This is a genomic window from Duganella alba (assembly GCF_009674495.1).
GTDB classification, from domain to species: domain Bacteria; phylum Pseudomonadota; class Gammaproteobacteria; order Burkholderiales; family Burkholderiaceae_D; genus Rugamonas; species Rugamonas alba.
This window is the reverse complement of record NZ_WKJN01000002.1, coordinates 1-230,686: the sequence shown is the minus strand read 5'-3', so window position 1 is coordinate 230,686 and position 230,686 is coordinate 1. Positions and strand designations below refer to the sequence as shown.

Here is a 230,686-nt window from a genome sequence, read left to right as displayed (position 1 = left end):
CGACGGACGGGTTAAGCGAGACGGATTCGCCATCAAACGTCATGCGCCAGTCGGTCGGCGTGAACGGCGTCACCACACGCTCGCCGCAACCGCAGCAGCACGAATGTACTGCGGTTGCGTAGTCCATCGAAATGTACAACACACCTTGGTCCAACTCGCGTGGAACGTTGCGGACAAAGCGATGCGCCAAGGTTTGATGGCGCATCATGATTGGTCCCCGTTGAGCAACATGCCGCCGTCAGTCGTGTACGTGCTGTGGTGCTCGTTTTCTAGGTCGCGGTAGAAGCCGCGGAGCTTCTTCCACTTCACGACCGCCAGGCATGCGTTTAGGGCATTTAGGTCTGCGACCTGGATGTTCGACGCGTACACGTCGTGACCACCGCCGCCCGCGAAGGAGATGCGACCCGCGTGGACGTGATCGCGTTTCGCCGGTGTGCTCGTTGTGACCCGCAAGATGCCGCCAAGGCTGCCATTCGAGAGCTCCAGCCCCATCCCGACGTCGATGAACGGCACGCCGAGCGCTTCCAGTTTGGCAACCACAGCTCGCTTCTCCTCACCCGCATCCATGCTGATGAATGCGAATGTGATACCGTCGAGCAGCCCCAGCGTTTCCGCGTTCATCTTGACTGCGTGTGCTACGATGCCGCGATGCATCCGTTCGTAGATTCCCTTCAGGTAGTGGACCTTCTTCGGTGCATCTCGCAGCTGCTCCAGCGACGGCGCCCCCGGTGCGCGGAACGCATTATGTGAAAGAAAATCGTCGTCATCGAAAAGCCGAATTTCCCTTACCGGCGTCTTCGCAACCAGATCAAGAATGTAGCCGCCGGTACCACCAGTTCCCAGAATGCCAACGACCTCGTTTTTCAGTTTGCTGGCAAGTTCGCCCAGACCTACCCGACTCGATGCCGTATCAAGATAGTTGAAAACGCTCTGTTCGTCTTCAACATCCGGGCTACGATTCAACCGTGGGCTAAGGCCAGGCTGCAGGACGGCCGCCGGACCTGCCAATATGGTGGCGTACGTGGACATTTTGGCGTAGTAGTCTGGATAACCGTCTTGGCTGGGCTTGCTCGAGAAGCTATGGCGCGCAGTAAGCCCAAAACCAAGGTTGGTGTTCGGCGCCTGGTGGGAAATCCCAGGTAATGGCGATCCGTCCGCGTTACACGGAAAATCACCATCCCAATGGATCACATGCGTTTCCGGCTTGCGCGTCTGATCGCCAGCCAAGTCGAGTGTGGAAACCAGCGTGCCGGTGCGCACGCGACGCTGGGAATCCACATAAGGCACCTCCCGCAGAACAAGAAGGCTGCCCTCGATGCGAACGAGGTATCCCTCAGCCCGCAGGCGGGCCAGGTCAGGGTTACGATTGAACAGTTCGAGTGACATTGAAGATACTCCCTTGTTTTTTGACTTCAACGGACCCGCCTTCGCCAAGTTCGCCGGCGTGGGGGAGCGAGGCGGCATTGCGGTACGTCATAGAGAACTTGACGTTGGCTTCTGGCGGCGCATTGGGATGCGACAGCTTCACGACCTGTTCGAAGGTAACGTGCTTGTCCGGCACCGTCTCTTCGACAGCGTTGACGACGATCACGTAACCCTTGGACGGCCGTGGGGCCACGATGAACCGTTCAATACCGGGTGCATCGAGATTGATCCGGTCGTCCGGCTCAATGAGACGATCCTCACCACCGCGGACTTCGAGGAAAATTGCTTCCTCGGGCGATGGATCAGCGAGGTCATACAGAACGCTGCCAGGCAGCTCCGCACGGCCCCAGGCCATCTGGCGCTCGTTCAGGGAGAACTTGAAGTCTCGGTCGGATTTGAACGCGATGAAGCGCTCGGCCCCCTTAGCGCGCAGGTCTACCGTCTCGTCGAGGCGGATGTCTTCGAAGTCGCCGGACGCTAGCAGCGCGAACAGGAGGTAGTCGTTGCGACGGTCGAGCCCGGCACAATCGAGAATCTGCCGTCCTGTCGGGACTGGGTCCGGCACGCCGATGTGGCGGAAGGTGAGGTCATCCAGCGCGAAGCGGATGCGGTAAGTGGCGGCCTCCCGTAGAGGACGATCCTCGCGGATCGCATCGCCAACGTCGTCAAAGTCAGGATGTTGCATTTTGGTTCCTTTAGGTTGATGTGGCGAGATTTTTCTCGCCCACATCCCTCTAATCGAACCCACCGGACTCAACCGGTAAAAATTTTTTCAGAAATTTTTCGAGAGCGTACCTGGCGGCACCGCTCCGCATACAAAAAAGGCTGGGCAGTTGGGACAGGTGGTGTCCGAGACTGTTGTCTTAAATTCTCCATCCCGAATGCCGCGGAAGATATCGCCGAGTTTGGCCTGCCGGTTCTTCAGCACTTGGGGCGTGAGCGTCACCGGCTTCGATTCGGAGTCAGCCAGATAAACTAGCTCTACACGCGCATCGGGGAATGTCTTACGGGCGGCCAGCACAAATGCGGCGGCTCCCACGTCTTTTACGTCTTCCTTCGGCGTATGACCAGTCTTTACGCGACGCAAGGTGCGAACGCCATCACGAACCAGTACGTCATCGAGCCTTACCTCCACCTCGTAGTCCTCCAACGAGATGCGCAGCGCCGTTGGAGCCTCGACCTGCGCGTCGGCCCTCGAATCCAAAAAATACTGGAGCATTGTGGTCGCCATCGTCCGATAGTCTTCCGCGTAGCCATGTTCATGCAGGCCATGAGTGACAAACGCGTTCGAGAGCAAATCGTCTAGTTCACCAGCTTGTGCGCTCCCCTTCGCCACGACAGCTTGGTAAACCTCACGGATCGCCTCATGCATCTGCATGAAGGAGCTCATTCGGCGACGTCCCCCTACCTGAAGCAGATGGGTATAAAGAAAACGCCGAGCGCACGACTCGTACAGTGCCACAGCATCTGAGCTGAAGCGAGGGGTGCCGGAGAGAGCAACGGCAATGGACACATCGTCAGGAGCTGGAGGCATCACAGTAATTGGCGTGACAATTCGCTCTGTGACTGGCCCGATGCGCTTTAGAAACGACGACAGCGTTCTAGACCGGCCATTTGCGGTAGCAGTTGCACCATAAAACGCTAGGTGATTCCTCGCGCGCGACATTGCGACATAGAAAAGGCACTCCTGCTCTTCGTTGTGAGCTGCACGCCCAATCTCCTCAGCACTTCCTTGTCCACCGGCTACCATGTCAGCTGGCGGAGGGCACTTCGATGACCTGAACGATCCGGGGATCGAGTCTTGGTTTACGCCTGCAATGTGCACTGCTTTGAACTCCAGGCCCTTGGACCCGTGGATCGTCATTAGGCGTACAGCGTCAATACCTTGGGCTGCCGCAGGAAGTTGCCTTAGGTCCCTGTCATCCCGCAAGCGCAAGAGCCGTCGAATACGGTCGGAAAGCCGTTGAATTGGAAGGCCTTGCCCGTTCGGCTGAACCCGGACAAAGTTCATAAACTGCCATATCGCGATACCTTGGGCCCGCTCGGACACCCTTGTCGACGCAGCAATTCGTGCTGCCATCCTAGTCCGATCCAAAAGAAGGGTGGTCAGAACGGTCCAGGGCTGTGAATTCGCTCCGAATCCGGCAAAGGCTGATTTGAGGGTAGAAAGTGCGACCATCCCAGCGGCACTCACTTCAGCGGGCGCGTCAAACTGCCAAGCCTCGGCCTCCGTATTTTTTTCACGCAGATGCTCAAAGATGCGGACCACGTCGTCCAAATCCATCGTAAACTCAGGCAAGCAAGCGGCTCGGATCAGGCCCATTCCACGTCGGTCAATAAGGAGCGATAGCAACGCTACAAGGTCCTTAACTTCCGGGCGTTCAAAAAGGCTCCCCAAAAAAAGTACCGGAATACCGGCTCGCTCAAGGTCTCGCCCGACATCAGACAGCCGGTCATTTCCGCGGCACAGAACCGCTTGGTCTCGATACCGGTAGCTTTTGGCACACAGCTCTTGAATGTGATCCGCGATAGCTGGTGTCAGCTGCGAAGTGCTGCCCACCTTGATAAGCTCGGGTAGCTCACCGCTTGGACCTCGATCAGCTTCAAGCGCCTTCTCACTGTCAGCAGCTGGCATATCCTTCGCAAAGGTGCCAAAGGCATCGACCACCTCCCGCGTGGATCGGTAGTTTACTTCCAGGCTGTCGCGTACCGCGCCAGGAAAGTCCTCCCGTCCAAAGCGTGACATATTGAACGACGAAGCACCTCGGAACCTATAGATAGATTGTTTGGCATCTCCAACCACCCAAAGGTTCGCGCCCGTAGGCTTCAACGCCGTGAGGAGTCGCACGCTGCTGCGATTTACGTCTTGATACTCGTCAACCAAGATGTGGTCGTAGGCGCCCTGAAGTTGGGCTCTAACTGCGTCATCCGTTTCCAGCAACAGGACCGGGCGCATTACCAAGTCACCAAAATCTACACATTGTGCGGCTGCTTTCAACTCCTCATAGCGCGCGTAGACCTTCGCAACCTCTGCCGCCTTTTCAGCAGCATGCACGTCGCTCTCTTCTACCGCGGAGGCGAGCATCGAGGATGCCAACGCCTGATAGCCCGCCGCATCAATGACTTCATCCTTTGCCCGCGAGACTGCAGTCAAGATTTCAGCAACGATTTGGGACGGGTCGTAGAGATTCCGGTAATGGATTAGACCAAGCCGCGGGAACTCGTTTTCAAGGAGCTCTACCGCTTCGGTTCGATCCATCAGCCGAGGATCGGCCGGCAAGCCACATCGGTCATTGAATCGCCGTAGGACGTCCAGACCAAAGCTATGGAAGGTCCCAATGCAGAGAGCCGCTGCTTCCAATGGCCGCTTCAGCGCAATGCGCTCGGCCATCTCAATTACGGCCTTATTCGAAAAGGTCAGAAGTAGGATGCGCCTGGGGTCGGCGCCCTCGTCCAACAGGCTTTCAACTCTGGCCACTAGAGTCCGTGTCTTACCTGTTCCGGGACCAGCCTGAAGCAGAAATGCTTTGCCACGATGGTTCGCTGCGTCTTTTTGCTTTTCATTGAGCGGAATCTCGGCAGGCGCAGCCGAAGCGTCTTCAGAAACAGGCGGAAGCAGAAGCGCGTCAAGCATCTGCTGCGCCACAACTTCGAACGGCGCGCCGAGTCGACCGGCAATGTCGGAGCAGCTCTGACTTTGCCCGACGTGAAGGTCGAGCACAAATGGTCTGGGTAGAAGGAGTTCTCTAGCGAAGAGGTCCATTTGTACCTCTCGACGTTGGCGTCGGCTGTAGTCAGCAACCCGGTCCATTCCTACCGGACTCGCCTCCGATATTCGAGTTGGGTCAATTTGAACAGCAGCCCCGTCATCGTCGTCGGCATCACCAAGCTCCGCATGACCGATTTCGTGCGCCACCAAGAACGCCTGTTCGAAAGGGCTCCCAACATTCTCATGCATGATGAGAGGGATATCCGAATCAAAGATCGCCCGAGCGCCATCCAGGATCGAAGCACCGGGAACACACGCCTCGACGGTAATTCCAAGTGCATCCGCAATACTGACCACGAACCGATATGGCGTCCACGGGTCACTTCCGCGCTCAACCGCTTGATCGTGCAACCGTTTGGCGTGTTGTCGCGCGAGCTCTACAGCGTCCATGGCTACTCGTCTTTAAGAAACTTCGACAAGGCAGCTTCATCGCACCCAGCCTCTCTCAGAATTCTTTCCAGCGACACCTTTTCAGCTGCCACCGGCTTGGTGCTCGACTTACTCGCGCGATGCTGAGATGTCTGTGGCGGCAAGGCCATATGAGCGACTAGAACATCAACTGGAGCATCTAGGGCCTTAGCTAGTTTCGCGAGAGCGCGTGGCGGTACGGTCGAAGAGTCGATCCGGCACTCACGTAACGCAAGGGCGACCTGAACGGGTAATCCCAACTTCTTGACTGCATTAGTGAACGTTTTTGCCGGTGCCGACTGCAGGAACTGCAGAGATATCGAAGCGTTCTGAAGTCTGCGCAAACCTGCGTCTACAGCAGCGAGATCATCGGCACTTAACGGAGCGTCGTCATCGAACTCTCGAGACAACTCTCTGGCAAGGTCCACCAGCTCAAGTGAATACTCGGGGTACCGCGAAAGATATCGCTGGAGTATTCCCGCTCTTGGTTCGAAGTCCATCGCGAATTCGTTTAAGACATCTTCCCTTGTGTGAGTTGAGTGCTCAGTCATCGAAACTTCCCCTTACGTACCAGGTACATCTGCAAGGACGCGAACGCCTTGTCGCGATGCGTGCGGATGGTCTTCTCGCTTTTGCCTAACACTTTACTGATGGAGTCGACCGCAGGGTCATTAGACTCGATGGGAATTTCTTGGCGCCACATTTCGACAATCCTCCGTTGTAACTCTGGTAGAGTGTCAATCGCATCATCCAGCATCAACCGGTAATCTTTTTTATCAAGTTCGTCGGCGTCAAACGGATCGTAGCTTCCGGCCGCAACTTGTACCCGCTCCGAGACTCCCTCTTCATCTGAACCCAGCACCTCACTTCGGTTCTCATGTGTCCAATGTCGAGTGCTGGCGTCAATCCGAGCCATCGCTATCGCCTGATAAAAATTTACCTCATAGTAATCCAAACGGTCATCGTACTCTGCACGGTCGCTCAACAATAGATCGACGAAGCGGTGGAACACATCGTCCCGAATGTTCATTTTAGTGAGGGATTCCGTCTGGCTACCAGCATGAGTAGCCGGAGGTAGCCGGCGCCGCACGCGCCCAAGCAGCTGGCCGGTCATGTTGTCACGATGAACACCAGGTGGCAGGTTACGGACTAGGTACACCAGTGCTTCAGGCGAAACGAACCCTGGGGCACTGGTTGGCCAGATAGCCGCAAGTCGTTCCAGTTCTGGCTCGCCAAGATTTGCGATCTTGCGAATCTCATCCTCCACGACCTCGCGCCTAAAATAGGGCGAGCCGTCCAGCCGGGTCTTCCTGAGGGGACGTGCCAAAGCAATTTCTCCAAATGTAGCCTTTTCAAGGCATGCCGATCAGTACAAAGAGGTTCGAGGCTCAGGTTCTGCATCTCATTAGCGCTTTTTGGCGAGTGCGCCGTCGCTATAGACGGCGCGTCCCAGTCGACCACAGATGCGAGCGCTTACAAGTGCCAGATTAGCGAGTCCAAGTTTGCAATACTTTCAATGCAGAAATTAATTTGATGCTATCTATATAACACAATATTCTTTTGGAAATATACCACCAATCGTTTTCAATTCGCAACAAAGTATATGGACCTTTTAAGCCCGAAAGCTTCCCAAAACTCCAATGCCTCGCTGGCGATCATTTTTATCCACTTTCACTCTAAGTCCGCCTAGCTCTTGCAAGTCAAGAGGTGGAACGCGCTGGACTAGCTGCGGCGATCAAACGAAATATCGGTCATTTGGGAAATCGCACTTGTGCGAGTTTGGCAGCAAAGCATATACTACTGTTTATTCATACAGTATTTTTAAGCAGCAAATCCAACATGATAGCCCCTCCTCTCCTCGCTTCGGACGAAGCCCAGCGCGCAGCTGAGGCGGCGCTGCGTCACGTATGGAGAGCAAGTGAGCTGAGTCGCAGTCGCACGCTATCTGCACCGACCGGGCACGCGCAATTGGATTCGGAGCTTCCAGATACAGGATGGCCCCAATCCACTTTGGTCGAACTCCTATTGCAGCAGGCCGGTATCGGCGAGATGCATCTATTGCGCCCGGCTTTAGCAGCTATTTCTAAACGACGGCGCGTCGCGCTCATTCAGCCGCCGTACTTTCCGAACTCAGCGGCGTGTAAATTCTTGGGACTGGAATGCCCTAATTTGCTGTGGGTGAAGGCACCAACCACGGCCGACGCCCTCTGGTCGACGGAGCAAATCCTGCGGAATGGCAGCTGTGGTGCGGTGCTGCTGTGGCAGACCAACACGCGTAGCGAAGCTCTTCGCAGGCTCAATCTCGCCGCGCAAACTACCGACACGACGTTTTGGCTATTGCGACCATTGAGCGCGGCTGCTGATGCTTCGCCAGCTTCTCTCAGGATTGCGCTGCGACCGGCGGCAGGCGGCATCTCGGTAGAAATCATCAAGCGCCGAGGGCCTCACCACGACGCACCGTTATTTATTCAGTTAGCCAGCATGCCGGCACGTCAACGATTCTTGGAAGAGCAAAATGCGGTACTGGTTCAGCGTTCACCTTCCACTGTTACCCCTCGAGTCCGTCAGGCCGCGCTGGTGTGAGCCCGGGCCTTTCGCAGTTGTGGAAAAAGGCAAGGTCATTTCGGTGTCGAGGGAAGCGTATGTAGCCGGTGTACGCGTCGGGATGCGGCCTGGCGGCGTATCGGCCGTGTCGCCGACAACGACCATCCTGGAGCGTGACTTGCAGCGCGAGGAAATCACGCTCAACTCCGTGGCGCTGGCTCTCTTGCAGTACACGCCGGAAGTCACGCACGCCGACGATTTCAGCATCCTTCTCGACGTCACTGCAAGCCTGCGCCTCTTCCGCGGTCGCGCTGCTATCGGACGTCAAATCCGCGCCAGCACGCAAGCGCTGGGGGTCACAGTGAGTCTCGGCGCCGCGCCCACCGCCGCCGGCGCTTGGTTGTTGGCACGCCTGCGGATCGCAAAGCGCCAGGTCCTCATTCGGCGCACGATCAAGATGGAATCGCTAGAGCGTCAGCTTGACAAGATGCCCTGTGAATATTTGCCGGCCGCAGCAGAACACCTCGAATGGCTCGCGGGCATTGGCGCCACCAACTTGGCGGCGCTGCGCCGACTTCCTCGCCAGGGCATCCAGCGGCGGATGAGCAAACGGGTACTCGACGAGCTGGACCGCGCTTTTGGCTTGGCGCCTGAGATGTTCAAGTGGATCGATATCCCTGAAACCTTCCGTGCTCGCATCGAAACCTTTGACCGCGTCGAGCATGCCGATGCTCTTCTTGATGGTGCCTCAGGCCTTCTGCAGCAGTTCGTCGGCTGGCTCGTAGCGCGGCAGCACGCGGTTAGCACATTTGCTTTCATGCTGGAACATGAGCGCGGTCGCGACGCCATACCGCCGACCGAAGTCGAGATTCGGTTGGGTGAGCCAAGCTGGCAGATCGGCCACATGACCCGCCTCCTGAAGGAGCGATTAGCGCGCGTGGAACTGGTGGCGCCTGTCATCGCAATGCGGCTCGAAGTCCGTCTGCTTGCGGAGATGGTGCCTCCGACCGATGACTTATTCCCCGAGCCCGGCGGAAGTCCCGCCGATTTCAAGAGATTGCTCGAACTGCTCAGCGCACGCCTGGGCAGCGAGAATGTCCTTATGCCGGTCGAAACACACGACCATCGTCCTGAGGCATGCAACGCTTGGGTGCCGGCAACCGAGAAGCTGGCCAAACCGATAGGCGCAGATGAATCCTTCGAGCGCCCGTTCTGGCTATTGGCTAAGCCGATCCCTTTGCTTCTCCGCGGAGAGCGACCGTTTTACGGCTCTCCGCTGCGGATGCTAAAAGGCCCTGAACGGATAGAGGCTGGCTGGTGGAATGACCAGCTGGCGGCGCGCGATTATTACATCGCGCAAGGTTCAGACTCAGCGTGTTACTGGGTTTATCTTGAACGGGGTGACAACGGGCGTTGGTATTTGCATGGGCTATTCTGATGACGATATCATTGCCCACACCGCCGGCCACGCTGCCGGACTATGCCGAGCTGCAGTGCGTCAGCCACTTCTCATTTTTGAGAGGTGCCTCACCGCCTGAGTTCTTAGTTCAGCGGGCAGCACAGCTCGGTTACAAAGCGCTGGCAATCGCTGATGAATGCTCGCTCGCCGGCGTGGTAAAAGCGCACGTCCAAGCAAAGGAAAGCGGTCTAAACCTAATTATCGGCAGTCAGATGCTGGTGACGCCGGAAGACGGATCGCCGGCCTTTACCGTGCTCATTTTGGCCATGAACCGAAACGGATATGGCAACTTAAGTGAACTCATCACAGTGGCAAGGACACGAGCGGCAAAGGGGACATACCTCGTCCGTCCCAAGGACCTGGCCGCGCCCGAAAAGGCCTTGGCTCACCTCAAAGGTCTTCCTGATTGCCAGCTAATTTTGTGTCCGAAATATCGAGCAGATTACGAAGAGCTCGAGCGCCAAGCCGAATGGCTGGTCCGATGCGCGCCTGGCCGTGCGCGGATATCCCTCACCCTGCACTACCGCGCGGAGGACGACCGGCACCGCGCTATGGTCGAGGCTATCGCCGGAGAGTTTAGCTTACCAGTAGTGGCCACCGGGGATGTCATGATGCACGTCCGGTCGATGAAAGTCGTTCAAGACACGATGACCGCGATCCGCCACAACACTCCGGTTGCGCAGTGTGGATACCTCCTAGCCTCAAATGCCGAAGGCCACCTGCGCTCGCGCCTTCGTTTGGGGAATCTTTACCCGCGCCAAGCGCTGGACGAAACAATTCGCGTCGCCTCGCAATGCACGTTTTCGCTTGATGAACTCAAGTATGAGTACCCTGGGGAGATTGTCCCGGAAGGCAGAACGGCGGCCGATTATTTGCGCGAGCAGGCGTACATTGGCGCCCACTGGCGTTACCCGCAGGCCATCCCGGACAATGTTCAGGCCCAGCTTGAATATGAGCTAGAGCTCATCGCTGAAATGGAATATGAGCCCTATTTCCTGACGGTGTTCGACATCGTTCGGTTTGCGCGCTCGCAAAAAATTCTCTGCCAGGGCCGCGGTTCCGCAGCGAACAGCGCTGTGTGCTATTGCCTCGGCATCACCGAGGTAGACCCGTCGCGCGGCACGCTGCTGTTTGAGCGCTTCATCTCAAAGGAGCGTGATGAGCCTCCCGATATCGATGTCGACTTCGAACATCAGCGACGCGAGGAAGTAATCCAGTACATTTATCGCAAGTATGGCCGAACCAGGGCCGCACTAACGGCGGTCGTCATCAGCTACAGGCCGCGCAGCATCGTGCGTGATGTCGGCCGCGCGCTCGGTGTCGATCTATCGGTTGTGGACAAGGTCGCGAAGGCGAGCCACGGATGGGGTGGCCAGTCCGATCTCGAGCAGCGGCTGCAGACTTGTGGCTTCGACCCAGCCTCCCCAGTGGCTGAGAAATGGGGCTATATCGCGGATCGGATGATGCGGTTTCCCCGCCACCTTTCGCAACACCCTGGCGGCTTCGTGATTTCGCGCGGCCCCCTATCCCGCTTGGTCCCGATTGAGAATGCGGCCATGCAGGAGCGTACCGTCATCCAGTGGGACAAAGACGATATCGATGCCATCGGCCTGTTGAAGATCGATGTCCTTGCCCTCGGCATGCTGTCCTGCATATCGCGCACGCTTGAACTGATTTCCCAGCAGCGCGGAGAGCGATTTGAACTGGGCGACATCCCCCACGAGGACGTCGCCACCTACGCCATGATTTCCAAGGCCGATACGGTTGGCGTTTTCCAAATCGAGTCCCGTGCGCAGATGTCGATGCTGCCGCGAATGCAGCCGCGGGAGTTCTATGACCTGGTAATCGAAGTGGCCATCATCCGGCCTGGGCCGATCCAGGGCGGGATGATCCATCCTTACTTGCGGCGCCGGCGCGGTGAAGAGCCCGTAACCTACCCCAGTAAGGAAATCGAAGCGGTTCTGAAACGGACACTGGGCATCCCGATTTTCCAAGAGCAGGTGATGAGCATCGCTATGACTGCCGCAGGCTTTACGCCAGGCGAGGCAGATCGGCTTCGCCGAGCGATGGCGGCCTGGAAGCGCAAAGGCGGATTGGAACAGTTCGAAGACCAGCTTATGAGCGGTATGGCCGCACGCGGCTATTCCACCGAGTTTGCCACGTCTATCGTCGGGCAAATTAGAGGGTTTGCCGAGTACGGTTTCCCTGAGTCCCATGCCCATTCCTTCGCGTTGCTCGCATACGCAAGCTCCTGGCTAAAGTGCCACCATCCAGCCGAGTTCCTGGCTGGGCTTTTGAACAGCCAACCGATGGGATTTTACAGTCGTTCTTCTTTAGTGCAGGATGCGCGCCGTCACAGCGTTGAGGTGCGGCCGGTTGATGTCTGCGCAAGCACCTGGGAAGCCGCGCTGGAGCCGTCTCCAAGAGGCCCGCTGGCCGTCCGATTGGGGCTAAACAGTATAAAAGGTATGGAGCGCGAAGCCGCCTGGCGTATCGAAGAGGCACGAGCCGCACGAGCTTTTGAGGGGGCGCGAGACCTCGCAATGCGCGCTGATCTTTCTGCCGCTCATATGAAGGCGCTCGCCTCGGCCAACGCACTGGCAAGCCTTTCCGGCAATCGCCGATCAGCGATGTGGAATGCCGCAGCAAGTGTTCCGGACAAGGGGCTGCTACGAGGCGCGGCCATCGACGAACCGCTCCTGGAATTGGCACCGCCGACTGAAGCAGAAGATATCGTAGCGGACTATCGTCATATCGGTCTTACGCTCGGGCGGCACCCGCTGGCCTTACTGCGGCCCCGTTTGTACAAGATGCGGTTCACGCCATCCTCGGTCCTCAACGATTTCCAGGATGGGCAGCTTGCGCGCGGGTGTGGCATCGTCACCGTCCGCCAGCGGCCGGAGACTGCCGGCGGAGTGGTATTCCTCACACTTGAAGACGAATTCGGAACCATCAACATCATCGTCTGGCCAAGCCTGGTCGAGAACCAGAGGCGTGAGTTGATGACGGCGCAGTTGCTTGGCGTATATGGCATCTGGCAATCGAAAAGCGGGGTGAGGAACTTGATAGCGAAGCGGCTGGTTGATTGCTCCCATCTCCTCGGTGAGCTTCCAACTCATTCGAGAAATTTCCATTGAAGTCGACTCAACCTCTACTTCAAAAAACCATCTCTTCAAATATTTGCCTACAGGGACGGACGCACAATACGAAATTGGTTGCGAAGCCTGCTGCGTTGCAGCAAAATAAGCTGTCTCCTCTAATTCCCTGTCTAGGTTCGCGAAATCCCCAGCAGGGATTGGAATTTTGCCCGCGGCATCGCGGGCTTTTTTTCGTCGCGCTGACTTTTTCAAATGACCAACTCTCCATCCGGTCGTCATGCAACGGACTAGTTTGCCCCACTCCTTCCAGTTAGGCCGGGCGAATCGAAGGCAATCCATTACTAGCTTAATTGCGGTCGCTATGCGCGTGTCACCACATAAGGGGAAGAGGAGTATTGGTATACCTATCAGGAAGGAGCGATTTTCGCCCCTCAACCTGGGAGATATTGAATGACCAAGACTTTTCTGATCGCCGCGGCCATAACCGCCACAACGCTTTCCGCCACCGCTGCCACGCCGACAAAGGCCGAGCCGCACATGCAGAAGGTATTGGACGCTCTGGCGTCTCTCGGCGGCAAGCCAATTGAAACTCTATCTCCTGAAGAAGCACGCAAGCAGCCCACGCCTGCCGACGCGGTGAAAAAGGTGCTGACCGATATGGGGAAGAGTACAGCCCCCGAACCTGGTGTCACGGTCAAAGATATGACGATCAAGGGCCCCAATGGCGACATTCCGATCCATGTCTACACGCCTGACGGCGCTGGACCATTCCCGGTCATGGTGTACTACCATGGGGGTGGATTCGTGATCGCCGACACCAAGACCTACGACGCATCGCCAAGAGCGCTAGCGAAGATGTCCAAGGCGATCATGGTGTCGGTCGACTACCATCGCGCGCCTGAGAACAAATTCCCGGCTGCTCCCAACGATGCATACGCCGCTTACGAGTGGACGCTGGCACATGCAGGCGAGATTAACGGCGATCCTAAGCGTGTAGCCGTCGGCGGTGAGAGTGCAGGTGGAAATCTGGCGACCGTCGTCTCCATGATGGCGCGCGACAAGAAGGCGCAGCTTCCGATCATGCAGTTGCTGGTCTACCCGGTCGTGAGCGACGACATGTCCACGCCATCGTACGTCCAGAACGCCGACGCGAAGCCGCTTAACAAACCAATGATGGCCTGGTTCTTCAAGCACTATGGCGCGGACCCGACCAGCCCATACGCGTTGCCATTGAAGGCGCCATCGCTCGCCGGCCTGCCGCCAGCTACCGTGATCGCGGCGGAAATTGATCCGCTGCTCTCGGAAGGTAAAGCATATGCGGACCGCTTAAAAAAAGAAGGCGTCGCGGTTTCCTATAAGGAGTATAAAGGCGTGGCGCACGAATTCTTCGGCATGGGCGCGGTCGTGCCGCGCGCCAAGGAAGCCGAGCAATTCGCTGCAGATGCGCTGAGCAAGGCTTTTAAGTCAAAATGATGAGTGGGTGCCGTCCTCAGCATTTTCGGGACGGCTTTCTCGTGCGGTTCAGTGCCTCGGCGTCGGAATAGCATCATCCTGATGTCGGGATGATTGCTCGGGATGCTTGTCAACTCGGCGCCGAAGCGGAATAACGAACCATAACGACAGTAACAACAGAAACGTAGTTATCGCACACGCACTGCTGAATAAAACAGAATCGCTGACTGTCAGAAACACGACATAAATATCCAGAGCGATACCGACGGCGAGTGGCAGCAGCGCTGACGTAATCAACTTGGACGACACGGATATGGTGGTTTCCGAGACTTGCCTTGGCTCGACTATCCGGTGCCAGGCGGCAGGCATCATCACCAAGCCCACAGCAATAACAACCGAAATGAGCGCCGCAAGGTGCAGCATTTGTGCGCTAGTACTAAGCTCAACAAAACGCTGATTGAACACGGCGATTGCCTGAAACCCAAACAACGCCTGTATTCCCGGCAGTACCATGCGCGCCTCCTCCAAGACGTTGCGCATCTGTTCTTTCAGTGTATTTTCCTGCGAGGCCTGATTCATAGCGATCACGATGCTTGTCGGCGACGCGATGTTGATCGGGAGCTTCTGCTTTTGCGCCTGGATGCTGACCTGCTCGGCGGCTTATGGGCGTGCTTTTTTGTCTCGCCGGCTGCGGCTCGCTGTTTGTTTACGATTCGTGAGGCAACCTCCTCCTCTCGCCCTTTATAACGTCCTTCTTTTTTGAACTTTCGTTCGATCTTTTTGTATTCGCGTTCTCGCTTCGGACTGGCACCTGTTGGCATGGCATTCTCCTGTTCAATGAATTTTCAGGATACTTTTTTGTGCATTTGCTGTATGCGAAATGCCGCACAGTCGGTGATTCAAAAACACAGAAAGATGAAACCTTCAACTCATGTGAAAGGAATAAAGATGGATAATCCCAACTCCTCCCGCCGCGCGTTGGTTGGAGCCGCGGCAACTGGTTTTCTTGGCGCCGCAATAGCTCCGGTCGGTGCGCAACAGAACACGAGCTCTGCGAGCGCTGCTATTCCGCTTGAAAATCCGGTCACAGCCTACCCGGCTCCGCCATTTCCCACCCAACAGCAACCATGGCCGGGCCTGACAAGCAAGATGAACCCACGCCCCGATCATGGAGAGACCAGCTACAAAGGCTCGGGGAGACTAAATGGACGCAAGGCGCTGCTGACCGGGGGCGATTCAGGCATTGGCCGCGCCGCAGCTATCGCCTATGCACGAGAAGGAGCGGACGTCGCTATCAATTATTTGCCAGCCGAGGAAGCTGATGCACGTGAGGTCGTGGCGCTGATACGCGCAGCTGGCCGCAAGGCGGTCGCCATTCCCGGCGATATCAAGGACGAGGCCTTTTGCAAAAAACTGGTGGCAGATGCGGCTCGCGAATTGGGCGGTCTGGATATCCTGGTTAACAACGCTGCGCGGCAGTTCTCGCGTGACTCCATTCTCGATATCACTACCGCGCAATTCGACGAAACCTTCAAAACTAACGTGTATGCGATGTTCTGGATCACCAAGGCCGCGGTGCCATTGCTCAAGCCTGGCGCTACCATCATCAATACCGCATCGGTCAATGCCTACAACCCAGGCGAAAACATCATCGACTACGCCGCAACCAAAGGCGCCATCATGATCTTCACCAAGGGCCTTGCAAAGCAGCTTGCGTCGAAGGGTATCCGCGTCAACGCGGTGGCGCCGGGGCCTTTCTGGACCCCCTTGCAGGTGACAGGCGGCCAGCCGCCGGACAAACTGCCAGAATTCGGTGCCGATACACCGATGAAGCGGCCAGGCCAACCGGCCGAGTTGGCGGCGGTGTATGTGCTGCTGGCGTCCAACGAGTCAAGCTATGCCACCGGCCAAGTGTACGCGGCCGTCGGCGGCAATGGTGGCCCATGACAGAACTTGATTGCCAAGTCCCATGGCGGCACTATCGATGTGGTATCGTCCGACACCGCAACTTCATTTATTTATCGAATGAAGAATGCAGGTTTTGTGGAACGGCGCTCACTGACGAGAGTGTAACGCTGCCAGAGGGATAGCCAGGAAATGATTTATGAAGGGACAGCCTTTGCCTGATTTGATCGAGCAGCTTCCCATGTTCTTCCTGCGAAATCAGGTTGACAGTGTGAGCTAACCAAACTAACTCTTGAATATCCGAAAGTTGTTGCGCAGCCTCGAACGACGACGGACTGATTTGCGTAACCAGAGATCGGAAATGCGAAGCGTTGAGTTCTGACAGACGTGGAGCGACAGCAGCCATTTAGATAGATCGATCTTACCGGTTTATTCTTAAACGAGTCGCCAGCAAGAAACACTCCTGTAGAACCACTCTCCCCTTACATGTCGTCTCGTCGTGTGCGGTCAACCATATCTAGGATCATCTCCAGCTTGGCCGGCTTGACCACATGGCTGTCAAATCCGCTGGCTATGGTGCGGTTTCGGGTAGCAGTATCATTCCATGCCGTGTAAGCGACCAACACCGCTCGGTCTAGGGCTCGTATTTGGCGCAGTGCAATTGCTACCGCGAAGCCGTCGACTACTGGCATACCCAAATCCAGCAGGACCACGTCGGGAACAAATTCAACGGCGCGATTAATACCTTCGCGTCCGCCGTACGCGGTGGCTGTAACATGACCGTGTAATCCCAGCAATTCGGCGGTTAGGTCCGCAGCGTCGCGATTGTCGTCGACAATCAAAACACGTTTGGGGGGATATTGAGATGCCATATTCATCCATTGTAAACAGCGATTAGCTGTCTAACACGGCGAAGGTAAGGCCGAAATTGATGTTACGGGCGGAAATGGGCCGTGACAAGATTTCCGGATTCTACTTCAAATTCACTTTAATTGCTCCTAATGCTTGCAAAAATTAGCTGTCCAGGACAGGCTTCACCCTTCTCCGGAAAACGCCAATCGTTCTTGCAAATAACAGTCCTCAATGCAACAATGCTTTGATTACACCTTTCTGATACGGCCATGCACGACAAAATAGCGGTAACGTTGCAGGAGCTTCTCGAGATAGCAAATCACGAGTTCTCGCGCCGTGACGACCACAAACAAGGGTCAACGGTTAGCGGTGTGCTTAAAGGTACAGGGACCTTTCGCTTGGAAATTACCTGGGGTTCAATTGTATTTGAATCTGATGATCTCAAAGTATTCGCACAATCGCTTTACGACCGATATCTCTTAAAACATTGAGCCGCTTTGCCTAGTAGCGATTTTTGTTGGGCCTGCCATGGGCAGGCCCCTAGATGTCGTTGCTTGCGACCTGCTATTACTTGCCCGGCTTCAGAATGACTTTAGTCCAACCCTTTTTGCGAGCATCAAAATTCTCGTAGGCCTCCGGTGCCTGCTCCAATGAGAGTTCGTGTGACACGATCATGGACGGTTTCGCCTTACCTACGTGGATGAGATTCGAGAGCATCCGGTTGTAGGCCTTCACGTTTGCTTGCCCGGTGCCGATCCTCTGCCCCTTAAACCAAAACTGGCCAAAGTCGAATGCCAGTTTGCCTTCCTTAGCCAGGTCGTCTTGAGCGCCCGGGTCCTTAGGAAGGAAAACTCCAACTGTGCCAATGGTGCCCGTCGCCTTCACCGTCTGAACCAGATTGTTCATCGTCAAGTTCGGCACTTCTTTACCGTGGCGGTCGCAACACTGGTAGCCCACACATTCGCAACCGCAATCGGCCCCCTGGCCCTTTGTCAGTTCTAGCACGCGCTCAACGCCGTCGCCTTCGGTGTCATCAATGGGCGTCGCACCGATCTTCTCAGCGAGCTGCAGACGATCTTTGTGGCTATCGACAACGAACACTTGGCTGGCACCTTTAATGAATGCAGAGGTCGCGGCCATCAGGCCAACAGGGCCTGCGCCATAGATGACCACGGTCTGGCCAGGCTTCACGCCGGCCAGCTCGGTCGCGTGGTAGCCGGTGGGGAAAATGTCCGAGAGCATGACATAGTCGTTTTCTTTCTCCTTCGCGTCCTCAGGCAGCACCAAGCAATTGTAGTCGCCGTAAGGAACGCGCAGTAGTTCCGCCTGTCCACCACTGTAAGGGCCCATGCCAGCAAAGCCGTAGGCGCCGCCTGCGGTGCCTGGATTTACGGTCAGGCAAAAGCCCGACAAGCCGCGTTCGCAGTTTGCGCAAAAACCGCATCCGATGTTGAATGGCAAGCAGACGATATCGCCCACTTTGATGCGATCTACGGCCTTACCTACTGCAATGACCTCGCCTAGATTTTCGTGACCGAGGATTCGGCCGCTCTCCATATCAGTACGACCTTCATACATGTGCAGGTCCGAGCCACAGATGTTTGTGGTGGTAATGCGAACTAGGACGTCCGTTTCCTTCTCAATTTTTGCATCGGGCATTTCCTTGACCTGCACGTCGCGCGGGCCGTTGTAAACGAGGGCTTTCATGTGCTTTCCTTTGGAGAGGTTGTAGACGTAGGCCAGTACCTGAACTGACTTAGAGCGCTGCAAGAAGCGGCGAGCTGCCACTATGTACTGACGTCCAGGCATCCTCTGTACGACGACTAACTTAGTCAGCCGCGCCTTCGAGAAATTACGAAGGACGAACCTCGCCTATCCCGAGCGTATCGCCATTCCTACCGACTTTTTTCAACTGTTGTGTACTGGGATAACTGGCACGTAAGGTGATGCCAGAGCTAACGGTGACAATGAAATGAGCTGAGGCATTGGTCAGCCGCTAACAAAGTCTTGCCGCGGCGAATATTTGTCTTGACGGTACCTACGGGCATACCTACCAGAGCCGAAATTTCAAGGTGAGACAATTCGGAAAAATAATGGAGACTCAATACCTGGCGGTACCGAGCAGGTAGTAATAGCAGCGCCGCCGTGATTGAACTCTTCAGCGCCGAACTAGCGTGTAAAGCTTCCGGGCCCGGACTATGATCCGGAGCTAAATCCAGCTCACATGTGGAATCCGGCGAATTCTCGTGAGGCTTCTCAGAGCGCAGGTAATCAATCGAACGGCTGCGGCACAGCATTGATAGCCACGTGCGAAAAGCGCTCAGATGCGGATCGTAATTTTCGCTGTTCTGCCAAGCGTATGTGAATACGTCTTGCACAATTTCTTCGGCCGCGTGGCTCGATCTCGTGATACGAAGAGCTTGAGCCAATAATGATCGCCGCGTCGATTGATATAAGACCTGGGCCGGCATGCTGCAGATGGTACTCTGCAATGCTTTAAAGGTTGAATCCGACTGCGGGTGTTGGCGTCGAATTTCGATCTGAGCGCTATCCATGGTGTCTTCTCGTTATTTTTTTGGGAAAATGGAGCTGGAGAATTGATTGTTTCAATGACGATGCTACTGCGGTGGACGGAGGGTACTGTGTCACGTTTTTTACGGAGGGTACGTTGACCCACAATGAACGTGAAACAGACCGCGGCACGACGTTATTTAGCAACTGAAGCAATGGCATCACCACACGGTCTCGGCTTCCGGAACAACTGATGTGGGTGAAAATTCACTGTGGACCTGCCATCGTCCAAAAGTCGGCGCAAGACGGGGCGGTTCATATGGTAAATTGGTCCGAATCACAGCGAGTTAGGATCACAAATGTGCGTCAACTACATAACCGTCAGCCGTCAAATGGCCTTCGATTGGTTTCGCACACCGATGGAACTGGGCGAAGACTGGCGCGAGGAAATCTACCGCGACTACCAAGCGCCGTTCATCGTTCATGATGAGCAAGGGCGCCGCGTGCTAAAACTCGGCAGTTACGGGTTCGTCCCCCAACGCCACCGGCCGTTCCAGCGGTTGACGAAGGAGGAGCAGGCAAAAGTCGACCTGGCGGTTGCTGCCGGAAAAAAAGCGCCGAAGCTCAAACGCATCACGATGGAAACTATGAACGCACGTGCTGAAGAAGTCGGCTCCAAGGTGAACTACAAACGATTTTGGCTTTCCCAGCAGTTGTGTATTGTGCCGGCACAGAAAGTATTCGAACCGAACTGGGAAACCGGTATCCATGAACGCTGGGCCTTGGGGCTCGCCGGCGAAGGACCATTCGGACTACCCGGGATGTGGCGCACGTGGGAAGAAGAGGACGGCACCATATCAAACGCTTTCACGCACTTCACGCTTAATGCGGACGAGCATCCGCTGCTGCGCCGGTTCCATCGGCCGAACGAAGAGAAGCGTGCCGTCGCGATCCTGAGACCAGAGCACTATGACGACTGGCTAAGCTCGAAAAATCCAGAGTTTGCCAGGGCATTGATTGAGCTGTGGCGCCCAGAAGAGTTGAACGCCTATCCCGCACCGAAAACCAACTTGCCCCAGAAGGCACAACCAGAAACGCAGCCAGAGAAAACTTTGATCCTGACATCGCCAATGCAGGCGGACCTGTTCTAGCGACCCTCGCGCGAGCGGAATTATAGGCATCGAAATTCAATGCCTACTCTCGATTTGATGCTGCGCCTGGCGGAATGGAATGAGATACGGCAGAAGGGACTGAGACGTTTCGCAGCGATTCCGCTGCGCCGGCCCCCGTCTTTCCACCAGCGAAAAATCCATCGACACGCTAACCGAGCGTAAGTGACTGGTGCGCCAGCGGATGGAGTCCAGCCAATTCTGGATGCTTCCGAAGCAATCGATCAGGCCAGGCGAGCATCAAATAACCTTCTCGAACCAAATTCATTTCTGGTCGAGCCAGGCAGAACCGGAGGCCATACAACTCGAGACGATCCTTAATGAACATAACCCTGGAGAAGTCGTAGTCTTCACCGGTGTCAAGCTTGTCGCTAATTTCTTGCAAGATGTCTTCGACAGTTTGGCCAACTTCTGCGACACGCAGACCTAAAATCGCACGGCGCAGACGATTTGACTCAAATGCGGACGGCGAATTACCCGGCGAATGGAAGTAGCTAGCGAAAGGTTCCGCGGCCTCGGAGATCACTGCGGATTTTCCGCCTTGGATGAGAGTAAATTTAGGAGTTTTGGCAGGATTTTTCATGAGTTTGCTGACCATTTCTGAGAAAATTCGGATACCCGGTTTCAAAAGGCCAGCACAACGCCGGCCTTTACCGGCTCCAATAATTTGATCAGACCTGGCTGCGAGCTAGCTCATGGGCAGCTCTTTCAGCTCATCATTGGCTTCAACGAAGCCCCAGAACAAAAGTTCACGATGCCACAATATATTATTTCCACCGGGAAAGCAAGATGTCGCATCGCTGTCACCGAGGTGGCTGGCGACTCAGCGACAGTAGCTCTTCCAGCGACTCGATTTACCGACGCATCTCCTCGACTGAAACAGCGGGTTGGTCAGCTCTCGTCAGCATGCCCGCCAAGCTTGAAACGGGCTTCTTTACACGCACGACGAAACGACCATCATCAAGCTGAGAGAAAGTTAGGTGAGCACCAGCGACCAGACCTAGCTGAAGCCGGAGCTTTTTGGGTAACGTAATTCGTCCTCCCGAACCGACAGTCACTGTCGTCATCATGGATGCCTCCGAAGATTGATGTAAGTTCCGATATCCGTTTTTCAATTCGACTTGAGGCTACCACGAGCCAACACCAACGTACAATAAGCAAATCGCGGCGCGGCAAAGATCGCGAAGCGCGGCCAGCATTTTCATCAAGTCATCCAGAAAAACATCCGCCTATCCCACTCCAGAGCTTGTTTGATCGATTCAGCCAGCGCACATCAGCACACGTTCCCCGGGGAATATCGCCGGCTAAGAACCGGAGAGAGGGCGCGAAAAGGGATTTCGGACAAACGCGGGTTAAGCAGCTGAATATTTGAATCAATGCAGCTACGCATCAACATAAGTCCCCGCTGCCCTTGCTTACGGGCTTTTCTTATACCGACACCGTTGCCTCTTCGAAATTGAACTGCACTCGATACGTTACCAGACGCAGCCCTGGAATGGCCTTTGCCGCCCAACGCACGGGTTGCGGAAAGCCGCTGGCGACCAGAATCGCACGCGGCGCCGTGCCTTCTTTCTCGCTGTACCAGCCGACGTAACGAGCAACCTGACCAATCGACGAATCCTTAACCTCCCACGCCAAGAAAGTTGAGAGCCAGAGCAATGACGTCTATGTCCGCAGCTCAGTTCCACTCTTCCAGTTGAGTAGCTCCATCAGTCGACCTGGCTCAGTCCAAGCCCAACCAGGGCGCCCGGGGCGCCACACCTCCAAGCTGCGCGCTTCGCCTGCACAACAATTTTTGAGGCGCAAAGTTGAGCAACCAAATTGGCAAGCTGGCAAATTTCCCCTAGGCCTGCTAGATGCCACAAAGCGGCCTCGTTCGAGCGACCTGATGGCACAAACAAGCATTACGTCTGCCATCAAAAATGCTTCCCTATCTCCCCGGTGGATGCGCAATCCTGGACCAAGGCCGGGCCGTGTTAATGCCCTTTGCGGTCGTTGTTCGACGAGACGCCAAGCCAGCGTCGAGCCTCAACGACACCTCCCTAAACCCTTGCTAGCGCAGAGCATATGATCGAAGGGGACCGCCATGCGGCCCCCGTCGGTCAGAGGCGGCGAGCGCTCCGAAATGCCTCGCTAGATGCGCAAATCAAAGCGCCAAACGTTGACGTGGTACAGCGCACGCCGCGCGCAAATTTCCTGCTCCAATGTCGGAGATGAGACCTTCGAATTCCAGCTCAAGGCGCTTTTCGGAATGGCCTAGACCCCAAGGATTTGCGCTGCGCAGCGCATTCGTAAGGCGCCGTTTTGACGACCTTCGGAGACATCAACCGACGAGACGCTCAGCCATATACCTGGGAAGAAATGCGATACGTTTTCCACTGTTCGGAAGGGTTCCCTCAAGGCCCAAAAATGTATGGGTGATAGCTATGTCCAACCAAGGCGCCGAGGCGGGACACCAAACTTTCGTGCTGAACGTCTTGCCTCGACGCGACCGTCAATTTCTCACACCCTAGCGCTGAAAAAAGAGCGCATACCTACACGCCGCACTGGTCTCGGATGCGTATAAACATCAGCGCAATGAGTGCAAGGTAGACGCAAAAAACGCGGAGTTACAAGCCCCTTAATGTGTAGGTCCGCCCATCTGGCTAGGGTGCTTTGCTGGGATCGGAAAGGCCATGGAATGCGCTCAAAAACTAGCACGAATCACTTGCTGCGGAATGAGAATGAACAACGCTCAGAGGCATAATGGCAGCTCGCCAAAGCGGAACCGAACGACAGCAATTCGCGATGCCGGGTCGCTCACTTCGGAAGCGGCCTACGCTCAAGAACGCCTCGCGAAACAGCTGCAGCACCGCGCAAAGAATGCGGTTCGACGTGCCACTGGAACGTTGAAATCCACGCCTTCCGGGCCTCAAAATTGCGCCAGCAAATGGGTCGCTAAGGGTCCTTGGGGAATGGCCCTTGCCTGCCGGGGTCGTAGGGGAGGGAAGTTAAAACGCTCAGCATCGGGAGCGGTGCCCAGTTCGCTGACGGGGCGCCGGGCCCTCTGGCTACACACTCGAGGGTACGAGTTTTTGCAAAGATCGAACGTAGGGTGCTCGACCTGTCCGACGTTAGAGTAGAGTCATGCAGCATGGTCGAGCTGTCCGACGTTACTGAAATGCGTAAAACAATAAGGTCGGATGACTCGCATATGCTACCTCGTCATGAGCGGGCCTGGACCAGGGATGTTAACCCAGCGATAGGCAAGACGGGGCACCGTCCGTGTGCCCGCCTTATCGCGATCAACACTAACGCTAGTTCGGAATTGAAGTTCCCCCTACTTTCGTCGAGCATCCACTCACGATGCTTTCCAGCCTCCCGAACACCATCCGCATCGTGTCATTGCACGCTGCCGGGAGCGATTCAAATTTCCCGGGGATGGGCGCCGTCCCGGCCGTCCAAGTTACCCACCCCGGCCACCGGCCAAGCAGGACACGTGTACATCGGTGTGCGAGCCGCATTGGACTTTCATCACCATGTAGTTGCCCTGCGCCGCAGCTACCCTGCCCTCTACCAGGACATGGTGGACCGCTTCGGCTGCACCGCCGGCGACAACAGTGTCAAGCGATTCGACGACAGCGTGGAGGCCCAAAAACAGGAACAGCTCGACCGACTGGAGTTCGGCCCTAGCGACGAGGTGCAAGTCGATTACGGCTAGGGCGCCATCACTTGCGTTCCATGTCTCAATCGCTACGGCGTCCCAGGGTGTTCGTGGCGATACTGCCCTACTCGCAGCGAAACTTCAGGCGTGGCTTGTGGGAATCAAGCTAGCAGGCTTGGGCACGGCTGCTCGAGCATGATTGGTGTTACTCCGGCGGCTGCTGCGTCTACGTCGTCCTCGACAACCTCAAAGAGGCGTCATCAAATCCGACCTGTGTGAACCCGAACTGAACCCCGTCTACTAAACATGCTCGCCCACTACAGCGTCGTCGATGTCCCGGCGAGGTTGCGGAACCTGGACCGCAAGGGCATCGTCGAGAACTCGATCCAGCACACCCAGAGCACCACGCTTAAGGGCCGCCGCTTTGAGAGCATCGAGGATGCAGAATGCCTTCCTGGAGCAGTGGGAAAACAAGTGGGCCGCGAAGCGCATCCACGGCAGCGCCACCGGTAGGTCGAGGCCGTGTTCCAAGGGGAGCGCACCCGCCTGAAGCCCTTAGCGCTTGCGGGCTTCCGCTACTCCACTGAGTGCGAGCGCACCGTCGCCGACGACACCGGCATCGGCGTCGACCACAGCAACTATGCCGCGCGGCCGGCCCGGCTCGGCGGCCGCGTGCTGGTTCGCCTGTACGAACAGCAGGCGGACATCACGACCTCCACACCAAGGCGCTGCTGCACGCAGTATTACGAACTGAGGCACAGTTACCTTCAACCGGGTCGTGCAGGAATGGTGCAAGTCCCTCGTCAACAATACCATAGCCACGACCATCCTGGACCGCCTAATGCATCGGGCTTAGCTGCTGTAATTCGAAGGCAAAAGCTGTTGACATCCACGCAGGCAATGCCCGATTGCGGAAAGCCGTCAGTAAGCGGGTATGATGTCCGTTCCGCAAATTTTATGGTGAAACCATGACAGATAAAGACATCGCCAGTTGCCCACGCGTGGGCATCTACGAAATTGGGACTCAGGCACTTATTGCCGGTCCGATTTTTCTGAATATCCTGCCACGTCAGTACGATATTCTGCGGGTTGACAGTATTTACCACCAAGTTCTTCTGGTCGAGGTCGACTACAAAACGCAAGACGTCGCCAAGGCATATGTGTCCGTCATCGGAGACGAAGCCGAGTATCACAAGGCTCTCCCGACGTTGGTCAGGCCTTCGCACTAACCTCAACCTAGTGCCCTGGCGTTAGCCTGCTTAAGCCGCGATAGAAAGACTCCAAGTAATGGGACTGTTCAGTTTCCTTTCGAGGAAGAAGGAAGAGCCAACTCCTCAACTGAAGCCGGGGCGCATGCCGACCGTCAGTGCCGAACCGAAGATGTCCAGCGCTTACGAGACGGTCTTCTATGATGTTATGGCGGATGTCGATGGCTTCACGCCCGAAGAAATGGATGCAATGCTGCGGTTCATCGTCGATGGCGACGGTGGGCACCTGAACATGGGACGCTATCACAAGCCCATTTTCAGCCGATATTTTTCCGCACGCTCTTGGTCGTGGTCCGAGTACGAATACTGGGACAAGACCTACAGAAAGATGGGACAGAAGCCTCTGCGCTTTCAGCCCGGTCTTGCCGTACCAATCGATAGGACCATCGTCTTGACTGCCGAGCAGGTACTGAACGATCTAAAGGTCGTGGACCTGAAAGAGTTCATCGAGTCGCACGCTGTGAGCGTGCCTCCTAAAGCGAAGAAGAAAGACTTACTCGAGCTCGCTTATTCGATACCAAACCTGCACGAGACACAACTTTGGAGAGAAAAGGCAACAGCAGTGCAGGCGGAGATTGGTTATCCCTTGTATAGCTTACTCATGCGCTATATCTCTTTCAAAGCAGGTTTCGCATTTGACCGCGACCGTGTGAAGTCGCTGGGTATTACCGAGTTCAAGCACGTGTTCATTGAGAGCGGCGATGAACAGTTTGTACAACTGGCCCTGAAGCGCAACCCTGAAGCGCTCCCGCCGTACTTTCCGGGTGACGTGACTATGCGAAGGTCGGTCATCCCCGGTTTTGAAGAATAGGTTTGATGGTCTTCACTGACTGACTGGGTACCCAACTAGCTGCGAACCGGCCGTGACCAGCTCTAGGTAATGCCCGAAGCCGGAATAGTCGGCGTATCAGGGAGTTGCAACCCCAGCAGCCGCGCCTTGGCAATGACGAATTCCAGGATAAGGTATTTATGGCCCTTGACCGTATTAACCATCGGAAGCACGAGCCAAAAAGGTATCGTTGGGGGCCACCTGCACAGAGCAAACCAGCGTATTGAATAATTCACAATATCGTTGAGAGGCCATCGGCCTCCTGGTAGGACTGGTCGTGTTCTGACGCGCTAGGCGTTGACTGCTTTGCTAAAGTGCGCTTCAGTCGCCATGCCCTGGTATGTGCCTCACGTCCAAAGCGCTGTTACCTGATATGGCTTCGTGGGACGTTTTCACCACGCAATAGGCGCGTAAGCGTTCAACACCTTCAGAGTCCCGCAGCTACCGCCCCCGCACTCCTGATAGATTTGACATCGGTTTTTGGGCACTGTCGGCGTAGACCCTGCCCCGCGTTTACGAAGCGCTACAATGATTTCACTCTCCATCAGCGCTGTTACCTGACATGGCTTCGTGGGACACCCAGCGTGCTACAGTGGACTTGCCTACGTCCAGCTCCTTGGCGATTGCACGCACGCTCATTCCACGTGCAGCCATTAACACAGCGCTGCTGCGTTTATCCTCGTTCGCGACAAGTCGCGCTGCCCCTGAAGCCTTCCCTCCAAGCCGGCCGCGTTCCGCTTGAACCTGTCGAAATCCCGAAGGGGTAAACCGGCGCCAAACGTAGCGAGACACACTACGAGCAAGTCCTCTAATCTCCGACACTCCCAACGGCTTGGCGAACAACCAATGGCCACACCGCCGAGGACTCCCTCGGCGACCGAATTGTCGATTTCGATGATGTAATACAGCAGAGCCCCTGCCACCGAATGGCATGGGTTCGATTGGTGCAGGCAGACAGCCAACGACAGCCTGGACACAGCATCAATCCAAAGCCGTTTCCATCGCTCAAAGCTATTCCTTGATATTGGCGAATTGCGAGCGACAGTGCATCGCTCGTTCAACAGTTTATCAGCGGTGCCGCTGGGCATAGACTTCCCTAATCGTTCACGTAGAGCGTAACGACACGAGGAAAATCATCATGCCCAAACTGTATATAGCTCACGACACCTGTTCGCGGACTGTCCAAATCGTTGCCAACGAACTTGGCCTCGGTCTTGAACTAATTCACTACGACGTGTTCGCCAAAACGACTTCAAGCCGCGACAATTTTTTGGATATTAATCCTCTGGCTTACGTGCCCGCGCTGGTGCTAGACAATCCACAACAGGACATTCTGACGGAAACCGTGGTGATCTCCACTTATTTGGCAGATCAGCATCCTGATTCAGACTTGGCTCCAACGCCGGGTACCCTGAAACGCACGAAGTTCGACCAGTTGCTTAGTTTCTTGTCTACCGAGATCGCCCAGAAGCACATCCCCTTGATACATCGGTTAATGACTGAAGAAGGGACCACGTGGGGAAGACACAAGCTCCAGACCGCGTACGGTCTGCTAAACCAACGCTTGTTTGACGGCCGCCCCTTTCTCACTGGTGAGCAGTTCACCGTCGCAGACGCATATGTGTTCGGTACGTGGTGGCATGCGCGCTCCGGCGTAAAGATCGGCCACCTGAGCTACTTAATGGCATACAAGGTGCACATGGAGGCGCGCCCTTCATTGCAAAAAGCGCTGAAAGACGAAGCGATGCTCGTCGCACAGCATCGCCTACTGGCGACTGTTTAGTATTCCACCAAGATGCGCCAGTAGGATTTTTCCGGCCATGAAAATACACACCCCACGATTGTTACTCGTTGCAGCAGGCTTCGCGTTCTACACGACAATGTGCGGACTGTTTAATCTGCTGCCTTGGATTGGCAAGCCGTTGATGGGTATATTTCCACTTTCGGTCGCGTTTGCAGGCCCGGTGCTGGTTGTGCTTTCTGCCTCAGTGGAACGCGAAAAACTGCTCGCTGCTTGCTTATTCTTGCTATCTGGATGCGACGTTATTGTCGGGCTATCGTCATACTCATCCTTGCTGATATTTGCCAGGCTGACTACAGCACTACTCCACCCAGTGCTGTTCCCCGCTGCGCTCGCAATCTCGATTAAAGCTGTCCCGGAAGAGTACAAGCGATACGCAGTCGGAGCAGCTATCTTAGGAATTTTAGTCGGTGTGATAGCAAGTATTTCCGCAGTTACTTGGAGCGCGTCCAATCTCGCACATCCATCCCTACTGCTCACGTGCGCCGCGCTCCACGCCGTTACGGCGTGCTTTTTTTATAAACGAAAGGAAGAGAAATGCAGGAAAAAATCATTAAGCTACCAAGTCCCGCTCACCCAATCGATGTCAAGCCGGTGCATGGCGAAGTAGTGGTCAGATTAAATAGTCACGTTCTAGCCAAAACCACATCGGCGTTAGTCCTGCAAGAGGCAGCACTCACACCTGTGTTTTATATCCCGAGGCAGGATGTCGACCAAGCCATTTTGCGACCATCCGCACACGTCACTTACTGTCCATACAAGGGCGATTGCAGCTACTACGATATCGAGGTTGGCGGCCACCACGTCAGCAACGCCGTATGGTTCTATCTGCACCCATACGTCGCCGTCGCGGCTATTCAGGGTCATGTGGCGTTTTATCCCGAGCGTGTCGATTCCATTCAGTTGGATACTGCGAGTTCATCGACCAGATAGTTCAGCACGGCTCGAGTCTTGGCTGTCATCTTGGCGCCCAGCGGAATGATGGCATGCACCGGCGGGCCAGGGACGTCGGCTTCTGGCAGAACGTGCACCAAACGACCGGCTTTAACGTGCGGCAACGCGACCCGGTCAAGGATGTGGGCGACGCCCAGTCCCAGCTGTATCGCTTCAACAAGCGCCTGGCCATCCGAGAGGATCAGCACCGGCGTGGGGATGAAACTGCGGGTCTGGTCACCGTCGCGCAGTTCCCAATCACGCAAGCGCCCGGAGGCCTGGCTGCGAAACACCAGCGCGTCATGTGAGTTCAGATCGGCGATGGATTTGATGGTGCTTCGCCTGGCGAGATAGTCCGGCGAAGCATACAAGGCCTGCTTGGTGTCGCACAGCTTACGCACTGTCAGTTCGCTATCGCTGGGCAGCTCGCCGATGCGGACGATGATATCCCAGCCTTCCGATACTGGATCGGACATCCTGTCAGTGAGCGCCAGTTCCAAAACCAGCTTGGGATAGCGCTCCCTCAATTTTTGTAACGAAGGCAGCAGCAACCGGCCGAAACCCGCCGGTAAATCGATGCGTACCCGCCCTACGGGCTCGGCGCGACTTGCCGCCAGTGCCTGCCCAGCTTCCCGCAAAGTGTTGAGCGCGCTGGTCGCCGCCTTGAGGTAGGCCATGCCTTCTTCGGTCAGCCTGACAGCACGCGTAGTCCGCTGGAACAGCCGGGTTCCGAGATGCTTCTCGAGACGCTGGACCGCTTTGCCGACATTCGATTTGTTGCTACCCAAATCCTCCGCGGCGCGGGTAAAGCTACCGCTTTGCGCCACGGCTGTGAAGGCAGTGATGTCTTGAATGGATGCTTCGACAATTTCCTGCATTGTGGCTCCCGGACTGTCAAAAACGAAGAATACGCTCAGTTTAGCGCAATTCAGGCGTCATTCGCCCTGTTTAATTGTCGCTCCTAAAGCGACAAAGAAAATCATTTTAGTGCGTTTATCGCGACGAGTTCTTTAGTCATACTCCGCTCCATTCTCACCAATGCGAGCTCATCATGCTTACCCGTCAGTCGATCATCTCCGGTGCATATCTCGACAGCTTCGACACCTTGCCGCCTCAGCTCCGCTGGAGCACCGAACGCATCGAACAGTCGATGGCTGACACGCTGCGCGCCAGGCCGCAGGACGGCGCCGTTTGGGTCTTCGCCTACGGCTCGCTGATCTGGAACCCCATGCTGGAATTTGCGGAGCGCCGTCATGCCACGTTGATCGGCTGGCACCGCAGCTTCTGCGTACGCATCGTCGCCGGCCGCGCTCGTCCTGAGACACCGGGCCGCATGCTGGCCGTCGAACCGGGCGGCGCCACGCAAGGCCTGGCGTTCCGCCTGGACGATGCCAACGCCATGGACGAACTGCGAATGATGTGGATACGCGAAATGGTCACCGGTTCATATGCCCCCTCCTGGGCTCCGGTGACGCTGGACGACGGCCGTACTGTCATGGCCATCGTGTTCGTCGCCGATCCATCCAGCCCGCAATACGAAGCCGACATATCGGCCCATCAGATCGCGCCGATGGTCGCCGCAGCCCATGGCCCGCTGGGCAGCAATGCCGATTACGTATGCCAGCTGCAATCAGCGCTGCATGACATGGGCGCCCATGACAGCTACGTCCACGAGCTGGCCGATCTGCTGCGATGTCGGACCTCCCCAATTCCTTCTCACCCCAACCAATTTGATTCCCAAGGAGATTCTCATGAACGCAATTCGTAAACGGGCCGCTGTTGTCGTCGGCGCCGTGCTGGCCATCGCCGCAGCCGGTGTCATTGTTTCTCACGAAGAGGGACCAATGGGCACTGCCCACGCGGCCGCTGCGCCGGCACCCGGACCGGAGGTGGATGTCGCCACCGTCATCGCCAAAAACATCACCGAATGGCAGAGCTATTCCGGCCGCCTCGAAGCAGTCGACAAAGTCGATATCCGACCACTGGTGGCGGGCAAGATCGTGGCCGTGCATTTCCAGGACGGCGCCATCGTCAAGAAAGGTGACGCACTGTTCACCATCGACCCCAAGCCTTACCAGGCCGAAGTCGACCGCGCGTCAGCGCAATTGGCCGCCGCGGAAGCCCGCGCCAGCTACGCTTCCAGCGATGCCGAACGCGCCGGCCGGCTGATCGCATCCAATGCCATCGCCAAGCGCGATTACGACGAAAAACGCAACGCCGCACTGGAAGCGACGGCGAACGTCCGCGCTGCCGCCGCTGCGCTGGATGCCGCCCGCGTCAACCTGTCCTATACCGCCATCACCGCGCCGGTCGCCGGTCGCGTGTCGCGCGCGGAGCTCACCGTCGGCAATATCGTCAGCAACGGCTCCAACGCCCCCCTGCTAACGACACTGGTGTCGGTGTCGCCGATCTATGCCTCATTTGAAGTGGACGAGCAAACCTACCTACGCTACCTGCGCCACAGCGCAGGCAAGTCGGTACCGGTGACCATGGGCTTGGCCGATGAAACCGGCTACTCGCGCAATGGCGCGGTGGTCTCGGTGGACAACCACATGGACACTGGTTCCTCGACGCTGCGAGTACGTGCGCGCTTCGATAACGCCGATGGCGCATTGCTGCCGGGCCTGTATGCCCGCGTCAAAGTCAATGGCGCCAAGGAAGAAGCAGCCATCTTGGTCGACGACGCAGCCATCGGCACTGACCAGGCGAAGAACTTCGTGCTGGTAGTCGATGCACAGAACAAGGTGCAATGGCGCGAAATCAAGACCGGCAACCTATACGAGGGCATGCGCATTGTCACCAGCGGCTTGCAGGCTGGCGAACGTATCGTCGTCAACGGCCTGATGCGTGCGAAGCCGAATGACAGTGTGCGCGCGCATAACGTACCGATGGCACAAGCCACGGTCAAACCCGCAGCCTGAACAGGGAGAACGACGTGAACATATCAAAGTTCTTTATCGACCGGCCGATTTTTGCCGGCGTGTTATCGACGGTCGTGCTGTTGGCAGGCATCATCGCGCTGAAATTACTACCGACCGGCGAGTATCCGGAAGTCGTGCCACCTTCGGTAGTCGTGCGCGCCCAATATCCGGGCGCCAATCCTAAAGTGATCGCAGAAACGGTGGCTTCGCCCATCGAGGAGCAGATCAATGGCGTGGAAAACATGCTGTACATGCAGTCGCAAGCCAACAGCGACGGCAGTATGGCCACCACCGTCACCTTCAAACTGGGCACCGACCCGGACAAGGCGCAGCAGTTCGTGCAAAACCGCGTAGCACAGGCGTTGCCGCGACTGCCGGAGGATGTGCAGCGGCTGGGCGTGACGACGGTAAAGTCTTCGCCGACGCTGACCATGGGCGTGAACATCGTATCGCCCAACGACCGCTACGACCTGACCTATTTGCGCAACTACGCACTGATCAACATCAAAGACCGACTGGCGCGCGTGAACGGCGTCGGCGAGGTGGCGATGTGGGGGGCTGGCGACTATTCGATGCGTGTCTGGCTGGACCCGCAAAAAGTCGCGCGTCAAAACATGACCGCCACCGAAGTGGTGAAAGCCATCCGCGAACAAAACGTTCAGGTGGCAGCCGGTATCGTCGGCGGCGCGCCAATGGCCACCAACGTCCCGATGCAACTAAGCATCAATGCACAGGGCCGTTTGAAGAGCGAAACCGAGTTCCGCAACATCGTTCTGAAGACGTCGCCAGATGGCGGCTTGGTGCGCCTGTCCGATGTGGCGCGGGTCGAACTGGCATCCGCAGATTACGGCATGCGCGCGCTGCTGGACAATAAAAACGCCGTGCAGATGATTATCTTCCAGCAGCCTGGCGCCAACTCGCTGCAAATTTCGGACGATGTCAACGCCGTCATGGCCGAACTGCAAAAAGACATGCCGGACGGTGTCAAGTACGAAATCTGCTACGACCCGACCCGCTTCGTGCGCGAGAGTATCGACGCAGTGGTGCACACGCTGTTTGAAGCAATCGCCCTGGTCGTCGTCGTCGTCGTGGTTTTCCTGCAATCGTGGCGCGCCTCGCTGATTCCGCTGCTGGCGGTGCCGGTGTCCATCATCGGCACCTTCTCGCTGCTGCTCGGTTTCGGCTTCACGATCAACGCCCTATCATTGTTTGGGATGGTACTGGCCATTGGTATCGTGGTCGACGACGCCATTGTGGTGGTAGAGAACGTCGAGCGGAATATGGCGTCCGGCCTGTCGGCGCGCGATGCCACGTACAAAGCGATGCAAGAAGTTAGCGGGCCCATCATTGCGATTGCCCTGACGCTGGTCGCGGTGTTCGTGCCGTTGGCATTCATGTCTGGCTTGACCGGCCAGTTCTACAAGCAATTCGCGATGACCATCGCCATTTCCACGGTGATTTCGGCGTTCAACTCGCTGACGCTGTCGCCGGCACTGGCCGCACTGCTGTTGAAGGGCCATGACGAGCCGAAAGACCGGCTGACCCGCGTCATCGATAAGGTCTTCGGCCCATTCTTCACTGTCTTCAACAAATTGTTCCATCGTGGTTCCGAGTCGTATGGTCGAGGCGTGAATCGCTTCATCGGTCGCAAGTTCATCATGCTGGCGTTGTATGGCGTGCTGCTGGGCGGCGCCGTGTTGATGGGAAAAGTGGTGCCAGGCGGCTTCGTGCCGGCACAAGACAAGGATTACCTGGTCAGTATCGTGCAGCTGCCAAGCGGTTCGTCACTGGACCGTACCGAAGCGGTCGTACGTGAAATGAGCGAGATCGCCAAGAAGCAGCCTGGCGTGACGCGCGTAACGTCGTTCCCGGGATTGTCGGTGAACGGCTTCGTCAGCTCGTCCAGCAGCGGCCTGGTGTTTGCGATCCTCAAACCTTCGCGCGAGCGCAGCAAGGAAGAGTCAGCAGACAATATCGCTGCCGCCCTAAATGCCAAAGGTGCGTCGATCAAGGGTGCGGCCATCGCAACCTTCCCGCCGCCACCCGTGCAGGGCTTGGGCACCATCGGCGGCTTCAAGCTGCAACTGGAGGACCGTGGCGCACTTGGCTACGAAGCCTTGAACGCTGCCACGCAAGCGTTTATGAAGCGTGCGGCGGAGACCAAGGAACTGGGCCCGATGTTCTCCAGCTACCAAATCAACGTGCCGCAGTTGAATGTGGAACTGGACCGCGAAAAGGCCAAGCAACTGGGCGTCTCGGTGACCGATGTGTTCGACACCATGCAAATCTACCTGGGCTCGCTGTACGTCAACGACTTCAACAAGTTCGGCCGCGTGTACCAGGTGCGTGCCCAGGCGGATGCGCCATTCCGCAGCAACGCCGGCGATATCGGCCTGCTGAAAACCCGTAACGCCAATGGTGACATGGTCCCGCTGTCGTCGGTTGTGAAAGTGACGCCGACCTACGGCCCGGAAACCGTGGTGCGCTATAACGGCTACAACGCTGCCGACATCAACGGTGGCCCGGCACCAGGCTATTCCTCCGGCGAAGCGCAGGCCGCGGTCGAACGCATCGCCGCCGAAGTGCTGCCCAAGGGCATCAAGATGGAATGGACCGACCTGACTTATCAGCAAATCCTGACCGGCAATGCCGCACTATGGGTCTTCCCGATCAGCGTACTGCTGGTGTTCCTGGTGCTGGCGGCCCAGTACGAAAGCCTGACCTTGCCGCTGTCCATCTTGCTGATCGTCCCGATGAGCATTCTGTCGGCGCTGATGGGTGTGTGGCTGACCGCCGGCGACAACAACATCTTCACGCAAATCGGCCTGATGGTCCTGGTGGGCTTGTCCGCCAAGAACGCGATCCTGATCGTCGAATTTGCGCGCGAGCTGGAGATGCAGGGCCGTACCGTCATCCAAGCAGCCATCGAAGCAAGCCGTCTTCGCCTGCGTCCGATCCTGATGACATCGATTGCTTTCATCATGGGCGTGGTGCCGCTGGTGTTGTCGAGTGGCGCCGGCGCCGAGATGCGCCGCGCCATGGGCATCGCGGTGTTCTTCGGCATGATCGGCGTGACCGTGTTTGGCTTGGTGTTAACGCCGGTCTTCTACGTTTTGTTGCGCAAGATGTCGGGTAAAAAATTCCAATCAGAGGACGCGCCCCAAGCGCACAAGTTGCACCTCGCTGATTCCGCCGATGCGGCATAAGGAGAAAATCATGAACCATCCTATGATGAAACGTATGTTCGCTGGCTCAACTTTACTTGCCGCGCTACTCGTAATGGCCGGTTGCTCACTGGCGCCAACGTACGAAAAGCCGGACACTTCGGCGCCCACGGCGTTTAAAGAGCTCGCACCGGCATGGAAGGACGGCTCGTGGAAGACCGCCCAACCATCTGAAGAGATGACGCGCGGCGAATGGTGGACCATATTCAACGATGCCGCGCTCAATGCGCTGGAGCAGCAGGCGCTGGATGCCAACCAGGACCTGAAGGCAGCCACCGCGCGCGTGGGTGAAGCGCGTGCGCTGAACCAGTCGGCCCGCGCTGGCATGTTCCCGAACATCGACGCCGGCGTCGGCGCTACCCGGCAAAAGACCTCGGCCGCGTCGCTGGGTCTACCATCGGGAACCAATGTGGCGCCGCAAACGCTATATCGGGCCCAGGTCGGCTTTTCATACGAAGTAGACCTGTTCGGCCGGGTGGCCAGCACCGTGGATGCCGCCAAGGCGGACACGCAACGTAGCGAAGCGTTGTTCCGTTCGGTGCAACTGGCATTGCAAGCTGACGTGGCGGCGAACTATTTCGCGCTGCGCGAGCTGGATGCCGAAGCCGAGGTGCTGACACAAGCGGTTGACCTGCGCGAGCAGGCCTGGCAGCTGATGCAAGTCCGCTTCAAGGAAGGCGCCATCGGCGAACTGGACTTGAGCCGGGCCGAGGCCGAACTGGAAACCGCACGGTCGGAGGCGATGACCGTGTCGCGCTTGCGCGCGGTCTCGGAGCACAGCCTCGCTGTCCTGCTCGGCAAATCGCCCGCCGAATTTTCGATGGCGCCCAACCCGTTACAACCGGTCAGCCTGCGTATTCCACCCGGGCTGCCGTCCTCTTTGCTCGAAAGGCGTCCAGACATTGCCGCCGCCGAGCGCGCTATGGCGGCCACCAACGCCCGTGTCGGCGTCGCCAAGTCCGCCTTCTTTCCATCGCTGACCCTGACCGGTTCGATGGGAGCGGAAAGCAGTTCCTTCGGCGATCTCTTCAAAGCCGGCACACGCACTTTCCTGCTGGGGCCATTGGCCGGAACGGCGCTGAGCCTGCCGCTGTTCGACGGCGGGCAGCGCAAGGGCGAGCTCGCACGCGTCCGCGCGCAGTATGAGGAGGATGTGGCCAAGTATCGCCAGCACGTGCTGACCGCTTTCCGCGAAGTAGAGGACAACCTGTCCGAGCTGCGCATCCTGGAACAACAGACCGCCGTCCAGGCCAAGGCGGGACAGGCATCGTCCAAAGCCTCTCACCTGGCGCAGTTGCAGTATGACGAAGGTGCAGTCACCTATCTGGAAGTGATTGACGCCGAGCGTAGCGCCCTGCAGACACGCCGCGCTGCCGTGCAACTGCAGGGCAGCCAGGCTGCCGCCACAGTCAACCTGGTGCGTGCGCTGGGCGGCGGCTGGGACGGGAGCACCTTATGAACGGCCCGGAAAAGCAGCTGCTGGCAGTCACCGCCGTGCCGTTGAACCAGGACCTGGCTGATCGCTACCGTCGCCTCCGCAAGCGTAGCGAGACGCTGGTGGCATCGCTGGAAGCAGAAGACCTCAATCTCCAATCCATGTCCGATGCCAGCCCGGTCAAATGGCATCTGGCGCATACCAGCTGGTTTTTCGAAACCATGCTGCTGAAGCCGACGTTGCCGGGCTACCGGGTATTCGATGTCAGCTACGGTGCGCTGTTCAACTCGTATTACGAAGCGCTGGGCCCACGTGTGCCGCGTCACCAGCGCGGCTTGCTGAGCCGTCCATTACTGGTCGACATCGTGTCCTATCGTCGGCACGTCGACCAGCATATGCAGCAATTAATTTTGGCCACCTCGGTTCCGGCAACGCTAGCGTTGATCGAACTCGGCATTGCCCATGAGGAGCAGCATCAAGAGTTAATGCTGATGGACCTGTTACACCTCTTCAGCCAGTCACCATTGTTGCCGGTGTATGACCGCGACTGGCCGCCGCCGGTGCCTGGTCGGCGCAGCCGTTGGCAGCGCGTCGATGGTGGCCTGGTGCGCATCGGGATGGGTTCCGACGGATTCTCCTTTGATAATGAGCGCCCACAGCACTCAGTCTGGTTGGCGCCTTATGACATCAGCGACCGGTTGGTCACCAACGGCGAGTGGATGGAGTTCATGGCACATCGGGGATATCAACGCCCTGAACTCTGGCTGGCAGATGGCTGGGCCGTCGCGCAGCAACAGCAATGGGAGGCGCCGCAATACTGGCAGCTGGAACACGATGGCTGGTATCAAATGGGCCTAGCCGGGTTGCGTCGGGTTGTGGCAGATGCGCCGGTTTTGCATATCAGCTACTACGAAGCAGCTGCGTACGCGCACTGGGCAGATGCCCGCTTGCCGCTGGAAGCGGAATGGGAACACGCCGCCGGAAGCGGGCTGCTACAACAGGCCGATACGGTGGCCTGGCAATGGACCGCCAGTGCGCATAGCGCCTATCCAGGCTTCCGCGTCGCCGCCGGCGCAGTGGGCGAATACAACGGCAAGTTCATGGTAGGTCAGCAGGTGTTGCGAGGCGGCGCCGGCATCACTGCACCTGGCCATACGCGGCCATCCTATCGCAATTTCTACCGCCCGGAACAGCGCTGGATGGCATCGGGTGTCCGTCTGGCGCGCGACGCAGCCGCGGCGGACGAGCGTGACGACAGCCCGCAATTCCTGGCAGATGTCGTCGCCGGCCTGTCCTCGCCGCAGAAAACGCTATCGCCCAAGTATCTGTACGATGCGCGCGGCTCGGCACTGTTTGAGGAGATTTGCCGTACGCCCGAATATTATCCGACGCGCACTGAAACGGCATTGTTGCGCGAGATCGCAGCTGACCTGTCGGCACTGATCCCAAAAGGTGCGGCGCTGATTGAATTCGGCAGCGGCGCCAGCGACAAGACCGCCATTGTGCTGGATGCGGCGCCGCAAATCAGCACCTATGTACCAATCGAGATCAGCCATGACGCCCTTGACCAGGCGGTCGCCCGGCTGGCTCAACGCTACCCGTCACTGGACTTCGTCCCCATTGCCGGCGACTTTACGGGCGAACTCCGGTTGCCAGAAAGTGTGCGCGCCAAGTCGGCGGTCGGATTCTTTCCAGGTTCGACGATAGGCAATCTCGACCCGGCTGAAATGCAGCAATTTTTGCTTCGCACGCGCGTTCTGCTCGGCGAGGACAGCGTGCTGCTGGTTGGCGCCGATATGCTCAAAGACGTGCCCACACTGCTAGCCGCCTACGATGATGCTGCCGGCGTGACAGCCGGGTTTAACCGGAATCTGCTGGAACGTATCAACCGCGAACTCGGTGCTGATTTTGATATCCAGGCGTTCCGACACGAGGCGCGCTGGAACGCCGGGTTGCAGCGCATGGAGATGCACCTGGTCAGCCTGCACGACCAGCACGTCACGCTGGGCGGCATGCGCTTTTCCTTCAGCCAAGGCGAAAGTTTGCATACCGAGAACTCCCACAAATTCAGCACTGATTCATTTGACGCACTGGCGGCGCGCAGCGGCTGGCAAATCGTCCAGCAATGGATCAGCCCTGCACCACAGTTTGCCATGTTCGCTTTGGTCCCAGCTTAAGCAACTGGATTCTCCTCTTATCAAGACCTAATCATGAAAACCAAAACAATAAAACATTCCCCCGGTGAGCCCGCCGGTGGGAAATTGCTCATCCTGTTGAGCATCTGTATGGCGGCGCTGGTTCTGCCGCTGAGCTTTTCCGGCGGTGCGGTGGCGACACCAGCTATCGGCCGCGAACTGGGCGGCAGTCCTGTCGCACTGACGTGGATCACCAACGCCTTCATGCTGAGCTTTGGCAGCTTGCTGCTCGCTGCCGGCGCGCTGGCGGATCAGTTCGGCCGCAAGCGCCTGTTCATTGGTGGCATGGCATTATTCAGCCTCTTATCGCTGATGCTGGCTTTTGCCCCATCCGTCGAATGGCTGGATGCGCTGCGCGCGGTGCAAGGAATTGCGGCGGCAGCAGCGCTGGCCAGCGGCTCGGCGGCGCTGGCGCAGGAATTTGAAGGCCATGCGTTGACGCGCGCGTTCAGCATGCTGGGTACGACGTTTGGACTGGGTCTGGCATTCGGCCCACTCATCGCCGGTGCGCTGATTGACATGTTCGGCTGGCGTTCAATTTTCCTGACGACCGCGGCGATTGGCGCCGTGGCTCTGGCCTTTGCGCTAACACGCATGCGTGAAACCCATGATCCATCTGCGCAAGGCCTGGATTGGCCAGGTACCATCACCTTCAGCGGCACGCTGGCATTGTTCACCTTCGGCGTGATCCAGGCGCCGGAAAGCGGCTGGAGCAGTCCGCTGGTGGTTGGCGTACTGATGGCGTCTGCTTTGCTGCTGCTGATCTTCATCGCCGTTGAATCACGCGCCGAACGCCCGATGCTGGACCTGTCGTTGTTCCGTTATGCTCGTTTCGTCGGCGTGCAGTTGCTACCGATTGGTACCTGCTACTGCTATATCGTGCTGGTAATTATCCTGCCGTTGCGCTTCATCGGCGTGGAAGCGATGAGCGAGATGGAGGCTGGCTGGATGATGGTGGCCTTGTCGGCACCGCTGCTGATTGTGCCGACAACTGTCGCCTCGCTGACACGCTGGGTTTCGCCTGGCGTTCTTTCGGGTGTTGGCTTTGTTATTGCCGCGGCCGGTCTGCAGTGGCTGGGACATGCCGGCGTCGGTGCTCCAAAGCTGGACCTGATTCTGCCAATGCTGCTGATCGGCGTGGGCGCCGGCATGCCATGGGGCCTGATGGACGGGCTGGCAGTGGGCGTGGTGCCAAAAGACCGCGCAGGCATGGCCACAGGTATTTTCAACACGGCGCGGGTGGCTGGCGAGGGTGTAACGCTGGCGATTGTCAGCGCTGTGATGGCAGCATTGGCACACGCCAGCCTGACGAAACTGCTGTCTTCCGGCACTGGCGCTTCTGCTGCCCAGATTTCACAGGTGTCGCAGCAGATTGCGACAGGTGACATCGCCGGCGCCGCAGCCACCATGCCGCAGCTGACCCAATATGCACTGGCTGGTGCTTATGGCGATGCGTTTCAGGTGCTGGTGCATGTACTGACCGGCGTGACGCTGTTGGCAGCTGTTGCCGCGTTCGGCTTCTTGGGCAAAGCCGGCGCGCCGGGAAAATGAGATCGTAAATGAGATAATAAAAGGGGCGCTGAAAAGCGCCCCTTTTACGTTATGCATGTCTTATCTGATTGACGCGAATGCCGCCCGCAGTTCACTCACAAACGTCGCCGGCTGCTCAAACGCCGCGAAATGGCCACCCTTTTCTGGCCGATTCCAGTAGATCATCTGCGAATACGTGCGTTCAGCCCAGCTGCGTGGCGGCGTGTAAATCTCGCGCGGGAAGACGCTGACCGCGACCGGGATGTCGACCGGCACAGCGCCGAAGTTCAGACCGGGGTGTTCGGCGTACATGCGGGCAGATGAAGCGCCGCTGTTAGTGAGCCAGTAGAACATGATGTTGTTCAGCATCTGGTCGTAGCTGAACACCTGTTCAGGCCCATCCTGGTTATCGCTCCATGCGCCAAGCTTCTCGTAAATCCAAGCCGCCTGGCCGACCGGCGAGTCCGCCAGCGCATAGCCGATGGTTTGAGGCCGCGTGGTCTGCAGGTGATGGTAGAACGAGCCATCTTCTGCAAACAACACACACTGGTCAATCGCGATTTGCTCTTCCGCTGTCGGATTATCAGGGAATGGCAGTTGCGCCACGAACGGCAGGTTGACGTGAATCGCCGCCAAGCCATCCAGCTGGATGCGGCCCATTTCCGTCGTTACAACACTGCCCCAATCGCCGCCTTGCGCCACGTAGCGTTGGTAGCCCAGCCTTTTCATCAGCGTGTCCCAGGCCTTGCCTATGCGGTTGCGGTTCCAGCCTTTTGCATCGGGTTTGTCGCTAAAGCCAAAGCCTGGAATCGACGGGATCACGACGTGGAACGCTTGGTCGGCTGTCCCTCCGTACTGGGTTGGATCGACCAGTGGATCGATGACGTCCAGGAACTCCACAATCGATCCCGGCCAGCCGTGGGTCATCACCATCGGCAAGGCATTCTGGTGCGGCGAACGGATGTGCATGAAGTGGATGCCGAGGCCGTCGATCTCGGTTTTGAACTGCGGATAGTTGTTTAGGCGCGCCTCGACCTGGCGCCAGTCGTATTCACTGCTCCAGTAATCGACCAATTTCTTCACGCGCGCCAATTGCGCTCCTTGAGAAAGATCGGCGACGGTTTCCTGTTCTGGCCAGCGGGTATGGTCGAGACGCTGGCGCAGCTCATCCAATTCAGCCTGAGGGATATCGATGACAAACGGGACGATGGCTGCCGCGTCTGACGATTGGGTGCTTGCAACTGACATGTAGATTCTCCATTAAACGCCCAGGTTCACGGGAGCGACCTGGACAGCATGGAAATATACGGATGCATGTTGCCTGCATAAAGGCGGCCAGCGGCGACGCACTGTCGCCCGTATAACCACAGTTTTATTGTCGCCCCAGTAGCGACTATCTGTCGTCAAATGGTGCGTTTATTTCCTTCTTCGTAGTCAGTAAAGTACACACATCAACCAACCCAAGAGGAAAATCATGAAACTGTATATCGCAAACGCTACCTGCTCCCTGGCTGTTCAAGCTGTACTGAACGAACTCGGCAAAGATGCTGAACTGATCCACTTCGATGTATTCGGCAAGTCCACCTCGAACGGTGACAACTTCGCAGAAGTGAATCCCCTGGGCTATGTGCCCGCGCTCGCCGTCAACGACAAAATCCTGACGGAGACCGTGGTCGTTAGCGCCTACTTGGCCGACCAGCACCCTGAATCCGGCCTGATTCCACAACACGGCACGTTTGAACGCGTAGAGCACGAGCAGTTGCTGACGTTCGTTGCTACCGAAATCGCGCAGAAGCACATCCCGCTGATGCGCAAGCTGTTGACCGAACAAGGCGCAGCCTGGACGCGTGACAAACTGGTCACCGCTTACACCACGCTGGACCAGCGTCTGGCCGACGGCCGCCTGTACCTGACCGGCGACCTGTTCACTGTAGCAGATGCCTATGTGTGGGCCACCTTCTGGCACGAACGCTCGGGCGCGGAGATCGGCCATCTGAAGCACCTGATGGCGTTCAAAGCCCGGGTCGAAGCCCGTCCATCCGTTATCAAGGCGCTGGCAGATGAAGCTGAAGTCGTGGCGCTCCATGACAAGCGCAAAGCCGCTTAACCATCAACGATAAAGCTATCCCCATCGCCATCGGCAGTTCTGGCATTGAACTGTCCCTGGCGAGATCGTGAGCATTTTGGGTTCGACACTGGAATTATCCCCAGCGACACCAATGCCCTGCACGCAGAACACTTTTCTCGATTTCGCCGTCCGTGGTCGGATAGGCGCCCTGCCCTTTCAGCGAGCTCTAGCTTTTCAGTCACCATCAGCGCTGTTACCTGACATGGCTTCGTGGGACACCCAGCGTGCTACAGTAGACTTGCCTACGTCCAGCTCCTTGGCGATTGCACGCACGCTCATTCCGCCTGCCGCCATCAACACAGCGCTGCTGCGCTTATCCTCGTTCGCGGCAAGTCGAGCTGCCCCGGAAGCCCTCCCTCCAAGCCGGCCGCGTTCAGCTTGCACCTGTCGAAATCCCGAAGGAGTAAAGCGGCGCCAAACATAACGAGACACACTACGAGCAAGTCCCCTAATCTCCGACACTCCTAAAGGCTTGGCGAACGTATTGAAGGTGTCAGCTTGTCGATGCACCGCCTCTTGCCATGCACCTTGTCCTCCTGGACACCAGAAGTCGCGGACGGAGGAATACGCCCAAATACGTAGTTGATCAAAGAGCTCGCAATTGCGACCGACGCCAGCCTGCCTGGGCGGCAATCTGTTGGGGAGATCGACGAACTCCGCAAGAAAACTCAGTTCGTACACCGGCGCATTTGCAGGCTCCCAAACTCGCCAGTGGGGATGCAGGGGATTTTTCGACACGGGGCCGCTAAACGCAAAATCCGCGCGAATTTTTGCGGTATATGCGTACTCCACAGCAGCTAAATATCGCATAGGCGCAATCCGAGCAGCGTCGGTTGTGCATACCGGCGAAGACAGCGCATAGCCCAGATGAGCGCGCGTATTCTCGCGGTCAACCGCAATGAAGGTTGGGACCGGCAAATCAGCTCGCTCCCATTCCATTGAAGCTCTAGGACGGTCTACATCGAGCACCAGCCATGAACGATGGGTTGGGGGGTCTAGCTGTAAATAGGGCGCTTCAAGAGCGACTTTTTGCGGTAAAACACGAACGCCGTGCTTCGTGAAAGCACAATAAGGTCGAAATGGGGCCTGCGCATGTACGAGCGCAGTAAGGGCGGCAGAAGCCAAGGCACGCTCCAAATAGCGTGCCGCATGCAGCAAAAATATTCCCTCTGGTTTTCACAGTCTGTCCTCGCGCTGCGTACGGCGCGGGTAAATTCCAAGATGAATCCGGTCAGCACTAACAAGTGCCTTAAATGGATATAGGGAAGTCTTGCCAGGTTACGGCCAAAACCTACGCCATTTTGTTGATTTAATTTAACTATCGGATTCATAGCTGTTATCTATCCTAAGCCAACGTATATCCATTCCATCATCGACCTTATCGCGGAGCCAGATTAATTGAATTTTAGTTCTATACGGTGTATGGCTCTCACGCCTGTGCTGGCAGTCGAAACAGAAAAATAGAAAAATTAACTATTATGCAGCCATTAAACGTTCGTATAATGGTCGCATAATTATTAACAACAGCTCTCAAACCATGAAACCTGCCGTCGTTTATCTTCGAGTGTCCACTTCTGAACAAGGAAAGAGCGGGCTTGGCCTGGATGCGCAGCAGCGCGCGATTGAACAATTTGCAGCAGTGGAAGGGTTCGACATCGTCGAGACGGTGACGGAGGTTGCCTCCGGCAAGCTTGGCATTGAAGATCGAGCAGGTTTGAAGCAAGCACTCGCGAAAGCGAAGAGGCTACGCTGCCCTGTTCTCGTAGCCAAACTCGACCGCCTCTCCCGTGACGTCGCCTTTATTTCGGGCTTAATGTCACGCGGTGTGCCGTTCGTGGTTGCCGAACTTGGTGTGGACACGGACCCGTTCATTCTGCACTTGTATGCTGCTTTGAGTGAAAAAGAGCGGCGACTAATTGGCTCGCGAACCAAAGCAGCGCTCGCTAGTCTCAAGGCCAAGGGGGTCGTTCTGGGGAACCGTACCAACTTAGGTGAAGCCCAGCTTAAGGGTCAAGCCACGAACGCGGCCAAGGCTGCAGCCTTTCATGCAAAGCTCTCGCTATCCATCGAACAGATGCGGAGCCAAGGAATGTCTATGACCGAAATCGCCGCAGAGCTAAACGACCGTGGCACCAGGACAGCGCTGGGCCGCACTTGGCATCAGTCCACGGTTTCGCGGCTCTTGAAATCAACTCGCGAGGCGAAAGCGATGGAACTCGCGGCGTGATGGCTGCGCCCATCTACCAGTAGATGTATGTGGCGCTCACCCCACCTGGTGCGGAGGCGAACTGTTAGCTGCACCAGTTGACGGCACAACCACACAGGGCACTTTCAACTGCTGAGTTGTCGATCTAGATGACGCAGTCCCGGCCACAGACCAAGCGCGTAAAAATTCGCCGCCGCAGTGTTTGACTGGCACGACACTTTTGCGAGCGCGATGCGCAGCCAGTGGTCAAAGTCATCGAGCAAAGGTATGTAAGCGCCCGTGTAGCAAAAGCCAGAGAGCGACCTGCATCGACTCGATAAGCGTGTAGCATAAGCCAGACGCCGTGTAGCAAAAGCCAGAAGCCGTGTACCATAAGCCAGAGAGCGTGTAGCATAAGCCAGAGACCTTTAGGTTTCTTAGGTTTCTTAGAAACCCTAAGAAACTCTCAATCTAAGCGATCAACTTTTCCTGGCTCTGTGGTCTGTCGAAAGTACGCTAACTCTTTGAACGCTGACGCCACGGGCGGGGAATAGGCTAGGCGCATTTTTTGACTCCTATTGAGACGAGATGGCCGCCCGCGCTTCGCGCTCCCGCCGCCTGGCGACTGGGCTAGCTGCCGCGGTCGACACTTTGCTGCGCAGACGACTCTTGCGGCGCCATCAACGGTGCGCAGCCTTGAGTGGGTGCGGAGCTAGCGCTAGGCGCCGAGGCGCCTTCGGCCGAAGGCCTTGGCGCGGATTTCCCTTGAGTTGCGCGGGTGATCGCATCGGTGCTGCGCTCACCATACACTTCGCCGTGCGGGCTGCGGCACGAAGGCGACTCCCAGGCGTACATGCTTCTAAAGTGCCTGATCTTACGCAAGTTCGCGCAAACCGATACCCCGGCTGTCACTGGTTGCCGCTTCAGCGGCCCTGGTGGGCTCCTGACAGGCTTTACGAGGCGCGGGCAATGGGTAGGGGTGGGCACGACTTTGAAACGCTCTGGAGGCTCGCCAATTTTCGATGAGGGATCGAACAATGTATGCGTTACGGCCAGGCGAAGTCCGATGGAAGGAGCATTGCCTTCCAAGGCGGCCGAGTGCGTTATGGGGTTTGGCGCTATGGCCGCAACGGAGCTTCGAAAGCAAAGCGGTCTGGACTCTACAGGCAAGTGCTAGCAGATCGCGAGTCGCCGAGCAGCGCCGTCGTGCGCTTTGCCTTGATAGTACCAACCCACATCGCAATACGCACTACCGCCACATGCTACATTGACTTTGGCAAAGGCCAGGAGAGGATTGACGCGGCTTTCCGTACTATCCAAACTGACTCATCGTAACGAGCGTTGAACTTCGTTTGCATAATCGGCAAATACAGCGCCAAAATGGCTTCCTCGCTCATGTGCGAGCATTTTTCGGCTTTACTGCGCATCGCTGCTCGCGCCACCTTACCGGCCAACACCTCGCATTTCCGCCAACGATTCGCCCGTTCTTCTGAAGATTGAGTTGGCGTCGCGAGTCCGCCGGATGCAGTGCGGACCAGGAGAAGCTTTGGGGCGGCACCGGAGACTGCACCAAGTATCTGCGCTCCAGGAAAGTCAGCAGGAACATTTTCACGCTCGCTTTGTTCGGACATCTCTTGCCTCTCATAGGACTTCGGACAGAGTTGCAAGCGCCGCAAGGCGTTCCCGGATCGCGGCTTGAACTTCAGGATCGCTCAGCCCAAAACGATCAGCGGTCTTTATCAAATGCTGGCGACAATGTGCCGGCCATGCATCATCATCGTTATCGATAGCTATCCAACTAGTTGGACACCGGCGCCGCACGTCTGAGAAAATCTGCGCGCCGCGGGATTGATTGTCGAATTCAAACTTACTCATTTGCCGTCGGTGGAACGTCGCACCAACGACACGGCTTTGTAGCGCCGGACTCAGCTGCTTCTTCGCAAAATCGAAACTTTTTACACGGACCCAACTGGTAGAAAGGACGATCTTAACTTCTGGATGAGGTAGCAGGAGCGCTTCTAAGATCGGTGACCATTCAAATAGAAATCGACCTGGTGTGCGCATGTGAATGCCAGCTCGACGCGACCAGACAACATCATCGTCGTGCAGCACACCATCAAAATCCAGGTAAACCACGTATCCGTGGTCTGCGGTATCGGGCCTGCCACCTACCGCCGTCATTTGGCACCTATCGAGTGGATTTTGCTTTAGCTCGGAATCCGTTAACCTCAGCAATCGCTGCCTCGAATTCGAATCCACCTATTGAGTTACGAACAGCCTCGTACAGCAAGCCATCCGCTGTATCTTGACTAGCATCGCTCGCATTCACTTGCGTCGATGCTCGCCAAATATTGGACGTTACATGGGTCTTTAGATCGATCACGCTGACTTTCGCCCAACCAACGGAAACTCCGCGTAAAACAGAAGCCGCTCCCTCGACTGACAGCGCAAGTCCACTCTTATTTAAAAGTAAACATTGCTTTTCAGTGATAGGGTAACCCCCCTTTGACTGAACAACCTCTCGCACAATGCTACCGTCGGCAGTTTCGAAGCGGCAAGCTGAAGCTGAAAATGATAGAACCAGCAAGGTGATAAAAGTTAAAGTCTTCATCTGGGTTATTTCTATTTCCGGTTAAGTTAATCGCGCTCGCAACGAGCGCTAACATTTCATTGAATGCATTTCGGCAGGCCCTGCTCGCCTTTCCGTTGAAACGACCGGGGCTAGTCCGAGTCTTATTGCTGAGCCCCTACAAGCATCTGCCTCACCTCATCGCGATTTAGAGGAAACTCGCTCGCGTCCAACGCAATCGCATTTATCGCGAAGTCAAACCTGGTTCTGGTAACTGAAATGCTTTCGAAGACGTACCAACCACGGAGAGTCTCTGCCTCGTAATCGGGCGACAAAACCGTCGCCTTCATCGCATCCGCAACTGCGCCCATAAAATTGACAACATAAACTTCGCCGCTAAGGCCGGCCAATCGATAGAAATCCTCCAGCAGCAGGCTATGCGAATGCGTCCCACGGTGCGCTCGTGCATGTGCCAAAGCAGCGGCCAACACCGCCCGGGCGAAGGGATCGAATTCACTAATATCAATTTCGAAATGTGCCATATGTGCCTTTAATTTGTATGGTCGTTTGCCAAGCTATATCGGTCTGGTGAAAGCTCTACCATCGACAGGTCGTTAGGACTATCGATCACCACACAAAATTGCCACTCAGCAACCAACACAATTGTATACCATAGTATAAAGACTTGGCTACTGGTCTTACATAGGCTCACCTTTCATCAAGGAGAGTGTGTGGAACCAGCAGCTGGATTCGGAAAGGCCATTCGCGCGCGGCGTCTAGCTGCCGGCATGACTCAAGAGAACCTTGCCTTGGAAGCCGGGCTTGAGCGAGTGTTCATCAGTTGGATGGAAAACGGCCATAAGCAGGCCACGTTCCAAACCATGTTGAAGCTCGCGCGAGCATTGAACTGCTCTGCCGCAGAACTGGTGTCAGAGGCGGAGGCGTTTTTAACGGCCGCAGAGTCCAAATCTTAGAGCCATGAGGTAACTGGGCCTCACACTTGAACTTTCCCGCCACCGGTACCTCTCATGGTTCTAACGCCATAATCGGACGACAAGCCCACCCTCGTAAGCGAGCGGAACGGCCACTAAGTGAACAAGCACCCAACACCCTATTCCCGCTTTCAGCATGAGGAAAAGCCTGCCGGTTACCTTGCTTCGTCGTGGTAAAGAGCGGGCGATACCGTGCTCGGCTGCCACCCTGCGGGCTTTTGCTTTCGAGGTTCAGGTAGTACGATGCCGTTCGCAAAATGGTTGTCCCACACAGGTTTTGGAGGCTCAACCCACGTGTCCCGCGACACATGTTCTTTTGCCCGCGAAGGAAGTCGCTTTGCTGGCAAGGGCACTGCTTTGATCTCATCACTGTTGTTAAATTTGATGAAAGCGCAGTCGTAACCAAAGACCCAAATCGTTTCGACGACCCTAAGGAGTCGGAGATTGAGATGCGCTCGCTTCTGCCTAGCCTCTTCGTTATGCGAAACGTAAAGGTAACTCATGGATTCCTCAACGAACGTTTCGTCCAAGATACCCTCCTCTCGAACCGCATCATCTTCTTTTAGCTGGGCCCAACGACGCTTGAGCTCGGCCGCCTCATTCTCAAGCCGCTCTGCCTTATCGACAAACGCCTTCAAGCCGCCTCCTGAGGCTATCGCGTCCGCAATTCGGTCAATCTGCTTTCTCTTCTCGTCGATCTCTACCTCAAGGGCACCAAGTTCATCGCCGTGCCGCCTGGCCGCCTGACCGGCGAAACTTTCGTGATCGTGCTCGTAGATCGCTTGCAACATAGTTGCATCAAAATTTGAGGCGGCCATCGTACGGCATTGGGTGGCACCAGTGAGTCGATCTGCGCAAGTGAGTTGCGCGCGGCTATGCCCCGTTGTCTCGTTCTTTCGCTGAATTGGAGCGCCGCAGCAACCGCAATATAAGAGCCCGGACCACACGTTGTAATAGTGCGTATCGCGTCGCTTTGCGACGGACCTCGTTCTGATAGACGCGCGAGCAGCCAACCACAACTCTTCCGAGATGATGGGAGGATAATAGTCTTTTATTGGTTCCCCTACTTCCAGGCCTCGCCAGTACTGTGCGCGTGCTTCGTAGGTCGAAATCCGGTGCTGATGCTCCCCAATAACAGCACGATTTTTCAAAATTTGCCCTGCCATTTGGGCGTGCCAACGCCCCTCGGTGCGATTAAGCCGCATCGGGACCGGCCACTTTTCCTCAGTCGCCTTACCTGCAATAGCCTTAGAACCCAGGCCTGCCGCCGAGAGCTCAAACACACGGCGTACCACTTCAGCCTTCTCTTCATCCACTTCCCATGGATGAAGCTTAGAATCACGATGCAGCCACCCGGGCGCCGTTCCGAATGCCTGCGTAGTTCCTTTTTCACGATGGAGACGGAAGGTATCTTGCAAACGATCCGATTTAGTTTTTGACTCCTCATGGCCACGATAGAGGTTCATCACGCTCATCATGAACTTAGGAAGGTCGCGCAAGGTCTCTTTGTTCCAGAGATTGTCATCAATGAGCGTCACGATCATTAGGCCCCCATTGATGAGGGACATCATCAGGGCCATACCCTGCTGAATATCCATGCGAGTAAGACGGTCGAACGCTTCAACGAGCAAGATCGATCCTGGGGCGATTTCACCCGACGCGAGCATTTTCATTATCACTGCAAGCTCACCGCTTTCGGCGTTCTTTCCCGAAAACGCTGACTTCCCTTTATCCTCGAACTTTACGCTCTCATCAAGTTTGACCCCGTTCTCCTCACACCAGGCTTTAGCGCTCTCATGCTGCCGGGCGAGACTGGTGCCTTTGGCCTGTTTGAGGTTGGAGAAGCGACCGTAGCTGAAGACCCGAAGCTCGGACTTCTCGATCTTATTTTTTTCCACGTATTGGTTCAGGGAGTTATTCATGTGCTGTGCGAAAGTTGTTGTAGATACCGGGGTATAGAGTGACCCAGTGCCCATAAACCGTTCCAATGCCCCACAAGGTGGGACAACTTTGTAAAAACTGCCGGTAGTCACAGGGAGATTTTCGGGAGAGGTTTATTTCGCAGTTAGTGTACGGAGAGGCATACCTCGGTGTATCCACGGGAGGTGGTCAAGGAGGCGCTGGCGCGCAACGCGGCCAGTGTGATGCTGGCCCATAACCACCCGTCCGGCACGCCCGATCCCAGCGAGTCCGACCTGCTGCTGACGCGGGCGCTGATGCAGGCGCTGGCGCTGGTCGATATCCGCATCCTCGACCATTTTGTGGTGGCCGGGCATAAGGTTCACTCGTTTGCCGAGCATGGACAACTGTAGGTTTACCCCTATGCGCTCAAGGGTTTACGAGCGGATTCACAATTGTTAAATAAATCCACAATATCAAGACACAATTGTTTTTCGTAAGTGATTGAAAAACCTGCTGTTTTTGGATATACTCTCGTTTTTCCAATTGTGGAATGTCTTTTAAGGAGTGCGTTATGGCACGTGTTTGCCAAGTTACTGGGAAGAAGCCGATGGTCGGCAACAATGTTTCCCACGCAAACAACAAAACCAAACGTCGTTTCCTGCCTAACCTGCAGAACCGTCGTATTTTTGTTGAATCTGAAAACCGCTGGGTCTCCCTGCGTCTGTCCAACGCTGGTCTGCGCGTAATCGACAAGGTCGGCATCGATGCCGTCCTGGCCGACATGCGCGCCCGTGGCGAAAAAGTCTAAATAGGGAGCTATCATGGCAAAAACTGGCCGCGACAAAATCAAGCTGGAATCGACCGCTGGTACTGGTCACTTCTACACCACGACCAAAAACAAGCGCACGATGCCTGCAAAAATGGAGATCACCAAGTTTGATCCTAAAGCACGCAAGCACGTGATCTACAAAGAAACCAAGATCAAGTAATTCGGTCTTTGCTTCTGCGAAAAAGCCACTCATCGAGTGGCTTTTTTATTGGGTGGACGGGTTCCGGCAGAGTATGCTTTTGACGTGCACCATGCAATCAGGGAACGCGCCGTGACTGCCTGCGGCACTCCCCCAACCCGCACACCGCTGCGGCCAGGGTCTGACCCCGTACGGGGTCAGACCCTTTCGTTTGGGGGTGCTGCGGGCGATGCCGGGGATGCGTTATCTTTGTTCGACCGCTTTCACCCGCAAAAAAAATGGCCCCGAGGGGCCATTTTCTTATGCGTAGCTGCGCAGGCGCAGCGAGAAGTCTTGCAGGGACTTGATGCCCGACGCTTCCGCGCGGTTGCACCAGTCCTGCAGCTTGTGCAGCAGGTCGTCACGGGTGAAGTGCGAACGCTCCCAGATCACGCCCAGCTCCACGCGCATATTGTGCATGGTTTCCAGCGCCTTGCTGTGCTGGAACAGTTCCACCAGCTGCTGCTGCTGCGGCGCCTCCAGCTTGCCCGGCTCGCGCTGCATCAGCTTGCGCGACGATTTCAGGAAGCGCGCTTCCAGCTGGGCCTTGTCTTTCAGGTGCTCCAGCTCTTCTTTCCACGCGTGCTTGATCGATTTGGCGTACTTGGCCATCACATCGTAACGGTTGGCGATCACCGATTGCAGCGTCTCGAAGTCGGCTTCCAGCTTGTCCTTGGCGAACTTCGGCTCCGGCGCCAGCTTCTTCACCTTGGCCAGGCCCACCATTTCCAGCGCACGGATGTAGCCCCAGCCGATGTCGAACTCGTACCACTTGGACGACAGCTTGGCCGAGGTCGCAAACGTGTGGTGGTTGTTGTGCAGCTCTTCGCCGCCGATCAGCAGGCCGAACGGGATGATGTTGGTGGCCGCGTCGGCGCAATCGTAGTTGCGGTAGCCCCAGTAGTGGCCGATGCCGTTGATGATGCCGGCCGCCGTCACCGGTATCCACATCATCTGCACCGCCCACACGGTAATCCCGATCACGCCGAACAGTGCGAAATTGACAATCAACAGCGCCACCACGCCGGCCGCGCTATGGCGCGTGTAGACGTTGCGTTCCATCCAGTCATCCGGCGTGCCATGGCCGTACTTGTCCATGGTTTCTTTGTTCTTCGATTCAGCGCGGTACAGCTCGGCGCCTTCCCAGAACACTTTCTTGATGCCGCGGGTCACCGGGCTGTGCGGATCTTCCTCGGTGTCGCACTTGGCGTGGTGCTTGCGGTGGATCGACGCCCACTCCTTGGTCACCTGGCCGGTGGTCAGCCACAGCCAGAAGCGGAAGAAGTGACTGACGAGCGGATGCAGGTCCAGCGCGCGGTGCGCCTGGCAGCGGTGCAGGTAAATCGTTACGGAAGCAATGGTGATGTGGGTGACCACCATCGTGTAAAAGAACACTTCCCAGCCACTCAGGCGGGTGATGCCATTCGACAGGAAATCCAGTACTGCGTATAAATCCATTACTACTCCAACCAAGATTGTATTTTTTACAGGCGTGCGTCGCCCGCCGGTTCCGACTTTTGGACGACATTGTACGATGAATCAGTGCTGATTTGAGGAAGCTTTGCCCTCAATCATTGACTATTACTTAGGCACGGTCGTGCTTTCCTGCTCCGCCAGAGGGGCCGGCACCGGGCCGAGAATGCGCATCTCCCGTTGCGGGAATGGGACAGAGATATTGTTTTCCTTGAGCGCGCGCCAGATTGCGCGGTTGACGTCGGACGTCACACCGCTGCGGCCGTTCTGCGGATCGTTGATCCAGAAGCTGACCGTCAGGTCCAGGCCGTCGGCGCCAAAGCTGGTCAGCGTGGTCGAGGGCGGCTTGTCCTTCAGCACGCGCTCGACCGTCGCCGCCGCATCGGTCAGCAGCTGGATGACGAAATCGACATCGGTGTCATACGCCACCGACACCTTGGTCGAAATATTCACCAGGCTGCTCGACAGCGAGGAATTCTGCACCGCGCCCGACACCAGCATCTCGTTCGGCACGATCGATTCCATGCCGTCCAGGCCTTGCAGCACCGTGTAGCGGGTGTTGATCTGCGTGACCTTGCCGCTGTATTTATCGACCGTGATCATGTCGCCGATGGTCAGGCTGCGGTCCAGCAGGATGACGAAGCCGGACACATAATTACTGGCGATCTTCTGCAAGCCCAGGCCCAGGCCGACACCCAGCGCGCCGCCGAACACCGACAGCACGGTCAGGTCGATGCCCACCAGCGACAGGCTCATCAGCACAGCCACCAGGATCAGCACCGCGCGCGCCGTGCGCGACAGCACCACCCGCAGGTTGGTGTGCATGCCCGGCATTTTCATCAGCCATTCTTCCAGCGCGGCGCCGGCCCACAGCGCCAGCATCAGCAGCACCGCCACCGACGCCGAGGCCTGCAGGATGTCGGCCAGCGATACCCGGTATTTACCGATCGGCAGCGTGGTGTGATCCATGAAGAAGAACACATCGTCCCACAGGCCGGTGATGTACAGCACGAAGGCCAGCCACACCAGCAGCTGGAAGATCTTCTCGAACGCCAGCATGCCCGGACTGATGGTGCGGCCGTTGCGCGCGAACACGCGGCGCAGCAGGTAGAAGGTGAAGCGTATCACCGCCAGCGAACCGAAGATCGGCATCGCCACCTTGATCCAGTTGACGTGCGTGTAGTGGTACTGCGCCAGGATCACGCGCGACAGGGCCAGCAGGCCGATCACGGCCAGCGGCGCCATCACGCGGCCAAAGCTCTCCACGCCGAAACCCAGCACGCCGCCCTGACGTTCCTCGTGGCGCTGGCGGCCGAAGCGCTTGCGCAGCAGCCGCGCCAGGCCGAATCCCAGAATCACCGAAATGATGATGGCGGCCAGCTGCCACAGCAGGCTGGGCTCGTGCAGGTCGCCGGTGAGGTCTTCGATCAGGTTGAGCAGGGGCTGTTGTTGGGACATTGCGGACGTGGCTGAATAGGGAGATGCGTAGATTAACGTAAAACAGGCCGGGAGACCCGGCCTGCTGAATTACTCGTCGACTGCTTCGACTGCGTCGACGTCTTCCTTGACCTTCTTGGCCATCTGCTTGCGCTCGAAGACCGCGGCGAAGAAGCCGTCGGTCTGGTGCTTGTGCGGCAGCAGCTTCAGGTAGTCGCCCATTTCCAGGTCGATCTTCTGTTCAGCCAGTGCTTTGCTCATCGGCACCAGCTCGAAGTCCGGATGGGTGTCCAGGAACTGCTTGGCGATGAAGTCGTTCTCGTCTTCCAGCACCGAGCAGGTGGCGTAGACCAGGCGGCCGCCGCCCTTGACCAGGCGCGCCGCGCCGTCCAGGATCGCGGCCTGCTTGACTTGCAGTTCGGCGATGGCTTCCGGCTTCTGGCGCCATTTGACGTCCGGATTGCGGCGCAAAGTGCCCAGGCCCGAGCATGGCGCATCGACCAGCACGCGGTCGATCTTGCCGGCCAGGCGCTTGATCTTGGCGTCGCGCTCGTGCGCGATCACCACCGGGTGCACGTTCGACAGGCCGCTGCGCGCCAGGCGCGGTTTCAGCTTGGTCAGGCGCTTCTCGGAGACGTCGAAGGCGTACAGGCGGCCGGTGTTGCGCATGATCGCACCCAGCGACAGCGTCTTGCCGCCGGCGCCGGCGCAGAAGTCCACCACCATCTCGCCGCGCTTGGCCGCGACCAGGGCCGACAGCAGCTGGCTGCCCTCGTCCTGCACTTCGATATGGCCGTCCTTGAACAGCGGCAGGTTTTGCAGCTGCGGCTTTTGCAGCACGCGCAGGCCTTGCGGCGCGAACGGCGTCGGCGTGGCGCGGATCGGCGCTTCGGCCAGCTTGGCGATCACTTCGTCGCGGTTGGCCTTCAGCGTGTTGACGCGCAGGTCCAGCGGCGCCGGCGTGTTCAGGCTGTCGGCCAGCGCCAGCGTCTCTTCTTCGCCGTACTGTTCCACCAGTTTCTCGAACAGCCATTTCGGCATGTTGGAGCGGCTCGACTTGTGCATCAGCTTGCGGTCGATCTCCAGGATGCGCTGCACCCACGCCACTTCGTCTTCGCTCAGGCCGCCCAGCGAGTCCAGGCCGACCGCGTCGGCCATGCCCAGCAGGGTCAGGCGGCGCATGGTGGCGCCGCCGCCGGCTTCCGAGAAGTCGGTGTAGAAGTTCTTGTTGCGCAGCACGTTGTACACGGACTCGGCGATGGCGCCGCGCTCGCGGCCGCCCAGGCGCGGGTGGTCTTTGAAATAGCGCGACAACGTGGTGTCGGCTGGCGCGGCAAAGCGCAAAATCTCGCGCAACACTTCTTCGGCGTTGGCGAGTATCGCTGGAGGCAATCTCATGGAATTCCTTGGTTAGTTTTTACTTACTGTGGTCCACCTGGACCGCGCCCTGCGCCAGTGTCAGCCTGTCTTCCACAAACCAGCGCACCGCGCGCGGGTAGATGACATGCTCCTGTTCCAGCACGCGGGCCGACAGGGTTTCGACCGTGTCTTGCGGCTGCACCGGCACGCTGGCCTGCAGCACCATCGGCCCGTGGTCGAGTTCGGCCGTTACGAAATGCACCGTGGCGCCATGCTCCCGCACGCCGGCGGCCAGCGCCTGCGCATGCGTCGCCAGCCCGGGGAACAGCGGCAGCAGCGACGGATGGATGTTGAGCATGCGGCCCGCATAATGCGTGACGAACGCCTCGGTCAGGATGCGCATGAAGCCGGCCAGCACCACCAGATCCGGCGCAAAGCCGTCGATCACGGTTTGCAGCGCGGCGTCGAATTCGGCGCGGCTGGCGTAGTCCTTGTTGGCCACCACGGCCGTCGCGATGCCGTGTCCGGCTGCAAAAGCCAGGCCGGGCGCGTCGGCGCGATTACTGATGACGGCGGCAATGCGGGCCGGCCAGCGCTCGGACTGCAGCGCGCGGACGATCGCTTCCATATTGCTGCCGCGACCAGAAATCAGGATGACGATGTTTTTCATAACCCGGCATTGTACCGCGTCCCACATCGCAGGGCCACTAAAAGGCAAGAATTGTTGCGATGCAGCAGGCGATGCCGGGCCGTGTCAGGGCCGCCCCAACGCAGGGCGGCAGCGGCGGCGGGCTTACTCGAAGGAGTAAAACACCCGGAACGGCACTTTTTTGTCGGCCCAGTAATCGGCCGCGTCGCGGAAGACATCCAGCAGGGTTTCCCGTGCTTCCTTGTCAAATTTCTGGGTATTGGGCAATTGTTCCAGCACCACCAGGAAACCGGTCTGTACGCCGGCCTGGGACATGGTCTCGGTCAGCGTGGCGCGCAGCCCGTCGAAATTCTTGCCCACCCCTTTGGGAAACTGGAACGATTCCGAAATAATGCCCAGCACCTGCTGCTTGGTCGCGCCGGCGATGCAGTGCGCATACAGGAAGTGCTGCCCCAGGCGCGCCGCCTCCTCCTGCAGTTCACCGACGCGGAAGGCGCGGATGGACTGCACGAGGTTGGCTGGCACGCTGGCCAACAGGCTCTCGTTTCCCTCAATTTGACCTGGTATGTACGGAGTGTCCACTTTGCTGTCGGGAGTGCCTAACTTGTGAATTAATGAATAAATAATTTGAGCACCTGTCCACGAAACATGGCTGACGGGTCGGCGCCGGCCATGGTTGATTCAATATGTTTCTGAATCCCATACGCATATTAGGGTAACGTGTTGTTCCTCCCAGATCAACACGTATATGATATCTAACGCAATATTTGTTAAAAACAGAAGTTTTTTGCGGGATTTAGGGGTGAAATCGGCACAATTCGACCTTGTCCCGCTGTTACAATTTGTTGCCACAGATACCGGTCAGCCACTAGCCGCGCCCCGCCGGCGGGATTAAGATACGAATCATGCAATATCAGAATCCCCCTGATAGACATCCCTGAACGAAACGAGGTAACAAATGAACTTGCAAGCCAAACTGATCGCTTCCGCCCTGTGCCTCGGCGCCCTGCCGTTCGCCCAGGCTGCCGACTTTGAAGATTTCGGCCGCGTGGTGCGCGTCGTGCCACAGACGCAACAAGTCAACAGCCCGCGCCAGGAATGCCGCACCGAGTACGTGCAGGTCCAGCAGCCGGCGCCACAGCGCGGCGTGGGCGGCGCCATCATCGGCGGCCTGGTTGGTGGCCTGGCCGGTAACCAGGTCGGCGGCGGCTCGGGCCGCTCGGTGGCCACCGCGGCGGGCGCCATCGCCGGCGCGCTGGTCGGCGACCGCGTCGACAACGCCGACACGCCGAACAGCGGCGGCGTCTCGGAACAAGCCGTCAAACAGTGCCGCACCGTCGACCACTGGGAATCGCGCACCGCCGGCTACGAAGTCACCTACGACTACCGCGGCCGCAACTACACCAGCGTGATGTCCTACGACCCGGGCGAGCGCGTCCGTCTGCGCGTGGTGGTGGAACCTGCCCAGCGCTAAGCGATTGCGCTGATTTCGCTCCCCGTCAATGCCGGCCTTGCGCCGGCATTGTTGTTTTCAGATAATGCCGGTTCATTCCTGCTGCGCACTTGCCCATCCTCCCAATGTTAATCAAACGTAAATCCATCGAAAAAGAAGAATCCTCGCGCCCTGCTTCCACGCCGGCGCCGGCCGCCCGCCGCAAGATCAAGTATGCGCCGGTGACGCTGTCGGAGCAGGATGGCGTGCGCTATCTGCATTTCGGCACCGAGTGGGTGCAGGGCGCGATGCGCATCCGCAAGCCGAACTGGCCGGAGCTGGAATATGCGCAGCAGATGATGGCCTGGATGCTGTGGCTGGAACAGCCGCGCCGCATCGCCCAGCTGGGCCTGGGCACGGCGGCGCTGACCAAGTTCTGCTACACCACCTTCCCCGAGGCGCAGGTCGCCGCCATCGAACTGAATCCGTCGGTGATCGCCATCTGCGAATCGATGTTCAAGCTGCCGCCCAACGACGCGCGCCTGCACGTGCAGGAAATGGACGCCCTCGACTTCGTCAACGACAAGGCCAACCTCGGCACGCTCGACGCGCTGCAGGTCGACCTGTACGACGCCACCGCGCGCGGCCCGGTGCTCGACACGCCGGAGTTCTACCAGTCCTGCAACGCCTGCCTGAACGACGACGGCGTGATGACCGTCAACCTGTTCGGCGACCACCCGAGTTACGCGCGCAATCTGAAGGCGATCAAGTTCGCCTTTGCGCAGGTGATTTGCCTGCCGCAGGTACATGATGGTAACGTGGTGGCGATCGCGTTCAAGCGCCAGCGCGACATCGATCCGGCGGCGCTGGCCGCGCGCGCCGCGCAGATCGTCGCCGACACCAAGCTGCCGGCCAAGTCCTGGGTCACCGGGATAAAAGCGGGCATCACCGCCAAATAAGTTCTTTGTGAAAGTGGCCGCACCGATGAGTTCCGCCCCGCTAGATCTGCAACAAATCTACACCTGGCTGCTGGCCGACGGCATGATACGCAAGGCCGAGGTCAAGCAGCTGTATGCGGAAAGTTCGGCCATCCTGAAGAACACCAGCGGCTATATGCATCCCTTGTGCGCGGTGGCGCACGCCAAGCTGCTGTCGGCGCAGCCGCCGCACAAGCTGCTGACGCTCGACGCGCTGTGCGAATGGCTGGCGGCGCGCGTCAACCTGCCCTTCATCCGCATCGATCCGCTGAAGATCGACTTCACCCGCGTGGCCGATGTGATGTCGGCCAGTTACGCGGCGCGCTTCAACATCCTGCCGGTGGAACTGACGGCCGATACGCTGGTGGTGGCCACCGCCGATCCCTACACCCACGAGTGGGAAGCCGAGATCGCCAAGATCTCGCGCCGCGTGGTGCGCCGCGTGATCGCCAATCCGCTCGACATCGCGCAGTACACCACGCAGTTCTTCAGCCTGGCCAAGTCGATCAAGAAGGCCAACAAGTCGACCGGCAACGACCTGTCGCTGCGCAATAACTTCGAGCAGCTGGTCGAGCTGGGCAAGAGCAACAAGCAGGTCGACGCCAACGACCAGCACGTGATCAACATCGTCGACTGGCTGTGGCAGTACGCGTTCGAGCAGCGCGCTTCCGACATCCACCTGGAACCCAAGCGCGACATGGCGGCGATCCGCTTCCGCATCGACGGCGTGCTGCACCAGGTATACCAGGTGCCGGCGGTGGTGATGATCGCCATGACCGCGCGCATCAAGCTGCTGGGCCGCATGGACGTGATCGAAAAGCGCCGGCCGCAGGACGGCCGCATCAAGACCCGCACCGCCGGCGGCCAGGAAGTCGAGCTGCGCCTGTCGACGCTGCCGACCGCCTTCGGCGAAAAACTGGTGATGCGCATCTTTGATCCGGAGGTGGTGGTCAAGACCTTGCCGGAACTTGGCTTTCCGCTGGACGACGCGCAACGCTGGGATGCGCTGACCCAGCGTCCGCACGGCATCATCCTGGTGACCGGGCCGACCGGCTCCGGCAAGACCACCACGCTGTACACCACGCTCAAAGCGCTGGCCACGTCCGAGGTCAACGTCTGCACGGTGGAAGACCCGATCGAGATGGTGGAACCGGCCTTCAACCAGATGCAGGTGCAGCCCGGCATCGACCTGTCGTTCGCCGACGGCGTGCGCGCGCTGATGCGGCAGGACCCGGACATCATCATGGTCGGCGAGATCCGCGACCTGGCCACCGCCGAGATGGCGATCCAGGCCGCGCTGACCGGCCACCTGGTGCTGTCCACGCTGCACACCAACGACGCGCCGTCGGCCGTGATGCGGCTGCTGGAACTGGGCGTGCCCTACTACCTGCTGGAAGCCACACTGGTCGGCATCATGGCGCAGCGCCTGGTGCGCACGCTGTGCGAGGACTGCAAGGCCGATGGTGGCGAACTGAGCGACGACATCTGGCGCAGCCTGGCCGGCGAATGGGACTTGCCCAAGCCGACCAAGGTCTACAAGCCGGTCGGCTGTCCCGAATGCCGCCAGACCGGCTATCGCGGCCGCACCGGCCTGTACGAATTGCTGACCGTGACCGAAGCCTTCAGCGCCCAGGTGCGCGAGGAAACCGACATCCAGGCGCTGCGCCGCCAGAGCATGGCCGACGGCATGAAACCGCTGCGCATCGCCGGCGCGCTGAAGATCCAGGAAGGCGTGACCACGGCCGACGAAGTGCTGAAAGTCACGGCCGCCCTGGGCATGAAATAAAAAGGCCTTTGCAATTGGCGCGGAGCTGTATATAATACGGCCTCTTTCGGGGGTCGTTAGCTCAGCTGGTAGAGCAGCGGACTTTTAATCCGTTGGTCGCAGGTTCGAATCCCGCACGGCCTACCACCGAATTCCTAAAAAAGCTTCCGCACGGGAGCTTTTTTTTCGTCCCTCATCCGTATAGCCGGCCACTGGTGTAAGCTAGGGTTCAGAGCGCGAGGCGCCGACTTTTGGGGACGTTATGGGAGGCAAGCACAGCATGGGGGCAGCGCTGCTCGTCGCAGCCGTTTGGATGCCCTTGCTGGCTGCGGCCCAGGCCCCTTCGCCGATCCGGCTGCGCACCGCCGCCCAGGAAGGCTCCGAACCCAAATTCCTCGCCGCCGGCAACGGCCGGATCACCGGCCTGTGCATCGACATCATGCGCGCCGTGGAACAGCTCGATCCCGGCCTGCGCTTTGTCGGCGACCAGCAGTGGAAGCCGCTGATCCGCGCCAACGCGGAGCTGGCCAGCGGCCTCACAGACGTCGCCTGCGCCATCCAGCGCACGCCCGAGCGCGAGAAAATCTTCACTTTTTTCGGTCCGGCGCTGTACGCCATCGACTATCACTTTCTGGCCCGTAACGACGACGACCTCGCCATCCACAGCTGGAGCGACGTGCGCAATCTGGGACCGGGCGCGGTGGTGCTGGTCAATCGCGGCTATGCGGCCGGCGAAATCCTCACCGCCATGGGCGGCTTTACCGTCGATGCCAGTTCGCCGCGCGCCGAACTCAACCTGCAAAAGCTGATCGCCGGCCGCGGCCGCCTGTATTTCCACCGCGGCCCGGGCCTGGACAAGCTGCTGGAACGCACCGGCACCGCCGACAAGGTTAAAATTCTGCCGCAGGTGATGTACAGCGCCAAGTTATACTTTGCTGCCAGCAAACAGCTCGACAGCAAGGCCCGCGACCGGCTCGCCGCCGCGCTGTTCGTGCTGGAGAAAAAAGGGGAACTGGAAAGGCTGATGCACAAATGGGATTGAGGCTGTCACAACGATTGCATGCCGTATTGCTGCTGTGCTGCGCACTGCTGGCCGCGCCGGCATGGCCCCAGCCGACGGTGCTGCGCGTGGTGGCGCAGGAGGGCACCGAGCCCAAGTTCATCCCGGCCGGCATCGGCCGCGTGGTCGGCCTGTGCGTGGACCTGTTCCGCGCCATCGAACATGTCGATCCCGGCCTGCAGTTCGCCGGCGACCAGCAATGGCTGCCGCTGCTGCGCGCCCACTCCGAACTGGCCAGCCACCAGAACGACGCGCTGTGCGCGGTGCAGCGCACCGATGAACGCGCGCGCCAATACATCTTCCTCGATCCGCCGCTGTTCCAGCTGCGCTACCAGCTGATCGCCCGCGCCGACGACCCGGCCGTCATCAACAACTGGGAGGATGTGCGCAAGCTCGGACCGAAGGCGGTGATCCTGACCAACCGCGGCTACACCACGCCGGAAATGCTGGAACGCGTCGGCGGCTTGCAGATTGACTCCAGCGCCACCAGCCCGGCCATCAACCTGCAAAAGCTGGTCGCCGGACGCGGCCGCTTCTTCCTGCACCGCGCGCCCGGCATGCAGGGCTTTGTCGACCGTGCCGGCGCCGGCCACAAGGTCAAGATCCTGCCGACCGTGATGGCCTCCGCCGATGTCTACATGGCGATGGGCACCCACGTCGATGCCGCCGTGCGGCTGCGCGTGCAGCGTGCGATCGAGCAGCTGGAGCGCAGCGGCGAGCTGGCGCGATTGCTGAAGAAGTGGGACTAGTCGCCTATCATGCGGGCGCTGCCCGAGACGCGGATTGAGCTTCCCGGCGCATCGGGAATCTGCACCTGCAGATGGCACGGCGCGCCCATGTCCTCGCCCTGAATGATATCGATGGCGCCGGCATGCGCCCATCCCAGATCGCGCAGATAGCCGGCCAGCGCGGCGGCGGCCGCGCCGGTCGCCGGATCCTCATACACGCCGCCCGAGGCAAACGCGTTGCGCGCATGGAAGCGCTGCGGCGTTTCCGCATAGACCAGCGAGATGGTGGCAAAGCCGTAGCGCCGCATCAGCTCGCGGCCGGCCGCCAGGTCGTAGCGCATCGCGCGCAGCTGGTCGCGGCTGTTCAGCGCCAGCACCAGATGATGCGCGCCGCCGTTGGCCACCGCCGGCGGAATGCGGTCGTCCAGATCGGCCAGCTTGTAGCCGAACAGCGCCAGCGCCTCCTGCACCAGCGTGGGCGACGCGGGCGAGCTGTGCGTGGCCGGCGACTGCAGCGCCGCGTGCGCGCCGTTGGCGTGGGCGCGGCCCTCGACCGTCACGCGCGCGTGGTTGGTGGTCAGCGGGAAAATGCCGTCGCCATTCTGCTGCGCCAGCACCGCGCCCAGCGCGATGGTGGCATGGCCGCAAAACGGCACCTCGCCGTCCGGCGAAAAATAGCGCACGCGCCAGCCATCCTCATGCGGCGCGGCAAACACGGTTTCCGAATAGCCCATTTCAGTCGCGATGCGCTGCATCGCCGGCTCCTCCGGCAGCGCGGCGCGGATCATGACGCCCGCCGGATTACCGCCCTGCTCTCCTGCGGTAAAGGCGGCGACTTTGTGAACTTTGGTAATGGTCTGCATGTTGTCTCCTGGATCTGGACGATGGGAATACTTGACTGACAGCAATGACGGATGTGGCCACTATCTTTGTTGACTATACCGCGAGTTTCCGTTCTTGCCCTCATCATTTCGACCCAGTTGACGGGCGCCTTAGTTGAAGCTCAAGCCACTGCTGCTGGCGTTGCCGAGCTTCTGGGCTTTCAGGTCGATAGTGAAGTGGTCGCTCGGCTTGCCGGAGCCGAGGCCTTTCAGGATCGAGAACACCTGCTTGAACTGCGACTGGAACGCCACCTGCACCGGGTTCTGGTCCGACAGCTGGTCGCCGACTTTGACGATGGCCGCCGGCGACGCCGGGAAGGCGTTCATCAGCACCTTGTACTGCGCCACGCGCTCGGCGCCCATGTCGCGCAAGGCCAGTTCGCCGGCGTACACGGTGCGGTGGAAGTCGCCGTAGAACTCGTAGGCGCTGATCTTGGCGAAGTCGTCCAGTTTCAGGTTGGCGGCGGCGGCCACCTGCTCGGCCTTGGCGGTGGCCGCCGCCCAGTCTGCCGTCAGCTGGCTGGCGGCGACGCCACCGTCCGCCACCGCGCCCTTGGCGGCGCAGGTGGCGGTGATCGGCAGCACCGAGGGATTGTCCTTCAGTTGCGCCAGCGTCACCTTGGTTTGCAGCTGCGACAGGATCAGCATCTGGCGCGCATCGAGCGACATCGCCGCCTCTTTCATTTCACACGGCCAGTAGTCGCTCATGAAGCGCAGGCGCGACAGTTCACCGAAGTAGGTGCGCGTGAATTCGCCATACGATTTGCTGTCCAGGATGCCGCGGTTCCAGCGCTTGGCGATGTCGCCGGCGGCACTGCTGCCTTGCAGGTAGTCGTACTCCACCTGGTACAGCGGGAACAGCTCGTTGTGGCGCGCCACGCTGTTCAGGCCCACGGTCTGCACGTCGACCAGATCCTTGTTCTGGTAGCTGACGATCTTGTACGCCGCGCCGAATACCGCCAGTGACGGCGACTGCACGTTGACCAGGTAGTTGCCGGCGCTGTCCTTGTAGTCGTTGGTGCCGTTGAAGTGCATGTGGCCGCCGATGTGCAGCGGCAGGCCGGTCGCGGCCAGCGCGGCGGTGGTGGCCGCCGCCGGCATGCGCGTCACCTGGAACGCGCCGGATTTGAACACCGCCTTCATGGCGTCGGTCTGGTTGGCGTAGAAGTCCATGGTCGGATAGTGCGAGAAGGACATCAGCTGTTTGCCCTGCGCCTTGGCGCGCGCGGCCACCGACTTGATCCACTCCATCTGGTGGATCTTGTGGGTCTGCACCTTGTTCCAGCCGGCGTCGCCGGCGTTGTCGAAGCCCTTGAAGGCGGTCGGATTGGCCGGGTCGAAATTGGCGTTGGGCACGTGCACATTGGCGTCCAGCGCCAGCAGCCAGATGCCCTTGACCGGTTCCACCAGGTAGCTGGCGTCGATGATGTTGGCGCAGCGCGAATACGTTTTGCCGGCCACCTTGTACTTGCCGCCTTCGCCTTCGCTGCAGATCTCGAACTGGCGCTTGCCGAGGTCGGCTGCGGCGCTGGCCGCTTCGTAGCTGTACTTGCCGTCGGTGTAGCTAGTGAACGGCGTTTCCCAATAGACGTCGTTCTTGTTCGGCGCGTAGCCGAATTCGGCCAGCTTGGTCAGCAGCTTGTCGTAGCCCTGCTCCATCAGCTGGTTGGTGCAGACCACCGTCGGGTCCTTGGCCTTGCAGGCGGCGTTGTTGACGGCGTAGATCTTCTGTTCCTTGCCGTCCTTGGTCAGAAAGTCGTTCTTGCCGGCCTCGTCGTCGTCGAACGGCTCGTTCGGATCGTGGTTGCCGGGCGCGATGAAGAAGCGCATGCCCTTGGCCTGGTACTCGTGCAGGATGTCGACCAGGCCGTCGATATTGATCGGCTGCGCATCGTCCGAGATATCGCCCGGCAGCGCCACCAGGCGCAGGCCCTTGCCGTAGGCGTCATCCAGCGCGGCGCGGAAGGCGAAGTAGTTTTCATTGAACAGCCGCGTCGAGGTCAGCTGCGCGTACATGGTGCGGATGGTGGCGTTCTTGCCATCCTTGGTCGGGATGCCGGCGAACTGCGTGCTCTTCAGATCGCCGTAAATGTTCTCGAAGTGGACGTCGCTCATGAAGGCGACGGCGGTCGAGTTGACCGTGTCGGCGGGCGGCGTAACCACGACGGGCTGATTGTCGCTGCCGCAAGCTGCCAGCAGCGCGGCGATGGCGGCCGCAACGGCCGCCGCAGGAAAAACGTAACGCATACAGACTCCATCAGGATGGTGAAAACCATCACATTGTCACCTTGGCAAATGACAGGCTGATTACATTCTGGAAGCGTTACCAGTTTTTATGCCGCCTTCGCCTGCACCGGCGGCACGGCGCTGGCGGCCGCCGGTTTGCGGATGATCCAGATCATGGCGGCAGCCAGCAGGCAAGCGGCGCCGGCGGCAAACAGCGCTGGATTGTAGGTCAGCAGCAAGGTGCGCACGCGGCCCGCGCCGTAGGCTGCCACCGCCGCGCCCAGCTGGTGGGCGGCGAAGATCCAGCCGAACACCATGCCGGCTTTTTCCTTGCCGAAGGTGGCGCCGGCCAGACGCACGGTGGGCGGCACGGTGGCGATCCAGTCCAGACCGTAGAACATGGCGAACACCGACAGGCCGTACAGCGTGAATTCCGAATACGGCAGCCACAGCAGCGACAGGCCGCGCAAGCCGTAGTACATGAACAGCAGCTTGCGGTTGTCGTAGCGGTCCGACAGCCAGCCCGAGGCGATGGTGCCGACCAGGTCGAACGCGCCCATCATCGCCAGCACCGACGCGGCCGGCACCGGGCCGAGGCCGGCGTCGCCGCACAGCGAGATGAAGTGGGTCTGGATCAGGCCGTTGGTGCTGAGGCCGCAGATGAAGAAGGTGCCGGCCAATACCCAGAACACGCGGTTGCGCGCCGCCTCGGCCAGGATCCTGAACGGCGTGGCCAGCGTGACCTTCATGGCCGGCGCGGCGGCCAGCACCTCGGTGCCGGGCAAGGCGCCATACGGCCGCAGGCCGACGTCCGACGGCCGGTTGCGCATCAGCAGGAACACCGCCACCGCCATCACCGCGCAGGCGACAAACACCGGCACCACGGCCATGCGCCAGCCCAGGTGCTCCACCAGCCATGCGCCCACCGGCAGGAAGATCAGCTGGCCGGTGGCCGAACTGGCGGTCAGGATGCCGACCACCAGGCCGCGATGGCTGTCAAACCAGCGATTCGACACCACGGCGCTCAACACCAGCGCCGTCAGGCCCGAGCCGACGCCCAGCATCACGCCCCAGAACAGTACCAGGTGCCAGAACTGCGTCATCTGCGTCGCCAGCGCCATGCCGGACGCCACCAGCGTCAGCGCCACCACCACCACATTGCGCAGGCCGAAGCGCTCCATCAGGATGGCGGCAAACGGCCCCATCAGACCAAACAGCGCGAAACGCACCGCCAGCGCCGACGAAATCTGTTCGACATCCCAGCCGAACTCCCTGGACAGCGGCTGCAGCAGGGCGCCCGGCAGGCCCAGCGCGGCGGATGAACTGAGCGCCGTCATAAACGTCACGGCAACGATCACCCAGGAAAAGTGCAGGCCGCGCCGGTGCAGCCAGTTGGATAGGGATTGTGCAAACATCATGGTCCTCACAGTAGCAATGCGTGCGGGAAGCACGCTTGCAGCCATTTTATATGATGAGCATAATGAATACAATCAAAAAAATACGCCGCATGGCGCACGTGGTGGCGCCCGGCAACGTCGGGGGGGGGGGACGTTGTCGGGCGCCAGGACGGGGCGGTGGTGGGGGGAGGCCGCCCTACCCTTTTACTTGATGCGCAGCGAGCTTTGTACTTTGTTGACGCCTTTGACATTGCGCGCCACGTCCACCGCCTTGTCGACTTCAGCCTGCGATGGCACGAAGCCGCTCAGCATGACGGTGCCGTTGTTGGTCTCCACGTGCACGTCCAGCGATTTCAGTGCAGGCTCGGCCAGCAGTTCGGTTTTGACTTTGGTGGTGATGGCGGTGTCCGCCAGCGCATCCTTGGTCAGCTCGGTTTTCGAACGGGCTTCGCACGAAGCCTTGTCGCTGCCGGTCATGCTGCTGCAGTCGATGCCGGTCTGCGCGGTGTCGGCGGCTTTCTTGCCGGCCTTGGCGTCGTTGACCCAGGCGGTGTGCTGCTGTTTGGCGCCGCTCAGGCAGCTGTCCTTGTCGGCGCCGGTGCGGGTGGCGCACTGTGCCTTGGCCAGGTCATAGTTGGCGTCAGCCACATTGATCTGGGCTTTCTCGACCGATTTCTTATCGTTCTTGAATTGCAGCGCGGCGGTCGATTCGGCGTTGGCGCGCGAGACCTTGGCTTGTTCCTGGCAGACATCCTTGGCATTACCCGATTGTGCATCGCAGGCAGCCTTGGCGGTTTTGTAGTCGGCGTCCGACTTGTTGATGGCAGCTTTGTAGGCAACGGTGTCGTTGGTAGGCGAAGCGGCGAAGGCTGCGCTGGCGGCGGTGGCCAGCACGAAGCAGAGTAATTTATTCATGATGTGTGTCCCTCTTGTGGTGGTTGATGGACACATTAAACGCCCGCCCGGCCTCCTCCACCGTGCGGAAACGTACATAGATCAGGATTTCACTGGTCCTGCAACAGACCTTGACGCCACACAAGATTGGCCTGTTCGAACACCGGCAGGCCGGGCGTGAAGGCGGCGCCGGTGGACGCCAGTTGCAACCAGTTCAGCGTGCTGTGCGAACCGACCGCCGGCGATGGCTCGCGCACCTTGCGCATCCAGGCGGCCACGCTGGCGTACTGCTCGGGATGCTGTTGCTGTATCCAGGCCAGCGCCACCAGGTCGGCATAGCCTTCTTCGCGGCGGGTGTCGCGCAGTTCCTCGGCGGCGCCTTGCCGCGGCGGCTGGCGCGCTTCAAAGCCGGCTGGCAGCGCGTGCCACACGCCTTGCGCGTAGCGCCAGCAATGGCCAATCTCGTGCGCCACCATGGCTTCGATCATCAGCGGGCGTTGCGCGGCGGGGACGTTGGCGAGGATGTCTTCGGCGTTGTCGTTGCCGCGCATCGACAGCACCAGCTTGCAGCGGCCGTTGTCGTAGCCCAGCGCCAGCGGCACGTCGTTGGGACGGGCCTGCGGTTGAACCGTGATATCGATCGGCAGCTTCAGATCCTGCTTGGCGTAGGACAGCACGGCGGCGCCGGCTTTCAGCCAGCGGATTTCCATCTCGGTCAGGTCGGCGGCGGAGGCCAGGCCGGACGTCAACAGCAGCAGGGGAAGGAAGGCGCGCTTGATCATGGTGATCAAACTGTAGCACGCACCGGGCAAAAATTATTGCCCGGTGGCAGCTATATTACTACGTAGAAAAAGCTGAATGATTAAGCTTTTGGAATGCTACTTGCCCAGCAGGCTATTGGCGGTCTTGAATTCCGGGCGGATGTCGTTCGGCACGGTTTTCATCTTGTCCAGGGCCTTCTGCACGTCGGGACGGATGACCACGTACTTGGTCATCAGCTCCTTGGCGCGGGCGTAGTCGCCGGTCGCTTCAATGGTCAGGAACTCACGGTCCAGATCGGCCACGGCCTGCTTGATCTTGCCGAAGTCCACCGCGAAAGTGCCGTCGCCATGCGACACGAAACCACCCTTGTCGAGGATGTAGTTGACCTGGATCGCCATGCCGCGCGCGTGCGAATCGGTCAGGCCGAAGTGCAGCGTGCGGAACGCCGAGGCCAGGAAGGTGGTATACAGCTTACGCTCCGCCGCGTCGCCCTGCCCCAGCGTGCCTTTCAGCTGGCCCTTGTCCATCATGTAGGCCAGCACGTACAGGCCGGTGATGTCGGCCTTGGCTTCCTCGATGGTCGAGTAGGCTTCCTTCAGATCCTGGCGCGGCGTCGATTCCTTGCCGCCGGTTTTGGTGATGTGCGGGCCCAGGCCGTGGGTGATTTCGTGCGCCAGGATGTGGGTGAAGAAGGAATCGAAGTCCACGTCCTTCTGGTCGGCCGGACGCAGCACCAGCTTGGAAATCGGCGTCAGCGTCGATTTGAATTTGGCCTGCTGGATGTTCTTCAGCATCACACGCTTGGAGCCGCGCTGGCTGATGATGCGCTCGTCGTTCGGCAGGTTGTAAGCGGCGGTCTGCACGCCCATGTTGCCGTCGCCGGCGCCGTACACTTGATTGACCACCACCATCGGCGCCAGCGCGCCGACTTTCGGATTGCGGTACTGCGCGTCGATCGGCAGATTGTCTTCCAGCTCCTGCATGTGCTTGGCGAAGAAGTCCAGCTTCTGCGTTTCCTTCTGGTCGCGGATGTTCACATACGCTTCAAACGCGGCCTTGTAGCCGAACAGTTCGTCGTTGTAGGTCTCGTAGGGGCCGATGGTGATGTCGACCGGCGAATCCAGATCCATCCAGGCGAAGTCGGAGGCCAGGTAGTCGTTGCTCAGGAAGGCGTCGGCGCGCAGTTCCAGGAATTTTTTCAGCGAGGCGCTGTCGGTGTCGGCGGCGGCCTGCTTCAGCAGCGCGGCGGCTTTTTCCAGGTCGGTCTTGTATTCGTCGGAATACTTCACGGTGGTGAACAGGCCGTCCTTGTTCTTGCGGATCACGGTGAAGAACCATTGCGCCTGCTCCTTGTCGACGGCCGGCAGGGCATTCATCCAGGTTTCCAGTTCGGCCTTGGTGGCGCCTTCCGGATAGAAGTTGCCGGCTTCCGGCTTCTTGGCCGGCACGTTGATGCCGCCCACTTGCGCCGGCAGGAAGGACTGGTGATCGTCGAGGATCGACCATGGGCCCTTGTTGAGCCAGAAGTAGTTCAGGCGCGCCTTGCCCAGCGGCGTGGTGTCTTTTTGCAGCGCGGCCCACAGGGCCTCGTTGCCTGACCAGCGCTGGCGCAGTTGCAGCACGTCGATGATCTTGGCCGCTTCGATCAGCTTGGCGATGGCTTTCTTGTCGCCGGCCGAGAGCTGGCTGGTGTCGGCGGTCAGCGCGATCGGCGCGTAACGCTTGCTCATCTTGTTGAGGTCATTGACGCCGGCGGGGGCGGCGTAGGCGGTGGCGCAGGCGACAACCAGCGCCAGCGGGAGCAGGATTTTTTTCATGGGGTCCTCTTGTGGAGTGAGGACCGCATTGTAACCCGCAGGGCCATACAGGGTCAGACCCCGTGCGGGGTCTGACCCTTCGACGGAGCGCCGGATTGGGGTTCAGGGAGGCGTTACCAGGCTTTGTAGATTTGGCCGGTCTGCACCCCGTCGACGCTGCGCGCATACGACAGCGCGGCGCGGCTGGCGGCGATGGGTTCGAAGCCGATGAAGAAGGGGCCGTAGCTTTCCATCGATTCCTGCAGCACCGTCGGGCTGACGACGTTGATGCGCAGGCCGCGCGGCAGTTCAACCGCTGCGCCGCGCACAAATCCTTCGACCGCCGAGTTCACCATACTTGCGCTGACGCCGTTGCGGATCGGCTCTTCCGCCACGATGCCGCTGGTCAGCGTGATCGAGCCGCCATCGTTCAGGTAGTCCTGCGCCACCAGCGCCACATTCACCTGCCCCATCAGCTTGCTGTTCAGGCCGACGTGGAACTGCTCCGGCGTGAAGCTGGCCAGCGGCGCGAAGTGCAGCGCGCCGGCCGCCACCACCACCGCATCCACCTTGCCCACCTTGGCGAACAGCGATCGCACCTGCGCGATGTCCGTGAAGTCGGCCTGATACTGGCCGCTGCTTGCGCCCACCGTCACCACCTCGTGGCGCTTGCCGAGTTCTTCCGTTACTGCCTTGCCGATTGCGCCGGTGGCGCCGATCACGATTACTTTCATGCTGTCCTCCTGAAGAAAACACCAGTATGTTCTCCTTCATCAAAGGAATAAATGAGCTACCATGAACAACATTACCAACCCATAGTTAGCAATCCATGGACAAGCTGCGCAGCATGGAAATCTTCGTCGCCGTGGTCGATGCCGGCAATTTCACCGCCGCCGCCGCGCGCTTCAGCATCTCGCCCGTCATGGTCGGCAAGCACATCGCCCAGCTGGAAGCCACGCTCGGCGCGCGCCTGCTGACGCGCACCACGCGCCGCCAGAGCCTGACCGAAATCGGCGCGCAGTACGCCGACCAGTGCCGCGCCATCCTGGCGCAGATCGCCGCCGCCGAAAGCGGCGCCGAAGCCATGCGCAGCGTGCCGCGCGGCCGCCTGCGCGTCACCGCGCCGTTCTCGTTCGGCAGCGAATGGCTGGCGCCCGCCATCACCGACTATCTGCGCCTGCATCCGGACGTCAGCGTGGACCTCAGTCTCAACGACCGCATGGCGGACCTGGTGGAAGAAGGTTTCGACGCCGCCGTGCGTATCGGTGCGCTCGACGATTCGGGCATGATCGCCCGCCCGCTGTTCCCCTACGCGATGAGCATCTGCGCCTCGCCGGCCTATCTGAAGCAGCGCGGCACGCCGCAGACGCCGGACGATCTGGCGCAGCACGAATGCCTGGACTTCATGGTCGGCGCGGTGGGCGTGCGCTGGCGCCTGCAATCGCTGCAGGGCAAGCGCGAACTGCCGGCGAGCCGCATGCGCACCAACAGCGGCCAGGCATTGCGCATGGCCGCGCTCAAGGATTTCGGGATTGTGATGCAAGCCGAAGTGCTGCTGGCGCAGGACATCGCCGCCGGCCGGCTGGTGCCGATCCTGAACGACTATCTGCCCGCGCCGCGCGCGATGCACCTGGTGTATCCGCGCGACCGCAGGGCCACGCCCAAGCTGACCACCTTCATCGACTTCATGGTGGAACGCTTCGGACCAGCGGCACGTTTGCCGCTGGCCTCTTCGGCGTAAAGGGACGACGCTTACTGCGCCTTGATATTGCCGTTCTGCGCGACCTGCGACAGTTGCGCCGAAGGCTGCCAGCCGGCGCCCAGCGCGCGCGCCACCGAGACGGCGGCCAGCAGACGCTGGGTGTTGATCTGCACCGCGGCGCGGTCCGCGCTCAGCGCGCTGCGCTGGGCATCGGTCACGTCGAGGTAGGTCGACACGCCACGCTCGTAACGCGCACGCGCCACCAGGTAGCCACGTGCCGCCGCCACTTGCGACGCATGCTGCGCTTCGCCCTGCTGCTGGCGTTGCTGCACGTCCGACAGCGCATCTTCCACTTCGCGCAGTGCGGTCAGCAGCTTGGTCTCGTGGTTGGCAATCGCCTCTTCGTAGCGCGACTTGGCGATCGCCAGGTTGGCCTTGTTGCGGCCACCGTCGAATACCGGCAGCGACAGGGCCAGCGGACCCACGCTGAACTGGCGCGAATCGCCCTTGGCCAGATTGCTCAGGCTTTCCGACGCATAGCCGAAGTTACCGGTCAGCGTAAACGAAGGATAGAACGCGCCTTCCGCCACGCCGATCTGCGCATTGGTGGCGCGCAGGGTCGCCACGCTGCCTGCCAGATCGGGACGTTGCGCCAGCAGGCTGGCCGGTAGGCCGACCGGAATCGCCGGCGGCAGCGGCAGCACGGCGGCATCCGCTTTCGGCGCCGTCAGCAGCGACGACGGCGAGGCGCCGACCAGGGTGGCCAGACTGTGTTCCAGCAGGTTGCGCTGGCGCTGCACTTCATGCAGGTCCGCCTGCGCGTTCGCGCGCTCGATGCGGGCACGCGAGACATCCAGCTCGTTCGACAGGCCGGCGTCGAAGCGCGCGGTGACCAGCTCCTCGCTTTCGCGGCGGGTATCCAGCGCGCCGTTCAGGATGGCGATTTCCGCATCCAGGCCGCGCAACTGCCAGTAGGTGGTGGCCAGTTGCGACGACAGCATCAGCAGCACGCCATCGCGGTCCGCCTCGGCGACCAGCGCCTGCGCGTCCGACGCTTCGACCAGGCGGCGCACGCGGCCCAGCAGGTCGATCTCATACGAGAAGCTGGAGCCGACCGAGTAGTTGTTACCCTTGATCGAACGGCCGCCCAGCGCGATGCCCTGCGACGTTTCAGCCGAGGTGCGCGAGTTCGAGATGCCGGCATTGACGCTCAACTGCGGCTGCTGGTTGGCGCGCGATACGCCGGCCTGCTCCAGCGCCTGCACCAGGCGCTGTGCGGCGGCTTTCACGCTTGGATTGTCGCGCAGCGCCGTCTCTTCCAGATGGTTGAGGGTGGCGTCGTCAAACACCGTCCACCATTGCGCAGGCAGGTGCGCCTCGCTGGCGCCGGCTTGCGGCAGGTGGCGGAACGAGGCGTCGGCGACATTCGCCGGCGCTTTGAAGTCACTGCCCACGGTGGCGCAGCCAGTGACGGCCAGGGTTACGGAAACAGCGAGCGTCAGGCGCTTCAGAGCTGAATTCAACATGGTGTTACCTCACTTTAAATTTGATTGAGCGTGGGCGCTTAGTGCGCACCGCCGCCGCCACCGCCGCCAGGGGCTTTGACTTTGTCCGAGAGCCACAGCACGCCGATACAGCCGAACAGCACCATCGCCACCAGGAAGAAGCCGTCGTTGTAGGCCATCACATACGCTTCGCGGCGCACGATGCCGTCCACCGCTTTGAGTGCCATATTGGCGGCCGAAGCGCTGTCGAAGCCGTTGTTGATGAACGACGCCGTCAGTGCCGACAGGCGCTCCTGCGTGGTCAGCGCGTAATTGCTCACCGACTCGCCGATGCGCACCGAGTGGAAGTGCTCGCGGTTGGTCAGCGCGGTCGCCAGCAGCGCGATGCCGATCGAACCACCCAGGTTACGGGTCATGTTGATCAGGCTCGACGCCGATGGAATGTCCTTCGGCTGGATGCCGTTCATCGCGAAGTTCGACAGCGTCAGCATCACGAACGGCTGGCCCAGCGCGCGCACCACCTGCGACAGCAGCAGCTGGTCGTAGCCGGTGGTCGCATCCATATAGGAGTTCATCAGGCAGGAACCGCCGAACAGCAGCAGGCCGAAGGTGCACAGGATGCGGTTGTCGATCTTCGACGACAGCTTGGCCACGAACGGCATGATGAACAGCTGCGGCAAACCGGCCCACATGATCACTTCACCGATCTGCATCGGCGAGTAGCCGGGAATCTGCGCCAGGAACAGCGGCAAAATAAACGCCGAACCGTACAGACCCATGCCCATCGCCATCGACAGCGCGGTGGCGGCAGCGAAGTTGCGCTGGCCGTACAGGCCCAGGTTGACGAACGGCTGCTTGCGCAAGGTGCTGTTAACCACCCAGCCCAGCAGGCCGACCACGGCCAGCGCGGCAAAGGTGTTGATGAACGGCGAGTCGAACCAGTCCTTGGTGTTGCCCTCTTCCAGGAACACGGTCAGGCTGCCCAGGCCCACGGCCATGAAGGCGATGCCCAGCCAGTCGGCATTGAACAGCGCCGACAGATTGTGCTTTTCCTTGTCCAGGCCGACGGCGATACCGCCGATCAGCAGCAGGCCAGGCACCCAGTTGATGTAGAAGATCGACGGCCAGCCATACAGCTCGCTCAGGTAACCGCCCAAGGTCGGGCCCATCGACGGCGCCAGCGTCGCGGTCAGGCCGAAGATGGCCATGCCGGTGGCGCGCTTGGACGGCGGCAGCTTGGCCATCACCAAGGTCATCGCCATCGGGATCAGCGCGCCGCCGGTGAAGCCCTGCAGCATGCGGAAGGCGATCATGCTGGGCAGGTTCCAGGCGAAGCCGCACAGCGTGGAGAAGCCGAGGAACAGCGTGGTGGTGCCGATCATGTAGGCGCGCATGCCGAACACGCGCACGAACAGACCGGTCATCGGAATGACGATGATCTCCGCCACCAGGTAGGCGGTGGCGATCCAGGAGCCTTCTTCCTGCGTGGCCGACAAGGCGCCGAGGATGTCCTTCAGCGACGAGTTGGTGATCTGGATGTCGAGCACCGCCATGAAGGCGCCCAACATGCCGGCGGCGACCGCCAGCCAGGTACGGCCGGAGACCTTCTCGCTCGGCGCCGCCGGGACGAACGGCTTCCCGCCGCCCGGCGTATCGATTGTGGTGCTGGCCATGACGCGGCTCCTTAGCGGGCGGCGTTGTCAGACTTCAGCGACACTTCGGCAATCGCCGACATGCCCGGCACCAGACGGCCGCTCAGGGCCTTCACGTCTTCCGGCTTGAAGGTGACCTTGACCGGCACGCGCTGGACGATCTTGGTGAAGTTGCCGGTGGCGTTATCGGCCGGCAGCAGCGCGAACTGCGCGCCGGAGGCTGGCGAGAAGCTGTCCACCTTGCCGATCAGCTCACGGCCCGGCAGCGCATCGACCGACACTTTGACTTCCTGGCCCGGCTTCAGTTCCGCCAATTGGGTTTCCTTGAAGTTGGCGGTCAGCCAGACGTTTTCCTGCACGATGGCGGTCAGCTGCTGGCCCGGCTGGACACGCTGGCCCACCTCGATGGTGCGCTTGCCGATACGGCCCGTCACCGGCGCCAGGATCTTGTTGTACGCCAGTTGCTGCTGCGCGTCTTTCAGTTGCACTTGCAGCACGGCGACCTGCGCCTGCGCCACATCGCGCGCCGACTTGGCCGACTCGATCTGCGCCTTGGCGGCGGCGGTGCTGTCCTTGCGCGCGGCGACATCGGCCACGGCGCTGGCGCGGGCGGCGACGGCGGCGTCCAGCTCGGACTTCGACACGGCTTTCATCTGGCTGTTATACAGCTGGCCGAAACGCTCGGCATCCTGATTGGCACGCACCAGCTGCGCCTGCGACTGCGCCACTTGCGCGGCGGCGGCGCTGGCCTGCGCCTGCACTTGCACGATCTGGGCGTCGGCCTGCACCACCTGCTGCTTGGCCGACGCGATCTGCGCCTGGATCTGTTCCACGCGCACGCCCTGGTCGAACGGGTCCAGTTCGGCGATGACGTCGCCTTCCTTGACCAGCTGGTTATCCTCGATCAGCAGCTTGGTCACCACGCCGGAAATGCGCGACGACACCGGCGTCACGTGGCCGGCCACGTAGGCATTGTCGGTCTCGACATAGTAATGGCTGCGATACCACATGCGGCCACCCACGCCGATGGCGACCAGGGCGACGATGGCGGCGATCACCAGGACGCGACGGTTCGGCGGCTGCGAAGCGGCGGCCGGAGCGGCTGGCGCAGCAGGAGCGGCGCCAGCGGCCGGTGGAACAGCACTGAGTTTTTGTTCTTGGGTGGACATGGACAGCTCCGAGAAAAATGAAATGAGATGGGAGCATTATGGCTGGTTTCTGCCCAAAGTCAAGAAATGAAACGGTTGCATTTCATTTTTTTTTGGACTAGCATGGCGACATTCGCTATCATTCGACCGCCATGAATACCACCGCCCCGACCGACGCCGCCGCGCTGGACGAGCAAGATTGTCCGGAAGGCCACTATTCCCCTGATTCGCCCTGCTTCGGCAAGGCCGCCGGCCGTCCGCGCGCCGCCGACAAGGCCGCCCGCCGCGAGGCGCTGCTGCACACGGCAGGCCAGCTGTTCCTGGAAAAAGGCTACAGCAAGGTCAGCCTGGAAATGATCGCCCGCGAAGCCCACGTGGCGGTGCGCACCATCTACGTGAAATTCGGCGGCAAGGCCGGACTGCTGAACGCCATCATCGCCAACGGCCGCGAGAACTTCATGTCCGGCATGGAAGCGATGGAAACCGATCCGCGGCCGATGGAAGACATCCTGCACGACTTCGGCCTGCGCTTCCTGCGGCTGTGCTCGATGCCGACCTTCACCAACCTGCACCGCATGGTGGTGGCCGAAGCGACCACCACGCCGGAGCTGGCGGAAACCTTCTTCAAGGCCGGCCCGCAGCTGACCCGCGACGAGCTGGGGCGCTTCTTCGCCCGGCCGGAAATCAAGGCCCAGCTGCGCCCCGGCCTGCGCGCCGAAATGCTGCCGGTGTTCCTGATCAACTGCATCATGGGCGACTACATGAGCCGCCTGCTGTTCCCGCGCGAACACGCGCCGACCAACGAGGAACTGCGCGTCCGCGCGGCCGAGGGCGTCGACCTGTTCCTGCACGGCGTGCGCCGCTAAGTACGCTAGCGCACATCAAAAGACGCCCAACATTTGCCTTTTGTTCTATACTGATTTTTTGGAAATCGGAGTGCATATGAGCAAAATGAATCGTCTGGACTGGAGCAAGCAAATCACGCTCATGAACGAGCGCATCAAACACTTCCAGGCCAACCCCGGCCAGGAACAGCTCGAAGCGGTTGTCGCCGAGCTGAAAGCGTATGCTGAAGCGGCACGCAGCGGCGGCATCGAAATCCCTGCCCGCTTCACCGTCAACTAAGCAACCGCCATGAAGACGCTGCGCTGGGTCCTGCTTGCCGTGTTGCTGGCCGGCGCCGGCGCCACCGGCTACTACTACCACAAGAATCCCGAACACCTGACGCTGGACGCCGCAGCGCGCCAGCAGGCGCCGGGCGCCTTCGTCACGCTGAGCGACGGCGTCACCCACTACGAAATGGCCGGACCGGCCAGCGGCCGCGTGGCGGTGCTGGTGCACGGCTTCTCGGTGCCTTCGTATATCTGGGACCCGAGCTTTGCCGCGCTGCGCGACGCCGGCTACCGCGTCATCCGCTACGACCTGTTCGGCCGCGGCCTGTCCGACCGGCCGGACGCCGCCTACGACGGCGCTTTCTACGACCGCCAGCTCGACGAGCTGCTCAAGACCCTCAACGTCGATGGCAAGATCGACCTGTTCGGCCTGTCGTTCGGCGGCTACGTCACCGCGCATTACGCATCCACGCATCCGGACCGTATCCGCACGCTGAACCTGGTCGATCCGTCCAACAGCGCGCCGCGGATCGGCTGGCAGATGGCCACGCCGCTGCTCGGCCCCTACCTGTTCCAGACCGGCGCCGTGCCGGGCATGGCGGACAACCAGAGCAGCGACTTCCTGCACCCCGAACAATTCCCCGGCTGGGCCGACCGCTACCGCCCGCAGATGCAGTACCACGGCTTCGGCCGCGCGCTGTACCGCTCGCGCATGGCCTTGTCGCGGGAAGATTTCGACGGCATCTACGCCGCCATCGCGCGCGCCGGCACGCCGGTGCATCTGGTGTGGGGCAAACAGGACCCGACGCTGGCGGTGACGCAGTCGGCGCATATCCGCAAGGCCATACCGTCATTGGAATACCGGGAGATCGACCAGTCCGGCCACCTGCCGCAAATGGAGCAGGCGGCCTTGTTCAACCACGACATGCTGACCTATCTGGCGGCCCATCCATGAAAATTCGCACCCTACAGGCCGACGACGTCGACCGCTTGCTGGCCTTTGAAACGGCCAACCGCACATGGTTCGAACAGCATGTGGAAGCGCGCGATCCGGCGTTTTATTCGGCGGCCGGCGTCGCCGCCCACATCGCCGATTATCTCGATAGCTACAAGGCCGGCGCCATGCATCCATGCGTGCTGACCAGCGATGACGATGCAGCCATCGTCGGCCGCGCCAACCTGCGCCGCATCGATCACGCGACCGGCACCGGCGAAGTGGGCTACCGCATCGCCCACGACCAGGCGCGCCAGGGGCTGGGCAGCCAGGCGCTCGCGCACCTGATGGCACTGGCGCGCACCCAGTACAAGCTGCGCATCCTCAACGCCTGGATCTCGCCGCAGAACCTCGGCTCGCGGCGCATCCTGGAAAAGGCCGGCTTTATCCGCGACGTGCTGGCCGCGCCGACGGTGGCGCAGGTGGCGGGCAAGCCGCACACCTCGCACCTGTACCAGTGCCACCTGTAAGATTTACTTCTTGCTGCGCGCCTGTTCGACCAGCGCATCCAGCACCTGCAAGGTGGCCGTATTCAGCATCTGGCGCGGCGTACCGGGATTGCTGGCGTCCACCATCGTTGGATTGGTGAGGAAGCGGCCGTCGACCACCAGCGTCGGCGTGCTGTCGACCTGATAGGCTGTCGCCACGCGGCCGGCGTTCTTCAGGCGCGTGATCACCGCGAACGAGTTGTACATATTGGTGAACTTGTCCTTATCGACGCCGTTCTTCACCGCCCAGTCGATATTGTCCGCGTCGCTCTTCAGGCGGCGGCGCTCGACGTGCCAGGTGGTCAGAATCTTGGCGTGCAGCTGCTCTTCCAGCTTCAGCGCGTCGAGCGTCAGGAACATGTGCGCTTCCGGATCGTTCTCGCCCGTCAGCGGCAAATGGATGCGGCGGAAGCTGATGTTATCGCCCTGCTTCTTCACCCACGCCAGCATGTCCGGCTCCAGCGCGTAGCACGCCGGGCAGTGGTACATGAAGAACTCGATCACCTCGACCTTCTTGCCTTGCGCCTGTACCGGCTGCGGCGCTTTCAGGGTGGTGTATTCGGCGCCGTTGCGCGGCGCGGTCGGCGAGGCAAACGCGGTGGCGGCGCACAGACCGGCAACCACCAGGGCAATCTTCAACAAACGCATGATCATCCTCAAAAGAGCAAAGACAGCAGATTATCACTTCCCGGCGGGACGCGCTTCCAATCCGGCGATATCCTGCATCAGCGCGATCAGCCGCTGTGAGCCGAGGCCCAGCGGACGGTCGTTGAGCCAGACCACATCCACCCACAGCCGCAGTTCGCTGCTCATGTGCGCGAAGACGATGCCCAGCAATTCGCCGCTTTCCATCAGCGGCTGCGCCAGGCGACGCGGCAGATAGGCCCAGCCCAGGCCCGCGCGCACCAGTCCCAGCGTGGCGAGGTGGCTGTCGGTGCGCCACACCTTGCGCGAAATGAGCACGCGCTGGTCGGCATCCTCCGCCACGCGGCTGAAGATGGCGATCTGGCGCAGGTCGACCAGGTCTTCCAATCGGAAGCTGCCGTTGCGTTCCAGCGCCAGCGGATGGCGCGGCGAGATCACCGGCACCAGCACTTCGCTGCCCAGCTCCTGGAAGCTTTCGCGGTCATCGACCTTGGTGCGTTCGTAGATCAGCGCCAGTTGCGCGGCGCCGTCGTGCAGCATGCGCAGCGCGTCGTCCTGCGGCGCCGACAGCACTTCCACTTCCAGCGACGGGAACTCCTCCGCCAGCCGCGCCAGCGGATCGCTCCACGGCGCCGACAGCAGCTCCGGTGCAATCGCCAGCGTGAGCCTGCGCTCCAGCCCCTGATGCAGCGACAGCGCGTGCGCCTGCAGGCGGCGCAACTGGCCCGCCATCTGCCGCGCCTCGGCTTCCAGCGCGCGCGCCGATTCGGTCGGCCGCACCTCGCGCGAACTGCGCTCGAACAGCGCCAGGTCCAACTCCGCTTCCAGCTGCGCGATGGCCATGCTGACGGCGGACGGCACGCGCCCCAGCGCCCGCGCGGCGGCGGAGAAGGAGCCGTGATCGAGCACGGCCAGGAAGACAGCAACGTTATCTGAGGAGAAAGCCATGCCTTAATCTATCAGAAAAATTGAAAGCTGCCGACTTTTTTGATCAGCAAAATACCTTTATCATGCTGACTTGTAAAAGAAAGGACGCACCATGCAAGGCTTGAAACGCAAAGTTGTCTACGCTTCCCTGTTCGAACTGATCGCGGTCTGCCTGACCAGCACCCTGCTGATGTTCGGCGCCGGCCATGACGCCAGCCATGCCGGCGTGGCGGCCGTCGCCTCATCGACCATCGCTTTTATCTGGAACTTCGTCTTCAATTCGCTGTTCGAGTCGTGGGAAGCGCGCCAGGCCACGCGTGGCCGCAACTGGAAACGCCGCGTCGCGCACGCCGTCGGCTTCGAAGGCGGACTGGTGGTGATGCTGGTGCCGCTGTTCGCGTGGTGGCTCAACATCTCGCTGTGGGACGCGCTGGTACTGGATATCGGCCTGTTGTTGTTCTTTATGGTGTATACGTATATCTTCAGCCTGACGTTCGACCGAATCTTCGGCCTGCCCGCATCGGCGCAAGGCTAAGACCCCACCTACTGGAGACCACATGAAGTTGCATCCGCTTGCTGTCGCAGTCCTGGCCTTGACCTTCAGCGCGGCGCACGCCGATGCACTCTCTCCCACCGAACAGAAAATCGTCGCCGAAGTGAAGGCGCATTCCGCGCAAGGATTGGAGCTGCTGGAACGCTCGGTCAACATCAACAGCGGCACCATGAACCACGACGGCGTGCGCGCGGTGGGCAAACTGTTTGGCGAGCAGTTCGACCAGTTGGGCTTCAAGACCCGCTGGTCCGACATGCCGGCCGAGATGCAGCGCGCCGGCCACCTGATCGCCACGCGCGAAGGCAAGCAGGGCAAGCGCCTGCTGCTGATCGGCCATCTGGATACCGTGTTTGAAAAGGACAGCCAGGTGCAGCTATGGCAGCGCAACGGCGACCGCGTGCGCGGCCAGGGCGTCAACGACATGAAGGGCGGTGACGTCATCATCGTCGAAGCGCTGCGCGCCTTGCAGCGCGTGGGTGCGCTGGACAACACCACCATCACCATCGTCTTCAGCGGCGACGAGGAAAACGCCGGCGAACCGATTGCCGTGTCGCGCGCCGACATGGTCAACGCCGCCAAGCGCAGCGACATCGCGCTCGCCTTCGAAGCCACGGTGCGTGACAAGAGCGGGCGCGATACCGGCACGGTGGGCCGCCGCTCGTCATCGTCATGGGAATTGAAAGTCAGCGGCAAGCAGGGCCACTCCAGCGGCATCTTCAGCGAGAGCGCCGGCTACGGCGCCATCTACGAAGCGGCGCGCATTGTGGACGCCTTCCGCCAGCAGGTGATCGAACCGGACCTGACCTTCAGCCCGGGCCTGATCGTCGGCGGCACCGACGCCAGCACCAATGCGCTCGGCACCACCGGACAGGCGGCCGGCAAGACCAATGTCATCTCGCGCACCGCCACCGTGGAGGGCGACCTGCGCTACCTCACCTACGAGCAGCGCGACCGCGCACACGCGAAGATGAAGGCCATCGTCGCCCAGAATCTGCCGGGCACCAGCGCCAGCATCACTTTCCATGATTCCTACCCGCCGATGTCGCCGACCGCCGGCAACCTGGCGGTACTGAAGATCTACTCGCAAGCCAGCAAGGACGCCGGCCAGGGCGAGATTCCCGCCCTGCCGCCGGGACAGCGCGGCGCCGGCGACATCCAGTTCGTCGCCCCGCTGCTCGATTCGCTGGACGGCCTGGGCGCCACCGGCAACGGCGCCCACTCGCCGGACGAAGACCTGGAAATCGCCTCCATCGAACGCGCCACCATCCGCACCGCGATCCTGCTGTATCGCCTGACGCGCTGAATACTTATCTCGAGGCGAGCATTCCGCAAAACCGTATTTCATCGCGATATCGGCCAAGCCTGGCGCAAGGACTGCTCCGGCCTCTCTTTGCTGCACGTACAGCCGATAATACTGCTCCCAACTCCATGCGCGGTATCCCTCGGGCGTGCTCAAATCATCGAGTGTTCCTGAATAGGTCGATGATCTGAAAATCGCCCAGGGCTTGCCACCAGATACCTCCTGCAGTTCTGCCGCGGTCAACTCGCACAGCAGGCTGGCTTGATCTTCTCCATGAGTCATTTGATCCTCCGAAATAGTTGTCATCGAAGGCCATGGTAGGCGGCAGCCATGATAGAGCAATGATTTTCATCAACAAAATGCCGTACATCAATTTTCTTTTGCGGCGTCACAAATAACAGCTGTTGGAACGCGGCATGATGCATTTTCATGCCTATCTACCGGAGCTGTTATGAAGAGGACATCGCTATTTCGCGAAGAAGCTTTGTCAGCATCCCGCGCGACATGGCTAGGCCAGATCACCATGATCCGGCCCCTGACATTCAATCTGCTTACCGCCATCGCGGTGGTGTTTGCTTTGCTGGTCCTCGTCCTGCTGATCTTCGGCAGCTACACCAGACGCAGCAATGTCAGCGGCCAGCTGATGTCAGACCTCGGAGTAGTCAAGGTCTATCCGCCACAGGCTGGCGTCATCCTAAGGAAAATGGTGCGGGAGGATCAATACGTGCATAAGGGTGATGTGCTGTACGTGGTGTCCAGCGAACGTCAGGCTGCGAACCATAGCGAGGTTCAACAGGCCATCAGCCAGCAGGTTGCGCTGCGCACCCAGTCATTGCGCGACGAGTTGGCGCATACGAAAAAGATGCAGCAAGACGAACAATCTGCGCTGCGCCAAAAAATCGGTGTCATGGAGGCCGAACAGAACAATGTTGTTCACCAGCTTGTCTCTCAACGCAAACGTGTCGAGCTGTCAGAGGCTTCGCTCCAGCGCACTGCGCAATTGTTTGAGCAGGGATTCTTTTCAAAGGAATCGATGCAACAAAAGCAGGCCGACGTGCTGGACCAGCGCCTGCGTCAGCAAACCCTGGAACGGGACGAGATCAGCATCCGGCGCGAGTTGCTGGTTGCGCACACTGATCTGGGCAGCCTGCCGCTACGCCATCACAACCAGCTCGCACAAGTCGAACGTCAACTGGCCAACACAGAACAGGAATGGACAGAGAGCGAGGCAAAGCGATACATCGCTGTCACCGCACCGGAAAGCGGGATTGCCACCGCCATCACTGCCGAGCCAGGGCAAACCGTCGATGTAGGCAAACCCGTGGTCAGTATCATTCCCGAGGGAGCACAGCTGCAAGCCCACCTGTACGCCCCCAGCCGCGCCATAGGTTTCATTCGCAAAAATGATCGGGTGCTACTGCGTTATCAGGCTTTTCCTTTTCAAAAATTCGGCCACGCTTACGGCACTGTGCTCTCGGTCTCCCAAAGCGCGCTAAGCGCGAGCGAGCTCACCGGCATGACAATTCCCAGTAATACCAGCGAACCGCTGTACCGCATCACCGTCATGCTGGCGCGCCAGACAATGACAGCCTATGGCAAGCCGCAAGCGCTGCAACCCGGCATGCAGGTTGAAGCCGACGTACTACTGGAAAAGCGCAAGCTTTACGAGTGGGTCCTTGAACCACTGTACAGCGTTACCGGCAAGCTTTAAGGAGAAAGCCATGTCCTTTTTAAACGCACTGCACTGGGGCCTGGGCCGCACGCTACCGATAGTTCTGCAAACCGAGGCGACAGAATGCGGCTTGGCGTGTCTTGCCATGGTGGCCGGATTTCACCGTCATCGGATCGACATGATGACTTTACGCCGACTATTCCCCATTTCCCTCAAAGGCGCAACATTGAGGGACGTGATGCAGATTGCTCAAAAGCTCGATATGGGAACGCGCCCGCTCAAGCTCGACCTGGAGGATTTGAATCAGCTTAAACTTCCATGTGTGCTGCACTGGAACTTCAACCACTTTGTGGTGCTCAAGGAGGTCCGAGCCAACGAGGTGCTGATTCATGATCCAGCGGTCGGTGCACGTACTCTATCTTGGGATGCGGTGTCGTCGGCATTCACTGGCGTTGCGTTGGAGGTTTGGCCGGCCACCGATTTCAAGCCGGCTCAAGAGGCGCAGCCCGTCAAGTTGCGCCAACTGATGGGGAGTGTTGGTGGTCTTTCCACATCACTTGCCCAGATCCTGTTACTGGCGCTGGTCCTGGAACTGTTTGCACTCGTGTCGCCATTCTTTCTCCAATGGGTCATCGATAACGTACTGGTGACGGCCGACCGCGATCTGTTGACGACACTGGCGCTGGGCTTCGGCCTGCTGATGTTGATGCAGCAAGCAGTCAGCGCCATCCGCAGTTGGGGCATTCTGTACCTGGGCACCACGTTAAATTTGCAGTGGCGTGCCAATGTCTTTACTCACCTTACCCGACTGCCGGTGCAGTACTTTGAAAAGCGCCACTTGGGCGATATCGTCTCCCGCTTCGGCGCCATCGATCAAATACAACACACTCTCACCACGGCGTTCCTCGAAGCGGTGCTTGATGGGCTCATGACCGTCATCACCCTTGGCATGATATTCATCTACAGCCAGCTATTGGGAGCGGTCGCCTTGGCGGCGACCGCGCTTTACACCATCATGCGTTGGGCATGGTACAGCCCACTTCGCAATGCAACCGACGAACAAATCGTCCATGCGGCAAAGCAGCAGACACACTTTCTTGAAACCATACGCGGCATCAAAACCATACAATTGTTTCAGCGTCAGGACTACCGTCGCGGAAGCTGGCTCACGCTGCTGGTCGAACAGATCAACGCAGATCTGCGGGTACAAAAATTACAGTTGGCCTACAAGGTGCTCAACGGCCTGCTGTTCGGTGCGGAGAATATCCTGATCATCTGGCTGGGCACGCGTCTGGTCCTCGACGGCAATTTCAGCGCAGGCGCGTTAATGGCGATCATGTCTTACAAAGGCCAATTCGACACGCGCGCCAGTTCATTGATCGACAAATTCTATGACGTAAAAATGCTGCAATTGCAGGGTGTACGCTTGGCAGACATCGTACTCTCGGAGCCTGAAGCCGTGCACAGTGAGTCCTTGAGCGAAACCATCACGGCTCCACCGCTGATTTGCGTTAGCCACCTCAGCTTTCGTTACTCCGAGCTCGAACCGATGGTGCTCGACGACATCAACTTCAGCATTGGAGCAGGAGAATCCGTTGCGATCGTCGGCCCCTCCGGCTGCGGCAAGACAACATTGATGAACGTTTTACTCGGCATCCTCCCGCCCACTACCGGTCAGATATTAGTCAACGGAATCGACCTCCAGCGTGTCGGAGTTGGCTTTTTACGCGCGTCGGTAGGAACGGTGTTGCAGGACGACGTATTGTTCGCCGGTTGCATTGCCGAAAACATTCACTTCTTCGATCCTCATGCTGACCATGCCTGGGTTGAGAAATGCGCAGAGATGGCAGCGATTGCAGAAGAAATCCGTGCGATGCCAATGGGATATCAAACTCTGGTCGGAGACATGGGAACGGTGCTATCAGGCGGACAAAAACAACGCATTCTTCTCGCGCGTGCTTTGTACAAACGTCCTAAAGTTCTCGTCCTCGACGAAGCGACCAGTCATTTAGACATCGCAACAGAAAAATCCATCAACCACCTGATTAAGTCACTGGCCGTTACTCGCATAATCATTGCGCATCGCCCAGATACCATAGCGAGCGCTGACCGAGTAATTTTTTTACAGCAAGAGCAGTTAGATAAAAATGAAAAACAAATGAAGGAAATTTCTCAAAATCAAGTAAATTGACAAAAATCAATTGAAAATACATTAAATTTGATATCTTAAAATTAATACATTAAATTAACAAAACAGAAACAGATTTATTTAAAACTGTACCGGTTTCCCACATAACTTCAAAGGAGAGAAAGAATGGAAACGTTAACCTTGCATGAAATTGAAAATATCAGCGGCGCTCTCTCGCCATCACAAGCTATAAAAATTACCCTTGGGATGATGGCTCTCGCTGCTACCAGTCCAGTCGTTATCGGCGTTGGCGGCGCCGCCATTGTTAGTTATGCCTTTATGCAATGGATGGAATAATTACCCTGAGAGACGCCCCCCTCGTCTCTCTCTTCCAATGAGTGGTGGAGGCATCATGAGGAACTGGCGCGATATCGATACATTACCCCAGAATACAGATGATGGGTGGAGCGCTCGCGATGGCTGGGTTGAAAAGGCGATCATTGGAAAAAACGCGGTGGAAAAACTGATTAAATATTGGCATCCATTTAGCGATTGGACTGTAGCCTCCCCTGGAAACGCCACATATCTACCTATGCTTGATATTGAAATTCTAAAAACCGAAGTTTTCAAGTCATTTACACGTCGAAACTATTTTTCGCTGCTTTTACTGGCGTTGGCTTCAATGTTATTTGGAATAACAAATATCATTCGTCCAACAGGCAACTCCGCTCAAATTTTTTATGCCACAATCATTACGTTACAGGTCGCACTTGTCGATTATCTCTTAGTTAATCGCGATATCAAAAAAGTCAGGGATCGTGCACTATTCGCGGCTCAAATCAGAAAGAATGAACGTCGCACTATCACGACGTGTACATTATTAATGCTTGTCATAGGTCTGATACAGCTTTTTTTTGCTGATGCCGATGCGGCCATGATGGCCTATGGTTCGGTCTTCAGCAAGCTTGCCGAAGGCGAAGTTTGGCGAGTTCTCACCGGACCGTTTATTCATCAAGATCTAGCGCATTGGTCGACTAATTTTTTCGTTTTATGCGTAGCTGTAGTTATCGGCTGTGCAATCTCGCCGGTTCACACGATCGTGGTATTTTTTATTGCTTGCTTTACAAGCATGGGGGCATCGTGGGCGATGAGTCCATATACACACTACGACGCGGTGCTCGGAATATCAGGCGGAATTTTTGGAATCGCCGGTTATATCAACAGTTCAGCCTTAAAATATCCAGAATTATTCCCAAGTCATTTTTTCTGGACATGCTCACATTTAAATCTAGTCGATCTATATCTTCCGTATGTTCTAAACCCGGATAGCAGCCTTACTGCGCACCTTAGTGGATTAGCTACGGGTTTTGCTTGGGGCTTATTGTTTAGAATACGTCTCACAGCATAGCTGTCGCCTGCCGCAGCTTCAATCCGCGGCAACCTCGATTGCGCGGCGGGACCAACCAAGGAGTTGCTCGGGATCGTCGAGCAGGAATTCCGGTGCGGTGTAGAACTTGCGGACGGTGACCTCGCCCTTTTTGGTCGTGTACTTGAAGGGCTGCGCACCTTCTGCCTCGAAGTCGGCGCGCGTAGCGTCATCAACACGCAGGTACAGTGTGCTGCCGATAATCCAGGCGAACTGCTGGCCGCGATATTTGATGGCGCGACCGCCGAAAAAAGGACTCGTCGTTAACGCGCCCAGTGGGGCCAGCTGTTCCTGTATATAACTGACAAATTCCGCATTGGCGGCCATACCCGACTCCCTGATTTGTTGGGAATGAATATTTGCCGCGACGCCGAGGCGTCCCAGGAAATGGAAATGGCAGTATATTCACGCTGTTATCCGCACAAGCGGAGATAGATCAATGCCGCATCACGGAAACCATCTCCGCCCACAGGAATCCCAGCGGCACGAGGAAGGCGTAGCCGATCAATCCCACTGCGGCGGCGCCATTGCTGCCCAGCGGCTGGCCATCCGGCCTATGGGCACGCGAGGCGAGATACCAGGCGCACACGCCCACCTGAATCACCACCGTGGCGGCCAGGCCGATCAAATCGGGAATCACATCGCCTGACAAACGATTAAAGAGCACACCCAGGCCGAATACCACCATCAGCATCAAACTGAGGATGACGGCGTCGCGCCAGCGCAGCCGCACGCGCCGGTACAGCAACGCCGCCAGCTTGAAGGTGCTGGCGTACAGGCCTATGATGATCAGCAAGAACACAAAAGAGAACGCAGTCATGGTCAAACCTCACGCATAAAAAAACCGGGAACGTGTCCCGGTTTTGTTTCAGCTTCCTGCTTAGCGCTTGCGCGGCGGCGGCAGGTCGGTGCAGACGCCTTCGTAGACTTCGGCGGCCATGCCGATCGATTCGCCCAGCGTTGGGTGCGGGTGGATCGTCTTGCCGATGTCGGTGCCGTCGGCGCCCATCTCGATCGCCAGGGCGATCTCGCCGATCATGTCGCCGGCGTGCGTGCCGACCATGGTGCCGCCGATGATGCGGTGCGTTTCAGCGTCGAACAGCAGCTTGGTGAAGCCTTCGGCGCGGCCATTGGCCACGGCGCGGCCGCTCGCTGCCCAAGGGAAGTGACCCTTCTCGATCTTGATGCCCTTGGCTTTCGCCTCGTCTTCGGTGATGCCGACCCATGCCACTTCCGGATCGGTATAGGCCACCGATGGAATCACCTTCACGTCGAAGTGCGACTTCTGGCCCGCTGCCGCCTCGGCAGCCACATGGCCTTCGTGCACCGCCTTGTGCGCCAGCATAGGCTGGCCCACCAGGTCGCCGATGGCGAAGATGTTCGGCACGTTGGTGCGCATCTGGCTGTCGACCGGGATGAAGCCGCGATCGGTCACCACAACGCCAGCCTTGTCGGCGGAGATCTTCTTGCCGTTCGGGCTGCGGCCCACTGCGACCAGCACCAGGTCGTAGATCTGCGGCGCAGGCGCGGTGGCGCCGGCTTCCGCCGCTTCGAACGTGACCTTGATACCTTCCGGCAGCGCTTCAACCGCCACGGTTTTGGTCTTGGTCATGATGTTGTCGAAGCGGGCTTCGTTGTACTTCTGCCAGACCTTGACCGCATCGCGGTCGGCGCCCTGCATCAGGCCGTCCATCATTTCGACCACGTCGATGCGCGCACCGAAGGTCGAGTAGACGGTCGCCATTTCCAGGCCGATGATGCCGCCGCCGATGACCAGCATGCGTTTCGGGATCTGACGCAGTTCCAGCGCGCCGGTCGAGTCGACGATGCGTGGATCTTCCGGCACGAACGGCAGCTTCACCACCGACGAACCGGCGGCGATGATGGCCTGCTTGAACTGCACCACTTTCTTGGTGCCGTCGTTGGCGGTGACTTCGATGTGGTTCGCGCTCAGGAACTGGCCGACGCCGGTGACAACCTGCGTCTTGCGTGCCTTGGCCATGCCGGCCAGGCCGTTGGTCATGTTCTTGATGACGCTTTCCTTGTGCGCACGCACCTGGTCGATGTCGATGGTCGGCTTGGCGAAGGTCACGCCGGTCTTGGCCATGTGCGAGGTTTCGTCGATCACGGCGGCCACGTGCAGCAGTGCTTTCGATGGGATGCAACCCACGTTCAGGCACACGCCACCCAGCACGTCGTAACGCTCGACCAGCACGGTGTTCAGGCCCAGGTCCGACGCGCGGAACGCAGCCGAATAGCCGCCAGGGCCGGAGCCCAGCACCATCATGTCGCAGTCGATGTCGACCTGACCGGTGTAGCTGCTACCGGCTGGCGCGGCGATCGGTGCGGCAGCGGCAACAGCGGCAGCAGCCGGCGCCGGCGCAGGTGCGGCGGCTGCAGGCGCTGGCGCAGCGGCGGCTGGCGCAGGAGCGGCAGCGCCTTCGCTGGCCTCAACCACCAGCAGCGCAACGCCTTCCTTGACCTTGTCGCCAACCTTGACGCGCACTTCCTTCACCACGCCGGCGTGCGACGATGGGATTTCCATGCTGGCCTTGTCCGATTCCACGGTAATCAGCGACTGATCGACCTTGATCGTGTCGCCCACCTTGACCATCACTTCGATTACTTCTACTTCCGCGAAGTCGCCGATATTCGGCACTTTTACTTCTGTGCTCATCATGGCTCCTTACAGCAGAATTTTACGCATGTCGCCGAGCACTTCGCTCAGGTACACGGAGAAGCGCGCGCCCATCGCGCCATCGACCACGCGGTGGTCGTAGGACAGCGAGGTGCCCATCAGCAGGCGTGGCTGGAATGCCTTGCCGTCCCACACCGGCTTGAGCGATGCCTTGGACAAGCCCAGGATCGCCACTTCCGGCGCGTTGACGATAGGCGTAAAGTGCGTACCGCCGATGCCGCCCAGCGACGAGATGGTGAAGGTCGCGCCTTGCATGTCGGTCGGTTTCAGCTTGCCTTCGCGCGCTTGCAGCGACAGTTCGGTCATTTCCTTGGCGATCTGCGTGACCGATTTCTGGTCGGCGTTTTTGATCACCGGGACAACCAGGCCGTTCGGCGTATCGGCGGCGAAGCCGATGTTGTAGTACTTCTTCAGAATCAGGTTCTCGCCTTTTTCGTCCAGCGACGAATTGAAGGTCGGGAATTTCTTCAGCGCGGCGACCGATGCCTTGATCACGAAGGCCAGCATGGTCAGCTTGGTGGCGTCCTTGTTCTTGGCGGTAGCGGCGTTGGATTCAACGCGGAAGGCTTCCAGGTCGGTGATGTCCGCGTCGTCGAATTGCGTGACATGCGGGATCTGGACCCAGTTGCGGTGCAGGTTGGGACCGGAGATCTTCTTGATGCGCGACAGCGGCAGCAGTTCGGTTTCGCCGAATTTGCTGAAGTCCAGCGACGGCCATGGCAGCACGCTGAAGTTGCCGCCGCCACCGACGGCACCACCAGCGGCGCCCGAAGGTGCAGCCACGGTGCCGGCGATCACGCCCTTGACGTAATTCTGCACGTCGATCTGGGTGATGCGGCCTTTAGGACCGGAACCTGGCACCTTGCCCAGGTCCACGCCCAGTTCGCGGGCGAACTTGCGGATCGATGGCGATGCGTGCGCCAGTTTGCCGGTGGTGACCGAGCCTTGCGATGCGGTCGGCGCGGCGGCAGCGGCAGCCGGTGCAGGTGCTGGCGACAGCGCGGCGGCCGGCGCTGGCGCAGCGGCGGCTGCAGGCGCTGCGGCGGCAGGTGCGGCAGCTGGACCACCAACCGCGTCCACCACGAACACGATCGTGCCCATGGCAACCTTGTCGCCGACCTTGACCTTCACTTCTTTCACCACGCCGGCGTGCGACGATGGGATTTCCATGCTGGCCTTGTCCGATTCAACGGTCAGCAGCGACTGATCGACCTTGATGGTGTCGCCAACCTTGACCATGACTTCGATGACTTCCACTTCCTTGAAGTCGCCGATGTCCGGTACTTTGACGTCGACCGGGCCGGCCGATGCTGCCGGCGCAGGCGCCGGGGCCGCAGCGGCGGCAGGTGCAGGTGCTGGCGCGGCGGCGGCAGGAGCCGGCGCAGGAGCAGCAGCCGGTGCGGCGGCGGCGCCGTCAGCTTCCAGCAGCAGCACCAGCGAACCCATGGCAACCTTCTCGCCAACCTTCACTTTGATCTCTTTCACCACGCCGGCGGCGGACGAAGGAATCTCCATGCTGGCCTTATCCGATTCAACGGTGATCAGCGACTGATCGACCTTGATGGTGTCGCCAGCTTTAACCATCACCTCGATGATCTCAACTTCCTTGAAATCGCCGATATCCGGGACTTTAACTTCCACAATGCTCATAGCGTTTGCTCCGTTCTAATTATTGGGTCACCGGATTTGGCTTGTTTGGATCGAGGTTGTACTTGGCCACAGCCTGTTCAACCACTTTCGCATCGATCTTGCCTTCTTCAGCCAGCGATTTCAGTGCGGCGACCGTGATGTAGTAACGGTTCACCTCAAAGAACTCACGCAGCTTGGCGCGGCTGTCCGAACGGCCGAAACCATCGGTGCCCAGAACGCGGTAGGTGCGGTCTTTAGGAATGAAGGCGCGGATCTGTTCAGCAAACGCGCGCATGTAGTCGGTCGTCGCAACGATCGGACCTTGCGTATCCTTCAGCAGTTGCGAGACGTAAGGCACGCGCTGTTCTGCGGTCGGGTTGACCAGGTTCCAACGCTCGGCGTCCTGGCCATCGCGTGCCACCAGGGTCAGCGAAGGAGCGGACCACACGTCGGCGGCGATGCCCCAATCGTTCAGCAGCAGTTCCTGAGCGAAGATCGACTCGCGCAGAATGGTGCCGGAACCGATCAGCTGCACGCGCTGCTTGGCTTTCTTGTCGCCTTCCTGCAGCAGGTACATACCTTTCAGGATGCCCTCTTCCTGGCCTGGCTTGATGCCTGGGTGCGGGTAGTTCTCGTTCATGATGGTGATGTAGTAGAACACGTCTTCCTGTTCTTCCACCATGCGGCGCATACCGTCTTGAATAATCACTGCCAGCTCGTGACCGAAGGTCGGATCGTACGGCATGCAGTTTGGCACAGCCGCTGCGAACAGGTGGCTATGGCCGTCTTCGTGCTGCAGGCCTTCGCCGTTCAGCGTGGTACGGCCGGCGGTGCCGCCCATCAGGAAGCCGCGCGCGCGCATGTCGGCCGCTGCCCACACCAGATCGCCGATACGCTGCATACCGAACATCGAGTAGTAGGTATAGAACGGGATCATCACGCGGTTGTTGGTCGAGTACGAAGTCGCAGCAGCGATCCACGAGCTCATACCACCGGCTTCATTGATACCCTCTTGCAGGATCTGGCCAGCCTTGTCTTCGCGGTAGTACATCACCTGGTCTTTGTCGACCGGCTCGTACAACTGACCTTGCTGGTTGAAGATACCGACCTGGCGGAACAGACCTTCCATACCGAAGGTACGCGATTCATCGACCAGCACTGGCACGATACGTGGGCCGACGCTCTGGTCTTTCAGCAGCGTGGTCAGGATACGCACGTAAGCCTGGGTCGACGACACTTCACGGCCTTCGGCGGTGGCGTCCAGGACGTTCTGGAAGGCGCTCAGAGGAGGAACGGTCAGCTTCTCGTCAGCGTGCTGGCGACGGGCCGGCAGGTAGCCGCCCAGCGCGGCGCGGCGCTCGTGCAGGTACTTGATTTCCGGTGCGTCGTCGGCTGGCTTGTAGAACGGGATGTCGGCCAGTTGATCGTCCGGAATCGGGATCGAGTAGCGGTCGCGCATTTCGCGCACGGCTTCGTCGGTCAGCTTCTTGGTGTTGTGCGCGGTGTTGCGTGCTTCGCCGTGCTTGCCCATGCCGAAGCCCTTGATGGTTTTCACCAGCAGGACGGTCGGTTGGCCTTTGTGTTCCTGTGCGACCTTGAACGCCGCGTAGATCTTGTGCGGATCGTGACCGCCACGGGTCAGACGCCAGATGTCGTCGTCGGTCATGTTGGCAACCATCTCCAACAGCTTTGGATGCTTGCCGAAGAAGTGCTTGCGCACGTAGGCACCGTCTTTGGCCTTGTAATTCTGGTACTCGCCGTCGACGGTTTCCATCATCACTTTGCGCAGGATGCCTTCTTTATCCTTGGCCAGCAGCGCGTCCCAACCTGGACCCCAGATGACTTTGACCACGTTCCAGCCGGCGCCACGGAATTCGCCTTCCAGTTCCTGGATGATCTTGCCGTTGCCGCGCACCGGGCCGTCCAGGCGCTGCAGGTTGCAGTTGACGACGATGACCAGGTTGTCCAGCTTCTCGCGGGCGGCCATGCCGATCGCGCCCAGCGATTCCGGCTCGTCCATCTCGCCGTCGCCGCAGAATGCCCAGACCTTGCGGTCGGTGGTGTCGGCGATCGAGCGCGCGTGCAGGTACTTCAGGAAGCGTGCCTGGTAGATCGCCATCAGCGGGCCCAGGCCCATCGACACGGTCGGGAACTGCCAGAAGCTTGGCATCAGTTTCGGGTGCGGATACGACGACAGGCCGCCACCGTCGACTTCGCGACGGAAGTGCAGCAACTGGTCTTCGGTCAGACGGCCTTCCAGGAAGGCGCGGGCGTAGACGCCTGGCGACGAGTGGCCCTGGATGTACAGCAGGTCGCCGCCGTGATTTTCGCTTGGCGCTTTCCAGAAGTGGTTGAAGCCGATGCCCAGCATGTTGGCCAGCGAGGCGAACGAGGACAGGTGGCCACCGAGGTCGCCGTCGAAGCGGTTGGCCTTGACGACCATCGCCATGGCGTTCCAGCGCATCCACGAGCGCAGTTTTTCTTCGTATTCCAGGTTGCCTGGGCAATGCTGCTCCTGGCTCAGGGGAATGGTGTTAACGTAAGCGGTATTGGCCGAGAACGGGATGTCCGAGCCGCTTTGGCGGGCCAGGTCAATCAGGCGTTCCAGCAGGTAATGAGCACGATCAGGGCCCTCTTGTTCCAGCACTGCGGCCAGGGAATCCAACCATTCTTTGGTTTCTTGCGAATCAGGGTCGGTGTTTGCCGTTACCTGGTCAAGTTGAGCTGACATGTATTAAGTCTCCTGAGTTGAGATGTGCCCCGAACCATGCGGCTTCCGGGTAAAGAATTTGCTGATTATTTACTATTACTTTAATGACGTGTGGGGATTCTAGCAGTCTATTTTGGCTTTTTCAAATTACGATAAGGCATTTCATATTATGGGATTTCCCTATGAAAACCTTGTGCAGTGCAGCATGGCGCAAACGCTGAAAACGAGGCGGGATGAGCTGTGCGGCCTTATAATGCTGTTCTCCCTCTACCACTCTGGTTAAATCATGCCTGCTCAACTGATCGACGGAATCGCCCTCTCCAAAAAACTGCGCACTGAAATTGCTGCACGTGCTGCCGCCCTCACCGCCAAAGGCAAGCAACCCGGCCTGGCCGTGATTATTGTCGGCGACGATCCGGCCAGCCATGTTTATGTACGCAACAAGGTCAAGGCTTGCGAGGACGCCGGTTTCTATTCGCTCAAGGACCAGTACCCGGCCGATCTGACCGAAACCGCGCTGCTGGACCGTATCGCCCAGTTGAACGCCGATCCGGCCATCCACGGCATTCTGGTGCAAATGCCGCTGCCCAAACACATTAACCCGCACAAGGTCATCGAGGCCATCTCCACCAAGAAAGATGTGGACGGCTATTCGGTGCTGAGCGCCGGCGAGCTGATGACCGGCCTGGAAGGTTTCCGCCCTTGCACGCCGTATGGCTGCATGAAGCTGATCGAAAGCACCGGCGTCGACCTGCGCGGCAAGCACGCGGTGGTGATCGGCCGTAGCAATACGGTGGGCAAGCCGATGGGCCTGCTGCTCTTGCAAGCGAACGCCACCGTCACCATCTGCCATAGTGCGACTCCGGACATCGGCGTGTACACCCGCCAGGCGGACGTGGTCGTGGCCGCAACCGGCCGCCGCAATACCCTGACTGCCGACATGGTGAAACCGGGCGCGATCGTGATCGACGTCGGCATCAACCGTGACGAAGACGGCAAGCTGTGCGGCGACGTGGATTTCAACGGCATCAAGGAAGTGGCGTCGCACATCACACCGGTGCCGGGTGGTGTGGGTCCGATGACCATCACCATGCTGCTGATGAACACGGTGGAAGCGGCTGAGCGCACTTAACCCCAGACCCCTGTATGCGGTGTGCGGGGTAAACGGTGCCGCGAGCGCACGTAAATTAAACGGATCTGACTATGACTACTGATGCTATCAACCCTCTTCTCGATTTTTCGGGTCTGCCGCGTTTCGACGCCATCCAGCCTGCGCATGTGACGCCGGCCATCGACGAGCTGCTGGCCAAGAGCCGCGCCGTGGTCGAACAATTGCAGGCGCCATCGGACGACGTCAGCTGGAACAGCTTCGTCACGCCGCTGGAAGACGCCACCGAGCTGCTGGGCCGCGCCTGGGGCATCGTCAGTCATCTGAACAACGTGGTCGACACGCCGGAACTGCGCGCCGTCTACAACGAGAACCAGCCCAAGGTCACCGAGTTCTGGACCGAGCTGGGCCAGAACGAAGCGCTGTTCGCCAAGTACAAGGCATTGCGCGCCTCGGCCGAATTCGCCACGCTGACGCCGGCCCGCAAGCGCATCATCGACAACGCCATCCGCGATTTCCGCATGGGCGGCGCCGAGCTGCCGGAAGACCAGAAGGAACGCTTCGCCGCCATCCAGGAAGAACACGCGATGACCTCCACGCGCTTCTCGGAAAACGTGCTGGACGCCACCAACGACTACAAGCTGCTGGTCACCGATGAAGCCGACCTGGCCGGCCTGCCGGACGACGTCAAGTCCGCCGCCCGCGCCGCCGCCGAAAAATCCGAAAAACAGGGCTGGGAATTCTCGCTGCACTTCCCGTCCTATTACCCGATCCTGCAATTCGCCGACAAGCGCGAACTGCGCGAAACCATCTACCGCGCCAACGCCACCAAGGCGTCCGAACAGGGCGAGGTGTTCAGCAAGAAGGAAGACTGGGACAACACCCAGAACATCGTCACGCTGCTGAAGCTGCGCGATGAGGAAGCCAAGCTGCTCGGCTATAACAACTTCGCTGAAGTCTCGCTGGTGCCGAAGATGGCCAAGTCGCCCGACGAAGTGATCGCCTTCCTGGAAGACCTGGCCAAGCGCGCCCGCCCGTTCGCCGAGAAAGACCTGGCCGAACTGCGCGCCTTCGCCAGGGACAAGCTGGGCATCGAGGATCTGAAAGCCTGGGACATTCCCTACGCATCGGAAAAGCTGCAGGAAGCGCGCTACGCCTTCTCCGCGCAGGAAGTGAAGCAGTACTTCCCTGAACCGAAAGTGGTCGACGGCCTGTTCCGCCTGATCCAGAACCTGTTCAACGTCGAAATCAAAACCGACGACGCGCCGGTGTGGCACAAGGACGTGCGCTTCTTCCGCATCGAGCGCAACGGCAAGCTGATCGGCCAGTTCTACCTCGACCTGTACGCCCGCGCCGGCAAGTCCGGCGGCGCCTGGATGGACGACGCGCGCGGCCGCCGCGCCGACGCCACCAATGTACAGACGCCAATCGCCTACCTGACCTGCAACTTCACCGAGCCTGCGGTGGAAGACGGCGTCGCCAAGCCATCGCTGTTCACGCACGATGAAGTGATCACGCTGTTCCACGAATTCGGCCACGGCCTGCACCACATGCTGACGCAGGTGGACGAGCTGGGCGTGTCGGGCATCTCCGGCGTGGAATGGGATGCGGTCGAACTGCCGTCGCAATTCATGGAAAACTTCTGCTGGGAATGGGAAGTGCTGGAACACATGACCGCGCACACCGTCACCGGCGAGCCGCTGCCGCGCGCGCTGTACGACAAGATGCTGGCCGCGAAGAATTACCAGTCCGGTTTGCAGACGCTGCGCCAGGTCGAATTCTCGCTGCTGGACATGCACCTGCACTACGACTACGACGCCAGCACCGGCAAGACCGTGCAGCAGCTGATCGATGAAGTGCGCAGCAAATTCTCGCTGGTCATTCCGCCGTCGTTCAACCGCTTCCAGAACTCGTTCGGCCACATCTTCGCCGGCGGTTACGCGGCGGGCTACTACAGCTATAAGTGGGCCGAAGTGTTGTCCGCCGATGCTTACGCGGCGTTCGAGGAAGCACAGAAACTGGGGCCGGCCGCCGTGTCGGAAACGGGCAAGCGCTACCTCGCGGAAATCCTGTCGGTCGGCGGTTCGCGCCCGGCGCTCGAATCGTTCACCGCCTTCCGCGGCCGCGAGCCGAGCATCGACGCACTGCTGCGCCACAGCGGCATGGCAGCCTGACAATTCTCCTCCCCACGCAAGCCGCTCGGTAGCAACATCGATGCCAGCGGCTTGCGGCGTTTTCGCATACACTGGATTCACCATGACACGCATCGACTTCCACACCAATGTACCGGATAAAGTGAGCTACGCCTGCCGCCTCGTGCGCAAGGCCTGGGCCGCCAACAACCGCGTCGTGCTGATGACGGAAGATGATGCGCAACTGGCAGAACTTAATGCAGCGATGTGGACATTTTCCGCCACCGACTTCCTGCCGCACGTGCTCGCGGACGATGCTCTGGCGGCGCAGACGCCGATCCTGTTGACGGCCAGCGATGAGGCGGAATTACCACACACGCACAAAGAATTATTGGTCAATTTGTCGCGCCGCAGTCCACGGAATGTGGACCAGTTCGCGCGCATGATCGAAGTGATTTCCTCCGAAGAGGATGATGCGGCTGCCGGCCGCAAGCGTTATGTCGCATACAAGCAGCAAGACTATCCACTGACCCACTTTGTCACAGGAAAATCATGAGCCAAGCATCGTTTGACGCAAGTATCCCTGTCCTGACGGAAGTTCTGAAAGCAGAGCCGGTGAGCGATGACGGCGGCGCGCCGCCGCCCGTCTCCGCCGCCGCCGAGCTGGAAGCCGACGCCATCGACGGCTGGACCGAAGCCGAATGGGCCGTCATGGAACATCGCCTGTCGGTGCGCATCATGCACCAGTTACAGTCGCGCGTGGACTTCGTGCTGGAGCAGCGCATCAAGGACAGCATGGCGGAGGTATTGAGCCATGCCCTGCATGACCTGACCAACGAGATCCGCATCGGCCTGCACGACACCATCGAGAAGATCGTCTCGCGTGCCGTGGCACAGGAACTGACCCACCTGCAAGCGCAAAAAAAATAACCCCGACCGAAGGGGTCTGACCCCGTACGGGGTCAGACCCCGGCCGCAGCGGTGTGCGGGGTAAAACAGTGCCGCCAGCCGCCAAATCAACACCACTTCGGTGCGCCACGCGCACCACCCCGAAGCACCCTTGCATCAAATCAGGGAACCGCTCCAAAAAAGTTCAAAACCATCGGTTTGCCGCTTTGCGCGGCGAATGATTTGTTGTACCTTGGTGGCCTTGCATACAACTTTGGAGATTTGCTCATGCAGTTCAAATTCATTCCCCTGGCCCTCGCCCTGGCTTTCGCCGGCAGCGCCGGTGCGCAGGAAGTGATCAAGATCGGCCACGTCGGCCCTGTCTCCGGTCCGTCGGCTCACCTCGGCAAGGACAATGAAAACGGCGCCAAAATGGCGGTCGAGGATTTGAACGCCAAGGGCTTCAAGATCGACGGCAAACCAGTCAAGTTCGTGCTGCAACTGGAAGACGACGGCAGCGATCCGAAACAAGGCACGGCCGTCGCGCAGAAGCTGGTCGACGCCAAGGTCAACGGCGTGATCGGCCACCTGAACTCGGGCACCTCCATCCCCGCCTCCAAGATTTACTACGACGCCGGCATCCCGCAAATCTCGCCGGCCACCACCCAGACCAAGTACACGCAGCAGGGCTTCAAGTCGGCCTTCCGCGTGGTCGCCAATGACGCCAAGCTGGGCGGCTCGCTGGGCAATTACGCCATCACCAAGCTGGGCGCGAAAAAGATCGCCGTCATCGATGACCGCACCGCCTACGGCCAGGGCGTCGCCGACGAATTCATGAAGGCCGCCAAGAAGGCGCTGCCCAGCGCGGAGTTCACCAAGGAATTCACCAACGACAAGGCCACCGACTTCAACGCCATCCTGACCAAGATCAAAGCCAAGAATCCGGACCTGGTGTTCTTCGGCGGCATGGACTCGGTGGGCGGCCCGCTGCTGCGCCAGATGAAGGCGCTGGGCATCAACGCCAAGTACATGGGCGGCGACGGCATCTGCACCGAGTCGCTGCCGAAGCTGGCCGGCGCGGCTGCCGCCAACGGCGTGGTCACCTGCGCCGAAGCGGGCGGCGTCACCGCCGAACAGCAGAAAGGCATGGACGACTTCGTCGCCCGCTACAAGAAGAAGTACAACGCCGACGTGCAGATCTACTCGCCATACGTGTACGACGCGGTCATGACCATGGCCACCGCCATGCAGGAAGCCAAATCGTCGCAACCGGCCAAGTACCTGCCCTTCCTGCAGAAGATCAAGTACCAGGGTGTGACCGGCCTGATCGCCTTTGACGACAAGGGCGACATCAAGGACGGCGCGCTGACCCTGTTCACTTACACCGACGGCAAGAAGACCAAGATCGAGGTCATCAAGTAAGCATAAAAAAAAGCCCCGCAAGGGGCTTTTTCATGTGTTCATCATTTCTGCGACAGTACCCATTTGACCAGGGTGTGCGCTTCCGCTTCATTGATCTGCGGATTGGCTGGCATCGGGATCGCGCCCCAGACACCGGAGCCGCCTTTCATCACTTTGGTGACCAGCTTGCCTTCCGCGTCTTTCTGGCCGGCGTATTTGGCGGCGACATCCTTGTAGGCAGGGCCGACCAGTTTGCTGCCGACAGCGTGGCACGCCATGCAGTTCTTCGCTTTGGCCAGATCCAGACCGGCGTCCGCCATCGCTGCTTGCGAGGCGAATGCGGTTGCAACCACTACCCCAACCATCATCAAATTGCGTTTCATTGTGTTCTCCAGGTTAATGCGACTAAATCCCGCTGGTCAATTCTACCTCGTTTTGCCTTGATGCATTAACGCCTGGATCAAGGAACGGTTGACTAAGTGGGGGGAATGTTTCTCTCAATGAAACCAAGGTAAGATAGCGGAAAAGGAGAACATCATGCCACTGATCCTGTTGATCGTTGCTTTGGTAGTGCTGCGCTATTTTGAAGTATGGAAATTTGCCGAGCTTTCCTGGTGGGCCATCGGCGCCCTGATGGTGCTGGCCTTCCTGTGGTTCGAGTTCCTCGAACCGATGCTGGGCTTCGACAAACGCAAGGCCCACAACGAGGACGAAAAACGCCGCAAGGACCGCGTCAAGCAGTCGTTCGACAAAAAGAAATAAGCAGGATTTGTCGCCCGCGGTGCTCAGTCCTGGGCCGGCGCATCCGGCCCCGGCAGCCTGGCGCAGATGTCCAGATTGATGGCCACAAAATGCTCCCAGCTCACCTGCGTTGACAGGTGCCGGGCGTAGTACTCCTCCACCCGGCACACCAGTGGACGTTCGGCATAAATAAGGCAGCGCTTGCTGGTTTCGTCGAAGTGCCGGCAGACACCGTCGCCGCGGTCAAGCCAGTCCGTTTCAGCGCTTTTGTCGACTTGCCGGCAACACTTCCCACAGCCATTGCATGGAAAGGGCGTCCGTGCCGGCTGCGCCATCAGGCGTCCTTCGCCTGCTGCAAGATATCCAGCAGATGCGCCAGCCTGGCGCTGTTGGACTGCTCCGCCTGACTAAAGCTCTGCCGCAGAAGTTCCACCTGCTGGGCGATATTGGCGAAGAACGACTCCGTTTGCTGGGCGATGATGTCGCTCATGCTGCGTTCGAAGCCGTCGGCAATCTCGAGCGCGAAGTCCTCCATCTGCTGGATGGCCCGCTCGCGCTCGCGCTGCTCGGCCTCGGTTTGCTTGCGCAGCCTTGCCTCTTCCGGATCGCCGGCAAACAGGCCGTACAGCACCTGGCCCACGCTGACTGCCACGCCCACATACGGAATCCACTTGGTGACAAAGGTCGACGCCCATTTCTCCATGGTCTTGATGCCGATGCCCTTCATCATCGACGGCAACGCGCTCTTGACCATCTTCAGGCCGCCGACGATGTGTTCGGGCTTGGTAAAGGTGCCAAACTGGAGTGCCGCATCCTTCAACATATTGCCATCGATTGTCTGGTCCGGCGGCGGCGCGCCATCGCCGGCGTCTGCCGGCCGCTGCCCTGGCGGCGGCACCTGGACGTCCGGCAACGCATGGTCGATGGCCGGCAGGGCCGCCGCCTGCACGGTGTCAATCTGATCCTGCACCAGGTTCATGAAGGTGGTCATCTGGTTCTGCATCGAGGCGCAGACCTGTTCCGCCGACTTCTGCATCAACTCCGCGATGCGCGCCTGACAATCCTCCGGCGCATTGCGCATGTAGAGCTTACTTTTGTCGTAAATATTCTGGCGCTGGCGCACGAGCTCGCGCTGCATGCCCTGGGCCAGTTCGGCTTTTTCGCTGCTGATCTTGCGCAGCAAGCGATCGTATTGCTCGCCGGCCCTGGACTGCGCGCGTCCCTCCAGCGTCGTCGCATGCTGTTGCAGCACGTCGAGCAGTTGTTGCTGCAGCCGGGCATAGACATTCTCGGCGGTGATGCCCTGCAAGAAGGCAGTCAACTGTTTTTCAAAAGCAGGATAGCCGCTCAACTCCACAAACTTCGGCTGCGCTTTGAGCATGCCCTGCAACGCGCGCTTGGCGTTGATTTTGACGATGGGAATATCGCCCAGTACGTTCTCCAGGCCGCGTTCGGCGGCCATCTGCTGCAGGCGGCCACGGGTCTGGTCCTTCAGCTTGATGTAATCCTCGTCGCTGATCGGCTTCTTCTCGTTGAATACCAGGAAAACCTGCTTGCGCTGCTGCAGCAGGTCCACCAGCACGTGCAGGGTTTTCGACTCCTCGGCCGTGCCCACCGGATCGACCACGAAGATGACGGCGTCCGCGGTCAGCATCTGCTCCCTGGTCACCTGTTCGTGGGCGATCGGGGCATCCACCCCGGGGGTATCGAGGATGACGTAGCTGCCCCACTGGTAGGGGCTGACTTTGTCGGTCAGCGGAATATCGTCGGCGGCGGCTTCCTCGCGGCCCAGCAGCATATTGATGACGGTGCTCTTGCCGGCGTTGTACACGCCGTAGACCATCACGACCGCGTCGGCCTTGGCCTTTTTCTCTTCAAAGACGCGTTCGACCGGCGCAAACAGCGCCGTCAATCCCGCATCGTCGCGCGCGAAAACGCGTGCCTGCTCATAGGCGTCCAGCAGTTGGGGCGAATTGATGGTCATAACGTTTTTCCAATCGTCTGGGTTTTCTTTGTCAGGCGCTGCAGCTGTTGTTCGAACTGGGTGACCTCCTGCGCGATCTGCATCAGGATACGGTCGACATCCTGGTCCACCAGCGCCCACAGCTGTCGCGTGCCGCTGCGCATGGCCTCATCCAGCATGCGCGTGCAATTGTCCAGCGCCGCGCGCCGGATATCCTGCAGGTTGTCGCCGATCGTCACCTGGAATTCGCGGTAATTCGTACCGGCCGCGCTGCCGGTGGCGCCGCCCAACGATCCGCCCAGGCTGGCGCCGGTGGCGGCGCCGACTGGTCCGCCCAGCACGAAGCCGGCCACGCCGCCGAGCACAGCGCCCAACAGGCTGTTGCGCTTGCGCGTGCCGCTGCGCACTTCCGACACCCGTTCGGTGGCGGTTTCCAGTTGAAATTCGGGGAGCTGCAACAGTTCGCTGTTGCGATAGGTATCCTGCACGGCGTGCGCGAAGCCATCCATGATCTCTTCAAAGATCGCGCCCAACTGCTCGGTCAATACTGCCCTGTAATGCTCGCGCAAGGCGTGCTGGAAGCGGCCAAGCTGCTCCGACACCACATCAGCCGAGCCGCCGTTCAGCCCCTCCTGCTCGAAGAACTCGTCGATGAAGAGCGCCAGCCTGGCCTGGCCGCGCTGCACATAGACCGGGAGATTGCTGTCCGATTCGCGCTTCAAGGCATCCAGCGGTTTGCGGAATGCGTCGATCAGCGATTTGTAAGGCTGCAAATCGGTGCGGCAGGCCTGCAGGAAGTTACTCAGGTTGGTCATCGGCGTGCGCTGCTTGATGCGCACCGCATCGGATTTGCAGATGTCATGCAAGGTGCTGCACAGTTGTTCCATGCCGCTGTCGGCAAAGGCAGCCTTGTCGTCACGGTGCAGCTGGGCGTAGCGGGCCGAGAAGGACAGAATGTCGACCTTGGCGGCCACCGCATCGCCGCAGTGCTCGACCAGCGCGGCGCGCACATAATCACGCTGCCTGGCGCGGCGCTCCTGGCTCTTCATGACCACGGTCTGCACCAGCGTATCGCCGTCCTCGGCGAGATCTTCCTCCATGTCGTCGCTGCCGGTCAGCAGCAGCAACGGCGCCTTGTCCTTGACGAACAGCGCCTTGATTTCCTTCAAGTCGCTTTCGCGTCCCGGCGAATCGGACTTCATGGTGTAGAGGATCAGGTCGGCGTGTTCGACATAGTCCCGCGCCAGGTTCTCGTTGTCGATGTTCAGCGAATGCATGCCGGGCGAATCCACCCAGGTCAGGCCAGGCAGCGAGAAGCCCTGGATCGAACTGGTGGCCTCGGTGGCGCCGACGCGAAATTCGCGGCGCTTCTCGGCTTCGTTGCTGGCGTCGCCGCCCTTGACGGCGGTCTTCGCGTGCGAGAAGAAGCGCGGCGTCAGTTTGGCCGGCAGCCCCTGCTTCATTTCCGGCGTCGGATCGGTATTCCCCCACGCCATGTAGTTGCCCAATGAACTCTTGCCGGATTTGACTTTGCCGTTCACGAAGATCAGCAGCGAGTCTTCAAAGTGCGCGCGGAACTTGACGCCCTTGTCGCGCCCCGCGATCTGTTCGTCCCAGAGGGTCGTGGTGCGATCCATTTCTTTCAGAAAGGCCACCACTTCGCCGCGAATGGGATGGTTGCGCGGCAAACTCTTCTCGGCGGCTTTCAAATGTCCGGTGATATTGCCGACAAACGTGGCACGACTGGTTTCGAACTCCTGTTCCACCGCCTGCGCCGCCGTCAGCGACCGGTCAAAACTGGCGCGCAGCCCGTCAAACAATTGCAGCAACAACTCACGACTCACCAATCCGCTCATGCGTTTTCCTCTCCGATCACTGGCCCGGCGCCGCGAGCTCTTGCTCCAGCTGGCGCAGGCGCTTCTTCATGTTTCCCAACTGCGACAGCTGTTCGTCGATCCGATCGATTTCTGCCGCGCGGCGCCGCATGCGCGTTCCCGCTTTGAGCCTGACGTCGTACAGCATGCCGTAGAACTCCAGGTTCTCCAGCGTGGTTCTGGCGTCCGCATTGGGCCGAGGATAGGCCTGAAACAATAACTCCATCACCGGCAAGGCGCCGTTATCGGCGACGTCCGGCACGGTACAGCCGCTGGTGTTCAGGCGCGAGCGGAAGCATGGTTCCTCGGACCTGACGTCAACCCATCCCTGGAGCGACTCGGTCAGGTCCTTGCCGTAGGCGGCCCCGGTTTCGGCGAAGACCTGGCGGGCATGCGCTTTCTTTTCCGTGCGCTCCCGTTCGGCCCGCGCCTGAGCGGCCTCTTCGCGTCGGCGGCGCTCTTCCGCCGACGAATCACTGCTGCTACTGCTACTGCTGCTGCTGGGCGTGTCATCGCTGACCGCTTTAGCGATCGCGCTCACCACGCCGACCACCGCCGCCCCTATCAACCAAGGCAATGCCATCTTTGATCCCTTTAAATGCGCTTGAACTGCGTGGCGGAACTGGCGAGAAACTCGCGCAGATTGGCCACCTGGGCGTTAAAACTGGAGAACTCCTGGACCAGGTTGTGGCGCAGGTCGGTACGGCGGCTCTTCAGTACCGCTTCCGCCTCCTCGGTCTGCAACAGCAGCGCGCGTACCCTGGCCAACTGGCGTTCGTTGCGGGCTTCCTGCGCGCTCAGTGCCGCGACGGCCAATTTCTGGCGCAATGTCTGCACGCCGCTTTGCGCGCACAGCGCCGGCTTCTGATTGCGCACCCCGGTTTCATAGCGCTTGCTGGACACGCGGATGATGGTCGGTTCAAAGCCGATATGATTGCGGCACTGGGTGCGGATCTTGCCCTCGATTTCATCCACTTCCTGCGCGCTGGCTTTATCGATCTTACTCAGGACAAGGATGATGTTGTCGGCAGCGCGGTGGCCGAAGGAGCTGGCCAGTGTGCCCAGGAAACCGACTTCGGCGGCATCCAGTTCACCCTGCGGTTGATGGACAAACACGACGATGTCGGCGGACGACTCGCCTTGGCTGGCCGTCAAATTGTCCTGGGCGTTGGCGTCCAGGCCAGGTGTATCGAGGAAAGTGAAATCGCCGAAATCGCAGCTGCTGTTCTCGGCTGTTTCGCGTATGTCGTTGGTCTTGAAGAATTCCTGCTCCACATGCTCGGTCAGCATATTGAACAGGGAACTCTTCCCAGAATTCATTAACCCATACGCCGCAACTACCGGCTTGGCGTGGACTGGGGTGTCAAGAAGTTCTTCAAATTGCTGTGATAAGTCGCTGTTTTTCATGAGGGGCTAGTAAACACGAAAACAAAAAGAATTTCTTTTCATTAACATTGATTATAGCTGATGTGCCCCATGGAAATATCACCAATAGTCACCATCTGGAAGTAAATTTCCATGGCAAAGCCGCCGCATCGCCGGCTGGCGGATGCGGCGTTGGACCTGGCGTATTTTTTTCTTAGCGCTTCAGTTGCGACAGGTCGCGCACCGCGCCGCGGTCGGCGGAGGTGGTCAGCGCGGCGTAGGCTTGCAGCGCCTGCGAGACGTAGCGCTCGCGGTTCACCGGTTGCCATGCATCGGCGCCCCTGGCTTCCATGGCGGCGCGGCGCGCCGCCAGTTCGGCATCGCTGATGCGCAGGCCGATGGTGCGGTTCGGGATGTCGATGTCGATCATGTCGCCCTCTTCCACCAGGCCGATGGCGCCGCCTTCCGCCGCTTCCGGCGACGCGTGGCCGATCACCAGGCCGGACGAGCCGCCCGAGAAGCGGCCGTCGGTGAACAGCGCGCAGGCCTTGCCCAGGCCCTTGGACTTGATGTACGAGGTTGGATACAGCATCTCCTGCATGCCAGGGCCGCCTTTCGGGCCTTCGTAGCGGATGATGACCACATCGCCTTCATGCACGTTGTCGCCGAGGATGGCTTCCACCGCCGCGTCCTGCGATTCGAACACGCGCGCCTTGCCGCTGAACTTCAGGATGCTTTCGTCAACGCCGGCCGTCTTGACGATGCAGCCCTTCTCCGCCAGGTTGCCGTACAAGACCGCCAGGCCGCCGTCCTGCGAATACGCGTGTTCCCTGTCGCGGATGCAGCCGGCCGTGCGGTCCAGATCCAGCGAAGCGAAACGTTCCGATTGCGAGAACGCCACCTGGGTCGGCACGCCGCCCGGCGCCGCGCTGAACAGCTTATGCACGGCTGGATCGTCGCTGCGCTTGATGTCGTTGCGTTCGATGGCATCGGCCAGCGTCGGCGCGTGAATGGTGGGGCGCGAGGTGTCCAGCAGACCGCCGCGCGCCAGCTCGCCGAGGATGGAGATGATGCCGCCGGCGCGGTGCACGTCTTCGATGTGGAACTTGTCGGTCATCGGCGCCACCTTGCACAGGCATGGCACCTTGCGCGAGATGCGGTCGATGTCGGCCATGGTGAAATCCACGCCCGCTTCATGCGCTGCCGCCAGCAGGTGCAGCACGGTGTTGGTCGACCCGCCCATGGACACGTCGAGCGCCATGGCGTTTTCAAAGGTCGCCTTGTTGGCGATGGTGCGCGGCAGGATCGAGTAGTCATCCTGCTCGTAATGGCGCTTGGCCAGTTCGACAATCAGGCGGCCGGCGCGCAGGAACAGCTGTTCGCGGTCGGCGTGCGTGGCGACGATGGTGCCGTTACCCGGCAGCGACAGGCCCAGCGCCTCGGTCAGGCAGTTCATCGAGTTGGCGGTGAACATGCCCGAGCATGAACCGCAGGTCGGGCAGGCGGAACGCTCGATCTCGGCCACGTCGGCGTCGCTGACGGTGCTGTCGCCGGCCTTGATCATGGCGTCCACCAGATCGAGCTTGATGATCTTCTGGCCGCCGTTGACGACCTTGACCACCTTGCCCGCTTCCATCGGGCCGCCGGACACGAACACCACCGGAATGTTGAGGCGCATCGCGGCCATCAGCATGCCCGGCGTGATCTTGTCGCAGTTGGAGATGCACACCATCGCATCGGCGCAGTGGGCGTTGACCATGTACTCGACCGAATCGGCGATCAGGTCGCGCGACGGCAGCGAATACAGCATGCCGCCGTGGCCCATGGCGATGCCGTCGTCGACGGCGATGGTGTTGAATTCTTTCGCCACACCGCCCGCTTTTTCAATCTCGCGCGCCACCAGTTGTCCCAGATCCTTCAGGTGCACGTGACCCGGCACGAACTGGGTGAAGGAATTGACCACGGCGACGATCGGCTTGTCGAAGTCGCCGTCTTTCATGCCGGTGGCGCGCCACAGGGCGCGGGCGCCGGCCATGTTGCGGCCGTGGGTGGTGGTGCGGGAACGGTATTGCGGCATGATGTTTCTCCAATGATAAGGCGAGCTTAATTCCGCTGGCTTAGCATGGGAGTTTGCGACGTCCCCACGACGGTGTCAAATATATGATTTACGTGGCTGTGAGTCGTATAAAATATCACACAGAACAAATTCAACAGTAAACCATATGGAACTGCGTCAGCTCCGCTACTTTATCGCCGTCGCCGAAGAACTCCACTTCGGCAAGGCGGCGCTGCGGCTGCACATGACGCAGCCGCCGTTGTCGCAGACCATCCAGGCGCTGGAAGAAGAACTGGGCGCCGCGCTGTTCGAACGCAACCGTCGTGGCGTGGCCCTGACGCCGGCCGGCATGGCGCTGCTGCCCGAGGCGCGCCGTCTGCTGGCGCAGGCGCAGGAACTGCCGCAGCTGGTGCAGCGCGCCGCCGCCGGCGAAGTGGGACGCCTGACGCTGGCCTTCGTCTCCTCGGCCGACTACAGCGTGCTGCCGCCCTTCCTGCGCGCCTACCGCGCCGCCTATCCGCAGGTGCAGATCACGCTACAGGAATCCACCTCCGATTTGCAGCTGAACGACCTGCTGCACAACCGTATCGACGCCGGCCTGCTGATCCCGCCGCTGCCCGACAAGGCCAAAGAACAACTCGACTACCTGCCAGTGCTGAACGAACCGCTGGTGCTGGCCCTGCCCTCCGGCCTGCCCGCGCTGAAGAAGCAAGGCAAGCTGAAACTGTCCGCGCTGCCGCGGCTGCCGCTGATCATCTTCCCGCGCGCGATTTCGCCGGCGCTGCACGACGCCATCCTGTCCGTGTTCCGCGATGCCGGCGTCACGCCGGACATCGGCCAGGAAGCGATCCAGATGCAAACCATCGTCAGCCTGGTATCGGCCGGCATCGGCATGGCGCTGGTGCCGCAGTCGGTCTCCAACCTGATGCGGACCGGGGTAGAATACCGGGCGCTGGCCGACGCCACGCCATTGGTCGAAACCGGCCTGGCCTGGCGGCGCGACAACGCCTCGCCGGTGCTGCACGGCTTTTTGGAATTATTAAGAAACGAATTGAGGAAAAGCGCCCTATGCTGATACACCCGATGCCCGATCCGATTGCCCTGCAACTGGGGCCAGTCGCCGTCCACTGGTATGGCCTGATGTACGTGCTGGCCTTTGCGCTGTTCATCGCGCTGGGCCGCGTGCGCATCAAGCAGCCGCACATCGCCGCGCAGCTGTGGAAAAAAGAGGATCTGGACGACATGCTCTTTTACGGCATGATGGGCGTGATCATCGGCGGCCGCCTGGGCGAAGTGCTGTTCTACGAGCCGGTGAAATACTTCTCCGATCCGATCGAAATCTTCAAGGTCTGGCATGGCGGCATGTCGTTCCACGGCGGCTTCCTCGGCGTACTGATCGCCATGTCGCTGTGGGCGCGCAAGTCCGGCCGCAATCTGCTGGACGTGTACGACTTCATCGCGCCGCTGGTGCCGCTGGGTTACGCCGCCGGCCGCATGGGCAACTTCATCAACGCCGAACTGCCGGGCCGCGTGGTCAGCGACCAGTCGCTGCCGTGGGCCATGCTGTGGCCGGACATCCGCTACCCGCTGCATCCGGACCCGGTATTCCTGCAGGGCCTGCGTCATCCGTCGCCGATTTATCAGATGCTGATCGATGGTCTGCTGGTGTTTGTGCTGCTGTGGATCTTCGCCCGCAAGGAGCGTCCACGCCTGGCGGTGGGCGCCTTCTACACGCTGCTGTACGGCTGCGCGCGCTTCTTCACCGAGTGGTTCCGCACGCCGGACTGGGAAACCACCGTGCTGGGCTTGCCGATCACCTCCGGCCAGGTGCTGTCGCTGCCGATGATCGTCGGCGCGATCCTGATGCTGGTGTGGGCCTACAAAGTGCGCCAGCGCGGCCGCGCACCGATTATTTCAAAAGCTTGACGACCGCTTTCCATTGCGCCGGCGTGACCGGCGTGATGGACAGGCGGCTGCCCTTCTGCAGCACCACCATCTCTTCCAGCGCCGGAATCGTGCGCATCTCCGCCAGCGCCAGCAAACGCGTTTTCCGCGTGCCCTTCACATCGATGGAGATCCAGCGCGGCTGCTCCTGCGTCGCCTTCGGATCGTAGTATTTGCCCTTGGCGTCGAACTGCGAGGCATCCGGATAAGGAGTGCTCACTATCTCCGCCAGGCCCGCAATGCCGGGCTCCGGGCAGCTGGAGTGATAGAACAGCACACCGTCGCCGACCTGCATCTGGTCGCGCATGAAATTGCGCGCCTGGTAGTTGCGCACGCCAAACCACGCGGTGGTCTGCTGCGGCGACGCCATGACGTCGTCGATACTCACTTCATCCGGTTCGGATTTCATCAGCCAATACTGCATACGTATTCTCCAGACGAAAAAAAGCGGCTGCGCATTCACATGCTTGCAACCGCTTTTTGTTGAATAAGGCCCCGCATGTGCCGTCTTGCCGGCATCCCGAACCAAAAGGCTCAGGTGGTCACAGTTAGTTCAATTTCGGGTTCATCGGACTAGCGACGCTCTCGCCCATCGAACAAATTTCCGTAACCGGTGCAAAAAAATGGTTCAAGGAATATATGACAAGTCTCGAACACCGCAGGGTGAAAAGAAGTTTACTCTCTTGTGCGCCGCAAAGGAAGGGCTGTTCGAATTAAAAAGCGATTAAAACAGGGTTTCTTGCGGAGTCAGTGCGCTATCGAGCACTTTGTGCATGGCGCTGATCTTGGTCTGCACTTCGAGAATCGACATGTCAGACAACGGACCTTGTGGCGCTTTCACCGACAGAAATTCCGCGGCCACGCTCAGCGCCGCCATCACGGCGATGCGGTCGTTGCCCTTGACCTTACCGGCGTCGCGGATCGCGCTCATCTTCTTGTCCAGGAAGGACGCCGCCTTGCGCAAGGCCTGTTCTTCGTCTTCCTTGCAGGCCAGCTTGTAGCTCAGGCCCATGATCGTGACATCGACCTGGATCATCGTGCTTCCTCGTTTTCAGGCTGCTTGTCCTCGGCGGCGTCGCCACCGATGGCGGGGATTTGTTCCAGCAAAGCTTCAACGCGGACCGAGGCCTCGCTCAGGCGGCGCTGGTAGCCCATGTTCTCGACCACCAGGGCGGCATTGGCCTGGCGCAGCTGCGCGTTTTCCCGACGCAGCGCTTGCGTCATCTCGGCCAACTGGTCGATTTTATCGGAGAGTTCTTGGAAATCTGAAATCATCCCGCCACTATAGGCAGCGCGCGGGACGCCGTCAACCGAATCGCGTGTTTGCGACCAACAAGCACGCGATTTATTTACTCATCGTCAACTACTTGGCTTCAATGGTGACATGGCCCTCAATACCGCTGCCCTGCCCCGCTTCCGCCTCGATCAGCACATTCAGTTCGCGCTTGCCGTCGCCGGCCGGCAGCGCCACGTCCAGCGGCGCGGCGGCGTAGCTGTCCTTCCTGCCGACCAGCGCGCCGTTGAGCCAGATCTCCGCCTTGCCCTTGATCGACGCGAAGCGGATGCGGCCGCTGCCATCGGCCAGGTTCTTGCGCGGCGTGAAGCTGGAGCGATACAGGTGATACGTGCTGCCGGCGGCGGCGCGCATCGGCGGCGATCCCCAGCCCCAGGTATTCATGTCGAAGCTGGCCAATTTCTGGTTCGGGTCCGGCCGCGCATCGCCGTCCGGCGCGATGCGCCAGCTGCGCACGAAGGTCAGCGGCGCGTCGGCTTGCGCCACGTAAGGCTGGGCCGCCACCTGCTTCACCGGTATCGTCACGCGCGCGGCCTGCAGGCCGGGCGCGGTGGCGTTGATGATGACGGCGTCCCTGGCATCGTAGTTGGTCTGCACAATCAGCTGCGCCAGGCCGTTGAACAGGCGACGGGTAGCGCCCTTCTCGTTCTCGTGCGAATTCGGATCGCCGTTGCCATGGCCGATGGAGCGGCCGCCGCCCGTGACGGCGAAAGTCACCTCATTGTCCGCCAGCGGCACGGCGCGGCCTTGCGCATCCAGCGCGCGCACGGTGATCGGCATCGCATCGCGGCCATCGCCCGCCAGCTGCGCGCGGTCCGGCACCAGTTCCAGCGACACCGGCGCGCCGGTGGTTTCCACCGATGTGCGCACCACTTCCTTGCCGCCCCTGTAGCCGATGGCTTCCAGCTTGCCCGGCTCGAAGACGACGTCGAAGTTATTCATGCGATACGGATCGGCCTTCTGCTCGCCGATGGTGCGGCCGTTCAGCAGCAGCTGGATGCGTTCGATGTTGGACATCACCATCACGCGCACCTTGTCGCCCTGCTTCCAGTTCCAGTGCGGCGCGATGTGGATCAGCGGCTTGTCCTTGATCCACTGTACCTGGTGGATGTAGTAGGCGGTTTTCGGGAAGCCGTTCAGGTCCATGATGCCGAACACGGAGCTGACCGACGGCCATTCGTTCGGCGTCGGTTCGCCGCGGTAATCGAAGCCGGTCCACACAAAACCGCCCGCCACGAACGGCCGCGTGTCGATCGCTTCCCACGCGTCGCGGTGGGTGTTGCCCCACTGCGCCGCATCGTCGTCATAGCTGGCGATCAGGTTCTTCTCCTTCACCGTCTTGTACTCGCCGCGCGTCATGAAGGCGGAAGTGTCTTCGGAACTGGTGAACGGCTTGTTCGGATAAGCCTTGTGATAGCGGTCGTAATCCGGCACCTGATAGTTGGCGCCCACCACGTCCACCGCGTGCGACACATTCAGCTCGGTCAGGAAGCCGCCGTTCATCGCGGCGGTGACCGGACGGGTGTCGTCCAGCGCCTTCACGGCGGCCGACATGCGGCGCGCCATTTCGTAACCGACTTCGGTCGCCTGCACCGGCTCTTCGTTAAACACCGACCACAGGACGATGCCCGGATGATGGCGGTCGCGCTTGACCATCCACTCCAGCTGCTTCATGTAATCCGCCGATGGATTGAAATTGCGGTTCTCATCCATGACGACGAAGCCCATGCGGTCCACCATGTCCAGCACTTCCGCCGCCGGCGCGTTGTGCGAGAAGCGGATGGCGTTCACGCCCATCTCCTTCAGGCGGCGCAAACGATATTCCCACACCGAATCCGGCACCGCCACGCCGACACCGGCGTGGTCCTGGTGGATGCACACGCCTTGCAGCTTGACGTGCACGCCGTTGAGGAAGAAGCCCTGCGCCGCATCGAAGCGGATGGTGCGGAAGCCGGTATTCAGCGACACCTCATCCTGCGCCTTGCCGGCTTGCAGAACGCGCGTGGTCACGCGATACAGATTGGTTTTTTCGATCGACCACAGCGCAGGATTGTTGATCGTGACCGGCAACTGCACGCTGCTGGTGGCCAGTACGCCCACGCGCGCCGGCGTGGTACGCTGCGCCACCTGCTTGCCGGACGGGTCGTACACCGTCACTTCGACGATCACATCGCCGGCCGTCTTGCCGCTGTTGTTCAGCGTGACTTCCACCGGAATGCTCCACTGCTTGTCCTTGATGAGGCGCGGCGTGGCGTGCACGCCATCGGTCACCACGTGCACCGGATTGCGCTTCACCAGCCAGCTGTGGCGATACATGCCCGCGCCTTCATACCACCAGCCCTCCATCGCTTCCGCATCGACACGGATGGCGATGGTGTTCATCGCATCGCCGTAGCGCAGGAAAGGCGTGATGTCGATATAGCTGGCGTTGTAGCCGGACCAGTTGCGGCTGACCACATTGCCGTTGACCCAGACCGTGGCATGCGTCGCGATGGCGTCGAACTGCAATTCAAAATGCTTGCCGCGTTCCGACGGATCGACCTGCAGGTAGCGGCGATACCAGCCGATGCCGCGCGGACGATAGCCTTGCGCCACATTCGCCTTCGGATCGAAAGGGCCTTCGACGGCCCAGTCGTGCGGCAGGTCGAGATGGCGCCAGGTCGAATCGTCGTATTCGTTGCCGGCCGCGCCACTGGCGTTGCCAGCCTTGGCATTGCTGTAGGACTCTTCATGGCCCACGATAGGCGGTTCAACGATGTCGCCCTGGTGGAACAGCCAGCCGCGATCCAGCGACAGGCGCTCGCGCGTGGCCGCGCCGGCGTTCAACGCCACGCAGGCCAGCATCAACAGCATGGTGGTGATCAGTCTTGTTTTCAAATCTGTCTCCCCTGATAAAAAAAACGGAGCAACGCCATCACGCGCCGCTCCGTAAAACCACGATAAAAAGGTTACGTGCTTACAGCTTGAACGACAGACCAAGATTGTAGCGGCGGCCAAACTCGGTCACCTCTTGCTGAACAGGGATGTTCGCGCTGGTGTAGACCGACTTCTGATTGGTCACGTTGTCGATGCCGAAGCGCAGTTGCAGGTTAGGCGTCAGTTGCTTGGCGAAGTTCAGCGTCACATAGGTTTCGGCTTCGTTCATCAGCAACTGGCCTGCGGTCCAGGTCGGGTTACGCACGAACGGGCTGTGATAGTTGGCCGACAGGCGCGCTTCGTAGCCGGCCTTCTCGTACCACAGCGTGATGCCGCCGTTGGACTTCATCAGGCCTTCGATCTGGTACGGATTCACAGACGGCGTTTCTTCGTGAATGCTGCTCTTGGTGTAAGCGTAGTTACCCGAGAAGCCCAGGCCATCGAACGGCGCCGGCAGCCAGCTGAACGACTGCTGGTACGCCAGTTCCAGACCGCGGATGTTGCCGCCCTCGCCGTTCACCGAACGGGTCAAGGTGGCAGGACGGCCGTTGACGGTCGTGGTATCCGAGGTGATGGCGATATAGCGCTGCACCTGCTTGTAGAACGCGCCAGCCGACAGCAGCGAACCTTTGGCGAAGTACCACTGGTAGGCCAGATCCAGCTGATTGGCCATCATCGGCTTCAGCGTCGGATTACCGGCGCTGCCGGTGGTCGGCTGGGTCGAATCAACCGGCACGCTCAGGTTGCGCGAGGCGCGCAGTTCGTCCAGCGGTGCGCGCGACATGGCGCGGGCCAGGCTGAAACGCACCTGGCGTTCCTGCGCTTCGTCCATATTGAAGATCAGGTTCAAGCTAGGCAGGATCTCGGTGTACGAGGTGCCGTCTTCCACCGGCGTGGCAGCCGCGCCATCCACCGACTGCATGCCGTAGCCGGTCTGCCTGGTGTGCACCACGCGCACGCCGACGTTGCCGCGATAGGTCTTGCCGAAGGCTTCGCCGTCCAGGTCACCCTGCACGAAGGCCGAGGTGCTGCGCTCCTTGACCTTCCAGCCGGACAGCAGATCGTTCTGCGTCTGTACGCGGCCGGTCGGGTCGAAGGCGTTTGCGCCGAACACCGACGATGCGGTGCCGTAGAAGTCCTTCAACTGGATGAAGGCCGGATCGCCGGACACGTTCACCGTCTCGTAGGCCGAATCAGGAATCGCGGAGGTCGGCGTCAGCGACCAGGTGGTCTGGCGATAGCTCTTCTCACGGTCGGTGGCGCGCACGCCGACTTTCAGGCGGCTGATGATGCCGTTCTCCAGCGGACGCGAAGCGTTCAGGCTCACCGCGTTCAGCAAGTCCTTCACGTGGCCATCTGTATCGACGTACAGCGTGGCGCCGCCGAAGTTGGCCGGATTGCCGGTGTCCATGCCGAAGCTGTACGACTGGTTCTCGTCGCCGGTGAAGTCCCAGGTGACGTTGGTGCCGTTCTTGGAATACTGGCGCATGTCGCGCCACTGGCTGCTGCGCAGCGCGTGCGAGGTCGACAGGTCGGCGTCGATCTTCCAGTCGCCGGCGTTGAACTTGCCGTTCAAGCCGCTGGCGGCCACGCTGGTGTCCTGCACGTAGAAGAAGTCGTTGTTGATGACGCTGACGTTGCTGACCGTGGCGCCGGCCACGTAGCCGTTGCGGATATCCAGGTTGCTGTAGTTGCTGTTCTGGTAGCCGTCCCAGTTACCCAGGTCGCCGGTCCAGTGCTGCAGGCCGCGCTCGTTGATCTTGGCCGATGCGTAGTAGGTGTCGGCGGTGATCAGCACATCGCTGTTCGGTTTCCATTCAACCTTGCCCAGCACGCTGGTGCGCTTGTCCTTGCCGCGGCGCGCTTCGTCCTGGAAGCCCCAAGGCGTCTTGTCGATCTTGCCGTCGCCGTTGATGTCGGCCGAATTGGTTTCGTTGAAGCCCCAGTGGCGCACGTTCTTCTGCACCGAAGGCTGGTCCTGGTAGCTGAACGCGATCGCGGCGCCGATGGTTTTGTTGGCGAACTGGTCGACGTAGATGCCGCCGAGACGCGGCGCGGTGGTGTCGCCGCCCGGAATATCCTTGGCCAGCGGGTAGTACAACGCATCGGCTTTCAGCGACAGCTGGCGACCGTTGTACTTCAGCGGTGACACCGTTTGCAGGTCGATGGTGGTGGCGATGCCGCCTTCCACCAGTTCGGCGTTCTGCGTTTTATACACGGTCGCGCCGCTGATCGACTCCGACGGGAACTGCTCGAAACGCACGGCGCGATTCGGCTCCGACGACGCCAGTTCGCGGCCGTTCAGCGTGGCGCCGATGAAGCGCGGGCCCATGCCGCGCGCGACGATCTGCGAAGCGTTGCCGCGATCCAGGCCGGACGACAGGCCAGGCAGACGCGCCAGCGATTCGGCGATGGTGGTATCCGGCAGCTTGCCGATATCTTCCGACGATACGACTTCCACGATGCTGTTGGAGGCTTCCTTCGCCGCCAGCGCATTGCGCACCGAGGCGCGGATACCGGTCACGTTAACTTGTTGAATATCGCCTGCGGCAGCAGCATCCTGGGCAAATGCTTCTTGAACGAGCAGCGGCGATGTGAAGAGCGTGGCGATCAGCCAGCTGATTTTTTTATGTTTCATTGTGCATCTCCAGTGTTTGTATTAGTCCCGTCTCTGATGAAGATGTGGACGGATAACCGGATGCTAACGAAACACGAATTTACAAACCAATAGCTTATTTGGTTTGGGGCATACCAAGTTCGTATATCAGGCTGAAAGTCAGCCGTGGCCTGGCGCGCGATAGTGAGGATAGATGCTGGCTGCGGCCTCGCGCAGCGCCAGCAGCATGGCGTCGGCGCCAGGCGAGAGCTGGTGTCGCTTGCGCGTCACAATGCCGAACGAGTCCATGCTGACGCCCAGATCGAACGGCAGCGCTTTAAGCAGCCCAGCATCCATATAGGGTTGTACCGCTTCCACTGGAAGCGCAACCACCATGTCGTTGTTGAGCAGCAGACTGGCGACGACCGGCATGTCCAGCGTTTCGACAGTTTCCGCCGGCTGCTCCAGGCCATGCGACAGGAACAGCGCGGTCAGGCGGTCGCGCAGGATCGAGCCGGCCGGCGGCAGTATCCAGCACTGCTCCATCAGGTCTTCCAGCTTCAGGTCGGTGCGGTCGATCAGCGGGTGGCTGGCGCGCGCGATCAGCAGATGCGGCTCGTCGGTCAGCGGTTCGAAATTCAGTTCATCGGCCGCCTCGGTGTCGAGGATGCGGCCCACCACCAGATCCAGCTCGCCGCTGCGCAAACGCTCCACCAGCACTTTGCTGGTCGACATGGTCACCGCCACGTGCACGCGCGCGTGGCGCGACTTGAGCAGGTTGATCGCCTTCGGCACCAGGCCGGTGGCCGGCGCCAGCACGGTGCCCAGGCCCACGCGGCCGCGCAGGCCGGACAGCAGTTCCATCACTTCCTGGTGCGCGGCGTCCATCTCCGCCAACGCCGCGCCGGCGCGCCGGATCAGCACCTTGCCGTACCAGGTCGGCGCCACGCCGCGCGACAGGCGCTCGAACAACTGCACGCCCAACGCATGTTCCAGCTCGCCCAATAACTTGGACGCGCCCGGTTGCGTCAGGTTGGCGGCCTGCGCCGCGTGCGCGATGGAGCCATGGCGGCCTAGTTCGACCAGCAAGACCAGATGGCGGGTTTTCAGGTGGGAGCGAACAAAGCGGTCCGAGCGGGAATCAGTCATAAGGGTGAGAGGTTTGATCGCCCATCATAAATGCGAGCTCGACTAGCGTCAATCACCGTCATGTGCGCGAAACAGGTATGGAAGCGCTCCCGCTATCAATAAACAAGCTGTCCGGCACGCCCCGCGCCAGGCCCTGGGCCAGATCCGGCGGCAAGCCGTACAGCCCGCCCTGCGCGCCCAGCACCAGCAACTGCCGCATGCCGGCGCCGCCGAAAGCCACGCTGGCGACCGCCTCGCGCGCCAGGGCGATCTGCCGCAGCACCTGGCCGTGGCTGTCGTACTGCACCAGCACGCCGCCCTGCACGCTCCACAGGTTTTCCTTGCTGTCGACGATGGCGGCGCCGGCGCCCGGCTCCAGCAGCGTAGAAAACGTTTTCACGTTGACCACCTTGGCCCGTTCGGCGTCGTAGTCGCATTGCATCAGCGCGCCGCGCGCGGCGTCGGCAAAGTACATGCGGCGGCCGTCCGGGCTGAAGGCGATGGCGGCCGCCTTGACCACCGCCGGCAAGGCCAGCCGGCGCAGGCCGTGGCGCTGCGAATATTGGTAAAAACTGCCGATCGGCCGCTGGTCCTGCGCCGTGTTGGCGGTGCCGAACACGAAATTGCCGTCACGGTCGGTACAGCCGTCGCTGATGCTGGTGCGCGGCTCGGCGGCGTCGATGGTGATCAGCACCTGGGCCTGCAGCGGGCGGATCGGCTGACCGGGCTGCGGCAGGTCGGCCATGCCGAGGCGCTTGCCCAGCCCCAGCAGCACGCGGCCGGAGCTGCAGCAGGCCATCACGCAGGCGCTCTCCAGCATGCGCACGCCGCTCGGCATGGCGGGCGGCGCCGGCCATGCGTACAACTGGCTGCCGACCGGGTCCGGCCAACGCCAACATTGCCGCATGGCATCCCAGCGCAGCGCGCAGCCGGCCTGCCCGACCCGGATCAGCATGATGCCGGGCGTGGAGGCGACGGTGGTGCTGGCAGAATTCATACGGCTCCGGAAACGGTTCAGGTGTGGAGAAAGTCTACGGGAATGCCGCCTGCTTCAGCTATGAATAAAGCGCCGCCAGCCATGCCGATATCGGATAGCTCGGCCGCCTCGTCAGCTATCCGATATTGATATGGCTCCCTGCGAATTAATCATATTTCCAGTCTAGGCACCGGCCTTAGACTGGACGCTGTTCCCCGAACTACACCCTGACCCTATGAAAATCATCAAACTGACGACCTACCGTGTTCCACCGCGCTGGATGCTGCTTAAAATCGAAACCGATGAAGGCGTCGTCGGCTGGGGCGAACCGGTCATCGAAGGCCGCGCCCGCACCGTGGAGACGGCGGTCCAGGAAATGGAACCGTACCTGATCGGCCAGGACCCGTCGCGCATCAACGACCTGTGGCAGACCATGTACCGCGCCGGCTTCTACCGCGGCGGCGCCATTCTGATGAGCGCGATCGCCGGTATCGACCAGGCGCTGTGGGACATCAAGGGCAAGGTGCTGGGCAAACCGGTATATGAACTGCTGGGCGGCCTGGTGCGCGACCGCATGAAGATGTACAGCTGGGTGGGCGGCGACCGTCCGTCCGACATCATCGAACAAATCCGCACGCTGCAACAAGGCGGCTTCAACACCTTCAAGATGAACGGCACCGAGGAACTCGGCATGCTGGACACCTCGGCCAAGGTCGATGAAGCGGTGCACCGCGTGGCTGAAATCCGCGAAGCCTTCGGCACCACCATTGAATTCGGCCTGGACTTCCACGGCCGCGTGGCCGCGCCGATGGCCAAGACCCTGCTGCGCGAACTGGAACAGTTCCGCCCTCTGTTCGTCGAAGAACCGGTGCTGGCCGAGCAGGCCGAATACTACCCGCGCCTGGCCGAGATGACTTCCATCCCGCTGGCCGCCGGCGAGCGCATGTACTCGCGCTTCGAATTCAAGAACGTGTTCGCGGCCGGCGGCCTGTCGATCGTGCAGCCGGATCTGTCGCACGCCGGCGGCATCACCGAATGCCTGAAGATCGCGTCGATGGCCGAAGCCTACGACATCACGCTGGCGCCGCACTGCCCTCTGGGCCCGGTCGCGCTGGCGGCCTGCCTGACGGTGGACTTCGTGTCGTACAACGCGGTGCTGCAGGAGCAAAGCATGGGCATCCACTACAACAAGGGCGGCGAACTGCTGGACTACGTGGTGAACAAGGAAGACTTCAAGATCGTCGACGGCTACTGCAACCCGCTGCCGAAGCCAGGCCTGGGCGTGGTGGTGGACGAAGAACGCGTCATCGAAGCCAGCAAAAATGCGCCGGACTGGCGCAACCCGGTATGGCGCCACGAAGACGGCAGCGTCGCCGAATGGTGATCGCGCCCCGCCTCCGCACTTGCGCGGCGGTGGTGGCAAGCGTGCTGGCCACCGGCTTTGCCGGCGCCGGCACGTTGTCCATCGACGCCAGCGCCCCGACGCCCGCTCCGCTCAACGCCGCGCTGCGCCTCGGCACGGCGACCGCGCCGAATGGCGACACGCTCGGCGCCAACGCCCACTACCTGACCCGCAACGGCGCCCCATGGCTGCCGGTGATGGGCGAATTCCACTACAGCCGCACGCCCGCATCGCAATGGGAAGCGGAGCTGCGCAAGATGAAGGCTGCCGGCATCGACATCGTCGCCAGCTACGTGATGTGGAACCATCATGAGGAAGTCGAAGGAAAATTCGACTGGTCCGGCAACCGCGACCTGAAACGCTTCGTGCAACTGGCCGCCAAGGCCGGCCTGGACGTCGTGGTGCGCGTCGGCCCGTGGGCGCATGCGGAAGTGCGCTTCGGCGGCTTCCCGGACTGGGTGGTCAACGCCATGCCGACCCGCGCCAACGATCCGCAGTACATGGCCCACGTCGAGCGCCTGTACGCGCAGATCGGCCAGCAGATCAAAGGGCAGCTGTGGAAAGACGGCGGCCACGTCGTCGGCGTGCAGCTGGAAAACGAATACAACATCGATGGCGATGGCAAGGGCGCGGCGCACATCGCGGCGCTGAAAAAGCTGGCGCTGAAGGCGGGCATGGATGTGCCCTACTACACCGTCACCGGCTGGGACGGCACCATCTACCCGACCGGCGAAGTGACGCCGGTGTTCGGCGGTTATCCCGACGAGCCATGGGGCGTGAGCACCAAAGAGCTGCCGCCGAAAGAAACCTACGCCTTCCGCTTCGACACGCGCGTCAGCGGCGACCTGGGTGCGCAAACCGCCGCGCACGCGCCGGGCACCGCCGAAACCGACAAGGAAGTCACGCCATTCCTCGGCGCCGAATATGGCGCCGGCCTGCCGTTCATGTATCGCCGCCGCACCGTGGTGTCGGCCGACGATATCGCCTCCATGCTGCCGGTGCAGCTGGGCTCCGGCGTGAACCTGATGGGCTACTACATGTTCCACGGCGGCCGCAATCCGCTGAGCCTCGGCGGCACGGGCATGGAAGAAAGCACGCTCAGTGGCGGCTACAACGACACCACCATGATCAGCTACGACTTCCAGGCGCCGCTCGGCCCGGACGGCCAGCAGCGCAAGGTGCTGGAGAAGCTGCGTCCATTCCATTTGTTCGTCCACGACTTCGGCGCGCGACTGGCGCCGATGACCGTGCGCAAACCGGAGGTGTCGCCGGCCAAGCCGGATGACCTGAACACCGCGCGCTTTGCCGTGCGCAGCGAAGACGATCGCGGCTTCCTGTTCGTGAACAACCATGTGCGCCAGTATCCGATGGCGGCGCAGAAGGCGACACAGTTTGCCGTCAAACTGCCGGCGCAAAGCATTACGCTGCCGAGCAAGCCGGTCGACATCGCCGATGGCGCTTACTTCATCTGGCCATTGAATCTGGATCTGGATGGCACCAATCTGCACTACGCCACCGCGCAGCCTTTGGCGCTGCTGGATCAGGGCAAGGCAGGCATGGTGGCGGTGTTTGCCGCCAGCGCCGGCGTGCCGGTGGAGCTGTCGTTCGACGCCGGCGCGCGCGTGAGCGCAGCCGGTGCGCAGACTACTTCGGTCGACGGCCACACGCTGGTCACGGGCGTGCAGCCGGGCGCCAATGTAGCGGTGACCGTGCAGCGCGACGGCAAACGTCCGCTGACCATTGTCGTGCTGACGCCTGAACAGTCGCAGCAACTGAGCGTGGTGCAGCTGGCCGGCCAGCGTCGCCTGCTGTTGAGCGTCGATCAGGCTTACGCCGATGGCAATGCGCTGCAATTGCGCTCGGTCGGCGACAGCAAATTCCGCTTCGCCGTCTACCCTGCGCTGTCCAGCGCGCCCAAAGCCACCACCACCGGCGCCGCATGGGCAGCGAAGCCCGGCGCCAAGGCAGCTACCGCGCCGTCCAACGCCGGCGCTTACGCAGCGGGCGATGCAACCGCCGCCACCGTCGCCCTGCGCGCGGCCGGCAACGAGGGCATCTTCCAAGTGTTCGAAGCGACGTTGCCGGCGCATGAGGTGAAAGCCACCGTCACGCAAACGCGCAGCGCGCAGGAGGCGGCGACTATCGTCATCGGCGGCACGGCGAAGGCCGCGATCCAGCCGCTGCCGGAAAGCTTCAAGGCCGCCGGCGCTTGGCAGATCAACGTCCCGCGCGAACAGCTGAAAGGCCTGGACGACGCGCTGCTGCAAATCGATTTCGTCGGCGACATCGGCCGTTTGTATTCCGGCACCCGCATGCTCGACGACTGGTACTACAGCGGCTATCAATGGCAGTTTGGCCTGCGCCAGCAAGCCGCGTTGCTCGACCAGCCGCTGACCGTATCCGTGCTGCCGCTGCGCGCCGACGCGCCCATCTACCTGCCCAAAGAGGCACGCCCCGATTTCGGCGGCGCGACGCAGATGGCAACCGTGCGCAGTGTGACGGTGATTCCGGTGTATCAATTACGCATTACCCCATAAAGATAAAAAAGAGGGGTTGAAGTTGCAGGTCGTTTTAAAAGTGCGCGGCACCCGCGAAACCCGCACACCGCTGCGGCCAGGGTCTGACCCCGTACGGGGTCAGCCCCTTTCGTTCGGGGTTAAAAAAAAACGAATGGAGACACGATATGAAACGTACTTTTCTAGCAGCTGCGGCGCTCTGCGTCGCAACCCTCGCGCATGCAGCTGATCCGGTAAAAATCGGCTTCCTCGTCAAGCAGGCGGAGGAGCCGTGGTTCCAGGACGAATGGCGCTACGCGGAAGTCGCCGCCAAGGAGAAAGGCTTCACGCTGGTGAAGATCGGCATCCCGAACGGCGAGAAGATGATGGCCGCCATCGACAACCTGGCCGCACAAAAAGCGCAAGGCTTCGTCATCTGTGCACCGGACGTCAAGCTGGGCAAGGCCGTGGAACGCGCGGCCAAGCGCAACAACCTCAAGGTCGTTTCTGTCGACGACCGCCTGGTCGACGGCAGCGGCAAGCCTATCGAGTCCATTCCCCACATGGGCATCTCCGGCTACCAGATCGGCAAGCAGGTCGGCGAAGGTATCATCGCCGAAATCAAGGCGCGCAAATGGAATATGGCGGAAGTCGGCGCGATCCGCGTCGCCTACGACCAGCTGCCGACCGGTAAGGACCGCACCACCGGCGCCGTCGATGCGCTGAAAGCCGCAGGCTTCCCCGCCGCGAACATCATCGACGCTCCGCAGGCCAAGACCGACACCGAGAACGCCTTCAACGCCGCCAACATCGCGCTGACCAAGAACGCCAAATTCAAGCATTGGGTGGCTGTAGGCCTGAACGACGAAGCGGTGCTGGGCGCGGTGCGCGCCGCCGAAGGACGCGGCATCAAGGCCGACAACATGGTCGGCATCGGCATCGGCGGCGCCAAGGCCGCGGAGAATGAACTGAACAAACCGCAGCCGACCGGCTTCTTTGGCTCGGTGATGATCAGCGCCAGGGAGCACGGCTACCAAACCTCCGTCAACCTGTACAACTGGATCACCGGCAAAGGCACGCCGCCGGCGGAAGTGCTCACCAAAGGGATGTTGATGACCCGGGCCAATCAGGCCGAGGTCCGCAAAGCGATGGGCCAGTGACCATGGCGGCATATCTGGAATTCGACCAGGTCTGCAAATTCTTCCCCGGCGTGAAGGCGCTGAACGGCGTGAGCTTCTCGGCCCACGCCGGCCAGGTGCATGGCCTGCTGGGCGAGAACGGCGCGGGCAAGTCGACGCTGTTGAAAATCCTCGGCGGCCAGTACAAGCCGGATGGCGGCCGCCTGCTGGTCGATGGCAAGGAACGCCACTTCGGCAGCGCCAAGGACGCCATCGCCGCCGGCATCGCCATCATTCACCAGGAACTGCAATACGTGCCCGAGCTGACGGTGGCGGAGAACGTGCTGCTGGGCCGCATGCCGACGCGTTTCGGCCTGCTCGATAAAAAGAAGGCGCACCGCATCGTCGCCGAAAAGCTGGCGGCCATCGGCGTCGACCTGTCGCCGGACGCGCGGCTTGCAGACCTGTCCATCGCGCAGCGGCAGATGGTGGAGATCTGCAAGGCCATCATGCAGGACGCGCAGGTGATCGCTTTCGACGAACCGACTTCCTCCCTATCGCACCGCGAAACCGAGATCCTGTTCCGGCTGGTGAAGGAGTTGCGCGCCAACGGCCGCACGCTGATCTACATCTCGCATCGGCTGGAAGAACTGTATGAGCTGTGCGACGCCTGCACCATTTTCCGCGACGGCCGCAAGATCGTCACGCACGACGTGATGGCCGACGTACCGCGCGATCGCCTCATCAGCGACATGGTCGGCCGTGAACTGAGCGATATCTACGATTACCGCGAACGCCCGCACAGCGAAGCGCGCCTGCAAGTACAAGGTCTCAACGGCAAGCACGTGAAAGGACCGCAAAGCTTTGTCGTGCATGGCGGCGAAGTGCTGGGCTTCTTCGGCCTGGTTGGCGCGGGCCGCAGCGAGTTAATGCGGCTGTTGTACAACGCCGACGCGCGCACCGGCGGCACGGTGCTGCTGGACGGTGTACCGGTCGCCACCGGCGGCCCGGCGGATGCGATTGCGGCCGGCATCGTACTGTGTCCGGAGGACCGCAAGGAGCAGGGTATTCTCGCCACCGCGTCGGTGGCGGAAAACATCAACATCAGCGTGCGCCGCAACGATCTGCGCGGCGGGCTTTTTCTGCGCCACAAGCGCGAGGCCGCGCTGGCAGATGAATTCATCGCGCGCCTGCGCATCAAGACGCCCAATCGTCAGCAGGAGATACGCCTGCTCTCCGGCGGCAACCAGCAGAAAGTGATTTTGGCGCGCTGGCTGGCGGAGCCCGGCCTCAAGGTGCTGATACTCGACGAGCCGACGCGCGGCATCGACGTCGGTGCCAAGAACGATATTTACCGCATCATTCACGAAGTGGCGGAACGCGGCTGCTGCGTCATCGTCGTGTCGAGCGAGCTGCCGGAGGTGCTGGGCATCTCGGACCGCGTGATCGTCATGCGCGAAGGCGCCATCTGCGGCGAGCTGCCGCGCGCGCAGGCCACCGAAACCGAAGTGCTGCGCCTTGCCCTGCCCGACGGCGCCGTGCCTGCCCTCGCCGGCCACGCGACGCCGGAAACTGCGCCACGCGCCGGTCCGCCGCCAGGCGCCGCTGCCGATGCGCCGGCCACGTACATTGAATCGCCTGCCCAACCTACACGGAGCATCGCATGAGCACCTCACAACTGAATCCCGTCGCCGCCGCGCCGCTGGTTTCGCGCCAATGGCTGTCCGACTACAGCATGCCGCTGGCCTACCTGGTGCTGTTCGCCGTGCTGTCGGCCACGGTGGAAAACTTCTTCTCGCTGACCAACGTGGTCGGGCTGATGCTGTCGGTGGCGCAGATCGGCATGGTGGCGTGCACCATGATGCTGTGCCTCGCCTCGCGCGACTTCGACCTGTCGGTCGGCTCCACCATCGCCTTCGCCGGCGTGCTGGGCGCCATCGTGCTGGAACGCAGCGGCAGCGTGGCGATCGCCGTCGCCGCAGGCCTGGGCGCCGGCGCCTTGATCGGCGCCCTCAACGGCGTACTGATCGCCTACCTCCGAGTCAACGCGCTGATCGCCACGCTGGCCACCATGCTGATGGTGCGCGGCCTGGCCTTCATTGTCTCCAAGGGCCAGGCCGTCGGCATCAACGACGACAGTTTCATCGACTTCGGCGACACCCGCATCTTCGGCCTGCCGCTGCCGGTGCTGGTGGCCGGCGCCTGCTTCGTCGTCTTCGGCATCCTGCTGAATCAAACGGTCTTCGGCCGCAACACGCTGGCCATCGGCGGCAATCCGGAAGCCGCGCGGCTGGCCGGCGTGCGCGTCGAACGGCTGCGCGTGTGGATCTTCCTGCTGCAAGGCGTGGTGACCGCGATGGCGGGCCTGATCCTGGCGTCGCGCATCACCAGCGGCCAACCGAATGCGGCACAGGGCTTTGAGCTGGACGTGATCTCCGCCTGCGTGCTGGGCGGCGTCTCGCTCCAGGGCGGCAAGGCGCGCATCTTCGGTGTGCTGATCGGCGTGCTGATTATGGGGACCGTGGAAAACGTCATGAACCTGCTGGACGTCGACGCCTTCTACCAATACCTGATGCGCGGCCTGATCCTGCTGATCGCGGTGCTGCTGGACCAGCTCAAGACGCGCGGCGAACGCCGCTAGGCAGTTCGACTTCTTCGAGATTACCGTGATGCCGGCGTATCATGCGTTTGGCGCGTGCCGCAACCTTCGACACTGAGTAAACCATGGTAAAACCGATAATCCGAAAAACCCTCATCGCCATCGCTCTCGTGCTGGCGCAGCAGGCGCATGCCGCGCCGGTGCGCGACCAGCATTGGTCTCTGCTGGCCAACCAGCTATTCCCGGCATTGATGGACATGGGCACGGCCCACATCAATCCGCCGGTGCTGACCGAACGCCGCGCGCGCCTCGACGCCTGCAAACAGGAACCGGTCTGCGTGGTCAACGCCGGCCTGTGGACCGACGCCGAAATCGACAGTTTCGCTAGCGCGGCCGGCAAGGCGCCTGCCTCCGCATGGCGCAAAGCCAGCATGGCCGATGACGGCGTCAAAACCCAGGTGGTGCGCGAATTGCGCGGCTTGAACAGCATCCTGCAGGTATATGGACTGGGTAACGCGCCGCGCTATCCGCTGATTGACGGACCACTCGACGCGGCAGGCAGCGCGCGTTTCGTCGCCACGGTCAATGAGGCGGTATGGCTGGCCAAGGCCGGCGAGGACGATCTGGCGCTGCCGCAAGACGCCAGCATCAAGGTGGCACTCGCCCTGCTCGATGCGAACGACCGCCAGGAATCGGTGGCCTTCGAACCGATCGACACGGCGCACAACGCGGCGGCGCTGAACCGCGCGAAAAGCATCGACTGGAAACTGTACCGCTATTCGGCGATTGTCGTTCCAGGCATCGGTCCGGAAACGCCGTTGATGGCGCTGAGCGCGCGCGGCAAGCTGAATGTGCGCATGGCGGCCAAGCGCTTTGCCGATGGCGAGGCGCCATTCATCATTCTCAGCGGCGCTTCCGTGCATCCGAGGGGAACACGCTTTGTCGAGGCGGTTGAAATGCGCCGGGCGCTGATCGAGCGTTTCGGCGTGCCTGCGGAAGCCATCATCATCGAACCGTATGCGCGCCATACCACGACCAATCTGCGCAATATCACGCGCCGGCTGGCAGCGATGACGGCACCGCTGGACAAGGACACGCTGATCATCACCAACGTCGGCCAGAGCAGCTATATCGAAAGCCCGGATTTCAGCGCGCGCAACCTGAAAGACCTGGGCTATGTGCCTGGCACGGTGGGTGCGCGGCTGTCGCCGACCGAGCTGACGTTCCGCCCTTCGGCCAAATCGCTGCGCATCGATCCGTCCGATCCGCTCGATCCTTGACGGAAGCAGCGGGCTGCCGCCTGCTGCAACGCACCGACATCGGGATCGTCATCATCTGAGCGCCAGGCGATGATCCCGTCCGGGCGGACCAGCAAGGCGTGCATGCCGAGCCGCTCCCTGACGCGGCCGGAGACATACTTCACGCCGGCCTCGCCGGCCCACGCGGCCAATGCCGGATTGGCGTCGAAGTCCAGCAGCATGCCGAGGCCATCGCGCATCAACGTGCCGACGGTGGCACCGTCCTCGAATTCAAAATTGGGGACGCTGTGCGCGGAGATGCCCCACACTCTTCCCGCAACATAGGTCGCGACATCGCGCGTCTTCATCAGGTCGCGGAAAATGGCGTGCAATGCGCGCGCTTCGGCGCCGGTGCCCATGATGGCGACCTGCGCGCGCGACCAATCCAGCACCTGCTCGCCGAGCGGATGGCGTTCGGCCTGATAGCTATCCAGCAGTCCTTGCGGCGCGCGGCCTTGAATGGTGGCGGCCAGCTTCCAGCCCAGGTTCATCGCATCGCCCATGCCGAGGTTCAGCCCCTGGCCGCCCAACGGCGAATGAATATGCGCGGCGTCGCCGGCCAGCAGAATGCGGCCGTTGCGGTAGCTGGTGGCTTGCCGCGCGCGGTCGGTCCACGTGGTGGCGACGTGCAGCGCGCCGAGGGTCACATCGGTGGCGGAAATCCGCCGCAGCACTGCCTGCGCATGCTCCAGCGTGACCGGCTCGCCGGTTTGGTGAAATGCGCCGCCGTCGAAATCCTGCATGGCGAAGTAGCCTGGCTGCGACTGGAAATACATGCCGCGCGGCGTAACGTGGCGGCCGGCATTCAGCTTATCCGGATCAAGCAGATCGACGCGCATGGTGTAGCCGGTGAAGGCCGGCTCGGTGCCGGCGAATTCGAAGCCGCCCTCCTTGCGCACCACGCTGCGCGCGCCGTCGCAGCCTACCAGCCACAAGGCGGTGAACGTCTGCTCTCCGGCGTGCACCGTCACGTCATCGCCGTGTTGCTCGACGCCGGTAACGGCGATGCCGCGCAGGATCGACACACCCAGCGCTTCGGCGCGCCGCGTCAGCACGGCTTCCGTTTCAGCCATTTCGGAAATCACGCTGGTCGGCGTTGAACTGGGCAGGCGGTGCGGCCATCGCGAGGCATCGACATCACCGAACAAAAACGGAATGCCGGCGAAGTGCCCTGCCTGCGTGGAGCCGACGTGGCCGAACGGATTCTTGACGCGTTTGGGCACTTCCAGCTGCTCCAGCAGTCCGCGGCGGTCCAGCGCCTCGATGGTCGGCGCGGACAGGCCGCGTATGCCGAACGGCATCTGCTTCAAGGGTGAATGGGGATCTTGCGCCTTCTCCAGAACCAGCACGGAACACCGGGCCAGCGCGAGTTCGCAAGCGAGAAACAGGCCGACCGGACCGGCGCCTGAAATAATGACATCGTAAGTTTTCATGCCCGCCAGTCTAGATTTCGCGGGCCGCGCCGGATTGTATAAATGCGACAAAAACATCGGGGTCAGTGCCGACATTCGGACATTTCGCGAGCGAAATGTCCGAATGTCGGCACTGACCCCGATTCTTATCGGCGGCGCTTTTGCGCAAAAGCGGCTGGCGTCATGCCGCTGTAGCGCTTGAACTCGCGGCTCAGGTGCGATTGATCCGTGTAGCCCAACTCCTGCGCCAGCGCGGCCAGGCTGACCTCCGGTTCATGCCACAAGCGGTTGCGCGCCTGCTCGAAACGCATCAGGCCCGACACATCCTTGACGGTGTAGCCGGACGATTGCTTGAACTTGCGCTCCAGCGTGCGCACCGTCGCATGCGCCGCTGCCGCCACCTGGCTGACCGGCATCGCGCCGCTGGCCTCCAGCATGGCCGCGCCGGCCTTGAACAAGGTGCTGTCGACCGCGCGCGGCCGGGCATCCAGGAAATACTGCGACACCAGCGCCACCGCATCGGCAATCCGGCCGCCACTCACGCATTCCTGCAACGGCTCCTGAAGCTGCGCCACCGGATGCTCGAAGGTACGCGGACCGTCTTTGCCCGGCGGCAGGCCGAGCACGTCAAACACGGTCCATGGATAGCAACGGATGCCGATCACCTCCAGCCGGGCCTGCGTGGTCAGCACCACCGGCTGGTTCAGCAATCCCATCAAAAACGGCGATGGCAGGGCCTGGCCGGCCAGGCTGCAACCGCTGCCGAAGTAGAAAACGATCTCGGCATAGCCGTCCGGAACGACCTCGAAGTCCGGCCCGGTATAGGCCCGGTCGGTGTACCAGAAGCACTTTATGGCGTCGCGCAGCGGTGCTGGCGGTTCAAATTCCTGATGCATGGCGCCGAGTGTAGCCGAATGGGCAGCATTTTTTGCTCTTTTTGATGTTCAGCACTTTTAGTGCCGGCGCGACCATCGCTTTCACCGGCATGTGCCGGGCGGCACTGCATGACTGATTCTCACTCGCCGCTAAATCTTCGCCAGAAGCCATTTTCATCAATCGGCGCGATTGGCGTTGTCGCAGCGGCGGATCTTTGGGGCAGACGGTTCAAGAATTGTCTGGTCTGATCCATGAAGTACGATACAAGACCCGCCAGATGAGGGCTGATCGGTGTTGGATAATCAATCATGAATTGTGTGACGCCTCCCTCACTTATCATACGGCAGCAATTCTGGAAACCGAACGAATTCAAATCCTCAAAGCGGAAGCTAAAATAATTCATCAACTGCTGACGACCGCCACGCTCACTCTCTGCGAATACCGAACTGCGCACGCGAAAACAAATGCCATTGTCATCCGCGCCGTACTCAAATGGGATGCGAGATTGTCGCCTGTAAAGTATGGTTAACAGCCGATTGATGCGTCCAAATTTTTCCGTCAACTCACTAACTGTCCCCACCATCGCCCTGGACTTCAGCAGCAGGCGGTCACGCTGTCTACGGCGTTTTTTTGCTTGCGGCGTGGGCAGCAATTGGTAAGGTATTCCGCAGACGAGTTGATAGGCCTCGGGGTTGGTTGAACAAAAGAGTCGAAGATGTTCGAGCGCCGGTTGCAGCGCTGCGATGGAAAACAACTCTGTTTTGCCATCGCCATCCGTAAATGACGCGGCATGTTGCTCGAGAAAACATTGCAGCGCCTTTTCCAGGTTGAATATCTTTTTTTTGGGGACGCGCAGATAGTATGAAGCCGCATAGTCCACCGCTCCCCAAGTGCGCTGCAAGGTTTGGATCCGAACGTGAACGTCATCTGCCTTCCCGACCTTGATCAAGCCACTCGCAGGAAATATCAACAGGTAAAGATTTGTCATATCCATAACGCGCTCCTCGTCTCGATGACCGACCGTGTGGAAATCTTATCCTTTTTTGATCATCCTCATGCTTACATGCCTTGAAATGCACCAAGGTCATCCCTATAATTAGCACTCGTTACGGTGGAGTGCTAACAACACCGATCCCAACTTTCCGTCGCAGCAATCTGATTGCTTTGACAACAAACTGTACCATTGTTAAAAATTAAGGAGTTTTGTATGAACCTTCGCCCTTTGAACGATCGCGTAATCGTCAAACGCCTCGACCAGGAAACCAAAACTGCGTCCGGCCTGATCATCCCTGATGCGGCCGCTGAAAAACCAGACCAGGGCGAAGTCCTGGCGGTAGGCAATGGCAAGATCCTGGAAGACGGCAAAGTACGTCCTCTGGATGTCAAAGTAGGCGACCGCGTCCTGTTCGGCAAATACGCCGGCCAGACCGTCAAGATCGACGGCCAGGAACTGATGGTCATGCGCGAAGAAGACATCATGGCGATCGTCACCAAGTAATTCTTGGCTGAACTGATCCCACTCAACACCTCAAGGAGTAATAAACATGGCAGCTAAAGAAGTTATCTTCGGCGACGCAGCGCGCGCCAAAATGGTCGAAGGCGTCAACGTCCTGGCCAACGCAGTTAAAGTCACCCTGGGCCCGAAAGGCCGCAACGTTGTGCTGGAACGTTCGTTCGGCGCCCCTACCGTCACCAAGGACGGCGTATCCGTTGCTAAAGAAGTCGAGCTGAAAGACAAGCTGCAGAACATGGGCGCGCAAATGGTCAAGGAAGTTGCTTCCCGCACCAGCGACAACGCCGGCGACGGCACCACCACCGCCACCGTGCTGGCCCAGGCCATCGTGCGCGAAGGCATGAAGTTCGTTGCCGCCGGCATGAACCCAATGGACCTGAAGCGCGGCATCGACAAGGCTGTTGCAGCCACCGTCGAAGAGCTGAAAAAAATCGCCAAGCCAACCACCACCTCGAAAGAAATCGCCCAGGTCGGCGCGATCTCGGCCAACTCGGACGCATCGATCGGCGAGCGCATCGCTGAAGCGATGGAAAAAGTCGGCAAAGAAGGCGTCATCACCGTGGAAGACGGCAAGTCGCTGAACGACGAGCTGGACATCGTTGAAGGTATGCAGTTCGACCGCGGCTACCTGTCGCCATACTTCATCAACAACCAGGAGAAACAAGTTGCCGCCCTGGACAGCCCATTCGTCCTGCTGTGCGACAAGAAAATCTCGAACATCCGTGACCTGCTGCCGGTACTGGAACAAGTCGCCAAAGCTGGCCGTCCACTGCTGATCATCGCTGAAGACATCGAAGGCGAAGCACTGGCAACCCTGGTGGTCAACAACATCCGCGGCATCCTGAAAACCGTTGCTGTGAAAGCTCCTGGCTTCGGCGACCGTCGTAAAGCCATGCTGGAAGACATCGCGATCCTGACCGGCGGTCAAGTGGTTGCTGAAGAAGTCGGCCTGACCCTGGAAAAAATCACCCTGGAAGAGCTGGGCCAAGCCAAGCGTATCGAAGTCGGCAAGGAAAACACCATCGTTATCGACGGTGCTGGCCAGGCTGCAGCGATCGAAGCGCGCGTCAAGCAAATCCGCGTGCAGATCGACGAAGCAACCTCGGACTACGACCGTGAAAAACTGCAAGAGCGCGTGGCCAAGCTGGCCGGCGGCGTTGCCGTGATCAAGGTCGGTGCTGCCACCGAAGTTGAAATGAAAGAGAAGAAAGCCCGCGTTGAAGATGCACTGCACGCTACCCGCGCTGCCGTGGAAGAAGGCATCGTGCCAGGCGGCGGCGTTGCCCTGCTGCGCGCGCGTGCTCTGGTGTCGGGCCTGAAAGGCGACAACCCAGACCAGGACGCAGGTATCAAGATCGTTCTGCGCGCCATGGAAGAGCCACTGCGCATGATCGTGCAAAACGCCGGCGAAGAATCGTCGGTCGTGGTTGCAGCGGTTCTGGCTGGTTCGGGTAACTACGGTTACAACGCTGCCAACGGCACCTACGGCGACATGGTGGAAATGGGCGTTCTGGACCCAGCAAAAGTCACCCGTTCGGCACTGCAAAACGCAGCATCGATCGCTGGCCTGATGCTGACCACCGACTGCATGATCGCTGAAGTCACCGAAGACAAGCCAGCCATGGGCGGCGGTATGGGTGGCATGGGCGGCATGGGTGGCATGGACGGCATGATGTAATATTGCCGGCCGGCTGCTGCAGCCTGCTCTCTGAAAAGCCCGCGTGCGCTTCGGCCACGCGGGCTTTTTTTGTCTGCTAAACTTGGGGCCATGAAATTACTTGCCCTCCTACTTCTTTCCGCGCCGGCCTTTGCGCAGTCGGTGATTCAGACCGACAGCCTGCCGGTGATTACCGCCGCGCCCGGCGTCACCTTGCGCGAGTTGAGCGGCAAGACCGCGCCGCCTGATGCGCGCAGCGACAAGGTCAGCGTCGCCTGGTTCCGGCTGGAGCCGGGCAAGGCCAGCGCCTGGAGTCACAACAAGCTGGGCGAGGAATCGTTCTTCGTCCTCAGCGGCGAAGGCGAGGTCTGGACCGGCAGCAAGGTGCAGCCGGTGCGCGCCGGTTCCTACATCGTCATCCAGCCCGCCACCGTGCGTTCGATCCGCGCCAGCAAGGGTGTGCCGCTGGAGTTCTATGCCATCACCTCGCCGGCCTGGAGCAGCGACGATGATGTGCTGACCACCGCGCCCGCAGGCGCGCCGAAATAATGGCCACGCAGCCGTCCATCGCCCTGGCTGCGGACCACGCTGCCAAGTCCCGCCGCCGGCGCTCGCTGTTTGCCGCCAGCACGGCACATGCGGTGCACGACGGCCTCACCGATCTCATTTATGTGTTGCTGCCGATCTGGCAGACGCAGTTCGCCATCAGCTACGCGATGATCGGCTTGCTGCGCGCGTCGTATTCCGGCGTGCTGGCGGGCTTTCAGCTGCTGGCCAGCCGTCTGGCGCGGCGCTGGGGACGCGAGCGCATGCTGATCGGCGGCACGGCGCTGGCTGGCGTGGCGTATCTGATCGCAGGCCAGGCTGGCGGACTGGCGACGCTGCTGGTGGCGTTGATGCTCGGCGGCCTTGGGGCCAGCACGCAGCATCCGCTGGCCTCGTCGCTGGTGACGGATGCGTATGAGCATGGCGGCAACGTCAAGGAAGCGCTGTCGCAATATAACTTTGCCGGTGATATCGGCAAGACCTTGATACCAGGCGCCATCGGCTTGCTGCTGGTGGTGGTCAGCTGGCAGACCAGCGTGACCTTGATCGGCTTGCTTGGCCTGGCTGCGGCCTTGCTGTTGTGGTGGCTGATACCTTCGTCCGCCAGCGCGCCGGCGCATGCGGAGCGGGCGGCAAAGGCTGGCAGCGGCAACGGCTCGGTCAGCGGTCTGCGCGCCCTGCTGGCGACGGGCACGCTCGACAGCACCGTGCGCATGGGCTTTCTCACCTTTCTGCCGTTTCTGTTGAAGAGCAAGGGTGCGGGCACGGCCGGCATTGGCATTGCGCTGTCCTTGCTGTTTGTTGGCGGCGCGTTCGGCAAGCTGTTCTGCGGCTATCTGGGCGCGCGCATTGGCATGATGAAGACGGTGTGGGTGACCGAATCGCTGACCTCGCTGTTGATTGTGTCGGCGGTGTGGTTGCCGTTGAGTGGCGTGATGGTCATGCTGCCGTTGATGGGCCTGGCGTTGAACGGCACCTCGTCGGTGCTGTATGGCGTGGTGCCGGAGCTGGCGGCGCCGGGCAGGCGCGAGCATGCGTTTGCCCTGTTCTATACCGGCACCATCGGCGCGGGCGCGCTGTCGCCGGTGCTGTTCGGGCGCTTGAGCGATGTGATGGGGATGCCGGTGGCGCTGGAGTCGCTGGCGGTGATTTTGCTGTTCACGCTCCCGCTATCGTGGCGCGTTCAGAAAGCGCTGTCGGGCTAACCGGCGCCTGCTGCCCACTCGGCGCGCATCCGGCGCAGTAATTCCTCGCCATTGTCTGGATAGAATTCCGGGTCGCGTTCGTCAAGGATGGCGGCCGCCTCGCTCATCGCGCAGGAGTAGAGCCTGATCGCTTGTTCGTCCAGCTGATCGATTTCCTTTTGCTGTTCCGCTTCGATGCCTGCCAAAATCGCCAGCGTCAACGCCCGGCTTTCCGGGCCAGGCAGGCAATCCGGATGGTCGGTAAAGATGTCCGGTCGTATCGCCTTGGGCCAGGCGGCATGTTCAAAAGCTCGCCTGACATAGAACATGCCTTCGATAGCGGTGTCATAAGGTACAGATTCAACGTAGGCAAGTATGTTCATATCATCCTCCCCGATTACAGTTCAATCGCATCAAAGAGACGCCTTGGTAAATCTCTGATGATGTACTCTTCAGATAAGAGGCTGGCCCGCTCCCTGACGTCAACCAGCCTCACCCTGTTGGCAACAGGCTCCAATGGAATGACAAACATTAACGGCGAAAAATCTGCCAGCAGAGCCGATTTGGCTATTCGTTTGATTTCCAGGTACTGCGACCGATTGATGATACCAGCAGAGCGCTTCACGGCCGCGCCTTTTACGATGCCATTCCGGACATCCGCTATTTTGGCCGAGTGCAAGTCACGAGCGTCTACATCTCTTTTGAGGCGCCAGTAAATGGCCCTGGGATTCGAGCTTGGCGGTATGGAGTTTGGGACGCTGAGCACCGAGTCGGCGTCAAAGAATGGGGCACACCAGGCGTAGTGGCGCTGGGCGTAATAGTGTTGGCAGATCTCGTAGGACGGCCAGGTGCTGCAGGAATAATAGATGCGCTTGTTGTTCATGTCGCCACCTCCTCCTGTGCTTGTAGCACGGCGAAGGCAGGAGGCGAATGAGGCGGGTCAAGTCAGGCGTCGTGGTACTGGGCTTCGAGTTCTTCACGGCGCGGCGCATCGGCAATGTGGACGATCAGCGTTTCCTGCAGGTCGGCCGGATGCGAAGCGCGGTGCTTGGCGAACCAGAACACTTCCTCCAGGTCGTCATCCTCGTGCGACGTCGAGATCAGCGCGCGCTGCTCGGGCATGTCCTCGTAGTCGGTGGCTTCCAGGAAGGCATCGTCGATCGCTTCCTGCCACGCCACACTCTCCTTGCCCCACGACAGGGCATACAGACAGCCGGACTCGACCAGCCAGCGGCTGACGTCCCACATCATGCTCTCATGCACATCCGCCTCCACGGCAATGATCGCCTTGAACTGGCGCAGTCCTTCCAGCGCGGGCAATTCGCTGTCGGGAGTAAGGTGCAGATATTTAACGGCGTGGTTTTGCATGGGAATGGCTTAAGGCTGGGATGAAGGCCTGCATTTTACCAAGCTTCGACACGCGCCAGCGGAAGGCCGGCGCGTCGCACGCAAGATCAGCCGAATCGGGCGGCCGGGATACCGGCCACGTTGACGCGCACGGCGAACACGGCGCCGGTCTGCGGATGGGCTGCCAATTGTTCAGGCGTGTTGTCCTCGCTGGCGGTGGTGATGAACAGCGTTTTCAGGTCGTCGCCGCCAAAGGTGCAGGAGGCCGGATTGCGCACCGGCACGGCGATGGTTTCCAGCAGTTCGCCCTCGGCCGAGTAACGGCAGACGCGGCTGCCGCCCCATTGGGCGATCCACACGCAACCTTCGCTGTCGACCGTCATGCCGTCCGGCGAACCTTCGCCTTCGCCGAACTGGCGCCACACGCGCGGCTCGCCCAGCGTGCCGTCGGCGGCCAGCGGATAGGCGTAGGTACGGCCTTCATAGCTGTCGGTGTGGTACATGGTGGCGCCATCCAGGCTGAAGGTCGGGCCGTTGCAGATGTGGTAGTCGTTCTCCAGCGCATGCAATTGGTGGTCGGTATCCAGACGGAACAAGGTGCCGATGGCCTGCGCGTAATCGGTGTTGTGCATCGAGCCGGCCCAGATGCGGCCGGCGCTGTCGACCTTGGCGTCGTTCATGCGCAGGCCGCTGTCGGCCGGGAATGGACGGTGCAGGTATTCGATGCGCAGCTCCGGCTCCAGCCACACACGGGCGATGCCGTCGCGCAGGCCGGCCATGAAGCCGTCGCCGTCGCGGCGCGCGATCAGCCAGCAGATGTAGTCCGGCATGGCCCAGCTGCGGCGCTCGCCGCCGCCGGCGTCCACCGCATGCAAGGTCTGGTTCTTCAGGTCGACAAAGTACAGGCGGTTCTGCTCGGCCACCCACAGCGGGCCTTCGCCCAGTTGCGCGCCCACATCCCACAGGCATTGCACGTCATGCTTGCTCATCAGTTCGATTCCGTAATGTTTAGACAGCCGCCATCATACGGCCAAAGCGCGCCAGGTGTTGACGAAGCTGGCCGCGCGTTCGGCCAATTGTTCCAGTGTGACGCCCGGCGTGTACAGCGCGCCGCCGATGCCGAAACCGGTGGCGCCGGCCTTGACCCAGTCGGCCATCGTTTCCGGCGACACGCCACCCACCGGCCACACCGGCGTACCGGCCGGCAGCACGCTCTTCAGCGCCTTGATGCCGCGATGGCCGACCGATTCGGCCGGGAAAATCTTCAGCGCATGGGCGCCGGCGTCCAGCGCGGCAAACGCTTCGGTCGGCGTGGCCACGCCGGGCGCGCAGTACATGCCGAGGTCGGCGGCGCGGCGGATCACGGCCGGCACGCAGTTCGGCGATACCAGCAGACGGCCACCGGCCGCATGCACCGCTTCCACATGCTCGACGTTGAGCATGGTGCCGCCGCCGACCAGCGTGTCCGCCAGGTCCAGCTTGACGATGGAGGCGATCGCCTCGATCGCGCCCGGACGGTTCAGCGGCACTTCCAGCGCGCGGAAGCCGGCCGCGTGCAGCACCTTGGCGACATCGACCGCTTCGGCGGGATTCAGGCCGCGCAGGATGGCGACCAGTGGCGTGGTGGGATGGGAAAGCGTAGTCATGATCAGGCCTTGATGAATTGGGAAATCGCGGTGCAGTACACCGCATGTGGGTCCAGCACCTTGCAGTGCAAGCCGAAATGTTCGGCGGCCAGCGCATAGCGCGCGGCCAATGCCGGCGAGCCGATGACGGTGATGCCCTGCCCTTCGGCCGCACGGGCGGCGGCGGCGAACTCGGCGCCGATCAGCAGGCCGCTGACGGTGGCCGCCGCCTGCTGCGCCGGCGCCGAGCGCGACACCACGCCGGCGCGCACGCGGAACAGCGAATTCGACAGCGGCTCGTTGCGCGCCGCCTGCGTCAGGCCGGTGGCAAAGCCGGCGGCGTCGCTGGTGTCGCCGTTCATCATCGACGACAGGGTGCCGCCTTTGGACAGCATGGCGAACAGTTCGCCGGTCATATAGGTGGCGAAGGATACGATCACGCCGTCGCGCAGCAGCACCCACTTGCTGTGGGTGCCCGGCAGCACGATCCAGCCGTTGCGCTGGCCCAGCGCGATGGCGCCCAGCAGCTGTGTTTCCTCGCCGCGCATCACGTCGGCCGAGGCGCCGTTGCGGTAGACATAGCCGGGAACGATATGGGCGCGGCCGCGCCAGGCCGGGTCGGTGACGGCGGCCAGGTACTGCGGCAACTGTTCCAGCGGCACGGAGGCGTCGAGGTAATCGACTTCCTGCCAGCCCGAGGCGCTGCCCACCATGCCGGACATGATGACCGGCGTGTCGGCCGACAACTGCATCGCCTCCAGCACCCCGGTCAGCGAGGCGCCGAATTGGTCGCGGCTGCCGACCGCCAGCATGCCCTGGCCGTCTTCGTGTTCGGCCAGGCAGGCGCCGGACGGGGCGATCAAATAAGCGCGACGGTTGCTGGTGCCCCAGTCGATCCCCAAAATATTCTTGTTCACAGGCGTATCCTTTACTGATGCTGCGACGATGGTACGGAAAACCGCCGTCAACAGCCAATAAATTATCTCGCCGGATTAATACCAAAATAATATAGGCACACCACGAAAGCATGACAGGAAGACCACGAAGATCGCGTAAAAAAGGGGCAAAAGTTGCCCCTAAGATGCCTTTAGTTTAGTATGGCCGACTATAAAATCAGTCTTCTGAATCCCACATGGAATTAAGCAAGCAGTCTTCCCGCAAACTGGTCGTCGCCGGCGTCGCCACGACGGTCGTCGCGCTGGGCCTGGCCGCCTGGTTCGCCAGCGCGCCATCGGCCGAATCGCAGGTGCAGGTCAAGGTGCCGGTGACGCCGTCCGCCAGCGCCAGCAGCGCCGCCAGCGCGGTGAAGCCGGCCCCGGCCGCCGTTCCGCGCAAGCCGGCCGACATCAAGGACCCGCCGCCGCCCGGCGAGCCGCCAGCCATCCGCACCAAGGAACAAGGCGCTGCTGCGCTGATGAGCCTGCCGGAGCTGCAAGCCTGGTCGGCCCTGATCGAGAAGAATTCCAACGGCAAGGCGCACGGCGGCCTGCTGGAATACGATCCGGTGCCGCGCAAGCTGAACGGCAAGAACTACTGGCAGTTCAGCTTTGTGGAAAACAGCGCCGAGTCGGCGCTACGCTGGGAAAGCTTCCTGGTGTCGTCCAGCGATGACGAGATCCTGGTGGAAGACGCCAGCAGCGACGAAGTCATCAGCCTGGCGCGCTGGCGGCGCGAGAAGCATCCGTCCAAGCGCACCAGCATCGACAGCAGCAACTAAGTAAAAGCTAAGCCGCTTTCACTTCCCCCACCGGCGCCGCCACCGACGCGGCGCCGCGTACCTGCCCTACCCACAATACCGTCAGGATGGCCAGCCCGGCCGCGATCCAGCCATTCAGGCCGTAACCGGCAATGTGGCCGGACGCTTCCGTATGCAAGGTCAGCCCGCCCAGCAAGGCGCCGACACCGGTGCCCACCTGCTGGATCGCCGCGTTGGCGCTGAGGAAGGCGCCGCGCCGCGTCGGTTCCGGCACCGTCGTCATCAGCGCCTGCATCGGGATATTGCGGCCCGACGCCAGCACCATGAAGAACGGGAAGAACAGCATCACGCCCACCAGCGGTATCACCGGCATGTGGGTGATGAACAGCACCGGCAGGATGAACAGCAGCGAGACGATGCGGTACACCTTCTGCGCGCCGTAACGGTCCGACCACTTGCCGATCATGCGCGCGGTGAAGAAGGTGGCGATGCCGCCGGCCAGGTACACATAGGTGATCTGGGCCGGCTCCAGGCCGACATTGCTGACCAGCACAGGCGAGATGAAGGGAATCACCATCATGCCCGTCATCATGTTGATGACCGACAGCAGGAAAGCCTTCAGGTGCATGGGCTTCTTGTACAGCGCGATCAGGTTGGGCACCGTGGCCGACAGCGGCGCGCGGTTCGGCAAGTGGCTGTCCAGCGCCGGCAAGACGCGTGCGGCCAATATCAGGATAGGCAGCGAGCACAGCACCAGGATGTAGAACGGCGACGCCCAGCCGTAGTGCGCGGCCAGCATCACGCCGGTCGGCACACCGGCCACCGAGGCGATGCTGAACGAGGTCATCACCACACCGGTGGCGGCGCCACGGCGGTTGGCCGGAATCAGGTCGCCGATGATGGCCATGACGATGGCGCCCAGAATGCCGCCGCTCAGGCCGGCAAAGGCACGCGACAGCACCAGCACGTGGAAGTTCGGCGCCGCCGCGCAGGCCAGGTTGGACAGCGTGAACAGCGCGAACACGACCAGCAGCAGCTTCTTGCGGTCGAAGCGGTCGATGTACATGGCGGCGGCCAGGCCGGAAATGCCGGCGCACCAGGCGTAGGCCGACACCGCGCCCGACACGGCGGCCGGCTCGATGGAGAAGGCGCGCATCAGCTGCGGCGCCAGCGGCATCATCACCATGAAGTCCATGATGACGGTGAACTGCGTCAGCGCCAGCAGCCACAGCACCAGGCGCTCGCGCGCCGGGGTCAAGGGAAGCGCGCTGCTCATAGGGCGTTGATGTCGACGACGGCCTGGCGCAGGATGGCGCGGATCTGCTCGATCCGTTCCGGGCTGTGGTTGCCGGCGCGGGCCTGCTCGATAGCGGCATGCTTCAGCTCGTGCATGGCGCTGCGCAAGCCTTCGCGATGTTCATCGCCCTCGGCCAGGCGGGCCAGGATGGCGTCGACAAACTGGCGGTTCTCGGCCAAAAACGCTTCGCCTTCCGGCGTGATGGTGTGCAGCTTCTTGTTGCCATCGGCCGAGGCCGAGACGTGACCCATGTCCAGCAGCATGGCCAGCAGCGGGTAGATGGCGCCGGGACTCGGAGAATAGCCGCCGCCGGAGCGCTGTTCGAGCTCCTTGATGATCTCGTAGCCGTGGCGCGGCTTCTCGGCGATCAGTTGCAACACCACGTAGCGCATGGCGCCGGCGTCGAACATTTTCGGGCCGCGGCCGCGCGGGCCGCCGCCAGGGCCGCCGTGCGGGTGATGGTGGCCGTGATGCGGGCCGTGCATGCGGTGATGGTGTTTGTGGTGATGGCTAAATCCAAACATGTGCAACTCCTTAAGATATAACGAATTAAGATATATCTTAAACCATTGCGAAAGAAGTTCAAGTAGCGATTTGTAACAGCCGGCGCTGTCGGGAATTTTGACAGCGCCTCTCCAAGATGAGTTCGTTTAGAGCGCAGGTCCATGATTTAACGGTGAAAAATTCATCGTCCAACGCCGGGAACGGTTGCTGCTTTCAGCGCCGGACAGATCAAACAAGGAGATGGCCATGAATTTCATCAAACGATTTGCAGGCTGGATGTTCTTGCTCTTGTGGCTGGCTTCGCCGGCCTGGGCGACCACCGTCAGCTACCAGAGCAGCCACCTGGGCGGCACCCAGTGGCGTTACGACTACACGGTGCTGAACGACACGCTGGCCGCGCCCATCGACGAGTTTTCAGTATTCTTTGCGCCCGGCCTGTACGCCAACCTGCAGGACGCCTCCAGCGCGCCGGGCTGGGACGTGTTGATGATACAGCCCGACCCGGCCATTCCGGGCGACGGCTACCTGGACGCGCTGGCCCTGGCCGCCGGCATCGCGCCCGGCGCCGCCGCGGGCGGTTTCGCCGTCGTCTTCGACTACTTCGGCGCCGGCGCGCCGCCCGCCCAGGCGTTCACGGTGTGGGACCCGCTGACCTTCGCCGTGATCGATAGCGGCGTCGTCACCGCCGCCGCGGTGCTGCCGCTGGCGTCCACTGCCTGGCTGCTGCTGGCCGGCCTGCTGCCGCTGGCCTGGCGCTACCGCAAGACCGGCTGCACCTTGCTGCTGGCCGGCGCGCTGGCCGCCTGCGGCGCCGACCGCGACGAGCAGCCGAGCGCGCAGGTCAGCAAGCTACAGGCCAGCACCATTGTTTCTGGCAGCACGGCCGCCGCCGCGAGCCAGTTTGAAGTGATTGCACTGGAAAAGACGGGCGAACAGCGCGTCGACCGCAGCACCTACGATTACACCTACCGCGTCAGCATCCGCAACAACGGCAGCGAGAGCGCCAGCAACATCAACGCCACGCTGACCGCCGCGCCGGCCGGCACCACCATCGTCAGCGGCACCGTCACGGCCGCCGCCATCGGCGCCGGCGCCAGCGTCACCGCGGATGGCCAGATCGTGCTGCGCATTGACCGCACCATCGCCTTCACGCCGGACGCGCTGGCGTGGAACATCACCGCAGACAGCGCCATCGCGCTGGAGGAGGCGCGGCCGGCCGAAGTCTACGTGCTGCCGCTGGCCGACCTCGGCTTTCCGCAAGGCGCGGACAGCGTCAGCGCCAGCGGTGCGATCAGCGAGGCGCTGCTGAAAGACGGTACGCTGCGCTTCGCCACGCCGGGCGACACCGGCGTCAACCAGTATGCGCAATTCCTCATCAGCCAGGGCGGCGTCGCCACCAAGTTCAGCCTGCTGATCCGCACCCAGCTCCCCACCGATGTGGAAGTGTTCAGCGACGATCCTGATGCCGGCGCCCCGCCGCTGACCGTCAGCGGCCTCGGCCCGCATAACACGCTGCAAGCCGGCAGCCTGAGCTTCCGCCTGCCGGGCGCGGCCGGGCTGGACTTGCAGGACGACAGCGGCGGCCTGGTGCTTGGCCCCAACAACTTCGCGCTGAGCCTCAAGCCGTATTGGACCTATAACGGCGCCGATGGCAGCTTCACCATCAGCGCCGCCGCCATGGGCCAGCTGCTGGCCTCGCTGCCCAACGGCCGGCTGGACATCTCGCTCAACTATGTGTCCAAGGACGGCGGCTTTGCCCAGGTCTACAATCTGATCGCGCTGAAGGCCGGCGCCACGCTGAACGGCAAGCTCGTCAACAGCCTGGGGGCGGCCGTGACCGGCCTGGCCGGTCGCAAGGTCTTGCTGCGCGGCTATAATTCGCAGCTGCGGCGGGACGCCACCGTCGATGCCAGCGGCAATTTCAGCTTCGGCAGCGTGATACCGGACACCTACCAGGTCACGCTCAGCGATCTGGCGACGCCCAATGTGGTCAGCGTCAGCGCCCCGGTGTTCGCCGGCAGCACGGCGGTCAATGTCACGCTGACTTATACCGGCGCCAGCACCAGCAAGCTGGCCGCAGCCACAGCCGTTATCAGCGGCCTGGTGACGCAGGATGGCGCCGGACCGCCGGCGCGCCAGCTGGCCACGGCGCCGTCCGGCGCGAAGGCAGCGGCGGCTGTGAGCGCGGCAGCCGCCGGCACCACCTACACCGCCACGGCGGCGGCGCAAAACCAGACCGTCACCACGCCGATCAATTTCAGCGTGCCCAAGGGCACCAGCAGCGTCGGCGTCACGATCACCGTGCAGACCGCGGAATACCCGGTGTACACCACGGCCCAAAGCCAGTACAACGATACCTGGTCGTATTCCGTGACCGGCCTGCCCGGCACGGTGCTGTCGGCGTCCGGCGCGGTCAACCAGTCGCACTTCACGCAAGGCACCATCACCAGCACCAGCTGCATCAACGTCGCCAGCCAGGCCAAGGACGCGGCCTTCAGCGTCGGCGGCGCAGTCAGCGCCACCAATATCGGCGACGCCCTGCTGGCCACCGTCACGTCGGTGGAATTGTCGCTGGACTGCGTGGAACTGAGCGTGACGGCGGCGAAATTCACGTCGCCCAACCAGGCCGCCCATCCGGTCGTCAAGCCGATCTCCACCGCAGCCAACCTGGCCGGCGTGTACCTGTCGGTGGGCAATAGCGACAGCACGCATACCTTGCCGCTGGAAGTGCAGTACGCGCCGGCCGACGCCACCATCACCGAAGTCAACCTCAGCATCAGCCCGAGCGGCGCCAATCCCGCCTTCGCCTCGGCCAACCTGCTGTCCCAGACCAACACCAAAACACCGGGCAAAATCAGGTTCCCGGCCCTGACCCTGCCGACCTTTGCGTCCGCCATGGGCACGGGCAAGGTGGCGGTCACAGTACGCATCAAGGGCACGGTCGAGGGCACGGAAGCCACCTCCGATCCGGCCAAGGGCGGCGCCGTGGCGTTCGGCGGCGAGACAGCCTACACCCCGCTGGCGCTGGCGGGCAACGAAGCCGGACTGTCCGGCCGCCGCACCAACGGCCTGCGCGACGCCGGCGGCGACTCGTGGGCCACGCGGCAAACCGTCAGCTGGCTGCAGGCCAAGCCCTACCGCTTCGACGACATCAGCGGCCAGCATGTGACGCAGACCGCGAGCGGCCGCTCCATCCTCGGACACAGCGGTCACAGCGACGGTCAGCAGCTCGACCTGCGCTACGCCGACGGCCAGGGCGGCTACACGGACGGCCTGGGCGGCCAGTCCAGCGGCGCCGACATCAAGAGCCTGATCGACGCCGCCGCCGCCGAGGTGGCGGCCAACGCGGCGCAGAAGCCCAAGCTGGCGGCACTGGTGGCGTGGATCAACGCCAACCGCACCACGCTGGGCAACGAGGCCGGCGCCGCCGCCACGCGGGTGATCTACATCGGTCCGGACTTCATCAAGCTGGCACTGGTGGACGGCAAGTTCTCAAGCGCGGCCAATGCGCAGATCCCCGGCGTCAGCGCGTGGAGCTTGCCGGCCAGGGTGCAGGTGTCGACCATCGACCACCTGAGCCACTGGCATATCAGCCTGAACGCGCATCCTTGAGCGGGTTTCAGCCGTCCAGGTGGGAGATCATCAGGCGGCGGTTGTCGGCTTCGCCGTTGCTGCTCTTGTGTTCGACCACCAGGCGCGAGTTCTGCGTGTCCAGCGAGATGCCGACCGACAGGATGTCGATCAGCAGCAGTTGCAGGATGCGCGAGATCATCGACAGGAAGCTGGTGCTGTCCTCGGTATGATCGACCGCCAGGCAGACGCTGGCCTTCTTGGCCAGCGGCGAATTGCTGGAGGTGATGGCGATGACGTCGGCGCCGGCCGCGCGCGCGGCGTCAACCGCCGCCAGCAGGTCCGGCAGCTTGCCCGAGTTGGAGATGGCGATCACCACGTCGCCCGGATTCAGCAGCTCGGCCGCCAGCGTCAGCAAATGCGAATCGCCATACGCCGAGGTGGGAATGCGGAAGCGGAAGAACTTGTGCTGACCGTCCAGCGCCACCACGCGCGAATTGCCCATGGCGTAGAACTCGACACGCTTGGCCTTGGCCACCAGCGCGATCGCCTTGTCCAGCGAGCGCACGTCGAGCTGGTCGCGGAATTTCAGAATCGCGGAAACCGTATTATCAATCACCTTGGCGCTCAGGTCGTGCGTGCTGTCGCTGACGCGCACCTGGCTGTGGCGCACGGGAATGGCGCCGGTCAGGCTGCTGGCGAACTTGAGCTTGAAGTCGGCCAGGCCGAGGAAGCCCAGCGAGCGGCAGAAGCGGATCACGGTCGGCTGGCTCACTTCGGCCAGGCGCGCGATGTCGGCGATCGGTTCGTTCAGCACCAGGCGCGGCTGCTCCAGCACCAGCTGCGCCACGCGCTGCTCGGCCGGCGTCAGTTCGTGCTGCAAGTGCTGCACGCGCTCCATCAGCGTGTTGGCGCCGCTGCGGCCGCGCAGGTGCTCGGACAGAATCGTCGCCACGCCGTAGAACGCCGGGTTCGGTGTGGTGATCACATAGGTCGGGATCTCGGCCAGATAGCTGGTGAAACGTCCCTTGGCTTCGAAGCGCGCGCGGAACGGCGAGGTGGCGAACCATTCACCCAGGCGCGGCACGATGCCGCCGCCTATGAACATGCCGCCGAACGCGCCCAGCGTCACGGCCAGGTTGGCGGTGGCGCCGCCCAGCATGGCGCAGAAGCATTCCAGCACTTCCAGGCACAGCGGGTCTTTGTCGGTCAATGCGCCGGAGATGATTTCCTGCGACGACAGGTCGCGCACCTGGCGGCCATTGCGCTTGGCGATGGCGCGGTAGATGATTTCCATGCCGGGACCGGAGATCAGCCGTTCGGTCGAGACGTGCGACCAGGTTTGCCAGGCATATTGCAGGATCGCGTATTCGCGTTCGTCGGCCGGGGCGAAGTTGGTGTGGCCGCCTTCCGAACCAAGCGTGACGAAGCCGTCGACAGTGGGGATCACGCCCGAGACGCCAAGGCCGGTTCCCGGTCCCAGCACGCCGATCACCGAGTTGGTGGCCGGCTTGCCGCCGCCCACCTGCATCAGATCGGCCGGCTTCAGGCCCGGCAGCGACATCGCCAGCGCGGTGAAGTCGTTCACCACCAGCAGCGTGTGCAGGCCGAGCGCGCGGCGTACTTCGTCGGTGGAGAATTCCCAGTCGCGGTTGGTCATGCGGATGTAGTCGCCGCTGACCGGGTTGGCGACGGCCAGCGCCGCGTGGTTCAGGTTGACGCCGGCGTGGTCCGACAGATAGGAGCGCAGCATCGCCACGATGTCCGGGTAGTCGTCGCACTTGAGCACGCGCACGGCGCGGAACTCGCCGGGAGCGGTCTGCAAAGCGAAGCGGGCATGGGTGGCGCCGATGTCGGCCAGCAGGCGCGGGCCGTCGGCAAAGGCGGTGCGATTCAGTTTTTGATCCACTTCAGCTTGTTTCATCGTCGGTTCAGTCAAAACAGTTGGCGGAAGCATACCTGAAATACGTGGTGTTAAGAAGGAAACGGGACATATCGTTCCGTTTCCTCCGCGGTTTTACGCCGCGTAGCCGAACCAGCCGCCGTAGGCCGGCAGCTGGATCTTGCCGTCCGCCGCGCTGCCCGGCAGGCCATAGCCTTGCAGCTGCTCGGCGCCGGCGCTTTGCGGCAGGTCCACCGTCACCGCTTCGCCGCTCAGGTTGAACACGGCCAGGATGCTGCGCTCGCCGGCCAGGTCACGGCGCAGCGCCAGCACGCTGTCCTGCGTGTCGAAGAACACGATCTCGCCGCGCTGCAGCTGCGGATGCTGACGACGCCAGGCGACGAAGGCGCGGGTGAAGGCCAGCGACGATTCCTGGTCGGCTTCCTGCACCGAGGCGGCTTTGGCCAGGTGGTCCGGCGACACCGGCAGCCATGGCTTGCCGGTGGTGAAGCCGCCGTTGGCGCCGTCGGTCCAGGCGATCGGCGTGCGGCAGCCGTCGCGGCCCTTGAATTCCGGCCAGAAGGTGATGCCATACGGGTCTTGCAGCAGTTCGAACGGCACGTCGGCTTCGGCGAAGGCCAGCTCGTCGCCCTGGTACAGGCACGGCGTGCCTTTCAGCGACAGCTGCATCGCCAGCGCCAGCTTGGCGAAGGCCTGCGGCGCCGACGGGCCGCCCCAGCGCGAGGCCACGCGCGGCACGTCGTGGTTGCCCACCGACCACGAGGCCCAGCCGCCCTTGACGCGCGCCTCGAACTGTTCGACCTGCTGGCGGATGTAGTGCGACGACAGCAGGTTGACCAGCAGGTTGAAGCTGTAGGCCATGTGCAGCTTGTCGCCGCCTTCGGTGTATTCGGCCATGGTGGCCAGCGAGTCGTCGGAACCGACTTCGCCGATCGACACCGCCTGGTATTCATCCAGCAGCGCGCGCAGCTTTTGCAGGAAGGGCACGTTCTCCGGCTGGGTCTTGTCGAAGTCGTGCGCCTGCATGCCGTATGGGTTGACGTCGGTGACGGTGATCGAGTCGCGGTTGGTGGCTGGCGGATTGTCGCGCAGTTGCCGGTCGTGGAAGTGGTAGTTGCTGGCGTCCAGGCGGATGCCGTCGACGCCGCGCTCCAGCCAGAAACGCAGCGCGGCCAGGTGCGCCTGCTGCACCTCCGGATTGTGGAAGTTCAGCTGCGGCTGGCTGACCAGGAAATTGTGCATGTAATACTGGCGGCGGCGCGTGTCCCACTGCCAGGCCGAGCCGCCAAACACGGACAGCCAGTTGTTCGGTGGATTGCCGTCCGGCTTGGGATCGGCCCAGACGTACCAGTCGGCCTTCGGATTGTCGCGGCTGGCGCGGCTTTCCTTGAACCACGGATGATCTTCCGCAGTGTGCGCCATCACCTGATCGATCATGATCTTCAGGCCCAGGCTGTGCGCCTTGGCGATCAGCACGTCGAAGTCGGCCAGCGTGCCGAACAGCGGATCGACGTCGCAGTAATCGGAGATGTCGTAGCCGAAATCCTTCATCGGCGACTTGAAGAAAGGCGAAATCCAGACGATGTCCACGCCCAGCGATGCGATATAGTCCAGCTTTGCAGTGATGCCCGGAAGATCGCCCACGCCGTCGCCGTTGCTGTCCATGTAGCTACGCGGGTAAACCTGGTAGATGATCGCGTCGCGATACCAGTCGGCGGCGTGGGGGGAAACTTGAGTAAGTTGCTTAGTCATAAGAAAATCCGGGGTTGGCTGGCGGGCATATTAATTTTGTAGAGAATATACATCACGAAAACAGATTTTTCAATCCGCAACCAAGTGAACGAATACAGAGAATATTCGTTATAAAACAAAAACTTAAGCATTCTTACCCAGGATTCTTGAGATAAAAAATAGTAGTCAAACTACACAACCACAGGAGTAGATATAGTGAGCAGTACTGTCAGCCACAGCGGCAACGGGCCGATGCCTCGGCAAATTCCCTACATCATCGCCAATGAAGGCTGCGAGCGTTTCAGCTTTTACGGCATGCGCAACATCCTGACGCCCTTCCTGCTCAGCACCCTGCTGCTGTTCATTCCGATCGGCGACCGCACCACCGAGGCCAAGCACGTTTTCCATACGTTTGTGATCGGCGTCTACTTCTTCCCGCTGCTGGGCGGCTGGATCGCCGACCGCTTCTGGGGCAAGTACAAGACGGTGTTCTGGTTCAGCCTGATCTACGTGGCGGGTCATGCCTGCCTGGCGATTTTTGAAAACAATCTGAATGGCTTCTACCTGGGCCTGGCACTGATCGCCTTCGGTTCGGGCGGCATCAAGCCGCTGGTGGTGGCGTTTGTCGGCGACCAGTTCGACCAGACCAACAAGAACCGCGCCAAGGTGGTGTTCGACGCCTTCTACTGGATCATCAACTTCGGTTCCTTTTTTGCGTCGCTGCTGATGCCGGTGTTCCTGCGCGACTACGGTCCGGCGGTGGCGTTCGGCATTCCCGGCATCCTGATGGCGATCGCCACCGGCGTGTTCTGGCTGGGCCGCAAGAAGTATGTGCACGTGCCGCCGGCCGCGCCGAATCCGGATTCTTTCAGCAGCGTGGCGCGCACCGCCCTGCTGGCGCGGGCGCCGGGCCAATCGCGGCCGGGCCTGATGGTGGCCGGCGCCGGCGCGGTGGCGGCGGTGATCTCGCTGTGCATGACGCCGTCGTGGGGCTTTGTGATTGCGGCCTGCACGGCGCTGGTGCTGCTGCTGGCGTTTGGCGGCATCGGCGTGTCGATGCAGCTGGAACGCGCGCGCGGCGCCCATACCGACGCGGCGGTGGAAGGCGTGCGTTCGGTGCTGCGCATCCTGATCGTGTTCGCCATGATCACGCCGTTCTGGTCGCTGTTCGACCAGAAGGCCTCGACCTGGATCGTGCAGGCCAATTCGATGCACAGCCCATTGCTGTCGATCTTCGGCTGGGAATTCACGCTGCTGCCAGCGCAGATGCAGGCGGTCAATCCCATCCTGGTGATGCTGCTGATCCCGTTCAACAACATCGCCCTGTTCCCGCTGATGCGCGCGGTCGGCGTCACGCCGACGCCGCTGCGCCGCATGGGGCTGGGCATAGCGCTGTCGGCGTCGTCGTGGGTGGTGATCGGCATGATCCAGTTGTGGATGGATGGCGGCGACCAGGTGTCGATCCTGTGGCAGCTGCTGCCGTATGCGTTGCTGACCTTGGGCGAGGTGCTGGTCTCGGCCACCGGCCTGGAGTTCGCCTATAGCCAGGCGCCGGCGCCGATGAAAGGCATCATCCTGAGCTTCTGGTATCTGGCCGTCACGGTCGGCAACCTGTGGGTGCTGATCGTCAACGCGGGCGTGAAGAACGACGTGGTGGGCGGCTGGATCGCCGGCAGCGGCCTCAGTTCGATCGCCTTCCAGATGTTCTTCTTCGCCGCCTTCGCTGCGGTCGTGGCCGCCCTCTTCGCGCTGTACGCCATCCGCTACAAGATGGTGGATAATTATCGCAAGACAGCATAACCACAGCGAGACAAGCCATGGCCATTTCATTTGAGCTGGATGCAAAAACTGAACAGCGGCTAAAGAAGCTGGCCATGCGCACGGGTAAGACGCTCGACACGCACCTGCGAGAACTGATCGCCTACGGCATCGAGGATTTGGAAGATCTCTATCTCGCCGAGTCCACGATGCAACGCGTTGCCAGCGGCAAGGAGCCGATCTACTCATCAGAACAGGTCAGGAAAAATCTTGGCCTGGCAGATTGACTACACACGCCAAGCACAACGCCAGCTATCAAAGCTGGACAAGGCCGCCGCACGTCGAATTCTTGATCTGTTCCTTTGCGCGCGGCCGCACCGAGGTTCAGCGAATTGGTAAACGCGGTCTCTGCGAGCGCCATTTCGCCGCGCTTGAAGTACAGGATGCCAGGCGCATGCAAATCCGCCGGTTCCTGGGAGCCACGAAATCCTGCGCTTCGATGAGCGACTCCCCCCAAAGCACAGCCCATATTCACAATGCTGCCGTGGGAGCTTTTACCGCTTCTTGAGCAGTCGCAAACTCTTCAGTCAATCGAAAAGTATCAAAACTACAGATTCTGGAGTACCATAACCGCCAAATTCAAGGGCAATCTGCAGATTCTGTAACTGCACTACCTAAATTAACGGTTTGGAGACGATATGGCGGGCAAGCGCGTGGCGGTGGTTGGGTTGGGAGGCGCGCTGGCGCTGACTTGTTTGGCGGCTTCGGCTGCGCCTTCGCTGGCGGATTGCGATGGGGCGTTTGCCACCACCCTGCACGCCGCACCAGCCGTCGATGCCCGCGCGTATTGGCTCAACCGCCAATTGATCAAGTGGCCGGGCGCGGATGCCGCCGGCGGCGTCTTCAAGCTTTACTACTCCGCCAGCGCGCAGTTGCACGCCACGCCCGGCGCCCGCGTGACCGGCGCCGATGGCGCGCTGACGCTGTCGCGCTTTGATGGCGCCCTGCCTGCCGATGTGGCGCAGCGCTTCAAGTTTGTCGGCAACGGCGCGGTGCTGGCGGTCAGCGACACGGCGCGTGTGCCGTCGACGCTGACGCAGCAGGCGCTGCTGGTGCGCGAAGCCGATGATGGCACGGTGGCCGACGTCACCTCGCTGCAAATCGCCGGCGCGTTGGACGACATCTACGCCAGCGCCGCCAAGGCCGATGATCTCGGCGCCACCGTCAGCCCGCGCGACGCCGGCTTCAAGCTGTGGGCGCCGACCGCGCAGAACGTCGCGGTCTGCACCTACGCCAGCGGCGCCGGCAAGGCCAGCGCCATCACGCCGATGACGCGCGACGACGCCACCGGCATCTGGTCCACCCGCGCCGGCCGCGACGGCCAGTACTATCAATACCTGGTCGACGTGGTCGCGCCATCGGCAGGCCTGGTGCGCAACCTGGTGACCGATCCCTACTCCGTCAGCCTGACCACCGATTCGAAGCGCAGCTACATCACCGACCTGGGCGCGACCAAACTCAAACCAGCCGGCTGGGACAAGACACCAGCGCCGAACAAGGTCGCCGCGCAAACCGATATGACGGTCTACGAGCTGCACGTGCGCGACTTTTCAATCAACGACAGCACCGTCAGCGCCGCCCACCGTGGCAAGTTCGCCGCCTTCACCGAGACCGGTTCGAACGGCATGAAGCATCTGGCCGCGTTGAGCAAGGCCGGCATGACCGACATCCACCTGCTACCCGTCTACGACATCGGCAGCGTGCCGGAACAGGGTTGCGTCACGCCGCGGATCGCGGCGGCCGCGCCGGACAGCGACACGCAGCAGGCGACGGTGGCGCAATCCCAGGCGCAGGACTGCTACAACTGGGGTTATGATCCGTTCCACTACAACGCGCCGGAAGGCAGCTACAGCACCGATCCGGCCGACGGCGCCAGGCGCATCGTCGAATTCCGCCAGATGGTGCAGGCGCTGCACAAGACCGGCCTGCGCGTCGGTATGGACGTGGTCTACAACCACACCTTCATCGCCGGCCAGCACGAGAAGTCGGTGCTGGACCGCGTGGTGCCCGGTTACTACCACCGCCTGAACGCCAGGGGCGACATCGAACGCTCGACCTGCTGCGACAACACCGCCACCGAAAACCTCATGATGGGCAAGCTGATGGTGGACTCGGTCGCGCTGTGGGCCAAACAATACAAGATCGACTCCTTCCGCTTCGACCTGATGGGCCACCAGCCGCGCGCCGCCATGGAGCAGCTGCAGGCCAGCGCCGACCGCGCGGCGGGCCGCCACATCAACCTGATCGGCGAGGGCTGGAACTTCGGCGAAGTGGCCGACGGCGCGCGCTTCGTGCAGGCCTCGCAGCTGTCGCTGAACGGCAGCGGCATCGGCACCTTCAGCGACCGTGGCCGCGACGCGGTGCGCGGTGGCGGCGCCGGCGACAGCGGCGTGCAACTCATTACGCAGCAGGGCTATATCAATGGCCTGGTCTACGATGCCAACGAGCAGGCGCCCCGGCGCCCTGCCGCCGATCTGCTGCACGCGTCGGACATGGTCAAGGTGGGCCTGGCCGGCACCATCCGCAGCTATCCGCTGACCACCGCCGACGGCCGCACCGTGGCGCTGCAGGACATTGTCTACGGCGGCAATCAGCCGGCCGGCTATGCCAGCGAACCGGGCGAGGTGGTGAACTACGTCGAGAACCACGACAACCAGACGCTGTACGACATCAATGCCTTCAAGCTGCCGCAGACCACCACCGCGCAAGAACGCGCGCAGGTGCAGATGCTGGGCGCCGCCATCAACGCCTTCAGCCAGGGCGTGGCCTACTTCCACGCCGGCTTCGACATCCTGCGTTCCAAATCGCTGGACCGCAACAGCTTCGAGTCGGGCGACTGGTTCAACCGCGTCGACTGGAGCTACCAGGACAACTACTTCGGCACCGGCCTGCCGCCGGCCGCCGACAACGGCAAGGACTATGCGTTGATCAAGCCACTGCTGCGCAACGCCGCCATCAAGCCGGCGCCGGCGGACATCGCCTACGCGCGCGACGCCTTCCGCGACCTGCTGGCGATCCGCTCCAGCAGCACGCTGTTCCGCCTGCGCACCGCCGCCGACATCCAGCAGCGCCTGCGCTTCTTCAACACCGGCCCGGCGCAGGTGCCGACCGTGATCGCCGCCCACATCGACGGCCAGGGCTATGCCGGCGCGCGCTTCAAGTCCATCACTTACCTGATCAACGTCGACAAGACCGCGCAGCGGATCACCGTGGCGGAGGAAAAGAACCGCCGCTACACGCTGCATCCTGTCCACACCGGCATGGCCGCAGCGGACAAACGCGTGGCCTCGCAAGCCAAGTTTGATCAATCCAGCGGAACCTTCACCGTGCCGCCACGCAGCGCGGTCGTTTTCGTTGAAAATTGATGGATGCGAAAATCCTTCATCCTGATTCTGCTGGTGCTCGGCGGCTGCGGCGGCGGCGATTACGTCGCCCAGGCTAACCGCGCGCCGGTGGCCGACGCCGGCCCGGCGCAGACGGTAGCCGCCGGCACCTCGATCAAGCTGGCCGGCAGCGCCACCGATGCCGACCAGGACATCGTCAGCTATGCGTGGACGCTGGTGAAGCCGGCCGGCAGCAGCGCCGCGCTGCTCAACTACCATGTCGCCACGCCGACCTTTTTCGCCGATCTGCCGGGCGACTACATCGCCACCCTGACCGTCAACGACGGCACGCTCGACAGCGCGCCGTCCTCGGTCACCATCACCGCGCGCTAATCCCCACGGCTTGTTTAGTAAATCCCGATAAACTCGGGGCGTCCCGTTGCCAGCCGCAGTGTAGCTGCTACACTGGTTTGTCTTCATCCAACGATAAACAGGACATGAAACTGCACACGCTCGCAATTCCCGCCTTGCTGGTCGCGCTCAATGCTTACGCCACCCCGGTCAAAGATCCGGTGGAACTGGTCAATCCCCTGATGGGAACCGCCAGCAAGCCCGAGCTCTCCAACGGCAATACCTATCCCACCATCGCGCTGCCGTGGGGGATGAATTTCTGGACGCCGCAGACCGGCAAGATGGGCAACGGCTGGGCCTACACCTACGACGCCGACAAGATCCGCGGCTTCAAGCAGACGCACCAGCCATCGCCGTGGATGAACGACTACGGCCAGTTCGCCATCATGCCGGTCACCGGCAAGCTGCGCTTCAACCAGGACGACCGCGCCAGCTGGTTCTCGCACAAGGCGGAAACCGCCAAGCCGTACTACTACAGCGTGTACCTGGCCGACGCCGACGTCACCACCGAGATCACGCCGACCGAACGCGCCGCGCAGTTCCGCTTCACCTATCCGAAGACCGATGAAGCCTATGTGGTGGTGGACGCCTACGACAAGGGCTCCTACATCAAGGTGCTGCCGGAGCAGCGCAAGATCGTCGGCTACAGCACCCGCTACGCGCGCGGCCCGCTGCCGAACTTCAAGAACTACTTTGTCATCTACTTCGACAAGCCGTTCACCTCCTCCCGCATCTGGAGCGGCAACAAGCTGGTGGACGGCGTGACGGAGCTGGCCAGCGAGCATAGCGGCGCGGTGGTCGGCTTCAAAACCGAAAAAGGCGAGAAGGTCGGCATGCGTGTCGCCTCCTCCTTCATCAGCGAGGAACAGGCGGAGCTGAACCTGAAACGCGAACTGGCCGACGACAGCTTCGACGCCACCGCGCAAAAGGGCAAGGATATCTGGAACAAGACGCTGGGCCGCATCAGCGTCGAAGGCGGCAGCGTCGATCAGACCCGCACCTTCTATTCCAGTCTGTATCGCATGCTGTTCTTCCCGAACAAGCTGTACGAGGTCGATGCCAACAACCAGATCGTCCACTGGAGTCCTTACAACGGCAAGATCCTGCCCGGCTATATGTTTGCCGGCACCGGCTTCTGGGACACCTTCCGCGCGCTGTATCCATTCCTGAACCTGATGTACCCGTCGATCAACAAGGAGATGCAGGCCGGCCTGGTCAACGACTACAAGGAAGGCGGTTGGCTGCCTGAATGGTCCAGCCCCGGCTTGGCCAACGTCATGGTCGGCAACAACTCGGCCTCGGTGGTGGCGGAAGCCTACGTCAAGGGCCTGCGCGGCTACGACATCGAGACCCTGTGGCAGGCGCTCAAGCACGGCGCCGACAACGAAGGCCCGATGGACGCCGTCGGCCGCAAGGGCGTCAAGTACTACAACGAGCTGGGTTACGTGCCGTACGACGTGAAGATCAACGAGAACGCCGCGCGCACGCTGGAATACTCGTACGACGATTTCGCCATCTGGCAACTGGGCAAGGCGCTGGGCAAGCCGGAGTCGGAAATCGCCATCTACAAGCAGCGCGCGATGAACTACAAGAAGCTGTTCGATCCGGAGTCGGGTCTGATGCGCGGCAAGAACAAGGATGGCAGCTTCCAGTCGCCGTTCAATCCCTTCAAGTGGGGCGACGCCTTCACCGAGGGGAACAGCTGGCACTACACCTGGTCGGTGTTCCAGGACGTCGACGGCCTGGTGCAGCTGATGGGCGGCCGCGACAAGTTCGTCGCCAAGCTCGATCAGGTGTTCTCGCTGCCGCCGACCTTCGACGACAGCTATTACGGTGAGGTGATCCACGAGATCCGCGAAATGCAGATCGCCAACATGGGCCAGTACGCCCACGGTAACCAGCCGATCCAGCACATGATCTACCTATACGGCTATGCCGGCGCGCCGTGGAAAACCCAGTACTGGGCGCGCGAGACCATGAACCGCCTGTACAAGGCCACGCCGGACGGCTACTGCGGCGACGAGGACAACGGCCAGACCTCGGCCTGGTATGTGTTCTCGGCGCTGGGCTTCTATCCGGTGACGCCGGCCGTGCCGCAGTATGTGCTGGGCGCGCCGCTGTTCCCGAAAGCCACGCTGCATCTGGAGAATGGCAAGACCGTCACCATCAACGCGCCGGCCAACAGCGATGCGCAGCGCTACGTGCGCACGCTGAAGGTGAATGGCAAGCCGTACGCCCACAACTGGCTCGATCATGCGGCGCTGATGCGCGGCGCCACGCTGGACTTCGATATGACGGCGCAGCCCAACACCCAGCGCGGCACCACGCCGGCCGACGCGCCGTACTCGCTATCGACGCAATAGAAATTGCCAAAAGCGGCGCGGGCGGGATCGTGATATGATGTAGTTTCCATGTGGAAATATACTTGATATTTCCATATCACGAGCCCTGCCCCGCTCTCCGCTTTTCTCCAGTGCCCTGACCCGCATTGCATTCAGACTGCTTTACGGATCCGCACATGACACCTGGTGAACTAAGCGAGGCACGCCGCCTCGACGCGCTGCACAAACTCAATCTGCTCGACACCCCGCCCAGCGCGGCCTTCGACCGCATCACGCGCATGGCGGCCAGCATGTTCCGCCTGCCGATCGCCGCCATCTCCCTGACCGATGCCGACCGCCAATGGTTCAAGTCGCGCGTCGGCGTCGAGCACGATTCCATTCCGCGCCTGCGCGCGCCGTGCGGCCAGGTGGCCGAGAGCAGCACCGTGCTGGTGATCCCCGACCTGCTGCAGGATGACTATTTTCGCGACAGCGTGCTGGCCGCCAGCGGCATCCGCTATTACGCCGGCGCGCCGCTGACCACCACCGACGGTCACTGTCTCGGCGCCATGTGCGTGCTGGGCACCGAACCGCGCGACACCACGCCCGAAGAACTGACCGCGCTGTGCGACCTGGCCGGCATGGTGATGGCGCAGATCGAATTGCAGCACGCGCTGGGCCGCGTCGACGCCGTCAGCGGCCTGCCCAACCGCAACCAGTTCATCGACGATTTCCACGATCTGCAGCGGGACGCCGGCGAAGGCGAGCAGCGGCTGGCGGTGCTGGTCAACCTGGCCACCCACAACCAGCTGGCGCACGCCGCGCGCGCCATGAAGTCGTCCTATCTCGATGAGCTGGTGACCGAGGGCGCGCGCTGGCTGCGCGCCGAAATCGGCAGCGGTCCGCGCATCTACCACGTCGCCACCGCGCAGTTCATGCTGCTGTCGCCGGCCGGCGAAACGCTGGATTCCTGGCTGCCGCGCGTGGAGCGCAAGATGCAGGCGGCGCTGGCCATCGCCAGGACGCGCTACGTGGCCACGCCGTCGGCCGGCGTGGTGCCGTTCGACGTCGGCCACGACGACAGCCTGGCAGTGCTGCGCAAGGCCCGCAGCGCAGCGCATGACGCCATCGACCTGCCGACCCATGTGGCGGTGTATTCGCAGGACGAGGATGCGCTGTACCAGCGCCGTTTCAGCCTGCTCGGCGATTTCGGCGCGGCGCTGGAGGGCGCCGGACAGCTGCGGCTCGTCTATCAGCCGCGCATCAATGTAGTCAGCGGCGCCTGCGTCGGCGCCGAGGCGCTGCTGCGCTGGGAGCATCCGACGCTGGGCGCGGTCGGCCCGGCCGAGTTCATTCCGCTGATCGAGCGTTCCGGCCTGGCGCAGGCCACCACCGCCTGGGTGCTGGACGCCGCGCTGCGCCAGCAATGCGCGTGGCGCCGGGATGGCCTGGCGTTGCAGGTGTCGGTGAATGTGTCGGCCGCCAATCTGGTGGAGCCGGCGTTTGCCGCCAGCGTGGCGGCCTGCCTGGAGCGCTATGACCTGCCGGCCGACTGCCTGGAACTGGAGATCACCGAGAGCGCCATCATGGAACAGCCGGTGAAGGCGCACGCCACGCTGGCGCAGATCGCGGCGCTGGGCGTCGGTCTGGCGATCGACGATTTCGGCACCGGCTACAGCAGCCTGGCCTACCTGCAGAAGATGCCGGCCGACGTGGTGAAGATCGACCAGTCCTTCATCCGCGACTTGGCCGGCGACCCGCGCCAGCAGGCACTGGTGACGGCGATGATCACGCTGTCGCAGGAGCTGGGCCACCGCGTAGTGGCCGAGGGCGTGGAGACGGCGCCGGTGCTGGATTTCCTGCGCCGCGCCGGCTGCGACGAGGTGCAGGGTTATCTGTTCGCCCGACCGCTGGAGGCCGAGGCGTTTGCGGGCTACTCCTGCCCGATCAGCACCAGCGCGTTGCGCGTGCCGAAGTTGACGGCGCCGCCGCGCACCACGGCGGTCTTGCCGGAGTAGTAGTCCTTGACGCGCTGGCCGTTGGCGAACACGCCGTGCAGGTTGATGGTGGTGGCCTTGGTGGTCGGCAGGTCGAGCGCCACCACCACTTTGTCGCGCACGCCGTCCTGGTCGTAAGTGCGCTTGAAGATGTAAGGCTTGGCTTGCAGCTGCTGGTGCACGCCGGCGCCGACCGCCACGTGGGCCTTGCGGAACAGGCCCAGCTTGGCCCAGTGCGCGCGCACGTCGGCGATCTTGTTGCCGTTGCGGACGGCGTTCTGTTCCAGCTCGTTCCAGTTCATGAAGGAGCGCAGCTTGGCGTCCCCGCTGGCTTCGGCCACGTCCAGCCGGCGCGCGGTTTCGTCGCCGTAGTAGATCTGCGCGGCGCCCGGCGCCAGCAGCAGCTTGTTGGCGCTCTCGAACGGTTTTTTGCGCGACGGGTCGAACGGCGCGCCATCGTCGTGCGAGTCGAGGTAGTTCAGCACCGAGTGGCCGTTCAGGCGGCCGCCGTGCATGGCGTTGGAGTAGCTGCTGAACAGCGTTTCGTAATCCTGCTCGGCGTCTTTCACCAGCCCGAAGTTGATCATGCTGTTGAAGTTGGCCTGGTAGTAGTTGACGCTCTGGCCGCCGCCCAGGTCGTGATACAGGCCGTCGCTGACCTTGTAGTTATAGACTTCGGCCGTCATGTAGAACTTGTCGTCGCCCAGTTTCTTTTCCGGATTGGCCTTCTTCCAGTCGTCGAAGGCGATCACCGCTTCCTTCTGCAGTTCCTTCCATACCTTGGCTTCGACGTGCTTGACGGTGTCGGCGCGGAAGCCATCCACGCCGTACTTGCGGATCCAGTCGGTATGCCATTTGATCAGGTAGTAGCGCGGCGCGCGCGGGTAGCCGGTGCGCGAGAAGAATTCGTTGAGGCTCTTGACCTCCTGTTCGAAGCGGCCTTCGCGCTGCCACTTGGCCATCAGGCGCTCCGGCAGCTCGACCGGCTCGTCGCTCTCGGTCAGGAAGTCCGGCAGGTTTTTCACCAGCGTGCATTCGATGGTGGTCTTGGCGGTTTTATAGGTGCACTCGGGCGCGGTGCGTACCCAGTCGCTCGGCCACACGGGATCTTCCTCGGTCACCGGGCCGGTGTGGTTCATCACCACGTCCAGCAGCACGCGGATGCCGTGCGCGTGCGCGGCGTCCACCAGGTTGCGGAAGTCGTTCTCGTTGCCCAGGTTGGCGTCGACGGCGGTGAAGTCGGAGGCCCAGTAGCCGTGGAAGGCGTAGGACTTGCCGGTGCCTTCGTCGGTGCTGCCGTGAATCTGTTCGACCGGCGGCGTGACCCAGAGCGCGGTCACGCCCAGGCTGTCGAAGTAGCCGTCGTTGATCTTGTTGATCACGCCGGCCAGGTCGCCGCCCATGTAGCCCCGCAGCGGCGCCGCGTCCTTCTGGCGGTCGTAGGCCAGGTCGTTGCCGGTATAGGCATTGCTGAAGCGGTCGGTCAGCAGGAAATAGACGGTCGCGTTCTCCCACAGGAAGGGCTTCGGCCTGGCGGCCGGCGCTTCGGCGGCGTGGGCGGCGCCCAGCCCCAGGGCCAGGGAGAGTGCGAGTGTCGTCAATTTCATGCTGTCGTCCTTATGGTTTTATGTGGTGACGGTGGGATGGGCGCGACCGGTCCAGTCGGCGATGCCGGCCACCTGCTCGGCAATCAGTATCAATGGGCCCAGCGCCTGCTGGGTCGGCAGGTGGTGGAAGGCGGGATCGGCTTCGTAGCGTTCCAGGTAGACGCGCAGGGTCGCGCCCTCGGTGCCGGTGCCCGACAGCCGGAACACGATGCGCGAACCGTTGGTCATGACGATGCGCACGCCCTGCTGTTTCGACACCGAGCCGTCGACCGGATCCTTGTATTCGAAATCGTCGGCGAAATCGACCACGTAGTGGCCCAGGTCCTGCCCGGCCATGGCGGCCAGCTTGATGCGCAGGGACGCCATCAGTTCATTGGCGGCGTGCGCATCAACGCCTTCGTAGTCGTGGCGCGAGTAGTAGTTGCGGCCGAAACGCGCCCAGTGTTCGCTGACCAGCTGTTCGACCGATTTGCCGGTGGCGGCCAGCAGGTTGAGCCAGAACAGCACCGCCCACACGCCATCCTTTTCGCGGATGTGGTCCGAGCCGGTGCCGTAGCTCTCTTCGCCGCACAGCGTGGCCTTGCCGGCGTCCAGCAGGTTGCCGAAGAACTTCCAGCCGGTCGGCGTTTCGAAGGCGGGGATGCCCAGCGCCCGCGCCACGCGGTCGGCCGCCTGCGACGTCGGCATCGAGCGCGCGATGCCTTTCAGGCCGGCGCGGTAGCCCGGCGCCAGCGTCGCGTGCGCGGCCAGCACGGCCAGGCTGTCGGACGGCGTGACGTCGAATTTGCGGCCGAGGATCATGTTGCGGTCGCCGTCGCCGTCGGAGGCGGCGCCGAAGTCGGGCGCGTTGTCGGCCGCCATGATCTCGATCAGCTGCGCGGCGTTGACGGGATTCGGGTCCGGATGGTGGCCGCCGAAATCCTCCAGCGGCACGGCGTTGATCACGCTGCCGGCCGGCGCGCCCAGCTGGTCTTCGAGGATGGCCTTGGCGTAGGGGCCGGAGACGGCGTGCATGCCGTCGAAGCACAGGCGGAAGCCGCCGGCGATCAGCTGGCGGATGGCGTCGAAGTCGAACAGCTGCTGCATCAGCTCCGCGTAGTCGGCCACCGGGTCGATCACTTCGACGTCCATGGCTTCGATGCGCGCGGCGCCGGGCCGTTGCAGGTCGATGTCGGCGGCGTCGCTGATGCGGTACTGGGTGATGCTTTCGGTGTGCTGGTAGATCGTCTCGGTCACGCTTTCCGGCGCCGGGCCGCCGTTCTCGATGTTGTACTTGATGCCGAAGTCGCCGTCCGGGCCGCCCGGATTATGGCTGGCCGACAGCACGATGCCGCCCAGCGCGCCGTGCTTGCGGATCACGCAGCTGACCGCCGGCGTCGACAGGATGCCGCCCTGCCCCACCAGCACCCTGGCGAAGCCGTGCGCGGCCGCCATGCGCAGGATGGTCTGCACCGCCTCGCGGTTGTGGAAGCGGCCGTCGCCGCCGACCACCAGCGTCTTGCCGGCGCAGTCGCCCAGCGTGTCGAACACGCTCTGGACGAAGTTTTCGAGGTAGTGCGGCTGCTGGAACACGCTGACTTTCTTGCGCAGGCCGGAGGTGCCCGGCCGCTGGCCGGGGAAGGAGGTGGTGCTGACCGTGTTGATGCTCATGTTTGCTCCGCGTAGGTAGGTGACAGATTCACTGCAACGGTTTTACCTGTTCCGGCGAAATCGCGTCGCACAAATAGCTTGCCTCGCGGACAATCTTACATCACTGTTCGGCGTCGTCCCGCACCACCAGCGTCAGCACGCCCGCCACCACCATGCACACGCCGCCCAGCATCAGGGTCTTGACGGTGTGGCCGGCAAACCAGTGCTTGGTCACGAAGCCGAGCAGCAGGCCGCTGACGATCTGCGGGATGACGATGAAGAAGTTGAACACGCCCATGTAGTAGCCCATGCGGTTGGCCGGCAGCGCGCCGGCCAGGATCGCGTAGGGCATGGTCAGGATCGAGGCCCAGGCGATGCCGATGCCGATCATCGGGTAGTACAGCGTGTCGAGGTCGTGGATGGTGTAGATGCTGAACAGGCTCAGGCCGCCGATCACCAGGCACACCAGGTGCACGAACTTGCGGCTGGTGTGGCGCGCGAACACCGGCAGCACGAAGGCCGCCAGCGCCGACACGCCGCTGTACACGGCGAACATCACGCCGACGTGGTTGCCCGCCTCCTGGAACGCGGCCGATTGCGCGTCGGTGGTGCCGAACACGTTTTCGGCCACGCCGTTGGTGGTGTAGATCCACATCGCGAACAGGCCGATCCAGGTGAAGAACTGCACCGCGGCCAGCTGCACCATGGTCTTCGGCATCTTGCCGAAACCGCTGAAGATTTCCTTCAGCGCGTTGCCGACGCCCTTGCCGCTTTGCTGCGCGGCGCGGAACGCGGCCAGGTCGTCCGGCGGCGCTTCCTTCGCGGTCAGCACGGTCCACAGCACGGCAAAGAAGTACACGGCGCCGCCGGCGTAGAACGAGTAGCGCACGGTGTCGGGAATGGTGCCGCCGGCGGCGTCGTTGCTGACGCCCAGGTGGGTGAAGATGGTCGGCAGCATCGAGGCGATCACCGCGCCCCAGCCGATGAAGAAGGTCTGCATCGCGAAGCCGGCGGTCTGCTGGCGCGGTCCCAGCTTGTCGCCGACGAAGGCGCGGAACGGTTCCATCGAGACGTTGATGGCGCCGTCGAGCAGCCACAGGACGACCACCGCCATCCACAGCGCCGACGAATTGGGCATCAGGAACAGCGCGAGGGAGGCCAGCACGGCGCCGATGAAGAAGAACGGCCGGCGCCGGCCCCAGGTCGGGTGCCAGGTGTTGTCGCTCAGGTAGCCGATGATCGGCTGCACCAGCAGGCCGGTGACCGGCGCGGCCAGCCAGAACAGCGACAGGTTGTCGGGATCGGCGCCCAGCGTGGAGAAAATCCGGCTGACGTTGGCGTTTTGCAGGGCAAAGCCGAACTGGATGCCGAAGAAGCCGAGGCTCATGTTCCACAGCTGCCAGAACGACAGGATGGGCTTGTTACTGGAAGAGTGCATGCTGCGCGTCCCGAGTTTTTAAATTTGTAGCAAAATAACACGCGACCCAAAACATGTCAATCGCGAGAAATTCCCAATGAAATTAAGGGAATAGATCTTTTCAGGGGGTGAAATATAGTGTCAAATGTAGCCAAACAACAGCCGAACCCCGCAGGGCCGGAAAGGGGTCTGACCCCGTACGGGGTCAGACCCCGCGTCGACTCACCGGTTTGCGGGGCAAGCGCACGATAGCAGACAACTCCACCGATATCTCACTATATGAACGCCACCCCGTTAGCCACCTTCGCAGCCGCCACTCTGCTCATCAGCCTCCCCGCCCACGCGCAAAACGCCGACCGCAAGTTCGACGGCGTCACCCAGCGCGACGGCCACCTTGAAGTGCGCACCAGCGACGGTAACTACCTGATCACGCCCTACTCGGCCGGCATTATCGAAACCACCTTCGTGCCCAAGGGCGAAACCGCCGATCCAACCTCGCACGCCGTGGTGCTGGCGCCGGCCGCCGTCAACACCACGCTGAAGCAAAAAGCCGGCAGCATCGAATATGCCACACCTGGCATTACGGTCACCATTAGCAAGTCGCCGTTCCGCATCGCCTACGCCTACAAGGGCAAGCCGCTGGTGGCGGAAAAGCGCGGCTACATTCACGTCACCGACGATGTGGCCAGGGGCAGCAAGGATATCAACAAGGGCGCGCCGCGCGAGCTGGAAGCGATCGAATTCGCGCTCGACAAGAACGAAGCCTTGTACGGCGCCGGTTCGCGCGCGGTCGGCATGAACCGCCGCGGCTACCGCTTCACGCTGTATAACAAGGCGCACTACGGCTACGGCGACCATTCGGAGCTGATGGGCTACACCATGCCGGTGGCGCTGTCGTCGAAGATGTACGCCATTCACTTCGACAATCCGCAGACCGGCTATCTGGATTTCGACAGCGCCAAGAACAACAGCCTGACCTACGAGGCGATCGGAGGCCGCAAGACCTATCAGGTGATCGCCGGCGATACCTGGGAAGACGTGGTGGGCAACTACACCAGCCTGACCGGCAAACAGCCTTTGCCGCCGCGCTGGGCCTTCGGTAACTTCGCCATGCGCTTCGGCTACCGCAACGAGCAGCAGGCGCGCGAGACGGTCGACAAGTTCATCGCCGACGATATCCCGCTCGATGCCATCGTGTTCGACCTGTTCTGGTTCGGCAAGGAGATCAAGGGCACCATGGGCAACCTGGCCTGGGACCAGGACAGCTTCCCTAATCCGGCCGGCATGATCGCCGACTTCCAGAACAAGGGCGTGCAGACGGTGGTGATCTCCGAGCCGTTTGTACTCGACACCTCCAGCCGCTGGCGGGACGCCGTCGACAAACAGGTGCTGGCCACCGGCGTCGACGGCAAGCCGCTGGCCTACGACTTCTATTTCGGCCACACCGGCTTGATCGACATCTTTGGCAAGCAGGGCAAGGACTGGCTGTGGGATATCTACAAGGGCCTGCACCAGCAGGGTGTGAAAGGCGTGTGGGGCGATCTGGGCGAACCGGAAGTGCATCCGACCGAAACGCGCCACGCCACCGGCAGCGCCGACCAGGTGCACAACATCTACGGCCATCAGTGGGCGCGTCTGGTGGCGGAAGGCTACCAGCGCGACTTCCCCAACGAGCGGCCGTTCATCCTGATGCGCGCCGGGTATTCGGGCACGCAGCGCTACGGCATCATGCCGTGGTCGGGCGACGTCAATCGCGGCTGGGACGGACTGCAATCGCAACCGGAGATCTCGCTGCAGATGGGCATGCAGGGCGTCGGCTATATGCACTCGGACCTGGGCGGCTTCGCCAATCCGGTGCTGGACAACGAGCTGTATCAGCGCTGGCTGCAATACGGCGTGTTCCAGCCGGTGTTCCGTCCGCATGCGCAGGACGAGGTGCCGTCGGAGCCGGTCTACCGCGAGGACAGGACCAGGGCGCTGGCGCGCGAGGCGATCCGCCTGCGCTATCGCCTGCTGCCGTATAACTACACGCTGGGCTTCGACAACAACCAGCAAGGCCTGCCGCTGATGCGGCCGATGCTGTACGAGGAGCCGGGCAACGCCAAGGTGCGCGCCATGTCGTCGACCTACTTGTGGGGCAAGGACTTCCTGGTCACGCCGGTGCTCAAGCAAGGCGCCGCCACGGCCGGCGTCTACTTCCCGGCGCGCAGCGCGTGGTTTGATTTCTATACCGGCGAGAGGCAGGCCGGCGGCGCCACGCGGTCGGTTGCGCTGACGCCGGACCATGTGCCGGTCTACGTCCGCGCCGGCGCCTTCATCCCGATGACCAAGGTGGTGCAGTCGACGCGCGACTACAACACCAGGCACATCGAGCTGCACTACTGGCACGACGCGTCGGTGAAGGCCGGCAGCGGCAAGCTGTATGACGACGACGGCCTGACCGCGCAAGCCTACGAGCAGGGCAAGTACGAGCTGCTGCGCTTTACCAGCAAGCTGCAAGGGACGGCGCTGTCGCTGCGCGTGGAATCGGAACTGGGTAAGCAGTATCAGCGTCCGCAGCGCGGCATTGCGCTGACGGTGCATAACGTGACCGCCGCGCCGTCCTCGGTGCGCATCGACGGCCGCGTCGCCGTCTTCGCGTGGGACGATGCGACCAAGCTGCTGACCGTCGAACTGCCGGCCAGCGACCAGGCCAGCCGCAGCGTCGACATCCTGCTGTGATTTTTTGGCGGCGTGTCGCACCTGTTCAAGCCGGGGAGTTGCCATTTCGATAGCATGAGGTTTTCACTCTTGGGAGAAGACCTCATGCCCGCATTGAAATCGGCCCTCGCGGCCCTGGTGCTGTGGTGCGCCGCAGGAAGCAGCCAGGCGATCGGCTGCCTGTTGTTTGCGCCGACGATCAGCGCCACCACCACCGGCGCCGGCGCCGGCGGCCTCACGGAATACAGCTTCAACCTGACGGGCAAAGGCGGCACCTGCGTCGGCACCGAAAATACGCAGGTGCTGCTGCCCTACTTCAGCGACGCGGGCATTTCGTCGCTGACGGCGCCAAGCGGCTGGAGCGCCACCATCGACGCCGGCAACCATACGTTTGCGGACCTGGGCGCCAACGTCGGCGCCATCGTTTTTTCGGCCAACTCCCCCGCCGACTATCTGAAGGCCGGCCAGTATCTGGCTGGCTTTGCCCTGGTATCGGCCTACGCCGGCATCACCAGCACCTACCATATCGACGCCGCCTCGAACGGATTTGCCACAGGCACGACGTTTATCTCGGGAGCGCTTTACCAGAACGCGGCCAGCAGCACCGACCTGCTGCTGATTCCCGGCAGTCCGCTGGCCCGCGCGGCGCTCGACGTGCCGTCGGCCGTGCCGGAGCCGGGCGTCTGGGCCATGCTGCTGGCCGGCCTGGCCGTGGGCCTCGCGGCGCGGCGCCGCCGTCGGGTCCCTTAAGCGTTTCGCTTCAACGCCATCGACGCACGCAGCGCGCTGGGCGCCATGCCGCAGGAGGCCTGGAAGGCGCGGCTCATGTGCGCCAGGTCGGCAAAGCCCTGGTCGGCGGCGATCTCGGTCAGGCTGCGCCTTGAGGTGAGCTGGTTGGCCGCGCCCACCATCATGGCAGCCAGGCGCAGCTGGCCGGCGCTCGTGCCGGCTGCCTGCAGCGCGCGCTCCAGCGTGCGCTTGCTGCAGCCCAGCTGCCGCGCCAGCGCTTCGACCGGCATGCCGCCCTCGCGCTCCAGCACGCCGGCCGCTTCCGCCGCAACGCTGTGCGTCACGCCCAGAAGACGGGCCATGGCGGAGAGCGTGCGCGGCGTGGCGTCCTGACTGGCGCGCTGCGCATGCCCGACCAGATATTCAATCGCCGCCAGCGACACACTCTGGCACGCCGCCGGATCGTCGATGCCATCGGGTGACAGCCGCGTCGCGTGCAGGCGGAAATCGCCACGGTCGCTCGCCAGGATCCAGCATGGCGCGCGCCGCCTGCCGTTTGGCGGCGCGCCGCGCTCGAGCCGGCGACGGCCATAAAGCTCCAATTTGTCATCCCACTCATAGTCATTGCAGCGGGAGTTGTAAGCGTTCATGCAGTTCAAGACTGCATGGGGGTCGTCCAGCTGCAACTGCAGCATATGACTGGGATGCAGCGTTGTGTCCATCCAGTCGATGGCGGCGCGCGCAATCTCGCCGTCGCGCATACCGCGCCGCCTGGCCTCACGGCCGGCGGCGAAGTAACGCGCATAGGGCAGCTCCGCGCGGATCGCTCCCAGGGCTGCCTGCACAAAGCGTGCCTCCCCTGTCCACCCGGCCGATGATTCCAGCGCCAGTACCATCATGGCGGGCGCGCCGCCCTTGCCTTGAACCGCCTGCTTGCCATCGTGCCGCATGAAAGTCGTCCTTTCAAATGGTTCAGATACGGTCGAGCAGTTGCTGCTCGGCCCTGTCGCTCAGCACCAGCACCAGTTTCAGGCGCGCGCGCGTCATGCCGACAAACAGCTTGCGCAGCACCAGCTGGTTCATCTCCTCGAAATCGATCTCGGTGAAGATGATCGCCGGCGCCGACTGGCCTTTGAAGCGGTACACCGACTCGGCCAGCAGGCCGCCGTCGCGGTACTGCGGATTGCCGAACAAATCGTACTCGCCGGTGAAGGACTTCAGCGTGTGCACGTCGCTCAACTGGTCGAGGTGCAGGATGGCCGATTTCTCGCGCCCGCGGAACGAGGCGATGGCGATGTCTTCGCGCGTGAAGCCGGCGCCCAGGCACAACGTCACCGCGCGCCGCGTTTGCGCCAGCATCGCTTCGGTGTCGCCGTGCGGGTAGACCAGCTCTTCGATGTCCGCGCCCTTGAACGGGCTGCCCGCCTCCACCGGCGTCTGTGTCGCGCCGATCGAGGCCAGGATATCGACGATCTGGCGCGGGCTGCGGTAATTGGTGTCCGAGTGCAGCGTCACCCAGCCGGGCAGCGGCACGCTCTCCTTGCCATACAGATTCTGGTTCGGATCTTCGAGCCAGATCGCGCGGCCGTTTTCCTTCAGCATGCGCAGCAGGATATCGCGCCACGCCACCGAAAAGTCCTGGCCTTCGTCGACGATCACCACGTCGTATTGCCAGCTTTCCGGCAGCGGCGATACGGACATCTGCGCTTCGATCTGTTCCCACACATCCGGCGCCGCGTAGTTGGGCGTGTCGCCGCGATCGCGCGCGAAGGCGTCGCTCAACATGTGAAAGCTGGTCACCTTGCCGCCCTTGGGCGCCAGGCGTTCGATATGGTCGGCCAGCGGCCGGTTGTAGCAGACGTACAGCGGGCATAAGCCCGCTTCGATGGCGGCGGTGAATTCGGCCAGCGCCAGCTGCGTCTTGCCGCTGCCGGCGGTGCCGATCACGCGCAGGCGGAACGGCTCGAATTCCAGCCGGTGCGCCCATGTCGCCAGGCCGCCCGACAGGCGCGCCACCATGCGCGCGGCGTTGCCGATCATGGCGCTCGGGTCGGGACGGAGACTGAGCATATTCCCGAGGAAGCGCGTCACCTTGTCGAACTGCGCGTCGGGCCTGGGGTCGTCCACCGGCAGCGTGTCGCGCACCAGTTGCGCCAGTTGATGCTTGCGGTTGGCGTCGATGATGTGGCGCGGGTCCAGCCCGGCCAGGTGCGGATCGCGCACGGTGTAGTCGGGACAGTACAGCAGGTAGTCGATCGACAGTTCGCCGCCGAAGCGCTCCGTCATCACGCGGATTGAACGCATGATGTGCTGCGCCACCTTGCGCGGCTTGGCGGCGTAGTTTTTCACCAGTCCGTCCGGCGTCTCGTTCAGGAAGCCGGATATCTGTTCGATCAGCAGCAGCCTGCCGTTCGGCGCCACGATCACGAAGTCCACCTGGTCGAAGGCCGAGTAGCCCTTTTCAACATTGGTCCAGTGCACGCCGTGATAGATGTGGTACGGCGACTCGGCCAGCGTGGCGTTCAGGTAGGACAGCGTTTCAATTTCACGCGCCGCCGCGCCGGTGGCCGACATCTCTTGCCAGCCAGTAGGATGAAGATGAGCCATGAGCGAAATGATGTCTAAAGGAAAAGTCCATTGTACACAGAGGGAAGTCCCGCACGGGTCCCTGTGGCATTCCTTCTATTTTCGCCCCTATTTTTCACTATTTTCTTTTGCATTGAACTATTCGCTGGTTTATCAGTCTAAATAGGGAAATGCAGTGAAAAATAGGGGAGAAAATAGAATGAAATCCACAATGAGTGTGCAGATAGACACCGATACCCTGCTCCGGCTTATTTCGCAACTGAAACTTCGCAGCGGCACGCAGGACATCTCGGAAGCCATCACCAGCGCCATCGAACTATGGCTGCGCGAACAGGCCGGGCTGACCAAGGGCAGCCAATAACGCCCAATCAATTCGCCCAAAAGTTCGCGCGCTCCTTCCGCAACGCCTGGATCGACATCTCCGTGCGCCGTCCCGAAGACAAGCAGTTCATCCTTGCCGACCGCCTGCGGCGAGAACAGGCCACACCACCGCGCGCGCCGACGCCAGCCGAGCCCTCGCTGCCCCAACTGCTGGCCGCCCTGCAAGCGCAACTGCAAGCGCCACCAGCGCCAACGCCAGCGCCGCCACGCGACACCACGCCCGGCGAAGGCTGGACCTTGCCCGAGCGCCGAAAATTCCGCTTCCGACTTGAAGACGTAGCCTTTGAATGACGGTAAGATACCTGGCTAACAAAACATCCAGGGAGAGGTCTGTGACACCAAAAATGATCAGCGCACTGCTGGCGTGCACCTTCGCGGCGGCCGGTGCTGCCAGCGCCGCCACCGCCGCCAAACCAACCGTCGCCGAAGCCGAGCGCTTCCTGGCCGACACCGAAACCAAGCTCAATAAACTGAACAACGAACAGTCCCGCGCCGCCTGGGTCGGTTCCAACTTCATCACCGACGACACCGAAGGCATCGCCTCTTACTTCGCCGAGCGCTACCTCACCGCCTCCGGCGAAGCCGCCATCGGCGCGCGCCGTTTCAACGGCCTGAAACTGTCGCCGGAATCCGCGCGCAAGATGATGCTGTTGCAGCAAACGCTGGTCTTCGCCGATCCGAAGGAGCGCGAACAATACGCGCAACTGCAGGCCGCCATGAACGGCGCCTACGGCAAAGCCAAATACTGCCCGACGCCGGACAACTGCATGGCGCTGGGCGACATGGAAAAAGTCCTCGCCACCAGCCACGATGAAGCCAAGCTCAAAGAAATGTGGACCGGCTGGCACGCCCAGTCGCCATCCTACAAACAGAAATACACCGAGTACGTCGACCTGTCCAACAAGGGCGCGAAGCAAATGGGCTTTGCCGACACCGGCGTGATGTGGCGCTCCCAGTACGACATGCCGCCGGAAGCCTTCGCCGCCGAAATGGAACGCCTGTGGCAGCAGGTCAAGCCGCTGTACGACTCGCTGCTGACCTACACCCGCTACAAGCTGCGCGCCACCTACGGCCCCGACGTGGTGCCGCTGGAAGGCCCGATCCCGGCCCACCTGTTCGGCAATATGTGGAGCCAGACCTGGACCAACCTGTACCCGATCCTCAAGCCCGCCACCGGCGCCAGCAGCTACGACCTGACCAAGGTGCTGGAACAGCGCAAGACCGACGCCAAGCAGATGACCCAGTACGCCGAAGGCTTCTACACCTCGCTGGGCATGCAGAAGCTGCCGGCCTCGTTCTGGGAACGCTCGCTGCTGACCAAGCCGCGCGACCGCGACGTGGTCTGCCACGCCTCCGCCTGGCCGCTGAACGAAAAGGACGACGTGCGCATCAAGATGTGCATCACGCCGACCGCCGAAGACTTCACCGTGATCCACCATGAACTGGGCCACATCTACTACTTCCTGGCCTACACCAAGCAGCCCTTCCTGTTCCGCAACGGCGCCAACGACGGCTTCCACGAAGCCATCGGCGACACGGTGGCGCTGTCGATCACGCCAAGCTACCTGAAACAGATAGGCCTGATGGACCAGGAACCGGACGTCAACGCCGACATCCCGCAACTGCTGGAGCGCGCATTGAGCAAGGTGGCCATCCTGCCGTTCGCCTACTCGGTCGACAAATGGCGCTGGGACGTCTACGCCGGCAAGACCAAGCCGGCCGACTACGACAAGACCTGGTGGCAGCTGCGCGAGCAGTACATGGGCATGAAGCGGCCGGCGCCAATCAACGGCGTCACCGGCTTCGACGCCGGCGCCAAGTACCACGTGGCGGCCGACGTGCCGTATGCGCGCTACTTCCTGGCCGACATGCTGCAATTCCAGTTCCACCGCGCGCTGTGCCGCGAAGCCGGCTACACCGGCCCGCTGAACCGCTGCTCGGTGTACGGCAACGCCAAGGCCGGCGCCAAGCTGCAGCAGATGCTGGCACTGGGCGCCAGCAAGCCGTGGCCGGAAGCGCTGAAGGCTATCTCGGGCGAAGACAAAATCGACGGCAACGCGCTGCTGGAATACTTCGCGCCGCTGAAAACCTGGCTGGACCAGCAGAACGCCGCCCTCGCCGCCGCCGAGAAGAAGTGATCCGTCAGACCACGGAATAGTCCATCGCTGTCAAGTCGGCGACCATGCCTGGGCCGGCCGGTTGCCAGCCCAGGCGTTCCCGCGTCAACGCGCTGGACGCCGCCATATCCAGGCCGGCAAACATCGCCAGCCAGCCAAAGTACGCCGCCGCTTCGTCCGCAGCGATCGACTTGACCGGCACGCCCAGTCCCTTGCCGATCACCTCGGCGATGCTGCGCGCCGCAATCCCCTCCTCGGCCACCGCGTGATAACGCTCGCCGGCCCTGCCCTGCTCCAGCACCAGACGGTAAAGCAGCGCCACATCGCTCACATGCGCGGCGGACCAGCGATTCAGTCCCTCGCCAATGTACGCGGCCAGGCCTTTTTCACGGCTGTTGCGTATCAAATAGCTGATCAGCCCTTGCCGTTTGGTGTCGTGCACCTGCGGCAGGCGCATCACGCGCACATCCACGCCTGCTTCCAGCGCCGCCGCGCCGGCCAGCTCCGAAGCGATGCGCGGATTGCGATGCTCCAGATTGAACACCGTCTCCAGCGCCGATTCGCCATGCCCACGCTCGCCCATGCCGACGCCGGACGTGATGATCAGCGGCCGGTCCGAACCTTTCAGCGCCTCGCCCATCGCCGCGATGACGCGCCCGTCCTGCTCGCAGCTCTCCAGGAACTTGCCGAAGTCGTCGTGATTGAAGGCCGTATGAATCACCGCATCGGCCTGCGCCGCGCCGGCGCGGATGCGCTCCACCTCGCCCAGTTCGGCGCGGTACGCCTGCGCGCCGGCGGCGGCCAGCGCCTCGGCGCCCGCGTCGGAACGCGTCATGCCCAATACCTGATGGCCCGCCGCGATCAGCTGCGACACCACCTGTGCGCCGATAAAGCCGGTCGCGCCTGTTACGAATACCCGCATCTCATTCTCCATGGTTGCTTGAGTGAGGGTATTATGGGCGGCAGATCTTTCCTATTAAAGTAGTGACGTTATACAGGTATAAGAACCAACAGGATGAACGAACACAATCCCCTCGGCAAATTCCTGCGCGACCGCCGCACCCGGCTCGACCCGGCCGCCTTCGGCATCGCCGCCGGCCGCCGGCGCACGGCCGGCCTGCGCCGCGAAGAAGTGGCGCAGCGCGCCAACATCAGCACCACCTGGTACACCTGGCTGGAACAGGGCCGGGGCGGCGCCGCCTCGGCCGAAGTGCTGGACCGCATCGCCGGCGGCCTGATGCTGACCGAGCCGGAACGCGAACACCTGTTCATGCTGGGCCTCGGCCGCCCGCCGGAAGCGCGCTACAAGCTGTCCGACGGCGTCACGCCGCGCCTGCAACGGGTGCTGGACGCCTTCACCGGCAGCGCCGCCATGCTGCGCACGCCGACCTGGGACATCGTCGCCTGGAACCGCACCGCCACGCTGCTGCTGACCGACTACGCCAAAATCCCGCCCAAGGAACGCAACGTCGCCCGGCTGATGTTCAGCAGCGCGCGCATGCGCGCGGCGCAAAGCGACTGGCAGAGCGTGGCCCGCTTCGTGGTCGGCTCGCTGCGCGCCGACGCCATCCGCGCCGGCGCCGACAACGAAGTCGCCGCGCTGGCCGAGGAACTGTCGCGCCTCAGCCCGGAATTCGCCGCCATGTGGGAAGACAATGAAGTGGTCAGCGTCTCCGACGGCTACAAGGTGCTGCACCATCCCGAGCTGGGCCCCATCGAACTGGAATTCTCGACCTTCGCGGTGGACGGCCGGCCCGACCTGTCGATGATGGTCTACAACCCGGCGAGCGAGGCCAGCGCCGAACGCATCGCCGCCTACCTGGCCGCCCGCGCCGCCGACTGAGTTACGGCAGCAGGCCGGCCGTGCGGTAGGCGGCCAGCGTGTTGTCGAACACCTGCACATCGTTGCAGCCGCGCGCCACCAGCTGCGCCCCTTCAATCGCCGAGAACACGGCGAACGCCCAGCCCTTCACCGCCGCCGCGTCCATCTTCGGCTTGCCCAGCGCCAGCACGCGCGCCAGCCAGCCGACGATCAGCGCGGTGAAGCGCTCCACCTCCGCCTGCACCTCCGGCGCCAGCGACGGCCGCTCGGCCGCCAGCACGCCCACCATGCACATGCGGTTCTCGCGCAGCAGCGTATCGCGGAACACGTCGGCATATTTGGCCACACAGGTCTTCCAGTCCACGCCCTGCGCCAGCAGCCCGTCCAGATAGCCGAGGAACTCCTCGGTGTACTGGCGCGCCAGCGCCGCGCCCAGATCGCCCTTGGTCGGGAAGTAGTAATGGATGCTGGAACTCTTCACGCCCACCGCCTCCGCCAGGTCGCGGAAGCTCAGCGCGTTGTAGCCGTTGGCCTGCACCATCAGCCGCGCCGCCATCATCACTTCCTGCTTCTTATCGCTTGCCATATCCATCTTTCAAAAATTATCGCTTGACGCGACAAAACGTCCGGGATTAATATCTATCTACCGATAGATAGACAATTCCGGAAACGCCTGACTATCGGCCTATTTTAATCTATCTACCGAAAGGTAGAATTATGAAAGCCGAATATGAAGATTTATGACATGCCTGGATTCCCCAATCCCGCCCGCATCCACATCGTCCTGGCCGAAAAAGACCTGGCCGCGCAGTTTGAATTCGTCAAGGTGGACCTGTTCGCCGCCGAACACAAGCAGCCGGCCTTCCTGGCCAAGAATCCCGGCGGCGTGGTGCCGGTGCTGGAGCTGGACGACGGCACCCACATCGCCGAATGCATCGCCATCACCGAATACCTGGACAACCTCGACGGCCATCCGACGCTGACCGGCGCCACGCCGCGCGACAAGGCGCTGATCCACATGATGCAAAAGCGCGCGGACGACTGGATGATCGACGGTATCGGCGCCTACTTCCACCACGCCACGCCCGGCCTCGGGGCAACGCTGGAAGCCTACAAAAGCCCGGAATGGGCGGGACGCAAGGAATGGGGCGAACGCCAGCTGGAGAAATTCAAAAACGGCATGCGCTACTTCGACAGCGTGCTGGCGCAACAAGCCTACATCGCCGGCCCGCGGTTCTCGGTGGCCGACATCACCGTCTACTGCGCGCTGCTGCACGCCGCCTTTGTCGGCATCACCGTCACCGATGACTACCCGGCGCTGGCGGCATGGCAGGCCGGGGTCGCCGACCGCCCGAGCGTGAAAAACCGCGGCGGGCAGTCGTAACAGCCGAGGTGGCGATCAGCAGTCCGCGGTCGCCACATTGCCCTTCTGCTGCTGCTCGCGGCAGCGCGGGGAATCGCGCGCCATGGTGCGGCGGTTGTCCTCCTTCAGACGCTCGGCCTCGCGCGCGCGCTCCTCCATGATCGGCTGCGCCGCCGCCTGGTCCTTGTCCAGTCCCGGCACATTGGCCGGACGCTGGATGGTGGCCGCCAGATCCGCATGGATCGGCAGATTGGTCCAGTAAGTGTTCTTGGCGCCGCTGACCCAGACCGCCGTCACTTCCGGCGTCGCCAGCGTCGACACGCCTTCCGGATATTCATAGGTGCGCACCACCGGCGCCACGCCCAGCGACTTGCCGCCTTCGTAGATGGTGGCGCCGACCGGCATGGTGTCATAGGTCAGCATGGCGGTGCGGGTGCCGGTGGCGGCGCAGCCGGTCAGGGCGGCGGCGAAAGCAGCGAGCATGGCTGCGCGTGCGATATGGTTCATTGAATTCTCCTTGGTTTTTATGCCTGGTTTTTATGAATAGGCGCCGCACAATTGGCGGCGATAAAAGCTGCCTGCGTGGGCATGGCGTTCACGCAGTTCCTGATGACGCTTTCCACTTCGTGCAAAAAGCCGCTGATCTGCTGCTCGCCGGTCAAGTCTACCAGCGGATGGGCGGCACGCGGACGAATCCGCTGCCCGTGCAGCACCTGCAGCCAGTTATGCTTGGTAAACAGCTCCAGGCCGTCGCGGAACACCCGGCCATGGCTGCGGAACAAATCGATCCGGTGCTGAAGATCCTCCGGCACTTCCATCTCGCGGCAGTAGTTCCAGAAGCGCGTGTCGTTCCGCTCGGTGGCCTTGTAGTGCAGGATGACGAAATCGCGCGCCCAGCGGTACTCCTCGTCCATCACCCGGTTGTACTGGCGGATATCGGCCTCCGCGAAGCCGCCGGCCGGGAAGTACGTAATCAGATGCGCGATCGCCATCTGGATCAGATGGATGCTGGTCGACTCCAGCGGCTCGATAAAGCCGCACGACAGCCCGATCGACACCACGTTGCGGTTCCACGCCTTGCTGCGCTTGCCGGTGCGGAAGCGGATGGTGCGCGGTTCGGCCAGCGCCTCGCCATCCAGATTGTTGATCAGGATGGCCTGCGCCTCGTCCGCGCTCATGAATTTGCTGGAAAACACATGGCCATTGCCGATGCGGTGCTGCAGCGGAATGCGCCACTGCCAGCCGGCGCCGTGCGCCGTGGCGCGCGTGTACGGCGTCAGCGCCGGCGCGTTCGCGCACGGCACGGCAATCGCCGTATCGCACGGCAGCCAGTGCGACCAGTCCTCGAACGGCGTGTTGACCGCATCGATCAGCAGCGCACGGAAGCCCGAGCAGTCGATGAACAAGTCGCCGCCGACCTGCGTGCCATCCTCCAGCACCACGGCCGTGACATGGCCGTCGGCGTCGCGCTGGCGCACCTCGGTGATCTTGCCTTCCACCCGCCGCACGCCGCGCGCCTCGCTGAAGTTGCGCAGGAATTTGGCGTACAGCGATGCGTCGAACTGGTAGGCGTGGACGATCTGCGACAACGGCGAGTTGCCGAGATCCGGCCGCGCGCGCAAAAACTTGTTGTGCATGGCCGCGACGTTATTGATCGAATAGTGGTCCAGCTCCGCTGCCTTGCCGGCCAGGTACTGCTTCAGCCAGTGCTGGTAGAAATCCACGGTCCAGCCATCCTGCCCGATCGCGCCGAAACCGTGCATATAGCGGTCGCCGACGCGCCCCCAGTTGACGAACTCGATGCCGAGCTTGAACGTGCCCTGCGTCTGCCGCATGAAATCGTCCTCGTCCAGCTCCAGCATGCGGTTGAACAGGTTAATCATCGGAATGGTGGCTTCGCCGACGCCGATGGTGGCGATCTGGTCCGACTCCACCAGCCGGATGTTGTACTGGCCCTTCAGCATCTTCGACAGCGCTGCGGCCGTCATCCAGCCGGCGGTGCCGCCGCCGACGATGACAATGTCTTTTAATGGTTGCATCTTCGCTCCAGAAGATAAAAAGCCCCTTGCCGAAGAAATCCGGACAAGGGGCTTTTACTTTACCTCACAGGTTCAGCTTACATCTTGTAGCTGACGCTGAAGAACAGGGTGCGGCCGGTCTGCGTGCGGGTCTTGGTCGAACCGTCGGCATTGGACTCCACGTAGTAAGGGCTGTTCAGGTTGTTACCCTCGACGCGGAACGACAGGCCTTTCATCGGGCCGGTCTGGATCTCGTAACCGATCTGCGCCGACAGCCACTTCTGCGACTCGATGTACACCAGCGACGGGAAGCCGCCGACGGTGTCGTTGGCCACGTTGCCCACATAGCGCGAACGGTAGTTGGTGGCGACGAAGGCGCTGAAGCCGCTCTTCTCGAAGTACAGCTGCAGCTTGGCGTTGGTTTTCGACAGGCCTGGCAGCGGGATATTGCCGGCGTCGGCCGCCTGGTCCGGGTTCTTGCCGATAATGTTAGGCAATTGCACCGAGCTGAAGGTCGACGAATAGCTGCCCGACGCCCCGAAGCCGTTCAGGATCGGGTGAATCAGCTCGAACGGCGCCGACGCGGTCAGTTCCACGCCCTTCAGGTTGCCGCCACTGCCGTTGACCGTGGTGGTGTAGATACCCTTGGTGCCGGCGGCCGGCGGGGTCTGGCCGAAGGCCGCCATGTACGGCGTGAAGTCGAACTGCGAATCGGTCATCGGCACGATGTAGCTGTTCAGCTTTTTGTAGAACAGCGCGGCGCTGATGTAGCCCTTCTTGGCGAAGTATTTTTCCAGCGACAAGTCCAGCGCATCGGCGCGGAACGGCTTCAGGTTCGGGTTACCCGCCGAACCTTCGAAGCGCGCTGGCGGCGCCGGCTGGCCGTTGACGGCGGTCGGCGTGCTGTTGGTGGCGAAGCTGAACGAGTTACGCATGTCGGTCATGTTCGGACGCGCCAGCTGTTTCGACATGGCGAAACGGCCCAGGTAGCTGTTGCCCAGATCGAAATTCAGGTTCAGCGACGGCAGGAAATCGTTGTAGCTGGTGCCATCGGTCACCAGGCCGGTCGACGGGTCGGCCAGCACCGGCGAGGCGCCTACCGCTGCATGGTAGCCGGTCGCTTCCTGCTTGGTGTGCACGGCCTGGAAGCCGACGTTGCCGCTGACCGGGATCTCGCCGACGCGGCTGTCGATATCCAGCTTGGCGTAGGCGGTGCTCAGTTTTTCCTGCACGCCGTAGGATTTCGACAGGATGTCGGCAGCGTACTTGCGCTGCACCACGGCGCCAGGAATCAGGTTGACCTGTGGATCGAACACCAGCATGCTCAGGCCGGTGCCGCCAACGTTGTTGGCCACCGTCGAACCGCTCGGGAAGGCAATGCGGTCGTAGCCGCCGCCGGTGATCGACTGGATCACGCCTTCATCGGCCACGCGCTTCTTGGTGCGGTCGGTGAAGTTGACGCCGAAGCGCAGGTTCGAGAAGTAGCCGTTCTCCGGGAGTTCGTACTTGGCTTCCAGGCGGATCGCATTGACCTGGTCGCGGATGGTCGGGCCCTTGTAGTAACCGGCCTGCGAGATCGAGCCGCACGCTGAGTCGTTGGCGATGCCGGACCAGCCGCACTGGTTGCGCACGGCCATGGTGTTCGGGTCGGTCAGGCTGTTGCCGTAAGCCATGGTCGGAATATGACCATCCAGACCGGTCAGGGTCAGGTTGGCGTTGGTCGGCGTGCCGCCGTAGTATTCCACGTCGCGCTCGACGCGGTCGGCCGAGTTGTGGCTCAGGTCGAGCATGGTGCTCCAGCCGTTGCCCAGTTTCAGGTTGGTTTTCCAGCCGATCGACTTGATGGTGTCGTTGTCCAGGATGCCTTCGTTGCGGTCGATCAGGCCCACATTGGTCATGGTGCCGGCGGTGGCCACGCCGTTGACCACGGTGGCGTTGTTGAACACGCCTTTCAGCGTCTTGTCGGTCAGCGTGCCAGGGATCTGGATCTGGCTGACCTTGGTGTAGTCGTCGATCTTCGACCAGAACATATCGATCTGGCTGTTGAAGTCGCGGTTAGGCTTGAACGCGATGATCGCCGCCACGCCCTTGCGGTCGTCGCGCACATTGCGGGTGCTGGCGTTGTAGCCCGAGCCGCCCGGCACCTTGGCGTCGACGATGCTGCCGTTGGCCAGCGTCACCGGGCCGGTGTAGTCGCCCCAGGTGCCGAATTCATATTGCGACGCATCGCTGGTCTGACGCACGTAGCCGATCGCCACACCCAGGGTGCGGTTCAGGAACTGGTCGATGTAGGTGACGCTCTCGCGGTGTCCCTGGCCCTGCGCTTCCAGGCCCAGGCCGTTCTTGGTCTTCTGGTACTTGACCGCGATGGTGCGCTTGCCGAAGGCCAGCGGATCGATCAGTTGCTGGTCGATGGTGCCGGCCAGGCCCGCGCCCATGACGGTCGAATCGGTGGTTTTGTAGACGGTGGCGCCGGCGATCAGTTCAGCCGGATAGGCGCTCAGGTCGACCGAGCGGCTGTCGCCGGTGCTGGTCTGTTCGCGGCCGTTCAGCAGGTAGCCGGCGAAGTCCGGGCCTAGGCCGCGGATGCTGACGGTGGAGGCATTGCCGTCCTTGGTACGCTGGGTGGTCAGGCCTGGCAGGCGGGCCAGCGACTCGGCGATGGTGGTGTCCGGCAGCTTGCCGATGTCTTCCGCCGAAATCGCTTCCACGATGGAGCTGGCGTCTTTCTTGACCGAGATCGCGTCTTCGATGCCGCGGCGGATACCGGACACGGTCACGCTCTGCACGGCATCGGCGGCCGGCGCGGTCTGCGCGAAGGCGGGCTGGACCAGTGTCGACAGCAATACGGCGCAACCAGCGGCGACCGGGCTCAATTTAAAAGCGGCCTGGGCGGCGCCGCGCTGGTTAACGGAATTCTTCATCAGTGTCCCCTCATCATCAAAAAAATACCCGCGACACCACGGCCGGCTCTGGCTACATCGACTACACGGGTTCCAAGGAATACGAACGCTCTCAAGGACGTTCTAAGCGGAATTTTGTACTAAAACTAGATTCTGTGTCAATCAAGCTTCAGCATTCTTACGCCTTCATAGGCGCGCCAGCCCTTGCATCCCCTATGAAAACCTGGTTCTCGTTGTATTTCGGCTACAGAAGCGGGCCGGCGTCCGTGTAGTGGAACTACATTTTGCTGTGCACCAAGCCAGGATTCTGTTGCATTTCCTACCTGTCAACCCGGCGCAGTCAAGCGACAGGCCGGCACGGGCTGAATATCTGTATTAAAACTAGAAAAAGCGACAGTTTTCATAGTATTCTCGGGCGAAACCATCAAAATGCGCCTGTAGTACGACTACTACAAGCCCCTCTGGAGACTGTATGAACAAGATTCTCGCCACCGCGCTGCTGTCGGCGCTCCCGCTGGCCGCCCCGGCCGCCCCTTACCAGATCGACCACATGGACCCGCCGCTGTGGTGGACCGGCATGCACAACACCCGGCTGCAGCTGATGGTGCACGGCCAGCAGATCGCCGACCTGGAGCCGGCGCTGGCCTATCCCGGCGTGCGCATCGCCGCGGTCAGCCGGGTCGCCAACCGCAACTACCTGTTTGTCGACCTGGAGATCGCGCCGGACACCCAGCCCGGCAAGATCGACCTGACCTTCAAGCGCGGCAGCCAGAACGTCCATTACAGCTACCAGCTGCTGGCGCGTGCGCCCGGCTCGGCGCAGCGCGCCGGCTTCAGCAGCAAGGACGCCATCTACCAGGTCATGCCCGACCGCTTTGCCAACGGCAATCCGGCCAACGACAGCGCCGCCGGCATGAGTGAGCGCGCCGACCGCGCCAACAAGGGCGGCCGCCACGGCGGCGACATCAGCGGCATGGCCGACCACCTCGACTACATCGCCGGCATGGGCTTCACCATGCTGTGGCCGACGCCGCTGCTGGAATCGAACATGCCGGACTACTCCTACCACGGCTACGCCACCACCGACCACTACCGCATCGACCCGCGCTACGGCAGCAACGAGGAATACCGCGACTTCGTGGCGCAGGCGCGCAGCAAGGGCATCGGCGTGATCCAGGACGTGGTGCTCAACCACATCGGCAGCAGGCACTGGTGGCTGCAGGACATGCCGGCGCCGGACTGGCTCACCTACCAGGGCAAGTACGTGCCGACCGAGCACCACCGCGTGGCGCTGCAAGACCCGTATGCGTCGGAGCAGGACAAGACCAACTTCACCGCCGGCTGGTTCACGCAAAGCATGCCGGACCTGAACCAGGCCAATCCCTACCTGGCCACCTATCTGATCCAGAACGACATCTGGTGGGTGGAATACGCCGGCCTGGCCGGCCTGCGGGTCGACACCTACGGCTATTCCAACACCGACTTCCTGAGCCGCTGGTCCGGCGCGCTGATGGCCGAGTACCCGCACCTGAACATGGTGGGCGAGGAATGGAGTCCCCTGGCGCCGGTGGTGGCGCACTGGCAGGAGGGCAAGCGCAACTTCAACGGCTACGCATCGCACATGCCAAGCATGATGGACTTCCCGCTGACCGACGCCATGCGCCGCGGCCTGGCCGCCGGCGACGGCGATGAACACAGCCTGACCACGCTGTACGAAGCGCTGTCGCTCGACTACCTGTACCCGAATCCGGGCAACCTGGTGCTGTTCGAAGGGAACCACGACGTCTCGCGCATCTTCAGCGAACTGCATGGCGATGAAGACCTGTTCCGCATGGCGATGGCCTTCGTGGCGACCGCGCCGCGCATCCCGCAGTTCTACACCGGCAGCGAAATCCTCATGACCAGCAACACCAAGGTGCGCGACGACGCCTCCTACCGCCTCGACTTTCCCGGCGGCTGGCGCGGCGACACCGTCAACGCCTTCACCGGCCAGGGCCTGACGCCGCAGCAACTGGCGGCGCAAGCCTACGTCAAGAAGCTGTTCAACTGGCGCAAGACCGCCACCGTCATCCACAACGGCAAGATGATGCACTACGGCCCGGAGCAGAACACCTACGTCTACTTCCGCTACGACGGCGCGAAGAAAGTCATGGTAGCCTTCAATAAAAACAAGACCGACACCGTGCTCAAGACGGCGCGCTTCCACGAAATGCTGGACGGCGTCAGCGCCGGCACGGACGTCATCAGCGGCCAGCGCGTCCCGCTGGCCGGCGAAGTCAAACTGCCGGCACGTTCGGTAACGATATTGGAGATTGAATAATGCGTTTCACCTTGTGCGCACTGGCCGCCGCCCTGAGCGCGGCCTTGCCCGCCCTGGCCGCCGACGCGGTCAGCCGCTACCCCACCTTTGACGGCAAACAGGAAACCGTGCGCTACGCCACGCCGGATGCCGCCGCCACACTGCGCAGCTACACCCAGTCCACCACCATGCGCGTGCGCGACGGCGGCAAGCAGGAAATCAGCTACGCCGAAAGCGCCGCGCTGCCGACCGTCCGCAGCGGCAACCTCGGCTTCGACGCGCTGTTCGCGCTGGCCGGCGTCGAAATGAAGCAGGACTCGGTGAGCGAAATCCGCGACGGCAGCTACAACGGCGGCAATCCGATCCCGTGCGACTGCTTCGAAACCGGCGAATCATGGCACTACGTGTGGACGCGCGACCTGTCCTACGCCGCCTCGCTGGGCCTCGGCATGCTCGACCCGCAGCGCACCCGCAACTCGCTGGAATTCAAGCTGGCCGGCTACCGCGACGGCGTCACGGCCGGCGCCCACGCCAGCGGCGACGGCTACCAGATCGTACAGGACACCGGCAGCGGCGGCAGCTGGCCGGTCAGCTCGGACCGCGTCAGCTGGGCCTTCGGCGCCGACGAAGCATTGAAAGCCCTGCCGCCGGCCGAACGCGCCGCCTTCGCACAGAAAGCCCTGCACGCGCTGCGCAACACGCTGGACAACGACCGCCTCGCCATCTGGGACGCCGCCGACGGCTTGTACAACGGCGAGCAATCCTTCCTCGACTGGCGCGACCAGACCTACGCCGCCTGGATACCGGACGAACTGGCCTTCATGGCCACCTCCAAGGCGCTGTCCACCAACGCCGCCCACTACAAGGCGCTGACGCTGGCCGCGCAGCTGGCGGCCGAACAGGGCGACGCCGCCGGCGCCGCGCGCTACAGCGGCTGGGCCGCCGACCTGAAAGCCGCCATCAACCAGCGCTTCTGGCAGGCCGACAGCGGCATGTACAGCAGCCTCACCGCCGGCCACTTCGACGGCGCCGCCGAATACAAGTACGACTGGCTGGGCCAGTCGCTGGCCATCGTCACCGGCATCGCCGACCAGCAGCAGGCGCAGAGCATCCTCGCGCACTACCCGCATGGTCCGCTGGGCGCGCCGGTGATCTGGCCGCAGCAGGCCAATACCGCCGTCTACCACAACCGCGCCATGTGGCCCTTCGTCACCACCTTCGGCCTGAAGGCGGCCGCCATCGGCGGCAACGTCGCCGTGGCCGATGCGGCCTACGACACGCTGCTGCGCGGCGCCGCCACCAATTTGTCCAACATGGAGAACCTGGAATGGCTGTCCGGCCAGCCGATGCTCGACGACGGCAAGTTGAGCGGCCCGGTGATCAACTCGCGCCGCCAGCTCTGGTCCGTGGGCGGCTACCTCGGCATGGTGGTCGGCAGCGTGTTCGGCGTGCAGACCACCAACGACGGCATCGCCCTGCACCCGTTCATCACCGCCAGGCTGCGCCGCGACACCTTCGCCGGCAGCGACGCCATCACGCTCAACAACCTGACCCTGCGCGGCAAACGCCTGCAAGTGCGCGTGCTGCTGCCCGCCGCCGTCGCCGGCAACGGCTACTACGCCGTCGACAGCATCACGCTGAACGGCAAGCTGGCCGCCGGCACGCTGGACTGGGAAGCGCTGGGCGACAACAACACCGTCGAAATCCGCCTCGGCAAACTGCTGCCCGGCCAGCAGGCCAAGCGCAGCGTGACCGCCAGGCCGCTGGTGCAGGACGCCGCCGTGTATGCGCCGGCCGAGCCGCGCATCGCCAAGCTGGAACGCGGCAGCTACGGCCTGCCGACGCTGCGCATCGACGGCGGGGGCAAAGGCGTGGCGTTCAACGTCTACCGCAACGGCCAGCTGGTCGGCCCGCGCATCACGGCCGCCACCTGGGCCGACCGCCACGCCGGCACGGAAGCCAATCTTTGCTATGCGGTGGAAGCCGTGTACACCAGCTCCGGCAACCGCAGCCACCACAGCATGCCGGCATGCCTGAACAGCGGCGAGGAAATCGCCGTCTCGCGCAACGGCTGGGGCGCGCCTTCCGACACCTTTGCCCAGACCTTCAAGGTGGAGCGCGAAGGCGGCTACGCGGTGCATATCAAGTACCGCAACACCGCGCACGACATCCGCCTCGGCGTCAGCGGCGGCGTCAAATGGGCGTCGTTGAAGGACAGCGGCGGCGCCGTCGTCGCCAGCGGCGTGGTGCAGCTGCCGCACTCGCCGGCGGCGCAGGGCGCGAAGTATTCGACGCCGCTGCGCGCCAGCCTCAAGCCCGGCAGCTACACGCTGGAACTGGACGACTTCTACAACATGAGCTACATGAAGAACAACGCCACCTACGGCGATGCGGGCGGCGTCAAGGGGCCGTCCAACAAGTTCGACATCCACGGCGTGCGCATCATGCTCACGAAGTAGTGACGGCCACGCGCTGCCGGCCGCCGGCCAGCAGCGCCTCCACCTCTTCCGGCGCCACCGGGGCGCTGATGCAGAAGCCGAACGCCTCGTCGCAGCCCATCGCCGACAACTGCGCCAGCTGCCCGGCGTTCTCCACGCCGGCCGCGATCACCTGCATGTTCAGCGTATGCGCCATCTCGATAATGGCGCGCACCATCGCCCCGCCGCGCGCCAGGTCGTCGACAAACGACTTGTCGATCTTCACCACATCCACCGGGAAGCGCCGCAGGTAATTGAGCGACGCATAGCCGGTGCCGAAATCGCTGATCGCAATCCGCACGCCCAGCTGCTTGAACTGCTGCAGGATCTCCTCCGCGTTCTGGTTCTTATCGATCAGCATGGCCTCGGTGATTTCCAGCTCGATGCAGCGCCCCGGCACGCCGGCCTTGTCCAGGATCGCCGCGAAGCTCGGCGCGATATCCTTGTGGAAGAACTGGCGCGGCGACAGGTGCAGCGCCACCGTCTGCACCTGTCCCTGCTCCAGCCAGCGGCGCGCCTGCGCCACCGCCGTCGTCATCGCCCACGAGCCGACCGGCAGTATCAGCGCGCTCTGCTCCAGCACCGGCAGGAAGTCCAGCGGCATCACCAGCCCCAGCTCCGGATGCTTCCAGCGCAGCAGCGCCTTCACGCCGGTGATGCGCCGCTCCTTCAGATTCATCTTGGGCTGGTAGGTGAGGATGAATTCATTGTGCTCCAGCGCGTGGCGCAGCGCCGTCTCCAGGATCAGCCGCGAATACGCCTTGGCCTGCATGCTGGGCAGGAAGCGCAGACTGGCGCCCTTGCCGCGCTGCTTGGCCGCGTACATCGCCAGATCGGCCTTCTCGATCAGCGTGTCGATATCCTCGTCATCGTCCGGGTACACCGCCACGCCGATGCTGGCCGCCACGTCCAGCAGCTCGCCGTTGACGGTGAACGGCTCGGCGATGGCCAGCATGATCTTCTCCGCCACCTGCTGCGCGTCGGCGCCGCTGCGCAGCTCCGTCAGCAGCACGATGAATTCGTCACCGCCCTGGCGCGCCACCGTATCGACCTCGCGCACGCACTGGCGCAGGCGCTGGGCGAACTGCACCAGCACCTGGTCGCCGGCGTCATGGCCCAGCGTATCGTTGATGGCTTTAAAACTGTCGATATCGACAAACAACACCGCCAGCAGATTGTCGTGGCGGCGCGCGTAGGCCACGCCGTGCTCCAGCTGCATCTGGAATTGCAGGCGGTTCGGCAGGCCCGTCAGGCTGTCGTGATGGGCGATAAAGTCCAGCCGCATTTCGGTGTCGCGCTGCGCCGCCAGCGCCGCCTGCAACTGGGCACAGCGCGCGCGCAGGCCGCGCGCCTGCCACTGGCCGGCCGCCAGCGCCAGCAAACATGGCGCAATGACGGCCGCCACCATCCATATGCTGTTCATGCTGTCCCTCTCCGTCGGCTGCTGCGGAAGAGGAATGATAGTGGATAGTGGCGAGGGAAAAAGGCCGTTCACGCGCACGGTTGAGGCGCATCAAACGGCCTGTGGCAAATGCTAGCCCGCCAGTTGCAGGGTGCGGCTGCGCGGGGAAGGCAGCCTGGCCATGCCGGACTGCTCCTGCAGCTTGAAGATGCTGACCGCCTCCGACAGGCTGGCCGCCTGCTGCTGCAGCGCATCGGCCGCCGCGGCCGCCTCCTCCACCAGCGCCGCGTTCTGCTGCGTCACGCTGTCCATCTGGTTGATGGCGATGCTGATCTGCTCGATGCCGTCGCGCTGCTCGCCGCTGGCCACCGAAATTTCACCGATGATGGCGGTCACGCGCTGCACGCTGTGGACCACCTCGTTCATGGTCTCGCCGGCCTGGCCGACCAGGCGGCTGCCTTCCTCGACCCGGCCCACCGACGTGCCGATCAGCTCCTTGATCTCGCGCGCCGCCGCCGCCGAGCGCTGCGCCAGGTTGCGCACCTCCGACGCCACCACGGCAAAGCCACGTCCCTGCTCGCCGGCGCGCGCCGCTTCCACCGCCGCGTTCAGCGCCAGGATGTTGGTCTGGAAAGCAATCCCGTCGATCACGCCGATGATGTCGACAATCTTGCGCGAACTGTCGTTGATCTCGCCCATGGTATGCACCATCTGCGCCACCGCGTCGCCGCCGCGCGCCGCCACCGTGGACGCGCTGTCGGCCAGGCGGCAGGCCTCGGCCGCGTTCTCGTTGTTCTGCTTGACGGTGGTGGTCAGCTCCACCATCGCGGCGGCGGTCTGTTCCAGCGAACTGGCCTGCTCCTCGGTGCGGCCGGACAGGTCCATATTGCCTGCGGCAATCTCGACGGTCGCGCCGTGGATGGTCTCCGTGCCATGGCGTACCTGCCCCACGATATGGCTCAAGTTGCCCTGCATGGTTTTCAGCGCGCCCAGCAGGTCGCCGATCTCATCCTTGCTGTCGACCCGCACCTCGCTGCGCAGGTCGCCCGCCGCCACGGTTTGCGCCACGCTGACGGCCGCGTCCAGCGGACGGGTGATGCTGCGAATCAGCGACGTCACCGTGACGCAGCCGACAATCACCGTCACCAGCAGCGTGATGCCCATGGTGATCAGCGTCCGCCTGTAGGCCGCGCTGTTTTCCGCTTCGATGGCGGCGATCAGGCGTACCGACTCCTTGCCGATGAAGGCCACGATGTCATCGATTTTCTTGGTCGGCTCGCGGTCCATGCCCTTGACCAGGTTGTCCACCACGTGGGCGCTGTCCGGATTGGCGGAGTCGTATTTCTTCAGCGCCTCCATGTAGCGCGACACCAGCTCGTTCTGCGTCGCGATGGCGTCGTCCACCAGCGGCGTCGCCAGGCCCAGCTTGCCGAGCATGCCGTTCAGCTTCTGCAATTCGCCGCGCGTGGTGTCGCCGCCCTTGACGAAGGCCTTGCTGTACTTGTCGAGTTGGGCGGGATCATTGCCGCGTACCAGGATGTTCTTCCACTCCTGCACCTGGATCTTGAATTCCACCTGCGCGCTGCGCGCGGTGTCGATGGCCTGGCTCAACGCCACCGAACGTGCCAGGGCTTGCGCGCTGCGCACGTTGCTGCTCTCCAAAGCGCGCCATCCTGCCAGCGCGACGATAGCCAGCGCCACAAAGAAGAACCCTCCCAACAGGCCCAGCCGTACACCGATCTTCAGATTGGCGAGTTTCATGACGACCCTTTCCGTTGTTGGGGAACGGAATTCATCTTGCTACATCGCGCAAAAAAAATCTATGGATTCACTACGTTAAAGCAAGTCCATGCGATAAATGTTGGTAGGACGATTATCAGGCGGCAGCACTTTGTGTTCAATAAACGTCAGCCCGAGCTTGGCCAGCAGCGCGATCGACCTGGCGTTTCCCGGGTCCGTGATGCCCAGCAGGCGCGCAATGCGCAGCTGGTCGCGCGCATGGCCGACCACGGCGGCGGCGGCCTCATAGGTATAGCCCTGGCCGAAATGCGCCGGCCGGATCGCGTAGCCGATATCGACGTCGGGCAGCCAGTCGCGCTTGATCAGTCCGCACATGCCGAGCGGCGTACCGTCGTCCTTGCGCTCCATCACGTACAGCGAAAAGCCCAGCTTCTGCTGCATCGCGAACGGCCCCTCGATGATCGCCTTGCGCGCCGCCTCGACGGTATAAATGCCCTTGTCGCCGATATATTCCAGCCAGGTCGGATCATTGATCAGCGTGTGATAAAAAACCGCGTCATCCGCTTCGATGGTGCGCAGGGTCAGACGCTCCGTCTCAAGTATCTTCATGCATCGGGCCAGTGCGAAGGATCTTCCAGCAGCTGGTACATCACATACACATCCACATAACCGAGGTATTGATGGCGATACGCGCGCGGCAGGGTGCCGACGATGGAAAAGCCCAGCTTCTTCCACAGCAGCACGGCCGGCATATTCGAACTGACCACGTAGTTGAACTGCATCGCCAGATAGCCCTCGGCGCGGGCGCGGTCCAGGCAGTCGGCGCCCAGCAGCTTGCCGACGCCGACGCCCTGCGCCGCCGGGCTGACCATGAACGAAGCGTTGGCCACGTGCGCGCCGCGGTCGCGCTGATTCGGCATCAAGCGGTACATGCCGACCAGCCGCTCGCCGTTGTGGATCGCCACATAGCTTTGCAGGCCGGGACCGAACCAGTAGGCATGGCAATCTTCGCGGCTGGTGTCGGCCGCAAAATAATAGGTGTCGCCGCTGGCGATCAGCTCCTGAAATATGTCCCACATGGCGCCGAAGTCGGCTTCCGTGGCGGGTCGAATAGCAATTTCTTTCAAGACAGCTCCACGCGGATTGAACGATGTCCGATTGTCATGTATTTCGCGGTGCAAGTCCAGCGCGGACGCTCATCGGTTCAGACGGAAATCCACCTGCTCCGGCCGCCCCGGCAGACGGAGGCGCGCCTGCGCGCGCGGCGACTCCGCGATAATTTTTCCTCGGCGCATCACCATGCGGCGCGCGGCGCGCAGGCGGATGGCCTCCACCGGATCGGCCGCGTCGAGCAGCACCAGGTCGGCGTGGCAGCCGGGCGCGACGCCGTAATCCTGCAGGCCGAGGATGGCGGCCGGCGTGCTGGTGACGGCGCGGAAGCAATCGCGCATCGCCTCCTGGCCGGTCATCTGCGCCACGTGCAGGCCCATGTGCGCGACCTCCAGCATGTCGCCCGAGCCGAGGCTGTACCACGGGTCCATCACGCAATCGTGGCCGAAGGCGACCGGAATGCCGGCCGCCAGCATCTCCGGCACGCGCGTCATGCCGCGCCGCTTCGGGTAGGTGTCGTGGCGGCCTTGCAGCGTGATGTTAATCAGCGGATTGGCGATGGCCGCCACGCCCGCCTCGCGGATCAGCGGCAGCAGCTTGCTGACGTAATAATTGTCCATCGAATGCATCGACGTCAGGTGCGAACCGGTGACGCGGCCGTGCAGGCCGAGCCGGTTGCTCTGGTACGCCAGCGTTTCGATATGGCGCGACATCGGATCGTCCGACTCGTCGCAATGCATATCGACCATCAGGCCCTGATCGGCGGCGTACTCGCACAGGATGCGCACCGACTCCGCGCCCTCGGCCATGGTGCGCTCGAAGTGCGGAATGCCGCCCACCACGTCCACGCCCATGGTGATGGCGCGCTTCAGATTGATCAGCGCATTGGGCGCGCGCAGCACGCCGTCCTGCGGAAAGGCCACCAGCTGCAGATCCAGATACGGCGCCACCAGGCGCTTGACCTCCAGCAGCGCCTCCACCGCCAGCAGGCGGTCGTCGCAGACATCGACGTGGGTGCGGATGGCCAGCAGGCCGCGCGCCACGGCCCAGTCGCAATATTGCAGCGCGCGGTCGATCAGCGCCTGCTGGGTCAGATGCGGCTTCAGTTCGCCCCACAGCGCGATACCCTCCAGCAGCGTGCCCGAGGCATTGACGCGCGGCAAGCCGTAGCTCAAGGTGGCGTCCATATGGAAATGGGCATCGACAAACGGCGTGCTCAACAGATCGCCGGCTGCGTCGATCTCGTGCGCCGCCTGCAGCGGCAGGCGCGGACCGACGGCGGCGATGCGGCCATTCTCGATGGCAACGTCGACACCCTGCTGGCCGTCCGCCAGATTGGCGTTGCGTATCACGACATCCATCTGCGCTCCCATTGATTTGAAGTAAGGTCATTGTAGGCACATTCAACAAAATACACCAATTGTTGCGTCGCACTAATTGATATCGTGTTTGTGCATGCACATGGTAGAAAAAATAACTTTCCATCGCCAAAAATCGTCGCTAGAATGGCCTTATTGCGTTGCATCATAATTCAGGAGAAACCATGTCTTCGATCACCGAACAGTTTTCCGCCGCCACCAAATCGCAACTTGAAGCGCAATTCAAGATCTTCAACACCTTCGCCAGCACGGCCGTCGACAGCGCGCAGAAAGTCATCGCGCTCAACATCAGCACCGCCAAGCAGCTGCTGGCAGCCAAAGACCCGAGCGTGCCGCACCAGGGCAATTTCGACAGCCTGCTGGCCTACGGACGCGAGCTGTACAGCATTGCCTCGACCGCCCAGAGCGCGCTGCTGCAGAGTGCCCAGGGCACCTTCAAGCAAGTGACCGACCTGGCCGCGACCAAGCCCACGGTAGCGGCCGTACCGCCGGCGTTGTCCGCCGCCGTCAGCGCCGCGGTGGCCGCCGCCAACGAACCGGTCGCCAGCGTCCCGCTGGCGCCGGCAAAAGCGCCCAAAGCCAAACCAGCGGCCGCGCCGATCCCGGCGCAGGAAGAATTCGTCGAAGTCAAAGCCGCGGTCAAGCCATCCTTCCCCTCGCCGAAACCGATCGCCCTGGCGCCAGAAGGCAAACCCGCCAAATCCGCCCCCAAAGCCAAAAAATAAACTCCGGGGTCAGGTCCCCCATTTCTACACGAGCTGTGCCGTATGCGCAGCTACGGCACAGCTCGTGTAGAAATGGGGGACCTGACCCCGTCTTTTTGTGCATGCTGTATCCTAGCGGGCTACACGCTTTTCGAGGCAACATGCATGTCTAATCTTTCCCGGCTGATCGGCGGATTCGTCCGCCAGCACAGCCGCGCCTATATTCTGTCCGGCGCCATGCTGGCCGGCGTGGCGACCCTGAGTGTCTGGGTGCCGCGCAAGGTCGGCGCCATGATCGATGGCCTGGCCAATCACACCCTGTCCGGCAACGCCCTGCTGATGCAAATCGGCTCGCTGCTGCTGATCGGCCTGGGCATCTACTTCCTGCGCGTCGCCTGGCGGCAGATCCTGTACGGCGCCGCCTACCGGCTCGGCGTCTCGCTGCGCACCCGCCTGTATACCCGCATGACGCTGCAAGGCCCGGCCTTCTACCAGCGCCAGCGCACCGGCGACCTGATGGCGCTGGCCACCAACGATATCGACGCCATCGAAATGGCCGCCGGCGAAGCCATGCTGGCCGGCTTCGACGGCGCGCTGACGCTGGTGATGGTGCTGGGCGTGATGCTGCTCGGCGTCGACTGGCGCCTGGCCTGCATCGCGCTGCTGCCGTTCCCGCTGATGGGCTGGGCATTCTGGTATATCTCGGGACATATCCACACCGCTTCCACCGATTCGCTCAAGCGCTTCAGCGCGCTGAACGACCATGTGCAGGAAACGCTGTCCGGCGTGCGCACGCTGCGCGCGCTCGGCCTGGAACAGCGCAGCGCCAAGCAGTTTTCCGAACTGGCGTCGAAGGCCTCCGACGCCAGCCTGCGCGCGCAGGTATGGGAAGCCGCCTACGAACCCGCCGTCGGCCTGACGCTGACCGCCGCCAGCGGCCTCACGCTCGGCCTCGGCGGCTACCTGGTCTGGCAGAACCAGCTGACCATCGGCGCGCTGACCAGCTTCACCATGTACCTCGGCCAGCTCATTTGGCCGATGTTCGCCGCCGGCTGGGTACTGTCGCTGATCGAGCGCGGACGCGCCGCCTGGCAGCGCCTCCAGCCCATGCTCGATGCGCCGCTGGCCATCGACGATCACGGCAGCATCGCCGCCGTGCCTTCCGGCCCGCTGACGCTGCAAGGCATCAGCTACGCCTACGCCGAACAAAGCACGCCGGCCATCAGCGACATCACGCTGACGCTGCAACCGGGCCAGACCCTCGGCCTGGTCGGCCCCACCGGCAGCGGCAAGTCCACGCTGCTGCGCGTGCTGCTGCGCCAGCTGACGCCGCAACACGGCAGCGTGCAATGGAGCGGCCACGCGCTCGACGCATACAAGCTGCACGCGCTGCGCGCCGCCATCAGCTGGGTGCCGCAGGAGTCCTTCCTGTTCTCGGCCTCGATCGCCGACAACATCGCTCTCGCCCGTCCCAACGCAACACGCGCGGAAGTCGAACACGCGGCCGACCTGGCCGCCATCCACGACGACATCCTGCTGTTCGCCGACGGCTACGACACGCAGGTGGGCGAGAAAGGCATCACGCTGTCCGGCGGCCAGCGCCAGCGCGTCGCCATCGCCCGCGCGCTGCTGGCCGATAACGATCTGCTGCTGCTCGACGATGCGCTGTCCGCCGTCGACACCGGCACCGAAACCCGCATCCTCCAGCACCTCGAAGAACTGCGCCAGGCGCGCAAGGGCCGCAGCGCGGTCATCGCCAGCCACCGCCTGAGCTCCGTCGTCAGCGCCGACCTGATCGTCGTGCTGCGCGATGGCCGCATCAGCGAAACCGGCAGCCACGAACAGCTGCTGGCACTGGACGGCTGGTACGCCAGCCAGTGGCGCTATCAACAATTGGAAGCAAGTCTCGATGAAGCCTGAACAATCCACCACCGGCCAGATGCGCCAGGCGATCGCCCTGCTGCGCCGCGCCGCCCTGCCCGACCAGCACCATCTCGGCTGGGCCGTGCTGTGGCTGATGGCCGCCGCCCTGCTTGAAGTGATGGGCCCCATCATGGGCAAGGCGCTGATCGACGAACACCTGCTGCCGCACCACCTGGACTGGCCGCGCATGGCCGGCCTGCTGGCGGGCCTGGTGCTGACCGGCTGGATCGCCAGCGGTCTGCGCTACCTGCAACTGGTGCGCCTGTCCGGCCTGGCCATGCGTTCGGTGATGCGCCTGCGCGAAATGGTCTACACCCACGTGCTGCTGCTGCCGATGGCCTTCTTCGACCGCGCCATCACCGGCCAGTTGGTCTCGCGCGTCACCAACGACACCGAAGCGGTGAAAAGTCTGTATATCCAGGTGCTGTTTGTCATGCTCGATTCGACCATCGTGTTGGTCGGCACCGTCTGCGCCATGGCGTGGCTGGACTGGCGCCTGATGCTGATCGTGCTGGCGCTGCTGCCGGCGGTGCTGCTGATCGTCTGGCTGTACCAGCGCTGGAGCGCGCCGGCCGTCACCCGCGCCCGCGCGCTGCGCAGCGAAATCAATGGCCAGATGGCCGAATCGATCGGCGGCATGAGCGTGCTCCAGGCCAGCAACGCCGAGGCGCGCTTCGGCCAGCGCTTCGCCGCCACCAACCAGGACCACTACACGGCGCGCCTGTCGGAGCTGCGCGCCAACGCCTGGCTGCTGCGTCCCGCGCTCGACCTGTTCAACATCATCCTGCTGGCGGCGGTGATCTTCATGTTCGGCCACCGCGAGATGACGGCCGCCGAAGTCGGCGTGCTGTATGCCTTCATCAGCTACCTGGCGCGCGTGATCGAGCCGCTGATCCAGATCACCATGCAGTTCAGCCAACTGCAGCAATCGGTGGTGGCCACCGCGCGCGTGGCCACGCTGCTCGATGAAGGCGCGGCGCAGGAACACCGCAGCCGCGCAGCCGCCACCCGCGCGGCCGCCAACGACGACGACTCGCCCGCCGTCGCCATCCGCCACCTGAATTTCGCCTACAACGAAGGCCAGCCGGTGCTGCACGACCTGTCGCTGGACATCGCCCAGGGCGATTTCGTCGGCATCGTCGGCCACACCGGCAGCGGCAAGTCGACGCTGCTGTCGCTGCTGCTGCGCTTCTATCCGGCCAAACATGGCAGCATCCTGATGCACGGCGTGCCGCTGGACGACATCGACAACGACCGCTTCCGCGCCGAAGTGGGCCTGGTGCCGCAAGACCCGTTCCTGCTGGCCGCCTCGGCCCGCGAGAACATCGACATGGGCCGCGGCCTGACGCAGCCGCAGATCGAAGCGGCCGCGCGCGCCGCCCACGCCCACGACTTCATCGCGGCGCTCGACCAGGGCTACGACACGCCGCTGGGCGAAGGCGGCTCGCGCCTGTCGGTCGGCCAGAAGCAATTGATCGCCATCGCCCGCGCGCTGGCCGGCGCGCCGCGCATCCTGCTGCTGGACGAAGCGACCTCGCACATCGATTCGCAAACGGAGCAGATCGTGCAGGTGGCGCTGGACGAATTGCGCGGCAAGGTGACGGTGATCGCCATCGCCCACCGCCTGTCCACCATCCGCGACGCCAACCGCATCATCGTGCTCAATCACGGCCGCATCGCCGAAACCGGCGCCCACGAGCAGCTGATGCAAATCGACGGCGGCTTGTACCAACGCCTATACCTTTTGCAGCAGCTGGCAGCTTGAAAGTGTCAAAAAGCCACTGAAAACTGTGCGATTTTGGCGAAAAATCACAGGCTTCGGGGCTTTCTCGACTGCAACACGCCTATAATTGTCTAGACATTGCGTTGCAATTGTGAGGGCGTCAAGTTGGCTGGATCAAGAAATGGCGGAAGGTGGCACTGGAGGCGAGGCGCCGTGGCGGCAGCCGTGGCGCTGGCGTTGTCGCCTGCGTGGGTGCTGGCCCAGGCCACGCTCGACGAACGCATCCTCGACGTCCGCGAACAAAGCCGCTTCGTGCCCGACAAGGCGCTCGGACAGCTGCAAAAGCTGCAACCGGAACTGGTGGCCGCCTCCTCCTACACCCGCGCCGAGTTCCTGACCCAGATGAGCACCGTGCGCATGCGCCTGGGCCAGAACGACCTGGCGATGGAAGCGGCCGACCAGGTCATCGCCTTCGGCACCTCGCTGCGCGACAACGTCATCATCGCCAAGGGCATGCTGGCCAAGACCTATGTGCTGTTCGCCCAGGCCGAAGTGGACGCCGCCCACCGCATGGCCTTCGCCGCCGAAAAACTGGCGCTGACCACCGCCGATATCCCGCTGCAGGTGCAGGCCACCATCACCGCCGGCCAGTCCTACGCCGAACAGGGCAACTTCCCCGCCGCCCTGCTCAAGCTGCAGCATGCGGTGGACATTGCGCGGCCGCCCGCCGGCGACGCCATCAGCCTGGTCGCCGCGCTGAACGCACTGACCAAGCTGCACACGCAGATGAAGGGCTACGACAACGCCGCCGAAACGCTGGCCGAGCTGCTGGCGGAAACCGAAAAACTCAATTCGCCCGGCCGCATGGCGCTGGCCAAGAACACCGAGTACGGCCTGGCCATCGACTCCGGCCAGCCCAAGCGCGCCTTGCGCGTGCTGCAGGAAAGCCTGGACCTGGAGCGCAAGCTCGGCGCCGAACGCATGGTCGGCATCACGCTGGTCAACCTGTCCGACATCCACCTCAAGCAGCAGGACTACGCGCGCGCGGTGCAGTACGCGCAGGAAGCGCTGCAATCGTCGGACAAGACCCGGGACAAATCGACCGAGGCGACGGCGCGCCTCAACCTGGGCCAGGCCTACATCGGCATGGGCCGTCTGGCCGAGGGCAAGAAGCAGTATGAACAGGGCCTGGCCCGCTACGAGCGTGAAAACAACAGGCCCGATCTGCAAGCGGCGCTGCGCGAATACGGCGAAGCGCTGGAGCGCGCGGGCGACCTGGCCGGCGCGGTGCAGGCCTATCACCGCGAGCGCAACATCTCCAACGAGCTGTTTGAACGGCGTCGCCAGCAAGCCATGCTGGAACTGCAGGAAAAGTACGAGACCGAGAAGAAGCAGCGCCAGATCGAGCTGTTGAGCCGCGAGAACCAGGTCAAGGGCACCGAGATCGACAACCGCCGCCTGCAGCAGCGCGTGTGGTGGCTGCTGGCGCTGGTGCTGGCGCTGACGGCGGCGGTGGTCGGCCTGCTGTACCGCAAGGTGCGGCACACCAACGCGCAGCTGGAGGTGAAGAACCTGGAGCTGAAGGCGCAATCGACGCTGGACCCATTGACCTCGCTGTACAACCGCCGCCACTTCCAGGACTTCATGCGCGGCCTGACCGTGCAGGAGCGTACGGACGACGTGGTCGGCGCGCTGTTCCTGCTCGACGTCGACCACTTCAAGCATATCAACGACACCTACGGCCACGCGGCCGGCGATGCGGTGTTGAAGATGATCGCCGAGAACCTGCGCATCGCGCTGCGCGAAACCGACATGATCGTGCGCTGGGGCGGCGAGGAATTCCTCGCCTTCCTGCCGGCGATACCGCGCCAGGGCGTCGACGAAATCGCGCGGCGGATTTTGTTGAGCATCTCGTCGCAATCGCTGAAATACCAGGAGCACGAGATTTCGGTGAATGTGTCGGTCGGCTTTTCGCCCTACCCGCTGGTGCCGGGCGACGAGCCGCTGGCGTGGGAACGCGCGGTCAACCTGGTCGACATGGCGCTGTACCTGGCCAAGGCCCATGGCCGAAACCGCGCCTACGGCGTGCGCGGCTTCGACAACTTCCATCTGACCTCGATGGAAGCGATCGAGCAGGACCTGGAGCGTGCGTGGCGCTCAGGCTTCGTCGATTTGAGCGTGGTGCTGGGCGGCGATCCGGACCAGCAGCCGCCGCCGACCGAACAGACCAACGTGGTCTCGATCAAGCACGCGGCCGGCAAGCACTGACTACTTCTTCGCCTCGCGTTCGTCGGCGGCGCTTTGCATCTTCTCGCCGGCGCGTTCCAGCTTGCGGCCGGCCTCCTTGGTGGCCTCGTTCAGCTTCTCGCTGGCCTGGTCGGCTGCCTTGTCGAGCTTCTGGCTGGTTTCCTTGGCGGTATCGGTGAGCTGCTGGTTGGCCTGCTGCGCGGCGTTGTCCAGCTTCTGGCTGGCCTGCTGCGTGGCCTCATCGATCTTGCGGCCGGCGCGTTCCGCCGGACCGGCTTCGCTCGGATCTTCCTTCTTCTGGCAACCGCCGAGCAGCGCCAGCGTCGCCAGGGCCACCGCGATATAACGGATCATCATAATCATCTCCTGAAAGAATGTATTCTTTCCAACAGCATACAGCGCTCCGCATCGCCGCAGCGCACGGCAGGCGACGCAATCGGCCGCGATCGCGGCAAGGGTCAGGTGCGGGAGAATCGGGCGTCAGGTTTCGACGATTTTCTTGGGAGGGGGCGGCGGCGTGAAGACCACGTTTTCGGATTCCGGCGCGCCATCGAGCGCTTCGGACTTTTCCAGCCAGTTGCGCAGCTTTTCCATGCGGCGGATCAGGATGCCCTTGCTGCTGATGTAACCGACCTGCTCGAAATTCTCCGGCTTGCTGACCATCTTGGACACGGTCGGCAGATTCTCCGCCAGCCGCTCGAACGCCTTGCGCGCTTTCTGCTCCCACTTGACCAGGTTCGGTTCGTTGAAACGGTTGCTTTCGTAATAAATAGTCAAGGTCCGGTCATGGTTGCCATAACCGACGATCGCCGCGCCCATGCGCACCGTCTCCAGTACATCGCCCTTGATTGCCGCCGTCGGCACGAACAACGCTGCGCGCCCGGTCGAGTCCGGTCGCTCCAGCGGCAAATCCTGTCCCATCAATACGGTCATCACGCTTCCTGTCGTTATCGCCACGGAGTTGCCGCTAGGCTATTTTTTTCATTCTATATCGCTCCTTTATCCATTACAAGGAGAATGCGCAGGGGCGTGGCGCGCATGGCAACTGCCTTATAATGCGGGCTGATCCTGATAAGCGCCCCACCATGACGTCCTCCCCCTCCCGTTTCGGCAGCATTCCCGAGCACGCCGTCGACACCGCCGAACGCAATCTGCGCGACACGCTGGCCATCGCCATCGAACACCGCGCGCCGCACGCCGCGCTGATCGTCCACGATACCCGCACCGACCTCAATCGCGCGCTGACCGAAGCCTACCGCCGCGTGGCGCCGGACGCCCAGTTCATCGACTTCGACAGCGCCGCGCCGGACGCCATCCTGGCCACCTTCGCGCGCCTGAACGCCGGCGACCTGGTGGTGCTGATCCAGTCCGGCAGCTTCCGCATGGACGCCTACCGCATCCGCATCGAACTGTTCAAGCGCGGCCTGAAAGTGATCGAGCACGTGCACCTGTCGCGCATGCCGGGCGAGCAGGGATTGCACTACATCGATTCGCTGGCCTACGACCCGGCCTACTACCGAGGCGTCGGCCATGCGCTGAAGGCGCGCATCGACCAGGCGCGGCATGGCGTGGTCGACACCGGCAATGGCGAGCGGCTGGTGTTCGCCTCGCCGTTCGAATCGGCCAAGCTGAACATCGGCGACTACAGCGGCATGACCAACATCGGCGGCCAGTTCCCGCTGGGCGAAGTGTTCACCGAGGCGCAGGACCTGGAAGCGGTGAGCGGCCGCGCGCGCATCTTCGTGTTCGGCGACACCAAATTCCTGGTCAACAAGCCGGAGGCGCCGATCACCATCATTGTTGAAAAAGGCCGCGTGGTCGGCGCCGAAAACAGCACGCCGGCGTTTGACGAAATGCTGTCCATCATCCGCGAACATGAAGGCGAAGTGTGGCTGCGCGAACTGGGCTTCGGCATGAACCGCGCCTTCTCGCGCGACTGCTTCGTCGACGACATCGGCACCTACGAGCGCATGTGCGGCATCCACCTGTCGCTGGGCGCCAAGCACGGCGTCTACACCAAGCCGCAGCTGAAGCGCAAGGACGCCCGTTACCACATCGACGTCTTCGCCGTCACCGAAGGCGTCTACCTCGACGATGAACTGATCTACCGCGACGGCACCTGGCAGGTGGCCTAATCACCGCTCTTTGTCAAAGCAATTGAAATCGGGCTGCTGGATGTTGATGATGTCGACCACTTCGCCCTCGCCATAATTGCCGCTGCGGCTGATGCGAAAGCCGCCCGGCACGGATTCCCCGGCCTCCCATCCCTCGATGGAGGTCCGCTGCGTATGCTGACCTCCATCGCGCTCTATCACCAGGACAACATCGAACCCCGATGCCGCGCTGCTGTCGCAGCCAGGGGTTTCGATATCGAAGTCCGCGTAGTAAATGCCGGCGTTGCATCTGATATTGGCCAGCCGCACGCTGGCCCGCCCAAACGCTGGTTCCGGCGCTTGCCACAGAGCCGCCAGCAAAGCCGCGTGCCCCGCCGCCGCCTGCTCGCCAGCGCACAGGTCGGGCTGCTTCGAAACCGGGAAACTGCGGGCGCTGCGGGTGGTACGCGTGCCCTTGATGTGCTCAAACTCGCCCTGCACCTCCAGCAGCCGTTTCTCGGCCGGCAGATAAGCGCTGATACGGCCCGCCGGCGCGAACCGGCCGGACATCTGGCCATCCGAATTGCGGCGCACCGTCACCAGGATGTCGCCGTCGATCAGTATTTTCCCTCCGAAGGCTTGCCTGTACTCCTGTAATTCCTTGCTTATCGCGACCTCGATGGCGGTCTGCGGCGCCAGTTCGTAACTGAGATCGTAGCGTTCGACTTTGCTTTCCTGCTTGAGGCTGACATTGCTGTCCACTTTTTGCAGGTTGAGCGTTTTCGTTTCCGACAGGCCGACACCTGCGGAGACGACGTCCATCTTGATGCCCGTATCCGCTTTCAAGGTAACGCTGCTCCCCTCGGTCACCGTCACCGATTTTGTCGCCGTGGTCGATTCGGTATAACTGAAATCCACGCCCAGGCTTTTTTTATCGGCGACGTCGAGGCAATTCACCAGCCGGTATACCTGCCGCGTCTCCGGCGACGGCAGGCTGGATAGCGTAACCAGGCCGTAGCTGACGTCGATGCAGTTGCACTCGATATTGGCGTAAGTAAAAATGACGGTATGGTTCAACAACGACTCCCCTTCGGCCATTGGCGGCCACGCGTCCATCTTGACTTTGATACCGGCCATCATGCTTTTCAGTTTGTCCGACAGATTGATGATCTCCATACATCCTCCAATTTAAACGTTTAGGGATGGATGACCGGTCCGGGACCGGGCTCCAGATCCACTGTTCCATATCCGGCGCAGCGAAATTTGATGTGAGATAAGCGTGCACGGATCCGGCCGGCGATGCCTCACTGGCGCGAAGTTCGAGCAGGTGCCTACCCGCCCCTGTTAAACTCACAAAATGCCAAGCCGGCACACCGTTAGCTTATTTTCCAGATAAGGAATCCATGTCCAGCGCACCACTTTCCAAACTGCTTCGCACCGCCGCTTTTGCCACCGTCCTGCTCGGCGCCCTGCCCACCGTCCACGCCGCCGACGCGGCGCCGGCGGCCGACGCCAAATCCAACAAGCCGGACCTCGACCTGCCGCCGCTGTCCGAAGACAAGACCATCCACCAGACCATCCGCCTGAACGGCAAGCCGTTCAGCTACGACGCGACCGTGGGATCGATCAAGGTGCGCGATGCCAAGGGCAAGGTGATCGGCGAAGTGGTGTACACCGCCTACGTGGTGCCGGGCGGCAGTCCGAAGCGCCCGGTCACCTTCGCCTTCAACGGCGGTCCCGGCGCCTCGTCCGTCTACCTCAACATGGGCGCGATCGGCCCGCGCCGCGTGCAGTTCGGCGCCGCCGGCGATGCGCCGTCGGACTCCTCCGAACTGCAGGACAATCCGCACACCTGGCTGGACATGACCGACCTGGTCTTCATCGACCCGATCGGCACCGGTTTCAGCCGCGCGCTGGAAGAACCGGCCAAGGCCAAGGCCGATTTCTTCGCCACCGAGCCGGACATCAAATACCTGTCGCGCATCGTGTATGACTGGCTGGTCAAGAACGGCCGCCTGCGCTCGCCGAAATTCCTGATGGGCGAATCCTACGGCGGCTACCGCGCGCCGCGCCTGGCCCACGAACTGCAAACGCAGCTCGGCGTCGGCATCAAGGGCCTGATCATGGTCTCGCCTTACCTCGACCCGGCCGCCATCGGCGACGACACCGCGCTGTCGCCGCTGCCGTGGATGATCAACCTGCCGTCGATGGCCGCCTCGCACCTCGAAGCGCAGCAAAAGCTGACGCCGGAAGCCATGCGCGGCATCGAAGCCTACACCCGCGGCCAGTTCGCCACCGACCTGCTGGCGGGCCGTTCCGATCCGAACGCCGTCACGCGGCTGGTGAGCAAGGTCTCCGAGCTGACCGGCATCGACGCCAGCATCGTCAACCGCCTCGACGGCCGCCTCGACAGCAATACCTTCCTGCGCGAACTGCATCGCGGCGACAAGAAAATCGGCTCGGTCTACGACGCCAACGTCACCGCCTACGATCCCTTCCCCGCCTCGGCCGAACGCCGCTCGGGCGACCCGATCCTGAACGCGCTGATCGCCCCGTCGACCAGCGCCATGGTGGACTTCGTCACGCGTGAAGTGGGCTGGAAATCGGACGCCTTGTACAAGGCCCTGTCTTATGAAGTGAACAGCGCATGGGATCGCGGCGCCAGCCAGGACAAGCCCGTCAGCGACCTGCGCCAGGCCATGGCCAACGACCCGAAAATGGGCGTGCTGATCGTGCACGGCTACAACGACCTGTCCTGCCCTTACTTCACCTCGGCGCTGATCCTCGACCAGATGCCGGCACCGATGGCGGCGCCGGCGCACCTGGCGGTCTACCCGGGCGGCCACATGTTCTACAGCCGCGATGGTTCCGCCCAGGCCTTCAAGCGCGACGCGCAGGCGCTGTTCACGAAATGAACGCTGCTGACGAAAAAAGCTGATATATCGCGGAGTGGCGTGGAAGAATCGTCGCCATCGGCTTGTTATTCGTACCTGATTTGGTACGCTAGCCGATGGCCCGCGCCACGCCAAGTGTCAACGGCCAGATCGATCGGGATCTGTGGGAGATCAGGGCAAATGAAAGCAAGAACATTGGCAGTAACTTCGAAGAAGGCTTGCTGGAAGAAGCCGCAGCGGTCGCAGTAAAGCGCGTCATTGCATGGCAAATTGCGGAGGAGATGAAGGGGCAAAATATGACCAAAAACGGCCTTGCCAAAAAAAAGCGAACCGCAGGGCATCGCTGAACCGGCCGCTGGATCAAAATGACTCCAGCCTCACGCTCACTACGTTGGACTAGCGCTGCAGCGGCCCTTGGCAAAAAAAATCAAGATCAAACTTGTGCCAGCCTAATCTCTGCAACCTTACATTCAAACTGAAGAGCTGCAACCAACCGTCAGCTCCCGCCCCTAGGCCGAAGTTCGCACATATTTCCTTTTTCTCCGAATCGGAGAATGGCGAACAAGCTTGCTTCAGCAACAGCCATCTGCCTTCGCGAATCCCATGCTAATTTTTCTTCCATTCCCGATATGGGATGTAAGATGGAGCTACAGCTTTGCATATCTCATGACGCCCTAGGAATCCAGTCATCGAATACAACGCTAATTCGATGTTTTCACACGGTCCCAGCAAGATGCTATTGAACACACGACCGGGACCGATTTTGAGTGCGACATACGGAATCATCATCGTTGCGCCCTCGCGGTACGACACTTGGGGATACGCAAATTCTGAACTCATAATCAGACGCCATTCCTTCTCTTCGGAAAAGGAACCGTGCTTTATAAGGTAGAGAGCAGATAAGACTGTATCGTGGTAGTCTTCAAAAAGCTGCGCGTATTCCAAATAATCGTCACCGATATTTGGGCAGTTTTCAAACCTATCCAGTAGGTACTGAACTACATTAGCTAGGAGTTCATGATGCTCGGATTCATGGTAAAGACACCGGCCTAAGCGAAGCTTATTGTCCTGAGCTAGTTGCTTTACAAGCCCTGTGCTAAATTCAATACTTACTCCCTTCCCATGTGTCGTGTAACTGCGCCACTGGCTGAGCAGACTTCTCTCCTCCGATAGTGAGAAAACGAATAAATGGAATCGTCGGCCCTTGAGTTCACCGACCCATCTCCGTAAATGCTCGAAAAAATTGCTGCGTCTCAAGTCTGGATCTAGAATGGATTGGTCATCTAGGGTTCTATCCAGAAGCTCGCAGGCGTGAATAATTTCCTTCGAGTCGTTGAGATAGTACACATGGCTTGCCCATAGCTCGCGCCTAGTGGCGATGCCAACGAGCGAACTCAGACTCGTGTAGTGGTAAAGCGGCTTTTCGGCCGAAACCGAAAAATGTTCATTTAATTTGGAATCCATTCATTTTCCCAGAATTGAGCAGAAAAATTCCGTACAGCGACAAGCGTCTGGCGTTTTGCCCCAACAGACAGCCCTGGCCGAATGCTGGCACCTGTTTACAGCGTGTACGTCACACTAACTTACCTTCGTGATTTCTTCTTACATATATGTTGTTAGCGCGCTCGGCTGCAACGATGTCTTCCCCTATCTGACGATTCGCGTAGGACAACTGATCGGCGCGCTTATTGGCCCACGTGGTATCTCCCTCCAGAGCACTTAATGTCTTATCTAAGTCGAGTTGCACAGCTGCGAGTTGCTCATCGTCCAGGGCTGCAATAGTTTCCCTGTCAAGTCCATGAATAATCCGCTGATTTACTTCCGCAATTTTCTCTTGAAATTCGTTATTCGTTCTATAAAACGGTCTTTTTCCATCAGCCGTTCCGTGCATCTCTGCGGTTGCAACTGCACTTCTGGCCCCGTCTTCGAGGGCAAGAATAACCAATCGCCCCTGTAACTCAATTTTTACGGCGGAGCGCATTACCTCTCGAACTGCGGCGATGCGTTCACCGGCTCTAACTCGGCGTTCAGCCTCAGTTGCCACATTCGCCGATTTCGAAGCACTGATTGCGCTAAAAATGCTGGCTAACAACGATAGAAACGCTACCACACTGGCGGATATTGATACCCAATCCAGCGTTAAGATAACTTGCATCCTAATTCCTCCATATCGCTTGTTGAAGCACGCGTTTTCGGACCGTCTGTTAATGGCTGGTCACAGTCGCACTTCTCATTTACGATTAACTTAGTTAGTCAGTGAAGTGGTTACGATTTCTGGGGGAGTTGACTAAAAAAAATGTCATCGAGTTCACAGAACACATCTATGTAATGTCGCAAACTAGGATGCAAACCGGACGAAAAAGCCCCCAACCAGATTTCTTTACCGTGTCGTGATGCCTCTTGAATCAAAGGAATATAGTCGCCATCACCACTTAAAATAAATATTGAATCTACGGAAGGCAAATGAGCAGCTCGTAGTACATCAATGGAAATCTGTAGGTCGACGTTTCTGGCTTTCGTATTTTTCGAAGGCTTGTGAAAAACGTGGGGTACCAAGTTCGCAGTCCCATAGGGAACATCATCATTGTGCGTATATGTAAATTCATATTCAACATTACATATACTGTCCCTCAATGCATTGACTTTTGGCATGTCGCCAGTTGTGCTCGTGTAGTAGTTAAATCGTACAAAGTCGAACATGGACCATCTCGTTATTTCTGGATGCCATACCAAACAATCTCTCTCATGGACTACATCATTTTTTGGGATGGCACCTGCTTCCACCATTGCTTGGAAGCGCATCACTAAATTCTCGCCATCGGCAAAACCAATAGTTCTCTGCATTTCCATTTTTCAGTCCAATAAAAAGAGCTGGTAGGTAAGACCGCTAGCGGCTGCAACTGGCCGGAATCGGTCAGGCTGGTGAAAGTAATAGCACCTTATCAGAAAGAATCACAGCATCGTTCTTTTGCTGCCCGCGACGCCAACTCGCATCCTCGTAGGGAAGGTAATATTCATCGCTGCCTGCCACAGAGACCAATTTGCCTAGCATTGATAGAAACTCCATTAATTTGAAGGTTCCACTATCAATGTCCTTTGGGAAAAACGTAATTTCACAGAACACTTTGTCTGGCTCATTCCAATGGAAGTAAGCTTGGAGGTGTTTGGGGTTGCGGCCGCCGTTCCAAATAGTAGATAGCGAGCCGGATGCCAGCTGAAGATTGCTTTGCAACTCGGCGCTGGCAATTTCATAGCCTTCGCCCGTCATCGCCTGAACGTAAGTCCACGAAGATGCCAGGAACTCAAGAACATCAATGGCTCTAGATGTCAAAATAAATTCCGAAAAATTGATATCTCTGCATGAACCATCCCGGTCGAGAAGCGCAGCTTCAACACGGCGTCGTATGAGGTCGTCTATTTTCATCAGAATTTTATTATGAGTAATAGGTCCGCTTGTGGCCGGGTTCGGTCATTTTGCGAACGGTTTATCCAATTGATAGTATGCTGCTACCCGCTGCTTTGCTTCGCTCCAGGCGGCATTCCATTTTGAGCGGTCTAATTCTGGCGCCGTTTTGCAAGTGGTGGGATCTTGCCGGCAGATCAGCCGTTCAAGGCCGTAATAGGATGGCCAATGCCGATCATAGTTCAGCGTTTCGCGCCAGGAATCGGCGAAAGAAAAACCGCGAGCTAACATCGCTCTGGCCTCCGCAGGATGCTCATCAAAATACTTCGCGGCTAGCGTAGCAACCCGAGGTCCGCCAATGACGATGGGTAACTTGAAGAAGCCTTCATTGTTGACAATTTCCTCGCGCCCCGAATCCGATGCATAGCGCAGTACGTCGTACCAGCCCATCACCTGTTCCGCCACAATCACTTGGAAGACTTTCTCCATGCCTTCACGTGGCAAAAAATAGAAACCAATAATCTCCAACGACTCCAAAGGCGTATAGCGGAACGCTGCACTTTCGTAGTCGGTTAGAACCTTATCAAGCGCCGTCGGGGCAGCAGGATCATTTCGCATAATGCCATGGGCAACTTCATTGAATATCCGCCGCCTAACTTGAAATTGTGGCGGTGCCGTATTGGACAATGCCAATGACTGCGGTGCAGGCCCTTGCGGCGTCGGGACAATTTGGGGAATGGCAGTCTGCGCTTGCGCAGTCAAAGGCACTACTATTAACAATGTACCGAGAAGATTTCTCATAAAATTATTTTTTGCCTACAGAAGTCTTGCAACGGTCCGGCGCTGGCCGATTACCGCCATGCTAATTAAGTTGCTTAAGGGGCGACGCGAGCAATTCCCTCAAACTCAAACAACTTGTCAGGCCTTCGCCTCGCCGCCTGAGCGCATCACTACTGCACAAAGAAGTACCTCTCCGCCATGGCGCCTGGCTGCCTCGGTAACCGCATCGCGGGCCTCGGTGAACTTGCTCGACCCGGGCTTGGCAAAGAAGTTGAACGTGGCGTTTGCACGGCCATTAGCCAGCCGCGCCACTGCAGATTTCATATTGAGGTGCTGAAGCGCCATCAGGCAATACTCAGCAGACTGCGCTTCCGCGAAATTTGCGACCAGCTCAAACTCATGAGTCACGCCGGGATCAGGTCTGATCCGACCACTGATCAGGTAACGAGCATGCCAAATCAGGCGGCGCCACAACGTGACAATTTTTTCCATGGCTTCTGACCTTCAAAACTTTCTATTGTTTGACCAATGCCGCTACCGCATTCCTCGCCTGCCGGAGACTGCAAGCATGAATCTCCCGATAGCAGCGTATGGCCCAGCTTCGCTCACCGCTTTTCAACAAACGCTCCACGTCAGCCATGACTGCTTTGCCCCGCATCGGGTATTGGCCGGTGCGGGTCAGCGCTGCTAGTTGAAACGAGACTATCAGTTGGCCGCCAATGACGAGCAGCACCAGGATAAGGGTGAGCCATAGCGAGAAATTCATGGTGTCCGCGATAAGGAAATGTTGGCTGTTAGGGTAACACTTTGCTCAATGCAGAAATACGCAAATTCTCACGTGCTTAGAGCAATATGCCGGAGGTTTGCAGTTCGCGGTCCCATGGCGGAACGGGGTGGTATTCGGCGACAAGGAAGTCGATCAGTGCGCGCACTTTGGGAGATGGCTGGCGGCTGGCGGGATAGAGGGCGCTGAGGTGATTCAGCGGCAGTTCCCAGTCGCTGAGAACCGGCACCAGCGTGCCTTCCATCAGGCTGCGCCAGGCCAGGAAGGTGGTGTTGTAGACGATGCCCAGGCCCTGCTGCGCGGCTTGTTGCAGCACCAGGCCGTTGTTGGCCGTGAAGGCGGCGGGGACGCGCACCGTCTGCTGTTCGTCTCCGCGCGTGAAGTGCCATTGCGTGCCGTCGGTCAGGTGGCTGAAGTGCAGACAGCGGTGCTGCTGCAGATCCTGCGGCGCAAGCGGCATGCCGTGCCGCGCCAGATACGAGGGCGACGCGCACAGCACGCCGCGACACGGCGCCAGCGGCCGCATCGCCAGCGCGTGCACATCCGGTATGCCGCCCACCCGTATCGTCAAATCGAAGCCATGTTCGATCGGATCGAGCAGTGCGTCGTCCACGAACAGCATCGGCTCCAGCAAGGGATGCAGCAGGACGAAGCGCGCCAGCGCGGCGGCCAGCCACTCGCTGCCGAAGCTCGACGGCGCCTGTATCCGCAGCGGCCCGGCCAGATCGTCACCGCTCTGCGCCACCACCCGCGCCGCTTCCTGCGCCTGCGCCACCGTCGCCATGCACGGCGTCAGATACGCCTGGCCGACGTCGGTCAGGCTGACCTCGCGCGTGGACCGGTGCAGCAGCCGCGCGCCGAGCTTTTCCTCCAGTTGCAGGATGTGCTTGCTGACCATGGCGCGAGTCAGGCCCAGGCGGCGGCCGGCCTCGCTGAAGCTGCGCAGCCTTGCCACTTCGACAAATATCTCCATCGCCCGTAATTGGTCCATGTCTCGATTGTCTCCACTTTGGCGACAATGTGTCAACCTTTTGCGGATTGTGATGGCCCCGCCATGTCCGTAAAATGCGATGAATCAAATATCCCGCCATGGAGCCAGACATGCTGACAGAAGCACAAAAACAACAATACCAACGCGATGGCTTCATTGTCATCCCCGGTTTCAAGAGCGCCGGGGAGATCGCCACGCTGCGCGCCCGCGCGGCGGAGATTGTCAACGATTTCGATCCGACCACCCAATCCGGCATCTTCAGCACCATCGAACAGGAAAAAACCACCGACGACTATTTCCTCGGCTCGGACAACACCGTACGCTGCTTCTTTGAAGAAGAAGCCTTCGGCGCCGACGGCCAGCTGAAGCAGGCCAAGTCGCTGTCGATCAACAAGATCGGCCATGCCATGCACGATCTCGATCCGGCGTTCCGCGCCTTCACCGCCGACGCCCGCCTGGAAGAACTGGCGCGCGAACTGGGCCTGTCCGATCCCAAGGTCTGGCAATCGATGTACATCTTCAAGCAGCCGGGCATCGGCGGCGAAGTGCGCTGGCACCAGGACGCCACCTACTTCGACACCGACCCGGTCAGCGTCACCACCTTCTGGTTCGCGCTGGAAGACGCCACGCTGGAGAACGGCTGCATGTGGGCCGAACCGGGCGGCCATCGCGGCCCGATGCGCGAGCGCTTCCTGCGCAACGGCGACGACGTGCGCATGGAAAAACTCAGCGACATGGCCTGGCCCGACAACAGCACCGCCGTGCCGCTGGAATGCAAGGCCGGCAGCCTGGTGTGCTTCCACGGCCTGCTGCCGCACTACAGCGCGCCGAACCGCTCGGCGGTCTCGCGCCACGCCTACACGCTGCACGTGACCGACGGCGCCACCAGCTACTCGCCGCAGAACTGGATTCAGCGCGACGACAAGCTGCCGGCACGAGGCTTCCTGTAATGCGGATTGAGATCTTCGCCGCGCAGTGGGGCAACAACGAGCTGCCGGCGCCGGTGTTCATCGAGCGCGTCAAGGCCGCCGGTTTCGACGGCATCGAGATGTCGCTGCCGCTGGACGCCGCCGAACGCGACGACTGGACCCGCCAGATCGCCGACGCCGGCCTGGGCCTAATCGTCGCCCAATGGGAGACGGTGTTCCATCCAACCTTTGAGCCGCACAAGGCCGCGCTGGCCGAACTGCTGCACAACGCCTGCGCCGCCAGGCCGCTGCACGTCAACTCCCATACCGGCAAGGACTACTTCACGCCGGCGCAGAACCGCGAACTGCTGGACCTCGCCGCCGACATCTCGCGCCAGCACGGCGTGGCGATCGTGCACGAGACCCACCGCAGCCGCTTCAGCGGCCACCCGATGCTGTTGCTGCCGTATCTGCAGCAACTGCCGGACCTGCAACTGACCGCCGACCTGTCGCACTGGTGCTGCGCCTGCGAATCGCTGCTGGAAGACCAGCCGGAGACGCTGGCGCAAACCCTGCCGCACGTGCGCCACATCCACGCCCGCGTCGGCCACGCGCAAGGTCCGCAAGTGGCCGACTTCCGCGCGCCGGAATCGCAGGCCGCGCTGGAAGCGCACCTGTCGTGGTGGGATGAAGTGATACGCCTGCGCCGCGCGGCCGGCGCCGAGCGCATGACGCTGACGCCGGAATTCGGCCCGGTGCCGTACACGCAAACGCTGCCCTACACGCAGAAGGAAGTCTCGAACGCGTGGGAGCTGAACGTGGCGATGCTGCAGCTGCTGCGCCAGCGTTACGCCTGAACCGTCTGCTCTTCCGGCGCCGGCGACAGCGGCAGCACCAGCAGCACGCTGGTGCCCGCCGCTGCCACCGACTCCACGCGGATGGTGCCCTTCAACACCCCGGTCACAATGTTATAAACGATATTCATCCCCAGTCCTGAACCGCCCTGCCCCATCTTGGTGGTGAAGAAGGGATCGAATATTTTATGCAGCACGACGTCGGTCATGCCGATGCCGTTGTCCTTCAATTGCAGCACCACCAGGTCGCGTCCCTCGCGCCGCGCGCTGATCGCCAGCACGCCGCTTTCGCGGCCATCGAAGCCGTGCAGCAGCGCGTTGCCGATCAGGTTGTTGAGCACCTGGCTCAAGCTGCCCGGATACGAATCGAACACCAGGTCCGCCGGCACATCCACCGTCACCGAACAGCAAGCCCGCCGCAGCTGGGCCGCGTAGGTGGACAGCGTATCGTGCAGCACCTCGTCGAGCCGGAAGCGGCGGCGCTGGCCGCTGGCCTGGTCCACCGCCACCTGCTTGAACGACGTGATCAAGTCCGCCGCCCGCGTCAGCGAATGGGCCATGATGTCGCAGGCCTTGCGCGCATCGCACAGGTGCGCCTCGAGCGCCGAGCGCTTCAAGCCGCCGCCATCCTTCATCTGCCGCTCGAAGTCGCGCACCATGTCAGCCAGCGCGGTGGCGGTCAGCAGGCTGTTGCCGATCGGCGTATTGAGCTCGTGCGCCACGCCGGCCACCAGCGCGCCGAGCGACGCCATCTTCTCCGAGGTTTGCAGATTGGTCTGCGCCTGCCGCAATGTCGCCACCACGCGCGACAGATCGTTGCGCGCCTGCTCGACATTGCTCTTCTGCCGTTCCAGTTCCTGCATGCTGACTTCCAGTCCCTGCCGCGTATCCGACTCGCGCCGGTTCACCACCAGCAGCGCCGCGATCAGCGCGCTGATGATGATGCCGGCCAGCGCGATCAGCACCACCGGCAGCTGCGAGCGGCCGTAGCGCACGCCGGAGCGGCCTTCAAACCTGATGATCCAGTTGCGCTGCCCCACCGGCAGCACCGTCTGCGCCGTCAGCCCCGGCACGTTGTCGGCGCGTTCCTGGTGCGTCTCCACCTTGACATCGCTGTCGTACAGCAGCGTATCGACGCCGGGCGGCGGCGTGGTCCCCTGCTGGAAGCCGCCGTCCTCGATGCGCACGTGCAGATGCTCCAGCAACGCCGGATCGATCACCTCGCGCATCAGCGCATTCACGCGGAACACGATCGCCACAAAGCCCGCCAGCGCCTCGCGCCGCTGCGCCGTGGTCTCCAGCGGCAAGCCGTTGCGGTACACCGGCGCGCGCGCCACGAAGCCCGGTTCGCCGGTGGCGTCCTGCACCAGCGTGATGCGCTCGGTGGCGACGATCTCGCCGCTGTCGCGGCCCAGCTCCAGCGCCTTCAGGTGCGGCGGCAACGCCGACAGATCCAGGCCGAAGGCGTTCTCGTTGCCCTTCAGCGGTTCGGTGTATTCGATGATGTAGTGCAGCGGGCGGCGCGCGGCCGGGTGCGCATGAAAGGCCGGATAGCCGTCACGCCTGACGCCTTCCACAAACGCCGGCAGCTCGGACTCCGGCACCGGCCGCACGAACTGCAATGCCTGATAACCGGGATAGCGCTTGTCGATTTTCAGTTCGTTGACAAAGCGGTGGAATTGCAGCCGGTCGATGCGATCGTTGACGGCGTACACGCCCTTCATCGCGTGCAGCGTGTCGAAGTAGATTTGCAAACGGGTCTGCGTGTCGCGCGCCACGTTCTCGGTGTCGCGCTGGAAGCCGGCGCGTACTTGCAGCTGCTGCTGCTCCTCCATCACAAAATAGCAGGTCCAGGCTGTCAGGCATATCCCGACAAAGAAAGCCAGGTAGCCGCGCCCGCGCATGGTCAGCTGACCGGATCGCCGTAGCGGTTGGCGATGGCCATGAATTCCTCCTCCACCGTCAGCATGGCGTCGACCACGTCCGGGTCGAAGTGCTCGCCGCTGCCCTGCCGTATCATCTCCATCGCCGTTTCGTGGGTGAAGGCCGGCTTGTAGACGCGCCTGGAAATCAGCGCATCATACACGTCGGCCACCGCCATCAGCCGCGCCGACATCGGAATCGCATCGCCCGCCAGCCCTTGCGGATAGCCGGAGCCGTCGTACTTCTCCTGGTGCGAGTAGGCGATTTCGCGCGCGTAGCGCAGGAAGGTGTTGGTGTAGCCCAGCGCATTCTCGACGTTGACGATGGCGTCGCGGCCGTACACCGTGTGCTTCTTCATGATCTCGAATTCTTCGTCGGTCAGGCGGTCCGGCTTGAGCAGGATCGCGTCCGGAATCGACACCTTGCCGATATCGTGCAGCGGCGCCGCCTTGAACAGCGCCTTGATATTGGCCTCGCTCAGTTCCTCCTCGAAGCGCTTGTGCGTCTGCAGCTGGCGCGCCAGCGCCGACACGTAGTGCTGCACGCGGCGCAGGTGGTTGGCGGTTTCGTATTCGCGCGTCTCGGCCAGCGACGCCAGCGCCCAGATCATGGCGTCGAGCATCTGGCTCAGTTCCGCCGTGACCTCTTCCACCACGTGTTCCAGCAGATTGCGCTGCTGCTTGAGCAGCTCGCGCGAATGGCGCAGCTGCAGATGGGTGTCGACGCGCGCGCGCAGCACGGCGCCGTTGACCGGCTTGGCCACCACGTCGGCGGCGCAATGGTCGAAGGCGCGCGGCTCGTCGGACTCGCGCTGCAGCAGGATGACCGGGATTTCGGCGGTGTCGGGACTGGACTTGAGCTGCTGGCACACGCTGTAGCCGTCGATGTTGGCCAGGTCGGCGTCCACCACCACCAGGTGCGGGCGCGGCACGTGCTGCATGATGTCCAGCGCGGCGCGGCCGCTGTTGGCCAGCCGGACTTCGTACTGATCTTCCAGGATGCCGTTCATGTGGATCAGGTTGTCCGTAGCTTCATCGACGATCAGTACGATGGCCTTTTTGACATTCATCTGCCGCTGCTCCGTGAAAATTCTTTCCACCATCATAACCGAGCGGATTTGCCTGCCAAAACTATTTTTCCCCGGCGAGCTTGCAATTGTATAGTGCACTACCTATACTGGGAAGATGGAAACGCAAACACTCCCCAACTCCGCCGTCCCGCAGCTGGACCAGCAGCTGTGCTTCGCCCTGTATTCGACCTCGCTGGCGATGAGCAAGCTGTACCGCAAACTGCTGCGCAGCCTCGGCCTGACCTACTCCCAGTACCTCGTGATGATGGTGCTGTGGGAGAAAAACGAACTGACCGTGTCGGAAGTGGGCGAACGACTGTTCCTCGACTCGGCCACGCTGACGCCCCTGCTCAAGCGTATGGAAGCGGCCGAGCTGCTGACGCGCACCCGCGCCGCCAACGACGAGCGCCAGGTCATCATCAAGCTGACGCCGCACGGCGACGCCCTGCGCCACGAAGCGGCCAAGCTGCCGCCCTCCATCCTGCAAGCCACGCACTGCACGCTGGACCAGGTCGTGGGCATGAAACAACAGCTCGATGAATTGCGTTCCAGCCTGATGGCATCCGCCGCTTAAAACATGACGACTCCTATTTTCACGCCGCTGGCCGATGCCGTCGCGGCGCTGCGCGACGATGGTTACGCGCTGCTGCAACCGCAGGACGTGGCGGCGCTGGCCGGCCTGCCGCTGGCCGCCCTCGACGCCCTGATCCCCAGCTGGAACGCACTGGAACCGGACAAATACCTGAAGGACGGCGGCCGCTATCGCCGTCGCCGCCATTCCTGCTTCATCCAGGAAGGCAGCCACCTGACGCAGACGCCGCACCGCGCGCACTGGCAGCCGCTCGAATACAACGCCCTGCACGGCGGCATGAACCGCCTGTTCGAGCCGGTGCTGCCGGCCACCGTGACGCAGCAGGCCTGGCCGGCGCTGGTCACCGCCATCGGCCAGGTATGCAGCCAGGCGCGCGGCACCGACGCCCCCTGGTACGTTGAAGCGCACCAGTTCCGCATCGACACCACCGACGGCATCGGCCGCCCGACGCCGGAAGGCGCGCACCGTGACGGCGTCGATTTCGTCGCCGTGATCCTGATCGCGCGCGACGGCATCAAGGGCGGCGAAACGCGCGTGTTCGAGGCCGATGGCCCGAACGGCAAGCGCTTCACCATGACCGCGCCGTGGACCATGCTGCTGCTCGATGACGCAACTGTCATTCATGAATCCACTCCGATCCAGCCGCTGGCGCAACACGGCCACCGCGATACGCTGGTGCTGACCTGGCGCGCGCGCGCCTTCCAGGGACAGGAAACTTCCCCTTGAAGGGGTAATCCGATATAGTTTGTGCTGCTAACAAAATGCGCCAGGAGGGTTGTCTGTGGACACCAGTTACGAAATACAGCCCGATGAAATCGAAATACTGATTGTCGAAGACAGTCCCACCCAGGCCGAACGTCTGCGCCGCCTGATCCAGTCGATGCGCTACGGCGCGCGCGTGGCGCCCAACGGCCGCCTGGCGCTGGAGGCCATCCGCGAACGCAAGCCGCACCTGGTGCTGTCGGACATCGTCATGCCGGAGATGGACGGCTACACGCTGTGCCGCGCCATTAAGGCCGACCCGGAACTGCGCGACATCCCGGTGATACTGGTCACCTCGCTGATGGACCCGAAGGACATCATCCGCGGCATCGAATGCGGCGCCGATAACTTCATCCGCAAGCCGTATGCGGAAGACTATCTGCTGAACCGCATCGGCCACATGCTGATGAACCAGAAGCTGCGCAAGAACCAGAACATGGAGATCGGCATCGCCCTGTACCTGGGCGAGCAAAAGCACTTCATCAACGCCGACCGCCAGCAAATCCTTGACCTGCTGATCTCCACCTACGAACAGGCGGTACAGGTCAATAGCGAATTGCAAGCGCGCGAGCGCCAGGTGATCGAGCTGAATATGCGGCTGGCGCACCACGCCGGCGAGCTGGAAACCATCAACCGCGAAATCGCGCTGAAGAACCTGGAACTGGCCGAGGCAAGCCGCATGAAGTCGGCCTTCATCGCCAATATGTCGCACGAACTGCGCACGCCGCTGAACGCCATCATCGGCTTCACCGGCGCGCTGCTGATGAAGCTACCGGGCCCGCTGACGCCGGAGCAGGACAAGCAGCTCAACACCATCCGCACCAGCGCGCGCCACCTGCTCTCGCTGATCAACGACATTCTCGACGTGGCCAAGATCGAAGCCGGCAAGGTCACGCTGGAGCTGGAAACCGTGCAGTGCCAGGAAGTGGTCAAGGACGTGGTGGACACACTGCGTCCGCTGGCCGTGCAAAAGAACCTGGCGCTGGAGATGGACCTGGCCGATCCCGCCATCGTGCTGGAAACCGACCGCCGCGCGCTGACGCAGATCCTGCTCAACCTCGGCAACAACGCCATCAAGTTCACCGAAACCGGCACCGTGCGCGTGACGCTGGCGCAGCGCAGCGGCGAAGGCCAGACGCCGATGATCGAATTCTCGGTGGCCGACAGCGGCGCCGGCATCCGCGAGGAAGACCAGGCCAAGCTGTTCCAGGCCTTCTCGCAGCTGGACTCGACGTCGACGCGCCACGCCGAAGGCGCCGGCCTGGGCCTGTACCTGTGCCAGAACCTGGCCAACCTGATCGGCGGCTCGCTGTTCTTCAACAGCGATTTCGGCCACGGCAGCACCTTCACGCTGGCTTTGCCGGCCAAAAGTGCGTGATCGGCGTTTAAGTTTTTTCGAAGATGACTAAAATGACAACGTAATTCTACGGTATTGCACTGCAACATAAAGAGGGGTATAGTTTGAACTGTCTCCTCCAATCCGTTCGCTGAACATTGGAATTCAACCCGCGCCACTGGCAGCGGGTTTTTTTTTGCCTGTGCATTTGCAATATTTACCGCCGGCCAACGTCTACATCTCCGCAACAGCCTGCACCGCTTGGCGCTGGCGGAAAATCCACACTTCAACAAGGGAAAGCATGAGACTTTTTTTACGCGCGACGCCGCTGGCTGTCGCGGCGATGCTGAGCGCCTGTGCGGTACAGGGACCGGCGGCGCACGTCGATCCGCTGGCGCCGCAGCAGTGGCAGGCGCCGCTGCCGCACAATGGCAGCCAGGCCGATCTCGCCGCGTGGTGGCGCGGCCAGGCGGATGGCTTGCTGGTGCAGTTGATCGAGTCGGCGCAGTCGGCCAGTCCGACGGTGGCGTCGGCGGCGTCGCGCATTGCGCAGTCGCGCGCGGAACGGGTGGCGGCCGGGGCCGCGTTGGCGCCGAACGTCGATGCGGCGGCCAGCATCAACCGCTCCAACCAGCAGTCGGCGCTGCCGATGGGGACCACCTCACAGGCGGCGCTGAACGCGTCGTGGGAGGTCGATCTGTTCGGCGCCAACCGCGCCGCGCGCGATGCGGCGCAGGCGCGTCTGGAAAGCGCGCACGCCGGCTGGCATGATGCGCGCGTTTCCGTTGCGGCGGAAGTGGCGAACCAGTACTACGGCCTACGCGCCTGCGAGCAACTGCTGGCGGTCGCCAGACAGGACGCGCTGTCGCGTGCCGACACGGCGCGCCTGACGGAACTGAGCGCCACGGCCGGCTTCCAGTCGCCCGCCAGCCTGGCCCTGGCCCGCGCCAGCGCCGCCGACGGCAACAGCCGCTACATCGCCCAGCGCGCCGCCTGCGACGTCGACGTCAAGGTGCTGTCCGCGCTGACCGCCTTCACCGAACCGGAACTGCGCCAGAAGCTTGGCACGGCCGTGCAGGCCGCCGCACCGGCAATCGCCATTCCCGCGCTGCCGGCGCAGACCTTGAGCCAGCGGCCGGACGTGTTCACCGCTGAACGCGAAGTGGCGGCGGCCAGCGCCGATGTCGGCAACGCCCAGGCGCAGCGTTATCCGCGCCTGACCTTGTCCGGCTCCGTGGGCGTGGCCAACTTCCGCGCCGCCGGCGACAGCACCAGCACCGACACCTGGACCATCGGCCCGGTCGCCATCTCGGTGCCCGTATTCGACGCCGGCCGCCGCCGCGCCAACGTCGATTCCGCCAATGCGCGCTATGACGCCGCCGTCACCAGCTACCGCGCCACCGTGCGCCAGGCCGTCAGCGAAGTCGAACAGGCGCTGGTCAACCTCGATAGCACGGCAGCCCGCGCCGGCGACGCGCAAACCGCGCTGGAAGGCTACCGCGTCAACTACACCGCCGTGGATGACCGCTACAAGAACGGCATGGCCAGCCTGTTCGAACTCGAAGACGCACGCCGCACGCGCCTGGCCGCCGAGCAGACCGTCATCAACCTGCAGCGCGAACGCAGCGCAGCATGGGTAGCGCTCTACCGCGCCGCCGGCGGCGGCTGGACCGCGCCCGCCACCGCGCTCGCCGCCGCCAACTAATCTCTCCGCCAAAATAATGAAAACCAAACTCAAACCACTCGCCTACCTTCTGGCAGCGGCTTTTGCCGTGGCAGCCGCCGGCATCTCCGCCTACTCCCAAGCCGCCGACGACAAAAAACTTGAAGCGCCGAAAGCCGCGCTGACGGTCACCGTGACCAAACCGAGCGCCGCCAGCCTGCCGATCAAACTGGCCGCCAACGGCAACGTCGCCGCCTGGCAGGAAGCCAGCGTCTCCAGCGAATCGAACGGCCTGCGCCTGACCGAAGTGCGCGTCAACGTCGGCGACGTCGTCAAGGCCGGCGAAGTGCTGGCCGTCTTCTCGGCCGACACCGTCAACGCCGACCTGGCGCAAGCCCAGGCCACCGTGCACGAAGCCGAAGCCAACGCCGCCGACGCAGCCGCCAACGCCGCCCGTGCCCGCACGCTGCAAAACTCCGGCGCCCTGAGCGCGCAGCAGATCAGCCAATACAACACCGCCGAACAAACCGCCAACGCCCGCATCGCCTCGGCCAAGGCCGCGCTGGCGAGCCAGCAACTGCGCCTGAAATACACCAGGGTCGTGGCCCCGGACAGCGGCGTCATCTCTGCCCGCACCGCCACCGTCGGCGCGGTCTCCGGCGCCGGCACGGAACTGTTCCGCATGATCCGCCAGGGCCGCCTCGAATGGCGCGCCGAAGTCGTCGCGGCCGACCTGCGCAACCTCAAGCCCGGCATCAGCGCCGTGGTCAAAGCCGCCAACGGCAGCGAAGTCACCGGCAAGGTACGCATGATCGCGCCCACCGTCGATCCGCAAACCCGCTCCGCGCTGGTCTACGTCGACCTGCCGCAAAGCGCCGCCAGCCAGAACGCGCCGTTCAAGGCCGGCATGTTCGCCAGCGGCCAGTTCCAGCTTGGCGCGTCGGACGCCATGACCGTGCCGCAGCAGGCCATCGTCGTGCGCGACGGCTTCAGCTTCGTGTTCAGCCTCAACGCCGACAGGCACGTCAGCCAGATCAAGGTGCAGCCGGGCCGCCGCCTGGGCGACCGCATCGAAGTGCTGGGCGGCCTGAAGACCGACACCCAGATCGTCGTGCGCGGCGCCGGCTTCCTCAACGACGGCGACCTGGTCAATGTCGTCGCCAACTAAGGACAGTCCATGAACTTCTCCGCCCTCTCCATCAGGAACCCGATCCCGGCGATCATGCTGTTTGCATTGCTCTCGCTGGCCGGCTTCCTGGCCTACAAGGCCAATCCGGTGCAGGACTTCCCGGACATCGAACTGCCGATCGTGACCGTCACCGCCACGCTGGACGGCAGCGCGCCGGCGCAGCTGGAAACCGAAGTCACGCGCAAGATCGAAGACTCGGTCGCCACGCTGCAAGGCATCAAGAACATCTACTCCACCGTGCTCGATGGCGTCTCCACCACCACCGTTGAATTCATCCTGGAGAAGAATATCTCCGACGCGGTGAACGACGTGCGCGACGCCGTCGCCCGCGTCAAGGCCGACATGCCGGCCGAACTGCGCGATCCGAGCGTGACCAAGGCCACCACCGCCGGCCGCGTGGTGCTGACCTTCACCGCCGCCGCGTCACAGGCGCCCGGCGAAAAGCCGGACAGCCAGGAACTGAGCTGGTTCGTCGACAACAACGTCGCCAAGCGCCTGCTGGCGGTGCCTGGCGTCGGCGCGGTCAAGCGCGTCGGCGGCGTGTACCGCGAGATCCGCGTGGAACTGGACGACGCCCGCATGGCCGCCTTGCGCGTGTCCGCGCTGGACGTCTCGCGCCAGCTGCACCTGGTGCAGAAGGAAGCGCCCGGCGGCCGCGGCGACATCAGCGGCGCCGAACAGTCGGTGCGCACCATCGCCACCGTGAAGACGGCCGCCGAACTGGCCGCCATCGACCTGCCATTGACCGACGGCCGGCGCGTGCGCCTCGACCAGGTGGCCACCGTCACCGACACCGTCTCCGAACCGCGCGCCGTGGCGCTGCAGGACGGCGTGCCGGTGATCGGCTTTGAAATCTTCCGCACCAAGGGCGCCAGCGAAGTGGCCGTCGCCAAAGGCGCGCGCGCCGCCATCGAGGAACTGCAGAAGAACAATCCGAAAGTCGCACTGAAACAGGTGATCGACAACGCCCACCCGGTCGAGGAAAACTTCGACGGCTCGATGGAACTGCTGTACGAAGGCGCCATCCTCGCCGTGCTGGTGGTGTGGTGGTTCCTGCGCGACTGGCGCGCCACGCTGGTGGCCGCCGCCGCGCTGCCGCTGTCGGTGATGCCGGCCTTCCTCGGCATCTACCTGTTCGGCTACACGCTCAACACCGTCACGCTGCTGTCGCTGGCCCTGGTGGTCGGCGTGCTGGTGGACGACGCCATCGTCGAAATCGAAAACATCGAACGCCACCTGCGCATGGGTAAAACGCCGATGGAAGCGGCGCTCGAAGCGGCCGACGAAATCGGCATGGCGGTCATCGCCACCACCTTCGCGCTGGTCGCCGTGTTCCTGCCGACCGCCTTCATGAGCGGCATTCCCGGCCTGTTCTTCAAGCAGTTCGGCTGGACCGCCGTCATCGCCGTACTGGCGTCGCTGGTGGTCGCCCGTCTGCTGACGCCGATGATGGCCGCCTACATTCTCAAGCCGACCGCGCACCGCGAGGACAAGGACGGCTGGCTGATGTCGCGCTACATCCGCGTCATGCGCTGGTGCCTGAAGAACCGCCTGGTGACGGCGATTGCCGCCGCCGTATTCTTCGTCTGCTCGATCATGCTGGTCGGCCTGCTGCCGACCGGCTTCGTACCGGCAGCCGACCGCGCGCAGACGCAGATCAACCTGGAACTGCCGCCCGGCTCCACGCTGGCCGAAACCAGCGTGGTGGCCGAGCGCGCGCGCCTGGCCGCGATGCAGGTCAAGGGCATCAAGTCCGTATTCAGTTCCATCGGCGGCGGCTCCAGCGGCGACGCCTTCGCGCCCGGCGCGGCGGCCGAAGCGCGCAGCGCCGTGCTGACGCTGACCACCGTGCACCGCACCGACCGCAAGGAATCGATAGCCGATCTGGAAGCCCTCATCCGCCACAAGCTGGACGCCATTCCCGGCGCCCGCTTCAAGGTCGGCCCGCCGGACAACGGCGTCAAGATGCAGCTGGTGCTGCGCAGCGAAGATCCGGTCGCACTGAAGGAAGCGGCACAGAAAGCCGAACGCGAACTGCGCACGCTCAAAGGCGTGGGCAATGTGCGCTCGACCGCGTCGCTGGTGCGTCCGGAGATCATCGTCACGCCGGACTTCGCCAAGGCGGCGGACCTGGGCGTGACCGCCAACGCCATCGGCCAGACCGTGCGCGTGGCCACCGCCGGCGACTACGACACCGACCTGACCAAGATGAACCTGCCGGAACGCCAGGTGCCAATCCGCGTCAAGCTGCCGGATGCGGTGCGCGCCGACCTGGACGCCATCGGCCGCCTCACCGTGCCGGGCAAGAACGGCCCGGTGCTGCTGGCCACCGTGGCGGACATCACCATGGAAAGCGGGCCGGCGCAGATCAATCGCCTGAACCGCAGCCGCAACGTCACGCTGGAAGTGGAGCTGGGCAAGCGCGCGCTGGGTGAAGTCAACAGTGAAGCGCGCGCGCTGCCGTCGCTGAAAAACCTGCCGCCGTCGGTGAAGATCGCGGAACTGGGCGACACGCAGGAGATGGCGTCGCTGTTCGCCAGCTTCGGCCTGGCGATGCTGATCGGCGTGCTGTGCATCTACTGCGTGCTGGTGCTGCTGTTCAAGGACTTCATGCAGCCGGCGACGATTCTGGCGGCGCTGCCGCTGTCGATCGGCGGCGCCTTCGTGGCGCTGCTGGTGACGCGCAGCGCGCTGTCGATGCCGTCGATGATCGGCCTGATCATGCTGATGGGTATCGTCACCAAGAACTCTATCCTGCTGGTTGATTATGCTATTCTGGCGCGCCAGGAAGGCATGGGGCGTTTCGAAGCGCTGGTCGATGCCTGCCACAAACGTAGCCGTCCGATCCTGATGACCACCATTGCGATGGGTGCGGGCATGATGCCGCTGGCCCTGGGCTGGGGCGCCGACCCCAGCTTCCGTTCACCGATGGCGATCACCGTGATTGGCGGCCTGATTACATCAACGCTGTTAAGCCTGCTGGTGGTGCCGGCCGTGTTCACCTATGTGGACGACTTTGAGCACTGGCTGCAACGCATGCTGCGCAAGCTGCGCCGCCAACCGGCGGCCGGGCAGGACGATCAAGGAGACATCCATGAAGTACGAAATCAAAGAATTGCCTGAAGTTCGAGTGGCCTACCTGCGCTACAAGGGACCGTTCGGTCCCGCGGTGGGCGAGTTCTGGAAAGAGGTGTTCACGCCGTGGCAAAAGGCTTTCGGGCTGGTGGGCAAAGTGACCTATGGCGTGGCGCAGGATGATCCGCGCACCACGCCGGCCGCCGAGTGCCGGTATGACGCCTGCGTGGAAGTATCGGCCGACTATCCGATCCAGCCGCCGGCCAAGGAGACGCACCTGCCGGCGGGCCGCTACGCGGTGGCGCCGTTCGAAGGCACCGGCGCCGACGTATCGGCGGCCTGGGGCGAGTTCTTCGGCCAGTTGCAGGCCGAAGGCAAGGCGGCCGAAGGCGTCTGCTTTGAGCGCTATCCGGCGGACTACGCGATGGATCCTGCCACCGGCGTCTTCACCGCGGAACTCTGCATCCCGGTCAAGGCCTAGTCCATCCCCCGCCCAGCACGCGGTACAGGTCCACCGAGGCGACCAGGATGCGCGTCTTGAGTTGCAGGCGGCCGACGTCGGCGCTGTAGAGCGTGCGTTGGGCGTCCAGCTCTTCGAGGTAGGACGCGTAGCCGTTGCGATAGCGGTTGTGGGCGATGCGCAGCGTTTCGGCTGCGGTGGCGCGGCGCGCGTCGTTCTGGATCGCTTGCTCGCGCAGGCGCACGATGGCGCCCAGGCCGTTTTCGGTTTCCGAGAACGCCGCGCGCACCGCGCTCTCATAGGCGTAGATGGTCTGGTCGCGCTGCGCGGCCACCGAGTCGGTCTGGCTTTGGACGCGGCCGCCGTCGAACACGGGCGCGGCAACCGCGCCGGTCAGGTGCCACAGCGCCGTCGGCGCATTCAGGAAATCATGCCATTTCAGGTTTTGCACGCCGCCCACCGCCGTCAGTTTGAACGACGGCAGCAGCTGGTCGCGCGTCGCCTTCAGGTTGGCGTTGATGGCGATCAGGTTGTATTCGGCGCGAGCGATGTCGGGCCGCCGGCGCAGCAGTTCGGACGGCAGGCCTTCCGGCACCGGCGGCGGCTGCAAGTCCGCCAGCTCGGCGCCGCGCGCGACCGGACCGGGATTGCCGCCGGTGAGGATGGACAGCGCGTTTTCCTGTTCGAAGATCTGCCGCTTCAGCTGCGGCACCTGCTCGGCGGTGGTCTGATACTCGGCCTGCGCCTGCAACCATTCCAATCGCGAGCTGTAGCCGACGTCGAACTGGCGCTTGGCCAGCTTGGCCGATTCCTCGCGCAGCTTGAGCGTGGCTTCGGTCAGCGCCAGCTGCGCATCCAGTCCGCGCAGATTCAGATAGCCCGACGCCACGGTGGCCGCGATGGACAGCGCCACCGCGTCGGAGTTGGCTTGCTCGGCCTGATAGGTGGCGGTGGCGGCGTCGGTCAGCGCGGCCAGCCTGCCCCAGGCGTCGATTTCATAGCTGGCCTGGAATTCGGCCTGGTAGACATTGGTCACATACGGCACGCCGTTGTACGCCAGCTGGCGGGTGCGGGTCGGCGCGCTGTCGACCGAGACGTTCGGCTTCTGGTTCGCTTCGGCCACGCCGATCAGCGCGCGGTACTGCGCCACGCGGGCGCGGGCGACGCGCAGGTCGCCGTTGCTCTGCAAGGCTTTGTCGATCAGCGCGGTCAAGGCGGGATCGCCGAAACTTTGCCACCACTGCTGCGCCACCGGCGCGCTGGACTGGCCTTCGACGGCGGTGCGCCATGCGGCGGGAATCTGCACGGTCGATGCCGGCGGCGGCGCAACCGTCGCCGCGCAACCGGCCAGCATCAGCGCGACCGCCGCCGCAGCGGGACGGCGCCTCAACGCGGCGCGCCACGTCATGGCTTGACTCCGTTCGCGGCCGCGACAGGCGCCTCCTGCCTGCGCGTCTTCACCGAGGTATCGATGCTGACGATCACCGACATGCCCGGCGCCAGGCGGCGCGCATTGGCCTGCCCCTGATCGATGCGAATCCGCACCGGGATGCGCTGCGCGATCTTGACGAAGTTGCCGGTCGCATTATCGGCCGGCAGCACGCTGAACTCCGAGCCGGTGGCCGGCGAAATGCGCTCCACCACGCCGGTCAGCTGCGCGCCATCGAGCGCATCCACCTTAAACGTCGCCGGCTGCCCGACCTGCACCCCGTTCATCTGCGTCTCTTTCAGGTTGGCGATCACCCACAGCTGCTTCGGCACCAATCCCATCAACTGCGCGCCGGTGTTCACATACGCGCCCTTGCGCACCGTGACCTGCCCCAGCTGGCCGTCTTCCGGCGCCGTGATGCGGGTGTTGTCCAGATCCACCTTGGCCGCCTTCAGCGCCGCTTCCGCGTTCGCCACCGCCGCTTCCAGCGACTGCTTGTTCACGCCCACCGACAGCACCTGCTGCTTCGCGATCTCCAGCTGCGCGCGCGCCTGCGCCACGGCGGCGGAAGTCTGCGCATTGGCCGCCTTGGACGAGTCCTGCTCGCGCAGCGACAGCGAACCATCCGCAGCCAGCGAATCGACGCGCTTCAGATCCGCCACCGACTTGGACAACTGCGCCTGCGCATTGGCCAGCGTGGCCTCGTTCAGCAGCACGCTCGATTCGGCCGAGCGGCGCGACTGCGCCCAGTTCTCCAGCGCCGCCTTCTGCGCCGCCAGCTGCGCCTGCGCCTGCTCGTAGCGCTGCTGGTAGATACGGTCGTCGATCAGTGCCAGCAACTCGCCCTGCTTCACGTACTGGAAGTCCTGCACCTTGACGTCCACCACGTAACCCGGCAGCTGCGTGCCGATCAGCGTCACCTGCCCGCGCACCAGCGCGTTCTCGGTCGACACCACGGCGCTGGTGAACGGCGGCAGCCGCCACGCATACAGCACCACCAGCACACCGACCAGGGCCACCAGCGAGAACAGGATCGCTGAAATAATCTGCCCGCGCCGGTCGGGCGCCGGGGCGGCCGGCGCCGATGCGGCGACTGCCGCCGCCGCGGCCGCCGCAGCCATCGCCGCCATGCGGCTGTCGGAAGGAGATGCGTTGTCTGGAGTATCGTTATTAGCCATGTGATTCAGCGGGATCCGGAATTGTTGAGGGAGACGTTGGTCATGCCTGCTTGCGCGTTGGGCACCGACTTCGGCGTATGGGTCACGCAGGCCGTCCACAGATAATGGACCAGCAGCCCGGCCATGGTGAACAGCGCCAGCACGGTAATGCCCAGGAACACGTCGTTATACGCGAGGACATTGGCCTCGCGCGTGGTGGCCGCGCTGAGTGACGCGAGACCGCCCGACTGAATCCGCGCCGCCACCAGCGGATCGAGCTGCGTCAGGTGTTCGACCAGGATGCTGGAGTGGTACTTCTCGCGCCACACCTGGAAGGTGCCGGTGATCGCGGTGCCCAGCAGGCTGCCGAGCGTCTGCGTGATGCTGAACATGACCGAGAAGCTGACCAGGTTATTCGGCGCCGCGATCACCGCACCAAAGCCGGAAATGAACGTCGGCCCGACAAACAGCGCGCCGCCGAAGCCCAGCAGGAACTGGCTGAGATACAGATCCTGCGGCCGCGTGAGATTGGTGGAATCCGAATCCAGGTAGGCGCCCAGCGCCATCACCGCCAGCGAGAACAGCAGCTGGCCCGGAATGCGCGCCGGCGAAATATACAGCGCGCTGACCACCATGCCGGCCACCGCGCCGACCATCACGATCCACCACAAGGTCAGCATCTGGTCGTTGTTCAGTCCCAGCGCCTGCAGGAAGCCCACCGTGCCGCTGGCCTCCGACTGCACCACGCGGATCAGCAGCACCGACGTGGCCAGGCGCGCGATGTTGGGGTTGATCAGCCAGCGCGTATTGAGCAGCGGCCGCGCGCGGTTATGCTCGATCGCCAGCGCCGCGACGATCAGCACGATCGCGCCGGCCAGCGCATAGCCCACCCACGGCGTGTCCAGCCACCACACGGTGCGGCCCAGCGCCAGCACGGCCGACAGCAGCGCCACGCCGGGCGCGAACAGGCCGAAGGTGACGAAGTCCATTTTCTCGAACACCTTGATGCGGTCGCCCGGCGGCAGCTTGAGCCACAGCACGCAGGCCAGCGACACCAGCGCCAGTCCCAGTTCGAAGAAGTACAGGCCGCGCCATTCGCCGAACTCCATCAGCTCCGACGAGAACAGCCGCGCCATCGGAATGGCCAGCTGCGAAAAGCCGATGCCGAGCACCGCGCCCTTGAGCCGGTGCTTGGCCGGGAAGGCCTGCAAGGTGTAGTACAGGCCCAGGGTGGTCAGCGCGGCGCCGCTCATGCCGTGCGCCGCGCGCACCGCGATGGCCGATCCCAGTCCGTGCACGAACAGGTGCGCCACCGTGACCACCGCATACAGCACCAGGAACAGTTCAGTAAACAGCCGCAGCCCGTACTGCTGGCGGAATTTGACCAGCAACAGGTTCATCGAGACATTGGCCATCACATAGGCGGCCGGCAGCCACTGGATCTCGGTGGTGAACACGCCGAGCGATCCTTGCAGATAGGGCAGATTGACCGACACCAGCGCGTTCCCGAGGCCGCCGGTGATGGCGACGATGAAACCGACAATCAGGAAGGCGACCCGCGTCCAGAATGGATGGTCCGGATTGGACGGCGATCCGGGTAAGGTGGGACGCTCGTGTGGCTGCCAGGCTTGGGGGGCGTAAACGTCCATGCGTCAGGTGTCCTGATTCTTTCTTTTGGGGGAGGCAACAAAAAGCATTAATGGCGAGCATATCACTATGCCCGCCATTGTTAAATACTTCGATGGTGATAAGCGCTTTTACAGGGGCGCCGCGTCCGTTTCACGCTGGAACGGACGGTGCCCGGCCAGCGCTTCCTTGAACGCCGCCAGCGCGCCATCCAGCGCGCCGGCTTCCACCTGCCACAGCGCCAGGTCCGGCGCGCCGTCCTGCATGGCCGGCGGAATGCCGGCCGCCGTCAGCAAGTCCTTGCCGGCGCCGACGGCCAGGATCGGCTTGCAGTGGCGGTATTGCTGGCGCACGAAGTCGCGCGCGTCCGAATCGGCGGCCAGCATGGCGGCGCTGGTGGCGCCGCCGGCGATGATCACCGCGTCGTACAGCACGGCCGGCGCGGCCTCGATCGAGATCTCGATATCCAGGCGGCTGCCGTCGGCCGCCGCCAGCTGCCCCAGTTGCGGCGCCACCACACGCGGCGTGGCGCCGGCCGCCAGCAGCTCGGCATAGATGGCTTTCACGCTGTCGGCCTCGACGCCGTGGCCGGCCAGGATCGCCACCTTGCGCGTCTTGACGCCGAGCGCGCCGGGACGCGCCAGCAGCGACAGCGGCGGCGATGGTTCGTACTGCGGCGGCGGCGCGTCGGTCGCCAGCGGCATCGGCGGCGGCACTTCCATGCCCAGGCCCTGCGCCACGCCTTCGGCCAGGATCGGGTCGACATTGGCCAGCATCGACAGCAGCCGCACGCGGATGGCCGGCACCGTCACCCGGCTCAACTCGAAGCGGTAGGCGTTGACGATGTGCGCCTGCTCGGCCGGCGTCTGGCTGATCCAGAACAGGCGCGCCTGCGAGTAGTGGTCGGCAAACAGTTCCGGCTTGCCGCGCACCTTGTCTTCCGGCGGCTGCGGCATCTGGCTGCGCGCCGTGGTGAAGCCGGCCATGCCGGCCTGGAACGGACAGCCGCCGCCCAGCGAATTCGGTTCATACGCCACGCGGCCGCGATGCACGGCCTGGCGGTGCATGCCGTCGCGCTGGTTGTTGTGCACCGGCGCCAGCGGCGCGTTGATCGGGATTTCGTGGAAGTTGGCGCCGCCCAGGCGGCTGATCTGCGTGTCCAGATACGAGTGGATGCGTCCTTGCAGCAGCGGGTCGTTGGAGAAGTCGATGCCCGGCACGATGTGCGCGGTGCAGAAGGCCACCTGCTCGGTCTCGGCGAAGAAATTGTCCGGGTTGCGGTTCAGCGTCATCTTGCCGACCACCTGCACCGGCACCAGTTCTTCCGGCACCAGCTTGGTCGCGTCCAGCACGTCGAACGGGAAGGACTCCGCCTGTTCCTCGGTGAAGATCTGCAGGCCCAGCTCCCATTCCGGATAGGCGCCCGCCTCGATCGCTTCCCACAGGTCGCGGCGGTGGAAGTCCGGATCGGCGCCGATGATCTTGGCCGCTTCGTCCCACACCAGCGAGTGCGTGCCGCCCACCGGCTGCCAGTGGAATTTGCAGAACACCGACTCGCCCTGCGCGTTCACCAGGCGGAAGGTGTGCACGCCGAAGCCCTGCATGGTGCGATAGCTGCGCGGAATGGCGCGGTCGGACAGATGCCACATCAGCATGTGCGTCGATTCCGGCATCAGCGTGACGAAGTCCCAGAAGGTGTCGTGCGCGCTGGCCGCCTGCGGGATGGCGTTGTGCGGTTCCGGCTTGACCGAATGGATCAGGTCCGGGAACTTCATGGCGTCCTGGATGAAGAACACCGGGATATTGTTACCGACCAGATCCCAGTTGCCTTCATCGGTATAGAACTTGACGGCGAAGCCGCGCACGTCGCGCACGGTGTCGGCCGAACCGCGCTCGCCGGCCACGGTGGAGAAGCGCACGAACACCGGCGTGCGTTTGCCGGCCGCCGCGAACGGCGCGGCGCGCGTGATGTCGCTCAGATCCTGGTAGCTTTCGAAGTAGCCGTGCGCCGCCGAGCCGCGCGCGTGCACCACGCGTTCCGGAATGCGTTCGTGGTCGAAGTGGGTGATTTTTTCGCGCAGGATGAAGTCTTCCAGCGCGGTCGGGCCGCGCAGGCCGACCTTCAACGAATTCTGGTTGTCGGCAACCGGCACGCCCTGGTTGGTGGTCAGGCGCTGCTCGCCGGCGTCGGCGCGCACGCGGTCCAGGTCACCGGCCGGGCATACGCCGACCGGCGGCACGCCGCTACCGGTCTTGGCCGAGGCAGTGGTTTCGCCGACGGTGCTGCCGGTGGCGGCCGGATGCGGCACAGGACAGGTCTTGCCGGCTTGCGGCGTGCGCGCGGCCTCGCCGTGTTCACCGGCCTTGTTGGCGTTGAACGGCATGTCGGCCGCCATCTGCTGGCCGCCGCTGACCTTGGCCAGCAAGGCTTGCTCCTGCGTGCTGGCGCCGCCCAGGCTGTCCGGCGGCGATGCCGTCGATGGTCCTGCGACGGTGCTCAACACGGAACCGGCCCCCATCACGGAGGCCGGCGATTTTTGTTTGGTTGCCATGGATATCCTTTGAACGAGACGAACAACGCCCGGTGCGGGGCGCTGGCGGTCGTCCCGACAGTGATACCGCCCGGGCAGTACGGTTTATTTGCTGTTGCGCGAACCCAGCAGCTTGGAGATGCCGTAGCCGGCGGCGGCAGCCACCAGGACCGAGATCACCGGGCTGGCGCGCACGTGGTTGCGGCTCGATTCGGCGAAGTTTTTGTACGATTCCACCACTTGCTTGCCGCGTGCGGCCAGGGTGTCGGAGGTGCTTTCCACGGTGTCGGCCACTTTGTCGACGCCGGTGTGGGCCTGGGTGGCCAGGCGGTCGGTGGCTGGCGGCACTTTGTCGGCAACCTTGTCGATGGCGGCGTGGGCGTCGGCGCGCAGGTCTTTGCCGATTTGGGTGACGCCGTCGCGGGTGTTGTTGATTTTGGTGTCGATGCTGTTATCCATGATGAGATCCTCTCGTTGTGTGTGCGGGTTGGGAACTTCAACGATAGGCCGATCAACCACGCTTGACCGTGCGGGAGCTAACAATGTGAAAAATGGCCCGCTATGTGAAGTCACACACTGACGGGGCCGCTCGTGCAGGCGCATGCTACAGGTGAGCCATACCTACTTTGGAGAGCGGCAATGTTCCCTATCTCATCCCTGACGCCGTCGTCCTTGACGGAGTTGCAGCCAATCAACCGTGCATCGGAAACAGCGGCGGTGAATGGCGCCACCATCAATGCGGTAGGGTCGGCGCTGGATGCGCCGCCGGCGGCTTCCGTGACCATCGATTTGTCGCCGGTGGCCAGTTTTCTGTTGTCGGTGACCAACTCCCAGCAGCAGCTGTCTGAGCTTCAGGGCAACACCACGCTGGACAATGCGGCGCGTGCCGACACGCTGAATACGGCGGTGCAGAATGTGGTGGATGCGTTCAATCTGCTGCCAACGGTGGATTTCGATCAGGGGCAGCCGCAGCAGGCGTCGCTGCTGAATAACCTGGTCAACAGTTTGACGCAGCAGACCAATGACAGCGTCAACACGCAGGCGCAAAACCTGGCGCAGTTGGGCGTGACCTTGCAGCCGCCGCTGTTGTCGGATCTGACTGGCGGACTGTCGCTGGAACCGGAGCAGTTGCGGGCGGCGTTCAATGCCAATAACCAGCAGACCACCTCCACGCTGGACAACACGCTGAACACGTTCCGCAATCTGGCGACGGATTTTGCCGAACAGTTGAGCGCGGCGGGCAGTTCGCAGATTCCCGGCCTGGGCACCAGTCCCTTCCAGAGTCTGACGCCAACCGAAGCGGCCGCCAATGCGCGGCTGAACGTGGCGCGGACCGAGATCAACAACCTGTCGCAGAATCCATTGCCTGAAACGGCGGCGGACCGGCTGGCCGCGCAGCGCGCGCAGCTGGAGCAGCCTGCCACCACGCAGCAGCCGGAAACACCGTCGCCTATCGTCAACCAGCTGGCCTCGCAGCAGGCACAGGCGAACGTGCAGCAAGCCAATCTGCAACAGGCGCTGGTCGATCAGCAGGCGCAGGCGACGCAGCAGACCAACGCACAGCAAACGCAGCAAGCCAATCAGGCCTTGGCCCAGCAGCAGCTGCAAACGAATCAGCAAGCCGCCACGCAGCAGCTTCAGGCCAACCAGACGGCGGCGCAGCAAGCGCAGACCGATCAGCTGCAAGCGGCGCAACTGGCGCAGGCTGACCAGGCGGCGGACGCGCAGCGCGCGCAATTGCTGCAAGCGTCCACTCAGCAGGCAAATCTGACGCAGGCGCAGCAGACGCAAGCCGCGCTGAACCAGCAGACGCAGCTCGACCAGGCGCGCGCCGCCCAGCAGGCACAGGTACAACAGGCCGCAGCGCTGCAACAGAATGCCCAGCAGGCGCAGGCCGCGGAGGTCTCGGCGCTGCAACAAACCGTGGCAGCCAATCAGGCTGCGACGCAGCGTGCACAGGAAGAAGCGGCAGTCCGCGCGCAAGCCAATCAAGCGCAGCAGATCGGCGCCACGCAGACAGCGGCACAGCAAGCCAATGCGCCGCAGACGGCAGCGCAGCAATTGCAACAGGCCGGCGCCGTGCAAAACGCTGCACAGCAGACCAACGCAACGCAAACGGCAGCGCAACAAGCCAACGCCGCACAAACCGCCCAGCAAACGCAGCAGGCCGCTGATGCGCAGGCGGCGCAGCAGCCGACCGCTGCCGAACAGGCACAGGCCACCGCCCAGGCACAGACCGCCCGTCAGCAGGCCACGGCCACCGTGACCACCGCCACCGCTGCCGCTCAACAGGCCCAGCAACAATCCGTCGCCGCGCAGAATGCGGCCCAGAACATCCCGACGCTGCCGCCAAACGCCACCGCCGCGCAGCAGGCGCAAACCGCGCAAGCGGCTGCGGCCCAGGTGGCCATCGCCAACGCCGCCGCGCAATCGGCGGCGGCACAAGCCCAGGCCGCGCAGAACGCCGCCGACGCCATGGCGGCGCAGAACGCAGCCGCTGTTGCCGCCGCCGCGCAGGCACGTCTGGCGCAGAACAACGCCAGCACCGCCGATGCGGCCACCACCGCAGCCAATGTCGCCGCCCAGC

General features: G+C 61.9%; 193 protein-coding genes, 1 tRNA gene, 1 other RNA gene and 4 pseudogenes (1 of these 199 cut by a window edge). 95 read left to right on the top strand and 104 right to left on the bottom strand.

Annotation, left to right across the window (positions count from 1 at the left end; translation table 11 throughout):
• From GJ695_RS02850 to GJ695_RS02825, 6 genes are all read right to left on the bottom strand, one after another.
• Window positions 1-208, bottom strand: the 5' end (the start) of a protein-coding gene (locus GJ695_RS02850; RefSeq protein WP_154362105.1) for a ubiquitination-like system serine protease family protein. It extends 263 nt beyond the left edge of the window; the window shows 208 of its 471 coding nt (coding positions 1-208); its start codon is at window positions 206-208; its stop codon lies beyond the left edge, outside the window.
• Window positions 205-1,386: a ThiF family adenylyltransferase gene (locus tag GJ695_RS02845; RefSeq protein ID WP_154362104.1), complete on the bottom strand. Its 1,182-nt coding sequence runs from the start codon at window positions 1,384-1,386 to the stop codon at window positions 205-207. The genes GJ695_RS02850 and GJ695_RS02845 overlap by 4 nt, the downstream gene beginning before the upstream one ends.
• A complete protein-coding gene (locus GJ695_RS02840) occupies window positions 1,361-2,110 on the bottom strand; it encodes a multiubiquitin domain-containing protein (protein WP_154362103.1) in 750 nt (249 codons plus the stop codon). The genes GJ695_RS02845 and GJ695_RS02840 overlap by 26 nt, the downstream gene beginning before the upstream one ends.
• Before the next feature lie 87 nt (window positions 2,111-2,197).
• The gene (locus GJ695_RS02835; RefSeq protein WP_154362102.1) at window positions 2,198-5,584 is read right to left on the bottom strand and encodes a UvrD-helicase domain-containing protein; all 3,387 of its coding nucleotides are present in this window, start codon (window positions 5,582-5,584) and stop codon (window positions 2,198-2,200) included.
• 2 nt (window positions 5,585-5,586) lie between these two features.
• Window positions 5,587-6,153, bottom strand: coding sequence for a hypothetical protein (locus tag GJ695_RS02830; RefSeq protein WP_154362101.1), 567 nt, complete (start codon window positions 6,151-6,153; stop codon window positions 5,587-5,589).
• Window positions 6,150-6,929 (bottom strand): RNA polymerase sigma factor, encoded by a 780-nt coding sequence (locus GJ695_RS02825; protein ID WP_154362100.1) that lies wholly within the window; start codon window positions 6,927-6,929, stop codon window positions 6,150-6,152. The genes GJ695_RS02830 and GJ695_RS02825 overlap by 4 nt, the downstream gene beginning before the upstream one ends.
• A 380-nt stretch (window positions 6,930-7,309) precedes the next feature.
• Here GJ695_RS02825 and imuA point away from each other — a divergent pair, with 380 nt between their 5' ends.
• From imuA to GJ695_RS02805, 4 genes are all read left to right on the top strand, one after another.
• Window positions 7,310-8,185, top strand: a complete 876-nt coding sequence (imuA, locus tag GJ695_RS02820; protein WP_371866474.1) for a translesion DNA synthesis-associated protein ImuA — start codon at window positions 7,310-7,312, stop codon at window positions 8,183-8,185.
• On the top strand, window positions 8,118-9,584 hold the full coding sequence (locus GJ695_RS02815; protein WP_154362099.1) for a Y-family DNA polymerase: 1,467 nt from the start codon (window positions 8,118-8,120) through the stop codon (window positions 9,582-9,584). Before imuA ends, GJ695_RS02815 begins: the two co-directional genes overlap by 68 nt.
• A complete protein-coding gene (locus GJ695_RS02810) occupies window positions 9,584-12,742 on the top strand; it encodes an error-prone DNA polymerase (protein ID WP_154362098.1) in 3,159 nt (1,052 codons plus the stop codon). The genes GJ695_RS02815 and GJ695_RS02810 overlap by 1 nt, the downstream gene beginning before the upstream one ends.
• Window positions 12,743-13,153: 411 nt before the next feature.
• Window positions 13,154-14,176 (top strand): alpha/beta hydrolase, encoded by a 1,023-nt coding sequence (locus tag GJ695_RS02805; RefSeq protein ID WP_208023363.1) that lies wholly within the window; start codon window positions 13,154-13,156, stop codon window positions 14,174-14,176.
• Window positions 14,177-14,224: 48 nt separating this feature from the next.
• Here the strand turns inward: GJ695_RS02805 and GJ695_RS02800 are convergent, their stop codons facing one another.
• Window positions 14,225-14,734, bottom strand: coding sequence for a DUF6328 family protein (locus tag GJ695_RS02800; protein ID WP_208023364.1), 510 nt, complete (start codon window positions 14,732-14,734; stop codon window positions 14,225-14,227).
• Between the two features lie 363 nt (window positions 14,735-15,097).
• Here GJ695_RS02800 and GJ695_RS02795 point away from each other — a divergent pair, with 363 nt between their 5' ends.
• Window positions 15,098-16,102, top strand: coding sequence for an SDR family oxidoreductase (locus GJ695_RS02795; protein ID WP_371866478.1), 1,005 nt, complete (start codon window positions 15,098-15,100; stop codon window positions 16,100-16,102).
• A gap of 440 nt (window positions 16,103-16,542) precedes the next feature.
• On the opposite strand, the gene GJ695_RS02790 is transcribed toward GJ695_RS02795, so the two are convergent.
• The 3 genes from GJ695_RS02790 to GJ695_RS02780 form a co-directional block, all read right to left on the bottom strand.
• Window positions 16,543-16,932 carry a response regulator gene (locus GJ695_RS02790; protein WP_154362096.1) on the bottom strand — a complete coding sequence of 130 codons (390 nt, stop codon included), beginning with the start codon at window positions 16,930-16,932 and terminating at the stop codon, window positions 16,543-16,545.
• A 547-nt stretch (window positions 16,933-17,479) separates the two neighbouring features.
• The gene (locus tag GJ695_RS02785; RefSeq protein ID WP_154362095.1) at window positions 17,480-18,619 is read right to left on the bottom strand and encodes a glutathione-independent formaldehyde dehydrogenase; all 1,140 of its coding nucleotides are present in this window, start codon (window positions 18,617-18,619) and stop codon (window positions 17,480-17,482) included.
• Between the two features lie 248 nt (window positions 18,620-18,867).
• Complete coding sequence (locus tag GJ695_RS02780) at window positions 18,868-19,467, bottom strand: RNA polymerase sigma factor (RefSeq protein ID WP_154362094.1); 600 nt, start codon at window positions 19,465-19,467, stop codon at window positions 18,868-18,870.
• A gap of 315 nt (window positions 19,468-19,782) precedes the next feature.
• On the opposite strand from GJ695_RS02780, the gene GJ695_RS02775 reads away from it, so the two are divergent.
• Window positions 19,783-20,574 carry an SOS response-associated peptidase family protein gene (locus GJ695_RS02775; protein ID WP_154362093.1) on the top strand — a complete coding sequence of 264 codons (792 nt, stop codon included), beginning with the start codon at window positions 19,783-19,785 and terminating at the stop codon, window positions 20,572-20,574.
• 169 nt (window positions 20,575-20,743) lie between these two features.
• Here the strand turns inward: GJ695_RS02775 and GJ695_RS02770 are convergent, their stop codons facing one another.
• Window positions 20,744-21,175 (bottom strand): hypothetical protein, encoded by a 432-nt coding sequence (locus tag GJ695_RS02770; protein WP_154362092.1) that lies wholly within the window; start codon window positions 21,173-21,175, stop codon window positions 20,744-20,746.
• Window positions 21,176-21,446: 271 nt separating this feature from the next.
• Window positions 21,447-21,659, bottom strand: coding sequence for an AbrB/MazE/SpoVT family DNA-binding domain-containing protein (locus GJ695_RS30605; RefSeq protein ID WP_371866477.1), 213 nt, complete (start codon window positions 21,657-21,659; stop codon window positions 21,447-21,449).
• A 2,423-nt stretch (window positions 21,660-24,082) separates the two neighbouring features.
• On the opposite strand from GJ695_RS30605, the gene GJ695_RS02760 reads away from it, so the two are divergent.
• The 4 genes and pseudogenes from GJ695_RS02760 to GJ695_RS02750 all read left to right on the top strand — a co-directional run bounded on the left by GJ695_RS02760 (window position 24,083) and on the right by GJ695_RS02750 (window position 26,314).
• A complete protein-coding gene (locus GJ695_RS02760) occupies window positions 24,083-24,292 on the top strand; it encodes a hypothetical protein (protein WP_154362090.1) in 210 nt (69 codons plus the stop codon).
• Between the two features lie 703 nt (window positions 24,293-24,995).
• A pseudogene (locus GJ695_RS29955) lies at window positions 24,996-25,085 on the top strand (ATP-binding protein); the annotation flags it as partial.
• Between the two features lie 118 nt (window positions 25,086-25,203).
• Window positions 25,204-25,464: a hypothetical protein gene (locus GJ695_RS02755; protein ID WP_154362089.1), complete on the top strand. Its 261-nt coding sequence runs from the start codon at window positions 25,204-25,206 to the stop codon at window positions 25,462-25,464.
• A 58-nt stretch (window positions 25,465-25,522) separates the two neighbouring features.
• Window positions 25,523-26,314: a hypothetical protein gene (locus GJ695_RS02750; RefSeq protein ID WP_154362088.1), complete on the top strand. Its 792-nt coding sequence runs from the start codon at window positions 25,523-25,525 to the stop codon at window positions 26,312-26,314.
• Window positions 26,315-26,866: 552 nt separating this feature from the next.
• Here GJ695_RS02750 and GJ695_RS30600 read toward each other — a convergent pair.
• Window positions 26,867-27,265, bottom strand: coding sequence for a helix-turn-helix domain-containing protein (locus tag GJ695_RS30600; RefSeq protein ID WP_154362087.1), 399 nt, complete (start codon window positions 27,263-27,265; stop codon window positions 26,867-26,869).
• Between the two features lie 205 nt (window positions 27,266-27,470).
• Between GJ695_RS30600 and GJ695_RS02740 the strand changes: the two genes are divergently transcribed.
• Genes GJ695_RS02740 through GJ695_RS02730 form a run of 3 tightly spaced genes read left to right on the top strand, consistent with a single transcriptional unit; the run spans window position 27,471 to window position 29,066 of the window.
• On the top strand, window positions 27,471-28,115 hold the full coding sequence (locus tag GJ695_RS02740; protein WP_154362086.1) for a glutathione S-transferase family protein: 645 nt from the start codon (window positions 27,471-27,473) through the stop codon (window positions 28,113-28,115).
• A gap of 37 nt (window positions 28,116-28,152) precedes the next feature.
• Entirely contained in the window at window positions 28,153-28,743 is a 591-nt protein-coding gene (locus GJ695_RS02735) for an MFS transporter (RefSeq protein WP_154362085.1), read from the top strand.
• The gene (locus GJ695_RS02730) at window positions 28,671-29,066 is read left to right on the top strand and encodes a DUF427 domain-containing protein (RefSeq protein WP_154362084.1); all 396 of its coding nucleotides are present in this window, start codon (window positions 28,671-28,673) and stop codon (window positions 29,064-29,066) included. The genes GJ695_RS02735 and GJ695_RS02730 overlap by 73 nt, the downstream gene beginning before the upstream one ends.
• On the opposite strand, the gene GJ695_RS02725 is transcribed toward GJ695_RS02730, so the two are convergent.
• Complete coding sequence (locus GJ695_RS02725; protein ID WP_154362083.1) at window positions 29,033-29,944, bottom strand: LysR family transcriptional regulator; 912 nt, start codon at window positions 29,942-29,944, stop codon at window positions 29,033-29,035. The genes GJ695_RS02730 and GJ695_RS02725 overlap by 34 nt on opposite strands.
• A 173-nt stretch (window positions 29,945-30,117) precedes the next feature.
• Between GJ695_RS02725 and GJ695_RS02720 the strand changes: the two genes are divergently transcribed.
• The 7 genes and pseudogenes from GJ695_RS02720 (at window position 30,118) to GJ695_RS02695 (ending at window position 40,392) form a co-directional block, all read left to right on the top strand.
• On the top strand, window positions 30,118-30,834 hold the full coding sequence (locus tag GJ695_RS02720; protein ID WP_154362082.1) for a gamma-glutamylcyclotransferase: 717 nt from the start codon (window positions 30,118-30,120) through the stop codon (window positions 30,832-30,834).
• Entirely contained in the window at window positions 30,818-31,987 is a 1,170-nt protein-coding gene (locus GJ695_RS02715; RefSeq protein ID WP_154362081.1) for an efflux RND transporter periplasmic adaptor subunit, read from the top strand. The genes GJ695_RS02720 and GJ695_RS02715 overlap by 17 nt, the downstream gene beginning before the upstream one ends.
• A gap of 14 nt (window positions 31,988-32,001) precedes the next feature.
• Window positions 32,002-35,193: an efflux RND transporter permease subunit gene (locus tag GJ695_RS02710; protein WP_166455038.1), complete on the top strand. Its 3,192-nt coding sequence runs from the start codon at window positions 32,002-32,004 to the stop codon at window positions 35,191-35,193.
• A gap of 10 nt (window positions 35,194-35,203) precedes the next feature.
• The gene (locus GJ695_RS02705) at window positions 35,204-36,670 is read left to right on the top strand and encodes an efflux transporter outer membrane subunit (protein WP_308492025.1); all 1,467 of its coding nucleotides are present in this window, start codon (window positions 35,204-35,206) and stop codon (window positions 36,668-36,670) included.
• Window positions 36,667-37,878: pseudogene (gene egtB / locus GJ695_RS30595) on the top strand (ergothioneine biosynthesis protein EgtB); the annotation flags it as partial. The gene GJ695_RS02705 and the pseudogene egtB, both read left to right, overlap by 4 nt.
• Window positions 37,864-38,823 (top strand): L-histidine N(alpha)-methyltransferase, encoded by a 960-nt coding sequence (gene egtD / locus GJ695_RS30590; protein WP_371866476.1) that lies wholly within the window; start codon window positions 37,864-37,866, stop codon window positions 38,821-38,823. The pseudogene egtB and the gene egtD, both read left to right, overlap by 15 nt.
• Before the next feature lie 33 nt (window positions 38,824-38,856).
• Window positions 38,857-40,392, top strand: a complete 1,536-nt coding sequence (locus GJ695_RS02695; RefSeq protein WP_154362078.1) for an MFS transporter — start codon at window positions 38,857-38,859, stop codon at window positions 40,390-40,392.
• 60 nt (window positions 40,393-40,452) lie between these two features.
• Here GJ695_RS02695 and GJ695_RS02690 read toward each other — a convergent pair whose 3' ends face one another.
• Window positions 40,453-41,619 carry an epoxide hydrolase family protein gene (locus GJ695_RS02690; protein ID WP_154362077.1) on the bottom strand — a complete coding sequence of 389 codons (1,167 nt, stop codon included), beginning with the start codon at window positions 41,617-41,619 and terminating at the stop codon, window positions 40,453-40,455.
• A gap of 226 nt (window positions 41,620-41,845) precedes the next feature.
• On the opposite strand from GJ695_RS02690, the gene GJ695_RS02685 reads away from it, so the two are divergent.
• Entirely contained in the window at window positions 41,846-42,478 is a 633-nt protein-coding gene (locus GJ695_RS02685) for a glutathione S-transferase family protein (protein WP_154362076.1), read from the top strand.
• Window positions 42,479-42,673: 195 nt separating this feature from the next.
• On the opposite strand, the gene GJ695_RS02680 is transcribed toward GJ695_RS02685, so the two are convergent.
• Window positions 42,674-43,624: a replication initiation protein gene (locus GJ695_RS02680; protein WP_166455039.1), complete on the bottom strand. Its 951-nt coding sequence runs from the start codon at window positions 43,622-43,624 to the stop codon at window positions 42,674-42,676.
• A gap of 412 nt (window positions 43,625-44,036) precedes the next feature.
• Here GJ695_RS02680 and GJ695_RS02675 point away from each other — a divergent pair, with 412 nt between their 5' ends.
• On the top strand, window positions 44,037-44,726 hold the full coding sequence (locus GJ695_RS02675; protein WP_154362074.1) for a recombinase family protein: 690 nt from the start codon (window positions 44,037-44,039) through the stop codon (window positions 44,724-44,726).
• Between the two features lie 1,220 nt (window positions 44,727-45,946).
• Here the strand turns inward: GJ695_RS02675 and GJ695_RS02670 are convergent.
• From GJ695_RS02670 to GJ695_RS02655, 4 genes are all read right to left on the bottom strand, one after another.
• Window positions 45,947-46,315: a hypothetical protein gene (locus GJ695_RS02670; RefSeq protein ID WP_154362073.1), complete on the bottom strand. Its 369-nt coding sequence runs from the start codon at window positions 46,313-46,315 to the stop codon at window positions 45,947-45,949.
• A gap of 10 nt (window positions 46,316-46,325) precedes the next feature.
• A complete protein-coding gene (locus GJ695_RS02665; RefSeq protein WP_154362072.1) occupies window positions 46,326-46,865 on the bottom strand; it encodes an HAD domain-containing protein in 540 nt (179 codons plus the stop codon).
• A gap of 7 nt (window positions 46,866-46,872) precedes the next feature.
• A complete protein-coding gene (locus tag GJ695_RS02660) occupies window positions 46,873-47,295 on the bottom strand; it encodes a hypothetical protein (protein WP_154362071.1) in 423 nt (140 codons plus the stop codon).
• Window positions 47,296-47,417: 122 nt separating this feature from the next.
• Window positions 47,418-47,795, bottom strand: a complete 378-nt coding sequence (locus GJ695_RS02655) for a hypothetical protein (RefSeq protein WP_154362070.1) — start codon at window positions 47,793-47,795, stop codon at window positions 47,418-47,420.
• Window positions 47,796-47,984: 189 nt separating this feature from the next.
• Between GJ695_RS02655 and GJ695_RS02650 the strand changes: the two genes are divergently transcribed.
• Window positions 47,985-48,227 (top strand): helix-turn-helix domain-containing protein, encoded by a 243-nt coding sequence (locus tag GJ695_RS02650; protein WP_208023365.1) that lies wholly within the window; start codon window positions 47,985-47,987, stop codon window positions 48,225-48,227.
• Between the two features lie 173 nt (window positions 48,228-48,400).
• On the opposite strand, the gene GJ695_RS02645 is transcribed toward GJ695_RS02650, so the two are convergent.
• On the bottom strand, window positions 48,401-50,167 hold the full coding sequence (locus tag GJ695_RS02645) for a recombinase family protein (protein WP_166455040.1): 1,767 nt from the start codon (window positions 50,165-50,167) through the stop codon (window positions 48,401-48,403).
• Between the two features lie 150 nt (window positions 50,168-50,317).
• On the opposite strand from GJ695_RS02645, the pseudogene GJ695_RS02640 reads away from it, so the two are divergent.
• The 3 genes and pseudogenes from GJ695_RS02640 to rpmG form a co-directional block, all read left to right on the top strand.
• Window positions 50,318-50,557 (top strand): annotated as a pseudogene (locus tag GJ695_RS02640) (JAB domain-containing protein); the annotation flags it as partial.
• A 161-nt stretch (window positions 50,558-50,718) separates the two neighbouring features.
• Complete coding sequence (rpmB, locus tag GJ695_RS02635; RefSeq protein WP_008451488.1) at window positions 50,719-50,955, top strand: 50S ribosomal protein L28; 237 nt, start codon at window positions 50,719-50,721, stop codon at window positions 50,953-50,955.
• Between the two features lie 13 nt (window positions 50,956-50,968).
• Entirely contained in the window at window positions 50,969-51,136 is a 168-nt protein-coding gene (gene rpmG / locus GJ695_RS02630; RefSeq protein ID WP_005665735.1) for a 50S ribosomal protein L33, read from the top strand.
• A gap of 279 nt (window positions 51,137-51,415) precedes the next feature.
• On the opposite strand, the gene GJ695_RS02625 is transcribed toward rpmG, so the two are convergent.
• The 5 genes from GJ695_RS02625 to GJ695_RS02605 all read right to left on the bottom strand — a co-directional run bounded on the left by GJ695_RS02625 (window position 51,416) and on the right by GJ695_RS02605 (window position 56,606).
• Window positions 51,416-52,612 carry a DesA family fatty acid desaturase gene (locus tag GJ695_RS02625; RefSeq protein WP_154362068.1) on the bottom strand — a complete coding sequence of 399 codons (1,197 nt, stop codon included), beginning with the start codon at window positions 52,610-52,612 and terminating at the stop codon, window positions 51,416-51,418.
• A 123-nt stretch (window positions 52,613-52,735) separates the two neighbouring features.
• A complete protein-coding gene (locus GJ695_RS02620) occupies window positions 52,736-54,085 on the bottom strand; it encodes a mechanosensitive ion channel family protein (RefSeq protein ID WP_154362067.1) in 1,350 nt (449 codons plus the stop codon).
• A gap of 69 nt (window positions 54,086-54,154) precedes the next feature.
• The gene (locus GJ695_RS02615) at window positions 54,155-55,462 is read right to left on the bottom strand and encodes an RsmB/NOP family class I SAM-dependent RNA methyltransferase (RefSeq protein WP_154362066.1); all 1,308 of its coding nucleotides are present in this window, start codon (window positions 55,460-55,462) and stop codon (window positions 54,155-54,157) included.
• 19 nt (window positions 55,463-55,481) lie between these two features.
• Complete coding sequence (gene purN / locus GJ695_RS02610; RefSeq protein ID WP_154362065.1) at window positions 55,482-56,093, bottom strand: phosphoribosylglycinamide formyltransferase; 612 nt, start codon at window positions 56,091-56,093, stop codon at window positions 55,482-55,484.
• Window positions 56,094-56,216: 123 nt separating this feature from the next.
• Window positions 56,217-56,606: a barstar family protein gene (locus tag GJ695_RS02605; protein WP_229260312.1), complete on the bottom strand. Its 390-nt coding sequence runs from the start codon at window positions 56,604-56,606 to the stop codon at window positions 56,217-56,219.
• 424 nt (window positions 56,607-57,030) lie between these two features.
• On the opposite strand from GJ695_RS02605, the gene GJ695_RS02600 reads away from it, so the two are divergent.
• The 6 genes from GJ695_RS02600 (at window position 57,031) to GJ695_RS02575 (ending at window position 62,055) form a co-directional block, all read left to right on the top strand.
• A complete protein-coding gene (locus GJ695_RS02600) occupies window positions 57,031-57,546 on the top strand; it encodes a glycine zipper 2TM domain-containing protein (protein WP_154362064.1) in 516 nt (171 codons plus the stop codon).
• A gap of 104 nt (window positions 57,547-57,650) precedes the next feature.
• Window positions 57,651-58,463 (top strand): spermine/spermidine synthase domain-containing protein, encoded by an 813-nt coding sequence (locus tag GJ695_RS02595; RefSeq protein WP_154362063.1) that lies wholly within the window; start codon window positions 57,651-57,653, stop codon window positions 58,461-58,463.
• A 25-nt stretch (window positions 58,464-58,488) separates the two neighbouring features.
• Entirely contained in the window at window positions 58,489-60,267 is a 1,779-nt protein-coding gene (gene tfpB, locus GJ695_RS02590; protein WP_154362062.1) for a type IV pilus assembly ATPase TfpB, read from the top strand.
• Window positions 60,268-60,317: 50 nt separating this feature from the next.
• Window positions 60,318-60,393: transfer RNA gene (locus GJ695_RS02585), tRNA-Lys, on the top strand.
• A 166-nt stretch (window positions 60,394-60,559) separates the two neighbouring features.
• Window positions 60,560-61,288: a substrate-binding periplasmic protein gene (locus GJ695_RS02580; RefSeq protein WP_229260313.1), complete on the top strand. Its 729-nt coding sequence runs from the start codon at window positions 60,560-60,562 to the stop codon at window positions 61,286-61,288.
• Between the two features lie 14 nt (window positions 61,289-61,302).
• Window positions 61,303-62,055 carry a substrate-binding periplasmic protein gene (locus GJ695_RS02575; protein WP_229260314.1) on the top strand — a complete coding sequence of 251 codons (753 nt, stop codon included), beginning with the start codon at window positions 61,303-61,305 and terminating at the stop codon, window positions 62,053-62,055.
• Here GJ695_RS02575 and GJ695_RS02570 read toward each other — a convergent pair.
• The 7 genes from GJ695_RS02570 to GJ695_RS02540 all read right to left on the bottom strand — a co-directional run bounded on the left by GJ695_RS02570 (window position 62,052) and on the right by GJ695_RS02540 (window position 70,724).
• The gene (locus GJ695_RS02570; RefSeq protein WP_154362059.1) at window positions 62,052-62,897 is read right to left on the bottom strand and encodes a PhzF family phenazine biosynthesis protein; all 846 of its coding nucleotides are present in this window, start codon (window positions 62,895-62,897) and stop codon (window positions 62,052-62,054) included. The genes GJ695_RS02575 and GJ695_RS02570 overlap by 4 nt on opposite strands.
• 129 nt (window positions 62,898-63,026) lie before the next feature.
• Window positions 63,027-65,162 carry a metallophosphoesterase family protein gene (locus GJ695_RS02565; RefSeq protein WP_154362058.1) on the bottom strand — a complete coding sequence of 712 codons (2,136 nt, stop codon included), beginning with the start codon at window positions 65,160-65,162 and terminating at the stop codon, window positions 63,027-63,029.
• A gap of 86 nt (window positions 65,163-65,248) precedes the next feature.
• Entirely contained in the window at window positions 65,249-66,556 is a 1,308-nt protein-coding gene (locus GJ695_RS02560; protein WP_154362195.1) for an MFS transporter, read from the bottom strand.
• A 186-nt stretch (window positions 66,557-66,742) separates the two neighbouring features.
• Entirely contained in the window at window positions 66,743-67,453 is a 711-nt protein-coding gene (locus tag GJ695_RS02555) for a BON domain-containing protein (RefSeq protein ID WP_154362057.1), read from the bottom strand.
• 89 nt (window positions 67,454-67,542) lie between these two features.
• Window positions 67,543-68,214 (bottom strand): hypothetical protein, encoded by a 672-nt coding sequence (locus GJ695_RS02550; RefSeq protein ID WP_166455041.1) that lies wholly within the window; start codon window positions 68,212-68,214, stop codon window positions 67,543-67,545.
• Window positions 68,215-68,310: 96 nt separating this feature from the next.
• A complete protein-coding gene (locus tag GJ695_RS02545) occupies window positions 68,311-70,011 on the bottom strand; it encodes a DUF8614 domain-containing protein (RefSeq protein WP_154362055.1) in 1,701 nt (566 codons plus the stop codon).
• 113 nt (window positions 70,012-70,124) lie between these two features.
• Complete coding sequence (locus GJ695_RS02540; RefSeq protein ID WP_154362054.1) at window positions 70,125-70,724, bottom strand: short chain dehydrogenase; 600 nt, start codon at window positions 70,722-70,724, stop codon at window positions 70,125-70,127.
• A gap of 95 nt (window positions 70,725-70,819) precedes the next feature.
• On the opposite strand from GJ695_RS02540, the gene GJ695_RS02535 reads away from it, so the two are divergent.
• Window positions 70,820-71,731 carry a LysR family transcriptional regulator gene (locus tag GJ695_RS02535; RefSeq protein ID WP_154362053.1) on the top strand — a complete coding sequence of 304 codons (912 nt, stop codon included), beginning with the start codon at window positions 70,820-70,822 and terminating at the stop codon, window positions 71,729-71,731.
• A gap of 11 nt (window positions 71,732-71,742) precedes the next feature.
• On the opposite strand, the gene GJ695_RS02530 is transcribed toward GJ695_RS02535, so the two are convergent.
• Genes GJ695_RS02530 through GJ695_RS02520 form a run of 3 tightly spaced genes read right to left on the bottom strand, consistent with a single transcriptional unit; the run spans window position 71,743 to window position 76,018 of the window.
• A complete protein-coding gene (locus GJ695_RS02530; RefSeq protein ID WP_154362052.1) occupies window positions 71,743-73,218 on the bottom strand; it encodes an efflux transporter outer membrane subunit in 1,476 nt (491 codons plus the stop codon).
• A gap of 38 nt (window positions 73,219-73,256) precedes the next feature.
• Complete coding sequence (locus tag GJ695_RS02525; protein ID WP_154362051.1) at window positions 73,257-74,870, bottom strand: DHA2 family efflux MFS transporter permease subunit; 1,614 nt, start codon at window positions 74,868-74,870, stop codon at window positions 73,257-73,259.
• Between the two features lie 11 nt (window positions 74,871-74,881).
• On the bottom strand, window positions 74,882-76,018 hold the full coding sequence (locus GJ695_RS02520; protein WP_154362050.1) for an HlyD family secretion protein: 1,137 nt from the start codon (window positions 76,016-76,018) through the stop codon (window positions 74,882-74,884).
• 131 nt (window positions 76,019-76,149) lie between these two features.
• On the opposite strand from GJ695_RS02520, the gene GJ695_RS02515 reads away from it, so the two are divergent.
• The 4 genes from GJ695_RS02515 (at window position 76,150) to GJ695_RS02500 (ending at window position 78,573) form a co-directional block, all read left to right on the top strand.
• A complete protein-coding gene (locus GJ695_RS02515; protein ID WP_154362049.1) occupies window positions 76,150-76,863 on the top strand; it encodes a TetR/AcrR family transcriptional regulator in 714 nt (237 codons plus the stop codon).
• A 76-nt stretch (window positions 76,864-76,939) separates the two neighbouring features.
• On the top strand, window positions 76,940-77,122 hold the full coding sequence (locus GJ695_RS02510; RefSeq protein WP_154356210.1) for a hypothetical protein: 183 nt from the start codon (window positions 76,940-76,942) through the stop codon (window positions 77,120-77,122).
• Window positions 77,123-77,131: 9 nt separating this feature from the next.
• Window positions 77,132-78,064 carry an alpha/beta fold hydrolase gene (locus GJ695_RS02505; RefSeq protein WP_154362048.1) on the top strand — a complete coding sequence of 311 codons (933 nt, stop codon included), beginning with the start codon at window positions 77,132-77,134 and terminating at the stop codon, window positions 78,062-78,064.
• Window positions 78,061-78,573, top strand: a complete 513-nt coding sequence (locus GJ695_RS02500) for a GNAT family N-acetyltransferase (protein ID WP_154362047.1) — start codon at window positions 78,061-78,063, stop codon at window positions 78,571-78,573. The genes GJ695_RS02505 and GJ695_RS02500 overlap by 4 nt, the downstream gene beginning before the upstream one ends.
• A gap of 3 nt (window positions 78,574-78,576) precedes the next feature.
• Here the strand turns inward: GJ695_RS02500 and GJ695_RS02495 are convergent, their stop codons facing one another.
• Together GJ695_RS02495 and GJ695_RS02490 are read right to left on the bottom strand one after the other, a co-directional pair.
• On the bottom strand, window positions 78,577-79,239 hold the full coding sequence (locus GJ695_RS02495; RefSeq protein WP_154362046.1) for a thiol:disulfide interchange protein DsbA/DsbL: 663 nt from the start codon (window positions 79,237-79,239) through the stop codon (window positions 78,577-78,579).
• A 33-nt stretch (window positions 79,240-79,272) separates the two neighbouring features.
• Window positions 79,273-80,184, bottom strand: coding sequence for a LysR family transcriptional regulator (locus GJ695_RS02490; protein ID WP_154362045.1), 912 nt, complete (start codon window positions 80,182-80,184; stop codon window positions 79,273-79,275).
• 91 nt (window positions 80,185-80,275) lie between these two features.
• Here GJ695_RS02490 and GJ695_RS02485 point away from each other — a divergent pair, with 91 nt between their 5' ends.
• The 6 genes from GJ695_RS02485 (at window position 80,276) to GJ695_RS02460 (ending at window position 87,224) form a co-directional block, all read left to right on the top strand.
• Window positions 80,276-80,698, top strand: a complete 423-nt coding sequence (locus GJ695_RS02485; protein ID WP_154362044.1) for a PACE efflux transporter — start codon at window positions 80,276-80,278, stop codon at window positions 80,696-80,698.
• Window positions 80,699-80,720: 22 nt separating this feature from the next.
• Entirely contained in the window at window positions 80,721-82,019 is a 1,299-nt protein-coding gene (locus GJ695_RS02480) for a M20/M25/M40 family metallo-hydrolase (RefSeq protein WP_154362043.1), read from the top strand.
• A gap of 448 nt (window positions 82,020-82,467) precedes the next feature.
• Complete coding sequence (locus GJ695_RS02475) at window positions 82,468-83,727, top strand: HlyD family secretion protein (RefSeq protein ID WP_154362042.1); 1,260 nt, start codon at window positions 82,468-82,470, stop codon at window positions 83,725-83,727.
• A gap of 10 nt (window positions 83,728-83,737) precedes the next feature.
• Complete coding sequence (locus tag GJ695_RS02470; RefSeq protein ID WP_154362041.1) at window positions 83,738-85,879, top strand: peptidase domain-containing ABC transporter; 2,142 nt, start codon at window positions 83,738-83,740, stop codon at window positions 85,877-85,879.
• A gap of 123 nt (window positions 85,880-86,002) precedes the next feature.
• Window positions 86,003-86,173, top strand: coding sequence for a hypothetical protein (locus GJ695_RS02465; RefSeq protein ID WP_154362040.1), 171 nt, complete (start codon window positions 86,003-86,005; stop codon window positions 86,171-86,173).
• Between the two features lie 55 nt (window positions 86,174-86,228).
• Entirely contained in the window at window positions 86,229-87,224 is a 996-nt protein-coding gene (locus GJ695_RS02460; RefSeq protein WP_166455042.1) for a rhomboid family intramembrane serine protease, read from the top strand.
• 18 nt (window positions 87,225-87,242) lie between these two features.
• On the opposite strand, the gene GJ695_RS02455 is transcribed toward GJ695_RS02460, so the two are convergent.
• From GJ695_RS02455 to aceE, 5 genes are all read right to left on the bottom strand, one after another.
• Window positions 87,243-87,569, bottom strand: coding sequence for a TfoX/Sxy family protein (locus tag GJ695_RS02455; protein ID WP_154362038.1), 327 nt, complete (start codon window positions 87,567-87,569; stop codon window positions 87,243-87,245).
• 109 nt (window positions 87,570-87,678) lie between these two features.
• Window positions 87,679-88,062, bottom strand: a complete 384-nt coding sequence (locus tag GJ695_RS02450) for a hypothetical protein (RefSeq protein ID WP_154362037.1) — start codon at window positions 88,060-88,062, stop codon at window positions 87,679-87,681.
• Window positions 88,063-88,122: 60 nt separating this feature from the next.
• A complete protein-coding gene (gene lpdA / locus GJ695_RS02445) occupies window positions 88,123-89,922 on the bottom strand; it encodes a dihydrolipoyl dehydrogenase (protein ID WP_154362036.1) in 1,800 nt (599 codons plus the stop codon).
• Between the two features lie 6 nt (window positions 89,923-89,928).
• A complete protein-coding gene (gene aceF, locus GJ695_RS02440) occupies window positions 89,929-91,590 on the bottom strand; it encodes a dihydrolipoyllysine-residue acetyltransferase (protein WP_154362035.1) in 1,662 nt (553 codons plus the stop codon).
• Window positions 91,591-91,609: 19 nt separating this feature from the next.
• A complete protein-coding gene (aceE, locus tag GJ695_RS02435; RefSeq protein WP_154362034.1) occupies window positions 91,610-94,300 on the bottom strand; it encodes a pyruvate dehydrogenase (acetyl-transferring), homodimeric type in 2,691 nt (896 codons plus the stop codon).
• Window positions 94,301-94,565: 265 nt separating this feature from the next.
• Between aceE and folD the strand changes: the two genes are divergently transcribed.
• From folD to GJ695_RS02410, 5 genes are all read left to right on the top strand, one after another.
• Complete coding sequence (folD, locus tag GJ695_RS02430; RefSeq protein WP_154362033.1) at window positions 94,566-95,411, top strand: bifunctional methylenetetrahydrofolate dehydrogenase/methenyltetrahydrofolate cyclohydrolase FolD; 846 nt, start codon at window positions 94,566-94,568, stop codon at window positions 95,409-95,411.
• Between the two features lie 71 nt (window positions 95,412-95,482).
• A complete protein-coding gene (locus GJ695_RS02425; RefSeq protein WP_154362032.1) occupies window positions 95,483-97,561 on the top strand; it encodes a M3 family metallopeptidase in 2,079 nt (692 codons plus the stop codon).
• An 82-nt stretch (window positions 97,562-97,643) separates the two neighbouring features.
• A complete protein-coding gene (locus GJ695_RS02420) occupies window positions 97,644-98,075 on the top strand; it encodes a DNA polymerase III subunit chi (protein ID WP_154362031.1) in 432 nt (143 codons plus the stop codon).
• A complete protein-coding gene (locus tag GJ695_RS02415; RefSeq protein ID WP_154356195.1) occupies window positions 98,072-98,449 on the top strand; it encodes a DUF2486 family protein in 378 nt (125 codons plus the stop codon). The genes GJ695_RS02420 and GJ695_RS02415 overlap by 4 nt, the downstream gene beginning before the upstream one ends.
• Before the next feature lie 246 nt (window positions 98,450-98,695).
• Window positions 98,696-99,829 carry a branched-chain amino acid ABC transporter substrate-binding protein gene (locus GJ695_RS02410; protein WP_154356194.1) on the top strand — a complete coding sequence of 378 codons (1,134 nt, stop codon included), beginning with the start codon at window positions 98,696-98,698 and terminating at the stop codon, window positions 99,827-99,829.
• 41 nt (window positions 99,830-99,870) lie between these two features.
• Here GJ695_RS02410 and GJ695_RS02405 read toward each other — a convergent pair whose 3' ends face one another.
• Entirely contained in the window at window positions 99,871-100,191 is a 321-nt protein-coding gene (locus GJ695_RS02405) for a c-type cytochrome (protein ID WP_154356191.1), read from the bottom strand.
• A 154-nt stretch (window positions 100,192-100,345) separates the two neighbouring features.
• Here GJ695_RS02405 and GJ695_RS02400 point away from each other — a divergent pair, with 154 nt between their 5' ends.
• Window positions 100,346-100,570 carry a TIGR04438 family Trp-rich protein gene (locus tag GJ695_RS02400; protein ID WP_154362030.1) on the top strand — a complete coding sequence of 75 codons (225 nt, stop codon included), beginning with the start codon at window positions 100,346-100,348 and terminating at the stop codon, window positions 100,568-100,570.
• A 23-nt stretch (window positions 100,571-100,593) separates the two neighbouring features.
• On the opposite strand, the gene GJ695_RS02395 is transcribed toward GJ695_RS02400, so the two are convergent.
• The 6 genes from GJ695_RS02395 to ilvD all read right to left on the bottom strand — a co-directional run bounded on the left by GJ695_RS02395 (window position 100,594) and on the right by ilvD (window position 107,828).
• A complete protein-coding gene (locus GJ695_RS02395) occupies window positions 100,594-100,884 on the bottom strand; it encodes a YkgJ family cysteine cluster protein (RefSeq protein ID WP_154362029.1) in 291 nt (96 codons plus the stop codon).
• Entirely contained in the window at window positions 100,884-102,533 is a 1,650-nt protein-coding gene (locus GJ695_RS02390; RefSeq protein ID WP_154362028.1) for a GTPase, read from the bottom strand. Before GJ695_RS02390 ends, GJ695_RS02395 begins: the two co-directional genes overlap by 1 nt.
• The gene (locus GJ695_RS02385) at window positions 102,530-104,368 is read right to left on the bottom strand and encodes a dynamin family protein (RefSeq protein WP_154362027.1); all 1,839 of its coding nucleotides are present in this window, start codon (window positions 104,366-104,368) and stop codon (window positions 102,530-102,532) included. Before GJ695_RS02385 ends, GJ695_RS02390 begins: the two co-directional genes overlap by 4 nt.
• A gap of 16 nt (window positions 104,369-104,384) precedes the next feature.
• Complete coding sequence (locus GJ695_RS02380) at window positions 104,385-104,969, bottom strand: hypothetical protein (protein ID WP_154362026.1); 585 nt, start codon at window positions 104,967-104,969, stop codon at window positions 104,385-104,387.
• Window positions 104,970-104,980: 11 nt separating this feature from the next.
• On the bottom strand, window positions 104,981-105,793 hold the full coding sequence (locus GJ695_RS02375; protein WP_154362025.1) for a GTPase: 813 nt from the start codon (window positions 105,791-105,793) through the stop codon (window positions 104,981-104,983).
• Between the two features lie 172 nt (window positions 105,794-105,965).
• Window positions 105,966-107,828 (bottom strand): dihydroxy-acid dehydratase, encoded by a 1,863-nt coding sequence (ilvD, locus tag GJ695_RS02370; RefSeq protein WP_154362024.1) that lies wholly within the window; start codon window positions 107,826-107,828, stop codon window positions 105,966-105,968.
• A gap of 145 nt (window positions 107,829-107,973) precedes the next feature.
• On the opposite strand from ilvD, the gene GJ695_RS02365 reads away from it, so the two are divergent.
• Together GJ695_RS02365 and lgt are read left to right on the top strand one after the other, a co-directional pair.
• Window positions 107,974-108,882 (top strand): LysR family transcriptional regulator, encoded by a 909-nt coding sequence (locus GJ695_RS02365; RefSeq protein ID WP_154362023.1) that lies wholly within the window; start codon window positions 107,974-107,976, stop codon window positions 108,880-108,882.
• Window positions 108,876-109,733 (top strand): prolipoprotein diacylglyceryl transferase, encoded by an 858-nt coding sequence (lgt, locus tag GJ695_RS02360; protein ID WP_154362022.1) that lies wholly within the window; start codon window positions 108,876-108,878, stop codon window positions 109,731-109,733. The genes GJ695_RS02365 and lgt overlap by 7 nt, the downstream gene beginning before the upstream one ends.
• On the opposite strand, the gene GJ695_RS02355 is transcribed toward lgt, so the two are convergent.
• The 8 genes from GJ695_RS02355 to GJ695_RS02320 all read right to left on the bottom strand — a co-directional run bounded on the left by GJ695_RS02355 (window position 109,717) and on the right by GJ695_RS02320 (window position 118,682).
• Entirely contained in the window at window positions 109,717-110,175 is a 459-nt protein-coding gene (locus tag GJ695_RS02355; RefSeq protein ID WP_154362021.1) for an EVE domain-containing protein, read from the bottom strand. The two genes, lgt and GJ695_RS02355, sit on opposite strands and share 17 nt — an antisense overlap.
• Before the next feature lie 64 nt (window positions 110,176-110,239).
• A non-coding RNA gene (gene ssrS / locus GJ695_RS02350) (6S RNA) lies at window positions 110,240-110,419 on the bottom strand.
• 56 nt (window positions 110,420-110,475) lie between these two features.
• Window positions 110,476-110,787 (bottom strand): cell division protein ZapA, encoded by a 312-nt coding sequence (locus GJ695_RS02345; protein WP_154362020.1) that lies wholly within the window; start codon window positions 110,785-110,787, stop codon window positions 110,476-110,478.
• Window positions 110,784-111,026 (bottom strand): hypothetical protein, encoded by a 243-nt coding sequence (locus GJ695_RS02340; RefSeq protein WP_154362019.1) that lies wholly within the window; start codon window positions 111,024-111,026, stop codon window positions 110,784-110,786. The genes GJ695_RS02345 and GJ695_RS02340 overlap by 4 nt, the downstream gene beginning before the upstream one ends.
• A gap of 88 nt (window positions 111,027-111,114) precedes the next feature.
• A complete protein-coding gene (galA, locus tag GJ695_RS02335; RefSeq protein WP_229260315.1) occupies window positions 111,115-113,922 on the bottom strand; it encodes a beta-galactosidase GalA in 2,808 nt (935 codons plus the stop codon).
• 79 nt (window positions 113,923-114,001) lie between these two features.
• The gene (locus tag GJ695_RS02330; protein ID WP_154362018.1) at window positions 114,002-116,599 is read right to left on the bottom strand and encodes a TonB-dependent receptor; all 2,598 of its coding nucleotides are present in this window, start codon (window positions 116,597-116,599) and stop codon (window positions 114,002-114,004) included.
• A gap of 138 nt (window positions 116,600-116,737) precedes the next feature.
• Entirely contained in the window at window positions 116,738-117,706 is a 969-nt protein-coding gene (locus tag GJ695_RS02325) for a LysR substrate-binding domain-containing protein (protein WP_154362017.1), read from the bottom strand.
• 58 nt (window positions 117,707-117,764) lie between these two features.
• The gene (locus GJ695_RS02320; RefSeq protein ID WP_229260316.1) at window positions 117,765-118,682 is read right to left on the bottom strand and encodes an SMP-30/gluconolactonase/LRE family protein; all 918 of its coding nucleotides are present in this window, start codon (window positions 118,680-118,682) and stop codon (window positions 117,765-117,767) included.
• Window positions 118,683-118,896: 214 nt separating this feature from the next.
• Between GJ695_RS02320 and dgoD the strand changes: the two genes are divergently transcribed.
• The 6 genes from dgoD to GJ695_RS02290 all read left to right on the top strand — a co-directional run bounded on the left by dgoD (window position 118,897) and on the right by GJ695_RS02290 (window position 127,555).
• The gene (gene dgoD / locus GJ695_RS02315) at window positions 118,897-120,045 is read left to right on the top strand and encodes a galactonate dehydratase (RefSeq protein ID WP_154362016.1); all 1,149 of its coding nucleotides are present in this window, start codon (window positions 118,897-118,899) and stop codon (window positions 120,043-120,045) included.
• Entirely contained in the window at window positions 120,039-122,600 is a 2,562-nt protein-coding gene (locus GJ695_RS02310; protein ID WP_154362015.1) for a beta-galactosidase, read from the top strand. Before dgoD ends, GJ695_RS02310 begins: the two co-directional genes overlap by 7 nt.
• 146 nt (window positions 122,601-122,746) lie before the next feature.
• The gene (locus tag GJ695_RS02305; protein WP_154362014.1) at window positions 122,747-123,718 is read left to right on the top strand and encodes an arabinose ABC transporter substrate-binding protein; all 972 of its coding nucleotides are present in this window, start codon (window positions 122,747-122,749) and stop codon (window positions 123,716-123,718) included.
• A 2-nt stretch (window positions 123,719-123,720) separates the two neighbouring features.
• The gene (gene araG / locus GJ695_RS02300; protein WP_154362013.1) at window positions 123,721-125,343 is read left to right on the top strand and encodes an L-arabinose ABC transporter ATP-binding protein AraG; all 1,623 of its coding nucleotides are present in this window, start codon (window positions 123,721-123,723) and stop codon (window positions 125,341-125,343) included.
• A complete protein-coding gene (gene araH, locus GJ695_RS02295; protein ID WP_154362012.1) occupies window positions 125,340-126,317 on the top strand; it encodes an L-arabinose ABC transporter permease AraH in 978 nt (325 codons plus the stop codon). The genes araG and araH overlap by 4 nt, the downstream gene beginning before the upstream one ends.
• Window positions 126,318-126,400: 83 nt before the next feature.
• Window positions 126,401-127,555, top strand: coding sequence for a YdcF family protein (locus GJ695_RS02290; RefSeq protein WP_154362011.1), 1,155 nt, complete (start codon window positions 126,401-126,403; stop codon window positions 127,553-127,555).
• Here the strand turns inward: GJ695_RS02290 and GJ695_RS02285 are convergent.
• From GJ695_RS02285 to GJ695_RS02275, 3 genes are all read right to left on the bottom strand, one after another.
• The gene (locus tag GJ695_RS02285; RefSeq protein ID WP_154362010.1) at window positions 127,450-129,006 is read right to left on the bottom strand and encodes an FAD-dependent monooxygenase; all 1,557 of its coding nucleotides are present in this window, start codon (window positions 129,004-129,006) and stop codon (window positions 127,450-127,452) included. The two genes, GJ695_RS02290 and GJ695_RS02285, sit on opposite strands and share 106 nt — an antisense overlap.
• 125 nt (window positions 129,007-129,131) lie before the next feature.
• Complete coding sequence (locus GJ695_RS02280; RefSeq protein ID WP_154362009.1) at window positions 129,132-129,881, bottom strand: helix-turn-helix domain-containing protein; 750 nt, start codon at window positions 129,879-129,881, stop codon at window positions 129,132-129,134.
• A gap of 119 nt (window positions 129,882-130,000) precedes the next feature.
• Entirely contained in the window at window positions 130,001-130,855 is an 855-nt protein-coding gene (locus GJ695_RS02275; protein WP_154362008.1) for a hypothetical protein, read from the bottom strand.
• Between the two features lie 213 nt (window positions 130,856-131,068).
• On the opposite strand from GJ695_RS02275, the gene groES reads away from it, so the two are divergent.
• The 4 genes from groES (at window position 131,069) to GJ695_RS02255 (ending at window position 134,782) form a co-directional block, all read left to right on the top strand.
• Entirely contained in the window at window positions 131,069-131,359 is a 291-nt protein-coding gene (gene groES, locus GJ695_RS02270) for a co-chaperone GroES (protein ID WP_026637491.1), read from the top strand.
• A 46-nt stretch (window positions 131,360-131,405) separates the two neighbouring features.
• Complete coding sequence (gene groL, locus GJ695_RS02265; RefSeq protein ID WP_154362007.1) at window positions 131,406-133,052, top strand: chaperonin GroEL; 1,647 nt, start codon at window positions 131,406-131,408, stop codon at window positions 133,050-133,052.
• A 90-nt stretch (window positions 133,053-133,142) separates the two neighbouring features.
• The gene (locus GJ695_RS02260) at window positions 133,143-133,580 is read left to right on the top strand and encodes a cupin domain-containing protein (RefSeq protein ID WP_154362006.1); all 438 of its coding nucleotides are present in this window, start codon (window positions 133,143-133,145) and stop codon (window positions 133,578-133,580) included.
• Complete coding sequence (locus tag GJ695_RS02255) at window positions 133,580-134,782, top strand: MFS transporter (RefSeq protein ID WP_154362005.1); 1,203 nt, start codon at window positions 133,580-133,582, stop codon at window positions 134,780-134,782. The genes GJ695_RS02260 and GJ695_RS02255 overlap by 1 nt, the downstream gene beginning before the upstream one ends.
• Here GJ695_RS02255 and GJ695_RS02250 read toward each other — a convergent pair.
• The 6 genes from GJ695_RS02250 to GJ695_RS02225 all read right to left on the bottom strand — a co-directional run bounded on the left by GJ695_RS02250 (window position 134,779) and on the right by GJ695_RS02225 (window position 138,650).
• Entirely contained in the window at window positions 134,779-135,144 is a 366-nt protein-coding gene (locus GJ695_RS02250) for a hypothetical protein (protein ID WP_154362004.1), read from the bottom strand. The two genes, GJ695_RS02255 and GJ695_RS02250, sit on opposite strands and share 4 nt — an antisense overlap.
• Window positions 135,145-135,158: 14 nt before the next feature.
• A complete protein-coding gene (locus tag GJ695_RS02245; RefSeq protein WP_154362003.1) occupies window positions 135,159-135,644 on the bottom strand; it encodes a hypothetical protein in 486 nt (161 codons plus the stop codon).
• A gap of 62 nt (window positions 135,645-135,706) precedes the next feature.
• Window positions 135,707-136,129 carry a DUF7684 family protein gene (locus GJ695_RS02240; protein WP_154362002.1) on the bottom strand — a complete coding sequence of 141 codons (423 nt, stop codon included), beginning with the start codon at window positions 136,127-136,129 and terminating at the stop codon, window positions 135,707-135,709.
• A gap of 86 nt (window positions 136,130-136,215) precedes the next feature.
• Window positions 136,216-137,097 (bottom strand): SMP-30/gluconolactonase/LRE family protein, encoded by an 882-nt coding sequence (locus tag GJ695_RS02235; RefSeq protein WP_154362001.1) that lies wholly within the window; start codon window positions 137,095-137,097, stop codon window positions 136,216-136,218.
• A gap of 33 nt (window positions 137,098-137,130) precedes the next feature.
• Window positions 137,131-137,754, bottom strand: a complete 624-nt coding sequence (locus GJ695_RS02230; RefSeq protein WP_154362000.1) for a 2-dehydro-3-deoxy-6-phosphogalactonate aldolase — start codon at window positions 137,752-137,754, stop codon at window positions 137,131-137,133.
• Window positions 137,755-137,756: 2 nt separating this feature from the next.
• Window positions 137,757-138,650 carry a 2-dehydro-3-deoxygalactonokinase gene (locus GJ695_RS02225; RefSeq protein WP_166455044.1) on the bottom strand — a complete coding sequence of 298 codons (894 nt, stop codon included), beginning with the start codon at window positions 138,648-138,650 and terminating at the stop codon, window positions 137,757-137,759.
• Between the two features lie 215 nt (window positions 138,651-138,865).
• Here GJ695_RS02225 and GJ695_RS29950 point away from each other — a divergent pair, with 215 nt between their 5' ends.
• The gene (locus tag GJ695_RS29950; RefSeq protein ID WP_229260317.1) at window positions 138,866-139,450 is read left to right on the top strand and encodes a hypothetical protein; all 585 of its coding nucleotides are present in this window, start codon (window positions 138,866-138,868) and stop codon (window positions 139,448-139,450) included.
• Window positions 139,451-139,457: 7 nt separating this feature from the next.
• On the opposite strand, the gene GJ695_RS02215 is transcribed toward GJ695_RS29950, so the two are convergent.
• Both GJ695_RS02215 and GJ695_RS02210 read right to left on the bottom strand, forming a co-directional pair.
• Window positions 139,458-140,705 carry an MFS transporter gene (locus tag GJ695_RS02215; protein WP_154361998.1) on the bottom strand — a complete coding sequence of 416 codons (1,248 nt, stop codon included), beginning with the start codon at window positions 140,703-140,705 and terminating at the stop codon, window positions 139,458-139,460.
• Entirely contained in the window at window positions 140,702-141,250 is a 549-nt protein-coding gene (locus GJ695_RS02210) for a PadR family transcriptional regulator (protein ID WP_154361997.1), read from the bottom strand. Before GJ695_RS02210 ends, GJ695_RS02215 begins: the two co-directional genes overlap by 4 nt.
• Window positions 141,251-141,476: 226 nt before the next feature.
• On the opposite strand from GJ695_RS02210, the gene GJ695_RS02205 reads away from it, so the two are divergent.
• Window positions 141,477-144,842 (top strand): carboxypeptidase-like regulatory domain-containing protein, encoded by a 3,366-nt coding sequence (locus GJ695_RS02205; protein WP_154361996.1) that lies wholly within the window; start codon window positions 141,477-141,479, stop codon window positions 144,840-144,842.
• A gap of 7 nt (window positions 144,843-144,849) precedes the next feature.
• On the opposite strand, the gene GJ695_RS02200 is transcribed toward GJ695_RS02205, so the two are convergent.
• Both GJ695_RS02200 and GJ695_RS02195 read right to left on the bottom strand, forming a co-directional pair.
• The gene (locus GJ695_RS02200) at window positions 144,850-146,724 is read right to left on the bottom strand and encodes a glucokinase (protein ID WP_154361995.1); all 1,875 of its coding nucleotides are present in this window, start codon (window positions 146,722-146,724) and stop codon (window positions 144,850-144,852) included.
• Window positions 146,725-146,817: 93 nt separating this feature from the next.
• Window positions 146,818-148,455: an alpha-glucosidase gene (locus GJ695_RS02195; protein WP_154361994.1), complete on the bottom strand. Its 1,638-nt coding sequence runs from the start codon at window positions 148,453-148,455 to the stop codon at window positions 146,818-146,820.
• Between the two features lie 231 nt (window positions 148,456-148,686).
• Between GJ695_RS02195 and GJ695_RS02190 the strand changes: the two genes are divergently transcribed.
• The 6 genes from GJ695_RS02190 to GJ695_RS02165 all read left to right on the top strand — a co-directional run bounded on the left by GJ695_RS02190 (window position 148,687) and on the right by GJ695_RS02165 (window position 158,325).
• Window positions 148,687-150,234: a POT-type proton-dependent oligopeptide transporter gene (locus tag GJ695_RS02190; RefSeq protein WP_154362192.1), complete on the top strand. Its 1,548-nt coding sequence runs from the start codon at window positions 148,687-148,689 to the stop codon at window positions 150,232-150,234.
• A 17-nt stretch (window positions 150,235-150,251) separates the two neighbouring features.
• Complete coding sequence (gene relB, locus GJ695_RS02185; RefSeq protein WP_154361993.1) at window positions 150,252-150,479, top strand: type II toxin-antitoxin system RelB family antitoxin; 228 nt, start codon at window positions 150,252-150,254, stop codon at window positions 150,477-150,479.
• A 411-nt stretch (window positions 150,480-150,890) separates the two neighbouring features.
• Entirely contained in the window at window positions 150,891-153,617 is a 2,727-nt protein-coding gene (locus GJ695_RS02180) for an alpha-1,6-glucosidase domain-containing protein (RefSeq protein ID WP_154361992.1), read from the top strand.
• A 3-nt stretch (window positions 153,618-153,620) separates the two neighbouring features.
• Entirely contained in the window at window positions 153,621-153,968 is a 348-nt protein-coding gene (locus GJ695_RS02175) for a PKD domain-containing protein (RefSeq protein ID WP_154361991.1), read from the top strand.
• Window positions 153,969-154,072: 104 nt separating this feature from the next.
• On the top strand, window positions 154,073-156,349 hold the full coding sequence (locus tag GJ695_RS02170) for a GH92 family glycosyl hydrolase (RefSeq protein ID WP_154361990.1): 2,277 nt from the start codon (window positions 154,073-154,075) through the stop codon (window positions 156,347-156,349).
• Between the two features lie 155 nt (window positions 156,350-156,504).
• Window positions 156,505-158,325 (top strand): sensor domain-containing phosphodiesterase, encoded by a 1,821-nt coding sequence (locus GJ695_RS02165; protein ID WP_154361989.1) that lies wholly within the window; start codon window positions 156,505-156,507, stop codon window positions 158,323-158,325.
• Here the strand turns inward: GJ695_RS02165 and GJ695_RS02160 are convergent.
• From GJ695_RS02160 to GJ695_RS02150, 3 genes are all read right to left on the bottom strand, one after another.
• Complete coding sequence (locus GJ695_RS02160) at window positions 158,241-159,911, bottom strand: alpha-amylase family glycosyl hydrolase (protein WP_154361988.1); 1,671 nt, start codon at window positions 159,909-159,911, stop codon at window positions 158,241-158,243. The genes GJ695_RS02165 and GJ695_RS02160 overlap by 85 nt on opposite strands.
• An 18-nt stretch (window positions 159,912-159,929) precedes the next feature.
• Window positions 159,930-161,561: an alpha-D-glucose phosphate-specific phosphoglucomutase gene (locus GJ695_RS02155; protein WP_154361987.1), complete on the bottom strand. Its 1,632-nt coding sequence runs from the start codon at window positions 161,559-161,561 to the stop codon at window positions 159,930-159,932.
• A 100-nt stretch (window positions 161,562-161,661) separates the two neighbouring features.
• Window positions 161,662-162,978 carry an MFS transporter gene (locus GJ695_RS02150; RefSeq protein ID WP_154361986.1) on the bottom strand — a complete coding sequence of 439 codons (1,317 nt, stop codon included), beginning with the start codon at window positions 162,976-162,978 and terminating at the stop codon, window positions 161,662-161,664.
• A 258-nt stretch (window positions 162,979-163,236) separates the two neighbouring features.
• On the opposite strand from GJ695_RS02150, the gene GJ695_RS02145 reads away from it, so the two are divergent.
• Window positions 163,237-165,678, top strand: a complete 2,442-nt coding sequence (locus GJ695_RS02145) for a glycoside hydrolase family 31 protein (RefSeq protein WP_154361985.1) — start codon at window positions 163,237-163,239, stop codon at window positions 165,676-165,678.
• An 84-nt stretch (window positions 165,679-165,762) separates the two neighbouring features.
• Window positions 165,763-166,407 carry a PEP-CTERM sorting domain-containing protein gene (locus GJ695_RS02140; protein WP_166455045.1) on the top strand — a complete coding sequence of 215 codons (645 nt, stop codon included), beginning with the start codon at window positions 165,763-165,765 and terminating at the stop codon, window positions 166,405-166,407.
• Here GJ695_RS02140 and GJ695_RS02135 read toward each other — a convergent pair.
• A complete protein-coding gene (locus GJ695_RS02135; protein ID WP_154361983.1) occupies window positions 166,404-167,336 on the bottom strand; it encodes a helix-turn-helix domain-containing protein in 933 nt (310 codons plus the stop codon). The genes GJ695_RS02140 and GJ695_RS02135 overlap by 4 nt on opposite strands.
• A gap of 22 nt (window positions 167,337-167,358) precedes the next feature.
• Window positions 167,359-168,993, bottom strand: a complete 1,635-nt coding sequence (locus tag GJ695_RS02130; protein ID WP_154361982.1) for an ATP-binding domain-containing protein — start codon at window positions 168,991-168,993, stop codon at window positions 167,359-167,361.
• A 190-nt stretch (window positions 168,994-169,183) separates the two neighbouring features.
• Between GJ695_RS02130 and GJ695_RS02125 the strand changes: the two genes are divergently transcribed.
• The 3 genes from GJ695_RS02125 (at window position 169,184) to GJ695_RS02115 (ending at window position 171,491) form a co-directional block, all read left to right on the top strand.
• A complete protein-coding gene (locus tag GJ695_RS02125; protein WP_154361981.1) occupies window positions 169,184-169,333 on the top strand; it encodes a hypothetical protein in 150 nt (49 codons plus the stop codon).
• A gap of 62 nt (window positions 169,334-169,395) precedes the next feature.
• Window positions 169,396-169,644 (top strand): hypothetical protein, encoded by a 249-nt coding sequence (locus GJ695_RS02120; protein ID WP_154361980.1) that lies wholly within the window; start codon window positions 169,396-169,398, stop codon window positions 169,642-169,644.
• A gap of 53 nt (window positions 169,645-169,697) precedes the next feature.
• A complete protein-coding gene (locus GJ695_RS02115; RefSeq protein WP_229260318.1) occupies window positions 169,698-171,491 on the top strand; it encodes a M2 family metallopeptidase in 1,794 nt (597 codons plus the stop codon).
• A 4-nt stretch (window positions 171,492-171,495) separates the two neighbouring features.
• Here the strand turns inward: GJ695_RS02115 and GJ695_RS02110 are convergent, their stop codons facing one another.
• Window positions 171,496-172,392 carry an SDR family oxidoreductase gene (locus tag GJ695_RS02110; protein WP_154361978.1) on the bottom strand — a complete coding sequence of 299 codons (897 nt, stop codon included), beginning with the start codon at window positions 172,390-172,392 and terminating at the stop codon, window positions 171,496-171,498.
• Between the two features lie 93 nt (window positions 172,393-172,485).
• On the opposite strand from GJ695_RS02110, the gene GJ695_RS02105 reads away from it, so the two are divergent.
• Window positions 172,486-173,313: a helix-turn-helix transcriptional regulator gene (locus tag GJ695_RS02105; RefSeq protein ID WP_154361977.1), complete on the top strand. Its 828-nt coding sequence runs from the start codon at window positions 172,486-172,488 to the stop codon at window positions 173,311-173,313.
• Window position 173,314: 1 nt separating this feature from the next.
• Here GJ695_RS02105 and GJ695_RS02100 read toward each other — a convergent pair whose 3' ends face one another.
• Entirely contained in the window at window positions 173,315-173,878 is a 564-nt protein-coding gene (locus GJ695_RS02100) for a TetR/AcrR family transcriptional regulator (protein ID WP_154361976.1), read from the bottom strand.
• Between the two features lie 144 nt (window positions 173,879-174,022).
• Between GJ695_RS02100 and GJ695_RS02095 the strand changes: the two genes are divergently transcribed.
• On the top strand, window positions 174,023-174,676 hold the full coding sequence (locus GJ695_RS02095; protein ID WP_154361975.1) for a glutathione S-transferase family protein: 654 nt from the start codon (window positions 174,023-174,025) through the stop codon (window positions 174,674-174,676).
• 15 nt (window positions 174,677-174,691) lie between these two features.
• On the opposite strand, the gene GJ695_RS02090 is transcribed toward GJ695_RS02095, so the two are convergent.
• From GJ695_RS02090 to GJ695_RS02080, 3 genes are all read right to left on the bottom strand, one after another.
• The gene (locus GJ695_RS02090) at window positions 174,692-175,162 is read right to left on the bottom strand and encodes a hypothetical protein (protein ID WP_154361974.1); all 471 of its coding nucleotides are present in this window, start codon (window positions 175,160-175,162) and stop codon (window positions 174,692-174,694) included.
• A gap of 17 nt (window positions 175,163-175,179) precedes the next feature.
• On the bottom strand, window positions 175,180-176,694 hold the full coding sequence (locus tag GJ695_RS02085; protein ID WP_154361973.1) for a tryptophan halogenase family protein: 1,515 nt from the start codon (window positions 176,692-176,694) through the stop codon (window positions 175,180-175,182).
• Window positions 176,695-176,771: 77 nt separating this feature from the next.
• The gene (locus GJ695_RS02080; protein WP_154361972.1) at window positions 176,772-179,597 is read right to left on the bottom strand and encodes a TonB-dependent receptor; all 2,826 of its coding nucleotides are present in this window, start codon (window positions 179,595-179,597) and stop codon (window positions 176,772-176,774) included.
• Between the two features lie 451 nt (window positions 179,598-180,048).
• Between GJ695_RS02080 and GJ695_RS02075 the strand changes: the two genes are divergently transcribed.
• Both GJ695_RS02075 and GJ695_RS02070 read left to right on the top strand, forming a co-directional pair.
• Window positions 180,049-181,896, top strand: coding sequence for a glycoside hydrolase family 13 protein (locus GJ695_RS02075; RefSeq protein WP_154361971.1), 1,848 nt, complete (start codon window positions 180,049-180,051; stop codon window positions 181,894-181,896).
• Window positions 181,896-184,334 (top strand): alpha-L-rhamnosidase-related protein, encoded by a 2,439-nt coding sequence (locus GJ695_RS02070; protein WP_166455046.1) that lies wholly within the window; start codon window positions 181,896-181,898, stop codon window positions 184,332-184,334. Before GJ695_RS02075 ends, GJ695_RS02070 begins: the two co-directional genes overlap by 1 nt.
• On the opposite strand, the gene GJ695_RS02065 is transcribed toward GJ695_RS02070, so the two are convergent.
• The 5 genes from GJ695_RS02065 to GJ695_RS02045 form a co-directional block, all read right to left on the bottom strand.
• Complete coding sequence (locus GJ695_RS02065; RefSeq protein WP_154361970.1) at window positions 184,324-185,775, bottom strand: putative bifunctional diguanylate cyclase/phosphodiesterase; 1,452 nt, start codon at window positions 185,773-185,775, stop codon at window positions 184,324-184,326. The genes GJ695_RS02070 and GJ695_RS02065 overlap by 11 nt on opposite strands.
• Before the next feature lie 111 nt (window positions 185,776-185,886).
• Entirely contained in the window at window positions 185,887-187,515 is a 1,629-nt protein-coding gene (locus GJ695_RS02060) for a methyl-accepting chemotaxis protein (RefSeq protein ID WP_154361969.1), read from the bottom strand.
• 75 nt (window positions 187,516-187,590) lie between these two features.
• Entirely contained in the window at window positions 187,591-188,103 is a 513-nt protein-coding gene (locus tag GJ695_RS02055) for a GNAT family N-acetyltransferase (protein ID WP_154361968.1), read from the bottom strand.
• On the bottom strand, window positions 188,100-188,621 hold the full coding sequence (locus tag GJ695_RS02050; protein ID WP_154361967.1) for a GNAT family N-acetyltransferase: 522 nt from the start codon (window positions 188,619-188,621) through the stop codon (window positions 188,100-188,102). Before GJ695_RS02050 ends, GJ695_RS02055 begins: the two co-directional genes overlap by 4 nt.
• 69 nt (window positions 188,622-188,690) lie before the next feature.
• A complete protein-coding gene (locus GJ695_RS02045; protein WP_154361966.1) occupies window positions 188,691-189,965 on the bottom strand; it encodes an amidohydrolase family protein in 1,275 nt (424 codons plus the stop codon).
• Window positions 189,966-190,147: 182 nt separating this feature from the next.
• Between GJ695_RS02045 and GJ695_RS02040 the strand changes: the two genes are divergently transcribed.
• From GJ695_RS02040 to GJ695_RS02025, 4 genes are all read left to right on the top strand, one after another.
• Window positions 190,148-190,708 (top strand): phasin family protein, encoded by a 561-nt coding sequence (locus GJ695_RS02040; RefSeq protein ID WP_154361965.1) that lies wholly within the window; start codon window positions 190,148-190,150, stop codon window positions 190,706-190,708.
• A 144-nt stretch (window positions 190,709-190,852) separates the two neighbouring features.
• Window positions 190,853-192,607: an ABC transporter ATP-binding protein gene (locus GJ695_RS02035; RefSeq protein WP_154361964.1), complete on the top strand. Its 1,755-nt coding sequence runs from the start codon at window positions 190,853-190,855 to the stop codon at window positions 192,605-192,607.
• The gene (locus GJ695_RS02030; RefSeq protein ID WP_154361963.1) at window positions 192,597-194,375 is read left to right on the top strand and encodes an ABC transporter ATP-binding protein; all 1,779 of its coding nucleotides are present in this window, start codon (window positions 192,597-192,599) and stop codon (window positions 194,373-194,375) included. Before GJ695_RS02035 ends, GJ695_RS02030 begins: the two co-directional genes overlap by 11 nt.
• 171 nt (window positions 194,376-194,546) lie before the next feature.
• The gene (locus GJ695_RS02025) at window positions 194,547-196,601 is read left to right on the top strand and encodes a diguanylate cyclase (RefSeq protein ID WP_371866471.1); all 2,055 of its coding nucleotides are present in this window, start codon (window positions 194,547-194,549) and stop codon (window positions 196,599-196,601) included.
• On the opposite strand, the gene GJ695_RS02020 is transcribed toward GJ695_RS02025, so the two are convergent.
• Both GJ695_RS02020 and GJ695_RS02015 read right to left on the bottom strand, forming a co-directional pair.
• Entirely contained in the window at window positions 196,602-196,937 is a 336-nt protein-coding gene (locus tag GJ695_RS02020; protein ID WP_229260319.1) for an apolipophorin, read from the bottom strand. It abuts the gene before it with no gap.
• Window positions 196,938-197,060: 123 nt separating this feature from the next.
• Window positions 197,061-197,513 carry a hypothetical protein gene (locus GJ695_RS02015; RefSeq protein ID WP_154361960.1) on the bottom strand — a complete coding sequence of 151 codons (453 nt, stop codon included), beginning with the start codon at window positions 197,511-197,513 and terminating at the stop codon, window positions 197,061-197,063.
• A 152-nt stretch (window positions 197,514-197,665) separates the two neighbouring features.
• Between GJ695_RS02015 and GJ695_RS02010 the strand changes: the two genes are divergently transcribed.
• On the top strand, window positions 197,666-198,715 hold the full coding sequence (locus GJ695_RS02010) for a M29 family metallopeptidase (RefSeq protein ID WP_154361959.1): 1,050 nt from the start codon (window positions 197,666-197,668) through the stop codon (window positions 198,713-198,715).
• Here the strand turns inward: GJ695_RS02010 and GJ695_RS02005 are convergent, their stop codons facing one another.
• Window positions 198,716-199,849: a hypothetical protein gene (locus tag GJ695_RS02005; protein WP_154361958.1), complete on the bottom strand. Its 1,134-nt coding sequence runs from the start codon at window positions 199,847-199,849 to the stop codon at window positions 198,716-198,718. It abuts the gene before it with no gap.
• A gap of 227 nt (window positions 199,850-200,076) precedes the next feature.
• On the opposite strand from GJ695_RS02005, the gene GJ695_RS02000 reads away from it, so the two are divergent.
• Together GJ695_RS02000 and GJ695_RS01995 are read left to right on the top strand one after the other, a co-directional pair.
• Complete coding sequence (locus GJ695_RS02000; RefSeq protein ID WP_154361957.1) at window positions 200,077-201,588, top strand: S10 family peptidase; 1,512 nt, start codon at window positions 200,077-200,079, stop codon at window positions 201,586-201,588.
• A 95-nt stretch (window positions 201,589-201,683) separates the two neighbouring features.
• Window positions 201,684-202,046: pseudogene (locus GJ695_RS01995) on the top strand (Fis family transcriptional regulator).
• A 127-nt stretch (window positions 202,047-202,173) separates the two neighbouring features.
• Here GJ695_RS01995 and GJ695_RS01990 read toward each other — a convergent pair.
• The 8 genes from GJ695_RS01990 to GJ695_RS01955 all read right to left on the bottom strand — a co-directional run bounded on the left by GJ695_RS01990 (window position 202,174) and on the right by GJ695_RS01955 (window position 207,525).
• Complete coding sequence (locus GJ695_RS01990; protein ID WP_154361956.1) at window positions 202,174-203,031, bottom strand: DUF2971 domain-containing protein; 858 nt, start codon at window positions 203,029-203,031, stop codon at window positions 202,174-202,176.
• Between the two features lie 109 nt (window positions 203,032-203,140).
• On the bottom strand, window positions 203,141-203,722 hold the full coding sequence (locus GJ695_RS01985) for a hypothetical protein (RefSeq protein ID WP_154361955.1): 582 nt from the start codon (window positions 203,720-203,722) through the stop codon (window positions 203,141-203,143).
• A gap of 110 nt (window positions 203,723-203,832) precedes the next feature.
• Complete coding sequence (locus GJ695_RS01980; RefSeq protein WP_154361954.1) at window positions 203,833-204,417, bottom strand: NYN domain-containing protein; 585 nt, start codon at window positions 204,415-204,417, stop codon at window positions 203,833-203,835.
• Window positions 204,418-204,481: 64 nt separating this feature from the next.
• A complete protein-coding gene (locus GJ695_RS01975; RefSeq protein ID WP_154361953.1) occupies window positions 204,482-204,991 on the bottom strand; it encodes a hypothetical protein in 510 nt (169 codons plus the stop codon).
• Window positions 204,992-205,036: 45 nt separating this feature from the next.
• Complete coding sequence (locus GJ695_RS01970) at window positions 205,037-205,771, bottom strand: hypothetical protein (RefSeq protein ID WP_154361952.1); 735 nt, start codon at window positions 205,769-205,771, stop codon at window positions 205,037-205,039.
• Between the two features lie 117 nt (window positions 205,772-205,888).
• A complete protein-coding gene (locus GJ695_RS01965; protein ID WP_154361951.1) occupies window positions 205,889-206,242 on the bottom strand; it encodes a hypothetical protein in 354 nt (117 codons plus the stop codon).
• A gap of 22 nt (window positions 206,243-206,264) precedes the next feature.
• Window positions 206,265-206,516 (bottom strand): hypothetical protein, encoded by a 252-nt coding sequence (locus tag GJ695_RS01960; protein ID WP_154361950.1) that lies wholly within the window; start codon window positions 206,514-206,516, stop codon window positions 206,265-206,267.
• A 76-nt stretch (window positions 206,517-206,592) separates the two neighbouring features.
• Window positions 206,593-207,525, bottom strand: a complete 933-nt coding sequence (locus GJ695_RS01955) for a LysR family transcriptional regulator (RefSeq protein ID WP_229260320.1) — start codon at window positions 207,523-207,525, stop codon at window positions 206,593-206,595.
• 110 nt (window positions 207,526-207,635) lie between these two features.
• Here GJ695_RS01955 and GJ695_RS01950 point away from each other — a divergent pair, with 110 nt between their 5' ends.
• A complete protein-coding gene (locus GJ695_RS01950; RefSeq protein ID WP_154361949.1) occupies window positions 207,636-208,475 on the top strand; it encodes a phytanoyl-CoA dioxygenase family protein in 840 nt (279 codons plus the stop codon).
• Window positions 208,475-209,290, top strand: coding sequence for a sugar phosphate isomerase/epimerase family protein (locus GJ695_RS01945; RefSeq protein WP_154361948.1), 816 nt, complete (start codon window positions 208,475-208,477; stop codon window positions 209,288-209,290). The genes GJ695_RS01950 and GJ695_RS01945 overlap by 1 nt, the downstream gene beginning before the upstream one ends.
• Here the strand turns inward: GJ695_RS01945 and GJ695_RS01940 are convergent.
• Window positions 209,281-211,191: a CHASE domain-containing protein gene (locus tag GJ695_RS01940; RefSeq protein ID WP_154361947.1), complete on the bottom strand. Its 1,911-nt coding sequence runs from the start codon at window positions 211,189-211,191 to the stop codon at window positions 209,281-209,283. The genes GJ695_RS01945 and GJ695_RS01940 overlap by 10 nt on opposite strands.
• Before the next feature lie 2 nt (window positions 211,192-211,193).
• Window positions 211,194-212,279 (bottom strand): HD-GYP domain-containing protein, encoded by a 1,086-nt coding sequence (locus GJ695_RS01935; RefSeq protein WP_154361946.1) that lies wholly within the window; start codon window positions 212,277-212,279, stop codon window positions 211,194-211,196.
• A gap of 115 nt (window positions 212,280-212,394) precedes the next feature.
• On the opposite strand from GJ695_RS01935, the gene GJ695_RS01930 reads away from it, so the two are divergent.
• The 7 genes from GJ695_RS01930 to GJ695_RS01900 all read left to right on the top strand — a co-directional run bounded on the left by GJ695_RS01930 (window position 212,395) and on the right by GJ695_RS01900 (window position 221,377).
• Entirely contained in the window at window positions 212,395-212,853 is a 459-nt protein-coding gene (locus GJ695_RS01930; RefSeq protein ID WP_154361945.1) for a MarR family winged helix-turn-helix transcriptional regulator, read from the top strand.
• A 3-nt stretch (window positions 212,854-212,856) separates the two neighbouring features.
• Window positions 212,857-213,597, top strand: coding sequence for a 2OG-Fe dioxygenase family protein (locus GJ695_RS01925; RefSeq protein WP_154361944.1), 741 nt, complete (start codon window positions 212,857-212,859; stop codon window positions 213,595-213,597).
• A gap of 55 nt (window positions 213,598-213,652) precedes the next feature.
• Complete coding sequence (locus GJ695_RS01920) at window positions 213,653-215,011, top strand: hybrid sensor histidine kinase/response regulator (RefSeq protein WP_166455047.1); 1,359 nt, start codon at window positions 213,653-213,655, stop codon at window positions 215,009-215,011.
• A gap of 259 nt (window positions 215,012-215,270) precedes the next feature.
• Window positions 215,271-216,674: an efflux transporter outer membrane subunit gene (locus GJ695_RS01915; RefSeq protein ID WP_229260321.1), complete on the top strand. Its 1,404-nt coding sequence runs from the start codon at window positions 215,271-215,273 to the stop codon at window positions 216,672-216,674.
• 16 nt (window positions 216,675-216,690) lie between these two features.
• Window positions 216,691-217,800, top strand: a complete 1,110-nt coding sequence (locus GJ695_RS01910; RefSeq protein ID WP_154361942.1) for an efflux RND transporter periplasmic adaptor subunit — start codon at window positions 216,691-216,693, stop codon at window positions 217,798-217,800.
• A gap of 9 nt (window positions 217,801-217,809) precedes the next feature.
• A complete protein-coding gene (locus tag GJ695_RS01905) occupies window positions 217,810-220,944 on the top strand; it encodes an efflux RND transporter permease subunit (protein WP_154361941.1) in 3,135 nt (1,044 codons plus the stop codon).
• Complete coding sequence (locus tag GJ695_RS01900; protein WP_154361940.1) at window positions 220,916-221,377, top strand: AraC family transcriptional regulator; 462 nt, start codon at window positions 220,916-220,918, stop codon at window positions 221,375-221,377. The genes GJ695_RS01905 and GJ695_RS01900 overlap by 29 nt, the downstream gene beginning before the upstream one ends.
• Here GJ695_RS01900 and GJ695_RS01895 read toward each other — a convergent pair.
• From GJ695_RS01895 to GJ695_RS01875, 5 genes are all read right to left on the bottom strand, one after another.
• Window positions 221,367-222,764 carry an efflux transporter outer membrane subunit gene (locus GJ695_RS01895; protein WP_154361939.1) on the bottom strand — a complete coding sequence of 466 codons (1,398 nt, stop codon included), beginning with the start codon at window positions 222,762-222,764 and terminating at the stop codon, window positions 221,367-221,369. The genes GJ695_RS01900 and GJ695_RS01895 overlap by 11 nt on opposite strands.
• Window positions 222,761-223,963 carry an HlyD family secretion protein gene (locus GJ695_RS01890; RefSeq protein ID WP_154361938.1) on the bottom strand — a complete coding sequence of 401 codons (1,203 nt, stop codon included), beginning with the start codon at window positions 223,961-223,963 and terminating at the stop codon, window positions 222,761-222,763. Before GJ695_RS01890 ends, GJ695_RS01895 begins: the two co-directional genes overlap by 4 nt.
• A 5-nt stretch (window positions 223,964-223,968) precedes the next feature.
• On the bottom strand, window positions 223,969-225,591 hold the full coding sequence (locus GJ695_RS01885) for an MFS transporter (RefSeq protein ID WP_154361937.1): 1,623 nt from the start codon (window positions 225,589-225,591) through the stop codon (window positions 223,969-223,971).
• Between the two features lie 108 nt (window positions 225,592-225,699).
• On the bottom strand, window positions 225,700-228,120 hold the full coding sequence (locus GJ695_RS01880; protein WP_154361936.1) for a catalase: 2,421 nt from the start codon (window positions 228,118-228,120) through the stop codon (window positions 225,700-225,702).
• Between the two features lie 84 nt (window positions 228,121-228,204).
• Window positions 228,205-228,558, bottom strand: a complete 354-nt coding sequence (locus GJ695_RS01875; protein WP_154361935.1) for a hypothetical protein — start codon at window positions 228,556-228,558, stop codon at window positions 228,205-228,207.
• A 180-nt stretch (window positions 228,559-228,738) separates the two neighbouring features.
• On the opposite strand from GJ695_RS01875, the gene GJ695_RS01870 reads away from it, so the two are divergent.
• Window positions 228,739-230,686: hypothetical protein (locus GJ695_RS01870; protein WP_208024203.1), on the top strand; the 1,948-nt coding region annotated here is incomplete at its 3' end.

What these genes read in the sequence shown, in the direction of transcription:
- GJ695_RS02245 (WP_154362003.1), bottom strand. Translation starts at nt 135,644, where the DNA reads ATGAACAACAAGCGCATCTATTATTCCTGCAGCACCTGGCCGTCCTAC.
- GJ695_RS02070 (WP_166455046.1), top strand. Translation starts at nt 181,896, where the DNA reads ATGCGTTTCACCTTGTGCGCACTGGCCGCCGCCCTGAGCGCGGCCTTG.
- GJ695_RS01910 (WP_154361942.1), top strand. Translation starts at nt 216,691, where the DNA reads ATGAAAACCAAACTCAAACCACTCGCCTACCTTCTGGCAGCGGCTTTT.
- GJ695_RS02355 (WP_154362021.1), bottom strand. Translation starts at nt 110,175, where the DNA reads ATGCAGTATTGGCTGATGAAATCCGAACCGGATGAAGTGAGTATCGAC.
- GJ695_RS02015 (WP_154361960.1), bottom strand. Translation starts at nt 197,513, where the DNA reads ATGACCGTATTGATGGGACAGGATTTGCCGCTGGAGCGACCGGACTCG.
- GJ695_RS30605 (WP_371866477.1), bottom strand. Translation starts at nt 21,659, where the DNA reads ATGACGACAGTGACTGTCGGTTCGGGAGGACGAATTACGTTACCCAAA.
- aceE (WP_154362034.1), bottom strand. Translation starts at nt 94,300, where the DNA reads ATGTCAGCTCAACTTGACCAGGTAACGGCAAACACCGACCCTGATTCG.
- GJ695_RS02540 (WP_154362054.1), bottom strand. Translation starts at nt 70,724, where the DNA reads ATGAAAGTAATCGTGATCGGCGCCACCGGCGCAATCGGCAAGGCAGTA.
- GJ695_RS02775 (WP_154362093.1), top strand. Translation starts at nt 19,783, where the DNA reads ATGTGCGTCAACTACATAACCGTCAGCCGTCAAATGGCCTTCGATTGG.
- GJ695_RS02755 (WP_154362089.1), top strand. Translation starts at nt 25,204, where the DNA reads ATGACAGATAAAGACATCGCCAGTTGCCCACGCGTGGGCATCTACGAA.
- GJ695_RS02035 (WP_154361964.1), top strand. Translation starts at nt 190,853, where the DNA reads ATGTCTAATCTTTCCCGGCTGATCGGCGGATTCGTCCGCCAGCACAGC.
- GJ695_RS02720 (WP_154362082.1), top strand. Translation starts at nt 30,118, where the DNA reads ATGCTTACCCGTCAGTCGATCATCTCCGGTGCATATCTCGACAGCTTC.
- GJ695_RS02655 (WP_154362070.1), bottom strand. Translation starts at nt 47,795, where the DNA reads ATGGCACATTTCGAAATTGATATTAGTGAATTCGATCCCTTCGCCCGG.
- GJ695_RS02240 (WP_154362002.1), bottom strand. Translation starts at nt 136,129, where the DNA reads ATGCAAAACCACGCCGTTAAATATCTGCACCTTACTCCCGACAGCGAA.
- GJ695_RS02280 (WP_154362009.1), bottom strand. Translation starts at nt 129,881, where the DNA reads ATGCATCAGGAATTTGAACCGCCAGCACCGCTGCGCGACGCCATAAAG.
- GJ695_RS01915 (WP_229260321.1), top strand. Translation starts at nt 215,271, where the DNA reads ATGAGACTTTTTTTACGCGCGACGCCGCTGGCTGTCGCGGCGATGCTG.
- GJ695_RS02555 (WP_154362057.1), bottom strand. Translation starts at nt 67,453, where the DNA reads ATGAATAAATTACTCTGCTTCGTGCTGGCCACCGCCGCCAGCGCAGCC.
- GJ695_RS02205 (WP_154361996.1), top strand. Translation starts at nt 141,477, where the DNA reads ATGAATTTCATCAAACGATTTGCAGGCTGGATGTTCTTGCTCTTGTGG.
- GJ695_RS02075 (WP_154361971.1), top strand. Translation starts at nt 180,049, where the DNA reads ATGAACAAGATTCTCGCCACCGCGCTGCTGTCGGCGCTCCCGCTGGCC.
- GJ695_RS02310 (WP_154362015.1), top strand. Translation starts at nt 120,039, where the DNA reads ATGGTGATCGCGCCCCGCCTCCGCACTTGCGCGGCGGTGGTGGCAAGC.
- GJ695_RS02010 (WP_154361959.1), top strand. Translation starts at nt 197,666, where the DNA reads ATGACGTCCTCCCCCTCCCGTTTCGGCAGCATTCCCGAGCACGCCGTC.
- aceF (WP_154362035.1), bottom strand. Translation starts at nt 91,590, where the DNA reads ATGAGCATTGTGGAAGTTAAAGTCCCGGATATCGGCGATTTCAAGGAA.
- GJ695_RS01875 (WP_154361935.1), bottom strand. Translation starts at nt 228,558, where the DNA reads ATGGATAACAGCATCGACACCAAAATCAACAACACCCGCGACGGCGTC.
- dgoD (WP_154362016.1), top strand. Translation starts at nt 118,897, where the DNA reads ATGAAAATCATCAAACTGACGACCTACCGTGTTCCACCGCGCTGGATG.
- GJ695_RS02530 (WP_154362052.1), bottom strand. Translation starts at nt 73,218, where the DNA reads ATGTTGAATTCAGCTCTGAAGCGCCTGACGCTCGCTGTTTCCGTAACC.
- tfpB (WP_154362062.1), top strand. Translation starts at nt 58,489, where the DNA reads ATGAGTTCCGCCCCGCTAGATCTGCAACAAATCTACACCTGGCTGCTG.
- GJ695_RS01970 (WP_154361952.1), bottom strand. Translation starts at nt 205,771, where the DNA reads ATGAGAAATCTTCTCGGTACATTGTTAATAGTAGTGCCTTTGACTGCG.
- GJ695_RS02510 (WP_154356210.1), top strand. Translation starts at nt 76,940, where the DNA reads ATGAGCAAAATGAATCGTCTGGACTGGAGCAAGCAAATCACGCTCATG.
- GJ695_RS01985 (WP_154361955.1), bottom strand. Translation starts at nt 203,722, where the DNA reads ATGCAAGTTATCTTAACGCTGGATTGGGTATCAATATCCGCCAGTGTG.
- GJ695_RS02570 (WP_154362059.1), bottom strand. Translation starts at nt 62,897, where the DNA reads ATGCAGACCATTACCAAAGTTCACAAAGTCGCCGCCTTTACCGCAGGA.
- GJ695_RS02320 (WP_229260316.1), bottom strand. Translation starts at nt 118,682, where the DNA reads ATGAATTCTGCCAGCACCACCGTCGCCTCCACGCCCGGCATCATGCTG.
- GJ695_RS02810 (WP_154362098.1), top strand. Translation starts at nt 9,584, where the DNA reads ATGACGATATCATTGCCCACACCGCCGGCCACGCTGCCGGACTATGCC.
- GJ695_RS01965 (WP_154361951.1), bottom strand. Translation starts at nt 206,242, where the DNA reads ATGGAAAAAATTGTCACGTTGTGGCGCCGCCTGATTTGGCATGCTCGT.
- GJ695_RS02580 (WP_229260313.1), top strand. Translation starts at nt 60,560, where the DNA reads ATGCCCTTGCTGGCTGCGGCCCAGGCCCCTTCGCCGATCCGGCTGCGC.
- GJ695_RS02400 (WP_154362030.1), top strand. Translation starts at nt 100,346, where the DNA reads ATGCCACTGATCCTGTTGATCGTTGCTTTGGTAGTGCTGCGCTATTTT.
- GJ695_RS02255 (WP_154362005.1), top strand. Translation starts at nt 133,580, where the DNA reads ATGGCCACGCAGCCGTCCATCGCCCTGGCTGCGGACCACGCTGCCAAG.
- GJ695_RS01990 (WP_154361956.1), bottom strand. Translation starts at nt 203,031, where the DNA reads ATGGATTCCAAATTAAATGAACATTTTTCGGTTTCGGCCGAAAAGCCG.
- GJ695_RS02190 (WP_154362192.1), top strand. Translation starts at nt 148,687, where the DNA reads ATGCCTCGGCAAATTCCCTACATCATCGCCAATGAAGGCTGCGAGCGT.
- GJ695_RS01935 (WP_154361946.1), bottom strand. Translation starts at nt 212,279, where the DNA reads ATGAATGTCAAAAAGGCCATCGTACTGATCGTCGATGAAGCTACGGAC.
- GJ695_RS02740 (WP_154362086.1), top strand. Translation starts at nt 27,471, where the DNA reads ATGCCCAAACTGTATATAGCTCACGACACCTGTTCGCGGACTGTCCAA.
- GJ695_RS02160 (WP_154361988.1), bottom strand. Translation starts at nt 159,911, where the DNA reads ATGAAATTGACGACACTCGCACTCTCCCTGGCCCTGGGGCTGGGCGCC.
- GJ695_RS02405 (WP_154356191.1), bottom strand. Translation starts at nt 100,191, where the DNA reads ATGAAACGCAATTTGATGATGGTTGGGGTAGTGGTTGCAACCGCATTC.
- groES (WP_026637491.1), top strand. Translation starts at nt 131,069, where the DNA reads ATGAACCTTCGCCCTTTGAACGATCGCGTAATCGTCAAACGCCTCGAC.
- GJ695_RS02665 (WP_154362072.1), bottom strand. Translation starts at nt 46,865, where the DNA reads ATGACGGCGGTAGGTGGCAGGCCCGATACCGCAGACCACGGATACGTG.
- ilvD (WP_154362024.1), bottom strand. Translation starts at nt 107,828, where the DNA reads ATGCCGCAATACCGTTCCCGCACCACCACCCACGGCCGCAACATGGCC.
- GJ695_RS02105 (WP_154361977.1), top strand. Translation starts at nt 172,486, where the DNA reads ATGAACGAACACAATCCCCTCGGCAAATTCCTGCGCGACCGCCGCACC.
- GJ695_RS02150 (WP_154361986.1), bottom strand. Translation starts at nt 162,978, where the DNA reads ATGCACTCTTCCAGTAACAAGCCCATCCTGTCGTTCTGGCAGCTGTGG.
- GJ695_RS02095 (WP_154361975.1), top strand. Translation starts at nt 174,023, where the DNA reads ATGAAGATTTATGACATGCCTGGATTCCCCAATCCCGCCCGCATCCAC.
- GJ695_RS02620 (WP_154362067.1), bottom strand. Translation starts at nt 54,085, where the DNA reads ATGTCCCAACAACAGCCCCTGCTCAACCTGATCGAAGACCTCACCGGC.
- GJ695_RS02305 (WP_154362014.1), top strand. Translation starts at nt 122,747, where the DNA reads ATGAAACGTACTTTTCTAGCAGCTGCGGCGCTCTGCGTCGCAACCCTC.
- GJ695_RS02415 (WP_154356195.1), top strand. Translation starts at nt 98,072, where the DNA reads ATGAGCCAAGCATCGTTTGACGCAAGTATCCCTGTCCTGACGGAAGTT.
- GJ695_RS02145 (WP_154361985.1), top strand. Translation starts at nt 163,237, where the DNA reads ATGAACGCCACCCCGTTAGCCACCTTCGCAGCCGCCACTCTGCTCATC.
- GJ695_RS02800 (WP_208023364.1), bottom strand. Translation starts at nt 14,734, where the DNA reads ATGAATCAGGCCTCGCAGGAAAATACACTGAAAGAACAGATGCGCAAC.
- GJ695_RS02660 (WP_154362071.1), bottom strand. Translation starts at nt 47,295, where the DNA reads ATGAAGACTTTAACTTTTATCACCTTGCTGGTTCTATCATTTTCAGCT.
- GJ695_RS02110 (WP_154361978.1), bottom strand. Translation starts at nt 172,392, where the DNA reads ATGCGGGTATTCGTAACAGGCGCGACCGGCTTTATCGGCGCACAGGTG.
- GJ695_RS02045 (WP_154361966.1), bottom strand. Translation starts at nt 189,965, where the DNA reads ATGGATGTCGTGATACGCAACGCCAATCTGGCGGACGGCCAGCAGGGT.
- GJ695_RS02290 (WP_154362011.1), top strand. Translation starts at nt 126,401, where the DNA reads ATGGTAAAACCGATAATCCGAAAAACCCTCATCGCCATCGCTCTCGTG.
- GJ695_RS02845 (WP_154362104.1), bottom strand. Translation starts at nt 1,386, where the DNA reads ATGTCACTCGAACTGTTCAATCGTAACCCTGACCTGGCCCGCCTGCGG.
- GJ695_RS02670 (WP_154362073.1), bottom strand. Translation starts at nt 46,315, where the DNA reads ATGTCCGAACAAAGCGAGCGTGAAAATGTTCCTGCTGACTTTCCTGGA.
- GJ695_RS02170 (WP_154361990.1), top strand. Translation starts at nt 154,073, where the DNA reads ATGAAACTGCACACGCTCGCAATTCCCGCCTTGCTGGTCGCGCTCAAT.
- GJ695_RS02485 (WP_154362044.1), top strand. Translation starts at nt 80,276, where the DNA reads ATGCAAGGCTTGAAACGCAAAGTTGTCTACGCTTCCCTGTTCGAACTG.
- GJ695_RS01890 (WP_154361938.1), bottom strand. Translation starts at nt 223,963, where the DNA reads ATGGCTAATAACGATACTCCAGACAACGCATCTCCTTCCGACAGCCGC.
- GJ695_RS02345 (WP_154362020.1), bottom strand. Translation starts at nt 110,787, where the DNA reads ATGATCCAGGTCGATGTCACGATCATGGGCCTGAGCTACAAGCTGGCC.
- GJ695_RS02500 (WP_154362047.1), top strand. Translation starts at nt 78,061, where the DNA reads ATGAAAATTCGCACCCTACAGGCCGACGACGTCGACCGCTTGCTGGCC.
- GJ695_RS29950 (WP_229260317.1), top strand. Translation starts at nt 138,866, where the DNA reads ATGGAATTAAGCAAGCAGTCTTCCCGCAAACTGGTCGTCGCCGGCGTC.
- rpmB (WP_008451488.1), top strand. Translation starts at nt 50,719, where the DNA reads ATGGCACGTGTTTGCCAAGTTACTGGGAAGAAGCCGATGGTCGGCAAC.
- GJ695_RS02625 (WP_154362068.1), bottom strand. Translation starts at nt 52,612, where the DNA reads ATGGATTTATACGCAGTACTGGATTTCCTGTCGAATGGCATCACCCGC.
- GJ695_RS02325 (WP_154362017.1), bottom strand. Translation starts at nt 117,706, where the DNA reads ATGACTGATTCCCGCTCGGACCGCTTTGTTCGCTCCCACCTGAAAACC.
- GJ695_RS02565 (WP_154362058.1), bottom strand. Translation starts at nt 65,162, where the DNA reads ATGCGTTACGTTTTTCCTGCGGCGGCCGTTGCGGCCGCCATCGCCGCG.
- GJ695_RS02380 (WP_154362026.1), bottom strand. Translation starts at nt 104,969, where the DNA reads ATGGCATTGCCTTGGTTGATAGGGGCGGCGGTGGTCGGCGTGGTGAGC.
- GJ695_RS02410 (WP_154356194.1), top strand. Translation starts at nt 98,696, where the DNA reads ATGCAGTTCAAATTCATTCCCCTGGCCCTCGCCCTGGCTTTCGCCGGC.
- GJ695_RS02470 (WP_154362041.1), top strand. Translation starts at nt 83,738, where the DNA reads ATGTCCTTTTTAAACGCACTGCACTGGGGCCTGGGCCGCACGCTACCG.
- lgt (WP_154362022.1), top strand. Translation starts at nt 108,876, where the DNA reads ATGCTGATACACCCGATGCCCGATCCGATTGCCCTGCAACTGGGGCCA.
- GJ695_RS02480 (WP_154362043.1), top strand. Translation starts at nt 80,721, where the DNA reads ATGAAGTTGCATCCGCTTGCTGTCGCAGTCCTGGCCTTGACCTTCAGC.
- GJ695_RS02030 (WP_154361963.1), top strand. Translation starts at nt 192,597, where the DNA reads ATGAAGCCTGAACAATCCACCACCGGCCAGATGCGCCAGGCGATCGCC.
- GJ695_RS02420 (WP_154362031.1), top strand. Translation starts at nt 97,644, where the DNA reads ATGACACGCATCGACTTCCACACCAATGTACCGGATAAAGTGAGCTAC.
- GJ695_RS02165 (WP_154361989.1), top strand. Translation starts at nt 156,505, where the DNA reads ATGACACCTGGTGAACTAAGCGAGGCACGCCGCCTCGACGCGCTGCAC.
- GJ695_RS02200 (WP_154361995.1), bottom strand. Translation starts at nt 146,724, where the DNA reads ATGAAACAAGCTGAAGTGGATCAAAAACTGAATCGCACCGCCTTTGCC.
- GJ695_RS01925 (WP_154361944.1), top strand. Translation starts at nt 212,857, where the DNA reads ATGACGACTCCTATTTTCACGCCGCTGGCCGATGCCGTCGCGGCGCTG.
- GJ695_RS02495 (WP_154362046.1), bottom strand. Translation starts at nt 79,239, where the DNA reads ATGCGTTTGTTGAAGATTGCCCTGGTGGTTGCCGGTCTGTGCGCCGCC.
- GJ695_RS02040 (WP_154361965.1), top strand. Translation starts at nt 190,148, where the DNA reads ATGTCTTCGATCACCGAACAGTTTTCCGCCGCCACCAAATCGCAACTT.
- GJ695_RS02645 (WP_166455040.1), bottom strand. Translation starts at nt 50,167, where the DNA reads ATGAATAACTCCCTGAACCAATACGTGGAAAAAAATAAGATCGAGAAG.
- GJ695_RS02250 (WP_154362004.1), bottom strand. Translation starts at nt 135,144, where the DNA reads ATGAACATACTTGCCTACGTTGAATCTGTACCTTATGACACCGCTATC.
- GJ695_RS02785 (WP_154362095.1), bottom strand. Translation starts at nt 18,619, where the DNA reads ATGAAAGCCCTCGTTTACAACGGCCCGCGCGACGTGCAGGTCAAGGAA.
- GJ695_RS02830 (WP_154362101.1), bottom strand. Translation starts at nt 6,153, where the DNA reads ATGACTGAGCACTCAACTCACACAAGGGAAGATGTCTTAAACGAATTC.
- groL (WP_154362007.1), top strand. Translation starts at nt 131,406, where the DNA reads ATGGCAGCTAAAGAAGTTATCTTCGGCGACGCAGCGCGCGCCAAAATG.
- GJ695_RS02230 (WP_154362000.1), bottom strand. Translation starts at nt 137,754, where the DNA reads ATGACTACGCTTTCCCATCCCACCACGCCACTGGTCGCCATCCTGCGC.
- GJ695_RS01880 (WP_154361936.1), bottom strand. Translation starts at nt 228,120, where the DNA reads ATGGCAACCAAACAAAAATCGCCGGCCTCCGTGATGGGGGCCGGTTCC.
- GJ695_RS02695 (WP_154362078.1), top strand. Translation starts at nt 38,857, where the DNA reads ATGAAAACCAAAACAATAAAACATTCCCCCGGTGAGCCCGCCGGTGGG.
- GJ695_RS02715 (WP_154362081.1), top strand. Translation starts at nt 30,818, where the DNA reads ATGAACGCAATTCGTAAACGGGCCGCTGTTGTCGTCGGCGCCGTGCTG.
- GJ695_RS02455 (WP_154362038.1), bottom strand. Translation starts at nt 87,569, where the DNA reads ATGGCCGCCAATGCGGAATTTGTCAGTTATATACAGGAACAGCTGGCC.
- GJ695_RS02000 (WP_154361957.1), top strand. Translation starts at nt 200,077, where the DNA reads ATGTCCAGCGCACCACTTTCCAAACTGCTTCGCACCGCCGCTTTTGCC.
- GJ695_RS02275 (WP_154362008.1), bottom strand. Translation starts at nt 130,855, where the DNA reads ATGGATATGACAAATCTTTACCTGTTGATATTTCCTGCGAGTGGCTTG.
- GJ695_RS02615 (WP_154362066.1), bottom strand. Translation starts at nt 55,462, where the DNA reads ATGAGATTGCCTCCAGCGATACTCGCCAACGCCGAAGAAGTGTTGCGC.
- GJ695_RS02395 (WP_154362029.1), bottom strand. Translation starts at nt 100,884, where the DNA reads ATGGCGCAGCCGGCACGGACGCCCTTTCCATGCAATGGCTGTGGGAAG.
- GJ695_RS02080 (WP_154361972.1), bottom strand. Translation starts at nt 179,597, where the DNA reads ATGAAGAATTCCGTTAACCAGCGCGGCGCCGCCCAGGCCGCTTTTAAA.
- GJ695_RS02140 (WP_166455045.1), top strand. Translation starts at nt 165,763, where the DNA reads ATGCCCGCATTGAAATCGGCCCTCGCGGCCCTGGTGCTGTGGTGCGCC.
- lpdA (WP_154362036.1), bottom strand. Translation starts at nt 89,922, where the DNA reads ATGATGAGCACAGAAGTAAAAGTGCCGAATATCGGCGACTTCGCGGAA.
- GJ695_RS02525 (WP_154362051.1), bottom strand. Translation starts at nt 74,870, where the DNA reads ATGGCCAGCACCACAATCGATACGCCGGGCGGCGGGAAGCCGTTCGTC.
- GJ695_RS02770 (WP_154362092.1), bottom strand. Translation starts at nt 21,175, where the DNA reads ATGAAAAATCCTGCCAAAACTCCTAAATTTACTCTCATCCAAGGCGGA.
- GJ695_RS02475 (WP_154362042.1), top strand. Translation starts at nt 82,468, where the DNA reads ATGAAGAGGACATCGCTATTTCGCGAAGAAGCTTTGTCAGCATCCCGC.
- GJ695_RS02115 (WP_229260318.1), top strand. Translation starts at nt 169,698, where the DNA reads ATGATCAGCGCACTGCTGGCGTGCACCTTCGCGGCGGCCGGTGCTGCC.
- purN (WP_154362065.1), bottom strand. Translation starts at nt 56,093, where the DNA reads ATGAAAAACATCGTCATCCTGATTTCTGGTCGCGGCAGCAATATGGAA.
- GJ695_RS02805 (WP_208023363.1), top strand. Translation starts at nt 13,154, where the DNA reads ATGACCAAGACTTTTCTGATCGCCGCGGCCATAACCGCCACAACGCTT.
- GJ695_RS02125 (WP_154361981.1), top strand. Translation starts at nt 169,184, where the DNA reads ATGAGTGTGCAGATAGACACCGATACCCTGCTCCGGCTTATTTCGCAA.
- GJ695_RS02085 (WP_154361973.1), bottom strand. Translation starts at nt 176,694, where the DNA reads ATGCAACCATTAAAAGACATTGTCATCGTCGGCGGCGGCACCGCCGGC.
- GJ695_RS02375 (WP_154362025.1), bottom strand. Translation starts at nt 105,793, where the DNA reads ATGAAAAACAGCGACTTATCACAGCAATTTGAAGAACTTCTTGACACC.
- GJ695_RS01895 (WP_154361939.1), bottom strand. Translation starts at nt 222,764, where the DNA reads ATGACGTGGCGCGCCGCGTTGAGGCGCCGTCCCGCTGCGGCGGCGGTC.
- GJ695_RS02545 (WP_154362055.1), bottom strand. Translation starts at nt 70,011, where the DNA reads ATGAAAAAAATCCTGCTCCCGCTGGCGCTGGTTGTCGCCTGCGCCACC.
- GJ695_RS02520 (WP_154362050.1), bottom strand. Translation starts at nt 76,018, where the DNA reads ATGTCCACCCAAGAACAAAAACTCAGTGCTGTTCCACCGGCCGCTGGC.
- GJ695_RS02090 (WP_154361974.1), bottom strand. Translation starts at nt 175,162, where the DNA reads ATGAACCATATCGCACGCGCAGCCATGCTCGCTGCTTTCGCCGCCGCC.
- GJ695_RS02215 (WP_154361998.1), bottom strand. Translation starts at nt 140,705, where the DNA reads ATGAGCAGCGCGCTTCCCTTGACCCCGGCGCGCGAGCGCCTGGTGCTG.
- GJ695_RS02505 (WP_154362048.1), top strand. Translation starts at nt 77,132, where the DNA reads ATGAAGACGCTGCGCTGGGTCCTGCTTGCCGTGTTGCTGGCCGGCGCC.
- GJ695_RS30600 (WP_154362087.1), bottom strand. Translation starts at nt 27,265, where the DNA reads ATGCCATTCGGTGGCAGGGGCTCTGCTGTATTACATCATCGAAATCGA.
- GJ695_RS02735 (WP_154362085.1), top strand. Translation starts at nt 28,153, where the DNA reads ATGAAAATACACACCCCACGATTGTTACTCGTTGCAGCAGGCTTCGCG.
- GJ695_RS01930 (WP_154361945.1), top strand. Translation starts at nt 212,395, where the DNA reads ATGGAAACGCAAACACTCCCCAACTCCGCCGTCCCGCAGCTGGACCAG.
- GJ695_RS02385 (WP_154362027.1), bottom strand. Translation starts at nt 104,368, where the DNA reads ATGAGCGGATTGGTGAGTCGTGAGTTGTTGCTGCAATTGTTTGACGGG.
- GJ695_RS02690 (WP_154362077.1), bottom strand. Translation starts at nt 41,619, where the DNA reads ATGTCAGTTGCAAGCACCCAATCGTCAGACGCGGCAGCCATCGTCCCG.
- GJ695_RS02340 (WP_154362019.1), bottom strand. Translation starts at nt 111,026, where the DNA reads ATGATTTCAGATTTCCAAGAACTCTCCGATAAAATCGACCAGTTGGCC.
- GJ695_RS01905 (WP_154361941.1), top strand. Translation starts at nt 217,810, where the DNA reads ATGAACTTCTCCGCCCTCTCCATCAGGAACCCGATCCCGGCGATCATG.
- GJ695_RS02460 (WP_166455042.1), top strand. Translation starts at nt 86,229, where the DNA reads ATGAGGAACTGGCGCGATATCGATACATTACCCCAGAATACAGATGAT.
- GJ695_RS02450 (WP_154362037.1), bottom strand. Translation starts at nt 88,062, where the DNA reads ATGACTGCGTTCTCTTTTGTGTTCTTGCTGATCATCATAGGCCTGTAC.
- GJ695_RS02180 (WP_154361992.1), top strand. Translation starts at nt 150,891, where the DNA reads ATGGCGGGCAAGCGCGTGGCGGTGGTTGGGTTGGGAGGCGCGCTGGCG.
- GJ695_RS02390 (WP_154362028.1), bottom strand. Translation starts at nt 102,533, where the DNA reads ATGACCATCAATTCGCCCCAACTGCTGGACGCCTATGAGCAGGCACGC.
- GJ695_RS02730 (WP_154362084.1), top strand. Translation starts at nt 28,671, where the DNA reads ATGCAGGAAAAAATCATTAAGCTACCAAGTCCCGCTCACCCAATCGAT.
- GJ695_RS01885 (WP_154361937.1), bottom strand. Translation starts at nt 225,591, where the DNA reads ATGGACGTTTACGCCCCCCAAGCCTGGCAGCCACACGAGCGTCCCACC.
- GJ695_RS02595 (WP_154362063.1), top strand. Translation starts at nt 57,651, where the DNA reads ATGTTAATCAAACGTAAATCCATCGAAAAAGAAGAATCCTCGCGCCCT.
- GJ695_RS02840 (WP_154362103.1), bottom strand. Translation starts at nt 2,110, where the DNA reads ATGCAACATCCTGACTTTGACGACGTTGGCGATGCGATCCGCGAGGAT.
- relB (WP_154361993.1), top strand. Translation starts at nt 150,252, where the DNA reads ATGGCCATTTCATTTGAGCTGGATGCAAAAACTGAACAGCGGCTAAAG.
- GJ695_RS02260 (WP_154362006.1), top strand. Translation starts at nt 133,143, where the DNA reads ATGAAATTACTTGCCCTCCTACTTCTTTCCGCGCCGGCCTTTGCGCAG.
- GJ695_RS02155 (WP_154361987.1), bottom strand. Translation starts at nt 161,561, where the DNA reads ATGAGCATCAACACGGTCAGCACCACCTCCTTCCCCGGCCAGCGGCCG.
- GJ695_RS02535 (WP_154362053.1), top strand. Translation starts at nt 70,820, where the DNA reads ATGGACAAGCTGCGCAGCATGGAAATCTTCGTCGCCGTGGTCGATGCC.
- GJ695_RS01955 (WP_229260320.1), bottom strand. Translation starts at nt 207,525, where the DNA reads ATGGACCAATTACGGGCGATGGAGATATTTGTCGAAGTGGCAAGGCTG.
- GJ695_RS02560 (WP_154362195.1), bottom strand. Translation starts at nt 66,556, where the DNA reads ATGTTTGCACAATCCCTATCCAACTGGCTGCACCGGCGCGGCCTGCAC.
- GJ695_RS02490 (WP_154362045.1), bottom strand. Translation starts at nt 80,184, where the DNA reads ATGGCTTTCTCCTCAGATAACGTTGCTGTCTTCCTGGCCGTGCTCGAT.
- GJ695_RS02285 (WP_154362010.1), bottom strand. Translation starts at nt 129,006, where the DNA reads ATGAAAACTTACGATGTCATTATTTCAGGCGCCGGTCCGGTCGGCCTG.
- GJ695_RS02725 (WP_154362083.1), bottom strand. Translation starts at nt 29,944, where the DNA reads ATGCAGGAAATTGTCGAAGCATCCATTCAAGACATCACTGCCTTCACA.
- araH (WP_154362012.1), top strand. Translation starts at nt 125,340, where the DNA reads ATGAGCACCTCACAACTGAATCCCGTCGCCGCCGCGCCGCTGGTTTCG.
- rpmG (WP_005665735.1), top strand. Translation starts at nt 50,969, where the DNA reads ATGGCAAAAACTGGCCGCGACAAAATCAAGCTGGAATCGACCGCTGGT.
- GJ695_RS02465 (WP_154362040.1), top strand. Translation starts at nt 86,003, where the DNA reads ATGGAAACGTTAACCTTGCATGAAATTGAAAATATCAGCGGCGCTCTC.
- GJ695_RS02065 (WP_154361970.1), bottom strand. Translation starts at nt 185,775, where the DNA reads ATGAACAGCATATGGATGGTGGCGGCCGTCATTGCGCCATGTTTGCTG.
- GJ695_RS02835 (WP_154362102.1), bottom strand. Translation starts at nt 5,584, where the DNA reads ATGGACGCTGTAGAGCTCGCGCGACAACACGCCAAACGGTTGCACGAT.
- GJ695_RS01945 (WP_154361948.1), top strand. Translation starts at nt 208,475, where the DNA reads ATGCGGATTGAGATCTTCGCCGCGCAGTGGGGCAACAACGAGCTGCCG.
- GJ695_RS01975 (WP_154361953.1), bottom strand. Translation starts at nt 204,991, where the DNA reads ATGAAAATAGACGACCTCATACGACGCCGTGTTGAAGCTGCGCTTCTC.
- GJ695_RS02600 (WP_154362064.1), top strand. Translation starts at nt 57,031, where the DNA reads ATGAACTTGCAAGCCAAACTGATCGCTTCCGCCCTGTGCCTCGGCGCC.
- GJ695_RS02210 (WP_154361997.1), bottom strand. Translation starts at nt 141,250, where the DNA reads ATGTTTGGATTTAGCCATCACCACAAACACCATCACCGCATGCACGGC.
- GJ695_RS02515 (WP_154362049.1), top strand. Translation starts at nt 76,150, where the DNA reads ATGAATACCACCGCCCCGACCGACGCCGCCGCGCTGGACGAGCAAGAT.
- GJ695_RS02100 (WP_154361976.1), bottom strand. Translation starts at nt 173,878, where the DNA reads ATGGCAAGCGATAAGAAGCAGGAAGTGATGATGGCGGCGCGGCTGATG.
- GJ695_RS02175 (WP_154361991.1), top strand. Translation starts at nt 153,621, where the DNA reads ATGCGAAAATCCTTCATCCTGATTCTGCTGGTGCTCGGCGGCTGCGGC.
- GJ695_RS01960 (WP_154361950.1), bottom strand. Translation starts at nt 206,516, where the DNA reads ATGAATTTCTCGCTATGGCTCACCCTTATCCTGGTGCTGCTCGTCATT.
- GJ695_RS01980 (WP_154361954.1), bottom strand. Translation starts at nt 204,417, where the DNA reads ATGGAAATGCAGAGAACTATTGGTTTTGCCGATGGCGAGAATTTAGTG.
- GJ695_RS02005 (WP_154361958.1), bottom strand. Translation starts at nt 199,849, where the DNA reads ATGGAGATCATCAATCTGTCGGACAAACTGAAAAGCATGATGGCCGGT.
- GJ695_RS01900 (WP_154361940.1), top strand. Translation starts at nt 220,916, where the DNA reads ATGAAGTACGAAATCAAAGAATTGCCTGAAGTTCGAGTGGCCTACCTG.
- GJ695_RS02130 (WP_154361982.1), bottom strand. Translation starts at nt 168,993, where the DNA reads ATGGCTCATCTTCATCCTACTGGCTGGCAAGAGATGTCGGCCACCGGC.
- GJ695_RS02780 (WP_154362094.1), bottom strand. Translation starts at nt 19,467, where the DNA reads ATGGATAGCGCTCAGATCGAAATTCGACGCCAACACCCGCAGTCGGAT.
- GJ695_RS02705 (WP_308492025.1), top strand. Translation starts at nt 35,204, where the DNA reads ATGAACCATCCTATGATGAAACGTATGTTCGCTGGCTCAACTTTACTT.
- GJ695_RS01950 (WP_154361949.1), top strand. Translation starts at nt 207,636, where the DNA reads ATGCTGACAGAAGCACAAAAACAACAATACCAACGCGATGGCTTCATT.
- GJ695_RS02330 (WP_154362018.1), bottom strand. Translation starts at nt 116,599, where the DNA reads ATGAAACATAAAAAAATCAGCTGGCTGATCGCCACGCTCTTCACATCG.
- GJ695_RS02815 (WP_154362099.1), top strand. Translation starts at nt 8,118, where the DNA reads ATGCGGTACTGGTTCAGCGTTCACCTTCCACTGTTACCCCTCGAGTCC.
- araG (WP_154362013.1), top strand. Translation starts at nt 123,721, where the DNA reads ATGGCGGCATATCTGGAATTCGACCAGGTCTGCAAATTCTTCCCCGGC.
- GJ695_RS02195 (WP_154361994.1), bottom strand. Translation starts at nt 148,455, where the DNA reads ATGACTAAGCAACTTACTCAAGTTTCCCCCCACGCCGCCGACTGGTAT.
- GJ695_RS02235 (WP_154362001.1), bottom strand. Translation starts at nt 137,097, where the DNA reads ATGAGCAAGCATGACGTGCAATGCCTGTGGGATGTGGGCGCGCAACTG.
- GJ695_RS02750 (WP_154362088.1), top strand. Translation starts at nt 25,523, where the DNA reads ATGGGACTGTTCAGTTTCCTTTCGAGGAAGAAGGAAGAGCCAACTCCT.
- folD (WP_154362033.1), top strand. Translation starts at nt 94,566, where the DNA reads ATGCCTGCTCAACTGATCGACGGAATCGCCCTCTCCAAAAAACTGCGC.
- GJ695_RS02675 (WP_154362074.1), top strand. Translation starts at nt 44,037, where the DNA reads ATGAAACCTGCCGTCGTTTATCTTCGAGTGTCCACTTCTGAACAAGGA.
- GJ695_RS01940 (WP_154361947.1), bottom strand. Translation starts at nt 211,191, where the DNA reads ATGCGCGGGCGCGGCTACCTGGCTTTCTTTGTCGGGATATGCCTGACA.
- GJ695_RS02020 (WP_229260319.1), bottom strand. Translation starts at nt 196,937, where the DNA reads ATGATGATCCGTTATATCGCGGTGGCCCTGGCGACGCTGGCGCTGCTC.
- GJ695_RS02365 (WP_154362023.1), top strand. Translation starts at nt 107,974, where the DNA reads ATGGAACTGCGTCAGCTCCGCTACTTTATCGCCGTCGCCGAAGAACTC.
- GJ695_RS02550 (WP_166455041.1), bottom strand. Translation starts at nt 68,214, where the DNA reads ATGATCAAGCGCGCCTTCCTTCCCCTGCTGCTGTTGACGTCCGGCCTG.
- GJ695_RS02685 (WP_154362076.1), top strand. Translation starts at nt 41,846, where the DNA reads ATGAAACTGTATATCGCAAACGCTACCTGCTCCCTGGCTGTTCAAGCT.
- GJ695_RS02790 (WP_154362096.1), bottom strand. Translation starts at nt 16,932, where the DNA reads ATGGCATCTCAATATCCCCCCAAACGTGTTTTGATTGTCGACGACAAT.
- GJ695_RS02425 (WP_154362032.1), top strand. Translation starts at nt 95,483, where the DNA reads ATGACTACTGATGCTATCAACCCTCTTCTCGATTTTTCGGGTCTGCCG.
- GJ695_RS02060 (WP_154361969.1), bottom strand. Translation starts at nt 187,515, where the DNA reads ATGAAACTCGCCAATCTGAAGATCGGTGTACGGCTGGGCCTGTTGGGA.
- GJ695_RS02135 (WP_154361983.1), bottom strand. Translation starts at nt 167,336, where the DNA reads ATGCGGCACGATGGCAAGCAGGCGGTTCAAGGCAAGGGCGGCGCGCCC.
- GJ695_RS02055 (WP_154361968.1), bottom strand. Translation starts at nt 188,103, where the DNA reads ATGAAGATACTTGAGACGGAGCGTCTGACCCTGCGCACCATCGAAGCG.